The organism is Pseudomonas marginalis, assembly GCF_001645105.1.
In the GTDB taxonomy this organism is placed as follows: domain Bacteria; phylum Pseudomonadota; class Gammaproteobacteria; order Pseudomonadales; family Pseudomonadaceae; genus Aquipseudomonas; species Aquipseudomonas petroselini.
This window is the reverse complement of sequence record NZ_LKEG01000034.1, coordinates 171,591-355,954: the sequence shown is the minus strand read 5'-3', so window position 1 is coordinate 355,954 and position 184,364 is coordinate 171,591. Positions and strand designations below refer to the sequence as shown.

The following is a 184,364-nucleotide window of genomic DNA, read 5'->3' as shown; positions in this document are numbered from 1 at the left end:
GCTGGTTTCGCAGCAGCGGTTTTAGCAACTGGCTTGGCGGCTGGTTTTGCAGCAGCCGTTTTGGCAACTGGCTTGGCGGCTGGTTTTGCAGCAGCCGTTTTAGCAGCTGGCTTGGCGGCTGGTTTTGCAGCAGCCGTTTTAGCAGATGGCTTGGCAGCTGGTTTCGCAGCAGCGGGTTTTGCTGCGGCTTTAGCAGGTGCCTTAGCAGCAACAGCTTTGCTCGCTGGCTTTTTCGCCGTGCTTGCTGCAACAGCTTTTGCAGGGGTACGAGCGCCCAGCACCTTAGCCACAGCTTCCTTCACACGACCAACGCCCTGGGCCAGTTTCAGGCTTTCCTGAGCATCTTTTTTGAGTTGGGAAATGTAGGCGCGGGTTTCAGCTTGGCGATCCTTGAGGGCGTCCAGCAGGTCCTCAAGTTCTTTGACTGCGTCCTTGGCTTTGGCTTGGGCCTTGGCCTTGCCGGCAGTAGCGGCATCTTGCAATTTGGTGCGGGATTTGTGCAGCTTTTCTTGCGCTTTACCGCGCTGTTTTTCCAGCTTGGCGAGCAGTTTTTCTGCATCGGCCAACGCTTGGGAACAGGCGCTTTCCAGATGTTCGAGCAAGCTGCCCGAAAGTTGTTGGAGTAAATGCAACGGGGTATTAACAGGCTTCTGTTTGGCCGACATGGTTTACCTCCTGGCTGACGTGGGTGCGGCTCATACTAGCCCTCTGCTCTTACCGCCGCTAGGGCATGTTGACAGTATCGTTTGCCTTGCGTTGCACCGTACGAAAATTCTTATCGTTATAACGAAAGTACGCGGCACTTTTTACCGGCTCACACTGGCATAATCCGTCGCACTTTCGGCGGGAGACCACCCATGTCGCGTTACCTTTTTCTTGTGCTTGGCCTGGCGATTTCGGTGGCCAATGCGAGCGAGCAATCACCGTCCAAAACCACTGAACAAAATCAGCATGACCTCGCCTACAGCCTGGGCGCAAGCCTCGGTGAACGCTTGCGCCAGGAGGTCCCTGACCTGCAGATCCAGGCGTTGATCGACGGCCTAGAGCAAGCCTATCAAGGCAAGCCGCTGGCGCTGGATAACGCGCGCATCGAACAGATTCTGGCCCAGCACGAAGCACAGAATGAAGCAGATACGCAGGCACCTCAAAGCGAAAAAGCCCTGGCTGCCGAACAACAATTCCTGAGCAAAGAGAAAGCCGCAAAAGGCGTGCGCGAATTGGCGAATGGAATCCTGCTCACCGAACTCACTCCCGGCACTGGCGACAAGCCAACGGCCAGCGATCAAGTTCAAGTGAAATACGTGGGGCGGTTACCCGATGGAACGGTGTTCGACCAGAGCACCCAACCTCAGTGGTTTCGTCTTGATAGTGTGATCAGCGGCTGGAGCAGTGCGTTGCAGCAGATGCCAGTGGGGGCAAAATGGCGCCTGGTGATCCCATCAGCCCAGGCGTATGGCGCCGACGGTGCAGGTGAATTGATCCCGCCTTATACACCCCTGGTGTTCGAGATCGAATTGCTCGGTACCCGACACTGAGCCAATAAAAAACGGTGCGCCATGCGCACCGTTTTTTTGTATGGCTATCGAGGGTCAGGCCTGAGTGGCAGGCTCTTCCTTATGGGCGTTGTGCAGCACTTCGATCAGGCAGTCTTCCAGTTCGAATCGCTCATGCAGCAGTGCACCCAACTCTTTGAATTTTGCTGCAACACAGTTTCCGGCATCACACAGGTCGGTGAAGGCCAGCAGCTTCTCGGTGATGACATCGATACGCGGGTAAAGGGTCTCAGCCAATTCCAGGCCACGCTGATCGTCGAAGGCTTCCGCCTCCTTGGTCAGCTGTTCGTAGACGCCGAAATGGCCGGCTGACACGTAGTCCACCAACACACCGCAGAAATCCTGCAACGGTTCACGATTCTCCGCCAGTGCCTCGGGCTTGGCACCGAGAGCATCAAAGGCCCGAACCAGTTCGTGACGTGCCTTCAGCCAGCTGTCGATCAGCTTGTGCACTCCACCCCAGCGTTCCTGAGCATTCTGACAACTTTCCAGCATGATGATCTCTCTTCCCTATAGGGGCGCTGCCGCCTGGTGCCCGCGCAACACTTCAAGGATAAAGCGGCAGCCGGACAAGGCCACATCTGACAAACGGTTTCAATAAGACATGCGGGCCAGATTATGCCCGCATGACTATGGCTTCAAGGTACGCAGGAGAGAAAGTTCATACAAGTGTTTAATCCCGCCCTACAAACTGCGACTGCCTTTCAGCGCCCCACCGGGCGCAAATGCTGGCTCAAAAACAGCCGTGAAAACTGCATGAAGCCCAAGATCAACATCCCCAGGAAGAACAACAGACTCCACTCCGGCAGGCTCAAGTCAAACAGCGTCCAATTGATGTCCATGCAGTCGACGCTGCCTTTGACGGTCAATTGCAGCGCCTGCCAAAACGACAGGTTTTCGATCATGGAGTGCAGGCTGGGCCAGCAGTCCGCCGTCTGGTCCGGCGCGGCATTTTGTAGCAGTACCTGGCGCACGGCGGTAATGGCACCGAGCAGCGCGAAGCTCATGCTCGCCAGCCCGTACCGGCAAATAACGCTACGTTTGGGGTTATGGAGGGTGGCGACCAGATTGTTCAATGTGAAAGCCGCCAGGAACCCCCGCTGCATCTGGCATAGGAAGCAAGGACGCAACGAAGCACCGAACTCGAGGTAAAAGGACGCGCCCAATGTCAGCGTACCCGCCAGGAACGCAAAGAAAAACAAGGAGCGTGAAGGGGCCAAAGACATGCTTTATCCGCATCGCGAAAGATAGGTCGCTACGGTAGAGGAAAGGCCTTACCCCTTTCAATACGTACTAGAGCAGACGATTCCGCGAGCGGTTAAGGACTTGCCGCCAGAAGATGAAAGACGTTGCGCAATCGAGCGTCGGACCTTGCCCACAAACGCTCTAAAGCCGTCTTTTGCAGTGTTTTCGAAGCAACGAAGGGTGGCCCGCTGGATATAGCTGAGCCAACCCTCGTCGCTTTCCTACGTCAGACCCGCGCCGGAACCGGCAGCGGTGACGCCAGCAATCGGTTATCCAGCAGCCCCAGCCCCTCTTGGAACAGCTGGTTACTGCGCTCGGTGTCACCCAGTTGAGCCAACAAGCGCGCCAACTCGGCACAGGCCTCAGGATTGCGCTGCACTTGGAGGCTGCTTTCCAGATAATCCCGCGCCTTGCCCCATAGACTGTTTTGCAGGCACAGGCGACCCAGCGTCAGCAGCAGGCTGGCATCACCGGGGTGGTCCTTGAGCCAACCTTCGGCAAACTTCAACTGCCGGGCCGGATCACTGCCGCGCAACAGGCCGTACAGTCGGATCAGGTGGCTGTCGTAGCCGCGCTTGATCGCGCCACGCAACGCTTCTTCGGCCTGGGTGTCAGCACCCAACTGGCGCAGTTGCTCGGCGTAGGCCAAGACCAGTTGCGGTTCTTGGCGCTGAGCGGACGTCAGTTGTTGCCAGGCCCGCTCAAGCGACTGCAAGCCTGCTTCGCCTTGTTCTTCGCGCTGGGCTGCGAGACTCAGGTTCTCCCCCCAAGCGCGACGCTCAAGCTCGGCCAGCTCGCTGGCGGGCAGCACCTTGTCCTTGCGCAGTTCGGGCAGCAAGCGGATCACCGACGACCAATCACCGCGCTGCTGATGCAGGCGCTGCAATTGACGCAGGACCTGGGCGTTATGAGGATGGCGCTCGTGCATCGCCTGCAAGGTGATCAGTGCGCCGTCCGTATCACCGCGGTCCAGTTGCAATTGCGCATGGCTCAAGGCAACCGCCAACTCGGCCTGAGGCTGACGTTCCAACGCTCTCTCCAGCAAGCCGTCGGACTCTTCGTAGCGCCCCTGTTCATTTGCGGCACGCGCCGCGCCGAGGTAGTACAGCAGCGGCTGGCGCTCGGCCTCGGCGGCACGGTGCAGGTGGCGCTCGGCACTGGCCCAACGGCCTTCGGCAAGGTCCATCTGGCCTTGCTCGATGGCGACCTGTACACGACGGCTGCGGTTACGCCGCGACCACGGGTTGACCACGCCGCCGGAGGTGGTAATCAGGCTCAACAGCACCCGGATCAGGTAGATCGCCAAACCGACGGCAAATACCGCCACCAGCGTCGCCCACAGGCTCGACTCGTAATGCAGCACATGCGGGTAGGTAATCAGCACGTAGCCGGTGTGTTTCGAAATGCCTACAGCCAGTGCCAGCGCGATTGCAATCGCCAGCACGAGGATCACATAGAAACGCTTCATCGGCTCTACTCCTGCTTCGCCGACGTCGCCGCTGCCTTGGCTTCGTCGGCAGACAGATGACGACGCTCAAGGTAAGCCTGCACGGCAGCCAGGCTCGCGGCCAGGTCCGGCGTCACCACCGATACCGCCTTCGGCTCAAGTTCGGCGATACGCGCCAGCATCGCCTTGCTCTGCGGGTTGTCCTGGTTGAAGTTGTCCTGCAACACACTGCGCGCCTCGCCCAGCGAGCGGCTGTAGACGGCCGACTCGCCATTGAGCGCCGCCCATTGGGCTTGCTCCAGGGCCAGGCTCAGGGCCAGGCGCACTTGGTTCAGGCCTTGGCCGGCCAGCAGTGGGCGAATGTTATCGTCGGGGTTGAAGTCGATACGGAAGTAACGGGAAATCTGCTCCCACCATTGGCTCCAACGGCTTTGCGTATCGGTAGTCGGTCGCCCCTCGGAAGCAGGATCGGTCAGTTGATACTCGGGGGCAATGGCCGCCAGTTGCACGACTTGGTCACGCAAGGCCGCCAATTGCAGGTACAGCCCGGTGCGGTCCGGCTGCTCGGTGCTGCGCAGCGCGGCAAGGCTCTTGGCCAATTGCTCACGGGCGGCATAGGAACCCGGATCGCTTTGCTCGCGAAGAATCTCGTCGGCCCCCTGGACCAGCGCCTGGGCACTGTTGATGTCCTGCAGGGCAGACAGGCGCAGACTCGCCAGACGAATCAAGTGCTCGGCCTCGGCCAAGCGCCAGTCTTTGCGGCTGGACCCGAGCACCGTCTCCAGGCGCTGGCTCAGACGCTGCTGATCACCCTGCAACTGGGCGACCAGGCGACGGCGCTCTTCCAGCTCATCCGCACCCGGCAACTGCGCCAGCCGCGCAGCCAGTTGTTGCTGGCTTTGCTTGAGGGACTGGGATTGGTCATCGAGGGTCTGCACCTGGCCCAACTGCTGCTGGCTGCTGGCCTGCAGGGCGCGGACCTGCCAGATCCCCCAACCACCGGCGGCAACACCCGCGGCGCCGAGCAACAGGGCGACGATTGCCAGGCCATTACCACGGCGCGGCGCGGTGACCGGTGACGCAACCGGCGCATCAAGTGCGGGTTGGGTTTCATCTTTAGGCAAGGCTGTTTCGCTCACGTATCCGTCCTTTGCGTTTCAGAGAGTGGGAACGGTATAGCTCCGTATCGCCACTAACAAAGCCGCGGCACTCGCACCGCGACAATCCACAACTTTTTCTGCGCCGGCGGCCCGCGCCATCTCCTGGACCCGCGGGCTAGGCACGAACAACGGCAGCTGCGCCACCTGTGGCCAATCGGGGCCAGCCAGGGCTTGCAGGTGTAAAAAACCCTGTCCACTGCTGACCACCAGCCCGTTCAAGCGTTCCAACTGGATGCGTTGCATCAGTACACCGGCGTCGTAGGCCGGAAGCAAACGGCGATACAACTCCAGATAGTCGACACTAGCACCTTGCTCGCGCAAACGCTCCGCCAGCAGCTCCCGACCACCCTCACCCCGCAAAATCAAGACTCGGGCGTGTGGGGGTGCGATAGCCTCGCGCAAAGCAGGCAATTGAAGCAGGGCCTCGCTGTCATCGCCTGTAGGGGGATACTGAACGTTAAGGCCATGTTCGGCCAGTACCTGCGCGGTGGCGGCACCGACACTGAACCATCGCAGATGCGGCCAGGCTTGACCCAACTGCTGCACGGCAAGGCGCGCGGCCGGCTTGCTGACAACGATTACGGCACAGTAGCGACCCAGGTCACGGAAGACGGCTTGTTGTTCAGGTGTGACGGGGAGCGGCGCGATGTCCAGCAACGGCAAGCTGCTGCTGAAAATACCGGCTTCGGACAACGAGGCCGCCAGGGCCATCGATTCCTCGGCAGGCCGCGTCAGCAGCACACGCCATTCGGTCACTGCGGGCCGGCCTCGCCGTAGACTTTCTGCAGAATCGCACCAGCGCCCTTCTCCAGCAGCGCTTGCGCCACCTGGATACCCAACGCCGTAGCGTCACACTGCGGACCACGGACCTCGGCGGTCAGCAGGTTGCCGCCTTCCGGGTCTCCGACCAAGCCACGCAACCACAGGTTTTCACCTTCGAGCACGGCGTAGCAGGCGATCGGCACTTGGCAGCCACCGTTGAGGTGCTTGTTCAGGGCACGCTCAGCCGTGACGCGCACTTCAGTCTCGTGGTGATCCAGGGGCTTGAGCAGGGCGTGGATCTCAGTGTCGGCGGTACGGCATTCAATGCCGACGGCGCCCTGCCCACCGGCAGGCAGGCTGTCCTCGACGCTGATGGCCGAAGTGATACGGTCTTCGAAACCCAGACGGATCAGCCCAGCCGCTGCGAGGATGATCGCGTCATATTCACCCGCATCCAGCTTCGCCAGGCGGGTGTTGACGTTGCCGCGCAGGAAGCGGATCTGCAGGTCCGGGCGGCGGGTCAGCAACTGTGCCTGGCGGCGCAGGCTCGACGTACCGACGATGCTGCCCAAAGGCAGCGCATCCAGGGACGCGTAAGTATTGGAAACGAACGCATCACGCGGGTCTTCACGCTCGCAGATGCAAAACAGGCCCAAGCCTTCGGGGAAGTCCATGGGCACGTCTTTCATCGAGTGCACGGCAATGTCCGCTTCGTTTTCCAGCAGCGCGGTTTCCAGCTCTTTGACAAACAGGCCCTTGCCGCCGATTTTCGACAGTGGCGAGTCGAGCAGTTTGTCACCGCGACTGACCATGGGCACCAGGGACACCTTGAGGCCGGGGTGAGCCTGCTCCAGGCGTGCTTTGACGTATTCGGCCTGCCACAAGGCCAGGGCGCTTTTACGGGTGGCGATGCGGATTTCGCGAGAGGACATGGATCAATCCGTACTGAATAGATACGGCAGATAATAACAGCTCAGGCAGATATGCCTTGATTTGTATCAGCAAGTGCGCGGCCTCCCTGGCCACGTCGCACCGGGAAAACGAATGCAGACCTCGCCACGCCTCGGGCTAAAGCTGCTGCATCATTTTGCGCACGCCGGCGACATGGCGTCGGCTGACGATCAACGCATCGCCGTTAAGCCCTTTGAGGAACAACTGAAAATGCCCCAGAGGCGTACGTTGCAGGCGCTCGATTCGCTCGCGGGCCACCAGCGCATTGCGGTGGATACGCACGAAGCGGTCGCCGAATTCATCCTCAAGGGCCTTGAGCGGTTCATCGAGCAAGACTTCACCGCCTTGGTGGCGCAAGGTCACGTACTTGTGATCCGCAATAAAATAAACCACCTCGCCCAAAGGGATCAGCTCGATACCTTTGCGTGTGCGTGCGCTGATATGGCTGCGCGGCCCGTTACCACTTTGGGCGGCAGGCTGAGTCAGGGCAGCAAGCTGGACGCGGGTTGGGCGCTCGGCCTTTTTAAGGGCTTTGAGCAAGGTTTCGCCCGCCACCGGTTTGGTGAGGAAGCTGACACCACTGGCTTCAAGCGTCTCCGCAGAGAACTCTTCACCGGCTGCGCAGAACACCACGGCGGGTGGTGACTCTCGCTCGCTCAATCGGGCGGCAACTTGCAGGCCATCAAGGCCTGGCATACGGATATCGAGCAACACCACATCCGGCTTGAGGCTGTCGATCAGCGTCAACGCCTCTTCGCCCGTGGTGGCGCTCGGCTCTAGTACTGCATAACCCTCGAGTTCACTGACCAAACGGCTCAGTCGCTCGCGGGCTTGGGGTTCGTCATCAACGATCAGGACATTCATATTGCGCTGGATTCCTGCGTGAGTCTCGCACAAGGATAGCGTAGACAGGTGCGGTGACTTGCGTCACAGCGATCCACGCTAAGACTAGCGCGAGCGGCAAAAAGTGCCCTGAGAGTGGCACCCATATTTACCCGGACCTGTTCAATAGCGCCCAAGACCTGCTGCCTTCGGGCATTGTCGTAGGGTTTGCTGATACACAATCCGAATCCCCCCTTTCAAATGGATAGTCCGGGTTCTGACCGCATCACCGGACTTTGGTGCATTCACACACTATCAGTCCAACTGTAGACGCTCGCTGCGACGACATTGCTCAATCGTCAAATATCGTTTCAATAAGCCTCTGCACCAGTCTCGTCCTCGACGCGTTCGGCGGCAAGGCACTTAGCCATCCATTGCGCAAATAAAAATGCCGACCACCCGCAGCACCGCCTCTGCGGACAACCCTGTTATTATCGCCGGCACACTTCCCAGTCTCCTTATAAGCAGATCACGAGCGAACTCATGAGCACCGACAAGACCAACCAGTCCTGGGGCGGCCGCTTCAGTGAACCCGTCGACGCCTTCGTCGCCCGCTTCACCGCCTCCGTCACCTTCGACCAGCGCCTGTACCGCCATGACATCATGGGCTCCATCGCCCACGCGACGATGCTGGCCAAGGTCGGCGTGCTGACCGACGCCGAGCGCGACAGCATCATCGACGGCCTCAACACCATCCGTGGCGAGATCGAAGCCGGCACGTTTGACTGGCGCGTCGACCTGGAAGACGTGCACATGAACATCGAAGCCCGCCTCACCGACCGCATCGGTGTGACCGGCAAAAAACTGCACACCGGCCGTAGCCGTAACGACCAGGTCGCCACCGATATCCGTCTGTGGCTGCGTGATGAAATCGACCTGATCCTGGGCGAAATCACCCGCCTGCAGAAAGGCCTGCTGGAACAGGCCGAGCGTGAGTCGGACACCATCATGCCCGGTTTCACTCACCTGCAGACCGCGCAACCCGTGACCTTCGGCCACCACTTGCTGGCCTGGTTCGAAATGCTCAGTCGCGACTATGAACGCCTGGTGGACTGCCGCAAGCGCGCCAACCGCATGCCATTGGGCAGCGCCGCGCTGGCCGGCACCACGTACCCGATCGACCGCGAGTACACCGCGCAATTGCTGGGCTTCGACGCCGTCGGCGGTAACTCGCTGGATGGTGTGTCGGACCGTGACTTCGCTATCGAATTCTGCGCCGCCGCCAGCATCGCGATGATGCACCTGTCGCGCTTCTCCGAAGAGCTGGTGCTGTGGACCAGCGCGCAATTCCAGTTCATCGACCTGCCGGACCGCTTCTGCACCGGCAGCTCGATCATGCCGCAAAAGAAAAACCCCGACGTGCCCGAGCTGGTGCGTGGCAAGAGTGGCCGCGTATTCGGCGCCTTGATGGGCCTGCTGACCCTGATGAAAGGCCAACCACTGGCCTACAACAAAGACAACCAGGAAGACAAGGAGCCGTTGTTCGACGCCGCCGACACCCTGCGCGACTCGCTGCGCGCGTTTGCCGACATGATCCCGGCGATCAAGCCCAAGCACGCGATCATGCGTGAAGCGGCGCTGCGCGGGTTCTCCACCGCGACCGACCTGGCGGACTACCTGGTACGCCGCGGCCTGCCGTTCCGCGACTGCCACGAAATCGTTGGTCACGCGGTGAAGTACGGCGTGGACACCGGCAAGGACTTGGCGGAAATGAGCCTGGAAGAACTGCGTCAGTTCAGCGACCAGATCGAGCAGGACGTGTTTGCCGTGCTGACCCTGGAAGGCTCGGTAAATGCCCGTAATCATGTGGGCGGGACTGCGCCGGCACAGGTGAAGGCAGCCGTCGTGCGCGGCCAGGCCTTACTGGCTAGCCGCTGAAAAATGTGGGAGGGGGCTTGCCCCCTCCCACACTTGATCACTTTTTGGCCGCGATCATCGCCATAAACGCCGGCATCGCCGCCTCCCTGTCTGCCGCCACTTTCTGGGCGTTTGGCATGGCATGCAACCTTTCCAGCAACGCCTTGGCCGCCGGCATTCCATCCAGCACATCCAGTCCAAACAGCTTCTCGCCCACCGCACAGGCGAGGTTCACGCTGTACATGAAATACAAATCCGCAATCGTGAAGCTCTCCCCCGCCACATACGGCGCGAACTTGCCGTGCCGACCCAACGAACCAAAACCCAACAACAACTCGGCCTTGGACTTCTCCTTGATCGCCTCCGCCACCGGCATTCCAAAAAACGCCTCGGCGAAACATGCACGCGCAGGCAGTTCGATATACAGCTCAATCTCGCGACATAACGCCAGCACCTGAGCACGCTGAAACGGCTCGGCCGGAAGCAGCGCACGGCCCTCCTGGGTGTGCTCGATGTATTCGAGGATCACGCTGGTCTCGTTGATAAACCCCTGCTTCACGCCCAGCACCGGCACCTTGCCGCGCGGGCTGACAGCCAAGGCCTCTGGGGTTTGCCCGGCATAAAAGGGCACCTCTTCGAACGGCAACCCTTTCTCCAGCAGCGCCAGCTTGACCATGTTGTAGTAGTTGCTGACCGAAAATCCGTAAAGCTTGAGCATCGCAAAGCCTCCAGGCCGTGTGCGGGTTGGCTGCAAGCGTTATAGCGCCCCCCGCCTGGCCGTGCCAGCAGCATCACCCGCCTGAATGGGGGTAGACTGGCGCCCTTTCCTTGAGGAGCCTGCCATGAGCGAGCCGACCGATATCGACAACGACGAAGAAGAATTCGCCGAAACCACCCTGATCGAAGCGATCGAGAACCAGATCGAAAGCGAAAACCCACCAGCGGCCAAGGCCACGTTCAACAAGCTGACCCTGGTGGGCTACGAGCGTGAAGAGATCCTGCAACTGATGGCTCACGTGCTGGCTGTCGAGATCGACGCATTGCTGGAAGAAGACCGTGCCTTCAATACCGAATGGTATGAAACTGCACTGCGCGCCTTGCCGGAATTGCCGCCTGAAAAGCAATAATTGCTCCTACTGGACAGTTCGGCAAAGTGCGTTCACCTTATGGCCTGCTAGCCTCTAATAAATTCTTAGAAAGTCTGGAGTCCTTATGTCGTATACCCCTGAGTTGGTTGCCGAACTGGAAATCCTTGTACTCTTCCCATTGGACAGCACCAAAGAAGGTCTGAAAGTCCACCAGACCGCCGCGCCTACTGCCATCGCCGCTGCCAAACGCCTCCACGCGAAAGGACTTATCGACCAACCGGACGGGGGCTACCTGACCAGCCTTGGCCGGGACGCCGCAGAGCAGGCCCAGACCCTGCTGACTATCTTGACCACTGCCACTACCAAAGAAGCCGCCTGATACCTATACCGCCCATGGAGTCCGCCTCTTGCGGATTCCGGGGGCGTTGCTGTGGAAGTGCGAAAATTCTGACGTCAAAATCTATTTCCCTCTAAACCTCCTACGCTACTGGCTGTAAACTCCTACACGGCCGCCCACGTCGGGCCCTGCGAGCCACCGAGTTCGACATGACCCGCACCCATGAAATCCGCCCCGACCTGGACGAAGGCATCGACCGCAAGGTGCTGGCTCAATTGCGCGCGCGTTTCATGGCCCTCAACGAAGGGCGTATGGCCCGGGCCGTCGAGGGGCTGACACCCCGCCAGCAAAGCGTGCTGACCCTGTTGCCGTTGTTCTTCCACGTCAACCACCCGCTGCTGCCCGGTTATGTGTCGGGCAGCACGCCGGCAGGCCTGTCGAATTTCGAACCCGACACCCAAGCCCTGGCAGAAGCCCAGCGCCTGACCCGCTCGTTCTCCTACAAGCCACGCCACGGCAACCCGCCGCGACCGATCCACGGCCTGTTCCTGATGGGCAGCCTTGGCACCCTGGCCCAAGCCGACCAGAGCGACATGGATGTGTGGGTCTGCCACGCCGCCGACCTGAGTGAGAGTGAACTGGCCGAACTGCGCAAAAAATGCCAGTTGCTGGAAGCCTGGGCCCTGACCATGGGCGCCGAGGCGCACTTCTTCCTGATCGAGCCGACACGCTTTGTACTCGGCGAGCGCGACACGCAACTGAGCTCCGATGACTGCGGCACCACCCAGCATTACCTGCTGCTGGACGAGTTCTACCGCACCGCCATCTGGCTCGCCGGGCGTACGCCGATCTGGTGGCTGGTGCCGGTGTACGAAGAGACCCACTATGCCGAGTTCACTCACACGTTGATTTCCAAGCGTTTTATCCGTGCCGATGAAACCCTGGACCTCGGCCATCTGGCACGCATTCCCCCGGGCGAATTCATCGGTGCCGGGCTGTGGCAATTGTTCAAGGGCATCGAGTCGCCCTACAAATCCGTGCTCAAGCTGCTGCTGACCGAGGTCTACGCCAGCGAACACCCGAACGTGCACTGCCTGAGCCTGCGCTTCAAGCGTGCGGTATTCGCCAACCAGATGGACCTGGACGAGTTGGACCCGTACATCGTGGTGTACCGCCGTATCGAGGAATACCTCAAGGCCCGCCATGAACCTGAGCGCCTGGAACTGGTGCGACGCGCGCTGTACCTGAAGGTCAACCGCAAGCTCAGCGCCGGCCAGCGCACCACCAGTTGGCAACGGCTGCTGCTGGAGCGTCTGGCCCACGAATGGGGCTGGGACCAGCGCCAATTGACGCTGCTCGACAGCCGCAGCCAATGGAAAGTGCGCCAGGTGGCCTCGGAGCGCCGGGCGCTGGTCAGCGAGCTCAATTACAGCTATCGCTTCCTGACCCAGTTCGCCCGCACCGAACAGACCGTCAGCCTGATCAACAAACGCGACCTCAATGTGCTGGGGCGGCGCCTGTACGCCGCGTTCGAGCGCAAGGCCGGCAAAGTCGAGTTCATCAACCCCGGCATCGCCCCGGACCTGGCCGAAGACACGCTGACCCTGGTGCAATCGCCCAACCGCAAGGAGCCGGGCCAGCACCACTGGGGCCTGTACAACGGTAACCTGACAGCCCTGGAATGGGAGCATTTCGCGCCGATCAAACGCAGCCGCGATTTGCTGGAAATGCTCACCTGGTGCCATCGCAACGGCGTGATCGACAGCAGCACGCGCCTGGCCTTGCACCCCGGCACCAGCGACATGACTGAATTCGAGCTGTTCAACCTGCTGGGCAGCCTGCAACAGACCATCGCCCTGCCCCTGGCCAGCGTGGATGAAGACCGCTTGCTGCGCTCGGCAGTCCCCGAAGAAGTGTTGCTGCTGATCAACGTCGGCGTCGACCCGCTCAAGCATCACCGTGACCTGAATATCCTGATGACCACCGAGCGCACCGATTCCCTGAGCTATGCCGGTGTGCGCGATAACTTGGTGCTGACCCTGGACCAGGTCACGCTCAATAGCTGGAACGAGGTGATGGTCAGCCGCTATGACGGCCCCCACGCCTTGCTCGACTGCCTGCGCGATTACCTCAACCAGTTACCGCCGGACCACCTGCCACGCCTGCGAGTGCGCTGCTTCTGCCACAACCGTGCGCAATTCATTGCGCAGCGGGTGGAAGAGATCTTCGACACCGCGCAGAACCTGCTGCTGGGCCAGGGCAACCACCGCTATCTGCTCCAGGTGCAGCAGCACTATCACGTGATGGAACTGATGCCGGGCCAAGCCACCCATGTGTCGTTACCGACCCAGGATGCGCTGATCGCCTACCTCAGCGAAGAACTGGCCAGCTACAGCCCGCTGCACCTGGACGCCATGGCCCTGGAAGACCACGACCTGGCGCTGCTGTTGCCCATGGGCCAGGCCGATAGCGTGCAGGTGTTCTACCGGGTCAACGAAGGCTTCGCCGAGCTGTATGTGTTGGATGAATTCAACGCGCTCTGGCAGCAGCGCTTGCCGTTCCATGATGAACAGAGCCTGTTGGCGCCTTTGCAGCGTTTTTTGCAGTCGATCATTTATCGCCGCGACGCGTTGTCGCCGCTGGACCCGCAAGAGCCGCTGGGCGCGGTGCACATCTTGTATTACCAACTATTGCCTGCGGGCAGCGGTCGCGCGCGCGGCATCGAGCCTCGACCGGCGCCGCTGAACCCGGCAAACAAACCGTTTTATGACGTGCAGGCGATTATCGGCAAAGCGGCGCCGGGTCAGGTGGGGATTACCCTGTACTGCAATCAGCGGGAGTTTTCCGAGCTGGAATTTGGCGACCAGCTGTTTGCAGTGGTCGCCCAGGAAATCGTCGGGCAACGCCGGGAGACCGAGCGTTACCGCTGCTACATCACTGACCTGGACCTGTCCGGCCTGCTCGGCGATGTGCAAAGCCCGAGCAACCTGTACCTGCGTTACAAGGCCGAGCTGGAGCTGTCACTCAACGAGGCGCTGAGCCAGATTTAGCACGCTGCCTTTTAAAGCGAGAGGCACCTAAAGCGAGAAGGCACCGCCGTCTTTTGGCTGGCCTTCGACACTCAGCAGTTCGAGCTTGAGGGTCTTGCCGCCCGGTGCAGGCCAATCGATATGCTGGCCGACCTTTAGGCCGAGCAACGCACTGCCCACCGGCGCCAGGATCGAGATCTTGCCTTCATCGGCGTTGGCGTCCTTGGGGTAAACCAACGTCAGGTGGTAGTCCTTGCCACTGCCTTGCTCGCGGCAATGCACACTGGAATTCATGGTCACGACCGTTGCAGGCACTTCATCGTGGCCAACCACTTCTTCGGCGCGGTCGAGTTCGTGCTGAAGGGCTTCGACACCCGGCGAGTCCTCGCCTACACGGTCGATCAGTTGCTCAAGACGCTGCACGTCGAGACGGGTAAGAATGATGGAAGGTGCGGTCATGATTGAGGCAGACTCCTTTTTTCTGCACAAAAAAGCAAAACCCCGCCAGGAAAAGGCGGGGTTCTCACGGGCCTCGATGAGTTGAGGCGTACCCGGACACTACCACAGCGTCACAAATAAACAAGACGGCCTCAGACGTGGGCCCGGCGCTGCTCGGCCTCGGCACAGATCACCCGGCGCCGGGCATCATCGGCAGAGCGCCATTCACGGATATCTTCCACGTGGCGGAAGCAGCCGAGGCAGACTTTCTGCTCGTCCAGGCGACACAAACTGATACAAGGTGACGGCACCGCCGGGCTGACATTGCTGAACAGCGGCTTGGGCGGGCGGACAGGTGCAGGCTGGGTCACGGTCAGATCTCGTCGAAATCCAGGTCGGCGCCGGTGTACTCGCTGACCAGGCGCGCGAGCATTTCACTCAGCAGTTCTTCACTCTTGTCGCACTGCCATTTGCCGCTTTCTTCGTCGTAGTCGAAGTGAACGCCGCCGGAACGCGCAGCCAGCCAAAGCTGACGCAACGGCTCCTGGCGGCTGAAGATCAACTGCTGGCCGCTCTCGAACTTGACGGTCAGCACGCCGGCCGAGTTTTCCAGGTCCACGTCCAGGCCGCTGTCGTCGAAAATATCTTCCAGCGCCTGCTGGGTCGAATCCACCAGGTCGTGAAAACGGGCTTCGGTCAAACTCATTGTGGCAACCTCAAAAGTGTCTGGTTTTGCTCAAGCGCCGCACGATACGGGCGAGCCCCGCCGATTGCAAAGGATACCGATTTCAACGCGATTGACGGCGTGAAATATCCTCAACCAGCGTAGTCCGCTTCCCGACTGTCTCGGCAAAGCCCCGCCGGACGGGTATTCCGGCGCATAGGCAAGCTGGCGGGTGGTCGGTATACTCGGGCGCAATTAATGCATATTCAAGGATTTCGCCATGAAGCGCCTGATCTCTTCCCTTGCTGCGCTCGTCGCGGTCGCTTGCCTCGTTAGTGCCTGTGGTCAAAAAGGCCCGCTGTACCTGCCCGATGACAGCAAAGACCCGAATGAACAGGCGCAATCGTCGCAAAAACCTTCCAAAGCGCATAAGCACGACACCTACGAATAAGGGTACTCCATGGACGCTTTTAACTACCGGGACGGCGAGCTGTTCGCGGAAGGCGTGGCGTTGTCCGCGATTGCCGAGCGCTTTGGTACCCCGACCTATGTGTACTCGCGTGCGCATATCGAAGCCCAGTACCGCTCCTTCACCGACGCGCTCGATGGCGTGCCGCACCTGGTGTGCTATGCGGTCAAGGCCAACTCCAACCTGGGCGTACTGAATGTCCTGGCGCGCCTGGGCGCTGGTTTCGACATCGTCTCCCGTGGCGAGCTGGAACGTGTACTGGCTGCCGGCGGCAAGGCTGACAAGATCGTCTTCTCCGGTGTCGGCAAGACCCGCGAAGACATGCGTCGCGCCCTGGAAGTCGGCGTGCACTGCTTCAACATCGAATCCACCGACGAGCTGGAGCGCCTGCAAGTGGTGGCCGCCGAGATGGGCGTTCGTGCGCCGATCTCCCTGCGCGTCAACCCGGATGTCGACGCCGGCACCCACCCGTACATTTCCACCGGTCTCAAAGAGAACAAGTTCGGCATCGCCATTGCCGACGCCGAAGACGTGTACATCCGCGCCGCGCAACTGCCGAACCTGGAAGTGTTGGGCGTCGACTGCCATATCGGCTCGCAACTGACCAGCCTGCCTCCGTTCCTGGATGCGCTCGACCGCCTGTTGGCGCTGATCGACCGCCTGGGCGAATGCGGCATCTACCTGCACCACATCGACCTGGGTGGCGGTGTGGGCGTGCGTTACCGTGATGAAGAGCCGCCGCTGATTGCCGACTATATCCAAGCCGTGCGCGAGCGCATCGAAGGCCGCGACCTGACGCTGATGTTCGAGCCGGGCCGTTATATCGTCGCCAACGCGGGCGTGCTGCTGACCCAGGTCGAGTACCTCAAGCACACCGAACACAAGGATTTCGCCATCGTCGATGCGGCGATGAACGACCTGATCCGCCCGGCGCTGTACCAGGCCTGGATGAATGTCACCGCCGTGACGCCTCGCAACAGCGAAGCCCGCGCCTATGACATCGTCGGTCCGATCTGCGAGACCGGCGACTTCCTGGCCAAGGATCGTCAGCTGGCCCTGGAAGAAGGCGATCTGCTGGCCGTGCATTCGGCCGGTGCCTACGGGTTTGTCATGAGTTCCAACTACAACACCCGCGGGCGTACCGCCGAGGTGCTGGTGGACGGTGATCAAGCGTTCGAAGTGCGTCGCCGCGAGACGGTAGCCGAGTTGTATGCTGGCGAAAGCCTGCTGCCGGAGTAAGCCATGCTGCTGCGTTTTACCAAGATGCACGGGCTGGGCAATGATTTCATGGTCCTCGACCTGGTCAGCCAGCACGCGCATATCCTGCCCAAACACGCTAAACAGTGGGGCGACCGTCACACCGGCATCGGTTTCGATCAATTGCTGATCGTCGAAGCGCCAAGCAACCCGGAGGTGGATTTCCGTTACCGGATCTTCAACTCCGACGGTTCCGAAGTGGAGCAGTGCGGCAACGGCGCGCGCTGCTTCGCGCGCTTTGTGCTGGACAAGCGCCTGACCGCCAAACGGCAGATCCGCGTCGAGACCAAGAGCGGCGTGATCGAGCTGGATATCCGCAGCGACGGCCAGATCAGCGTCAACATGGGCGCGCCACGCCTGGTGCCGGCGGACATTCCGTTCGAGGCCACCGAGCAGGCTGTCAGCTATGCGCTGGATGTCGACGGCAAGACCGTCGACATCGCCGCCGTGTCCATGGGCAATCCCCACGCGGTGCTGCGTGTCAACGACATCAACAACGCGCCCGTGCATGAATGGGGGCCGAAGATCGAACACCACCCGCGCTTTCCGGCACGGGTCAACGTGGGCTTCCTGCAGGTGATCGACCGTACCCGCGCGCAATTGCGTGTGTGGGAACGCGGCGCCGGCGAAACCCAGGCCTGCGGTACCGGTGCTTGCGCCGCTGCCGTGGCCGCGATCAGCCAGGGGTGGATGGATTCGCCGTTGCTGATCGACCTGCCCGGTGGACGCTTGTCCATCGAGTGGGCAGGCCCTGGCCACCCGGTGATGATGACCGGGCCGGCCTCGCGCGTATACGAAGGACAGGTCCGTCTATGAGTGAGTCAAGCCAATGACCGATAAGCCTCAAGTACCCGCACAAGCAATCACGAGCGACAGCCTGGAGGCCGCTACCGTCGCGGCGTATCTTGAGGCTAATCCGGACTTCTTCGTCGAGCACGAAGAGTTGCTGCCGGCACTGCGCATCCCCCATCAACGCGGTGATACGGTGTCGCTGGTGGAGCGGCAGATGAAGATCCTGCGTGAGCGCAATATCGAAATGCGCCACAAGCTCTCGCACTTGATGGACGTCGCCCGCGACAACGACCGCCTGTTCGAGAAAACCCGTCGCCTGATTCTGACCCTGATGGACGCCACCAGCCTGGAAGAAACGGTGATCGCCGTGGAAGACAGCCTGCGCCAAGACTTCCAGGTGCCATTCGTGAGCCTGATCCTGTTCAGCGACAACCCGATGCCGGTGGGTCGCTGGGTCAGCGGCAGCGATGCACAAACCGCCATCGGCGGGCTGCTGTCCGAAGGCAAGACCATCAGCGGCACCTTGCGTGAGCATGAGCTGGACTTCCTGTTTGGCGCTGAACAGCGCAAGCAGATCGGCTCCACCGCCGTGGTCGCCCTCAGCCATCAGGGCCTGCACGGCGTGTTGGCCATCGCCAGCCGTGATCCTCAGCACTATAAAAGCTCAGTCGGCACGCTGTTCCTGACCTACATCGCCGAAGTGCTGGGCCGCGTCCTGCCGCGCTTCACCACCGCCCTGCGCGCGGTGCGCTAGCGATGGAACGGCAACTGGACGCTTACTGCGCTCACCTGCGCAACGAGCGCCAGGTGTCGCCCCATACCCTGGAAGCCTACCGACGGGACTTGAACAAGGTCCTGGCGTACTGCGAGAAACAACAGATCAGCAGCTGGAAGGCCTTGGATATCCAGGGCCTGCGCAGCCTGATCGCGCGCCTGCACCAGGCCGGCCAGTCCTCGCGCAGCCTGTCGCGCCTGCTCTCGGCGGTGCGCGGGCTCTATCACTACCTTAACCGTGAAGGCCTCTGCGACCACGACCCGGCCAACGGCCTGTCGCCGCCCAAGGGTGAGCGACGCCTGCCCAAGACCCTGGACACTGACCGCGCCCTGCAATTGCTGGATGGCGCCGTCGAGGACGACTTCCTCGCTCATCGTGACCAGGCGATCCTGGAGCTGTTCTATTCCTCGGGTTTGCGCTTGTCAGAGCTGACCGGCCTGAACCTGGATCAATTGGACCTCGCCGACGGCCTGGTGCAGGTGCTCGGCAAGGGCAGCAAGACCCGCGTCCTGCCGGTGGGCCGCAAAGCGCGGGAAGCCTTGCAGCTGTGGCTGCCGCTGCGCCTGCTGACCAACCCGGCGGATGACGCGGTGTTTGTCAGCCAACAAGGCCGCCGCCTGGGGCCACGGGCGATTCAGGTGCGGGTCAAGGCCGCCGGCGAGCGCGAGTTGGGGCAGAACCTGCACCCACACATGCTGCGACACTCTTTTGCCAGCCATATGCTGGAATCGTCCCAGGACCTGCGCGCGGTTCAAGAGCTGCTCGGCCACTCCGACATCAAGACCACACAGATCTACACCCACCTGGACTTCCAACACCTGGCAACGGTGTATGACAGCGCCCATCCACGGGCCAAACGCATCAAGGGCGGCGACTCATGAGTATCAAGCTGATCACCTTCGACCTGGACGACACGCTCTGGGACAACGTACCTGTCATCATCAGCGCCGAGGCGTCGATGCGCGAATGGCTGGCGGCAAACGCGTCCAAGGTCGGCGACCTGCCCCTGGAGCATTTCGCCAGCCTGCGCCAGCAGGTGCTGCAACGTCATCCAGAACTCAAACACCGCATCAGCATCCTGCGCCACCGGGTGTTGATGCATGCGTTTGAAGAAGCCGGTTATCCACAGCCTGAAGCCACGCAAATGGCGGATGTGTGCTTTGAGGCGTTCATTCACGCGCGACACCAGCTCACGGTGTTCCCGGAAGCCGAGCCGATGCTGCAAGCCCTGCGCCAGCACTTTTTGCTCGGGGTGATCACCAACGGCAATGCTGATGTGCAGCGCGTGGGCCTGGCGGATTACTTTCACTTTGCCCTGCGCGCCGAAGATATCGGCATCGCCAAGCCGGATGCCCGCTTGTTTCAGGAGGCGTTGCAGCGCGGTGGCGTGGAGGCCGGGGCGGCGGTGCATGTGGGCGATCATCCAGGCGATGACATTGCCGGGGCGCAGCAGGCCGGGCTGCGGGCGGTGTGGTTTAACCCGACGGGTAAGGCATGGGAGGCGCAAAAGCGCCCGGATGCAGAAATTCGTAGCCTGACGGAACTGCCGGAACTGCTGCGCAGCTGGAAGTAATACCGCAGGTCAAAATGTGGGAGGGGGCTTGCCCCCGATTACAGTGGGTCAGCCAATATATTCGTTGGCTGATACACCGCTATCGGGGGCAAGCCCCCTCCCACATTTTTTATCGCCAGTGACCTCCAGGCATGAAAAAACCCGCAGCGACGGCGGGCTTTTTCTTACAAGCAGGTGACTGACCTCAGATAGGTCGGCTGCCGTACTTGTTATCCGGCTTCTTCGGTGGGTCTGCCACCACGTTAGCCTCGACTTCCTGCACTTTGCCGCCTTTAGCGAGGAATTCTTCCATCGCACGGGCCAGGGCATCACGCTCTTTGTTCTTGGCTTCAACGCTCGGCAATTCATCTACCGACACCGCAGCCTTGGCTTTGCCTTTGGCAGCCGGAACAGGTGCATCATCGCCACCGTCGTCGTCAGCAACGTCTTCCGCCGCCGCTTCAAGACCTTCTTCGGTGTCGTCTTCGTCACCTACTTCGAGTTCGTCGTTTTCCAGATCATCGTCGCTCATGTTCTACCTCATGACTTGCGAAAAGCAGATTAGTTATAGCCCAGCTTCACCCTCTGTCGACGGCGGCTGGAAAAAAATCAACATCCACCGGATAACCAGTGGCTTATGCCCCATCACCGTGCAAGGTGGCGAGGACTTTACGAGCACCGCCATGATCACGGTGCTCGCCCAGATAAACACCTTGCCAGGTCCCCATCGCCAAGCGCCCGGCCTTCACCGGCAAACTCAGCTGGCAGCCCAGGAGACTGGCCTTGAAGTGCGCCGGCAGGTCATCCGGACCTTCGTCGTTGTGTTCAAACCCTGCAAGGCCTTGCGGCACCAGCGAGTTGAAAAAACGTTCGAAGTCACGGCGAACCGCCGGATCGGCATTCTCGTTGACGGTCAACGAGGCCGAGGTGTGCTGCAGCCACAGATGCAACAAGCCCACGCGACAGGCCTTTAATTCAGGCAAGCCGGCCAGCAACTCATCGGTCACCAGGTGAAAGCCCCGGGGCTTGGCCCGCAGAGTAATCAGGGTCTGTTGCCACATACAGTTCTCCGCCCATCGGCGCGCATTCTAGCGCGCTCTGGGAAAAAACAAAGTGCCGAATACGCCTACATGGCTGTAAGACATTCGCACGCAGAAAAGTGCCGTGTGCGCCCCATCACAAACTTGAGGCGAAAACCGGTACAGCTTGTTATGACTGACAAACGCCAGGCAAAAAAATGCCCGGCGAGCCGGGCATCTTTTTTTCGCGTACTTACAAGTTGTAGCCGCGCTCGTTGTGTTGTGCCAGGTCGAGGCCGACAGCCTCTTCTTCTTCGGTGACCCGCAGGCCCATGACCATGTCCAGCACCTTGAGGATGATGTAGGTCACGATGGCCGTGTAGATCACGGTGAAGCCGACGCCTTTGCACTGAGTCCAGACCTGGGCCGCGATATCAGTGGTCGCCGCGTTGAAGCCACCCATCGATGGTGCAGCAAAAACACCGGTCAGGATCGCACCGAGGATACCGCCGATACCGTGTACACCAAAGGCGTCCAGGGAATCGTCGTAGCCCAGTTTACGTTTCAGCGTCGTTGCGCAGAAGAAGCACACGACACCCGCCGCCAGGCCGATGATCAGCGCGCCCATCGGGCCCACGGTGCCAGCAGCCGGAGTGATGGCAACCAGACCCGCCACCACACCCGAGGCGATGCCCAGTGCGCTTGGCTTACCGTGGGTGATCCATTCGGCGAACATCCAACCCAACGCCGCCGCAGCGGTAGCGATCTGGGTGACCAGCATCGCCATGCCGGCGGTGCCGTTAGCGGCAGCGGCAGAACCGGCGTTGAAGCCGAACCAGCCGATCCACAGCATGGCGGCACCGATCAGGGTGTAACCAAGGTTGTGCGGGGCCATTGGCGTGGTCGGGAAGCCTTTGCGCTTGCCGAGCACGAGGCACGCCACCAGGCCAGCCACACCGGCGTTGATGTGAACCACGGTGCCGCCGGCGAAGTCCAGCACGCCCCAATCCCACATCAGGCCACCGTTACCGCTCCAGACCATGTGCGCGATCGGCGCATAGACCAGGGTGAACCAGATAGCCATGAAGATCAGCATCGCCGAGAACTTCATGCGTTCGGCGAAAGCACCGACGATCAGCGCCGGGGTGATGATGGCGAAGGTCATCTGGAAGGTGATGAACACGGCTTCCGGGAACAGCGCCGCAGGCCCGGTGATGCTGGCCGGGGTAACGCCCGCCAGGAACGCCTTGCCCATGCCGCCGAAGAAGGAATTGAAGTTGACGACGCCCTGCTCCATCCCGGTCGTATCGAACGCGATGCTGTAACCGTAGACGACCCACAGGATGCTGATCAGGCCAGTGATGGCGAAGCACTGCATCATCACCGACAGAATATTTTTGGAACGAACCATGCCGCCGTAGAACAGCGCCAGGCCCGGGATAGTCATGAACAGCACCAAGGCGGTGGCGGTCAGCATCCAGGCGGTGTCGCCGGAATTGAGGACTGGAGCAGCCACTTCGTCTGCCGCCATGGCCAGGCTTGGCATTACGATGGACAACAGGGCTCCGAGCCCTGCGAATTTACGCAGAGTCATATTGTTTTCTCCTGGGGCGTTGGGGTTTGGCGGCTTAGATTGCGTCGGTATCGGTTTCGCCGGTACGGATGCGAATAGCCTGTTCCAGATTGACCACGAAGATCTTGCCGTCACCAATCTTGCCGGTGTTGGCGGCCTTGGTTATCGCCTCGATAACCCGGTCAAGATCCTTGTCGTCAATGGCGACATCAATCTTCACCTTCGGCAGGAAATCGACCACGTATTCCGCGCCGCGATACAGCTCGGTGTGACCCTTCTGCCGACCGAAGCCTTTGACCTCAGTAACGGTAATGCCCTGCACGCCGATCTCGGACAACGACTCGCGTACATCGTCCAACTTGAACGGCTTGATGATGGCAGTGACTAGCTTCATGAAAACTCTCTCCCGAATTGGTGGACTTGCCCCAGGAAAACAAACCCGTCTCAAGTCTAAGCGCAGTGCCTGGCTTTGTAACGCATCGTCGCCTCGGCATTTGCCTTTGCGACGCCAGCGAACCACTGGTGACGAAACCTGTACCCCTGATCCGTCGGCGCACTGCATTCGTCACAGCGACTGCATCAGTGCATGGGTCATGATCGTCTAAGCAGAAACCTTGCCAGCTCCGTAAAAATCACTGAAATCAGTCCTTTGCCCACTTATGCCGACCCAGCGCCGGTGCTGACGACCACAATGCGCACAAAAACAGTGCGCCACCGCCCAGCCCCCTGCGCGAAAAGCGTGCGCCCGGGTCACGAAAAGACTATAGACGCTGCGTGATACACTGCCGGCCAACAGTTTTCCGGAATATTTCCCATGCTCGCGCCCAAAGACCTCCTCGACGCCCTGAGCGGCCACGCCTCTCGCCTGTTCAGCGGTGACACCCCCCTGCCCCGCAATGAAATCGAAAGCCAGTTCAAGGCGCTGCTGCAGAGCGGCTTCAGCAAGCTCGACCTGGTCAGCCGGGAAGAATTCGACAGCCAGATGGTGGTGCTCGCCCGTACGCGTGCACGCCTGGAGAGCCTGGAGGCGAAGGTAGCGGAGCTTGAAGCACGGTTGACGCCAGCAGGCGAATAACCGGCCTCCATGGCCGGCCTGCTGACCGCGCTGTTGATGGTTGCTCTATCCGCTAGCGTCGGGGCCGTGATGCTGCTCAGCAGCGCCGTCGCCGGCGTACGCGACCCGTTGCAACCGTCGATCATTCCGCTGTTTGCAGACGACGATCAGGTCTCCCTGGCACTGCGCACCAAAAGCATGCTGTCGTCCATTCCCATTCTGCTCGGGCCGATCCTGGGCTGGCTCGCCAACCGAGTGCCTCGCAACCTCTGCGTCGCGGCGGGCTTTGCACTGTTGGGGAGCAGTTTCGCCATGAACGGCCTGATCGCTCAGTTAGGCATCGCGCTGAGCATCACGTTGTTGCGGGTGCTCCTGATCCCTGATTTGCGCACGTTCATGCGCGCCCCCGACACACAACTCAACAATGCCTACCTGGCCAACTACCCCAGCGCCTTTGCACGTTGATACGTCCTGTAAAAGTCTGCTCCCTTGCACCTGCACTCCCTCGACTACCTTTGAAAAACCGCAGCAAGCGGCCCTCCCTTTCAAGGAACGAGCATGTCCCTCGCCATTGTCCACAGCCGCGCCCAGATCGGCGTCGAAGCCCCTGCCGTCACCGTCGAAGTGCACATGGCCAATGGTCTGCCGTCGCTGACGCTGGTGGGCTTGCCGGAAACGGCGGTCAAGGAAAGCAAGGACCGCGTGCGCAGCGCGATCCTCAACTCCGCGCTTCAATACCCGTCCCGCCGCATCACCCTCAACCTCGCGCCCGCCGACTTGCCCAAGGACGGCGGGCGTTTTGACTTGGCGATTGCCCTGGGGATCCTGGCCGCCAGTGTGCAGGTGCCGGCGCTGATGCTCGATGACGTGGAGTGCCTTGGGGAGTTGGCGCTGTCCGGTGAAGTCCGGGCGGTGAAAGGTGTGTTGCCGGCCGCATTGGCGGCACGCAAGGCCGGGCGTACCCTGATAGTGCCGCGGGCGAATGCCGAGGAGGCGTGCCTGGCTTCAGGGTTGAAGGTGATCGCGGTGGATCACTTGCTGCAGGTGGTGGCGCACTTGAATGGGCATGTGCCGATTGAACCGTATAAGTCCGACGGCTTGCTGTACTTGAATAAGCCGTATCCAGACCTGAGTGAAGTCCAGGGCCAACTGGCGGCCAAGCGCGCGCTGCTGATCGCAGCGGCGGGCGCGCATAACCTGCTGTTCAGCGGGCCGCCGGGCACGGGAAAGACGTTGCTCGCCAGCCGACTGCCGGGGTTGTTGCCACCCCTGAGTGAACAGGAGGCGCTGGAAGTGGCTGCGATTCAGTCGGTCGTCAGCCTGGCACCGCTGAGCCATTGGCCGCACCGGCCGTTTCGCCAGCCACACCATTCCGCCTCAGGGCCAGCGCTGGTGGGAGGCGGCTCGAAACCGCAGCCGGGGGAGATCACCCTGGCCCATCACGGGGTGCTGTTCCTGGATGAGCTGCCGGAATTTGATCGCAAAGTGCTGGAGGTACTGCGTGAACCCTTGGAGTCGGGGCATATCGTGATCTCCCGCGCCCGTGACCGAGTGAGTTTCCCGGCGCGCTTTCAACTGGTGGCGGCCATGAACCCCTGCCCCTGCGGCTACCTGGGTGAACCCAGTGGGCGCTGTCGCTGTACGCCGGAGCAAATTCAGCGCTATCGCAACAAGCTGTCCGGGCCGTTGATGGATCGCATCGACCTGCACCTGACCGTTGCTCGGGAAACCACTGCGCTGAATCCAATCCAGCAGGCCGGCGATACCACAGCGAAGGCCTCGGCAGAGGTAGCCGAGGCACGGGAACGCCAGTTGCGGCGTCAGGGCTGCGCGAATGCCTTCCTTGACCTGCCTGGGCTACGCCGTCACTGCACGCTGGCAAAGGTCGATGAAGGCTGGCTGGAGACCGCCTGCGAGCGATTGACCCTGTCGCTGCGTGCGGCGCATCGGCTGCTCAAGGTGGCGCGGACCCTGGCGGATCTGGAGCAGGTTGATGCCATCACGCGCGACCATCTGAAGGAGGCCTTGCAATACCGCCCGGCGGCGATCACTTGAGCCTGGCGCAGAACCTGATGCGGGAGAGGGCTTGCTCCCACACTTGATCAACTGCGCCTGAAGGGCCGGTTTCAGCGGAACCGATCCACCTCATGCCGCAAGCCCGCCGCCAGGGTTTCGAGTTCCTTGGCGGTGATCGCCAGGTTCGACACCACTTCGCGCTGCTCGCTGTTGGCCAGCGCAATGCTCTGCAAATTGCTGCTGAGCAAGGTCGCGGTGCTGCTCTGCTCCTGGGTGGCGGTGGTGATCGCCGCGAACTGTTGACCGGCCGAGCGGCTTTGCTCGTCGATACGTGCCAACGCTGACGCCACGTCGGCGTTGCGTGACAGGCCTTCCTGCATCAGCGCATTGCCGTGTTCCATGGTGCTGATGGCGTTGCCGGTTTCGTGCTGGATGCTCTGGATCATCCCAGAGATCTCGTCGGTGGCCTGACGGGTGCGCGAAGCCAGGTTGCGTACTTCGTCCGCGACCACGGCGAAACCCCGGCCTTGCTCACCGGCCCGGGCGGCTTCGATGGCAGCGTTGAGCGCCAGCAGGTTGGTCTGTTCGGCGATCGAGGTGATCACACCGACGATCCCACCGATTTCCTGGGAGCGTTGGCCCAGGGTGTTGATCACCGTGGCCGTGCTGTTCAACGAGGTCGCGATATGTTCGAGGGACGACGAGGCTTCTTGCATCGAGTTACGGCCGATACGGGTTTGCTGGGCGTTTTCCTGGGCCAGGCGTTCCGTGGCGCCCATGTTGTCGGCGATGTTCAACGACGTGGCGCTGAACTCTTCTACCGCGCCGGCCATGCTGGTGATCTCGCCGGACTGCTGCTCCATGCCTTCGTAGGCACCGCCGGACAGACCGGACAATGCCTGGGCGCGGCTGTTGACCTCTTCAGCCGCCTTGCGGATATGCGAGACCATGGTCGACAGCGCTTCCCCCATCTGATTGAAGCTGCGTGCCAACTGGCCGATTTCGTCATGGCTGGACACGTTCAGACGCGCGCTCAAATCACCCGCGCCCAAGGCCTCGGCCTGGCGTACAAGGTCACTCAACGGCGCGAGTTTGCTGCGCAGCAGCCAGACCGTTGCGCCGACGGCCAGCAGCATGGCCAGCACGCTGCCGATCACGAGGCGAATGCCGACATCCCACGTCACCGAGCGAATCTCCGCTTTGGGCATGCTTGCGACCACAGCCCACGGCCCGCCTTCGAAGGGCACCGACACGCTGTAGAAGTCCTCGGTTTTGTCCGCCCAGAAGCGCCCCGTACCGGGGGTCTTGGCCAAGTCCGACATCACCGGCACCGCTTGGTCTGGCGCCTGTACGCCGGCCGGTGGTACCAGCCAGCGCTTTTGCTCGTCCAACAACGCCAGGGAACCCGTTTGGCCGATACGGAAGCGCTTGAGGTTTTCGAACTGGGCATTCTGCGCGTCGGTGTAGTCAAAACCGATGAACAGCACCGCAATGACTTTGCCGCTGGCGTCGCGCACCGGGCTGTATTGAGTCATGTAGGAGCGATCGAACAACACTGCGCGGCCGATGTAAGTCTGCCCACTGAACACACGCGAATAGGCCGGCCCATTGCGGTCAAGCACAGTGCCGATGGCGCGATTGCCGTCCTGTTTGGTCAGGGAGGTGCTGACGCGGATGAAGTCGTCGCCGCTGCGCACGAACACCGTCGCCACACCGCCGGACATCTGCTTGAACTCGTCGACTTTATCGAAGTTGTTGTTCAGCAGATCGCTGCCCAGGTACAAGCGCGGGGTCTGTACACCCGCGACGGCAACAGGTTGGTCCGCCTGCACGCGCAAGCCGGCACTGAAGCGCTTCTCGAAAAGCCCCGTCAGGCGCTGGGTACTCTCACGCAAGGTGCTGTGAAACGTATTGAGCTGGTCGGCGAGCAAGCGCGCCTCGCTGGCCAAGTGTTCCTCACGGGTCGCGAGGTTGGCGGTGTCGAGCGAACGCAGGGCAAAAACAGTGCTGCCACCAATGGCAACAGCAAGGATCACAGCTAACGCGATACCAAGCTGGGAGGCAATCCGGGCGCGAGGTTGAGACATGATGGCTCCTGGCCGAGGCCAGGATCATCCTGATCTCATAGCGCTGCTCGGCAAATTATCTAGTGGGTAACGTTGGTGCACGATGGTTCCAACACACCTACTTCGGCGGGCAGAGCCAATACTTGAGCGAATCACCGGGACATCGCGCAAACGATTGCAAGAGCGGCCTGCCGGCACTCAATCGAGACGTTCGACCTCGGGCAACGCCATGGCCTTGACTTCTGCCTGGAGAAACTCCGCCAAGCGCCGCAAACGCTCGCCGCCGGGGCGGGTTTTCGGCCAGACCAGGTAGTAATTTTCGCCACTGGCCACGGCGGTTGGCCACGGCAGGCTCAACCGCCCTTGGGCCACGTCTTCGGCCACCATCAACAGGTCGCCCATGGACACGCCATAGCCCCGCGCGGCGGCGATCATGCCCAGTTCGAGCGTATCGAATACCTGCCCACCCTTAAGCGACACTTGGGATGACAACCCCATGCGTTCCAACCAATTGCGCCAGTCGCGACGGTCAGGGGTGGGGTGCAGCAATTCGGCGGTGGCCAGGCGTGCTGCATCCCAGGGCCCATCTTCCAGCAGGTTCGGCGCACCTACCGGAATCAGCAATTCCGGGAATAGATAACTGGCCTCCCAGTCGGCCGGGAAATGCCCGTAACTCAGAAGCACCGCGCAGTCGAACGGCTCTTGGTTGAAGTCCACCTCGTCCACACTCATCCAGGCGCTGGTCAGTTGCACCTCATTGCCCGGCTGCAGCGCCCGGAAGCGACTGAGCCGCGCCAGCAGCCAACGCATGGTCAGGGTCGACGGCGCCTTCATACGCAGGATGTCATCTTCAGCGTTCAAGGTATGACAGGCCCGTTCCAGCGCGGCAAAGCCTTCCCGCACGCCGGGCAGCAGCAGGCGCGCGGCCTCGGTGAGCTGCAAGGTGCGGCCGCTGCGCTGGAACAGGCGGCAGGCGAAATGCTCTTCCAGCGTGCGGATATGCCGGCTCACCGCACTTTGAGTAATGGACAGTTCCTCCGCCGCGCGGGTGAAGGAGTTGTGTCGAGAGGCGGCTTCAAATGCACGCAAGGCATAAAGCGGAGGAAGACGACGGGACATAGGAAAAGCTCCGACAGCGCAATGCGCAAACCCTACCAGAATCAAGCCAGCATGAGTTTTAATCATGCGAGCGATCGCATTTATCCCTTTGTGCAATGCACTGAGAGCGCCGAGAATCCACCCTTCCCCACCCCTGCGAATTTTCGAGTGTGATGATCATGCAGCATCCGGCACGTACCGAACTCTGGGCCATTCTGCGGCTGTCAGGGCCGTTGATTGCCTCACAGTTGGCGCACATGCTGATGGTGCTGACCGACACCCTGATGATGGCCCGTCTGAGCCCCGAAGCCCTGGCCGGCGGTGGGCTGGGCGCGGCGAGCTATTCGTTCGTGTCGATTTTCTGCATCGGCGTGATTGCTGCCGTCGGTACCCTGGTGGCCATCCGTCAAGGCGCGGGCGATATCGAGGGCGCCACCCGCCTGACCCAGGCCGGGCTGTGGCTGGCCTGGCTGATGGCCTTGGCGGCCGGTTTGCTGTTGTGGAACCTCAAGCCGTTGCTGCTGATGTTTGGCCAGACCGAAACCAATGTTCACTCGGCCGGGCAATTCCTGACGATCCTGCCATTCGCCCTGCCCGGTTTCCTGAGCTTCATGGCCTTGCGCGGCTTCACCAGCGCAATTGGCAAAGCCAAGCCGGTGATGGTCATCAGCCTCGGCGGCGCGGTGGCCAACTACCTGCTCAACCACGCGTTGATCGAAGGCATGTTCGGCCTGCCGAAATTGGGCCTGATGGGCATCGGCCTGGTCACCGCCGTCGTCGCCAACGGCATGGCGTTGGCGCTGATGGGGTACATCCACAGGAACCGTGCCTATGCAGCCTACCCGCTCAGCACCGGCCTGCTGCGCCTCAATACCCAGTACCTGCGTGAGCTGTGGCGCCTGGGCCTGCCGATTGGCGGCACCTATGCCGTTGAAGTCGGGTTGTTTGCCTTTGCGGCGTTGTGCATGGGCACCATGGGCAGCACACAGTTGGCCGCGCATCAGGTTGCGCTGCAGATCGTCTCGGTGGCGTTCATGGTGCCGGCGGGGATGTCCTACGCGGTGACCATGCGCATCGGCCAGCATTACGGCGCCGGGCAGTTACTGCAGGCACGCCTGGCCGGGCGTGTCGGCATAGGATTTGGTGCGGCGGTGATGTTGGGATTTGCCGTGGTGTTATGGCTGTTTTCCGATCCGCTGATCGGACTGCTCATCGACCACCACAACCCGGCGTTCCATGACGTCATCGTCCTGGCCGTCAGCCTGCTCGCGGTGGCGGCATGGTTCGAGCTGTTCGACGGCGTGCAAACCATCGCCATGGGCTGCATTCGTGGGCTGAAAGACGCCAAGACCACCTTTCTGATCGGCGCGGGCTGCTATTGGTTGATTGGTGCGCCATCGGCCTGGCTGATGGCCTTCACCCTCGGCTGGGGGCCGACCGGCGTGTGGTGGGGTCTGGCACTGGGCCTGGCGTGTGCGGCAGTGAGTCTGACCTGGGCATTTGAGGCGAAGATGAAGCGCATGATTCGGCAAGAGCCTGACCCTCTAGGCTCATTTCAAGCCGCACAGGCAGACTAAAAGCCCAGCTCGGCTGATGTGGAAGGGGGCCTGCCTCCTCCCACATATTGATTGGGTTCGCACCTCAGCCCAGCAGCGCTTGCTGGCTTTTGCCGAAGGTCAGGTAGTCCACAAGCTCCGGCAACGGTAACGGCTTGCTGATCAGGTAACCCTGGGCCTGATCACAGCCGAACAACCGCAACAGCGCCAACTGCTCCGGCGTTTCCACACCTTCGGCGACCACTTCCAGGTTGAGGTTGTGAGCCAGGTTGATCATGGCATGCACCAGCTTGCGGTTTTCCTCGCGCTCTTCCATACCGCCGACGAAGCTCTTGTCGATCTTCAACAAGGCAATCGGCAGGCTGTTGAGGTGCACGAACGAAGAGAAACCCGTGCCGAAATCATCCAGGGAAAACCGCACACCGAGGCGGCCGAGGGCGTCCATGGTCTGCTTGACCAGATCACTGCGGCGCATCACGGCGGTTTCGGTGAGTTCGAACTCCAGCCACTGCGCCTCCACGCCACGCTCGGCAATCAGCCGGCTGAGGGTCGAGAGCAACTGGCTGTCCTGGAACTGGCGGAACGACAGGTTGACCGCCATGTGCAGCGGCGGCAGGCCGCGTTCGCGCAGGTCTTGCATGTCGCGCAGGGCCCGGGAGATGACCCAGTAGCCCAACGGCACGATCAAGCCGCTTTGCTCGGCCAGGGGCACGAACTCGCTGGGCGGCAACAGGCCACGCTCGCCATGGCGCCAGCGCACCAGGGCCTCGAGACCGACGATATGCCCATCGTCGAGGTCCAGGCGCGGCTGGTAATGCAGCTCCAATTCATCACGGCGCAAGGCACGGCGCAGTTCACTTTCCAGGTCGGCCAGGCTGCGCGCGTTGCGGTTGATGCGCTCGTTGAAGATATGAAAGGTACAGCCCTGGGTGCTCTTGGCCTGTTGCATGGCGATATGGGCGTGCCACATCAATGGGTCGGCACCGGCGCGGGCGCGGGCATGCGCCACCCCCAGGCTGCAACCGATCAGCAGGCTNGTCGATCAACAGGGCGAATTCATCGCTGCCCAGGCGTGCCAGTTGGTCCCCGGCCTCCAGCTGGCTCTTGAGCCGCGAGACCACTTGCAGGATCAGCCGGTCGCCGGCCTGGTGGCCGAGGGCGTCGTTGGCATGGCGGAAGTTATCGAGGTCCAAGTGGCCCAGCGCCAGGCCGCGCCCGTCATTCTCGGCGAGCCGCGCAGCCAGCAGGGTCTGAAAGCCCTGGCGGTTGGCGATACCGGTGAGCGGGTCCTGTTCGGCCAGGCGTTGCAGCGTGTTTTCCAGCAAACCACGCTCACGGACGTGGCGCAGGCAGCGGCGCAACGTATCGGCGTCCAATACATCGCGGACCAGCCAATCGCTGACACCCAGGGGCGACACCAGCGGTTCCTGCTCCAGCAGCAACACACACGGCAGGCTGCAACGGCCGGGGCCGGGTTGCAGGCTGGGCGTGGTTAACAACACGGCGCTGTGGTCGTCATCGAATAGACGGCTCACGGACTCCCAGTTTGGCGCGCTGATCAGCACAGCCCCATCGCCCATCGGCGCCAGGCACTCGCGCAATAACGCTGCCCACGCGGGCTCATCGGCCAGCAGCAGCAAACGCAAGGGTTCGACAGGCGTAGACAAGCTAGCTCCCTAGACTCTGCAAGATTTCGTTGGCGACGGGCATTATGACGTGCGGCCCGACAATCACCAATGATAGGGGTCATCAAACACGCGAACTGTAAACATTAGTCTCTAACAACCCGCACATCCTGCGGCAAAGTAACAAAACCGGCAAATTTAGATCGAGTGGTACGTCACACTGTCGTTCTGACAGGGCAGAATCCTGCCAGCCTGTTAAAATGCCCGCCCTTTTGAATAACGACTCCCTGAATTCCGTATGTCCCGACTCAATCCCCGGCAGCAAGAAGCCGTGAACTACGTCGGCGGCCCTCTATTGGTGCTCGCCGGTGCAGGCTCCGGCAAAACCAGTGTGATCACCCGCAAGATCGCGCACCTGATCCAGCAGTGCGGCATCCGCGCCCAGTACATCGTCGCCATGACCTTTACCAACAAGGCAGCGCGGGAAATGAAAGAGCGCGTCGGCACCCTGCTCAAGGGTGGCGAAGGCCGGGGCCTCACCGTGTGCACGTTCCACAACCTGGGCCTGAACATCATCCGCAAGGAGCATGCGCGGCTGGGCTACAAGCCGGGCTTCTCGATCTTCGACGAGACCGACGTGAAGTCGCTGATGACCGACATCATGCAAAAGGAATACGCAGGCGACGACGGCGTGGATGAGATCAAGAACATGATCGGCGCCTGGAAAAACGACCTGATCCTGCCCGCCCAGGCCCTGGAAAACGCACGCAACCCCAAGGAGCAGACCGCCGCCATCGTCTACACCCACTACCAGCGCACGCTCAAGGCGTTCAACGCGGTGGACTTCGACGACCTGATCCTGCTGCCGGTGAAGCTGTTCGAGGAACACGCCGACATCCTCGAAAAGTGGCAGAACAAGGTGCGCTACCTGCTGGTGGACGAATACCAGGACACCAACGCCAGCCAATACCTGCTGGTGAAAATGCTGATCGGCAAGCGCAACCAGTTCACCGTGGTAGGCGACGATGACCAGTCGATCTACGCCTGGCGCGGCGCCCGCCCGGAAAACCTGATGCTGCTCAAGGACGACTACCCGTCCTTGAAAGTGGTGATGCTGGAGCAGAACTACCGCTCCACCAGCCGCATCCTGCGCTGCGCCAACGTGCTGATCTCCAACAATCCACACGAATTTGAGAAACAGCTGTGGAGCGAGATGGGCCATGGCGACGAGATTCGCGTGATCCGCTGCCGCAACGAAGACGCCGAAGCTGAGCGCGTGGCCGTGGAAATCCTCAGCCTGCACTTGCGCACCGACCGGCCCTACAGCGATTTCGCGATCCTGTACCGCGGCAACTACCAGGCCAAGCTGATCGAGCTGAAATTGCAGCACCACCAGGTGCCGTATCGCCTGTCAGGCGGCAATAGCTTTTTCGGACGCCAGGAAGTCAAGGACCTGATGGCCTACTTCCGCTTGATCGTGAACCCGGACGACGACAACGCCTTCCTGCGCGTGATCAACGTGCCGCGCCGCGAAATCGGCTCCACCACCCTGGAAAAGCTCGGTAACTACGCCACTGAACGCAAGATCTCGATGTATGCCGCCACCGACGAAATCGGCCTGGGCGAACACCTGGACACGCGCTTCACCGATCGCCTGTCGCGCTTCAAGCGCTTCATGGACAAGGTGCGTGAGCAGTGCGCTGGCGAAGACCCGATCAGCGCCCTGCGCAGCATGGTCATGGACATCGACTACGAAAACTGGCTGCGCACCAACAGCTCCAGCGACAAGGCCGCGGACTACCGCATGGGCAACGTCTGGTTCCTGATCGAAGCCTTGAAGAACACCCTGGAAAAAGACGAAGACGGCGAGATGACCGTCGAAGACGCCATCGGCAAACTGGTGCTGCGCGACATGCTCGAGCGCCAGCAGGAAGAAGAAGACGGCGCCGAAGGTGTGCAGATGATGACCTTGCATGCATCCAAGGGCCTCGAATTTCCCTACGTGTTCATCATGGGCATGGAAGAGGAAATCCTCCCGCACCGCTCCAGCATCGAAGCCGACACCATCGAAGAAGAACGTCGCCTGGCCTACGTGGGCATCACCCGCGCGCGCCAGACACTGGCCTTCACCTTCGCCGCCAAGCGCAAGCAATACGGCGAAATCATCGATTGTGCCCCCAGCCGGTTCCTGGACGAGCTACCACCGGACGATCTGGCCTGGGAAGGCAATGACGACACCCCCACCGAGGTGAAGGCCGTTCGCGGCAACACCGCCTTGGCGGACATACGCGCGATGTTAAAGCGCTAGAATCGACTACTTTTTAATCTACTTTCGGCGCACACCGCGCCATTAGAGGAAGCTTTCCGTGGAAGCACTGCATAAGAAAATTCGCGAAGAAGGCATCGTGCTTTCCGATCAGGTACTCAAGGTCGACGCCTTTTTGAATCACCAGATCGACCCGGCACTGATGAAGCTGATCGGCGACGAATTCGCCGCGCTGTTCAAGGACTCGGGCATCACCAAGATCGTCACCATCGAAGCCTCGGGCATCGCCCCGGCGATCATGACCGGCTTGAACCTGGGCGTACCGGTGATCTTCGCGCGCAAGCAGCAATCCCTGACCCTGACCGAAAACCTGCTGTCGGCCACGGTGTATTCCTTCACCAAAAAAACCGAGAGCACCGTGGCGATCTCCCCACGCCACCTGACCAGCAGCGACCGCGTGCTGGTGATCGATGACTTCCTGGCGAACGGCAAGGCGTCCCAGGCGCTGATTTCGATCATCAAGCAGGCCGGCGCGACCGTGGCCGGCTTGGGGATTGTGATCGAGAAGTCGTTCCAGGGCGGCCGTGCGGAGCTGGATGCGCAGGGATACCGAGTGGAATCCCTGGCACGGGTCAAATCCCTCGCCGGTGGTGTGGTCACCTTCATCGAGTAATCGCAGCCCCACGCCTATCTTGTGTGGGCACGGTTAAAAGTGTGGGAGGGGGCTTGCCCCCGATCGCGGTGTATCAGTCACCCAATGGGTTGGCTGACCCACTGCTATCGGGAGCAAGCCCCCTCCCACATTTGGTTTTGTGTTGGTTTTTAGTATGCGGTGGCCTGGAGGCCGGCGAGCAGCAGCCGCTGATATAAATCTTCTTTCAAACCTTCCGGGTTATCCAACCGCATCCGCTTCAAATGCTCAGGAAACGCCTCCGGCTCCGGCGCATCCAACGCCGCCTTGCCCAATTCCAGAATCTCCGTGAGCTTGAACTTGCTCTTGAGCCAGTTCAGCGCCCGCAGCAAATCGCGCTCCTCATCCGTAAAGTCGCTGCCCAGCGGATACTCCGGAAACAGCCGACGATGGCGCGCTTGAATGGCCTGAAGCCGCTCCGGCGTGTTATCGGCGAAGCGCGGATCCAGCTGGAAACCCTTGGGCAGCTTGCCGGCCTTTTGCGCCTGCTCGATCAAATCGTCCTGGAACCGTGAGTCGGTGATATTGAGCAACGCCTCGATCACCTTGGCATCCGTCTGACCCCGCAGATCGGCAATGCCGTACTCGGTGATGACAATGTCCCGCAGGTGTCGAGGAATCGTGCAGTGCCCGTAGTCCCACACGATGTTGGAACTGACCTCCCCCGCCGACTCGCGCCAACTGCGCAAAATCAGGATCGACCGCGCGCCTTCCAGCGCATGGCCTTGGGCAACAAAGTTGTACTGCCCGCCCACGCCGCTGAGTACGCGACCGTCCTCCAGTTGATCGGCAACGCCGGCACCGAGCAAGGTGACGATGATCGCGCTGTTGATAAACCGTGCGTCCAGGCGTTGCAGGCGCTTGAGTGCTTCCTGGCCGTACAGCTCGTTGATGTAGCTGATGCGGGTCATGTTGAATTCAAGACGCTTGGCGTGGGTCATTTCCTGCAGGCGCTGGTAAAAACTTCTCGGGCCCAGGAAGAATCCGCCGTGGATGGAGATGCCGTCGGGCTGTGCGGCGTCGTCGAGCGTGCCGGCGTTAGCCTGTTCCTGCGTTGCCACATCCGGGTAGACCTTGCGGCGGATAATCCCCGCGTCCGCCAGCACCAACAGGCCGTTGACGAACATTTCGCTGCAACCGTAGAGGCCACGGGCGAAGGGGTCGACGCCGCCTTCTCGGCTGATCAACGGTGCCCACTGGTACACATCGAGGTCGGTCAGCAGCAATCGATAGGCTTCGTTGTCGGCCTGGCGCGCCAACAGCGCGGCCGTCAGCGCATCCCCCATGGAGCCGATGCCGATCTGCAAGGTGCCGCCATCGCGCACCAGGGTGCTGGCATGCAGGCCGATAAAGTGGTCCTGGAAACCCACCGGCATATTCGGCGTCGAGAACAGCGTGGTGCTGTCTTTTTCATCGAGCAGGTAGTCGAAGGCGTCCATGCCCAACTCGGCATCCCCTGGCATGTAGGGCAAATCGCTGTGGACCTGGCCGACGATCAGCACGGTTTCACCGGCCTCACGGCGCTTGGCGATCATGGGCAGCAGGTCGAGGGTGATATCCGGGTTGCAGCTCAGGCTCAGGCGATCAGGATGCTCGGCGCTGCTGGCAACCAATTGCGCCACCAGGTTCAAGCCGGCTGCGTTGATGTCGCGGGCGGCGTGGCTGTAGTTGCTGCTGACGTAGTCCTGCTGCGCCGACTCGCTGTGGAGCAGGCTGCCAGGCTGCATGAAGAACTGCTGTACGTGGATATTTTTTGGAAGCGTGTCTTTGTGCAGGTCGGCGAGGAAATCCAGCTCGGGGTAATCGCCAAACACCCGCTCGATAAAAGGTTCGAGAAAGCGTTTCTGCAAGCCATCGCCCAGCGTTGGCCGGCCCAGGCTCAAGGCGGTGTAGATCGTCAGCGACCGCTCCGGCAATTTGGCGATGCGCCGGTACAGCGCGTTGGCGAACAGGTTCGGCTTGCCCAGCCCAAGCGGCATGCCCATGTGGATATGCGCCGGCAACCGTTCCAGTACGTCGTCAACTGCTTGCTCGATTGAACACAACTGCACCATCCGACCCTCCTGAACATTCCATGATTAGGGGTTGGACCGAGCTTGCAGGGTCTTTGCTGCAAAGAACAGTGTTGAAACACAAATCGCGGCCACAAAAAAGCCGCCCGTAAGCGGCTTTTTGGCGAAGATTGGTTTATTTCAAACCCGACATCTTCTCGATCGCACCTTTCAGGTCATCATCCGAGCAATCAGAGCACGTGCCTTTTGGCGGCATGGCATTGATGCCCGTGATCGCCTTGGCCAGGATCCCATCCAGGCCGCCTTGATGGTCGGCGCGCTCTTTCCAGGCGGCGGTATCGCCGATTTTCGGCGCGCCCAACAGGCCCGTACCGTGGCAAGCGTTGCAGTGCTTGGCGATGATCTCATCCGGCGTCTTCGCCGCGCCGCCGCCGGCGGCTACCGCCACTTCCATGCCCTTGCATTCCTGGCCCTGGACGCAAACCTGACCCACAGGCTCCAGGCGCTTGGCAATGTCGTCGTTGGTCGCAGCTTGAGCGCTGACAGCCCATAGGGCCAGTACGGTTGCTGGTGCAGCCAGCATTTTCATAATTAGGTTCACGCGTTCACCCTCAATGGTGGCTATTCACGCCTGCGGCCACGGTTTCGCAGGCGGCGAAAGTATAACGGTTAGCCCGCCTGGCCGAAACAACCCTATTAAATAAAGGGAGATTCAGCCTCGCGGATTACAGCTGCGGGAACCTCTGCAACGCTGGCAGGGCGCCTCTATTCTTAAAAGTTCGCGGGCGTGGCTGCGCTGATTAGTCGCGCCGGCACATCGAACGGGTTACGAAAACGATGCGGCTTGGTGCTTTCAAAGTAGTAGCTATCGCCGGCTTCGAGCACAAAAGTTTCAAGACCGACCACCAACTCCAAGCGACCTTCCACCAAAATCCCGGTTTCTTCGCCTTCGTGGGTGAGCATTTCTTCGCCCGTGTCGGCGCCCGGTGGGTAGATCTCGTTGAGAAATGCAATCGCCCGGCTGGGGTGCGCGCGGCCTACCAGTTTCATGGTGACGGCGCCGTCAGAGATATCGATGAGCTCATTGGCTTTATAGACGATCTGCGTCGGTATTTCCTGGAGGATCTCCTCGGAAAAGAACTCGACCATCGACATTGGGATGCCGCCCAGCACCTTGCGCAAGGAGCTGATCGAGGGGCTGACGCTGTTTTTTTCGATCATCGAAATGGTGCTGTTGGTGACACCCGCGCGCTTGGCGAGCTCGCGCTGGGAAAGACCCTTCAGTTTACGGATGGATTGCAGTCGTTCGCCGACGTCCAATGCAGGAGCCTCCTAGGATTCAGGCTTTGTTGTAATTGAGCGTTATCATGGCGACAGCGTTCAGTATTTACAACACTTGGGCCTAAATCCCAGGCGGTTGGGTTCGTACCTGGCGATCAAGCGCCGGAATAGAGCCTTGGCACGCGGCGCAGGTTGCAGAAAATCTGGTAGGGAATGGTCTCGGCGGCGGTGGCGATATCACTGGCGAGGATGTTTTTGCCCCACAACTCCACCGTGGCACCGAGGCCGGCCTGAGGCACGTCCGTCAGGTCGACGCACAGCATGTCCATGGAGACACGGCCCAATAGTTGGCTGCGCTGCCCGGCGACCAGTACCGGCGTGCCGGTGGGGGCGTGACGCGGGTAGCCGTCGGCATAGCCCATGGCGACCACACCGATGCGCATCGGTTTTGGCGTGATGAACTTGGCGCCATAACCCACCGGCTCACCGGCCGGCAGTTCGCGCACGCAGATAACCTTGGATTCCAGGGTCATCACCGGCTGCAAACGCGCGGCGAGGGCGTGGTCTTCGCCAAACGGCGTGGCGCCGTAAAGCATGATGCCCGGGCGCACCCAGTCGCTGGACACACTCGGCCAGCCCAGCACCGACGGCGAATTGCGCAAGCTGACCTCGGCCGAAAGGCCCTGGCGCGCCGCCTCAAACACCGCGACTTGTTCATCGCTGCTGACGCAATCGAGCTCATCGGCGCGGGCGAAGTGGCTCATCAACACGATCTTGGCCACTTTTCCGCTGGCCAACAGGCGCTGGTACGCCTCGTGGAAATCCTTGGGGTGCAGGCCGACACGGTGCATGCCCGAATCCAGCTTGAGCCAGACGGTCAGCGGCGCACGCAACTTCGCCTGCTCAATCGCTTCCAGTTGCCACAGCGAATGCACCACGCACCACAAATCGTGCTCGAGGATCAGCGGCAGCTCGTCGGCCTCGAAAAAACCTTCCAGCAGCAGCACCGGCGCACGAATCCCGGCGGCGCGCAGCTCCAAAGCCTCTTCGATGCACGCCACGGCAAACCCATCGGCGTCGGCTTCCAACGCCTGGGCCACGCGCACGGCACCGTGGCCATAGGCGTCGGCCTTGACCACGGCAAGGGCCTTGGCCCCCGTGACTTCACGGGCCAGTTGGTAGTTGTGACGCAGGGCTTGGAGGTCGATCAGGGCACGGGCAGGACGCATGGCGGCACGCTTCTAGGCAGCAAAGTGAAGAAAAAACCGGCACCCACCGACGGCTTCGGCACCGGAAGAAGGATCGTTGTTTAAGGCAAAGCCGCCACGACAGACAGCTCTACCAGGATTTCCGGTTCGCACAGCTTGGCTTCCACCGTGGCGCGGGCCGGGGCGACGCCTTTGGGCAGCCACTTGTCCCATACCGCGTTCATGCCGGCGAAATCGGCGTCGATGTCTTTCAGGTAGATCGTCACCGACAGCAATTTGGATTTGTCGGTACCGGCCAGGTCCAGCAAACGCTCGATATTGACCAGGGTTTCACGGGTCTGCTGCTCAATCCCGGCACTCATGTCGTCGCCGACTTGGCCTGCCAGATACACGGTACCGCTGTGGACAACGATCTGGCTCATGCGCTCATTGGTGAGCTGGCGCTGGATTGACATGTTTTGCGGACTCCTGGTGGTTGCCATAACGGGAAATATCGAGGCCTTCGGCGCTGATCTGCGGGGTTCTCTTCGCCATCAGGTCGGCCAGCAAACGACCGGAACCACACGCCATGGTCCAACCGAGGGTGCCATGGCCGGTATTCAGGAACAGGTTCTTGAATGGGGTGGCACCGACAATCGGCGTGCCGTCGGGTGTGGTCGGGCGCAGGCCGGTCCAGAAGGTGGCTGCGGACAGATCGCCGCCCTGAGGATAAAGGTCGTTGACGATCATCTCCAGGGTTTCGCGCCGACGCGGGTTAAGCGACAGGTCAAAACCGGCTATTTCAGCCATGCCACCGACGCGAATGCGGTTGTCGAAGCGGGTGATCGCGACCTTGTAGGTCTCGTCGAGGATGGTCGACGTCGGCGCCATTGCCGAATGGATAATCGGCACGGTCAGCGAGTAACCCTTGAGCGGGTATACCGGTGCCTTGATTCCCAGCGGCTTGAGCAGCTTCGGCGAGTAGCTGCCGAGGGCCAGCACGTAGCGGTCGGCGGTTTCCAGCTTGCCGTCGATCCACACGCCGTTGATGCGGTCGCCCGCGTAGTCGAGGCGCTGGATGTCTTGTTCAAAGCGGAATTCAACGCCCAATTGCTTGCACATGTCGGCCAGGCGGGTGGTGAACATCTGGCAGTCACCCGTCTGATCGTTGGGCAATCGCAGGGCACCGGCGAGGATATCGGTCACGCTGGCCAGGGCCGGCTCAACGCGGGCAATGCCGGCGCGGTCGAGCAGCTCGAACGGCACACCGGATTCCTTCAACACGGCGATGTCTTTAGCGGCACCGTCGAGCTGAGCCTGGGTGCGGAAGAGTTGGGTAGTCCCGAGGCTGCGGCCTTCGTAGGCAATGCCGGTCTCGGTGCGCAATTCGTCGAGGCAGTCACGGCTGTATTCGGACAGGCGCACCATCCGCTCCTTGTTCACCGCGTAACGGCTGGCGGTGCAGTTGCGCAGCATCTGCGCCATCCACAGGTATTGGTCGATATCGGCGGTGGCCTTGATCGCCAGCGGCGCGTGACGCTGCAGCAGCCACTTGATGGCCTTGAGCGGCACGCCCGGTGCGGCCCATGGCGAGGCGTAGCCTGGGGACACCTGGCCGGCGTTGGCGAAACTGGTTTCCATGGCAGCGGCGGGTTGACGGTCGACGACGACCACTTCAAAGCCGGCCCGCGCCAAATAGTAGGCACTGGTCACCCCAATGACGCCGCTACCCAAGACCAGAACGCGCATTTTTATATCCTCATCGCGGGCATGGCCGCTGACGTGTGTTATTCGAGCAATGATGAGCGCAGTGTAAAAAACAATTGCCAGTGCATTTCACTATATAACTGCCTATATTTGGCGACAATTCTCGGCAAAAACCCTTTTCACAGAGGCGTATCCCCTATGCGTACCAACACCCAGACCAAGCGCGAGCTGGACAAGATTGATCGCAACATCCTGCGCATCCTGCAAACCGATGGACGTATTTCGTTCACGGAGTTGGGGGAAAAGGTCGGGCTGTCGACCACGCCGTGTACCGAGCGCGTGCGTCGGCTGGAGCGTGAAGGGATCATCATGGGCTACAACGCGCGGCTCAACCCCCAGCATTTAAAGGGCAGTTTGCTGGTATTTGTCGAGATCAGCCTCGATTACAAATCCGGCGACACCTTTGAAGAGTTCCGTCGCGCGGTACTGAAACTGCCGCACGTGCTGGAGTGCCACCTGGTGTCCGGGGACTTCGACTACCTGGTGAAGGCGCGGATTTCCGAGATGGCCTCGTACCGCAAATTGCTTGGCGATATCCTGCTCAAACTGCCCCATGTGCGGGAATCGAAGAGCTATATCGTGATGGAAGAGGTGAAGGAGAGCCTAAACCTGCCGATCCCTGATTGAATCGAGCACAACCGTTAGACGAGTACCTGCCGGGTGCTGGCCATGTATTCATGGATCTGTTTTTCCACCCGCGGGTGAATCAGCTCAACAGGCCCGCGCCCATTGGGGCACGGCAGGGTCTTTGTCGTGCCGAACAGCCTGCAGATCAGCGGGCGCTCGTCATACACGGTGCAGCCCTTAGGCCCCAGGTGCACGCAATTCAACTCGTCCATGGCCGCGTCCTGCTCGGCCGCCGTCTTACGCGGAAGGCGCGACATTTCCTCGGGCGAAGTCGTCACTGGCCCACAGCAATCGTGGCAACCGGGAACGCACTCGAACGAAGGAATCTGCCTGCGCAGCGCGCTGATTTTCTGGCTGTTGCAACTCATCGAAACACGTACCGAACGGCGAATAGACGTGGATTCTGCCGCAAAACGCCCTGCGCAGACAGCTTCGTCCGACCGCTGTATCCTGCGTCAAATTTTCCAAACAGGGATGCTCCCCATGACCGCCAGCGCCCGGCACACCACTTCCTACTACGCGGCCAGCAGCGTGCCGCACCCCGATTACCCGGTACTGACCGGCGAGAACACGGCGGATGTGTGCGTGGTAGGCGGTGGTTTTTCCGGGCTCAACACGGCTTTGGAGCTGGCCGAACGCGGTTTCAGCGTGGTGTTGCTGGAAGCGCGCAAAATCGGCTGGGGCGCCAGCGGGCGTAACGGCGGCCAGTTGATTCGCGGCGTGGGCCACGGCCTGGACCAGTTCGCCAAGGTGATCGGGACCGAGGGCGTGCGCGAGATGAAGCTGATGGGCCTGGAAGCCGTGGAGATCGTGCGCGAGCGCGTCGAGCGCTTTCAGATCCCTTGCGACCTGACCTGGGGTTACTGCGACCTCGCCAACAGACCTCGCGACCTGCAAGGCCTGGCCGAAGACGCCGCAGAACTGCGCAGCCTCGGCTATCGCCATGAAGTGCGCCTGCTGCAGGCCAGCGAGATGAGCAGCGTAATCGGCTCCGACCGCTACGTGGGCGGTATGATCGACATGGGCTCCGGCCACTTGCACCCGCTCAACCTGGCCCTCGGCGAAGCCGCCGCGGCGCAGCAATTGGGCGTAAAGTTGTTCGAACAGTCCGAAGTCACGCGCATCGACTACGGCCCCGAGGTCAACGTGCATACCGCTCAGGGCAATGTACGCGCCAAGACCCTGGTACTCGCCTGCAATGCCTACCTCAATGACCTCAACCCACACCTGAGCGGCAAAGTGCTGCCCGCCGGCAGCTACATCATCGCCACTGAGCCGTTGAGCGAAGCCCAGGCCGCCAACCTGCTGCCACAGAACATGGCGGTGTGCGACCAGCGCGTGACCGTGGACTACTTCCGACTGTCTGCCGACCGCCGATTGCTGTTCGGCGGCGCGTGCCACTACTCCGGTCGCGACCCCAAGGACATCGGCGCGTACATGCGTCCGAAGATGCTGCAGGTGTTCCCGCAACTGGCCGATGTAAAAATCGATTACCAATGGGGCGGCATGATCGGCATCGGCGCCAACCGCCTACCGCAGATTGGCCGACTGGCCGACCAACCCAACGTGTATTACGCCCAGGCCTACGCCGGCCATGGCCTCAACGCCACGCACCTGGCGGGCAAGCTGCTGGCCGAAGCCATCAGTGGCCAACAACAGGCGCGCTTTGATCTGTTCGCCCAGGTGCCGCACCTCACCTTCCCCGGCGGCAAGCACCTGCGCTCGCCACTGCTGGCATTGGGGATGCTCTGGCATAGGCTCAAAGAGCGGGTGTGAATCAACTGCGCCAGAACGGTTTCACTCCTTCCTGGCGCGCCTGCTCCTCGGTCAGCCCGACGTCACGCAACTGCTCGCGGGTCAGGTGCAGCAACGCCCTGCGCGTGTGACGGCGGTGCCAGAACAGGCTCCAGCGGCTGATCTCCCGCGGCGCCGTCGCGCGCGCTTGCCCTGCCTCCAACTCCTGACTGTGTAACGCCAGCCGCACATCGCTCATACCGCTCATGGTGTTGCCCCTCGATTGCTTGTTGCTACGAGTGACAAGCATGAGCGCCGGGGCAAAAGCATTACAGATTCAACTCAATCTTATTAAATCCATACAGACACTGCCTGCGGACGCCTGAATCCTGTATTTTCCCCCTATCTGTACTGGTCTCTCGGGAGTGACCGCCATGACCCTCTACGTCAACCTTGCCGAACTGCTGGGTACACGCATCGAACAGGGCTTCTACCGCCCCGGCGATCGATTGCCTTCCGTACGGGCCCTGAGCGTGGAGCACGGGGTCAGCCTGAGCACCGTGCAACAGGCTTATCGATTGCTGGAAGACAATGGCCTGGCGATGCCCAAACCCAAATCTGGCTATTTTGTGCCGGTCGGCCGAGCGCTGCCGGCCCTGCCCGAAATCGGTCGACCCGCCCAGCGCCCGGTGGAAATATCGCAATGGGACCAGGTGCTGGAACTGATTCGCGCCGTCCCCCGCAAAGACGTCATACAGATGGGCCGTGGTATGCCGGACGTATTGTCACCTACGATCAAGCCCCTGCTGCGCAGCCTGGCCCGTGTGAGCCGGCGCCAGGACTTGCCGGGGCTGTACTACGACAACATCATGGGCTGTATGGAATTACGCGAACAAATTGCGCGACTGTCATTGGATTCCGGCTGCCAACTGACTGCCGACGATATCGTCATCACCACCGGCTGCCATGAAGCGCTGTCCGCCAGCATCCATGCCATTTGCGAGCCGGGTGATATTGTCGCGGTGGATTCACCGAGCTTCCACGGCGCCATGCAGACCCTCAAAGGGCTGGGAATGAAAGCCCTGGAAATCCCCACCGACCCCATCACCGGCATCAGCCTCGAAGCCCTGGAGCTGGCACTGGAACAGTGGCCGATCAAGGTTATCCAGCTCACGCCCAACTGCAACAACCCCTTGGGCTACATCATGCCGGAAGCGCGCAAACGTGCGCTGCTGACCTTGGCCCAGCGCTTTGACGTGGCGATCATCGAAGATGACGTATACGGCGAACTGGCCTACAGCTATCCACGCCCGCGCACCATCAAGTCCTTCGACGAAGACGGCCGAGTATTGTTGTGCAGTTCGTTCTCGAAAACCCTGGCGCCCGGATTGCGCATCGGCTGGGTTGCTCCCGGCCGCTACTTGGAGCGGGTGCTGCACATGAAGTACATCAGCACCGGATCAACCGCCACGCAGCCGCAGATCGCAATAGCCGAATTCCTCAAAGGCGGCCACTTCGAGCCCCATTTGCGGCGGATGCGCACGCAATACCAGCGTAATCGCGACTTGATGCTTGACTGGGTCAGCCGTTATTTCCCGGCAGGTACGCGGGCGAGTCGCCCCCAGGGCAGTTTCATGCTGTGGATCGAACTGCCGGAAGGCTTTGATACGTTGAAGCTCAACCGTGTGCTGATGGAACAAGGCGTGCAGGTGGCCGTAGGCAGCATCTTTTCCGCATCGGGCAAGTACCGCAACTGCCTGCGCATGAACTACGCTGCCAAGCCAACCGCACAGATTGAAGAAGCCGTGCGCAAGGTCGGTGCCGCCGCCAGCAAAATGCTCGCTGAGGTGGCCGACTGACCTTTCGCGGGAAATTGCCGTCATATGCCGACAACCGCCCTGATCTGGAAGCAACTCCCTTGATGATTCAACGGCTATTACCGTTTTTCCTGTTGGGAGCCCTGGCCCTGGGTGGCTGCGCCACTGTGAGCGTACCGCGCATCCCCAGCGACGCCCTGCCCGCCGCGCAATCGTCGTTCGGCCGGTCGATCCAGGCCCAGGCCGCGCCCTATCAAGGGCGCTCCGGTTTCCGCCTGCTGCCCAACAGCAGCGAGGCGTTCATGGCACGTGCCGAGCTGATCCGTAACGCCCAGACCAGCCTCGACCTGCAGTACTACATCGTGCACGACGGCATCAGCACCCGCATGCTGGTGGACGAACTGCTCAAGGCCGCTGACCGCGGCGTGCGCGTGCGTATCCTGCTGGACGACACCACCAGTGATGGCCTGGACCAGATCATCGCCACCCTCGCCGCCCACCCCAAGATCGAGATTCGCCTGTTCAACCCGCTGCACCTAGGGCGCAGCACCGGCGCGACACGGGCCATGGGCCGCTTGTTCAACCTGTCGCTGCAGCATCGGCGCATGCACAACAAGCTGTGGTTGGCGGACAACAGCGTGGCCATCGTCGGCGGGCGCAACCTGGGGGATGAATATTTCGACGCCGAGCCCAACCTGAACTTCACCGACATCGACATGCTCAGCGTGGGGCCGGTGGCTGAGCAGCTCGGCCACAGTTTCGACCAGTACTGGAACAGTGCCCTGAGCAAACCCATTGATGACTTCGTGTCCATTGCGCCGACCCGAGGCGACCTGGCCGCCGCACGCGTGCGACTGGAAGCCTCGCTGGCCGAGTCGCGCCAGCAGAATCACGCGCTGTACAACCGCTTGCGCACCTACCAGACCCAACCGCGCATGGACATCTGGCGCCGCGAGCTGATCTGGGCCTGGAACCAGGCGCTCTGGGATGCGCCGAGCAAGGTGCTGTCCAAGGCCGACCCAGACCCTCGGCTGCTGCTCACGACGCAACTGGCGCCGGAACTCGAAGGGGTCAACCACGAGCTGATCATGATCTCGGCCTACTTCGTGCCGGGGCAACCGGGGCTGGTGTACCTGACCGGGCGCGCCGACGCCGGCGTGTCGGTCAGCCTGCTGACCAACGCGCTCGAAGCCACCGACGTGCCGGCCGTGCACGGCGGTTACGCGCCCTACCGCAAGGCCCTGCTGGAACATGGCGTGAAGCTCTATGAGCTGCGCCGCCAACCTGGGGACGGCGGCGGCAGCGGCCCACACCTGTTTCGGCGCGGTACGTTCCGTGGTTCGGACTCCAGCTTGCACAGCAAGGCGATGATTTTTGATCGGACGAAATCGTTTATCGGCTCCTTCAACTTCGACCCGCGCTCGGTGCTGTGGAACACCGAAGTGGGTGTGCTGGTCGACAGCCCGGAGCTGGCGGAACACGTGCGTAACCTGGCGCTGCAAGGCATGGCCCCGGCCTTGAGCTATGAGGCGAAATTGCAGGATGGCCAGATCGTGTGGGTCACCGAGGACAACGGCCAATTGCACACCCTCACCCGCGAGCCGGGCAACTGGTGGCGGCGCTTCAATGCGTGGTTCGCCACCAGCGTTGGCCTCGAGCGGATGCTCTAAGAAAGACGAAGCCCCACACGCGATTGCATGTCAGGTCAGGCTGGCTGTGCTGCGCCGAAGGCGCCTTGGCGCAGCAACAGCACCACCAGCCCCAGCGCGCCCGCCGCCATCAGCCACGGCAGCGCATGCCCGCTGACCCACTGGCTGCCGGCACCGGCAACCAACGGGCCGATCAGGCAGCCGATACCCCACAACTGCGCCACATGGGCATTGGCGCGCACCAGCGCATCGTCACGGTAACGCTCGCCGATCAGGATCAGCGACAGGGTGAACAAACCGCCGGCACTGGCGCCGAACAGCACCCACACCGGCCAGATCAGCGGCGTGTGCATCAACGGCGCAATGGCCAGGCTCGATGCCAGCAACAACAGCGCACAGCCCAGGAACAACGTGCGTCGCGGCAGGTAGTCGGCCAGCGCACCGATGGGCAGTTGCAGCAGCGCATCGCCGACCACCACCGTGCTGACCATGGCCAGGGCAACTTCGGCGGTGAAGCCTTGCTGCAGGCAATACACCGGCAGCAACGTGAGGATCATCGCCTCGAATGCGGCGAACAGCGCCACCGCCCAGGCAATCGCGGGCAGACTCAGGCAGAAGCGCCACAGTTGCGCGAAGGTCACGCTGAAGGACTCGGCGCTCGGTGCGCCGGCGCGTCCCAGCAGCAACAGCGGCGCCACCATCAGCAGGGCTACGCCCACCCAGAAACCATAATCATGGTCGGTGCCGATCAGGCCCAGCAGCAACGGGCCCGACAGTTGGCTCAAGGCATAACTGCAGCCATACAGGGCCACCAGCCGGCCGCGCCACTGCTCCACTACCAATTGGTTGATCCAGCTTTCGCCGAGGATAAATACGATGGTGAGGATCACGCCGATCATCAGCCGCAACACCAGCCAGACCGGATAGCTGGGCAGGATCGCCAACAAGCCGATGGACACCGCGCCCGCCCACAGGCACAGACGCATGAGGTTGGCCGTGCCGAGCCAGGAGGCCATGCGACTGGAGACCTTGGCGCCCAGCAGCACACCAAACGCGGGCATAGCCGCCATCACGCCAATGGCAAAGCTGCCGTAGCCCCAGCTTTCAAGGCGCAGGGACACCAGCGGCATGCCGACACCCAGCGCCAGGCCGACGCTGAGTACCGAGGCCAGGACGGCGAAATAAGTCGCCCAACGCATTGCCACGCTCCTGTGGATAATTCTTGAGAACACACAAAACAGTGTGGGAGGTGGCTTGCTGTGGTGGGGGGGCTTGTCCCCCGCCGGGTTCACTGAGAATCCGGCGGGCCCGCTTCGCAGCCCAGCGCAGGGCAAGCCTGCTCACCACAGCAAGCCCCACCTTTGGCGAGCGGTGTGGCTTAGAGCTTGATCCAGGTCGACTTCAGCTCGGTGTACTTGTCGAACGCATGCAGCGACTTGTCGCGACCGTTACCCGATTGCTTGAAGCCACCAAACGGCGCAGTCATGTCGCCGCCGTCATATTGGTTGACCCACACGCTACCGGCGCGCAGGGCCTTGGCGGTCAGGTGCGCCTTGGAGATATCGGCTGTCCACACGGCGGCGGCCAGGCCATAGACCGTGTCGTTGGCGATCTTGACCGCTTCCTCGGCGCTGTCGAAGGTGATCACCGACAGGACGGGACCAAAGATCTCTTCCTGGGCGATCTTCATCGCATTGGTCACGCCGTCAAAAATCGTCGGCTCGACATAAGTACCGCCGGTTTCTTCCAAGGTGCGCTTGCCACCGGCGACCAACTTGGCGCCATCGGCATGCCCGGCTTCGATGTACGAGAGCACGGTGTTCATCTGCTGGGTGTCCACCAACGCGCCGACGTTAGTGGCCGGGTCCAGCGGGTTGCCTGGCTTCCAGCCCTTGAGGGCCTCGATCACCAGTGGCAGGAATTTATCCTTGATGGAACGCTCCACCAGCAGGCGCGAACCGGCGGTGCAGACTTCGCCCTGGTTGAAGGCGATAGCGCCGGCGGCGGACTCGGCGGCGGCTTGCAGGTCCGGTGCATCGGCAAACACGATGTTGGGGCTCTTGCCGCCCGCTTCCAGCCATACACGCTTCATGTTCGACTCGCCGGAGCGGATCAACAGTTGCTTGGCGATCTTGGTCGAACCGGTGAACACCAGGGTATCGACGTCCATGTGCAGCGCCAGCGCGTTGCCCACGGTGTGGCCGTAGCCCGGCAGCACGTTGAACACACCTTTTGGAATACCGGCCTCAACGGCCAGGGCCGCGATACGGATGGCGGTCAGTGGGGATTTTTCGGACGGTTTGAGGATCACCGAGTTACCGGTGGACAGCGCCGGGCCGAGTTTCCAGCAGGCCATCATCAGTGGGAAGTTCCACGGCACGATGGCGCCGACGACGCCGACCGGCTCACGGGTCACCAGGCCCAGTTGGTCGTGCGGAGTGGCGGCAACTTCGTCGTAGATTTTGTCGATGGCTTCGCCGCTCCAGCTCAGGGCATTCGCCGCGCCGGGTACGTCGATGTTCAGGGAGTCGCTGATCGGCTTGCCCATGTCCAGGGTTTCAAGCAGCGCCAGCTCTTCGGCATTGGCCTTGAGCAACGCAGCGAAACGGATCATGGTGGCTTTGCGTTTGGCCGGCGCCAGGCGCGACCACACACCGGAGTTGAACGTGGCACGCGCGTTTTCTACGGCGCGCTGGGCGTCGGCGGCGTCACAGCTGGCAACAGTGGCCAGCAGGCGACCATCGACCGGGCTGATGCACTCGAAGGTGTCACCGGAAACAGCGGCGGTGTACTCGCCATTAATGTAAGCGCGGCCTTCGATCTTCAGATCCTTGGCGCGTTGTTCCCAGTCGGCACGGGTCAGGGTGGTCATGCGAGTGTCCTCCTCTTATGGAATACAAGGGCCAGGCGATGTCCCCCGGCAGCCTCAAAGAATGCGTGCCCCGCCAGCCAGCTGTTCGGCTCAAGGCAGCTGCCACCCTAAACCAGCGGCTGGGGATGTTTCAATATATTTGACATAACGTAGGAAAACGCCCTTGCGATGTTCATTTTAATAAACATAGACTTTGGGCTCTCCAACCGCAGGCCAGACGGGACACGCACATGAGCATCCAGGACATCGTCGACTTCAGCCAAGCCAACACCGCCCCAGACCGCTACCGCCCCGCCGCCGAAAAAATCCTCAAGGGTGATCCCGAGCAAACGATCTACAACCACTACAACAGCCCGTGCGGCCAGATGAGCGCCGGGGTGTGGGAAGGTGAGGTCGGGCAATGGAAGGTCAACTACACCGAGCATGAGTACTGCGAGATTGTGCAAGGTGTGTCCGTGCTACGTGATGTCGACGGCAATGCCAAGACCTTGCGCGCGGGTGATCGCTTCGTGATCCCCGCCGGCTTCAGCGGCACCTGGGAAGTGCTGGAGCCTTGCCGCAAGATCTACGTGGTGTTCGAACAGAAAGCCTGACCGGCAAATCACAGGCAAAAAAAAGCCCGGATCGTGAGATACGGGCTTTTTTTCACAAGGAGGAAAATCAATTACTTGATTTTGCCTTCTTTGTAGATCACGTGCTTGCGAACGCGCGGGTCGAACATTTTCTTTTCGAGCTTGTCCGGGGTAGTACGCTTGTTCTTGTCGGTAGTGTAGAAGTGACCAGTACCGGCGCTAGAGATCATTCGAATCAATTCACGCATGATAGAGCTCCTTAGATCTTGCCAGCGGCACGGATTTCGGCCAGCACGACAGTGATGCCACGCTTGTCGATAATGCGCATGCCTTTAGCGGATACGCGCAGACGGACGAAACGTTTCTCTTCTTCAACCCAGAAGCGGTGATGCTGCAGGTTCGGCAGGAAACGACGACGGGTTTTGTTATTTGCGTGGGAAATGTTATTCCCAGTCACCGGACCCTTACCGGTAACTTGACAGACTCTCGACATGCCTCAGCCCTCTAAAACCACATGCCCAACCCGGCATGGGTTGGCCGCTTAATCTCTCAGTCATTTGGCGCCAGGCGCCGCGTTTCTTTAGGGTCTTACCGGCTACACCTACAAGCGAAGGAACCGGGCCCCTAGAAAAGAGCGCTGCTTTATACCAGAAAGACCCCAGTGCAACAACAGCCCGCGTGTTTTTACTGGCGTAAATCTTGGCGACAGACGCCTGAACCGCTGCCAGGAGGGGCCGCTGTCATAGCCGACCGCTCGTCGCACAGAATGATTTACAGCGCGCGCGAACACCGTGAAGTGCTCGACGAAACGCGATGAGGCGCCATCAAAACAGCATTTGGGGCAAAAGCACAGCCAAAAATGGGCTAGTCATTTACCTATCAGACCACTACGGTAGGACTTTTCCAGACTGCACTCGCAGATGGGCCTTCGATCTGCAAAGGAAACCGAACATGCGCCTCGCTGCCCTACCGCTATTGCTAGCCCCTCTATTCATCGCCCCGCTGGCCTCTGCCGCCAGCAATTTGAGCGTCTGCACCGAGGCCAGCCCCGAAGGGTTCGATGTGGTGCAATACAACTCGCTGACCACCACCAACGCCTCGGCCGATGTGCTGATGAACCGCTTGGTGGACTATGACGCGACCAGCGGCAAACTGGTGCCCAGCCTGGCAGACAGTTGGGACGTCTCGCCGGATGGCCTGACCTATACCTTCAAGCTGCACCCGGATGTGAAATTCCATCGCACCGACTACTTCACCCCAAGCCGCACCCTGACCGCCGAAGACGTGCGCTTCAGCTTCGAGCGCATGCTCGACCCGGCCAACCCATGGCACAAGATCGCCCAGAGCGGCTTCCCCCACGCGCAGTCGCTGCAACTGCCGACGCTGGTGAAGAAAATCGACGCCCTCGACCCGCTCACCGTGCGCTTTACCCTGGACCATGCCGACTCCACCTTCCTCGCCGCCCTGAGCATGGGTTTTGCCTCGATCTACCCGGCGGAATACGCCGATAAACTGCTCAAGGCCGGCACGCCGGAAAAGCTCAACAGCCAACCGATCGGCACCGGCCCGTTCATCTTCAGCCGTTTCCAGAAAGACGCCGTGGTGCGCTACAAAGCCAATCCGGACTACTTCGCCGGCAAACCGGCTGTGGATAACTTGATCTTCGCCATCACCCCGGACGCCAACGTGCGCCTGCAGAAGCTGCACCGTGATGAATGCCAGATTGCCCTGTCGCCCAAGCCGCTGGACGTGGGCGAGGCCGAAAAAGACCCGGCGCTCAAGGTCGAGAAAACCGCTGCCTTCATGACCGCCTTCGTGGCCATCAACAGCCAGCACCCGCCCCTGGACAAACCTGAAGTGCGCCAGGCGATCAACCTGGCCTTCGACAAGGGCAGCTACCTCAAAGCCGTGTTTGAAGGGACCGCCGACGCCGCCAACGGCCCTTACCCGCCCAACACCTGGAGCTACGCCAAGGACTTGCCCGGTTACCCGCAAGACCTTGCCAAGGCCAAGGCACTGCTGGACCGCGCCGGTCTGAAGGACGGTTTCAAGACCACCCTCTGGACCCGCCCCACCGGCAGCCTGCTGAACCCGAACCCGAACCTCGGTGCCCAACTGCTGCAGGCTGACCTGGCCAAGGTCGGCATCCAGGCCGAGATCCGTGTGATCGAATGGGGCGAGCTGATCCGCCGCGCCAAAGCCGGCGAACACGACCTGCTGTTCATGGGCTGGGCCGGCGACAACGGCGACCCGGATAACTTCCTGACCCCGCAGTTCTCGTGCGCGGCAGTGAAATCCGGCACCAACTTCGCCCGCTACTGCGACCCAACGCTGGACAAGCTGATCAGCGCCGGCAAGACCACCAGCGAGCAAGGGGTGCGCAGCAAGCTCTACCAGCAGGCCCAGGCGCAGATCCAGCAGCAGGCACTGTGGCTGCCGCTCGCGCACCCTACGGCGTTTGCCCTGGCCCGCAAGAATGTCGAGGGCTACCAGGTGAGCCCATTCGGGCGCCAGGATTTCTCGAAGGTCAGCGTCAAGCCCTAAGCTGCACGCTGCAAGCCCACTTGAGGCTTGCAGCTTCACCCGTTCATTTGCTGCTTCTACAGCCACCCATATTCCGCCATCGACAACGGGTCGCCGTCTCCTACGATGATGTGATCGAGGACCCGCACATCCACCACTTCCAAGGCCTTTTGCAGCAACTTGGTCAATTTTCGATCAGCTGCGCTCGGCTCAAGGCTGCCGGAAGGATGGTTATGGCAAAGGATCAGCGCCGCCGCGTTATAGGCCAGGGCGCGCTTGACCACCTGCCGGGGGTAAACCATCGCCGCGTCGATGGTGCCTTGGGACAAGGCCTCGAAACCCAGCACCCTGTGCCTTGAATCAAGGAACAGACAGCCGAAGATCTCGTGGGGCTCATGCCGCAGCATCGCCTTGAGGTAATCGCGCACGGCCTTCGGGCTCTCCAGCACCGAGTCATGTCGCAGGCGTTCGGCCATGTGCCGCTTGGCCATTTCCAGTACCGCCTGCAACTGGGCAAACTTCGCCGGCCCCAAGCCCAATTGTTGGTTGAACAGTGCCTGACTGGCCTCCAACAACGGGCGCAAGCCGCCGAATTGCGCCAACAGATGGCGCGCCAGGTCCACTGCGCTCCTGCCGGAAACCCCTGTACGCAAGAAGATCGCCAGCAGCTCGGCATCCGACAGACTCGCCGCGCCCCATTCCAAAAGCTTTTCTCGCGGCCGCTCCGCCGCCGGCCAATCGCGAATACTCATCCCTGCTCCCTCTCCCTATACGCCATGTGCACCGCTGTTGACTCGCGGACGCTGTGTTATCGTAGGCCCTCTTTTTTGCATGTGATTTCCCCTGGGGAGGGGGCATCGCAGGCGTCACTGAACTGGCATCACTGAACTGGAAAGGCAAACCAATGCAGCGTCTGTATCGGAAACGCATCGTTCTCGGCGTTGGCGGCGGCATTGCCGCCTACAAGAGCGCAGAGCTGGTCCGCAGGCTCCTGGACCAGGGCGCCGAAGTGCGCGTGGTCATGACGCGCGGCGGCAGTGAGTTCATTACTCCACTGACCATGCAGGCGTTGTCCGGGCACCCGGTTCACCTGGACCTGCTGGACCCCGCGGCCGAAGCCGCCATGGGCCATATCGAGCTGGCCAAATGGGCCGACCTGGTGCTGATCGCGCCCGCTACCGCCGACCTGATCGCGCGACTGGCCCAAGGCATTGCCGATGACCTGCTGACCACCCTGGTACTGGCCACCGACGCCACCGTCGCCATCGCCCCGGCCATGAACCAGGCCATGTGGCGCGACCCGGCCACCCAGGCCAACACTCAACTCCTGCAAAGCCGTGGCCTCAAGGTGTTCGGCCCGGCGTCCGGCAGCCAAGCCTGCGGCGACGTCGGCATGGGCCGGATGCTCGAAGCCACCGACCTGGCGCTGTGCGCCGCCGAGTGCTTCCAACACCTGGCCATGACCGGCAAGCACGTGCTGATTACGGCTGGCCCGACCCAGGAAAACATCGACCCGGTGCGCTACATCACCAACCATAGCTCAGGAAAAATGGGCTTCGCCTTGGCCGAAGCGGCGGTCGAGGCAGGCGCACGTGTCACCTTGATCACCGGTCCGGTGCATTTGCCGACCCCTGATCGGGTCACGCGAATCGACGTAGTCAGCGCCCGCGACATGCTGGCGGCCTGTGAGGCCGCTATTCCGTGCGACCTGTTTATCGCCTCGGCAGCGGTTGCGGACTACCGCCCGGAAGTCGTCGCCCCGCAAAAACTCAAGAAAGACCCTACAAGCGGTGATGGCCTGCTCCTGCAAATGGTGCGCAACCCAGACATCCTGGCCACCATCGCCACGCGTCCGGACCGTCCGTTCAGTGTCGGCTTCGCCGCCGAGACTGAGCATTTGCTGGATTACGCCGCACGCAAATTGAAAGACAAAAACCTCGACCTGATCGTGGCCAATGATGTCGCCAACCCGAGCATCGGCTTCAACAGCGAGGAAAACGCCTGCAGCGTGATCGACCGCGAGCTGCACGCCACCCTTTTCGCCCAGACCAGCAAGGGCAAGATTGCCCGCCAACTGATCTCTTTTATCGCCCAACGGCTGAACCAGGTTTAATTTCCATGCACGCTTTGCAAGCCAAGATCCTCGATCCACGCATCGGCAACGAATTCCCACTGCCGGCCTACGCCACACCGGGCTCCGCCGGCCTCGACCTGCGCGCCATGCTCAAGGAAGACACCGTGCTTGAGCCGGGCCAGACCCTGCTGATTCCGACCGGCCTGTCGATCTACGTTGGCGACCCTGGCCTGGCGGCGCTGATCCTGCCGCGCTCCGGCCTGGGCCACAAACACGGCATCGTGCTGGGCAACCTGGTGGGCCTGATCGACTCGGACTACCAAGGCGAGCTGATGGTGTCGTGCTGGAACCGTGGCCAGACCGCGTTCAACATCGCCGTAGGCGAGCGAATCGCCCAGCTGGTACTGGTACCGGTGGTGCAGGCACACTTTGAACTGGTAGAAGAGTTTGATGAGACCCAGCGTGGCGCAGGCGGCTTTGGGCATTCCGGCAGTCACTGACTAAGCTGAATCTGGCCGGGCGCCGTTGCCCGGCCCGACGCCACCGCAAGGCTTTTCAGGACGAAGAATGCGCGGACTTTATCAGCGAGATTTCCCCATAAAAATCAATGTGTTACGTAGACAGCGGGAAGAAGCCAGCACGCTGCTGGCACTTTTGCACCACGAACTCTCTGCCGAAAACACCGTCATACCCTTCAGTTTGAGCCTGCCGGTCAGCCACATTAAGGCCAGCCTTGCCCCCTTCAGATGGAGTTTCCCCCCGCGATGAGTACCGCAGCCCGAGTAGCCCCGACATTCCCCGACAGCATCTTTCGCGCCTACGACATCCGTGGCGTGGTGCCTAAGACGCTGACTGCCGAAACCGCCTACTGGATTGGCCGCGCCATCGGCTCACAGAGCCTGGCCCAGGATGAGCCCAATGTGTCGGTCGGCCGTGACGGTCGCCTGTCCGGCCCGGAGTTGGTGGAACAACTGATCCAGGGCCTGGCCGACAGCGGTTGCCATGTGAGTGATGTCGGCCTGGTGCCGACCCCAGCGCTGTACTACGCAGCCAACGTACTGGCCGGCAAGTCCGGGGTGATGCTCACGGGCAGCCATAACCCGTCGGACTACAACGGTTTCAAGATCGTCATCGCTGGCGACACCCTGGCCAACGAACAGATCCAGGCCCTGCACAACCGCCTGAAAACCAACGACCTGACCAGCGGTAAGGGCACCATCACCAAAGTCGACATCTTGCAGCGCTACTCTGACGAAATCACCCGTGACGTCAAACTTGAGCGCCGCCTGAAAGTGGTGGTGGACTGCGGCAACGGCGCGGCCGGCGTGATCGCCCCACAGCTGCTCGAAGCCCTGAACTGCGAAGTGATCCCCTTGTTCTGCGAGGTCGACGGCAACTTCCCCAACCACCATCCGGACCCGGGTAAGCCTGAAAACCTGGTTGACCTGATCGCCAAGGTCAAGGAAACCGGGGCTGACGTCGGCCTGGCCTTTGACGGCGACGGCGACCGCGTGGGGGTGGTGACTGAAACCGGCGAAATCGTATTCCCGGACCGCCTGCTGATGCTGTTCGCCCGCGACGTGGTTGCACGTAACCCAGGCGCCGAGATCATTTTCGACGTGAAGTGCACCCGCCGCCTCACGCCGCTGATCAAGGAATACGGCGGTCGCCCGCTAATGTGGAAGACCGGTCACTCGTTGATCAAAAAGAAAATGAAAGAAACCGGCGCGCTGTTGGCCGGCGAAATGAGTGGTCACGTGTTCTTCAAGGAGCGCTGGTTCGGCTTTGACGACGGCATTTACAGTGCCGCACGCCTGCTGGAGATCCTCAGCAAGGAAAAATCCACCGCCGAAGAGCTGTTCCAGACCTTCCCGAACGATATTTCTACGCCAGAGATCAATATCCATGTGACCGAGGAGAGCAAATTCAGCATCATTGACGCACTGCACGATGCGCAATGGGGCGAAGGCGCCAACCTGACCACCATTGATGGTGTGCGAGTCGATTACGCCAAAGGCTGGGGCCTGGTTCGCGCGTCCAACACCACACCGGTGCTGGTCCTGCGTTTCGAGGCGGATACCGAGGCTGAGTTGCAGCGCATCAAGGACGTGTTCCACGCCCAGTTGAAACGTGTTGCCCCTGATCTCCAATTACCGTTCTGATTTTTTACCGGAGCCCTGAATGACCCTCGAACGCGAAGCCGCTGCCAATACCGCCAAGGTCCTTTCCGAAGCGTTGCCTTACATTCGACGCTACGTCGGCAAGACGCTGGTGATCAAGTACGGCGGCAATGCCATGGAAAGCGACGAGCTGAAAACCGGCTTTGCCCGCGACATCGTGTTGATGAAAGCCGTGGGGATCAACCCGGTAGTGGTCCACGGTGGCGGCCCGCAAATCGGCGACCTGCTCAAGCGTTTGTCGATCGAGAGTCACTTCATCGATGGCATGCGCGTCACTGACGCGCAGACCATGGACGTGGTGGAGATGGTCCTTGGCGGCCAGGTCAACAAGGACATCGTCAACCTGATCAACCGCCACGGCGGCAGCGCCATCGGCCTGACCGGCAAGGATGCGGAGCTGATCCGTGCGAAAAAACTGACCGTGACTCGTCAGACGCCGGAAATGACCCAGCCGGAAATCATCGACATCGGCCAGGTAGGCGAAGTGATCGGTATCAATACCGACCTGCTGAACCTGCTGGTCAAGGGCGACTTCATTCCCGTGATCGCACCGATCGGCGTGGGCGCCAATGGCGAGTCCTACAACATTAACGCCGACTTGGTGGCCGGCAAGGTGGCTGAAGCGCTGAAGGCTGAAAAGCTGATGCTGCTGACCAACATCGCCGGCTTGATGGACAAGGAAGGCAAGGTATTGACCGGCCTGACGACCCAACAGGTCGACGAGCTGATCGCCGACGGCACCATCTACGGTGGCATGCTGCCGAAGATCCGTTGCGCGCTGGAAGCGGTGCAAGGCGGCGTGGGCAGCTCGCTGATCCTCGACGGCCGGGTGCCGAATGCGATCCTGCTGGAAATCTTCACCGATACCGGTGTGGGCACCCTGATCAGTAACCGCAAGCGTCCTTAAACGCCAAAAAACAAAAAGGCCCTGCTCAATCTGATTGAGCAGGGCTTTTTTATACAGGCGATTAACTTGAGCCTTGCGGTGATCCAAATGTGGGAGGGGGCTTGCTCCCGATAGCGGTGGGTCAGTGCTGAAAATACCAACTGATACACCGCCATCGGGAGCAAGCCCCCTCCCACACTAGCCCTCACACACAAGGGGGCTCTGTGTCAGACGCCGAATTGCTCACGGTACGCACGAACAGCAGGCAAATGCTGCTTGAGCTGCGGATCATCTTCCAGGAACTGCAGCACCTGGTTCAGCGACACGATGCTCACCACCGGAATACCGAAATCACGCTCCACTTCCTGGATCGCCGACAACTCACCGTTGCCACGCTCCTGGCGGTTCAGCGCGATCAACACGCCGGCAGCCTTGGCGCCATCCTGGGAGGCGATGATCTGCATCACCTCACGGATGGCGGTGCCAGCGGTGATCACGTCGTCGATGATCAGCACGTCGCCGGTCAGCGGTGCGCCCACCAGGCTCCCGCCTTCGCCATGGGCCTTGGCCTCCTTGCGGTTGAAGCACCACGGCAGGTCCTGCCCGTGATGTTCAGCCAGGGCCACGGCTGTCGCGGCGGCCAGGGGAATGCCCTTGTAGGCTGGGCCAAACAACACATCAAAGGAAATACCGCTTTCAACGATGGCTGCCGCATAGAAACGACCCAGCTGAGCCAGGGCCGAACCGGAGTTGAACAAGCCCGCATTGAAGAAGTACGGGCTGGTGCGCCCGGACTTGAGGGTGAACTCACCGAAGCGCAAAACGCCGCGATCGATGGCAAAACGAATGAAATCGCGTTGATACGCCTGCATGAAAAAAGCCTCAGATACCACGGATTTAGCTAATTAGGTAGACGGCGTGTATCATACACGCACGCGATTTTTGGGGCCATTTATGCGGATCATCAGTGTGAACGTTAATGGTATTCAGGCTGCAGTCGAGCGTGGTTTGCTCAGTTGGCTGCAAGCCCAGAATGCCGACGTCATCTGCCTGCAGGATACCCGCGCCTCCGCCTTTGAACTGGACGACCCAGCCTTCCAACTGGATGGCTACTTCCTTTATGCCTGCGATGCCGAAGTGCCCACCCAAGGTGGCGTGGCTTTGTATTCGCGGTTGCAACCCAAGGCGGTCATCAGCGGCCTCGGCTTCGAGACAGCCGACCGCTACGGGCGCTACCTGCAAGCCGATTTCGATAAGGTCAGCATCGCGACCTTGCTGCTCCCTTCGGGGCAGAACGGCGATGAAGACTTGAACCAGAAGTTCAAGCTAATGGACGATTTCGCCCGTTACCTGGACAAACAGCGGCGCAAACGTCGCGAGTACATTTATTGTGGCTCGCTGTACGTGGCGCAACAGAAGCTGGATATCAAGAACTGGCGCGACAGCCAGCAATCTCCAGGCTTCCTGGCGCCGGAACGCGCCTGGATGGACGAGATTGTCGGCAACATGGGCTATGTCGACGCACTGCGCGAAGTCAGCCGCGAAGGCGACCAGTACAGCTGGTGGCCGGATAACGAACAGGCTGAGATGCTCAACCTGGGCTGGCGTTTCGACTACCAGTTGCTGACCCCCGGCCTGCGCCGGTTCGTTCGCAGCGCACGCCTGCCGCGCCAGCCACGCTTCTCGCAGCACGCGCCGCTGATCGTGGACTACGACTGGACATTGACCATCTGAGGTCTTTTTCCAGGCACAAAAAAACCGACATCGCTGTCGGTTTTTTTGTGCCTGTTCATTATTTGATCACGCGCCAGGTCAGCGGATAGCGATAGGCGATCCCCTTGTTGGCCTTGATGCTACCAATGATGGTCAGCACCACCGTGGCGATCGCCAGGGCGAACATCAGGAAAAAGCCAATCACCGCGAAGGCCAGCACGATGCAAGTTATCCAGGCGATGGCCACGGTGATCTGGAAGTTCAGGGCTTCCTTGCCCTGATCATCAATGAACGGGTCCACTTCTTTCTTCATCTGCCACAGGATCAGCGGCCCCACGACACTGCCGAAGGGGAACACAAACCCCAGAAACGCCGCGAGATGGCACAACATTGCCCCCTGGCGCACTTCGTAGGAAGGCGTGGGCACTGGCATCTGGTTGTCATTCATGGCGTTTCTCCTTGAGGCCGACTCAGTCAGCCAGGGCGGCGTTCTGCAGTTCGAAAATCTCGGTCATGCCTTTCTGGGCCAGGGCCAGCATGGCGTTCAGGTCGGCCGGCTGAAATGGCGCACCTTCGGCAGTGCCCTGCACTTCGATGAAACCACCGGTGCTGGTCATGACCACGTTCAGGTCGGTCTCGGCGGCCGAGTCTTCCAGGTAGTCCAGGTCCAGCACTGGCTCGCCCTGGTACATGCCTACCGATACGGCAGCGATCATCTGCTTGAGCGGGTCGCCCGCTTTCAGGCCGCCGCGCTTCTTGATCACTTTCAGTGCGTCGACCAAGGCCACCATGGCGCCGGTGATGGACGCGGTACGGGTGCCGCCGTCGGCCTGGATCACATCACAGTCGACGTAGAGGGTCACGTCGCCCAGCTTGGACATGTCCAGGGCTGCGCGCAGGGAACGGCCGATCAAACGCTGGATTTCCAGGGTGCGACCGCCTTGCTTGCCACGGCTGGCTTCACGCTGGTTACGCTCGCCGGTGGCGCGCGGCAGCATGCCATACTCGGCGGTCAACCAACCCTGGCCCTGGCCTTTAAGGAACCGCGGCACGCCGTTTTCAACGCTGACGGTGCAGATAACCTTGGTATCGCCAAACTCGACCAGTACAGACCCCTCGGCGTGTTTGGTGTAGTTGCGGGTGATGCGGATCGAGCGGAGCTGATCGGCAGCGCGACCACTTGGACGTTTCATAGGGAGACACCTGTACTGAGGACGAAAAACTGCCGAGCATTATAGAGCCGTGAACCGGTTCGGGGCACTGCTAAAAAATCCGGTTACGAATGCTCGGTTTGGGCGCGCTCCTCCCACTGCGCTACAATCCTGCGCCTTCTTAACCATCAGCCCGTGTTTGCGGGACTGCAACGCGAGGTACCTCCATGGTGCACAGCATGACCGCCTTCGCCCGCGTCGAAAAAGCCGGCGTACAAGGCACCCTGAGCTGGGAACTGCGCTCGGTCAACAGCCGCTACCTGGAGCCGCACCTGCGCCTACCGGAGTCATTCCGCGACCTCGAAGGCGCCGTGCGTGAAGCGCTGCGCCAGGGCATTTCCCGCGGCAAGCTGGAATGCACCCTGCGCTTTACCGAAGAAACCACCGGCAAGCCGCTGCAGGTCGACCGCGACCGCGCCGCGCAACTGGTGGCCGCCGCCGAAACCATCGCCGGCCTGATCAAGCAGCCGGCCGCGCTCAACCCCCTGGAAGTGCTGGCCTGGCCCGGTGTACTGGTGGCCGACGCCACCGACCCGCAGGCCCTCAATGCCGAAGCCCTGGCCCTGTTCAACCAGGGCCTCAAGGAGCTTAAGGCCGGCCGCGAGCGCGAAGGCGCCGAGCTGGCACGCCTGATCAACGAGCGCCTGACCTCCATCGAAGAAGACGTGGTCACCCTGCGTGAGCTGGTCCCGCAGATGCTTGCCACCCAGCGCCAGAAGGTGCTCGACCGCTTCGCCGACATGAAGGCCGACCTTGACCCGACACGCCTGGAGCAGGAAATGGTCCTGCTGGCGCAGAAGAGCGACGTCGCCGAAGAACTCGACCGCCTGAGCACCCACATCCTTGAAGTGCGCCGCGTGCTCAAGTCCGGCGGTGCCGCCGGTCGGCGCCTGGACTTCCTGATGCAGGAACTCAACCGCGAAGCCAATACACTGGGCTCCAAGGCTTTCGATCCGCGCAGCACCACGGCGGCGGTCAACCTCAAAGTGTTGATCGAGCAGATGCGCGAACAAGTACAGAATATTGAGTAAGGCAACCTCCATGACCCACAGCACCGGCACCCTTTACATCATTTCCGCCCCTTCGGGCGCGGGCAAGAGCAGCCTGGTCAAGGCCCTGACCGACGCTGACGAGCAGATCCGCATCTCGGTCTCCCACACCACCCGCGCCATGCGCCCGGGTGAGGTGAACGGCGTGCACTATCACTTCGTCGAGCGCACCGAGTTCGTCAAGATGATCGAACATGGCGACTTCCTCGAGCGCGCCGAAGTGTTCGGCAACCTCTACGGCACGTCGCAGAGCCACTTGCAGCAGACCCTGGACGAAGGCCACGACCTGATCCTGGAAATCGACTGGCAGGGCGCCGAGCAAGTGCGCCAGTTGATGCCCAAGGCGCGTTCGATCTTCATCCTGCCGCCGTCCCTGGAGGCGTTGCACCAGCGCTTGACCAACCGTGGCCAGGACAGTGACGAGATCATCGAAGGCCGCATGCGTGAAGCCGTCAGCGAAATGAGCCACTACGTCGACTACGACTACCTGATCATCAACGACGATTTTGCCCATGCACTGGATGATTTGAAGGCGATTTTCCGCACCAATCAGCTCCAGCAAAAACGCCAACAGCAGCGTTTCGGCAAATTACTCGCCGAACTGCTCGGCTGATTGGCTCTTCCCAAAACCGCTGCAAGGGCTTTACATTGGCGCCTGTAGCGGTTTTGCGAGGGCCTGCGAAAAATCAGCGCTTCCCTAAACGCTGGTGATTTTTTAAACTGTTTAGTCCGCTCGCCCAACCGGGCAGCGCGCATCTTGCATTCGCTCCGAGGAATACCATGGCCCGCGTAACCGTTGAAGACTGCCTAGAACACGTGGATAACCGCTTTGAGCTGGTCATGCTCTCTACCAAGCGTGCCCGTCAACTGGCCACTGGCGGCAAAGAGCCGTTGGTCCAGTGGGAAAACGACAAGCCTACCGTTGTAGCCCTGCGTGAAATCGCTGAAGGCCTGATGAGCTACGAGTTCATCGCCAACGCTGAAATCGTTGAAGACGAACCGCTGTTTGCAGCGTTCGAGGACGAGTCCAACGAGGCCGTCTAAGCCTATGCCTGGTCGACGTAGCACGGCGCGGGGTCACAGCCAACGGCAGGAGTTCATCCTTTGCCGAGCATAGACGCCCTCGCCGATCGCTTATCGACCTACCTCGGCCCAGACCAGGTCAACCTGGTCCGCCGAGCGTATTTCTACGCCGAACAAGCCCACGACGGCCAACGCCGCCGCAGTGGCGAGGCGTATGTCACCCATCCTCTTGCGGTGGCAAATATTCTGGCCGACATGCACATGGACCATCAGAGCCTGATGGCCGCGATGCTGCATGACGTGATCGAAGACACCGGCATCGCCAAGGAAGCGCTCAGCGCGCAATTTGGCGAAACCGTGGCCGAACTGGTCGATGGGGTCAGCAAACTGACCCAGATGAACTTCGAGACCAAGGCCGAAGCCCAGGCGGAAAACTTCCAGAAGATGGCCATGGCCATGGCACGCGACATCCGCGTGATCCTGGTCAAGCTGGCCGACCGGCTGCACAACATGCGCACGCTGGAAGTGCTGTCCGGCGAAAAACGTCGGCGCATCGCCAAGGAAACCCTGGAAATCTACGCGCCCATCGCCAACCGGCTGGGCATGCACGCCATTCGTATCGAATTCGAAGACCTCGGTTTCAAGGCCATGCACCCGATGCGTTCGGCGCGCATCTACCAGGCGGTCAAGCGCGCACGGGGCAACCGCAAGGAAATCGTCAACAAGATCGAAGAGTCGCTGAGCCATTGCCTGGCGATCGACGAGATCGAGGGCGAAGTCAGCGGCCGACAAAAACACATCTACGGCATCTACAAAAAGATGCGCGGCAAGCGCCGGGCCTTCAACGAGATCATGGACGTGTACGCGTTCCGGATCATCGTCGACAAGGTCGACACCTGCTACCGCGTGCTGGGCGCTGTGCATAATTTGTACAAACCCCTGCCGGGCCGCTTCAAGGATTACATCGCGATTCCCAAGGCCAACGGCTACCAGTCGCTGCATACCACGCTGTTCGGTATGCACGGGGTGCCGATCGAGATCCAGATCCGCACCCGCGAAATGGAAGAGATGGCCAACAACGGCATCGCCGCCCATTGGCTGTACAAATCCAGCGGCGACGAGCAGCCCAAAGGTACACATGCCCGCGCCCGCCAGTGGGTCAAGGGCGTGCTGGAAATGCAGCAACGTGCCGGCAACTCCCTGGAATTCATCGAAAGCGTGAAGATCGACCTGTTCCCGGACGAGGTCTACGTGTTCACGCCCAAAGGTCGGATCATGGAGCTGCCCAAAGGCTCCACCGCTGTCGACTTTGCCTACGCCGTGCACACCGACGTGGGCAACAGCTGCATCGCCTGTCGGATCAATCGCCGTCTCGCACCGCTGTCCGAACCGCTGCAAAGCGGCTCCACGGTCGAGATCGTCAGCGCTCCAGGCGCTCGCCCGAACCCGGCGTGGCTCAACTTTGTGGTTACCGGCAAGGCGCGCACGCACATCCGTCACGCTTTGAAACTGCAGCGCCGTTCCGAGTCCATCAGCCTGGGCGAACGCCTGCTGAACAAGGTGCTCAACGGTTTCGACAGTGCCTTGGACAAGATCCCGCAGGAGCGCGTGCAAGCGATGCTCCACGAGTACCGCCAGGAAACCATCGAAGACCTGCTGGAAGATATCGGCCTGGGCAACCGCATGGCTTATGTCGTCGCACGCCGCCTGCTCGGCGAAGGCGAACAGCTGCCAAGCCCGGAAGGCCCGCTGGCGATTCGCGGCACCGAGGGCTTGGTGCTCAGCTACGCCAAGTGCTGCACACCGATCCCAGGCGACCCGATTGTCGGCCACTTGTCGGCGGGCAAAGGCATGGTGGTGCACCTGGACAACTGCCGCAACATCACCGAAATCCGTCACAACCCGGAAAAATGCATCCAGCTGTCCTGGGCCAAGGACGTCACCGGCGAATTTAACGTCGAACTGCGGGTGGAACTCGAACACCAGCGCGGCCTGATCGCCCTGCTGGCCAGCAGCGTCAACGCGGCCGACGGCAATATCGAGAAAATCAGCATGGACGAGCGCGATGGCCGCATCAGCGTGGTCCAGTTGGTGGTCAGCGTCCACGACCGCGTGCACCTGGCCCGCGTGATCAAGAAACTGCGTGCCTTGACCGGGGTCATCCGCATCACCCGCATGCGCGCATAGCGCTTCAGCGTGCCCACTTATTACAAGGAGTCATTCATGACCAAGACTGTTATCACCAGCGACAAAGCCCCTGCTGCCATCGGCACTTATTCCCAGGCGATCAAGGCGGGCAACACCGTCTACATGTCCGGCCAGATCCCATTGGACCCAAAGACCATGGAACTGGTGGAAGGCTTCGAAGCACAGACCGTACAGGTCTTCGAAAACCTCAAGTCGGTTGCTGAAGCCGCTGGCGGTTCGTTCAAAGACATCGTCAAGCTGAACATCTTCCTCACCGACCTGAGCCACTTCGCCAAGGTCAACGAGATCATGGGCAAGTACTTCGAACAGCCCTACCCAGCCCGCGCCGCCATCGGTGTGGCCGCCCTGCCCAAGGGTGCACAGGTTGAGATGGACGCCATTCTGGTCATCGAGTAAAACACCCGGCGCAGCCCGCACAGGCTGCGCCGACTTCGTTTCGAAAGGATTTCATGATGCGCAAAGCGCTTGTAGCCTCATCAATGCTCGCCCTGTTGCTTAGCGGCTGCGCCAGCAACCCTGCGGACCTGGATGTGAGCGGCACCTGGATCAACCAGGTCGCCATCGATGCGGCAGCCAAGGGCGGCCCTTTGCGTGAAGCCTTGCAGAGCTTTGGCCCGAACCTCGAGTGGGAGGTCAATTCCAAGGCCTCGCAAGCGCGCTATTACAACGGTTTTGAAGTGGCCGAAGGCAAGTTGCTGGGTGAAAAATCCGGCGCCTGGAGCGTGGACTTCTACGGCAGTTCCGCCACCGAACTCAAGCGCAAAGGCAAGCAACTGCTGCAAGTGGCCAACGACAACGAGCCTGAACAGCTGTTTGCCCGCGCCAAAGAGCCAGCTCCCGAAGGCGCGCCGCTGGGTGCCAACTTCGAGCGGGCACTGTACGCGGCCTACCTGGGCGGCGACTGGAAGATCAGCGACGGCTTCGGCAGCGGCGCCATCGTGCAGTTCCAGGCTGACGGCAAGGTCGCCGGCCTGCCTAATGTTGATCGGTACTCGCTGTGCCTGGCCGGTGATTGCGCCTCAATGAGCGGTGGCTACGACAGCATCTGGCTGCAACTCAATGGCCAGGGCAACCCGTGGATCTTTGTGCGCAAGGGCAAGCAACTGGAGATTTTCCAGGCGGTGAATACCGCGCAGGCCGACGAAGTACCTCAGTTCACACCCGGCCCCCGTCAATGGCTGCTGGTAAAACAATAGCCGCCATGCCGCAAATCCAAATGTGGGAGGGGGCTTGCCCCCGATTGCAGTACATCAGCTAATACAACTGTGGCTGACACTCCGCTATCGGGGGCAAGCCCCCTCCCACATTTTTTGACTGCGTTTCAGCCCTTGAGGATCGCAGCATAGCCTTCGCGATAAGTCGGGTAGGTCGGCGTCCAACCCAACGCTTTCGCCCGGGCATTGCTGCACTGCTTGCTGCCCGCCCGCCGCACACTGGCGTCCTCAGCCCACTCGGTCACCCCAAGGAATTCGCGCAACCATCCCACCACTTCGGCCAGTGGCGCGGGCGCATCGTCAACGCCGATGTAGACCTTGTCCAACGCACCGCCGCTTTCCACGTGCCGCAACAAAAACGCCAGCAAACCCGCTGCGTCCTCCGCGTGAATGCGGTTGCCATATAAAGGTGGGTCGACTGCTACACGGTAGCCTTGGCGGACCTGGGTCAGCAGCCATTCGCGGCCCGGACCGTAGATGCCGGTCAGGCGGACAATGCTGGCAGGGATGCCGCTGTCAAGCGCCACTTGCTCAGCCTCCAACATCACTTGCCCGGAATACCCCTTCGCCTGAGTCTCCGACGTTTCGTCGACCCACTCGCCATTCTGCTGCCCGTAGACGCTGCTGCTGGAGACAAACAGCAGGTGCCTGGGCTCCTGGCCGTAGTCGCCCAACCACTCCAGTACATGTTTCAGCCCTTGTACGTAAGCGGCGCGATAACCGGCTTCGTCGTGATCCGTCGCGGCGGCGCAGTACACCAGGTAATCCACCCCGCCGATCGGCCAGGTGTCGGGGCAATCTTTCTTGAACAGGTCGCCGGCGATGCCGATCACGCCGTCGGGAAGCCGCGAAACATCGCGGCGCAGGCCATGCACCTCCCAGCCGGAGGCGAGCAACTGGCTGGCCAGCCGACTCCCCACATCGCCACAACCCGCAATCACAACCGAAGGCGCTGACATCACAAAACTCCCTACTGAAAGGTCTAGGTTAGCCTTCGCAGATGACCGTCGGCCAGAAAAAGGGCAAATAAAGTTACTGTATTACTTCTGTTAACAAGAATTACTTGCAATAATAACCGCCCATTTGTCCTCGACCCCTGGGTCTGGAAGGACGATCACTCATTTTTTTACTCAGGTCCGGCCAGCATGACACGTAATACAACCCCCGCTTCGCCAACCAAGCTTCACAGCCCATCCCGCGCCTGGCGCGCGATTGCTGCGCTGCTGTTCAGCGTACTGCTGGCACCGACCGCCGCCTTCGCTGATGCCACCGCACCCGCTACCCCGCCTGCAGCCGCAGCACCGGCAGCGCCTGCTACAGCGCCCGCTGCCACCGACCCGGCCCAGGCTGCTGATCCAGCCTCCGCCGACGACACCGGTGTGGTGCTGGAAGAAGACAACACCCTGGGCATGGCCCACGACCTGTCGCCATGGGGCATGTACCAGAACGCTGACGTGGTGGTGAAAGCCGTCATGATCGGCCTGGCCATCGCCTCGATCATCACCTGGACCATCTGGATCGCCAAAGGCTTCGAGCTGCTGGGCGCCAAACGCCGTCTGCGTAACGAAATCGTCCACCTGAAAAAGGCCACCACCCTCAAGGAAGCCAGCGAAAGCGCGACCAAGAAAGGCACCCTGGCCAACACGCTGGTGCACGACGCGCTGGAAGAAATGCGCCTGTCGGCCAACGCCCGCGAAAAAGAAGGCATCAAGGAACGTGTGGCCTTCCGCCTGGAGCGCCTGGTGGCGGCCTGCGGTCGTAACATGAGCAGCGGCACCGGCGTGCTGGCGACCATTGGTTCCACTGCGCCCTTCGTCGGCCTGTTCGGTACCGTGTGGGGCATCATGAACAGCTTTATCGGTATCGCCAAAACCCAGACCACCAACCTCGCCGTCGTTGCCCCCGGCATCGCCGAAGCCCTGCTGGCGACCGCCCTGGGCCTGGTTGCCGCGATTCCTGCGGTGGTGATCTACAACGTCTTCGCCCGTTCGATTGCCGGCTACAAGGCTCAGGTATCGGACGCGTCGGCGGAAGTCCTGCTGCTGGTCAGCCGCGACCTCGATCACCTGCCTACCGAGCGCAGCTCGCAACCGCACATGGTGAAAGTGGGGTAATCGGCCATGGGCCTGCATTTGAATCAAGGCGACGACGAACTCGTCGAGAACCACGAAATCAACGTCACGCCGTTTATCGACGTGATGCTGGTGCTGCTGATCATCTTCATGGTGGCGGCACCCCTGGCCACCGTGGACATCAAGGTTGACCTGCCCGCGTCCAGCGCCAAGCCGGCACCGCGACCAGAGAAACCGATATTCCTCAGCGTCAAGGCGGACCAACGCCTGTTCCTGGGCGAAGAGGAAGTCAAGGCTGAAACCCTGGGTCCGGTGCTCGACGCCAAGACCCAAGGCAAAAAAGACACGACGATCTTCTTCCAGGCCGACAAGGGCGTGGACTACGGCGACCTGATGAGCGTGATGGATGCCCTGCGGGCAGCCGGCTACCTCAAGGTAGGCCTGGTCGGACTTGAGACGGCAGCCAAGAAATGATCACGACGCGCCACAAACTGACGCGTTATGGCACCAGCCTCGCCGTCGTACTGGGCGTGCATGCCATCGCGATTGCTATCGCGCTTCATTGGTCGGCGCCGCGCACGGTGCAGTTGCCACCGGCTGCCATGGTCATCGACCTGGCCCCGATGCCAGCGCCACCACCGCCGGCACCGCCCAAAGTGGTAACGCCGCCGCAACCGCCTGCACCGGTAGAAGAGCTGCCCCTGCCGAAACTGGCCGAGGCCCCCAAGCCGACAATCCAGGTGCCCAAGCCGGTCAAGCCCAAGCCTAAACCGCAGCCGCCCAAGCCGGTGGAGAAGAAGATCGAGCCGCCCAAGGAGAAACCCTCCGAGGACCCGCCGAGCGACGCTCCGCCGACCCAAGCGCCGGCTGAAAAATCGGCCCAACCGGTACCTGGCCCGTCGCCACAACAGATCGCCGCCAAAGCGTCCTGGGAAGGCACCCTGCTGGCACACTTGCAGAAGTACAAGAAATACCCGCCAGGTGCCCAGGCCCGTGGCAAGGAAGGCTTGAACCGCCTGAAGTTCGTGGTGGATGCCGACGGTAACGTGCTGTCCTACGAGTTGGTCGGCCGCTCCGGCAACGCCGACCTGGACCGTGCCACCCTGGACATGATCCGTCGTGCCCAGCCGCTGCCCAAGCCGCCGGCGGACATGCTCAAAGGTGGCAGCATCGAGATCGTTGCACCGTTCGTGTACAACATCGAGAAACGCCGCCGCTAAAGGCACACAGGAAGCAATGTGGGAAGGGGCTTGCCCCTCCCACATTTTGGTTTCATCGCACAAGAAAATTCCCGACTACTCTCCGCTCAATCCCTACCAAACTTCTGATAACGTGCGTCTATCGATTGCAGCCGGTATGCTTGGCCCGCAACCTCATGGACGCCCGCTATGACTCTTACAGAATTACGCTACATCGTTACCCTCGCCCAAGAGCAGCATTTCGGCCACGCGGCCGAGCGTTGCCACGTCAGCCAGCCGACGCTGTCGGTGGGCGTGAAAAAGCTTGAAGACGAACTCGGTGTGCTGATTTTCGAGCGCAGCAAGAGCGCCGTGCGCCTCACCCCGGTGGGTGAAGGTATTGTGGCCCAGGCACAGAAGGTGCTGGAGCAAGCACAGAGCATTCGCGAGCTGGCCCAGGCCGGCAAGAACCAGCTGACCGCACCGCTGAAAGTCGGCGCCATCTACACCGTCGGCCCGTACCTGTTCCCGCACCTGATTCCGCAACTGCACCGCGTCGCGCCGCAGATGCCGCTGTATATCGAAGAAAACTTCACCCACGTGCTGCGCGACAAACTGCGCAACGGCGAGCTGGACGCGATCATCATCGCCCTGCCGTTCAATGAAGCCGACGTGCTGACCCTGCCGCTCTACGACGAGCCGTTCTACGTGCTGATGCCGGCCTCCCACCCGTGGACGCAGAAAGACACCATCGACGCCGGCCTGCTCAACGACAAGAGCCTGCTGCTGCTCGGCGAAGGTCACTGCTTCCGCGACCAGGTCCTCGAAGCCTGCCCGACCCTGACCAAAGGCAACGACGGCGCCAAGCACACCACCGTGGAATCCAGCTCCCTGGAAACCATTCGGCACATGGTCGCTTCGGGCCTGGGCATCTCGATCTTGCCGCTGTCGGCGGTGGACAGCCATCACTACGCCCCCGGCGTGATTGAAGTGCGCCCACTCACGCCGCCAGTGCCGTTCCGCACCGTGGCGATCGCCTGGCGCGCCAGCTTCCCACGGCCAAAAGCCATTGAGATCCTCGCCGACTCGATCCGCCTGTGCTCGGTGGCCAAGCCGCCTGCTGCGAGTTAAGCAAGGGTATGACTGAGCTGTCGCAGGTGTCGGTGACGGCACTCAAGGGTGTCGGTGAAGCCATGGCCGAGAAGCTGGCCAAGGTCGGCCTGGAGAACCTCCAGGACGTGCTGTTCCACCTGCCCTTGCGCTATCAGGACCGCACCCGCGTAGTGCCCATCGGCCAGTTACGCCCTGGGCAGGATGCGGTGGTCGAAGGCACCGTCAGCGGTGCCGACGTGGTCATGGGCAAACGCCGCAGCTTGGTCGTGCGGCTTCAGGACGGTACCGGCGGCCTCAGCCTGCGTTTCTACCATTTCAGCAACGCGCAGAAGGAAGGCCTCAAGCGCGGCACCCGCGTGCGCTGCTACGGCGAAGCGCGGCCCGGTGCGTCAGGCCTGGAGATCTATCACCCGGAATACCGCGCCATCACCGGGGATGAACCGCCGCCGGTCGACACCACGCTCACCCCGATCTACCCGCTCACCGAAGGCCTGACCCAGCAACGCCTGCGCCAGCTGTGCATGCAGACGCTGACGATGCTCGGCCCGAAAAGCCTGCCCGACTGGCTGCCTGAGGAACTGGCTCGCGACTATCAATTGGCGCCGCTGGACGATGCGATTCGCTACCTGCATCACCCGCCCGCCGACGCCGATGTCGACGAACTGGCCCTCGGTCATCACTGGGCCCAGCACCGCCTGGCCTTCGAAGAGCTGCTGACCCATCAACTGTCCCAGCAACGCCTGCGCGAAAGCATGCGTTCCCTGCGCGCGCCAGCGATGCCCAAGGCCACGCGGCTGCCCGCGCAGTACCTGGCCAACCTCGGTTTTGCCCCGACCGGCGCCCAGCAGCGCGTGGGTAACGAGATCGCCTATGACCTCAGCCAGAAAGAACCGATGCTGCGCCTGATCCAGGGCGACGTCGGCGCGGGCAAAACCGTGGTCGCCGCCCTCGCCGCGCTGCAAGCGCTGGAAGCCGGTTACCAGGTGGCGCTGATGGCGCCGACCGAGATCCTGGCCGAGCAACACTTCATCACCTTCAAGCGCTGGCTCGAACCGCTGGGCCTGGAAGTCGCCTGGTTGGCCGGCAAGCTCAAAGGCAAGAACCGCGCAGCCGCACTCGAACAGATCGCCGGCGGCGCACCGATGGTGGTGGGCACCCACGCGCTGTTCCAGGACGAGGTGCAGTTCAAGAACCTGGCCCTGGTGATCATCGACGAACAGCACCGTTTCGGCGTGCAGCAGCGCCTGGCCCTGCGCCAGAAAGGCGTGGGCGGACGCATGAACCCGCACCAGTTGATCATGACCGCCACACCGATCCCGCGCACGCTGGCCATGAGCGCCTACGCCGACCTCGACACCTCGATCCTCGACGAACTACCGCCTGGCCGTACGCCCGTCAACACCGTACTGGTCACCGACACCCGGCGTGTCGAAGTGATCGAGCGCGTGCGCGGCGCCTGTGCCGAAGGTCGCCAGGCCTACTGGGTCTGTACGCTGATCGAAGAGTCCGAAGAGCTGACCTGCCAGGCCGCCGAAACCACCTACGAAGACCTGACCAGCGCCCTCGGCGAGCTTAAGGTCGGGCTGATCCACGGGCGCATGAAGCCTGCGGAAAAGGCCGCGGTAATGGCCGAGTTCAAGGCCGGCAATCTGCAACTGCTGGTGGCCACCACGGTGATCGAAGTAGGCGTGGACGTGCCCAACGCCAGCCTGATGATCATCGAAAACCCCGAGCGCCTCGGCCTGGCGCAGTTGCACCAGTTGCGCGGACGTGTCGGCCGGGGCAGCGCGGCCAGCCATTGTGTGCTGCTCTACCACCCGCCACTGTCGCAGATCGGTCGTCAGCGCCTGGGCATCATGCGCGAAACCAACGACGGTTTTGTCATCGCCGAAAAGGACCTCGAACTGCGTGGGCCCGGCGAAATGCTCGGCACCCGCCAGACCGGCCTGCTGCAATTCAAGGTCGCCGACCTGATGCGCGACGCCGATTTACTGCCCGCCGTACGCGATGCCGCGCAAGCCTTGCTCGAACGTTGGCCGGAGCATGTCAGCCCGTTGCTGAATCGCTGGTTGCGCCATGGGCAGCAATACGGCCAAGTGTGACGCCTGACTCACTTAACCGACCAACAGAGGTAGCAAGCTGGTTATACTCCAATGATTGTAAGAAATTGGATCAGGCCATGTCAGAAGTTGCCCTCGCCACAGCCCCACTGACCGCCCCGCCGGTCATTCAGGCTCTGCTCGCAAAACTCGCCATCCCCTATACGGAAGTCGCGGATCTACCGGGCCTGAATCCTGCGCGAAAGGTCCAGGCCGTATTGCTGGAAGATGCGGTGGGCGCACTGATGGTGCTGTTCCCGCAGAACCAGTTGCTCGACCTCAACCGCCTCACCGAACTGACCGGTCGCCGCCTCATTGCGGTGTCGCCGGAGCGTGTCGAGCGCATGCTGGGCAAGCATGACCTGAGCCTGCTGCCGGGCCTGCCGCCCCTCACCAGCTCACCGTGCCTGTACGAAGGCAGCCTGCTCAACGAGCCGAACCTGCTGGTGCATTCGGGCGAAGCCGGGCTGCTGCTGGAAATCGCCAGCGACGACTTCAAGACCATGCTGACCAAGGCCAGCGCCGCTCAATTCGGCGAGCCGCTGAGCAACATTCGCCCGAACCTCGACCGCCCAAACGACGACCGCGAGGAAATCACCCAGGCGATGCAAGCGTTCACCGCGCGCCGCATCCAGCAACGCCTGGAAGCGACCATCGAGATTCCACCGCTGGCCGACACCGCGCAGAAGATCATCAAGCTGCGCGTCGACCCCAATGCCACCATCGATGACATTACCGGCGTGGTCGAGACCGACCCGTCCCTGGCCGCGCAAGTGGTGAGCTGGGCCGCGTCGCCCTACTACGCGTCGCCGGGCAAGATCCGCTCGGTGGAAGATGCCATCGTGCGCGTGCTGGGCTTCGACCTGGTGATCAACCTGGCGCTGGGCCTGGCCCTGGGCAAAACCCTGAGCCTGCCCAAGGACCACCCACACCAGGCCACGCCATACTGGCACCAGTCCATCTACACCGCCGCCGTGATCGAAGGCCTGACCCGCGCCATGCCCCGCGCCCAGCGCCCGGAAGCCGGCCTGACCTACCTGGCTGGTCTGCTGCACAACTTCGGTTACTTGCTGCTGGCCCACGTGTTCCCGCCGCACTTCTCGCTGATCTGCCGCCACCTGGAGGTCAACCCGCACCTGTGCCACAGCTATGTCGAGCAACACTTGCTGGGCATCAGCCGCGAGCAGATCGGTGCCTGGTTGATGCGCTACTGGGACATGCCGGACGAATTGTCCACCGCCCTGCGCTTCCAGCACGACCCGACCTACGACGGGCAATATGCTGAGTATCCGAACCTGGTGTGCTTGGCGGTGCGCTTGTTGCGCAGCCGGGGGATTGGCTCCGGGCCGGACGAGGCGATTCCGGACGCGCTGCTTGAGCGCCTGGGCTTGAGCCGTGACAAGGCTGAGGAAGTGGTGGGCAAAGTGCTGGATGCTGAAGTGCTGTTGCGCGAGTTGGCGTCCCAGTTCAGCCAGGGCTGAATCGGTAGCGTGTTAGACCACTGTCGGGGGCAAGCCCCCTCCCACAGGTTGATCTGCGAGCACAGTCAAGTGTGGGAAGGGGCTTGCCCCCGATGAATCCACCTCGGTCTACTTCTTTTTCTTCGGCTTCAAATACTTGGTCAACCCCTGGAACCAGATCACCAGCGCCGGGTTGCCCTTGATCTGGATCGACTTGTCCTGAATCCCCGTCATGAACGCCAGTTGCTTGTTCTTCGCCTGCATCGTGGCGAAGCCGTAGGCGGCGTCCTTGAACGCGATAGCAAACGCCGGCGCCGGGTGAACACCCGAGCGACTGGTGATGCGTTGGTCTTTGACGATGAAGTGACGGGCAACCTTGCCGTCGAGGGTCTGCAGCTGGAAGGCCAGGTCTTTGTCACCCAGTTGCTGCTGGAAGGCAGGATTGGTGCGGCTGGCTTTGCCCATCATCAGGCCCAGCACCCACAGGAGAAGACGAAATTTCATGCACACGGCCTCGGTGTAATTATTGAGTGGCCGCAGCAGTTTAACGATTTGCAAAAAGAACGCCACCGATCTAGCGCATTAGCGGAAGATCGGCTGGCGTTTGACGCTTATAGCAGCATTTTACTTAAACGTTTGGGCAAGGTACCGGCGCCCAGTCGGCCAGGTTCGGATCGCGGCAGCTGCCTTCGAGCTGAGCTTTACCGGCGCTGGCGACCTTCTTGCTTTCATCTTGCTTGGTCTGGGCGGTCTGGAAGGTCTTCTCGGTGCTCACCGCTTCTGTTGGTACGGTTGGAAGAACCGGCTTTTTAGGCGGTTTGGTGCCTGTGCCTTTCTTCTTGCCCGATGTCACAGCGGGGGTTACATCGGCCTTGGCCACGGTGACCACGTCGGTACGCTGTACGCCAACCTGTTGCAGGTCTTTCTCGTAGGCCTGGGTGTAGTTGTTCAGGTCTTCGGCGGCTTTACCGTTGACCGCAACGATCAGGTCATTGGATTCCTTCAGGCCCGAGACGATTTCCGCCAGGCGCTTGCGGCCTTCGGTGTCGTTGACGGTCTTGGCTTTGCGATCAGCCACCAACTTGGTGAACGCGCTCTGGTAGCACTGCTGGGACGCCTTGGCGTACGCAGTGCTGCGGTCGATGTCGGAGGCGCTTTTGTTCACGTCAGCGGCATACGAGGCAATACGCTGGTTGTCATCGGCGATCTGCTTCTGACGTTCGGTGTAGTAACCCGCCGCGCCGCCGGCCAACGCGCCGCCTGCAGCACCGATGGCGGCGTTACGGCCACGTTTTTCCTTGTCGCCGGTGAGGGCGCCCAGCAGTGCACCGCCGGCAGCGCCGATGGCCGCACCGGTCACGACCGACTTGGTCATGTCCGAATCGGTCGCACGCAGGTGCTGCACCGGCTCGTAGCAGTTAGGGTAATACTCGACCTTGGTGCTCGACGTGACCTTGGAGGCCGGCGACGTGGCGCAACCGGTCAGCACAGTGCTGAAACCGGCTGCGATCAGCAGCAAGTGACGCTTGGAAACCGCCTTACGGGAAAAAAGCATAAGTGTGTTCTCGTTTAAGTTTGACTTGCCCAGCACGGCTCACCGCCGCCTGAGTCCCTTCCAAGCTCGCCATACAGCCAGCGATCATCGCTGACCGCTCGCTGCGAGCAATTCCTTCAAGATCGTCGCCGGGTCGGCCCGCTGTTGCTTGCGGTAGTTGCCGACATGGCGAACGAACAGTGTTGCGCGCGTCACCAGGCTCTTGCCGAGCACAGGCTTGCGATCCAACTCTTCCTTGATCCGTTGAAACTGAGCCTGGATCACCGCATCGGTGTAACGCGTGCCGGTGGCCAGGTTGTCGATATAAATCGCCACCGCGCCATCAAGCGCACTGCGACCATTGGCGATGGCCATGTCGAACAGCTGCGCGCTGGCCTCGTCCTTGTTGTCCAGGGCCTGTTGGCGACTCTTCTGCAGGTTGGCCAGGCGAATGTTGTAGTTGGCGATGGTCTCGGCCACCAACGCGGCCGACTGAATCAGGTTGCCCGCCGCCTCTTCACGTTGCTGGGCGATCAGCGAGACATTGCGCTTGAGCTCTTCGTTGACCAGCCCCAGCTCAGCTTGCAGCTTGGGATCGACACTGGCGGCGATGATGCTGTCCAGGCGCTTGGTCGGGTCCTGGGCGTCGTCGATGGCGTCGGTCAGCGAGGCCAGGCGCCCCTCTTTCTGCCACTGCGCGAACAGCTCCTTGTAGCGCGAACGTGGTGCCGACAGCGCACCAATCGCCACGCGGAAACCCGTGGTCTCGTTGCTTTGCTCGGTGCCGTCGGCGGCAAACAGCGGGTACTCGCGGCGCATGCCGGTGAACAGCGTGCCCTCGCCTTCCAGGTAGTTGCCGCCCTTGACCACAAAGCCGCCGTAGGTGCCCTGACGGCGCCCCGCGTGGACCAATTGGAAGGACTCCTGGACCATTTCGGCCGCGTTGCCGATCACATCGAACAGACCGATCGGGTTGGGCAATTTGGTGCCGATGGGCATCAGGCGCGCAGCCTGGCCAGTGCCGCCGGCCACTTGGTTGAACACGGCGTAATCGCCGAGCGGGCCGTCACTGTCACTGCCTTCGACGCGGCGGGGGAACAGGCGCCCTTCCAGGTCCTGGCGGCTGACCGCATGGCCACCGCGCGCGGCGAATTCCCACTCCACTTCGGTGGGCAGGCGCACAAAGCCCAAGCCGCCGTCATCCGCCGACGAGCCGCGACCGCTGACCGGCAGCAACTCACGGTGGTATTTCATCAACCAGGCGCTGTACACCGCCGAGAAGCGCTCGGCTTCAAAGCGCGACAGCTTGACCTTGGGCAAGCGCCCGGCCATGCCGGTCGGCGCATCGCACGCCGGTGCCGGTTCGCCGCTGGCCAGCGACTGTGCCTGCGACATCACTTGGGCGTACTGGCGGGCGGTCACTTCGTACTTGCCGATGAAGTACAGCATCGGTTTGAGCGGGGTCTTGGCGTCGGTCTTCGGCATCAGCGGCGCGATGACTTTGTTCCAGTCTTTGGGCAAGTCCTTGAGGGTGAACTGGCCGTTGATGAAGTCACGGCGGTAGCCGGAAATAAACGACTGCTGATAGCCCGCCTCGCCTTCGGCAAAGGGGTAGCCGAGGCTGATCTCGCGGTCATCCAGGGTGCCCTGGGCCAACACGTAGGCGTAGCGGAACACCATGTTGCCTTCGCACGGCAGCGGCAGGCTGACGTCGCCTTCCAACGGTTTGGGGTTGTCGAGCTTGTCATGCTTCTCTAATAAAGAGTCCTCATCGGCCCAGGCCATCGAGGCAAGGGTCAGCGCCACGCAGGCGCCCAGTAACTTATACATCTCTGATTCCTTCAGAAGCCTGGATCCGCGCCACTCGCCAACCACCACAGGCCGCCGCCACGGCGCTGACGCCCATGACTGCAACCAGGGCCAGGCCGTAATGACGCGCCAACAGATGGCTGGCGTATTCGCCGGGCACCTGCACAAATAACTGATTCAACGCCGCCTCGGCCGCGCCATACAGGCCAGCACTGAGCACGGCAGCGAAACCTGCGCTGTACAGCGCCTGCACCACCACAAACAGCAACAGCCCACCCGTCGAGAACCCCAACAGGCGCAACACCGACAATTCCCGACGCTTGCGCGCCACAGCCGCGAGGGCCCCGGCAAAGATCGCCGCAAACGCACCCGCCACCGCCAAACCGCCAATCATCCAAAACACGATCGACAGGTTGCGGCTCAACGACTGCACCTGGGCGATGGTCTGGGCCTGGGTCGACACCAACAGGTTCTGACCGGCGAAAAACACCCGCAGTGGTTCCACATCGACGAGGCGACGGGCGTACAGGCGGAACGCCGGGTACACACGCTGCTCGGTCACACCAACCGCCTCCCCGACCCAACCCAGCGCCGGTACTGCTCGACCATCACGGTAATCTTCTGCTGCTTCCAGCAATTTCAAATCGGCAAACAACCCGTCACGGGCGAAGGCCTCCAGCGGCAGTACCGCCAGCACCTGCAAGCGAGTGCGCTGGGCTTCCACGCGCCCCGCCACTTGCCGGGCAAAACTGGTTTCCAGCCAATCCCCGGGCCGCGCCGCCAGCTTCTCGGCGGCGGTATGACTCAGCACGATCTGGTCCAGGCCCCGAGGCAACGGAAAGCCGTTCAACAACGGATCGCCCGACGCCGTCGGCAGCATCTCCAAGCTCAACGAGCCCACCTGCGCTGTCGCCGCAATCTGCCGCGTGCGCGGTACCGCAAACGCTACATCGCTGCGCTGGCCGAGCTGCTCGATAAAGGCGCTGCTGAATCGACCACCGCCCAGCGGAATAATTTCACGGGTGGCGGGGTCAGTCTCCAAACGTTCGGTCAAACTGCTAACCAGTCCAAATTTCAGGCCGAATAACACCAGCAACGGGGCGATCACAGCGACCAATGCCAGCACCGAACAGGCCGACAGCCACGCGTCGTTGCGGTAATCCTGCCAGGCGAGCGACGCGACCAAGCCGATGCGCATCAGCACGCCTCCCCGAGGGTCGCGGTGACGCCCCCGTCGGTGTCGCGACGGCAACTGATGCGCCGCACCTGCAAGCCACTGGCGCGGGCCAATGGTTCGTCATGGGTGGCGATCACACACGCGGCGCGGTGCTCACGAGCCTGGGCCAGCAGCGCCTGCATCACGCGCTCGGCGTTCAGCGGGTCAAGGGACGCGGTGGGTTCATCCGCCAGCACCAGCTGCGGCGCATGGGCCAGGGCGCGGGCGCAGCTGACGCGCTGGCGCTGGCCCACCGACAACGCGGCCGGTTTCTTGGCCAACTGGTCACTGATTTCCAGTTGCTCGGCCAGGCGCAACACGCTGCCGTCGTCCGTCAGTCCCAGCAGTTGCCGGGACAAGGCGATGTTGTCGCGCACATCGAGAAACCCCAGCAGGCCACCGGTCTGCAGCACATACCCCAGATGCTGGCTACGCAGCGCGGCCAACGTGGACTGCTGCTCGCCACGCCACAACCCGGCGATGTCGTGCTGATGGAAATCGAACTGCCCGACCTGGTCCGGCGCCAAGACCAGCGCCAGCAGGTCCAGCAACGTGCTTTTGCCGCAACCGCTGGGCCCGACAATCGCCAATTGCTCACCCGCGCGCAGCGTCAACGCCGGGATCACCAAGCGATAGCGCTGGCTACCGACGCCCCGGCTCTTGTGCACCGCGCTCAGGTTCAGCATCACGGCAACGTCGACAGCGGCACGCGGTACAACGCATCGCCCGGCTCGGCATCGCCGAAACGGACCCAGTTGGCCACGTCATTGTGGAAGGTTTCGTAGAGGCGGATCTTCGAATCCAGCTCGTCGATAAAGTCTTCCTGCTCGGCCACGCTCAACGACAACCACAAGTCCTGGGTCATGTTCAGCGACTTGCTGCGGTACGGCAGGCCTTCCAGGTATTCACCAAGAATGCCGCCGTCGGCCAGGTTGCCGCCCTTGCGCAGGGCCTGCGGGTCGCGGCTCATGTAGGCCGAGGCGCTGGCGATTTCCTGGAAGAAGTCCTTGGGCGAAGTCTGGGTCTTGCGCGCCGCGTCGACGATCAGCTTCAACGACTGTTGCAGGTCGTTGAGCTGCAATTTGGTCAGCATCACGCACACCTGGAACGCCGGCAGTGCCGGGTTGGTCAGGTCGCGGTCGGCGGTCCAGGCGCTGACCAGTTGCGGCGCCTGGCTCGCGGCTTTGCGACCGAGGAAATCCATGTGCATGGCGTAGCCGACGGCTGCGGATTTATCCGCCAAGGTTGGCGCGGAACTCAACAACGGCACTGGCTGCGGCGTATTGCTGCGTACCTGATGAACAAGGTTGGCGAACACCGTGCCGATTTCGTCCACACGCTCGCCCAATTTACGCACGTCGCCACCCGGCACCGGCGTGTAGAGGTCGCCGATCTGCGGGTTGGCGTCGGCGGTGAGGATGCGGTACTGGCTCTCGGCACCGGCATGGGTTTTCTTGCCGGCGTCGGTGCGCAGGTGCAGGGCGTAGATCTTGATCTGCTTGCCCAGCGCCGCCTGGCGCACTTCGGCTTCGTTCATCTGGGTGGCGGCAAACGGGTCGTTCTTGCGCAGCGCGCCAGCGTCGGTGACCAGCAGGATAATGCGCCCGCCGTAGCCGGACCAATCCATGCCATCCACCGCCTGCATCACCCCGGCGAACGCGTCTTCGTTGAACGAATGGCTGGACACCGTGGACGCCTTGACCTGGCGCGCCATGTCGAGGAAGCGTTGCGGGTCGCGGCCCTGGTCGAGGCTGATCAGGGTCTTGGCCACGTACTCCAGGCCTGGGGTTTTCTTGATACTGCTGCGAAAGCCCACCATGCCGAAACTGACACTGTCCAACTCGCCACGCTCGGCGATGCGCGTTTGCAGTTCGTGCACCACATCGCGAATCTGGTCGATGTAGGGCTGCATCGACACGGTGGTGTCGACCACCAACACTACGGCGGTCCGGAAGGCGTCGGCGTTGGCCTTGATCACCGGCGTCGAGGGCTTGGCGGCCGCGCTGCTGCCGGGGTCGATGGAGGCCACATTGAGCAACTGCACCGGCTGGCCGTTTTCGTCAAAGCTCTCTTTGGAATCGAAGATCGGCAACAGGTAGAACTGGTTCTGCGGCACCGCGCTGGCCGTCGGTTCCAGGGCCAGTATCTGGCTGTTGTCTTCGCTGTTTTTCTGCGCCTTGGCCAGCACGCCTTTGGCGGCGGCCGGGTCGGCCAACAACTGCTCTACTTCGCCGGATTGGCGCAGGAACATCACGGGCGCCCGGCCCGAACGTTCGGTGAACTTGAGCACCAGGCTCTGTTTCCAGTCGCTGACGTGTGACGCCGGCAACCAACCGTCGCTGCGCCCATCGGTGGCGGCACCGACGCGTACCCACGGGCTGCCGTCGACGTCCTTGCGTTGGTAGACATAGAGCACGGAAAACGCCGGCAGGGCTTTGCCCGGCGCGCTGCCTGCGTCAGAGGAAAGCTTGGCGCCCGGCTTACTCAGGACGCGCTGGAACAGTGTCTTCTTACCTGCCATCAGTAACGGACGCTGGCCGCCGTCGACGTCGGGAACAGGCGGCACCACCGTGGGCGCCACCGCGGGCACCACCGCAGCCGGCGGCTTGGCGACGGGCTTATCGCTACCGCTCAACCACCAGTAACTGGCACCACCGATGGCCAAGGCCACCGCCACCGCAACCGCCGCCAAAGCCATCACCGGCCCACGGCGCTGCTCGGACACGGCGTTGTGTTGCGTCGGTGTCACCACCGGCTGGCGCGCGACAGGTTGCGGCTGTGGTTTATCGGTCGGAATATCGATAGTGACCGGGGTCATGCCCGCCAGGTCGAAGCTCAGCGGGATGGGCAGCGGCCGCACCAAGGTGGCCTCCGGCGACTCCGCCGGCAGGTTATCCAGGGCCTGCAACAACGCCGCTGCATCCGGGAACCGTTCCGCCGGGTCCTTGGCCAACAGCTTGCGCAGCACCTCCTGGTAGCGACCGTGGTGCACCGGCAGTTCCGGCAATGGCTCAGTCAGGTGCGCCAATGCCGTGGACAGCGCGTCGGTGCCGCTATACGGCAGCTTGCCGACGAGAATTTCATACAGCACCACACCCAACGCGTACAGGTCGGCACGGCCGTCGATCTCCTGGCCCCGCGCCTGTTCCGGGCTCATGTAGCTCGGCGTGCCCACGGCAAACCCGGCCTGGGTGAACTGGGTGCGGTCGTCCAGGGACTTGGCGATACCAAAGTCGGACAGCACCGCCGTGCCATCAGCGCGAAACAGAATGTTCGCCGGTTTCACATCGCGGTGCACCAGTCCTTGGGCATGGGCATAGCCCAGCGCCGAGGCGATCTGGCGAATCAGCGTCACGCCCTGCTCCGGCGTCAACCCAGCGGCGATGCGCTCCTTGAGCGTACCGTTGGGCAGGTATTCCATGGCCATGTAATACAGCTCACCGACGTTGCCGATGTCATGGATGGTCACCGTGTGCGGGTGCGACAAGCGCGCCAGGGTCTTACCCTCGCGCAGGAAGCGTTCGCAGAAGCTCGGGTCGGCCGCCAGCGCCGCCGCCATCACCTTCAACGCCACCTTGCGCTCCAGCGAGCGCTGGGTCGCCAGGTACACGCTGGCCATGGCGCCTTCGCCGATCTCGCCTTCGATGTCGTAGCCGGGGATGACGATGTTCATGGCGATACCTTCACGACGACAGCGGTGATGTTGTCCGGCGCGCCCCGGTTGAGCCCCAGGTGCACCAGGCTGCGCACGATTTCATCCGGCGCGTCATGGCTGAGCACTTCGCGGATCTCATGGTCTTCGACGGTCTTGTTCAAGCCGTCGCTGCACAGCAGGTAGCTGTCACCGGGGGCGATCAGCAGGTCGACCACCGCCAGGTCCAAGTGAGCCTCCACGCCAATGGCGCGGGTGACGATATTGGCGCGTGGGTGTACGCGGGCGTCGGCTTCGCTGAGCAGGCCGCTGTCTTGCAGGTCCTGGACGTAGCTGTGGTCGCGTGAGATGCCTTCGAGCACACCGTCGCGCAAGCGGTACAAGCGACTGTCGCCGGCCCACAGGCACACGCCGCGCAGGCCTCGGGCGGCCAACAGCACCACGGTACTGCCCATCATGGTCACCCCACGGTGGGCGGTTTCTTCGCGCACGGCTGCGTTGATGCGGATCAGGTCGTTGCGCAGCGCCGCCGTGTATTCATCCAGCGAGCGCCCCACCGGCACGCTGCGCAGGCTGTCGACGATCAGGCTGCTCACATAGTCCCCCGCCGCATGCCCGCCCATGCCGTCGGCCACCACCCACAGACGATTTTCCGGCAGGTCCAGGCAGGCGTCTTCGTTGACCTGGCGGACCATGCCCACATGGCTTTTGCTCGCGGATTTGTACGTCGACCCCATCTACACCACACCTTCTTGTCCGAGCAAAAACTGCGCAAAATCGCTGGCGGCAGGCAGGCCCTGACACCGCAACAAACCTGGGGAAATCGCCTGCGAGCCCCGGCCCCACCACAGGCTCGCGCCGTCGCAGGCCAGTTCGGCGAGCGCGGTCATGCGCTGGTGCGGTTCAGTGGCGGCCACCCGTTGCAGACCGGCGAAACGGCTGTCCTGCGCGCGTAGCTCGCTCGCCGGGAAACCCAGGCTATCGAGACCGTCATTGAAGCGTTCGAAGGTGGCACCGGTATCCAGGGTGCTGAGCAACAGCGTTTCGGCCTGCTCGAACCAGCTGTCCGGCCCGCCCACCAGCGAGGCTGGGTTGGTGGCGTGATCGAGCAACGCCACCACCGCCAGCGGAAAGTAGCGGCCGACCCGATCGATGCTCGGCATCACCACGCCCGCCGCCGCGTCCGGCCCACACACGCCGGGCGCCAGCACAAAGCGCCACAGCGGGCTGACCAGGTACGTGTTGAGCCAATCAGCGCCGAGGCTGTTTTGGCTGGCAAGCAAACCCGCCGCCAGCCAGCTGTCCCACGGGCCGATAAAACTCTGGGGCAAGGCGCGGCTGACAAAATCGCCGCGGCTGGCCAACTTGCCGTAGAAACCCAGCGCCGTCATAGCCGCTCCGGCAGGCTGAAGCCGCTGAGCACGCGGCTCTTGAACGGGTTGAAGGCACTGTTGGCGCGCAGCTCGTAGGCGATGCTCGCACCGTCGACGCGCAGGCGCAGGTTGAAACGGTCCGGCGAATTACCGGCGGTGAGGTCCGATTGCTCGAGCAAGCGGAACCAGGCCCACGGCCCGTCCAGGGTCACGCCCGAACGGCCACTGGCCGATGGCGGCATGATCGAAATGCGCACCACGCCAATGCTGCCAGGGTTCGGCCATTGCATCGCCACCGGGCGGCTGGGGCCGTGGTCGTAGCTCAATTGCTGGCCGTCGAGGTCAAGCAAAAACTGCGTGATAGTCGGGTCCATCGACACCGGCTTGAGTTCGAACCGCACAATCGGCTGGGTCCCCCCGGCGCGGAAGAACGCATCGCGGATCGTCGCCGCACGCTGGAAGGTTTGCAGCACACCCGGTGCAATCCCGAGTTTCTGTGCGGCGCCCGGCTGCCAGCGCCAGGTCTGCGCGGAGGTGTCCACGTAGGGCTGCAGGTATTTGCGGAAGTAGTTGTCCATCACCCCGCCCACCCCGAAGAACTGGCCGAAGTCATCCAGGGTGGCATCCCGCGCACTGCCCGGCGACATCGGGTAACGCCCGGCCAGCGACTGGCGATACACGTTGACCACTTCACTGACCCAGGCCGCGTTCAACTGGTTACGCACGCCGCCCATCATGCTGTTGGTGGTGGAGTTGACCACCGACTTGACCATGCCCTGCACCAACGGCGGCTGGCGCTCGGCGTTCAGGCTGACCCGCGTGGCCGCCGCCGCCGCCTGGTTCTTTGCCTCGCCGAGCAACGCATCGCCGCTGGCACCTACCATGGCGCTGACCTGCACATACAGCGCATTCATGTCGGTGAGCAGGCCATCGATGGCCGCCGGCTCGCCTTCGTTCTTGCTGACGATGCTGTTGAGTTCGGCGAAGTGTGCGGTCACCGGATCATCCGCCGCGACGGGCGTATTGGCGGTCGGTTGCTCCTGGCCGAGCAGGCTGCCCAGGCGCTCCTTGAGCTTGTCGACGCCCCCTTCCACCGGCACACCTTTGGCGGCCAGCTGGCGTTCTTCGGCTTGCAGATCGGTTTCCTTGGCCACGGCCACCAGCAGTTTTTTCAGCGGCGAGGTCGGGCCGGAAATCACCCGCAGCACGTCGGCCGCCTGGGCCACGCTGGTGATCGGCACGAAGTCGATGTCCGCGAGCAAGGCATCCCACTGGCGCTGGTAATCCTGGAAATACAGGCGGCGCACGTCGGCGGCCAGGCTCACCACGTTCTGTTGGTCGGCCTGTTCGTGGCCCAACACCCACTGCTCTTCGGCGAGGGTGCCGGTCTGGTTCAGGCTGCTCAGCAGGAACGCCTGGCGATAGCCTTTGGCGGTGAAGAAACCACTCAACGGCTCGCCCAGCGGCTTGCCGCTTTTGCGGCTGAACACCAGCGCTGCGTCACGACCGGCGGCTTCGTTGATGCGAAAGTCCGGGATGCCTTCGGGCAGTTTCTGGCGCTTGACCCGGTCGTAGACGCGCTGGGCCACCGGCAGTTGTTGCAACTGGCGACGCAGGTCATCGATCAAACGTGGGTCGAGGCGTGCGCTCGGCGGATGGCGTTCGAACAGCGCCTGCAAATGCCCGGCCAGGGCCTGCCGTTGGTCCGCCGGCAGATCGCGGGGCAGGTTGCGGTCCCAGTCGAGGGCGATCCAGGCCTTGATGAAGTCCGGGTCGTAATGCTCGGTGTCAGCGAGCATCAGGTAGGCCTTGAGGCCTTCGTAGAGGAAGTCGGAATTGCCGCCACCGTGCAGTTGTTCTTCGATGCGCGTCACCAGGCGTGGCGCGAACACCGCGATCAACAGCTTGCGGTAAACACTGGCGGACTCGGCTTCAAGCATGTCGCCCTGGTACAGCCCGAGGCCTTCGGACCAGCTGGGCGAGTCGCCCGCCAGGTTCTTAACGGCGTTGAGCAACGGCAGCACGGCGAGGACGTCGCGCTGCGCCGGGCTCAGGTTCTGCACGGTCTGGCCCAGTGGCGCGACCTTTTGGTCGACCTGGGCGATATACGCCTGGTTGGCGCGGTAACTCACCCACCACAGGCCGCTGACCACCACGACCAGCGCCACGGTGGCGGCCAGCACACCGCGTGCAATCCATTTGCGCCGACGCTCGACCTTCGGGTTCACCCCGACCAGGCCACGCTCGGCAAACGCCACCGCAGTGAAGAGTTTTTCGATGAAATAACTGCGCCCGGTGCCACTCTGGCGCGCCAGGTGCTGGCGGTCCAGGTTCATGCTCTGGGCCATCGCACCGATCAGACGGTCAATCGGGCTGCCTTCCTGGGTACCGCTGGTGAAGTACACGCCGCGCAGCAACACGCGCTCTTCAAAGGCATTGGGTTTGAACACGCCTTCGAGGAAGCTTTGCAGGCAATCCTTCAACGCACCGAACTGCTGCGGGAAGCCATAGATCAGGTCGCGCCGCGCGGGGTCGCGTTCCTGTTGCAGGCGCTCCACCAGGCGTTCGTTGAGGCGCTGCTCCAGGCCGGCGAACTCGCTTTGCAGATGCGCCAGCGGGCTGTCGGTGTTTTTGCCGTCGTCCAGGGCAAAGGTCATGCCCCACACCTGGGCGCGCTCTTCCTTGCTGAGGTTGTCGAAGAACTCCATGAAGCCCGGCACCAGGTCGAGCTTGGTCAGCATCAGGTAGATAGGGAAGCGCACGCCCAGTTGGGTGTACAGCTCCTGAATACGCAAGCGGATGGCGGCGGCATGGGCGGCGCGTTCGGCGTCGGTGCCCAGCAACAGGTCCGACAGGCTGATGGCGATAAAGGCGCCATCGATCGGGCGGCGCGAGCGCTGCTTTTTCAGCAGGTCGAGGAAGCCCAGCCAAGCGGCTTTATCCACCGTGGAGTTGCTGTCCTGAGTGGTGTAGCGGCCGGCGGTGTCGAGCAATACGGCTTGATCGGTGAACCACCAGTCGCAGTTGCGCGTACCGCCGACGCCGCGCACGGCACCGGCACCCAGCTGCGCAGCCAGCGGAAAATGCAGCCCGGAGTTGACCAGCGCCGTGGTCTTGCCCGAGCCCGGCGGGCCGATGATCACGTACCACGGCAGCTCGTAGAGGTTGCGGCGTTCATCGCCACCCAGCTTGGCCTTTTTCAGCAGCGCCAGGGCCTCGTCCATGCGCTGGCGCAGGGTGGTGAGTTCTTCGGCGGTGGCGGTGCTGTTGGGGTCGGCCGGGGTTTGCGCGGCCAGGCTGCGCATCACTTCGGCGGCCTGGCGGCGGGCCTGGATGATGCGGAACACGCGATAGGCAATCCATACCGCAAACACCAGGATGATCAGCGCCCAACGGCGCCCTTCCGGCACCAGCACATCGAGCAACGGCCCGACAAACCAGATGATCAGGCTCAGGGCGATCAGGCCCAGCACGGGGATCACCCAGCGAATCATGAAACTGAAAAACGCCTTCACTCGACGCCCTCCGCCAATACGGTGATTTCAACCCGACGATTGCGGGCACGGCCTTCGGCGGTGGCGTTGGTAGCCACCGGCTCGGTGTCGCTGCGGCCCTCGGCGCTGAAGCGGTCTGCCTGGCCGGTCTTGGCCGCGAGGATGTCCAGCACCGACTTGGCCCGCGCTTCGGACAGCGCCCAGTTGGACGGGAAACGCAGCGTGGCAATCGGGCGGTTGTCACTGTGCCCGGTCACCCGCACCTGGCCCTTGACCTTGCGGATGGCGTCGGCGATGCGCAGCATCAGCGGCTGGTAGTCATCGACGATGCTGGAGCTGGCGGACGCAAACAGCTCATCGCCACGGATGGTGACCACCGAACGGTCGACCGCATCTTCCACGGCAACGCGCCCCGCCTTGATGTCTTCCACCAAGAAGCCGGCCAGACGTGGGCGCTCGATGACTTTAGGCTGCGCCACCGGACGGTCGATGGCCTGCACCGGGATCTCGCCCAGGGCATGGATATTCTTGAACACCGGCTCGGCATCCGACGCCAGCTTCAAACGCAAACCAAACAGCAACGCCAGCAGGAGCGCGACGCCGATGGCCACGGCGATCCACGGCGGCATGAATTGCGCCAGGCGATCACGGGCCACGGTCACGCCGCGCCAGTGCGGCGACAGCTCACGCTCGTGTTCACCCCGCGCACTGCGAATGGCCGCGGCGGTGCGCTCGCGCAGGGCTTCCAAGTGGCTGCGACCGTCGTTCATCACGCGGTAGCGGCCTTCGAAACCCAGGCACATGCACAGGTACAACAACTCCAGCAGGTACAGGCGTTCCCGTGGGCTTTGCAGGCAGTGGTCGAGCAACTGGAAGACTTTTTCGCCACCCCAGGCTTCGTTGTGCACGGTGATCAGCAGGCTCTGCTTGCCCCAATCACTGGTGCTGCCCCAAGGCGTGCTCAATACCGCTTCATCCAACGCGGTGCACAGCGCGTAACGGGCCAGCAGCACTTCATTGCGGGCGATGCCGGCCGCTTCGGCGCGCTCTTCGAACTGGCGCAGGTAAGCCAACAACTGCGCGCGCAGGCTGGCCGGTGCCGGGTGGGCGATGGTGTTGCGCAGGCGCGTCAGCAGCGCCAGCAAGGGGCCGGCGGCGCTTTCCAGCGGGTTGAGGCCCTGGCTCTTGCCGGTGAGCATCGGCGCGGCCGGCATGGCCAGCGGCGAAGGTTCGGCACGCACCGGTTCCGGCGCCCGGCCACCCGGACGCGGCATGAACTGGGTGCGGTCATCATCATTGGGATGCATCGCGGATTATCCTCGGATCGCCCAGAAGGCCAGGTTCAAGCCCGGGAACTGCCCGGCGATATGGAAGGCAAAACCGCCGGAGTTGCCCAACTGTTGCCAGGCCTCGCTGCCGCGATCCAGCTCGTAATAGGTCGAGCCGGCGTGGTACGGCAGTTGGCGTGGCGCCACCGGCAGAGGCAACAGGCTGATGCCCGGCAGTTGCAGGTTGACCAGGTCGCGGATGTGCTCCACCGAGCCGACTTTGCTCTGCTGGCCGAAGCGCGCACGCAGGGTTTCACCGGGCACGTCGGCCCGCACCACGAGGATGAAGCTGGCGTTGTCGAGCAGGGTCTTGTCGGCCAGCATCGCCACGTGCACGCCGTAGGCTTTCTCGACAATCGGGATCGGCGTGGCCTTACTGTCGATCAGCATCGACAGCGCTTCACGCAACGCCGCCATCACCGGGGCAAAGCTCAGGGCCAAGTCGTCGTGCTGGTACTGCGGGTATTCCTGCGGGCGACGGCCCGAGGTGGAGAAGGTCGAGAACTCGCCGGCCAGGCTGACCAACTCACTGAAGAAGCGCTCCGGGTGCAGCGGGCTCAACTGGCTCAAATGCTGGATCAGCGGTTGGGCACGGTTGACCAGTTGCAGCAGCATGAAGTCGGCAATCTCCGACGCGCCACCGGCGCCCGAGGCAACTACGCGGCCAGCCAAGGCCTCGCCGCGCTGGTGCAGCAGGCCGAGCAGCTCACTGCGAAACGCCGTCAGCGGCTTGCTCGCGGCGACGTCCAGCACCGGCGGAATGTAAGTGTCGTCGAGCACCAGCGCACGGTCGGCGCGCTTTTCCTTGATGCGCACCAAGCCCACAGCGGCGTAATCGCTGATGCCATCCTGGGCAGTCAGCAGACGTAGGGCCCGTGAGCCCACGGCCACCGGGGCGCGATTTTCGAACGGGGCGTTGTCGTCACGCACTTCGCGGACCTGGCTCACGTAACGCGCCGCTTCCAGGGCTTCGCCTTCATCCACGGTATCGCGGGCGCCGGCACGCTTGAGCGGCAGCGCCAGGTACACCAGGCCGTCGCGCAGGTTGTCGTCAATATTCAACGGGCTCGGTGCCAGGTCGTCCTGGGGGATGTTGAACGGCGTACCGTCCGGCAGCAGGCCGCGCGCCGACACGATCGCCAGCTTGCCCTGGGCCAGCAGGCCCTGGTCGATCAGCAGCTCGGAAAACCCCCAGGCGCCGGCGGACAACGGGCGGCTGCGGGCGTCGATCAGGTTTTCCAGGTAACGGTCATGCTGCTGGAAGTGCTGCGTTCCGATGAACATGCCTTCCGACCAGACCACGCGATTGTTCCAGGACATGGGGGCTCCGATTGCTTCTTATTGGGCAGGGCTGGATGGGGTGACCACGACGTCGGCGCGCACGGCGCGTACATCGAGGCTGATCTGGTATTCGGTGTATTGGCGCGCAGGCACGTTGATCACCGTGCGCCATTGCGCACGGTCCAACTCGCGATAGCCCACCAAGAGCCCGATCTGGCGCGTGGACGGGTCGAGGTCGCGCTGGATGCTCAGTTGCTCGCCGGGTTGCACCATCACTTCGTCCTGGTCCAGCAGGTCCAGGCCCAGGGTCGATTGCGCCCGGTCAGCCAGGGCGAAGTAATCGGAGCGGGCGAAGGTGGCGGCGTTTTTCAGTTCAAAGATGCGCACCCGCACCGGTGCGGCCTGGCCGTTGGCGCCTGGGTTAAGCCCGCTGATCGCGTGGAAGTGCAGCTCGACAGCGGCCGTATCCGCTTCGGCCTCGGCGGCGGTTTCGGGTTTGGCGGCGTCTTTGGCACACGCCGTCAGCAAAAGCAGTGTGGCAATTGCGAGTAAAAACCTGGGAATCATCCTGCGTCCTCAATGACGTACTTAGCTATCCGTTGATCCATGTGTCGCGGCGCGGTGTTACCGACGCTGTCGTGCGCTGTGCTCTTCGTAGGCTCGGCTGAATTCGCGGCCGAACAGGTCCTGGAAGTCTTCCTGGGCCTCGCGGGAAATATTGCTGTAGAGCTCGGTGAACTGCTGCCAGTACTGGGCCTGGCGCGAGCCATTGAAAATGCTCGACAGCCCGCCGGGCTTGCCCATGCGTTCCTCCAGCTGAGCCGGCTCAAAGCGACTGAGCAAGTGCTTGATCGCCGCTTCCACACCGGCCATCACCGCCAACTGGTGGGCACGCAGGTCGTTGAAACTGTCGCGCACGGCGAGATCCGGCGCCATAAACGCCTGGTTGCCGTGACGAAGCAAGAGCAGTAACGCTTCGTCGGCGTTCGGGGCGAATTTCAACGGGTTGTTTTCCGCCGGCTGGATCATCGTCTGCTGCATGCGGAACTCGCCCTTGAGGCTGGCGCGGGCACGCAACACGTCGATCAGGCCTTCGACCATCAGGCGGTAGCTGCGGCCGATGCTTTCCATCTGTGCCTCGGCCTGGGCTTTGTCCAGGCGCAGTTGGTCCAGGCCCGCTCCACGCAGGAAGGCTTGCAGCAGGTCGGGTTGTTGGTTGTCTGCCACGGGGAGCACGGGCTCGACCACGGGAGGCGGCTGGATGATCGGCGGTGGAGGTGGCGGCGGCGCAGCGCTGGCAACAGGCGCAGGCGTATCGCCAAACAGGTCCCAGTCTTCGGGAATCACCGAGCCCGACACCGCGGGCGGCTCGGCCACGGGCGCCACGACCGGCGCCGGTGGGCGAAAGTCGTGCTGCTCGGAAGGCACATGGTCCGGCACGGTCGGTGGCGGTACGGCGGTGGGGCTGAGGAAATCAAACAGGTCCGGCAGCGTGTCCATCGACGAAGCGCCCTGGAACTGCGGTGCAATCGCTGGCGTGGGGACTGGCGTGGGCTTGTTCACCACGGCGCCCATCAGCGCTTCAAAGCTGTTCGGTGATTCGCCGGCAAAGGCCTGGCTATCAACGGCCTGCACGTTGAAGTCGATACGCGCCTGGATCTCGTAATCGCCGATACGGATCAGCTCGCCGTCTTGCAGTGGCTCGCTATTACCCCGGCGCATACGAATACCGGCGTTCACCAACTCCACACCGTTAGTGCTGTTATCGGTTAAATAATAACGGCCATCTTTGTATTGAATAACGCAGTGTTGCGAAGACACCAACCGCTCAGGATCAGGCAATACCCAGTCATTATCCGAGCTGCGGCCGATAGCCATCGCGCCCTGATTCATGGACTTTTCCGAGCACTGCCCAGGGGTAATCTTGTGATAACTAGTAATAGTCAAACACAGCGACATCTTGCCTCCTTGCTGATACTTCGCGCGCGGTCGACTCCCAGGACAACGGTTCCCGGGAAATCTCCATCAGGCCGTGCAATCGACCCTCTACAACCTGCTTTTCCAGCATGATCGCTGATCTTAACTGGGCTCTATGACAAAAATCCTGTCCCGGTGCGTCGTTCGACCCGCCAGTCGCGCAGGTTGTTAAGCACCGCACATCTGTCACAGAGGGCGAATAGCTTACCTTGACAAGGCCTAACTACTACACCAAAAATGCACAACTTCTTGAATACCAGTGATGGCACATTAGTGGCATCTTGCATATATGACCAAGAAAACATGCAAAGTTCCTCGCGCAACTAATGCATGAATTGCCCGCCATCTAACGGGCCGATAGGGAGATCGATTCAGTGGATGTGCCGTTGCTGCTCACCGCCGTTTCCGCGACTTCGCCATGTGGCGAAGACATGGAATATGACGCGCAATTTTTGCAATTGGAGCGTGATGCCAAGGGCCAACCCGAGCGCAGCATGGGCGACGCCATCCTGCCCGCCGAGCCGCCGGAATGGCGCAGCATCCAGCAGCAAAGCCTCGATCTGCTGGCGCGCAGCAAAGACCTGCGCATCACCCATTTCCTGCTGCAAAGCGCCCTCGCCCTCCAAGGCGTGACCGGCCTGGCCGAAGCGCTGACGCTGATCGACGCCCTGCTGCGCGATTACTGGGCCGACCTGCATCCGCGCCTGGACGCCGACGACGATAACGACCCCACCGTACGCATCAACGCCCTCACCGGCTTGACCTGCGACACCAACATTCGCTTGTTGCGCGAAAGCATCCTCACGCGCTCACGCACCTTCGGCCCCGTGACCCTGCGCGCGGCGCTCAACGCCAGCGGCCTGTTGAGCTTCCCCGATGAACAACTCGGCGCCCAGCAACTCACCGCCGCATTCCTCGACAGCGACCCCGAGCAACTGCAAGCCACCCGTGACGCCCTGATTGCGGCGCGTGCGGCGTGCGAAGCCATCGAACAACACGTCAACGATCAGGTCGGTTCCGCCCAGGGCGTGGACCTGAGTGCCTTGAAGCAACCGCTCAAGCAGGCGTTGCAGATACTCAATCAAGCGGTGCCAGGCACCGCCGGCAGCAGCGAACCCGAGGCCGTCAGTGACGACAATGCCCCCTCGGTCGACTTCGCCACCGCCCCCGCAGCGCCGCGCCCCGTTGGCGATATCGCCAACCGCGACGATGTGCTGCGCAGCCTCGACAAGATCCTTGCGTACTACACCCGACACGAGCCTTCGAGCCCGCTGCCGGTGCTGTTGAACCGGGCGAAGAATCTGGTGCACGCCGACTTTGCGGCCATCGTGCGCAATCTGATTCCCGACGGCATGTCCCAATTTGAAAACCTGCGTGGCCCGGACGGCGAGTAAGCCGCCCGACTGTGCAGTAACAACACCGTCGCTCAAGCGACCAGGAGCAGCAACGTGGCGAAGCAAAGTTCTCAGAAATTCATCGCGCGCAACCGCGCGCCTCGAGTGCAGATCGAGTACGACGTCGAGCTCTACGGCGCCGAGAAAAAGGTCCAGCTGCCCTTCGTGATGGGTGTGATGGCCGACCTCGCCGGCAAGCCTGCCGAGCCGTTGGCGCCGGTGGCCGACCGCAAGTTCCTTGAAGTGGACGTCGATAACTTCGACTCGCGCCTCAAGGCCATGCAGCCGCGCGTGGCGTTCCACGTACCGAACGAACTGACCGGCGAAGGCAATCTGAGCCTGGACATCACCTTCGAAAGCATGGACGACTTCAGCCCGGCCGCCGTGGCCCGCAAGGTCGATTCGCTGAACCAACTGCTCGAAGCCCGCACCCAGCTGGCCAACCTGCTGACCTACATGGACGGCAAGACGGGCGCTGAAGAAATCATCATGAAGGCGATCAAGGACCCGGCACTGCTCCAGGCACTTGCCAGCGCGCCCAAGCCTGCAGGGGACCAGTAATCATGACTGACAATACCGCCCGCGAAGGCACCCAGATCCTGGGTACCCAGACCGAAGAAGCCAGCGAGTTCGCGAACCTGCTGCTGCAAGAATTCAAGCCCAAGACCGAGCGTGCCCGCGAAGCCGTGGAAACCGCCGTGCGCACCTTGGCCGAACAGGCCCTGGCGCAAACCGACCTGGTGTCCAATGACGCGATCAAGTCGATCGAATCGATCATTGCCGCCATCGACGCCAAGCTGACCGCCCAGGTCAACCAGATCATCCACCACCCGGATTTCCAGCAGCTGGAAAGCGCCTGGCGTGGCCTGCACTACTTGGTCAACAACACCGAAAGCGATGAGCAGCTGAAGATCCGCGTGCTCAACATCTCCAAGCCGGACCTGCACAAGACCCTGAAGAAATTCAAGGGCACCGCGTGGGACCAGAGCCCGATCTTCAAGAAGATGTACGAAGAAGAATACGGCCAGTTCGGCGGCGAGCCGTACGGCTGCCTGGTGGGCGACTACTACTTCGACCAGTCGCCACCCGACGTGGAGCTGCTGGGCGAGCTGTCGAAAGTCTGCGCCGCCATGCACTCCCCGTTCATCGCTGCGGCCTCGCCGACCGTGATGGGCATGGGCTCGTGGCAGGAGCTGTCGAACCCGCGCGACCTGACCAAGATCTTCACCACCCCGGAATACGCAGGCTGGCGCTCGCTGCGTGAATCGGAAGACTCGCGCTACATCGGCCTGACCATGCCGCGCTTCCTGGCGCGCCTCCCGTACGGCGCCAAGACTGACCCGGTGGAAGCCTTCGCCTTCGAAGAAAACACCGACGGTGCCGACAGCTCCAAGTACACCTGGGCCAACGCCGCGTACGCGATGGCCGTGAACATCAACCGTTCGTTCAAGCACTACGGCTGGTGCTCGCGCATCCGTGGTATCGAGTCCGGCGGCGAAGTGGAAAACCTGCCGGCGCACACGTTCCCTACCGATGACGGTGGCGTGGACATGAAGTGCCCGACCGAAATCGCCATCAGCGACCGCCGTGAAGCGGAACTGGCGAAGAATGGTTTCATGCCTCTGCTGCACAAGAAAAACACCGACTTCGCCGCGTTCATTGGCGCGCAGTCGCTGCAGAAACCGGCCGAATACGATGACCCGGACGCCACCGCCAACGCCAACCTGGCCGCGCGCCTGCCGTACCTGTTCGCCACCTGCCGTTTCGCCCACTACTTGAAGTGCATCGTGCGCGACAAGATCGGTTCCTTCAAAGAGAAGGACGAGATGCAGCGCTGGTTGCAGGACTGGATCCTCAACTACGTGGACGGTGACCCGGCGCACTCCACCGAAACCACCAAGGCCCAGCACCCATTGGCGGCTGCCGAAGTGATCGTGGAAGAAGTCGAAGGCAACCCGGGGTACTACAACTCCAAGTTCTACCTGCGCCCGCACTACCAGCTCGAAGGGCTGACCGTGTCGCTGCGCCTGGTATCGAAGCTGCCTTCGGCCAAGAGTGCATAACCAACTGGCTCTTCTGTGGGAGGGGGCTTGCCCCCGATGGCATCTACTCGGTCTGACTGAAAGTCCGCGTCGCCTGCATCGGGGGCAAGCCCCCTCCCACACAAAAGCAATGCTCCATTGGGCATAACCAAATATCGTGGCCCACGCCACACAGGGAGAAAACATGGCTGTTGATATTTTCATCAAGATCGGCGACATCAAGGGCGAGTCCATGGACAAGGCCCACAAGGACGAGATCGACGTGCTGAACTGGAGCTGGGGCATGGCCCAGTCCGGCAACATGCACGTGGGCGGTGGCGGCGGCGCCGGCAAGGTGAATATCCAGGACCTGTCGCTGACCAAGTACGTCGACAAGGCTTCGCCGAACCTGATGATGCACTGCGCCAGCGGCAAGCACATCGACAAGGTCAAGCTGACCGTGCGCAAGGCCGGCGGTGAAAGCCAGGTCGAGTACATGGTGATCAACCTGGAAGAAGTGCTGGTCACCTCGCTGAGCACCGGCGGTTCGGGTGGCGATGACCGCCTGACCGAAAACGTCACCCTGAACTTTGCCCAAGTGATGGTCGACTACCAGCCGCAGAAAGCCGATGGCACCAAAGACGGCGGCGCGATCAAGTTTGGCTGGAACATCCGTTCCAACACCAAGCGCTGATAGCTCTGGTGGCCGTGGTTCCCCACCACGGCCCCAGAAACCTGCCCCGCTCAACAACTGTCCCTCTCACAACCCGTCCGTGGAGCTGCTTTGGTGGTAACTGAAATCGCTTCCCGCGACCGTCTGCAACCGTCCCTGCTGGACCGGCTGACCGACGACGACCCAACCAATCCCAAGGAAAGCGCCGACAAACGCGTGCTGTCCCTGACCCAATTGAAAGCCTCGGTGCTGCGTGACCTGGCGTGGCTGCTCAACACCACGTCGTTGCTCGATGCCGATGCCACGCTGCACACCCCGGCCGGGACGTCGGTGGTCAATTACGGCCTGCCGGCGCTGGCGGGCAACAGTGTTTCCAGTGTCGACATCAAGGCCCTGGAAGCCCTGATCTACCAGGCCATCGCCACCTTTGAACCGCGCATCCTGCGCCATACCCTGCGGGTCAAAGCCCGTGTCGGCCATGGCGAGATGAATCACAACGCCCTGAGCTTCGAGATCGAAGGCGACCTGTGGGCGCAGCCGGTGCCGTTGCGCCTATTGCTGCAAACCGACCTCGATCTGGAATCCGGCCATGTGCGTGTGGTGAATGCCGACCAGCGGAGGCGCCCATGAACCCGCGCCTGCTGGAGCTGTACAACCAGGAACTGCACCACGTGCGCGAAAGCGCCGCCGAGTTCGCCAAGGAATACCCGAAGATCGCCAGTCGGCTGACCCTGTCCGGTATGGACTGCGCCGACCCGTACGTCGAACGCCTGCTTGAAGGGTTTGCCTACCTCACGGCCCGCGTGCAGCTCAAGCTCGATGCCGAGTACCCGACCTTCACCCATAACCTGCTGGAAATCGCCTACCCGCACTACCTGGCGCCGACGCCGTCGATGACCGTGGTGCAATTGCAGACCGACCCGGATGAAGGCTCCCTGGCCAGCGGTTTCCCGCTGCCCCGCGACACGGTATTGCGTGCCGCCCTCGGCCGTGAAACCCAGACCTGCTGCGAGTACCGCACCGCGCACCCGGTGACGTTGTGGCCGTTGCAGGTCAGCAGCGCCGAGTATTTCGGCAACCCCGCCGCCGTGCTGGGCCGCCTGGCCGCCAGTGAGCCGAAAGCCAAGGCCGGCCTGCGCCTGACCCTGCGCACCGGCGCCGAATTGCCTTTCAACAGCCTCGACCTGGATAACCTGCCGCTGTACCTCAGCGGTGCCGACGAGCAACCGTTCCGCCTTTACGAGCAGTTGTTGGGCAACGCCTGCGCGGTGTTTGCACGCAAGCCCGGCGGTGACTGGGTAGAACGCCTGCCGCAGGACGCATTGCGCTCCCGTGGTTTTGACGATGCCGACGCCGCCATGCCGGTTGTCGCGCGGGCCTTCCAGGGCTATCGCCTGTTGCAGGAATACTTCGCCCTGCCCCACCGCTACTTGTTCGTCGAGTTCGCCGAGCTGAGCCGTGCGGTCAAGCGTTGCGACGGTCAGGAGTTGGAACTGATCGTGTTGTTCGACCGCCACGAACCGAGCTTGGAAGGCAGCGTCGGCGCCGCGCAGTTCCTGCCGTTCTGCACGCCGGCGATCAACCTGTTTCCCAAGCGCGTAGACCGTATTCACCTATCCGACCGGGTCAGCGAGCACCATGTGATCGCCGACCGCACGCGGCCGATGGATTTCGAGATTCATTCATTGAGCGGCATCACGGGCCATGGCACCGGGCCGGAACAACCCTTTTTACCGTTTTATGCGGTGCGCGACCCGTCGCGCTATGGCCGCGACCAGGCCTATTACACCGTGCGCCGCGAGCCGCGCGTGCTGTCCAGCGACCAGCGCCGCAACGGCCCACGCTCCACGTACGTGGGCAGTGAAACCTTTGTCAGCCTGGTGGACAGCGGGCAAGCGCCCTACCGCCACGACCTGCGCCAGCTCGGCGTGACCGCGCTGTGCACCAACCGCGACCTGCCCTTGTTCATGAGCGTGGGCAACGGCAAGACCGACTTCACCCTGGCCGACAGCGCGCCGGTATTGGCCGTGCGCTGCGTCGCCGGCCCGAGTCGCCCGCGCCCCAGCCATGCCCATGACGCCAAGGCGTGGCGCTTGATCAGCCAACTGTCGCTCAACTACCTGTCGTTGAGCGAACAGGGCCAGGGCGCCGGCGCCTTGCGTGAATTGCTGCGCCTGTACGGCGACAGCAACGACGCGGCGCTGCAATTGCAGATCGAAGGCTTGCGCGAGGTCAGCAGCAAAGCGGTGACCCGCCGCCTGCCGATGCCCGGCCCGATCGTGTTTGGGCGCGGCCTGGAGATCACACTGGAATTCGATGAAAACGCGTTTCGCGGCACCGGCGTATTCCTGCTCGGTGCGGTGCTGGAACGCTTCCTGGCACGCTACGTGTCGATCAACAGTTTTACCGAGACGGTGATCCGTACCACCGAACGCGGCGAGATCATGCGATGGAAAGCCAAGCCCGGACATCGTCCGACCCTGTGAGTACCCTGGATGCGATGCATCAGGCGCCCTGGGAATACGATTTCTTCCAGGCGTTGCGGCGTCTCGAGTGCGAATCGCCGGAACTGCCGCGCCTGGGCCATTCCCTGCGCCTGGCGGATGACCCGCTGCGCCTGGGTCAGCAGGCGGATTGCACCTTTGCCCCAGCCACGTTGGCGTCGGTCGACCCCGGTGGCGACGGCAAGCCGGCGCGGCTGGAGCAGTTCTTCTTCGGCCTTGGCGGCCCCAACGGCCCGCTGCCGCTGCATATCACCGAATATGTACGCGAGCGCCAGCGCAACAATGCCGACAGCACCAGCAAACACTTCCTGGATGTGTTCCACCATCGCCTGCTGAGCCTGTTTTACCGAGCCTGGGCCGAGGCGCGGCCGACGGTCAGCCATGACCGCCCGGACGATGACTATTGGTCTGCGCGCCTCGCCGCACTGAGTGGTCGCGGCATGCCGAGCCTGCTGAATCAGGGGCTCATCCCGGATACCGCGAAGCTGCATTACAGCGGCCACCTCTCGGCGCAAACCCGCTACCCGGACGGCTTGAAAGCCATTCTCGGCGAGTACTTCGGCCTGCCGGTGGCGATCGAAGAGTACGTCGGCCAATGGCTCGAGCTGCCCGAACGCAGCCGCGTGGGCGTGAGCGCCAACCGTCTCGGCGTGGACTTTTGCCTGGGCAGCTTCGTGTGGGATCGTCAGCACAAATTCCGTATCCGCCTGGGCCCCCTCACGCTGGATGACTACATGGGCATGCTGCCCGGCCACCAACCGTTCAACGAGCTGGTGGCGTGGGTGGCCGAGTACCTGGGCCATGAACTGGACTGGGACTTGAACCTGGTTCTGCAACAAGCCGAAGTGCCAGTGCTGCAACTCAACGGCCAGTTCCGCCTGGGCTTCAACACCTGGCTCGGTAAACCCGAGCATGACGCCAACGACCTAATCCTGGCCCGGCACTACGCCGACCACGCCACCACCTCAAGGAATCCAGAGCATGGGTGAAATCAGTCGCGCCGCACTGTTCGGCAAACTCAACAGCGTGGCCTACAAGGCCATCGAAGCCGCCACGGTGTTCTGCAAACTGCGGGGCAACCCGTATGTGGAGCTTGCCCACTGGTTTCACCAGTTGCTGCAACTGCAGGACTCGGACCTGCACCGCATCATCCGCCAGTTCAACGTCGAGCCGGCGCGCCTGGCCCGCGACCTGACCGAAGCCCTGGACCGCCTGCCACGCGGCTCGACCTCGATCACCGACCTGTCCTCCCATGTGGAAGAAGCGGTGGAGCGCGGCTGGGTCTACGGCAGCCTGATGTTCGGCGAAAGCCAGGTACGCACCGGTTATCTGGTGCTCGGCATTCTCAAGACCCCGAGCCTGCGCCATGCGCTGCTGGGCTTGTCTTCCGAGTTCGACAAGATCAAGGCCGAGGCCCTGAGCGAGCGCTTTGATGAATACGTGGGCGACTCGCCGGAAAACGCGCTGAGCGCCAGCGACGGTTTCAACGCCGGCGCCGTGCCGGGCGAAGCCAGCGGTGCCATGGCGCCCAGTGCGATGGGCAAACAGGAAGCGCTCAAGCGCTTTACCGTTGACCTGACCGAACAGGCCCGCAGCGGCAAGCTCGACCCGATCGTGGGTCGTGATGAGGAGATCCGCCAACTGGTCGACATCCTCATGCGCCGCCGCCAGAACAACCCGATCCTCACCGGTGAAGCCGGGGTGGGCAAGACCGCCGTGGTCGAAGGTTTCGCCCTGCGTATCGTCGCCGGTGACGTGCCACCCGCGCTCAAAGATGTGGAACTGCGCAGCCTCGACGTGGGCCTGCTGCAAGCCGGCGCCAGCATGAAAGGCGAATTCGAACAGCGCCTGCGCCAGGTCATCGAAGACGTCCAGGCCTCACCCAAGCCGATCATCCTGTTTATCGACGAAGCCCACACCCTGGTGGGTGCCGGTGGCGCCGCCGGCACCGGTGACGCAGCCAACCTGCTCAAGCCTGCATTGGCGCGTGGCACCCTGCGTACTGTGGCCGCCACCACCTGGGCCGAGTACAAGAAGCACATCGAGAAGGACCCGGCCCTGACGCGCCGTTTCCAGGTGGTGCAAGTCGCCGAACCGTCGGAAGACAAAGCGCTGCTGATGATGCGCGGCGTGGCGTCGACCATGGAAAAACACCACCAGGTGCAGATCCTCGACGAAGCCCTGGAAGCCTCGGTGAAGCTGTCCCACCGCTACATCCCGGCGCGCCAGTTGCCGGACAAATCCGTGAGCCTGCTGGACACCGCCTGCGCCCGCGTCGCCATCAGCCTGCACGCGGTGCCGGCCGAAGTGGACGACAGCCGCCGCCGCATCGAAGCCCTGGAAACCGAGCTGCAGATCATCGCTCGCGAGCATGCCATTGGTATCGCGATTGGCGCGCGTCAAACCCATAGCGAAGCACTGTTGAGCGCTGAACGTGAGCGCCTGGCGACGCTGGAAAGCCGCTGGGCCGAAGAGAAAGCGCTGGTGGACGAACTGCTCGCTACCCGCGCGACCTTGCGCGAAAAGGCCGGCGCCGTAGACAGTGGCGACGACGCTTTGCGCGAGCAACTGGTCGACCTGCAACAACGCCTCAGCGCGCTGCAAGGTGAAACCCCGCTGATCCTGCCGACCGTGGATTACCAGGCCGTGGCCTCGGTGGTCGCCGACTGGACCGGCATCCCGGTGGGCCGCATGGCGCGCAATGAGCTGGAGACGGTGCTCAACCTCGACCAGCACCTGAAGAAACGCATCATCGGCCAGGACCACGCCCTGCAGATGATCGCCAAGCGCATCCAGACGTCCCGCGCCGGCCTCGACAACCCGAGCAAGCCGATTGGCGTGTTCATGCTGGCCGGTACCTCGGGCGTGGGCAAGACCGAAACCGCCCTGGCCCTGGCCGAAGCCATGTACGGCGGCGAGCAGAACGTCATCACCATCAACATGAGCGAATTCCAGGAAGCCCACACGGTGTCGACCCTCAAGGGCGCGCCTCCGGGCTATATCGGCTACGGCGAAGGCGGCGTGCTGACCGAAGCCGTGCGGCGCAAACCCTACAGCGTGGTACTGCTGGACGAGGTGGAGAAAGCCCACCCGGACGTGCATGAAATCTTCTTCCAGGTGTTCGACAAGGGCGTGATGGAAGACGGCGAAGGCCGGGTGATCGACTTCAAGAACACCCTGATCCTGCTGACCACCAACGCCGGTACCGAGCTGATTTCCCAGGTGTGCAAAGACCCGGCGAACATCCCTGAGCCGGAAGAAATCGCCAAGGCCCTGCGCCAGCCGCTGCTGGAGATCTTTCCGCCGGCACTGCTCGGCCGCCTGGTGACCATTCCGTACTACCCGCTGAGCGATGAGATGCTCAAGGCGATCACCCGCCTGCAACTGGGCCGCATCAAGAAGCGCGTGGAGACAACCCACAAGGTTGCCTTCGACTACGACGACGCGGTGGTCGACCTGATCGTCTCGCGTTGCACCGAAACCGAAAGCGGCGGGCGCATGATCGACACCATTCTTACCAACAGCCTGCTGCCGGACATGAGCCGTGAGTTCCTCACGCGCATGCTCGAAGGCAAGGCGATGGCGGGTGTGCGCATCAGCAGCCGGGATAATGAATTGCACTACGACTTCAGCGACGCAGATTGACCTGACGGAACACAATCAAAATGTGGGAGGGGGCTTGCCCCCGATAGCAGTGTGTCAGTTGATGCATTCGGTGACTGATTCACCGCCATCGGGGGCAAGCCCCCTCCCACACTTGAACCGGTTCCTTCAGTTACTTAGTCATTTACGGGACAACCGATGCTTTTTAACCAAGCCTCACGCCTGGCCAAGATCACCAGCCCCCTGGGGGCGGATGTGCTGCTGCTCAATGAAATGGGCGGCGGCGAAGAGCTGGGGCGGCTGTTCAACTATGAGCTGCAACTGACGTCCCTGGACGCCAACATCGACCTCAACCAGTTGCTCGGCAAACCCATGAGCGTGGGCCTGCAACTGGCGGACGGCGGTGAGCGGCACTTCCACGGTATCGTCGCGCGCTGCAGCCAGAACATCGACCAGGGCCAGTTCGCCAGTTACCAGGTGACGTTGCGCCCGTGGCTGTGGCTGCTCAGCCGGACCTCGGACTGCCGGATTTTCCAGAACCTGAGCATCCCGCAGATCATCAAGCAGGTGTTCCGCGACCTGGGGTTTTCCGACTTCGAAGACGCCCTGAGCCGGCCGTACCGCGAGTGGGAATACTGCGTGCAGTACCGCGAGACCAGTTTCGACTTCGTCAGCCGCTTGATGGAACAGGAAGGCATCTACTACTTCTTCCGCCATGAACAGGACCGCCATGTGCTGGTGCTGGCTGACGCCTACGGTGCCCACACCACCGTGCCGGGCTACGCATCCATCCCGTATTACCCCAAGGACGAGCAGCAGCGCGAACGCGACCACATGCACAACTGGCACCTGGCGCAAGAGGTGCAGCCCGGCTCGCTGGAGCTCAACGACTACGACTTCCAGCGCCCCAGCGCCAGCATCGACGTGCGCTCGGCCATGCCGCGCCCGCACACCGCCGGCGACTACCCGCTGTACGACTACCCCGGCACCTACGTGCAAAGCGCCGACGGCGAACACTATGCGCGCACCCGCATCGAAGCCCTGCAAACCCTGCACGAGCAGATCGAGTTCAGCGGCAATGCGCGTGGCCTGGGTTCGGGGCATTTGTTCAGCCTCACCGGCTTCAGCCGCCAGGACCAGAACCGCGAATACCTGATCGTCGGCATTCGCTATTACATCGTCCAGGAAAGCCTGGAAAGCGGCGGCGGTTCGGGCGGCGCGCAGTTCGAAAGCAGCCTGACCTGCATCGACGCCCAGCAGAGCTTCCGCCCGTTGGCCAGCACCCACCGCCCTATCGTCAAAGGCCCGCAGACCGCGCTGGTAGTCGGGCCCAAGGGCGAGGAAATCTGGACCGACCAGTACGGCCGCGTGAAGGTGCACTTCTACTGGGACCGCCACGACCAATCCAACGAGAACAGCTCCTGCTGGATTCGTGTGTCGCAATCCTGGGCCGGCAAGAACTGGGGCTCGATGCAGATTCCCCGGATCGGCCAGGAAGTGATTGTAAGCTTTCTGGAAGGTGATCCCGACCGGCCGATCATCACCGGGCGGGTGTACAACGCCGAGCAGACCGTGCCGTACGATTTGCCGGAGAACGCTACCCAGAGCGGCATGAAGAGTCGATCCAGCAAAGGCGGCACGCCGGCCAACTTCAATGAAATCCGCATGGAGGACAAGAAGGGGTTGGAGCAGTTGTATATCCATGCTGAGCGGAATCAAGACATTGTGGTGGAAGTGGATGAGAGCCACTCCGTCGGGCATGACCGCAATAAGAGCATTGGGCACAACGAGACGGTGACGATTGGGAATAATCGCGTGCGGGTCGTGCGCAACAACGACACCGTTCTGGTGGGTGGGGCCAAGTCTGACAGCGCCGCCACAAACTACACCATAGAGGCAGGAGACAGCATTCGCCTAGTGTGCGGTGACAGCGTGTTCGAGCTCAAGGCTGGCGGAGACATTAACCTGACCTGCACCTCGTTCAATCTGTTCTCCTCCGGCAGCAGCAAGATACAGACGAAAGGCAAACTGGATATCAACCTGGGCAGTGACAAGGGCACGTCGCCCGGCGCTCAGGGCGTGCAAGACACAATCAAGTCCGCCGTCGAGTCAAAATTCCCTGGCAAGCCCGGCGCTGGTCAATAACGAGATTTTTCTGCCATGAATTACTTGATTAACGAAGCTCAATTCACCCTTCCCGATGCTGAGGTGCAGGACACCTCGATCAATATTCTCAAGTTCGCCAAGCTGGGCACCACGCTGGTGGTCAGCCGTAGCCCGCTGGCGGATGGCGAGACCCTGCACAGCAACTTCGAGGGCCAGTTGAAGAAACTCGAACAGCAAGTTAAAGACCTTCGTTATTCGCCGGCGCAAGCCATCAAGGTGGGGCCGGCGCAGGATATCGACGCCTTTGAGGTGCAGAATAAATTCAACAAAGGCAGCGACAACATTTACCAATATCAGCTAGCGATGCAGATACCCGGCACACGCCATTTGATTGCCCTGAGTTACGTCAAGACGCAGCCCCTGGGAGCTGCCGAGGCAGCTCACTGGGCAACGCTCAAAAGCACACTCAACTTCTTCGCCAAGCCCTGAGTCGAGTCTGAGCAATGAGTGAGGATCTTTGGGCCGCCCGTGAAGGCGACGCGCTGCTGCACACCTCGGTGATGGCCGATATTCTCGGCGGTGTACTTGAAGTGGCAGCCTATGCGGCGATCACCTACGTGGGCTGCCTGGCTGCCGCTGCTGCGGTTGCGCTGGTGACCGGCGCAACCATTGCCACCGGCGGTGTTGCCCTAGTCTTGGTAGTCGGCGCGGTCGTAGGGATCACCGCAGGACTCACAGGTGCTGATCTGAAAATATCCAGTTGGTGCGAGTCGGCCGCCAACTGGGTGTTCCCACCGGTAATCGACGCCTTTATCACCAGCGGCTCGGACAACGTCTTCATCAACGGGAAAAAGGCTGCCCGCGCCGCCGGAAAGATGTTGGCCGTGCCAGTGATGCCCAGCGAACCGCCGGCGCCCAGCTTCCTGGATATGGCAGGAGAGTTTTTCTCTCAACTGTGGCGACCCACCGTCGCCTCGCCCGCTGCCGGCACAGTGCCCTGCTTACTGGATACCGTAGCGTGTAACAAGCATCCCCCCATGCCCCTGCAATTCATTGCGGAGGGTTCCAGCTCGGTATTCATCAACGGCCAACCGGCGGCGCGTAGCGGCGATCGAAGTACCTGCGATGCAAAAATCGGAACTGCAGAGGGGTTGATATCGCCGGATGTACGCATCGGGGGCGAGACCGTCGTGGTGCAGGAGATTCGTAGCGGGAAAACGCCGGGCGTGGGCTTGGCGATTACTGCTCTGTTGATGCTACGTGGCAATGTGAGATGCTTTTGGAGCAAACTACCCTGCCTGTTCGGCAGTGTGCTGGTAGGGGCAGCAGTCTCCTATGGCACCAGTAAGATAACCTCCGCCCTCAAGAGCGCAATCAATGGCTCACCGAATCCGGTACACAGCCCTACCGGCGCCAAAATCCTCGGCGATAGCGAAGAACTGGATTTCGTCCTGCCGGGCCTGCTCCCCATTGATTGGCAGCGCTTCTACAGCAGCCTCGACACCCGCCAGGACGGCCTTTTCGGTGCAGGCTGGAGCGTCGCCTACGAAGTGTCGGTCGAGATAGATTTGGACGAAAACCTGTTCTACATCGATGAACAGGGGCGCCGATTGCAGCTTGGGTTTATTCCCTTGTCCAGTGCAGCTTTCAGTCCTGGAGAAGGCCTTGCGGTCAGGCGCAGCCATGATGGAGCAATACTGATCGAAAGTATCGACGGTCTGTATCGCCTGTTCGAACCCGACCCGCTGGTCAACTCGCGGATGCGCTTATGCCTGTTGGGTGATCGCAATGAGGGGCGGATCTTCCTCGATTACGATAGCCAGGGGCGGCTCCACCGCCTGCGCGACACCCATGATTTGATGCACGTCGATCTCAACTACGCTGCGGCGCATCCGCGACGAGTGAGCCATATCGAACGGCGTTACCTACGCCAGGAGCATTTCGATGCGCGCAGTGACGTACTCTGTAGTTATCGCTATGACAGCAATGGCGATCTGGCCGAGGTACTAGACGCACAAGGTATTACCCTTCGGCGCTTCGCCTACGACAGCGGCAGGCGCATGATAGAACACCAATTGCCGAGTGGTTTGCGCTGTTTTTACCAATGGGCTGAAGCAACCGGACCCGACGGTCCGCAATGGCGCGTCAGGCGACACTGGACTGATGCAGGCGATGAATACACCTTTGACTACGACTTGGAAGCTGGCATTACGCGCGTGACCGACGGGCTGATGCGGGTCAGCACACGCCATTGGAACCCGCAGTATCAGATCACTTGCTACGTCGATAACGTGGGCCAGTCGTGGCAGTTCGAATGGAACGAAGATCGCCAACTGCTCGGTACGGTCGATCCGCAAGATGGCCAATGGCGATTCAGTTACGACGAATCTGGAAACTTGAGTGCCGTGACCGACCCATTGACCAGGACGCGCGGTACACAGTGGCTGGCGCATTGGGCGTTACCGCAGGTGGAAACTGACCCGGCCGGCAACAGTTGGCATTGCCGCTACGATCAGCGCGGCAATTGCATTGAAGAAATCGACCCCTCGGGAAACCGTACACGCTACGTCTATGACGGTTTCGGGCAACCGGTGCGTATCATCGATGCCTCGGAAAAAACCAGGACACTGCATTGGAACGAGTGGGGCCAACTGGTCGAAGAGGTGGATTGTTCCGGTTATCCGACTCGCTTTCAGTACGACGCATTTGGCAATCTGGTGGTGCAAACCAATGCTGAAGGTAATTCGGTACGCTACCGCTACGACCACCAGGGGCTGCTCCTGGAATGCCACCTCCCGGATGGCCGCGTGGAACAGTTCCAGCGCAGCGCAAGTGGTTATCTGACAGCTCATGTTGATCCCGCCGGAAGCACTACGCGCTATGCCTATGATGTACGGGGCCTGGTCAAACAACGCTGGGATGCGCATGGTCGCACGGTCATGTTCGATCATGATGCCTACGGGCGACTGCGCAAGCTGAACAACGAAAACGGTGAAAGCTATCGCTTTGAGTGGGACGCAGCCGACCGCATGGTGCAGCAACAAGACCTGGATCAAAACCGGCGCTGCTACACCTATGATTCGCTGGACGACGTTGTCGCCGTGGACTATCTACCAGGCACCGAAGGCGAACCGGTAGCGCCGCTGTCACACCGGTTCAAGCGGGATGCTGTTGGACGCCTGGTCAGCAAAGTCACAGCGGACGGTACCACCGTTTATGAGCATGACCTGAACGATCAACTGATAGGCGTTACCTTTACTAACCTTGATGGTCACCTACAGGCGCTCGGCTTCAGCTATGACCCGCTGGGGCAGTTGATTGAGGAACAAAGCTCGGCAGGCTCTGTACAGCATCGTTACGACGAGTTGGGAAACCTGATCCAAACCGGTCTGCCAGATGGTCGGTGGTTGAACAGGCTGTACTATGGCAGCGGCCATCTGCATCAGCTGAATCTCGACGGTCAAGTCATCAGCGACTTCGAGCGGGATCGCTTGCATCGCGAAGTGCAGCGCACTCAGGGTCACCTCAAGACGAGCACCGTGTACGACCGAAGCGGCAGGCTGCGCTCACGTCAACGCCGGACTAGTGACCAGCCCTGGCAGTTACCTCCAATGGTCGAGACCGTCTATAGCTACGACCCCAGCGATAACTTGATCGGGCGCCAGCGTATTGATCGACAACACAATCGGCATGAGTATCTGGGATACGATAGCACCGATCGTATCCTTGTAAGCCAGCAGGTTGGGAGGAACGAAACCTATGCCTATGACGCCGCAGCCAATCTGCTGGACAGTCCAGATCAAGGTGGTCTCGTACGGCATAATCGGCTCATCACCTATCAGGACAAACGTTATACATACGATGCTTTAGGTCGGGTGATCGAAAAACGCAGCGCCGTTCGTGGCTTGCAGCGTTTTGCCTACGATGCTGAAAATCGGCTGGTTGAAGTACGCAATGAGAGCGGCAGCGTGGTCAGGATGACCTATGACCCCCTTGGGCGACGCATCAAAAAAACCGAGCATGATTCCAATGGCTACCCATTGAGCCAGTCAGATTTCACTTGGGATGGTTTACGCCTGTTACAAGAGCACAAACACAGCCAGACCAGCCTTTATGTGTATGAAGGGGAAGGCTACGAACCTCTGGCTCGGATCGACGGCACAGGGCCACTGCAAAAAACCCGCTACTACCACAACGATCTTAATGGGCTTCCGGAGCAACTGACCGAGGCCGATGGGCAAAGTACTTGGCGCGCGACCTATCAGGTGTGGGGCAGTACATTGGAGGAGGTCCGGGAGCCACATTACATTGAAGAGCAGAACCTACGATTCCAAGGCCAGTACCTGGACCGGGAGACGGGACTGCATTTCAATACATTCCGGTTTTATGATCCCGATGTGGGGCGTTTTACAACACCGGACCCCGTCGGGTTGGCAGGAGGTTTCAACCTTTATCACTATGCCCCTAATCCTTCGGGATGGATTGATCCCTTGGGATGGGCACCCTGCGGCTCAACCACTGCCAAGCTTCAGGCACACGCCAACGCCGCCAGGAAGGCTGTTTACAGTAACCCTCAAAGGTCGTTGACCCTGAAACAAAGAGCAGCAGTGAAACGAGCCTATGACAGAGGTGATCTCGGACAAGCACGTTCTCGCTATCGTCGGTATGTCGGGCAAAGAATCGATGCAGATTTCAAGACCAGAGTGAAAAATGACCCGTCACTGGGGCACTTGGAAGTATCGAAATCAGGGCAACGTCTGCCCGATGTGTATGAAACTAAAACTAATACCTGGTGGGACCTTACGACGAAAGCTGATTGGAAAAGGGGCACGCATCAGCGGCGCTATGGGGACTGGGGCAATGGTTATGAGGGGATATTGTGGTGACTGAAAAAATGCAATCAACCGTGCTGTCCGATATGCAGCGGAACGGACTCGTGCTACCTAAAAAAATGCGTTTTGAAAAAGAGCGTATCAGCGACTGCAAACTAAAAGAGGCGAAACTCTCCGATCCGATTTTTGATCAATGCGTATTGGAAAATTGCACCTTTGAGAAAAGTGACTTTTCTGGTTCAAGATTCTTCAATAAAACACTCTTAACCAATTGTTCCTTCAAGACTGTCGACTTTCAAGCATCAGGTTTCAGTAACACGAAATTCCAGGACTGTACGTTTATAAAGTGCGACTTTCGAGAAGCCTCCTTGAAAGATTGCGAACTCAGCAACTGCACATTTACCCAGTGTAAAATCATTGACAACTCGTTTAATGCCAAAAACATAGCCAACCTAAAATTTGCTGGAAAACTCCAAGAAGTAAATTTCGTATCCGATCAACCCAACACACCTCTTCTTGCAGATTTTGAACTGTGTAAATTGGATTATGTAACATTTCAAAACTGTGATCTTGAAAAGATTGTTCCCCCCAAGGATACCCAGCACATTTTTTTCAAAGATGTGTCCGCTCGCGCACGAAAAGCGCTCGTATTGATAAGCTCTGAGCCAGACAATCAGATCAATAAACTATTGAAGCGACGCCTACAAAAACTTACAACGCAACGAGGTGCCATCTTAAATATCAAAAATCTTGAAGATTACGAAGGGCCAGATTTTACCAAGCAATTCATTACCCTTCTTCAGGATGCTTAGGAAAGGTGGGGGAAAAGGGGACGGATTGGGAAAAGGGGACGGATTTATTTAATCAAGGCGACATCCTTACAGTTAAATAAATCCGTCCCCTTTATCGTCGCCGCGTCCACAAGAAATTTGACATCGAAGGTAGCTTCGAAAAAAACGGCCAGGAAAACGCTAAATGGCCACAAACCCTGCCTCGCTCCGCTGAAATGGACTCCTTCTACGACCTTTGCGAGCCGCTCGATGTGGAAGTCGAAACAGGCTTGACCCCATCCGCTTCTTCAACTTGGACGCACTGGAGAATGGTCAGGTCGGCTATAAGTGGGCAGGCGAATCCAACAAGACTGAGTTGAATGAGAACTGGCCTGCGCAACACCTGGTTTTCATGGATGACATCGGCGGCGGCAAACCGGTTATCGCTGTGACCGATATGCCCGGCACACCGGTATTGGCGAGCTACGATGCCGCAGCGCCGTTCAAGATTGCCGACTCTCTCGCGGATTTCCTGCTGGCCTTCGCCAAGACTGTGGAGATCGTCCATGGAAAATTCGACATTTTTGATATCTACAACGACGACGATGAGCTTTCCAGCAAGTTCGTGAAGCTACTCAACAAGGAAGTCAGCCCGTTGTTGGGCGCGGAAAATTACGAACGCTTTTTTGACTATTTCTACGGCTGAGACCCAAGCCCGTGGTCAGCTCCAACAAAAATGGGCACCCGATCTAATCGGCGTGCCCATTTTTCCTATCACCCCGCCCCCTTCGAGACGGTAACGCCATTACGCGTTAACAGTGTCTTTCAGCGATTTGCCTGGCTTGAACGCAACAGTGTTGCTGGCCTTGATTTTCACCGGCTCGCCGGTTTGCGGGTTTTTGCCAGTGCGGGCGCCGCGGTGGCGTTGCAGGAAGGTGCCGAAGCCGACCAGGGTGACGCTGTCCTTGCGGTGCAGGGCGCCGGTGATTTCTTCGAGAACGGCGTTGAGGACGCGGTTGGCCTGTTCTTTGGTGAGATCCGCTTTTTCAGCGATGGCGGCTGCGAGTTCTGGTTTACGCATAAGTGAAGCCTCTTTGACGGTTTTTTGTTGTTATGTCCGTGCTGCTCTCTTCTGGAGCAGCGCCCAAAGCGCCGCAGGCTCTACTCTGCGGCAGACGGGAGTGAGGATGGCATGCCCTCGCACGCTCCGCCAGTCTCGCGGCGACCTTTCTAAGGGGAAAAACGTGCTTATTCCGACAGAACGACCGGTATTTACGCCAGCAATGGCGGAAGTTCTTTATTGAGGGCCAGTTTTTCCATCACCGCAGTGCCGGTCAGTGCATACCCCAGCAGGCGGCCACTGGCGTCGCGGCACAGGGCCTTGATGTCGGCGCCCTCGCCTTCCACGCTCCACACGCCTTCGGTGCCGCGTGGCGGTGGCGAGACCACCAACGGGCAGACCGGCGTCTTGACGGTCACCGGCATCGGCCCGTAGCTGACCGCCGTAGCGTTGCCGGCCAGGGTCTGGGCCAGGGCGCGGGCGCAGCTCATCAGTGGCATCACGTACAGCAGGTTCAAGCCGTCGACCTCGGCGCAGTCGCCCAGGGCGTAGATGTTGGCGTGGGAGGTCTTGAGGTGGCGGTCCACCATGATCCCCCGGTTGGTCTGCAGGCCTGCAGCAGCGGCCAGGTCGACACGTGGGCGCAGGCCGATGGCGGAGACCACCAGGTCGCAGGCGATCACTTCACCGTCCGACAGATGCGCTTCCAGGCCATCATCGGTGCGCTGNGGTGGAAGCGCGCGCCGAGGCCTTCCAGACCGGCCTGTACTGCAGCGGCGGCCGCCGGGTGCAGCAGGGTCGGCATGACCTGCTCGCACGGCGCCACCAGGTCGATTTCATAACCGCCAAGGATCAGGTCGTTGGCGAACTCGCAGCCGATCAGGCCGGCACCGAGCAGCAGCACGCGGCGCTTACCGGCAGCGGCGGCACGAAAGCGGGCGTAGTCTTCGAGGTCGTTGATCGGGAAAATCAGTTCAGCCGCATCGCCTTCAACCGGTACCCGCACGGTTTCTGCGCCCCAGGCCAGGATCAGGTCACGGTAAACCACCGCCTCCTCGCCGATCCACAGGCGCTTATGGCCGGGGTCGATGCCGCTGACGCGGGTGTGGGTACGCACTTCGGCCTTGAGTTGCTCGGCCATGGCGCCGGGTTCAGCCATGCTCAGGCCATCGGCTTCCTTGTTCTTGCCAAAGCCGGTGGAGAGCATGGGCTTGGAGTAGGAGCGCCCGTCATCCGCGGTGATCAGCAGCAATGGGGTCTCGCTGTCGAGCTTGCGAAACTCCCGGGCCACGTTGTAACCGGCCAATCCTGTGCCGATGATCACGACAGGTGCGTTCATTCCTTTCTCCTTGTAGTACTTATCTGAAAACCGAAAATTAGCCGATTTCGATCATTTCGAAATCCATTTTGCCCACGCCGCAGTCCGGGCACAGCCAGTCTTCCGGGACGTCCTCCCAACGAGTACCAGGCAGAATTCCGTCATCCGGCCAGCCGTCTTTTTCGTCATAGATCAGGCCACAGACTACACATTGCCACTTCTTCATTACTTGCTTCCTCAGGGTCCAGGCATCTTGGCCGACGGTCGATAGACCCGCGTTGCCGTACGGCTCAGGGCGTTTTGTACTGATCGGGGCCGGCAGATGCAAGCACGATCGACGCAAGCAGCCGGTTCAGTCCGGCAAACACCCAGGACGCCATGGTAAGCTCGCCGCCTCTTTTGCTGCCAATACTGACTCACCGTGCCGCACTCAATCGTCCCTACCGATGCTTGCCAATGGCTGATCCAGAGCCTTCTGACCCCTGCGCCCGCGCCTTTGACCCTCAATTGGCTGTTCAACGAAGACTCGCTGACGCGGCGGCTGACGTGGCTGTCCAATGACGGTTTCAGCGTGACGCCACTGTTCGAAGGCTGGCAGCCGCTGCGCGATGACGAATGTGCTGCCCTGGCGCTGGCGCCGTCCAGCATCGGTTGGGTGCGCGAGGTGTATTTGCGCGGCAATGGCCAACCGTGGGTGTTCGCGCGCAGTGTCGCGGCGCGCAGCGCCTTGCAGGGCGACGGCTTGCATATGGATGAACTGGGCAGCCGCTCGCTGGGCGAGTTGCTGTTCTGCGACCAAGCCTTCACGCGCCAGGCCATCGAGGTGTGTCATTACCCACGGCACTGGTTGCCCACGGCCGATCAGGTCGACGGGCTGTGGGGGCGCCGCTCACGCTTCGATCGCGGGCCGCTGAGCGTGCTGGTCGCGGAGATCTTTTTGCCCAGCTTCTGGCACGCACTGCACGCTCATCCGGAGAACTGCTGATGTACCAACGTCTGCTCAAATCCCTTAACCACCTGAACCCCAGGGCCTGGGATTTCGTTCAGTTGACCCGCATGGACAAGCCCATCGGCATCTATCTGCTGCTGTGGCCGACGCTGTGGGCGCTGTGGATCGCGGGCAAGGGGTCGCCCTCTTTAATCAATATCGTGATTTTTGTGTTGGGCGTGGTGCTGACCCGGGCCGGCGGCTGCGTGATCAATGACTGGGCCGACCGTAAGGTCGACGGCCACGTAAAACGCACCGAACAGCGCCCGCTGGTGAGCGGCAAGATCAGTTCGAAAGAGGCGCTGGTGTTTTTCGCAGTGCTGATGGGCATCAGCTTCCTGCTGGTGCTGTTGACCAACGCCACCACCATCCTGTTGTCCCTGGGTGGTTTGGCGTTGGCGGCGAGTTACCCGTTCATGAAGCGCTACACCTATTACCCGCAGGTGGTGTTGGGGGCGGCATTCTCGTGGGGCATGCCGATGGCGTTCACCGCCGAGACCGGTGATTTGCCCGCGACCGCATGGCTGCTATACATCGCCAACCTGCTGTGGACGGTGGGCTACGACACCTATTACGCCATGACCGACCGCGATGACGACTTGAAGATCGGCGTGAAGTCCACGGCCATTCTGTTTGGCGATGCCGATCGCGTGATCATTCTTACTCTGCAAGGCCTGTCGCTGGTGTGCCTGCTATTGGCGGGGGCGCGATTTGAGCTGGGCGGGTGGTTCCACCTGGGGTTGCTGGCGGCGGCGGGCTGTTTTGCCTGGGAATTCTGGTACACCCGGGACAAGGATCGGATGAAGTGCTTCAAGGCGTTTTTGCACAACCACTGGGCCGGGTTGGCGATATTTGTCGGGATTGTGGCGGATTACGCATTTCGCTAGGTGCTGTTATTTGGGGTGACTGGGCTGACGCCATCGGGGTGTAGCCCCCTCCCACATTTGGAATGCATTCAAATGTGGGAGCGGGCTTGCTGGCGAAGGTCTCAGCGGCGCCGCAGGCTCAAGGCTTGATCACATGCCAAGCGCCACCCTTGCCATCACCGGTCTTGTCACCGGCCTTTTTATCATCCTTGTAGGTGTAGACCGGCTTGCCGCCATAGGCCCACTGGCTGGTCTGGTCGTCGCGGGTGATAACCGTCCATTTGCCCATCGACTTGTCAGTGGACTCCGCCTTCAACGGCGGCCAGTTGGTCGCGCACTGGTCCTTGCACACTGACTTGCCGTCGGCATCCTTATCGAAGGTATAAAGGGTCATGCCCTTGTGGTCGACCAGCATCCCGCCTTGAGTCATCGCCGGCTCTGCCGCGAACGCCAGGGTCGGCAGCGTCAACGCCGCCGTTACCAGCAGGGCTTTCCAGGAAATTGTGCTGTACGTCATCGGAACCTTCCTTTTGTGGTTGTCAGGATTCGGACCCAAAGCGTAGCCCAGAGAGGCGCAAATTGCCCGAGCGACTAAATTACTGTCACACGACTGCAATAATTCCGTTATCTAATGCGGCGCAAGACAGTTAAATGACAAGAGGATTTTTGAGCATGGTTGGCAGGAGCATTCTGATTGTTGACGACGAAGCGCCCATCCGCGAGATGATCGCCGTTGCGTTGGAAATGGCCGGCTATGACTGCCTGGAGGCGGAGAACTCCCAGCAGGCCCATGCCATTATCGTCGACCGCAAGCCGGACCTGATCCTGCTGGACTGGATGCTGCCCGGCACCTCCGGCATCGAGCTGGCCCGCCGTCTCAAGCGGGACGAGCTGACCGGGGACATCCCGATCATCATGCTCACCGCCAAGGGCGAAGAGGACAACAAGATCCAGGGCCTGGAAGTCGGCGCGGATGACTACATCACCAAGCCGTTTTCCCCACGGGAGCTGGTTGCGCGTCTGAAGGCCGTACTGCGCCGTGCCGGGCCGACCGATGGCGAAGCCCCCATCGAAGTCGGCGGCCTGCTGCTGGACCCGATCAGCCACCGCGTGACCATCGACGGCAAGCCGGCCGAGATGGGCCCGACCGAATACCGCCTGCTGCAGTTCTTCATGACCCACCAGGAGCGCGCCTATACCCGCGGCCAATTGCTGGACCAGGTGTGGGGCGGCAACGTGTATGTGGAAGAGCGCACCGTCGACGTGCATATCCGCCGTCTGCGCAAAGCCTTGGGCGATGCCTACGAGAATCTGGTACAAACCGTGCGCGGCACTGGCTACCGCTTCTCCACCAAAGGCTGAGAGCCTGACTTAACCGCTGACAAGGACGCATGTTCAAGTGAATCAAAACTGGCATGGCACCCTGATCCGCCACATGCTTTTGCTGATCACCGGCTGCTTGTTGGTCGGCTTGGTCAGTGGTTACTACGGCTGGAGCCTGGCCGTCGGTATCGCCGTGTACCTGGGCTGGACCCTCAAGCAATTGCTGCGCCTGCATGAATGGCTGCGCCAGCACAAACCCGACGAAGCACCTCCCGACGGCTACGGCCTGTGGGGCGAGGTGTTCGACAGCATCTACCACCTGCAACGCCGCGACCAACGGGTGCGCGGGCGCCTGCAAGCGGTGATCGACCGGGTGCAGGAGTCGACCGCCGCGCTCAAGGACGCGGTGATCATGCTCGACAGCGACGGCAACCTGGAATGGTGGAACCGCGCCGCCGAGACCCTGCTGGGCCTCAAGACGCCCCAGGACAGCGGCCAGCCGGTGACCAACCTGGTGCGCCACCCACGCTTCAAGGAGTACTTCGAACAGGAGAACTACGAAGAGGCCCTGGAAATCCCCTCGCCCACCAATGACCGCGTACGCATCCAGCTGTACCTGACGCGCTACGGCAACAATGAGCACCTGATGCTGGTACGCGACGTCACCCGCATTCACCAGCTGGAACAGATGCGCAAGGACTTCGTCGCCAACGTTTCCCACGAACTGCGTACGCCCTTGACGGTGATCTGCGGTTACCTGGAGACGCTGCTGGACAACGTCGACGAGATCAACCCGCGCTGGAGCCGCGCCCTGCAGCAAATGCAGCAGCAAGGCTCACGCATGCAGACACTGCTCAACGACCTGCTGTTGCTGGCCAAGCTGGAGGCCACCGACTACCCGTCGGATAACCACCCGGTGGCGGTGCAGAGCCTGTTGCAGACCATCAAGAACGACGCCCAGGCCCTCTCCGGCCAACGTGGGCAGCAGATCACCCTGGAAGCCGACCCGACCGTCCTGCTCAAAGGCAGCGAAGGTGAGTTGCGCAGCGCGTTTTCCAACCTGGTGTTCAACGCGGTCAAGTACACCCAGGACAAAGGCAATATCCGCATCCGCTGGTGGGCCGATGAACAGGGCGCACACTTGAGCGTGCAAGACTCCGGCATCGGCATCGACGCCAAGCACCTGCCGCGCCTGACCGAGCGGTTCTACCGCGTCGACTCCAGCCGCAACTCCAACACCGGCGGCACCGGGCTTGGCCTGGCGATCGTCAAGCATGTGCTGCTGCGCCACCGTGCACGCCTGGAAATCAGCAGTGTGCTGGGGCATGGCAGTACGTTCACCTGCCATTTTCCTCCGACTCAGGTGAGCCGTTCGCGGGCAATCGGCATAGACGAATAACCCATAAACAACTCAGCATTAAATGTGGGAGGGGGCTTGCTCCCGATAGCGGTGTATCTGTTGATTGATCTATTACTGACCCACCGCTATCGGGAGCAAGCCCCCTCCCACAGTTGGATCTGCATGGTTTTGGAAAGCGCATTCCAGGCCCCACCCGGCAGCGGGCACTAGGCAAGCGCCCCGTCAGCCGCTACATTGGCCGACTTGCGCCTGTCTTTCAGGCCCTTTCGTCACCTCTTATTGAACACACGGAACCTGCAAAACCCCATCATGGACCCTTCCCCTGGCATCACCCTCGCTACACTCTTCGCCGACTTCGGCATGATTCTTTTTGCACTGGTCCTGGTACTGCTCAACGGTTTCTTCGTTGCGGCGGAATTTGCCATGGTCAAACTGCGCTCCACGCGGGTAGAGGCCATCGCCCATACCAACGGCTGGCGCGGGCAGATCCTGCGCACCGTGCACAGCCAGCTCGACGCTTACCTGTCGGCCTGCCAGCTGGGTATCACCCTCGCCTCCCTGGGCCTGGGCTGGGTCGGTGAGCCGGCGTTTGCGCACATCCTCGAGCCGCTGCTGGGCGCCGCGGGTGTCGAGTCGCCGGAAGTGATCAAGGGCGTGTCGTTCTTCGCCGCGTTCTTCGTGATTTCCTACCTGCACATCGTGGTCGGTGAACTGGCGCCCAAGTCCTGGGCCATTCGCAAACCCGAACTGCTGTCGCTGTGGACGGCGGTGCCGCTGTACTTGTTCTACTGGGCCATGTACCCGGCGATCTACCTGCTCAACGCCAGCGCCAACGCCATCCTGCGCATCGCCGGCCAAGGCGAGCCTGGCCCGCACCACGAACACCATTACAGCCGCGAAGAACTCAAGCTGATCCTGCACTCCAGCCGGGGCCAGGACCCGAGCGACCAAGGCATGCGGGTACTCGCCTCCGCCGTGGAAATGGGCGAGCTGGAAGTGGTGGACTGGGCCAACTCCCGGGAAGACCTGGTCACCCTGGATTTCAACGCCCCGCTCAAGGAAATCCTCGCGCTGTTCCGTCGCCACAAATTCAGCCGTTACCCGGTGTATGACGCAGTACGCAACGAGTTCGTGGGCCTTTTGCACATCAAGGACCTGCTGCTGGAACTGGCGGCCCTGGACCATATTCCTGAGTCGTTCAACTTGGCCGAGCTGACTCGCCCGCTTGAGCGTGTGTCGCGGCACATGCCGTTGTCGCAATTGCTGGAGCAGTTCCGCAAAGGCGGCGCGCATTTCGCCCTGGTGGAAGAAGCCGACGGCAAGATCATCGGCTACCTCACCATGGAAGACGTGTTGGAAGTCCTGGTGGGCGATATCCAGGACGAACACCGCAAGGCCGAGCGCGGCATCCTGGCCTACCAGCCGGGCAAGCTGCTGGTGCGTGGCGACACCCCGCTGTTCAAGGTCGAACGCCTGCTGGGAGTGGACCTGGACCACATCGAGGCCGAAACCCTGGCCGGCCTGATCTACGACACCCTCAAGCGCGTGCCGGAAGAGGAAGAGGTGCTGGAGGTTGAAGGTTTGCGGATCATCATCAAAAAGATGAAAGGGCCGAAGATCGTATTGGCCAAGGTCCTGCTGCTGGATTGACCGTCAATTGCCCAATGCAAAATTGGGCAATGCACCGACGGGTTGGTTGAACTCGTACGGGATCGACACCAATCCCGCCTCAGTGGCGCGCTGCACCACAAAATGCAGATGCGGCCCGCTGCTGTTGCCGGTATTGCCCGACAACGCCAGCGGGCTTCCTACCGCGACACGCTGTCCAACCCTGACACTGACCGAGCCTTGCTTGAGGTGCAGGTACACGCCCTCGGTACCGTCATCGTGACGCACCCGCACAAAATTCCCTGACGCATCGTTGCCCCGCCCGGCTTGCTCGTTTTCGGTTTTCACCACCATGCCGCTGCGTGCGGCGATGATCGGCGTGCCTTCGGGCATGGCGATGTCCATGGCGTAGCGGCTTTTGGCGTCGGTATGGCTGAAGGTGCCGTTGGGGCCCTGTGTCATGCGGAACGGGCCGCCGCGCCACGGCAAGGGGTAGCGGTAGGCCTGGGGTACGTAACGGGATTTCGGCCTATCGAGTATGGGCCGTTCGACCTTGCGCTCCTGGATCACGAACGCCTGGGCGCCAGGGGTTTGCCGGTCGCTGAAAAACACCACGCCATTGGCATCGGTGGATTTGTAGAGGGTCATGGCCTGGGTCGAAGTGGCGACCGTTGCCAGCCCGCAACACAGCAATAAGCGCATGAGCATGGCGTAAACCTGCCGATATGACCGGACGGGAGATTAGCAAGCAATCGTTACAGTCTGTCGTGAGCGGGCTTGCCCCGCGCGGGGCAAGCCCGCTCACGACAAATCAGGCACCCGGCACAAAATGCTTCTGCGCCGTACCCCGCGCGATCAGGCGGGAGATGTAATCGAGCTTCTGCGCATCCTGGTCGATAAACCGGAAGGTCAGTTGCAGCCAATCGCTGTCAGGCTTGGGTTCGAAGGCAACGATGGCGTGCAGGTAGCCGTTGAGACGGGCCACTTCGGCGTTGTCGCCTTGTTCCAGGTCGAGCACGGCGCTTTCCAGTACCTGAGGCAGGACTTCGCCGCGACGCACCACCAGCAGCGCTTCCTTGATGCTCAGCGCCTTGATCACGCATTGCTGGGTACCGCTGGACAGGCGCAATTGGCCCTGGCCACGCCCTCCTGCCGGCGCAGCCGTCGTCGCCGCTTGCACCGGCGGGCTGTTGAGCAAGCCTTTGTTGAGCGCAGGCGCGGCTGCCGCAACCGGCGCTGCTCGTGCCACTTCGGGCTTGCCGCCGGTCAGGGCGCTGAGGGAATCGTTGCCAAAGGCCGAATTCATTTTGGTCGGTGCACTGGCGACCAGGGCGTCGAGGCGGCCGATCTTGTGCAGGGCCTGCTTGACCTTGTTCAGCAACTGCTCGTTGGTGAACGGTTTGCTGACGTAGCCGGAAACCCCGGCCTGGATGGCCTGGACCACGTTTTCCTTGTCGCCACGGCTGGTCACCATCACGAACGGCATGGCTTTGAGGTGAGGTTGCTCGCGGCACCAGGTCAACAGCTCAAGCCCGGACATCTCCGGCATTTCCCAGTCGCACAGCACCAGGTCGAAGGTCTCGCGCATCAGGATGGCCTGGGCCTTTTTGCCGTTCACCGCGTCTTCAAGCTTGATCCCAGGGAAGTAGTTGCGCAGGCACTTCTTCACCAGGTCGCGGATAAACGAGGCGTCATCCACCACCAATACACTGACTTTACTCATCGACCCTTCATCCTATAAAAACTTCGGCACGCAAAACGCCTGACTGATGGCATTTTGCCAAAAACTCTGCAGTCACGTTCGGACTTTCTTTTACCCGACCTGAAAAAGTCAGGCGCCACAAACGAAAACGCCCGGCCAGAGGCCGGGCGTTAATTTCTCGGGCAACTTACTTATCGTCAGATTCGCCCGGAACATTAGGGATTTGATCAACCGAACCTTCAACTTCAGCCTTCATGCGCTTGAGGCCCATGTGCCGTACGTCGGTGCCGCGCACCAGGTAGATCACCAGTTCCGAGATATTACGCGCGTGGTCGCCGATCCGCTCCAGGGAGCGCAGCACCCAGATGATGCTCAAGACCCGCGAGATAGAGCGCGGGTCTTCCATCATGTAGGTCGCCAGCTCACGCAGGGCGGTCTTGTATTCGCGGTCGATGACCTTGTCGTACTGGGCCACCGACAACGCCAGTTCGGCGTCAAAACGCGCGAATGCATCGAGGGCATCGCGCACCATGTTGCGCACCTGATCGCCGATATGGCGCACTTCCACGTAACCGCGCGGCGCTTCGCCTTCTTCGCACAGCTGAATGGCACGGCGGGCGATCTTGGTGGCTTCGTCGCCGATGCGCTCCAGGTCAATCACCGACTTGGAGATGCTGATGATCAACCGCAGGTCAGACGCCGCCGGCTGGCGACGCGCAAGAATGCGCAGGCATTCTTCGTCGATGTTGCGTTCCATCTGGTTGATCTGGTCGTCGATCTCGCGCACTTGCTGGGCCAGGCCCGAGTCGGCCTCGATCAGCGCAGTCACAGCGTCGTTGACTTGCTTCTCCACCAACCCGCCCATCGCCAGGAGGTGGCTGCGCACTTCCTCGAGCTCGGCGTTGAACTGCGCGGAGATGTGGTGGGTAAGGCCTTCTTTGCTAATCATGTTGGCGTCCTTGGAGCGTCCGGTAAGGTGCGGAGAACCGCAGCGTCAGTGCAATCAGAACCACAGCTTCCTAGCCGTAGCGACCGGTGATGTAGTCTTCGGTCTGCTTCTTCGCCGGATTGGTGAACAGGGTATCGGTGTCGCCGAATTCCACCAGCTTGCCCATGTACATGAACGCGGTGTAGTCGGAAACCCGCGCCGCCTGTTGCATGTTGTGGGTCACGATGACGATGGTGAACTTGGACTTGAGCTCGTAGATCAGCTCTTCGACTTTCAGCGTCGAGATCGGGTCGAGGGCCGAGCAGGGCTCGTCGAGCAACAGCACTTCCGGTTCCACCGCGATGGTACGGGCGATCACCAGACGCTGCTGCTGGCCGCCGGACAGGCCGAGCGCCGATTCGTGCAGGCGGTCCTTGACCTCGTCCCACAGGGCCGCGCCCTTGAGGGCCCACTCCACCGCTTCGTCGAGGATGCGTTTTTTGTTGATGCCCTGGATACGCAGGCCATAGACCACGTTTTCGTAGATGGTCTTGGGGAACGGGTTGGGCTTCTGGAACACCATGCCCACCCGGCGACGCAGCTCAGCCACGTCTTCGCCCTTGCGGTAGATGTTGGTGCCGTAGAGGTTGATGGCACCGTCGACGCGGCAACCGTCCACCAGGTCGTTCATGCGGTTAAAGGTGCGCAGCAGCGTGGACTTACCGCAGCCCGACGGGCCGATAAAGGCGGTCACGCGCTGCTTGGGGATGTTCATGCTGACGTCGAACAGCGCCTGCTTTTCACCGTAGTACAGGCTCAGGCACGGCACTTCGATGGCCACGGTTTCCTGGGCCAGGCTCAGGCTCTGCTTGTCGCGACCCAGGGCAGACATGTTGATGCCGTGGGAATGGGTGTCATGTTGCATGGGAGGCTCCCTGTGCTACCAATTTTGTGTGTGGGAGGGGGCAAGCCCCCTCCCACATTGAAAAGCTTTAGCTGTCTAGCGCTTTGTATTTTTCGCGCAGGTGGTTACGGATCCACACCGCCGACAAGTTGAGCGTGGCGATCACCAGCACCAGCAGCAAGGCAGTGGCGTACACCAGCGGCCGTGCGGCTTCGACGTTGGGGCTCTGGAAGCCGACGTCGTAAATATGGAAGCCCAGGTGCATGATCTTCTGGTCCAGGTGCAGGTACGGGTAGTTACCGTCCAGCGGCAGCGACGGCGCCAGTTTCACCACGCCCACCAACATCAGCGGCGCCACTTCACCGGCGGCGCGGGCCACGGCGAGGATCATGCCGGTCATCATCGCCGGGCTGGCCATCGGCAGCACGATTTTCCACAGCGTTTCCGCCTTGGTCGCGCCGAGTGCCAGGGAACCTTCGCGCACGGTGCGGGGAATCCGCGCCAGGCCTTCTTCGGTGGCCACGATCACCACCGGCACCGCCAGCAGCGCCAGGGTCAGCGAGGCCCACAGCAGGCCCGGGGTACCGAAGGTCGGGGCCGGCAGGGCCTCGGCGAAGAACAGGCGGTCAACCGAGCCACCCAATACATACACGAAGAAACCCAGGCCGAACACGCCGTAGACGATGGCCGGTACGCCGGCCAGGTTGTTCACGGCGATACGGATGATGCGTGTCAGGGTGTTCTGCTTGGCGTATTCACGCAGGTAAACCGCTGCCAGCACGCCGAACGGGGTCACGATCATCGCCATGATCAGGGTCATCATCACGGTGCCAAAGATGGCCGGGAAGATCCCGCCTTCGGTGTTGGCTTCGCGTGGGTCGTCGCTGAGGAATTCCCAGACCTTGCTGACGTAGAAACCGATCTTGGTCATCGTGCCCATGGCGTTAGGCTGGTAGGCGTGCACCACTTTGCCGATGCCGATTTCAATTTCCTTGCCGTTGCCATCGCGAGCGGTCAAAGCATCACGGTTGAACTGGGCGTGCAGGTCGGCCAGGCGCGCTTCGATGTCCTGGTAACGGGCATTCAATTCGGCGCGGTCAGCGTCCATGTCGGCCTGGGCGGCGGCGTCGAGCTTGCCTTCCAGTTCCAGTTTGCGGCCATGCAGGCGGATACGCTCCAGGCCGGCGTTGATCGCGCCGATGTCGGATTTTTCCAGGCTCTTGAGCTGGGCGGCCAGCTTGTTCACACGGTCGACGCGGGCCTGCAGTTCCGGCCACGCGGCCTCGCCTTCGGCGATCACCTTGCCGTCCTGCTTCACGTTGACCAGGGTGCCGTAGAAATTGCCCCACTCACGCCGCTCGATGGTCATCAGGTTCGCAGGCGTGGTCTGGTCCTTGAGCCACTCGCCGACGATCCAGGTGAAGTCGTTGCCGTTCAGGTCGCGGTTACCGACCTTGATCAGCTCGCGGGTCATGAACTCCGGGCCTTGGTCCGGCACCGGCAGGCCAGCGCTTTTCAGGCGCTCGCGCGGCACTTCTTCTTTCTGCACTACTTCGCCGATGACGATATGGTTTTCCTGGCCCGGTACGTTGTAGTTGGCCTGGATCAGGTCGGCCGGCCAGAAGTGGCCCAGGCCACGTACCGCAATCACGGCCAGCAAACCAATGGTCATGATGACCGCGATGGACACCGCGCCACCGCTGATCCAGACGCCGGGGGCGCCGCTCTTGAACCATCCATTCAGGGAGTTCTGTTTCACAGACTTCTACCTTTCTTAAAGCGACGAGTATTTCTTGCGCAGACGCTGACGGATCAGCTCGGCGAGGGTGTTCATGATGAAGGTGAATAGCAGCAGCACCAGCGCCGAAAGGAACAGCACGCGGTAGTGGCTGCCACCGACTTCCGATTCCGGCATTTCCACCGCGACGTTCGCCGCCAGCGTGCGCAGGCCCTCGAACAGGTTCATCTCCATCACCGGGGTGTTACCGGTGGCCATCAACACGATCATGGTCTCGCCGACGGCGCGGCCCATGCCGATCATCAGCGCCGAGAAAATCCCCGGGCTGGCGGTGAGGATGACCACGCGGGTCATGGTCTGCCACGGCGTGGCGCCGAGGGCCAGGGAGCCCAGGGTCAGGCCACGCGGCACACTGAACACGGCGTCTTCGGCGATCGAGTAGATGTTCGGGATCACCGCAAAACCCATGGCCAAACCGACCACCAGAGCATTGCGCTGGTCGTAGGTGATGCCGAGGTCGTGGGAGATCCACATGCGCATGTCGCCGCCGAAGAACCAGGTTTCAAGGTACGGGCTCATGTACAGCGAGAGCCAACCCACGAACAGGATCACCGGGATCAGGATCGCGCTTTCCCAGCCATCCGGCACCCGCAAGCGGATCGACTCAGGCAAACGGCTGAACACAAAGCCGGCCACCAGGATGCCAATCGGCAACAGCATCAGCAGGCTGAAAATGCCCGGTAGATGCCCCTCGACATACGGCGCCAGGAACAGCCCGGCGAAGAAGCCGAGGATGACCGTCGGCATCGCTTCCATCAATTCGATCACCGGCTTGACCTTGCGGCGCAGGCTCGGGGCCATGAAGTAGGCGGTGTAAATCGCGGCGGCAACGGCCAGTGGCGCAGCCAGCAGCATGGCGTAGAACGCGGCCTTCAGGGTACCGAAGGTCAGCGGGGCCAGGCTCATCTTGGGTTCGAAGTCGGTGTTGGCGGCGGTCGATTGCCAGACGTACTTGGGCTCGTCGTAGTTTTCGTACCAGACCTTGCTCCACAGCGCGCTCCAGGACACTTCCGGGTGCGGGTTGTCGAGCAGCAACGGTTGCAGCTTGCCGCCGGCTTCCACAATCACACGGTTGGCCCGCGGCGACATGCCGTACACGCCCTGGCCGTCGACCACCGGGTCCACCAGCAGGGTGCGGTGGGCGGTGCTGTGGAACACGCCGAACTTGCCGGAAGCGTCGAGGGCGGTGAAGCCTTTGCGGCGCTCTTCGGCGGAGATTTCAATGATGGGCGTAGTGCCCATCTGGAAAGTACGGATCTGTTTGAAGCGCTGCTCGCCATCCGGATCACGGGCCATGAACCACTGGGCCAGGCCGCCTTTGGAGTTACCAATGATCAACGAGATACCGCCCACCAATTGCGTACTGGCGGTGACTTCGGCGTTACCGTCTTCCAGCAGTTTGTAGCGACCGTTGAGGCTCTTGTCGCGCAGGCTGAACACATCGGCGAGGGCGCGGCCGTTGATCACATACAGCCATTGCTGGCGCGGGTCGATAAAGATCGCCTTCACCGGCTCGGTCATTTGCGGCAGCTCGACACGCTTCTGCTCGCTGGTGACTTCGCCGGTCATCATGTTTTCTTCGCGGCTCAAGGTCAGCACGTTCAGGTACGAACCGGCCGAGCCTGCAATCACCAGCGAGGTGTCAGTGGCGTTGAGGGCGACGTGCTCCAGCGGGCGGCCAGCGTCATCCAGCACGATCGGTGTTTCACCGTAGGGGTATTCGATCGCCGGAGAGATGGTTTTCTTGCCGTCCGGGTAGGACACCTTATAGGTATGGCGGAACACCAGGGACTGGCCGTTGGACAAGCCGAGGATCACCAGCGGGCTGCCCGGCTGGTCTTCACCTATAGAGACGACAGTCGCGCCAGCCGGGAGCGGCAGGTCGACACGCTTGAGTTCGGCACCGGTCGTCACATCAAAGAACAACGCCTGGCCCTTGTCGGAAACCCGCATGGCGACTTGGTTCTGTTCTTCGAGCGAGATCAATAGCGGCTTGCCGGCGTCCTGCATCCATGCGGGCGTCAGCGCATCTTCCTTGGTCAGCGAGGCGCCCTGGAACAACGGCGCGACGACATAGGCCAGGAAGAAGAAAATCAGAGTGATGGCGCCGAGGACGGCGAGGCCGCCGACCAGCACATACCAACGGGTGAGGCGATCCTTGAGCGCGCGAATGCGGCGCTTGCGTTGCAGCTCAGGCGTATTGAAGTCAATGCGCTTGGGGGGAGAAGTCGTCGTCATGGTGGAATTGGCCAGATCATTCATGCGCACACCCTAGCGATCCTGTATGACAGAAAGATGACAGTGCAGTGACGCAACAAATCCGCCGCGAAGCAGGGCTGGCAGCGGACTAGAAAATTCGGGTGCGGAGCCGGCAGGCCGGCTCCGCAAAGGCAATCAGTTGCCTTCTTTCAGACCCAGGTCAGCCAGGGCCTTGGCGGCGACTTTGGCTGGCAGTGGGATGTAGCCGTCTTTCACCACAACTTCCTGGCCCTGCTTCGACAGCACAAGCTTCACGAACTCAGCTTCCAGCGGAGCCAGCGGCTTGTTCGGGGCTTTGTTGACGTACACGTAGAGGAAACGCGACAGCGGGTATTTGCCGTTCAGGGCGTTTTCTTCGGTGTCTTCGATGAAGTCAGTGCTGCCTTTCTTGGCCAGGGCCACGGTCTTCACGCTGGCGGTCTTGTAGCCGATGCCCGAGTAACCGATGCCGTTCAGCGAGGAGCTGATCGACTGCACGACCGAAGCCGAGCCTGGTTGTTCGTTCACGTTTGGCTTGTAGTCGCCTTTGCACAGGGCTTCTTCTTTGAAGTAGCCGTAGGTGCCGGATACCGAGTTACGACCGAACAACTGCACCGGCTTGTTGGCCAGGTCGCCGGTCACACCCAGGTCGCCCCAGGTTTTCACGTCGGCTTTAGCGCCGCACAGACGAGTCGAAGAGAAGATCGCGTCGACTTGTTCCATGGTCAGGTGCTGGATCGGGTTGTCCTTGTGCACGAATACCGCCAGGGCATCCACGGCGACTGGGATAGCGGTTGGCTTGTAGCCGTACTTCTGCTCGAAGGCCGCCAGTTCGGTGTCCTTCATCTTGCGGCTCATCGGGCCCAGGTTGGAGGTGCCTTCAGTCAGCGCAGGTGGCGCGGTAGCGGAGCCGGCAGCTTGAATCTGAATGTTGACGTTCGGGTATTCCTTTTTGTAACCCTCGGCCCACAGGGTCATCAGGTTAGCCAGGGTATCGGAACCGACGCTGGACAAGTTGCCCGACACACCAGTGGTCTTAACGTAAGCCGGGATTGCCGGATCAACACCAGCGGCCACCGCGTTGGCGGTCGCAACGCCAGCAGCGACAAAAGTCATTGCCGCCATCAAACGTTTCAGTTTCATGCCTTGCTCCTAGCAGATAGGGATAGTTGGATCGGGGCCAAGTATCGGGAGGCCGTGTGAACACTCTATGTCTGGAATGTGACAGTTAGATGAAAGGCCACTATTGGACGGGAATCTGCCATTAAGTGGGGAGCATTCAGAATTGTGGTTCAAGAGCCAGCTCGGACTTTTCCGACATCCCTTTAAGGTTGCCGCTCGGAAGTGCGGCCCCTAACCTGCCAGCGCATCCAGGCTTGAGCCGCAACACCTCACCTAAGGTTGACAAAAATGTAGTTAGGCATAGCCTTGTCAACCCAAGGAGGCTTTTATGATCAATGACCGAATTCGCCGCGCAAGGCTGCTAAGAGGCCTGTCACTCGAGGCTCTGGCGCTCCAGCTAGGTGATATCACCAAACAAGGCTTGAGCAAATATGAGAAAGGATTGAGCACTCCCAACTCCAGGCGCCTCCTGCAATTGGCCAAGGCACTGGAAGTGAGCCCGGAGTATTTTTTTCGTCCTGAAGCCTTGCCACTGGCTCCACTGGAGTTTCGCAAACTGGCCAAAATGCCTCAGTACCGCCAAGTGCAAGTCGAAGAGCAGGTCCGCGAGCACCTGGAACGCTACATCGCCCTTGAAGGATGCTTCGAGCCGTTGGATATCCAGACCGCTAGAACCCCAGCGTATTTATTGCCCGTGTCCTCCATAGAAGAAGCTGAGATAGCGGCTGACGAACTACGAAAATATTGGGGGATAGGCGGCGATCCGATCGCCCACCTGACCGAACAACTGGAAAAACATGGCATCAAGGTAGTGATGCTGGAGGGTCCGGATGATTTTGATGGCGCCTGCGTCTCCACCCGTGACGGCGAACATGTCCTGATTGCCTTGAACGCCCAGCGTCCGGGTGAACGCATTCGTTTTACTGCAGCCCATGAGTTGGGACATTGGGTCATGCAATTGCCCGAAGAAATGCCAGAACGCGAAAAAGAGAACTGCTGTCATCGTTTCGCCGGCGCCTTTCTTTATCCAGCTGATGCCGTTACCCGTGATTTTGGTAGCCGCCCTCGCTCGAGAATTCATACCCAGGAACTACTGATCGCCAAGCGTCAGTACGGAATTTCAATGCATGCCGCATTGCGCCGCCTCAAAGATCTCGACCTGGTAGGTGATACCGGCTACAAACTGCTCACCATCCAATTCAGCACTCATGGTTGGCGCAAGGCTGAACCCGAGCCACTCCCCTGCAAACCACCGCAGCGCTTCGAATCCTTGGTGTTCTGGGCGTTGGCGGAAGAGTTGATAACCAGGTCCCGTGCCGCGGAGTTACTGCGAAGACCTCTGACGGCACTGGAGAGTGCATGAGCCTGATCTATATCAGCGATACGAATATCTGGATCGACTTCAGAAATGCCGGACTGCTGGAACAGATGTTCAAACTGCCCTTTAGCCTCTGCTGTACCGACTTCGTTCTATATGAGTTGGAAGACATCTTCCACGACGAGTTGCTCGCCCAGGGCCTTTTGGTTGAGTCGTTTGATGAAAGAGATGTACAAAAATTACTCAATTTGAAAATTGAGCATTGCAACAGCTCAATGGCCGATGTGTCCTGCTATTTGTTGGCTCTTACCACTGGCAGGCCATTGCTGACAGGTGATGGGAAACTACGTCGCCAGGCGCAGAAAGACGGCATCCAAGTACGTGGTGCCCTCTGGCTACTGGACCTCATGATCGAGCACCACACAATCACCTCGTCAGTCGCTGCGCAAGCCCTGGAAAATATGCTTTGGCACGGCGCGAGATTGCCAGGAGCGGAATGCGAAAGCAGGCTCTCACGTTGGCGAGAGCCTGATCAGGATTAGCGGGAACGCTTCCACAGATACCCGCCCACTGCCATCCCCATCACACACAGGGCAGCTACGTAGTAGGCCGGGCCCATCGGGCTTTCCTTCATCAGCAGCGACACCGCCAACGGCGTCAGGCCGCCGAACACGGCGTAGGCCACGTTGTAGGAGAACGACAAGCCACTGAAGCGCACTACCGGCGGGAAGGCCTTGACCATTACATACGGCACCACGCCGATGGTGCCCACGAACAAGCCGGTCAAGGTGTACAGCGGGAACAACCAGTCAGGATGTGCAAAGAGGCTGTGGTAAAGCGTCCAGGAAGTCGCGAGCAACAGCGCGCAACCGGCCACCAGCACGCGGCCAGCACCAAAGCGGTCGGCCAATGCGCCGGAGGCGATGCAGCCCAGGCTCAAGGTGACGATGGCCAGGCTGTTGGCTTGCAGCGCAACGGTCGGGCTGAAGTGATAAACCGTCTGCAGCACGGTCGGGGTCATCAGGATGACCACGACGACGCCGGCCGAAAGCAACCAGGTCAGCAGCATCGACAACACGATGGCGCCGCGGTGATCACGCAGCACGGCGCGCAATGGCAGCTCGGCGGCCAGGGTCTTGCGCTGCTGCATCTCGGCGAAGATCGGGGTTTCATGCAGCCAGCGGCGCAGGTACACCGACAGCAGGCCAAACACACCGCCGAGCAGGAACGGGATACGCCAGGCGTAATCCGAGACCTGCTCCGGGCTATAAAGCGTGTTGATCGCAGTGGCCACCAGCGATCCCAGCAGGATCCCGGCGGTCAGGCCGCTGGTCAGCGTGCCGCAGGCGTAGCCGATGTGGCGTGGCGGTACGTGCTCTGAAACAAACACCCAGGCGCCCGGGACTTCACCCCCGATGGCCGCGCCCTGGATGATGCGCATCAGCAGCAACAGGACTGGCGCCCACAGGCCGATCTGCGCGTAGGTTGGTAGCAGGCCCATGATCAGGGTCGGCACGGCCATCATGAAGATGCTCAGGGTGAACATCTTCTTGCGGCCCAGCAGGTCACCGAAGTGCGCCATGATGATGCCGCCCAGCGGGCGTGCCAGGTAACCGGCGGCGAAGATGCCAAAGGTCTGCATCATGCGCAGCCATTCGGGCATGTCGACGGGGAAGAAGAGTTTTCCGACCACGGTGGCGAAAAACACGAAGATGATGAAATCATAAAACTCCAGCGCCCCGCCCAAGGCAGACAGCGACAGGGTTTTGTAGTCGTTGCGGGTCAGCGGGCGCGACGGTTGCGCACTGCTTGCGGGCACGGAGGACATGGCAAGGCTTCTCTTATAGTAGTCAGCTTGATAAGGACGGCACGCCCGGGACTTGCGGCGGTCTGGCAAGATAGCAAATCGCTTGTAAAAGCACAGCGCCAGGAGAACAGTTGCGCGCAAAAGCCGCGATACAGCGCCTATTTACCGACCAAATGAGCGCCGGGAGGTCGTCGTGGCGCCAGGGTCTCGATATACTCGGCCCTTGCAAGCGCAAGACCCGCAGTCTTGAGGGGCTGCTGTGCCAAAACGTCGTTGGGTGCCGTCCAGCCGATTTGGCAGAGTTTCCCTTTAGTACGCCTTACGAGAAACGCATCACGCGGTGTATGTTGGTGCTGAAACGTTTTTTTCGAAGACGGCTATCCACTTGAAATACCCATGAAGCGTCACGGGTCAGAGGCCCCTCGGCATGATCGAACTCGAACAAGAAGATCCTATCCCGCAAGGCGACCTCGCCCTGCAAATCACCGCACTGCCGCGTGAAACCAACGGTTTCGGCGATATCTTCGGCGGCTGGCTGGTCGCCCAGATGGACTTGGCCGGCACCGCCATGGCCAGCAAGGTGGCAGGTGGTCGCGTGGCCACCGTGGCTATTGATCGCATGGCGTTCCTGGTGCCGGTGGCAGTGGGCGCGCAATTGTCCTTCTATACCCAGGCCCTGGAAATCGGCCGCAGCTCGATCCAGATGATGGTCGAAGTGTGGAGCGACGACCCGCTGTCCAGCGAATGGCGCAAGGTGACAGAGGCGGTGTTTGTATTCGTCGCTATCGATGGCAGCGGCCGCACGCGTTCCGTGCCTTCACGCGCGCGTTAAACCTCGCGGGTTTTTGACGGTCAATTGCCCCATTGCCTGCCATTAAGAGTGTCTGTTATGCCTACGCCCCACGTTGAGACCGTAAAGATCGACGAACTGGACTGCTGGCGCATCCGCCACAACGGCGCCGAGCTGATGATTGCCCAGCAGGGCGCACATATATTCAGTTACGGGCGCGAGGGCGAGCAGCCGCTGATTTGGCCGAACCCTGAGGCGATGTTCAAGAAAGGCAAAGGCATTCGTACCGGCGTACCGGTGTGCTGGCCGTGGTTTGGCGTGTTTGACCGTAACCCGCAGAGCGTTAAGGCAATGCGCCAGAGCGAGCAGCCGGCCGGTGCTCACGGCTTTGTGCGTACAGCATTGTGGGAATTAGCTGACACCACACTCGAAGGCGAAGCGCTGCGGGTGGACCTGCAACTACCGGTTCCCGCAGGCGGCTTCCCCGACTGGCCCCATCAGGTCGACCTGAACCTGAGCCTGCTGCTGGACGACCAACTGCATATCCGCCTGACCAGCCATAACCGTGGTACCGAGACAGTGACACTCAGCCAGGCGCTGCACACTTACTTCGCCGTCAGCGATGTACGTAACGTGCAGGTCGAAGGGCTGGACGGTGGGACCTATATCGACACCGCCGACGGTTGGACCGAGAAAACGCAATCCGGTCTGCTGCACTTCACCGCCGAAACCGACCGCATCTACCTCGACACGCCGTCCCAGCTGGCTATTGTCGATAAAGACTGGCAGCGCCGCATTCAGCTCACTGCCGAGGGCTCGAAATCGACCGTGATCTGGAACCCCTGGACCGAACGCGCCAAGGCGTTCGACGACATGGCCGACGATGGCTGGCAGGGCATGCTGTGCATCGAGACGGCGAATGTGCTGGATGATGTGGTGAGCCTGGCCCCAGGTGAAAGCCACACCTTGGGCGTGAGCATCACCGCTGTCGCCCTGTAGGAACGCCGATCAAAATGTGGGAGGGGGCTTGCCCCCGATCGCTGTCTATCAGTAGCAAATGTGCTGACTGATCCACTGCTATCGGGGGCAAGCCCCCTCCCACATTGGTTATATGTTGCCCTTTAAAGATCGGATTCCTTTACCACCCGCACTTTCCCCGCATCCAGCGCATACGCCGCATCGGCCAGATCGTTATTGACCTTCTCCACCTTCAACGTGCCCGTGACCCACAGCGGCGTGTAGATGTCGTCCAGCTTCAACCCCTTGGGATAGCGCACCAGCACCAACTGGTTAGGTGGCGGAGGCGGCACGTGGATGCAGGCGCCTGGGTACGGCACCAGGAAAAACAGGGTGCTGCGACCCTTGGCGTCGGTCTCCAACGGTACTGGATAGCCGCCAATTCGGATGTTCTTGCCATTCATGGCGGCTACGGTCTTGGTGGAGTACATCACCGCCGGCAAGCCTTTGCTCTGCTTCAGGCCACCTTTGTCGGTGAACGTGCCTTGGGCTTCGGGGGAGTTGTGGTCGATCTCGGGCATGGCTTCGAGGGCTTTTTGATCCGACAGCGGCATCAGGTCAAGCCAATCGGTTTCCGGCAGTTCGCCGGCGTGGGCCAGGCCAGAGCCTAGTAATAGGAGCGTAAACAGAAGACGGCGCATGGAGAGGCTCGACAAGGTTAACAGTGTCGGCATTCTAGCCCCCTGCGCCTGCGCGGCGCAGAGGGCCGTGACGCTAAATCATTTTTTTCGCAGCAGGCCGTAGATCACCAGCAGCACGATGGCGCCGATCAGCGCACCGAGGAAGCCTGCGCCTTGACCTGCCTGGTAGATGCCCAGGGCCTGCCCACCGTAGGTGGCGACCAAGGAACCTGCGATACCCAGCAGGATGGTCATGATCCAGCCCATGCTGTCGTCGCCTGGCTTCAGGAAACGCGCCAGCAGGCCGACGATCAAGCCGATAAAGATGGTTCCGATGATACCCATGGCATTTCCCTCTGATTGAATTGAGCTATGCCAAAGCCTAGTCAGGCTTTGGCATCCTGCAATCAGAGGATGGCGGTCACCGAATGGTTCCCGCCGAGTCCAGGCTTATTGCTCGGCGATCAGCGCCTCGACCTTGAGGACCTGCGCTTGCAGGGTCGCGCGGTCCTTGCAACGCAGGTTGGCGTGGCCGACCTTGCGCCCGGCCTTGAAGGCCTTGCCGTAGTGATGCAGATGGCAGTCGTCGATGGCGATGACTTTTTCCACTGGCGGTACCACACCGATGAAATTGAGCATGGCGCTCTCGCCGACCTTGGCCGTGGAGCCCAATGGCAAGCCCGCCACCGCCCGCAGGTGGTTTTCGAACTGGCTGCACTCGGCGCCTTCGGTGGTCCAATGCCCGGAGTTGTGCACGCGCGGGGCGATTTCGTTGGCCTTGAGGCCACCGTCGACTTCAAAGAACTCGAACGCCATCACGCCGACGTAATCCAGTTGCTTGAGCACACGGCTGGAATAGTCTTCGGCCAAGGCCTGCAGCGGGTGGTCGGTGCTGGCCACGGACAGCTTGAGGATGCCGCTGTCGTGGGTGTTGTGCACCAACGGGTAGAAGCGGGTTTCGCCATCACGGGCACGCACGGCGATCAGCGAGACTTCGCCGGTGAACGGCACGAAGCCTTCCAACAGGCAGGCGACGCTGCCCAGCTCGGCGAAGGTGCCGACCACATCGGCAGCCGTGCGCAGGACTTTCTGGCCCTTGCCGTCATAACCCAAGGTGCGGGTTTTCAGCACGGCCGGCAGGCCGATGCTGGCGACTGCAGCGTCCAGGTCTGCCTGGGACTGGATATCGGCGAAGGCCGGGGTCGGGATGCCCAGGTCCTTGAACATGCTCTTTTCGAACCAGCGGTCGCGGGCGATGCGCAAGGCTTCGGCGCTTGGGTACACCGGTACGAACTGCGACAGGAACGCAACGGTTTCGGCCGGGACGCTTTCGAACTCGAAGGTGACCAGGTCGACTTCGTCGGCCAGTTGGCGCAGGTGGTCCGGGTCACTGTAGTCAGCGCGCAGATGCTCACCCAGCGCGGCCGCGCAGGCGTCCGGCGCCGGGTCCAGGAAAGCGAAGTTCATTCCCAGCGGGGTTCCGGCCAGGGCCAGCATGCGACCCAGTTGGCCGCCACCGATTACACCGATTTTCATCGTCAACAACCTCAGGCGATACGTGGGTCTGGATTGTCCAGCACGCTGTCTGTCTGTTCAGCACGGAATTTTTTCAGCACCGCGTGAAACTGCGGGTGCTTGGCGCCCAGGATGCTGGCGGACAGCAAAGCTGCGTTAATAGCACCGGCCTTGCCGATCGCCAGGGTCGCCACCGGAATGCCCGCCGGCATCTGCACGATGGACAACAGCGAGTCCACGCCCGAGAGCATCGCCGACTGCACCGGCACGCCGAGCACCGGCAGGTGGGTCTTGGCCGCACACATACCTGGCAGGTGCGCTGCACCACCGGCACCGGCGATGATCACCTCGATGCCACGGGATTCTGCTTCATCGGCATACTGGAACAGCAAATCCGGAGTGCGGTGGGCGGAGACCACTTTCACTTCGTAGGGAATGCCGAGTTTTTCCAGCATATCGGCGGTGTGGCTAAGGGTGGACCAATCGGACTTGGAGCCCATGATCACGCCAACCAATGCACTCATCGTCGTGCCTCTTCTCTCTGGGCGCCCACAGGCGCGTCAAAAAACAACAAGCCACGCGGGAAATCCGGCGTGGCTTGGTGTACGAATTAAGGCCGGTTGGACCGGCCGAAGGCCGCGCAGTATACCGTAATAATGCAGATAAACAGCCCCTGGAATGACCATCTGTCCAGTGGCGCAAAGCGGCGGTTTTATTGACTTAAGAGTCAGCCAAATCACCACAAAACCCTGTGGGAGGGGGCTTGCTTCCGATGACGGTGTGTCAGGCACTTATCTGTCACTGATACACCGCTATCGGGGGCGAGCCCCCTCCCACATTTGCCCGGTGTTCGGCTCAGGTGGTTTGCGCCGCGCCACCTTCCAGTTTTCGCCACAACAACCGCACATTCGCCTTGCGCACCAACGCGCAGCGATACAAGCGGATCTCCAATGGCACATGCCATTGCGGACCGCCGCAGACAACCAGTTCTCCGCGAGCGAGTTCGGCGCGCACGCTCAACTGCGGTACCCAGGCGATGCCCAGGCCTTCAAGGGCCATGCTCTTGAGGCTATCGGCCATGGCGGTTTCATAAACCGTCGTAAAACGCAGGGCGCGTTGGCGCAGCAGTAAATGCACCGAGCGGCCGAGGAACGCGCCAGCGCTGTACGCCAGCAGCGGCACACTGCCCTCGCCTTCCAGGTCAAACAACGGTTTACCGTCGGCATCAGCGGCGCACACCGGGAGCATCTCGGTGTTGCCCAGGTGCAGGGACGGGAAGATCTCGGCGTCCATCTGCATGGCGGCGTCCGGGTCGTAGAACGCCAGCATCAGGTCACACCCCCCTTCGCGCAGGGCATGCACGGCGTCACCGACGTTGGTGGCGACCAAGCGGGTGGCAATGTTCAGGCCTTCGTTGCGCAGTTGTGCGATCCAGCGGGGGAAGAAGCCCAGCGCCAACGAGTGAGCCGCCGCCACTTGCATGACTTCGCCCTGCCCGCCTTCCAAGTGGTGCAAATGGCGCAGCACTTCACCGAGCTGTTCCACCACGGTGCGCGCCGTGACTAAAAACAACTGCCCCGCCGCCGTCAGCTCTACCGGCGTACGCGAGCGGTTGACCAGGGTCAGGCCCAACGCGGCTTCCAGGCTGCGGATACGTCGACTGAACGCCGGCTGGGTGACGAAGCGTCGCTCGGCGGCCTGGGAAAAGCTGCGGGTCGCTGCCAGGGCACTGAAGTCTTCCAGCCATTTGCTCTCAAGGTTCATCACGTCCTCCCACGGGTACGCACCATTTTGGCACACACGCCCGCCATCATAGCTGGGTCACACTCACATTATGCCGTTTGTGCATAGGCCAGTGTTTAACAGCATTGGCCCAAAAACTTCCACAAGCCTAGCATTCGCAGCGTTCCGGCCAGTTCCGGGTCCATATCGAGATGATTTCCGTCATGTCCTCCGCTGCATCATTCCGCACAGAAAAAGACCTGCTTGGCGTACTCGAAGTACCTGCCCAAGCGTATTACGGCATCCAGACCCTGCGAGCGGTGAATAACTTCCGCCTCTCGGGCGTTCCGATTTCGCATTACCCGAAATTGGTGGTCGGCCTGGCAATGGTCAAGCAAGCGGCGGCAGATGCCAACCGCGAGCTCGGTCAGCTCAGCGAAGCCAAGCACGCTGCCATCAGCGAAGCCTGTGCCCGCTTGATCCGCGGCGACTTCCACGAAGAGTTCGTGGTGGACATGATTCAAGGCGGCGCCGGCACTTCAACCAACATGAATGCCAACGAAGTCATCGCCAACATCGCGTTGGAGGCCATGGGCCACAACAAGGGCGAGTACCAGTACCTGCACCCCAACAACGACGTGAACATGGCGCAGTCGACCAACGACGCCTACCCGACCGCGATCCGCTTGGGTCTGCTGCTGGGCCATGACGCGCTGCTGGCCAGCCTCGACAGCCTGATCCAGGCATTCGCCGCCAAGGGCGTCGAGTTCAGCCACGTGCTGAAAATGGGCCGCACCCAATTGCAAGACGCCGTGCCGATGACCCTCGGCCAGGAATTCCGCGCCTTCGCCACCACCCTCGGTGAAGACCTGGCGCGCTTGAAAACCCTGGCGCCAGAGCTGCTGACCGAAGTGAACCTGGGCGGCACCGCCATCGGTACCGGCATCAACGCCGACCCGCGTTACCAAGCCCTGGCGGTACAACGCCTGGCGGTGATCAGCGGCCAGCCGGTTGTGCCTGCCGCCGACCTGATCGAAGCCACCTCCGACATGGGCGCCTTCGTGCTGTTCTCCGGCATGCTCAAGCGCACTGCGGTGAAGCTGTCGAAGATCTGTAACGACCTGCGCCTGCTGTCCAGCGGCCCCCGCACCGGCATCAACGAGATCAACCTGCCGGCGCGCCAGCCAGGCAGCTCGATCATGCCCGGCAAGGTCAACCCGGTAATCCCGGAAGCGGTTAACCAAGTCGCGTTCCAAGTGATCGGTAACGACCTGGCCCTGACCATGGCAGCCGAAGGCGGCCAACTGCAGCTGAACGTAATGGAGCCGCTGATCGCCTTCAAGATCTTCGACTCGATCCGCCTGCTGCAACGCGCCATGGACATGCTGCGCGAACACTGCATCGTCGGCATCACCGCCAACGAAGCGCGCTGCCGCGAACTGGTGGAGCATTCCATCGGCCTGGTCACCGCGCTAAACCCGTACATCGGCTATGAAAACGCCACCCGCATCGCCCGCATCGCCCTCGAAAGCGGCCGCGGCGTGCTGGAACTGGTGCGCGAAGAAGGCTTGCTCGACGACGCCATGCTCGACGACATCCTGCGCCCCGAAAACATGATCGCTCCACGCTTGGTCCCGTTGAAGGCCTAAGCGTCTGTTGCACTGCTCACCAGGCTGAGGGACTAGACACCTCTCACCTTTTGAGGGCCTGAAGGCTCGTTCTTCAGGCCCTTTTTTTTGCCCCAAGGTTGTGAAATGACGCCCATAAAAACTCCAATATCGCCCTGCCAATCCACCGCCCCCTCAGTCGCATGGCTGAAACCTTTAATCAGCCCGAGCAGACGGATCTCGTTCGCCTAGGTATAGTGCCGCCCCTCTTCGCGTGTGCGGCCGTCGGTAACGAGGCCCAGGTACAACGCGAAACCGCATGAATAACAACCCGCAAAAGGATTGGGGTCGAACTGTCGCGCACTGCCTGGTGCGATGCGATGGCGTCGAACCGTCCTGCGTTTGCCATTAGAAAAATCAGCGAGGAACACTCCATGCTCGAAGTCATCAACGACTTCCTCTCAGGGAAAGTACTGATCGTGCTCATTGTCGGGCTCGGCGGTTATTTCACGATTCGCTCGCGTTTCGTACAGTTGCGCCACTTTTTCCACATGTTCTCAGTGTTCAAAGACAGCCTGAAGAGCAGCTCCGGCCAGCTCAGTTCGTTCCAGGCGCTGATGCTCAGCCTGGCCGGCCGCGTCGGTGCAGGTAACATCGCCGGTGTCGGCATTGCCGTGACATTGGGTGGCCCAGGTGCCGTGTTCTGGATGTGGGTCACCGCGCTGGTGGGCATGTCTTCGAGCTTTATCGAGTGCTCCCTCGGCCAGCTGTACAAACGCACTGACGCCGAAGGCACCTACCGTGGCGGCCCCGCGTATTACATCCAGCACGGCCTGCACAAGCGCTGGCTGGGTATGGTCATGGCGTTCCTGCTGCTGGTGACCTTCGGCTTTGCCTTCAACGGCCTGCAAGCCCATGCCGTGACGCACTCGCTGAACAACGCTTTCGGCCTGGACACCACCTACACCGGCCTGGCCCTCGCAGTATTGCTGGGCTTGGTGTTCATCGGCGGGATCAAGCGCATCGCTTCGATCGCCGACCTGCTGGTGCCGGTCAAGACCCTGGTCTACATCGCCGTGACCCTGTACGTGATCGTGCTGCAGTTCGACCACGTACCCGCGATGCTCGCAACCATCGTCAAGAGCGCGTTCGGCCTCGACCAGGCCTTCGGCGGCCTGGTGGGCAGCGCGATCATCATGGGGGTTAAGCGCGGCGTGTTCGCCAACGAAGCCGGTTTGGGCAGTGCGCCTAACGTGGCGGCGGTGGCGTCGGTAGAACACCCGATCGCCCAAGGCGTGGTGCAAGCGTTCAGCGTGTTCCTCGACACGTTCGTGATCTGTACCTGCACCGCCTTGCTGATCCTGCTCTCCGGTTTCTACACCCCAGGCTTCGAAGGCGACGGCATTGCCCTGACCCAGAACTCCCTGGCGGCCGTGGTCGGTGATTGGGGCCGCATGTTCATCTCGGTGGCCCTGGCGTTGTTCGTGTTCACCTCGATCATGTACAACTACTACCTCGGTGAGAGCAACCTGCGCTTCCTGGTGGGTAACAACCGCAAAGTGCTGATGGGCTATCGCGCACTGGTGCTGGTGCTGATTTTCTGGGGTTCCATCGAGAACCTGGGCACCGTGTTCGCCTTCGCCGACATCACCATGACGATGCTGGCGTTCGTTAACCTGTTCGCCCTGGCGTTCCTGTTCAAGATCGCCATGCGCATCCTGAACGACTACGACAACCAGCGCGCCGCAGGCATCAAGACCCCGGTGTTCGACTCCAGCCAGTTCCCAGACCTGGACCTGGACCGCAAGGCCTGGCCGGCCAATCCGGCAAAACCGGACGTTGCCGTCTCGGCTGAACTGAACGCTCAAGCGCAACGCTGAGCGTAGATAGATGACACGCCGCCTGGCCTTGGGCATGCTCTGGGCCCGGCGGCGTTTTTCGTTCAGGAGAGTGTTCAGATGACCCAACCAGCCCAAAACGTCATGGTGCTCTACACCGGCGGCACCATCGGCATGCAGGCCAGCGCCAACGGCCTGGCACCCGCATCCGGGTTCGAAGCGCGCATGCGCGAGCAACTGGCCCATCAGCCAGTGCCTGCGTGGCGCTTCCGCGAAATGGCCCCGCTGATCGACAGCGCCAACATGACCCCGGCCTACTGGCAACAATTGCGCATCGCGGTCGTCGAGGCCGTGGAAGGCGGCTGCGACGCAGTACTGATCCTGCACGGCACCGACACCTTGGCCTACAGTGCGGCAGCCATGAGTTTTCAATTGCTGGGCTTGCCGGCGCCGGTGGTGTTCACCGGTTCCATGCTGCCCGCCGGCGTGCCCGACAGCGACGCCTGGGAAAACGTCAGCGGTGCCCTGGCAGCATTGGGCCAAGGCCTGGCGCCCGGTGTGCAGTTGTACTTCCATGGCGCACTGATGGCGCCGACCCGTTGCGCGAAGATCCGCAGCTTTGGTCGCCATCCGTTTGCAGCCTTGCAGCGCAACGGCGGCGTGGCCAAGGCCGAGGCCATTCCTGCAGCGCTGGATTATCGCCAAGCCAAAGCCCTGGCCAACGTCGGCGTGCTGCCGTTGGTGCCGGGCATCGGCGCCGGGCAACTGGATGCGCTGATCGACAGCGGCCTCCAGGCGCTGGTCCTCGAATGCTTCGGCAGCGGCACCGGGCCAAGCGATAACCCGGCGTTCCTGGCCAGCCTCCAGCGTGCCCACGATCAAGGTGTGGTGGTGGTCGCGATCACCCAATGCCATGAAGGTGGCGTGGAGTTGGACGTGTACGAAGCCGGCAGCCGGTTACGCGGCGTCGGCGTACTGTCCGGTGGCGGCATGACCCGCGAAGCGGTGTTCGGCAAGCTGCAGGCCCTGCTCGGTGCGAGTCTTGCGACGCCTGAGGTCCGCCGCCTGGTGGAACTGGACCTGTGCGGCGAACTGAGCTGACCGGCATATAACTTGCTCCCCTTCCAGCCATCTCCTGGCTGGAAGCCCCCATGCTGCACTCCCACCTCACGACCCTCAACGCGGTCTCGCTGGTGCTCAGCACCTTCAAGGCCGAAGGCTGGCCCGCCGAAACGCTGCTGGCCGGCAGCGGTATCTGCGCGGCGGACTTGAGCCGCGCCGACACTCGCATCGCCACGCATCAGGAGATGCAGGTGTGCGCCAATGCCGTGGCCCTGCAGCGCGATATCGGCCTGATCGTGGGGCGCCGCATGCATGTATCGTCCTACGGCATGCTCGGCTATGCCCTGCTCACGAGTGCCACTTTCGGTGACGCTTTGCGCCTGGCCCTGCGTTATCCGGCGCTGTTGGGAACACTGTTCGAGCTGAGCCTGAAGGAGGACGGCGGACGTATCTGGTTCACCGCGGGCGATTATCGCGATAACCCGGCCCTGACCGCCTTCAATGTCGAGCTGTGTCTCGGGTCGCTGAAGGTCATTTGCGACGACCTGCTCGGCCATCCACTGCCCTTGCTGGGCGCGCGCTTCGAGCACGATGCACCGGATTATCAAGCGCGCTACGCCGAGAGTTTCGACTGCCCGTTGCAGTTCCAGGCCACCGCCAATGCGTTCGCCTTTGACAAACGCTGGCTCGCCCAGCCTTTGCCGCTGGCCGACAGCGTGACCCACCAGGCCATGGCCGAGCGCTGCCGTAAACAGAACACCGAATTCACCGGGCGCGAAGCCTGGCTGGGGCGAATCCGCCAATTGCTCGCGGCGCAACTGCACGCCGCACCCGGGCTGGATGGCCTGGCCCAACAGATGAACTGTTCGCCACGCACCCTACGCCGACACCTGCATGACCTGGGCTGCAGCTATCAGGAACTGCTGGATGAGCTGCGTTTCGAACGCGCCAAGCAATTGCTGGCGCAAGACCAATGCCCCATCTACCGGATTGCCGAGCAGCTGGGCTTCAGCGAGACCGCCAGCTTCCGGCATGCCTTCGTGCGCTGGAGCGGCGTGGCGCCGAGCCAATTTCGCGCATGACGCGCTATTGAGGGGCGAATTACGGACAGAAAATCTGGCCATATATATCCCCTTTTGGCCGCTCTTGCCGTTCTCATAACCTGCGCCGCCAGCAAGACTGCAGGCACCGATACCGCCTGCGGAGAACAACAATATGCTGACGATCTACTCAGACGATCACCACCTGCACCACGGCCGTTGTGAACTGATGGACGGGCAACTGATGCCCTGCTTTGAAATGCCCTCGCGCGCCGACCATGTGCTGCAGCGGGTCAAGGACCGTGAACTGGGCGCCGTCCAAGCCCCGCAGGACTTTGGCCTGGCGCCGCTGCAACGCATCCACAGCCGTGACTACCTCGACTTCTTCAAAGGTGCATGGCAACGCTGGACCGAGTTCGGCCAGGACGGCGACCTGCTGCCCTACACCTGGCCGGCCCGCACCTTGCGCCGTGTATTGCCCACCAGCCTGCACGGCCAACTCGGTTATTACAGCTTCGACGGCGGGGCCCCAATTACCGCCGGCACCTGGCAAGCCGCCTATAGCGCGGCCCAAGTGGCGCTGACGGCGCAACAAGCAATCCAGCAAGGCGCCCGCAGTGCCTTCGCCCTTTGCCGGCCACCGGGGCACCACGCCGCCAGTGACTTGATGGGCGGCTATTGCTACCTCAACAACGCCGCCATTGCAGCCCAGGCGTTTCTCGACCAGGGCCACCGAAAGGTCGCGATCCTGGACGTGGACTACCACCACGGCAACGGCACCCAATCGATCTTTTATGCGCGCAACGACGTGCTGTTCACCTCGATCCACGGTGACCCGGCGGCGGAGTTTCCGTTTTTTCTCGGCTATGCCGACGAACTGGGCGAGGGCGCGGGGGCAGGCTTCAATGTCAACTACCCGTTGCCCGCGGGTTCCGGCTGGGAGCGCTGGAGCGCAGCGCTGGAACAGGCCTGCAACGAGATTGAACGTTATGGGCCAGACATCATTGTGGTGTCCCTGGGGGTGGACACCTTCAAGGACGACCCTATCTCGCAATTCAAACTCGACAGCCCGGATTACCTGGCAATGGGCGCACGCATCGCCCACTTGGGCAGACCCACGCTGTTTGTGATGGAAGGCGGCTACGCGGTGGAAGAAATCGGCATCAATGCCGTCAATGTTCTCGAAGGTTTTGAAGGGGCTGCCCAATGAACATGCTCAAGTCACTTATCCTCTGCGCCACCGTTATCAGCGGCGTGGCCCACGCCGAAGAAAAAACCCTGCGCGTCTATAACTGGTTCGACTACATCACGCCCAAGGCGCTGGAGGACTTCAAGGCGCAGAACCCCGCCATCAAATTGGTGTACGACATTTTCGACACCAACGAGGCGCTGGAAGCCAAGCTGCTCACCGGCAACTCCGGGTATGACGTGGTGGTGCCGTCCAACGTGTTCCTGGCCAAGCAGATCGAGGCCGGCGTATTCCAGCCGTTGGACCGCAGCCAGTTACCGAACTGGAACCACCTCGACCCCAAGCTGATGAAGCTGATCGAAGCCAACGACCCCGGTAACAAATTCGCCGTGCCCTACATGTACGGCACCATCCTGATCGGCTTTAACCCGGACAAGGTCAAGGCCGCGCTGGGCGCCGATGCGCCGGTGGACAGCTGGGACCTGATCTTCAAGGAAGAAAACATCAGCAAGCTCAAGCAATGTGGCGTCGCGCTGCTGGACTCCCCCTCGGAAATCCTGCCCCTCGCCCTGCAGCACCTGGGGCTGGACCCCAACAGCAGCAACCCCAAGGATTATGAAAAAGCCGAAGCGTTGCTGCTGAAGATCCGCCCCTCTGTCACCTACTTCCATTCCTCCAAGTACATGGCCGACATCGCCAACGGCGACATCTGCGTAGCCGTCGGTTACTCAGGCAGCTTCTCCCAGGCCGCCAACCGCGCCAAAGAGGCCAAGAACGGTGTCACCGTGGACATGCGCCTGCCCAAGGAAGGGGCACCGATCTGGTTCGACATGCTCGCCATTCCCAAAGGCGCAAAAAACCCGCAGGACGCCTACACCTTCATCAACTACTTACTGCAACCGGCCGTGATCGCGCCCATCAGCGACTTCGTCGGTTACCCCAACCCGAACAAGGACGCCACCGAGCAGGTCGACCCGTCGATTCGCAACAACCCGAACCTGTACCCGACCGAGGCGGCCATGGCCACGCTGTACACCTTGAAACCGCTGACCCGGGATGCCGAGCGCGCCAGGACCAGGGCCTGGACCAAAATCAAGTCGGGTACCTGATCGCCGAGTCCACCGCAGGGCCTGAGGGGTTGGCCTTGACTTAACTACCGCTCGCCGAGTGGGCAACATCCTTACTGTGAGAAAAACGCCGCTACGCACCCTAGCGGCCCCTTTCTTGCGGCCAGGATGCCCTTATGAATGACACTGCACTGTCCCCCAGCGCCAACGATCTGCTGACTCAACTGGCCACCGGCCCCTCCCTGCGGGAGGTCGCGGCGGCGACTTTACGATCGGCGCTGGCCGAGCTGTACCCGGACCTCGATATCGACCCCAACCTGGCCATCCTGGTCACCCCTCGCTGGCAAAGCGTCAGCGGTGAGGTGGTGCCCGACCTTCCGCACCTTCAATCGCTGGCCGGCGCACTGGCGCGCAGTGCGTTGACCAACGTCGCGCTGACCTGGATCGACGGTGAGCACTATCTGATCAATCAAACCCAGGAGCAGGCAAACACCCACGTTTCCGTCCAGGTTGACCGTATCGCGCAGTTGATCAACGAGTTGGCCCCCCTGCTGTTTGTCTCCTACCAGGAACAACAGCTCGATTTCTGGAACCAAAGCGGCGGCCAGAACGGGCCACGCTGGAAGACGTTGGCCCGCACACTGCGCAACCTCTGGAATGTACACACCGTCGATGACTGGGACGACGATGAGTGCGCCATGGCCAGGAATGTTTTTCACTACCCCGAATACGCACAGCGCCAGCCCCATGACAACTATGACGCCCACGCCTACCTGATTGATATCGATGAGCAAGCGGGTAGCGTCAGCAAACACCTCAATGTGACCTCTATGGCGCTGGTGATCGGGAAGTTGGGCACACGGGAGCTCATCCTCTGTTACTCGATTGCCACCGGCTATAAAAAATTCAGCTCGATGAAGGCGTTTGGTGAATACCTGGCGCCCCATCCCCATTTATTTGCGGGGCGCGAAATCCATTGGCGACTGTTCGAGCCATCGGGCAATTTCTTTGAGTATCAGGCCAGCAGCCTGATCAGCCTGCAAATCGAAGCGCTGCGGCACATCGCCTTTGACGATGAGGACATCAAGCCACTTTCCCCGGCGGACAGTGCGAAGGAGGAGCTCCACGCGTTCACGCAACAGGATCAATCCCGGCTTGGCTGGGTTCGCGACTCACTGCCCGGATGGTTGCAGCAGGCCTCGTCACCCGACCAGTCGGCCTATGGTCGTTACATGATGGACTTGGCGGCCTTGAACCTGCAGGAGAACGGCAAAACCTATATGGATGACATTCCCGCCGTGGGTGATTTTGCCCGCGACGCCTTGCGCACACAGATGATCAAGGACCACCCGGAGGCTGCCAACGTCAACCTGGAAAACGTGCAAATCGCCGTGACCAGCGCAGTGGTCTGGGGCACGCTGGCCGTACCCGGCCAAACCCAGACGCAAACCTTCACGCTGACCGAGTTGGCCCTGGAAAACCTGATCGCCCTGCCGTTGGGTAACAAGGTCGTGATTTACCGCAACGGGACGATGACGCCGACCTGGATGACGGCGCAATACTTGGAAAAACTGATTACCCAGGTCGATATCGGCAAACACTATCCCGCCCTGATCAAAAGCAAATTGCTGGAGGACGCCGCGCAGTCCTTGCGCCGGCAAAAACTCTACACCGAACAATTGCGCCTGCAACTGCCCTTGCTGGCCTTGCAGTACAAGATTCGCGGTCTTCACGGCCTGACCGAACAGGGTTATCGCTACGTGTGTGCCGTGATGAACACGGAGACTGAAAAGCAGCGGGTAGACGGTTACCCGGTGGTGATCCGCCCCCTGGCCCTGTACCCCAAGCGGCGCCTGACGACAGCCGTGGATACGGTCGACAACATGTTCATCATTGGCCCCCAAGCCCCAAAAAACGGCCCTTGCCTGCTCTATCGACCACTGAGCAATGAGCCGTTGATGGAGTTCGCCTCTGAAGCCAACCTGCTCTATGAAATCAAGCAATCAACGACCTTGCGCCAGTCGATCCTCGCCTGGTTGCCCGACAAGGAGCGCACCGCTTACGGCCAGTTCGTATTCACCGGCACCCTGCCGTCCCCCTGGGTGTTTACCAGCCTGCTTAATGACCCACTTGATGTGCTGGTGATGACAGGGCCGATCCGTTTCGGCAATGAGGTGTTGCGCAATGACTATTTCGCGACGCTGTTCAAAACTCACGCCACGGCATTGGCAAACCTGGCCGACCGCCAGTCTGTCTCCAATGCCGAGGGCCGCTGGGAAAGCTTGAAGCACATGGGCTGGCAGATCTTTACCGCGGCACTGCCATTCATGGGGAAAACCGTCGGCGCAGCGTCCTGGATCTGGCAATTGATGGATGATCTGCAACATGTCGTGGATGCCAGAGAAATAAACGAGCGACCTGCCGAGCTCTCCGCCTGGGTGGATATATTGCTGACGCTGGGCATGGTGTTGACGATGCACATCAGTACACAACGACCCCCCAGCGCGGCGATCGAAAAAGAAACCCGCGCCTCTTCCGAGCCGGGCGAGTCGTCCACGCCCTCCAAGCATCCCAAGCCGTCAGAACCCGCCGAACCGTCCAAGCCCTCACCCGCCATGGTCCTGATACAAAAACCGACGATCACGGCAGGTGAGCTGCCGGCGGACCATCAAGGTACGCTGCATGCCAGCGGCGCGCTGACTCAGTCCCGGCGCAATCTCGGAGCGATCCTGGATGCCCTCATGGTCGAGAAGCCATCATCCCTGAGCGAACAGTACAAGGAGGACACCGCCTACAAGCACCTCTACAGCGCAGGGGAACACTGGTATGCGCCGGTTGGGACTCGATGGTTTGAGGTTGATGTGGACGAAAACGATTCAGTCCTGATTGTTGATCCAAAACAGTCACAGCGAACAGGCTTTCCGCTGACCAGCAACCGTGCTGGCCAGTGGTTTATCGACATCCGGTTCCGATTGAAAGCCAGCGGGCTGCGCCGCCTGCGGCAAAAGGGTCAGCGCCTCAAGCCGCCGAAAATAAAAGACCTGCGCGAGCAGTTAAATAGCTTTGACAAGCAATTGATGCAACGGCACAGCGAGCTTGAGGCACTGCGCGAGGCCATCGCCGCAACGCCGGAGGACGCCCAGGAAGCGGCTCGAACCACTTACCTTGCCCAGGCGGACAATCACATCAAGGAACTCGACGTGACGATCGCCCAACTCAAATCGCTGAAGATCATCGACACCGTTCCCAATTACCTGGACGGGATGTACGAATACCTGACCAACCAGATTTTCGTGGCCCGCTCAGCCATCAACGAACAGTTGGACGGGTTCCAACAACAACTACGTTCAGTCGAAGGGCACATGGACCCTGATGACGATACGCTGGCGACACTCCCCCTCAGTACCTATCAAAAAGTCTATGAGGTCACCCAGGATATGATTGAACGCCTTACGTTCATCGAGACCCCTTTAAGGGAGATGCGGGAGCTCGGTGAAAGGGGTGTCAGGTTCGCCACTATTCATGGGCTCGGCCTGGCGAATGTGAGCCTCACTGACCTCAAAGCGTTCAAGATCAGCCTGAGTACCTTCCTATGCCTCAATGAGACCAAAACCGAGAGCTTGCCGGCGGCCAGGGAAGCGGTTGCGCGCATTATCGAAACCGCCGAGCTGGCAGTGCAAAGCCTGCGAGTCGCCCTGGACCCGGAGAATGAAGCCACTCAAGACCAGTTGATCGAAACCCTCGACAGCCTGGTAGATCAATTCGCGAGCGTGGATCAGAACCTGGTGGAGTTGCCGGCCGACTTCCCCGACGACCTGCAAAAAACCCCATTGGCCAATCTGCGCAAACAAATCGATGAGTTCGCCCAAAACGCCACGCGAGAACTGACCGGCCTGCTGCGCGAACGCAAAGCCCAAACCCTGGAACCCATGCCTGGACCTTCCCGCCCCTCGTCCAGGGTCACGAAGAGAGTCATCAAGACGCATCTCAAGGGGATTGTCATCGGCGAAGAACGCCTGCCGGACGCCGAAGGCAGCACAGCACTGGTGGAGGTAAAGGAGCCGCTGACCGGCAAGGTAATCGCCACGTTCCACGAAAAAGAGCCGGGCGTATGGGTTGAACAACCACCCGCGGCGCGATCAACCAGCCGCGCCCAGGCCCGCAACCTTAAACAGAGCACGACCCACGGCCAGGCCCTGCTGGACACGCTTGAGGCCTTTATCACGCGCACGGAAGTGCTGTCCAACGAGGCGGGATGGCTGCCCGTAACCATTGAAGAGCGTATCAGTAACCGGATCGAACAGCTGATGCACGCCAGCCAGGAGATCGAAGAAGCACTGACCCTGAGCAATCTGACAGAAAGCACCACACACCCCTCAGCAATGCTCAACAAACGACTGTCCGCCGCGATCAGCAAGCTCCAGGGCGAACGCAAGCGCCTCCACATCCATATGCTCAAGACACGGCCTCCCACGGCGGCTCATGTCGAGCTGTTGCTCAAGGAAGGGGTGGTTACCATCAACCCGCCCACCGGTGCGCGCATCAAGCTCACCGGACGTCACTCAAGTTTTCTGCAGGAGTATCCCGTGGTGGATATCCAAACCAAGAAAACGTTGTGGTATGCCCACTTTCACTACAACGCGCTGACAGGATCAGAGGAGAACTTCACCGCTGCCCACCTGAAAACCCCAGACCAACGCGGCCTGGGCGGAAAATACGAGCGCAGGAACGACGCCAGCCGCAACAATATCAGTATCTACCGCAGTGAGATCAGCCCCCAACTGGCGCGCACGCTGTTCTTTAAAAGCAAGCCACCTCAGCCGGCGGTGGAAGAGCCCCAGGCCTGACGCAAGCGCGCCAGGGCCTGGCCGATGGCAACTTCTGGCACCGCGGCAAACCCCAGCACGAGACCCGCACGCTGGTCCGGCGGTGTGCTGGAGCCTGCCAGCCAGTAACTGCTCAGGCCGTTGATTTCGACACCAGCAGCCTTGGCCTGCTCGAGCAATTGTTGCTCACGGGCCAGGCTGGCCACGCGTACCGTAAGGTGCAGCCCTGCGGCAACGCTGGGCAGGCTGGCGACCCCGTCGAGGTCACCCGGCCACCCGGCCAGGAGTGCGTTGCGTCGGCTCAACGCCGCGCGGCGCATGCGCCGGATATGTCGCTGGAAGTGCCCGGCGGCCATGAATTCGGCCATCACGGCCTGGGTGCTGACTTCGGAATGGCGCATATCCACCGCTCGCCGCCGGGAAAAGGCGTCGACCAGGCCCGGCGGTAATACCAGGTAACCCAGGCGCAAGGCCGGAAAGGCCACCTTGCCGAACGTGCCGACGTACAGCACGCGCCCGCTGCGGTCCAGTGCCGCCAATGGTGACAGCGGCGCGCCGCTGTAGCGGTATTCGCCGTCGTAATCGTCCTCGATGATCCAACCGCCCGTGCGCTCGGCCCAGGCCAGCAGTTCGAGGCGCCGCGCCAGGCTCATCACCACACCCAACGGGTACTGATGAGAGGGCGTGACATACGCCACTCGGCAATCGCCCAGGCTGTTGAGCACCTGGCAATCGATGCCTTCACTGTCCACCGGTACACCGTGCAACCGTCCGCCTGCCAAAGCGAACGCATGCCCCGCCGCACGGTAGCCAGGGTTTTCCACCGCCACCCCATCTCCCGGCTCTACCAGCAACTGTGCACAAAGGCTGATTGCCTGCTGCGCCCCACTGGTGATCACTATTTGTTCAGCGGTGCACTGCATGCCCCGTGAGCTGCGCAAGTAAGCGGCGATCAGACCGCGCAGGCGACCGTCACCCGCCGGGTCGCCATAGCACAGCAGTTCCAGATCCGGCTTGCGCCAGAATGCCCCATTCAGCTTGGCCCATACCTCAAAGGGGAACAGATCAAAGGCCGGCACGCCCACGCGGAATGCCCGAGGCGGACCCGAGGGAGGTAAGGCCAGGTGGTTGTTTTTTACCCGGGCCAAGCCCGCGCTGTGGATAACTTCATCGTCCAGATCTTCCGGAAAATCAGCCAATTTTGTGGATAAGGCTGGGGATAAGCCTGTTGAAAACCCTGTGGATACTTTTGTGGATAGTTTTTTTGCCGTAGGCAATTGAGCGACATAAGTGCCATCGCCGACTCGGCTTTCAATAAACCCCTCTGCATACAGCTGATCGTAGGCGCGTACCACACTGTTGCGGGAAATCGACAACGCCGCCGCCAGGTCACGGGTGGCGGGCAGGCGCGTGCCACTGACCAGTCGTCCATCCAGCACCCGCTGGCGCAAGGCGTCATACAGTTGGCGAGTCAGACCCTGACGGCGATCCAGCTCAATACCGGCGGGGTTGAATGACAGCGGCGCAGAGATGGGCGACATATTGGACCTATGAAATTGGTGCCAGATGGCTCTTACAACGAGCCATTAGCCTGCCTAGGATGCAGGCATTCGCCAAGGAATATTTCCATGTACACACCTCGCGCCTTCGCCCTCGACGATTTGCCCGAACTGCACCAATTGATCCAGCACACCCGCCTGGCGCAGTTAGTGACCGTGGGTGAACAAGGCCTGCAAGCCAGCCATTTGCCACTGCTGCTCAACCCCGATGAAGGTGCCAATGGCACGCTCTACGGACACCTGGCCAAGGCCAATCCTCAGTGGCGGGACCTGCAGAACGGCAGCGAAGCGCTGGTGATCTTTGCAGGCGCCGAGGCCTACATCAGCCCGGCCTTTTACCCAGCCAAGGCCGAGCACGGCAAAGTGGTGCCCACCTGGAATTACCTGGCGGTGCACGCCTATGGCAAGGCCGAGGTGTTTACCGACGCCGAGCGTTTGCTCAACGTGGTCAGCGCTCTCACTGATCGCCATGAGGGCAACCGCTCCCAGCCCTGGAAGGTCAGCGACGCCCCGGCCGATTACATTGAAAGCATGCTCAACGCCATCGTCGGCTTTGCCCTGCCGGTCGAACGACTGATCGGCAAACGCAAACTCAGCCAGAACCGCAGCCCGGCCGATATCGCCGGCGTGCGCGAAGGCTTGGCCGCCAGTAGCGACGTGCGTGACCAGACCCTCGCCCGCTTTATGCCCCAAGGAGCCTCAGAATGAGCCAGATCGACATCCGCCCAGTCACCGCCGCCGACCACGCCGCCTGGCTGCCGCTGTGGCAAGCGTATCTGACGTTCTACAACACCGAGTTGCCCGACGCCGTCACCCAAAGCACCTGGCAGCGCCTGATCGACGCCACCGAGCCCACCCATTCGGCCCTGGCCTGGCAGGACGACAAGGCGGTGGGCATGGTCAACTTCATCTACCACCGCTCCAACTGGAGCATCGAGAACTCGTGCTACTTGCAGGACTTGCTGGTCGTCCCGACCCAACGTGGCACCGGCGTGGGCCGCAAGTTGATCGAATTCGTCTACACCACCGCCAAGGCTGACGGTTGCTGCAAGGTCCATTGGCTGACCCACGAGACCAACGCCACGGCGATCCAACTCTACGAACGCATTGCCGAACGTCCAGGCTTTATCCAATTTCGCAAAGGTCTTTAAGGAGCGCAGCATGACGACTTCTCTCGCTGACTGGAAAGGCGTCCCGGCGCCCACCGTTCAACGGCTGGAAGGACGGTTTATCCGTCTGGAAAAACTCGACCCCGCCCGCCATGGCGATGAGCTGTTCAACGCCCTGCAAGGCCCCGGTGCCGACCCCAAGCTGTGGGACTACCTGCCTTACGGCCCATTCCCCGAACGCAGCGTCTTCAATGACTGGCTGAACAATCACGCCGCGCACAGCGACCCGTATTTTTTCAGCGTCATCGACCGCGCAACCGGCCAGGTACAGGGCCTCCTCAGCCTGATGTCGATCGTCCCGGACCACGGTCGCATCGAAATCGGCCATGTCACCTTCGGCGCCGCCATGCAGCGCTCGCCAAAAAGCACCGAAGCGGTCTACCTGCTGGCCAAGCACGCGTTCGACCAGGGTTACCGTCGCCTGGAATGGAAGTGCAACAACGCCAACGGCCGCTCCAAATACGCGGCCGAGCGGTTGGGTTTCAGTTTTGAAGGCGTGTTCCGCCAGCACACCGTGGTCAAGGGCAAGAACCGGGATACCGCGTGGTACTCGATCATCGACGCCGAATGGCCACACGTTGCAGCGGGCTTTGAGGCGTGGTTGTCGGAAGCGAACCAGCAGGGTGATGGGCAGGTGAAGTCACTGGCGCAGTGCCGGTCCCAACACCTCTGATCAATGAGGGAGCCACGCGTTGATCGCCCGCTGGCCGATGCGTTTTTAATCGCGCCGCACTAGAGAAAACTCCCGCAAACCGGGGGTCGATGACCTGACAGTTATCGCCCCGTCATCTCGCTAAATTCCCGGCCTCATTCATCAGAGGTTGGGATTTCATGCCTTTTACACCCCACAGATTCGCACTCGTCATTGCCCTTGCTCTCAGCACTGCCAGCCTTCAACCCGCGCATGCGCGTGGCGATATTGAATACAAGCCGTACCCGCATCCGTACTACGATGCGCAGCCCGATCCGTGGCCTCCTGTAGAACCCGAGATCGAATCAACGCCCCTCGACGGTTATCTCACCCAGAAAGCGACCTCGCGCAATGGCTTGCAAGTGGCCAAGGTGCTGGAGCCGGGATTGATTCGGTTACTGGAGTCTGGGGAACTGACGTCCGAGCAAATCAAAGCCCTTGAAAAGCTCGGTGATGGCCTCGAGAAACAACCCGGCGGCATCGGTGCCAGCCTTGAGCAACTGGCCGGCAGCCAGAACGCCAACCTCGCCGGCGCAACGCAAAACACCACACAGCACCTCAGCAACCAATTGCTCTCGACCCTGCGCACACTGCCCGCTGACGACGAAGGCCACTTCTGGATTCAAGGTGTGGGCAACGACGGCAGCCTCGACAAGCAAGGCGGCAGCGCTGGTTTGAAATATGGCGTCGACGGCCTGTTGCTGGGCGCCGACTGGGCACTGGATCACGCCTGGCGCGTTGGCATCATGGGTGCAAAATCCACCAGCCATTTGAATACCCAACGCTTCTCTGGCGACCTCGACAGCTGGCACCTGGGGGGTTACGCCGTACGCCAGGACGGCCCGATAGGCCTGCGCCTGGGGGCGATCTACAGCGACCACGCGGGGCAGAACAAACGCGACGTCAACCTGCTGGACTACAAGGAGCAACTCAAGGGCAAATACAACGCCCAAAGCCAAACCCTGTTTTCCGAACTGGGCTATCAACTGGGCAGCGCGGACCTCAGCGTCGAACCCTTCGCCGGCCTCGGTTTCCAGCGCTACCACCGCGACAGTTTCAAGGAAACGGGTGGCTTGACCGCGCTGAACGTCGGCGCACAAACCCAACAAAACCTCAGCACCACCTTGGGCCTGCGCCTGGCAACGGTGTATCGGTTCGATAACCAGATCAGCCTCACACCCCACCTCAGCACCGGCTGGAAACACCTCTACGGCGGAGTCGACAGCCAGGTCCGCCAATCCTACCGTGCCCTGCCGGGGCTGGTTGACGGTTTCACCGTCACCGGCACCTCGCTGGACCGCAATAGCCTCGACCTGCAAGCCGGGCTCGACCTCGCCTTGTCGGCACAACACACCGTCGGCCTGACCTACAGCGCGCAGGCCGGCACAAACAGTCGCAACCAGGGCTTGATGGGGCAGTGGAAGATCAGCTTCTAACCCCACCAAATTGCGCACAAAAAAAAGGGGGGCACCTGCCCCCCCGAGGATTAAACGGTCGTGTCGAAGGCTGGATCAGCCTTCGATTTCAATCAGGATTTCGCCAGGGTTGACCCGGTCGCCCTTGGCCACATGAACGGCAGTCACCTTACCGGCAATCGCTGCCTGCACTTCGGTTTCCATTTTCATGGCTTCGGTAATCAGCACGGCCTGGCCGGCCTTGACCACGTCACCTTCCTTGACCAGCACGTCGACGATATTGCCCGGCATCGCGGTGCTGACATGGCCAGGCTCGGTGGCGTGCTTGCGCTTGCTGCCGCCACTGCTGACGAATTCGTTGAGCGGCTCGAACACCACTTCTTCCGGCATGCCGTCGATGGACAAGTAGAAGTGGCGCTTGCCTTCTGCCTTCACGCCGACACCGGTGATGTCCACGCGGTAGCTTTCGCCGTGTACGTCGATGACGAACTCGGTCGGTACGCCTTCGCCACCGGCACGCGCCACGCCGCCGGCTTCTGGGATCGGCAACAGCACTTCAGGGGCCAGGGTGCCGGCGTCGCGCTCTTCAAGGAACTTGCGCCCGATGTCCGGGAACATGGCGTAGGTCAGCACGTCTTCTTCGGACTTGGCCAACGCGCCGATTTCACCGCGCAGTTTGGTCATTTCCGGCTTGAGCAGGTCGGCCGGGCGTACGTCGATCACTTCTTCGCTGCCGATGGCCTGGCGACGCAATTTCTCGTTCACGGTGCCCGGCGCCTTGCCGTAGCCGCCTTGCAGGTACAGTTTCACTTCGTTGGTGATGGTCTTGTAGCGCTCGCCGGCCAACACGTTGAAAAACGCCTGGGTGCCGACGATCTGCGAGGTCGGGGTGACCAGCGGCGGGAAGCCGAGGTCTTCGCGTACTCGCGGGATTTCGGCCAGCACTTCGCCCATGCGGTTGAGCGCGCCTTGCTCTTTCAATTGGTTGGCCAAGTTGGAAATCATCCCGCCCGGTACCTGGTTGACTTGCACGCGGGTGTCGACGGCGGTGAATTCGCTTTCGAACTGGTGGTACTTCTTACGCACGGCGTAGAAGTACAGACCGATCTCTTGCAGCAGTTCCAGGCTCAGGCCGGTATCGAACTCGCTGCCTTTAAGGGCGGCGACCATCGACTCGGTACCGGGGTGGCTGGTGCCCCAGGCGAAGCTGGAGATAGCCGTGTCGATGTGGTCGGCACCGTTCTCGATGGCCTTGAGTTGGCACATCGCGGCCAAGCCCGCCGTGTCATGCGAGTGGATAAAGATCGGCAGGTTTTGCTCGGCTTTGAGTGCCTTGACCAGCTTGCCGGTGGCGTACGGGGTCAGCAGGCCGGCCATGTCCTTGATCGCAATCGAGTCGCAACCCATGGATTCCAACTGCTTGGCCTGGGCCACGAACGCCTCGACGGTGTGCACCGGGCTGGTGGTGTAGGCGATGGTGCCTTGGGCATGTTTGCCGGCAGCCTTCACCGCTTCGATGGCCACGCGCAGGTTACGCACGTCGTTCATGGCGTCGAAAATGCGGAATACGTCGATACCGTTGACGGCAGCCTTGGCCACGAACGCCTTGACCACGTCATCGCTGTAATGGCGATAGCCCAGCAGGTTCTGGCCACGCAGCAGCATCTGCAAGCGGGTGTTGGGCAACGCGACGCGCAGTTTGCGCAGACGCTCCCACGGGTCCTCCTTGAGGAAGCGCACGCAGGCGTCGAAGGTCGCGCCGCCCCAGACTTCCAAGGACCAGTAGCCGACTTTGTCGAGCTTGTCGCAGATCGGCAGCATGTCGTCGGTGCGCATGCGAGTGGCCAGCAACGATTGGTGAGCGTCGCGCAGGATGGTGTCGGTTACGAAGATTTTTTTAGACATTGGAATGTTCCTCACAGGCCTGCGTGGGCGGCGATGGCGGCGGCGATGGCCAGGGCCAGCTCTTCGGGTTTGCGCTTGATCGAGTAGTTGGTCAGCTCAGGGTGGCTTTCCACGAAACTGGTGTTGAACTGGCCGCTGCGGAATTCCGGATTGCGCAGGATTTCCTGGTAGTAAGCGGCGGTGGTCTTCACGCCTTGCAGGCGCATGTCGTCCAGGGCACGCAGGCCGCGGTCCATGGCTTCCTCCCAAGTCAACGCCCACACCACCAGTTTCAGGCACATGGAGTCGTAGAACGGCGGGATGGTGTAGCCGGTATAGATCGCCGTGTCGGTACGCACGCCAGGCCCGCCGGGTGCGTAGTAACGGGTGATCTTGCCGAAGCTGGGCAGGAAGTTGTTCTTCGGGTCTTCGGCGTTGATACGGAACTGCAACGCGAAGCCACGGTGCTGGATATCTTCCTGTTTCACCGACAGCGGCAGGCCGGAGGCGATGCGGATCTGTTCGCGGACGATGTCGATCCCGGTGATTTCTTCGGTGATGGTGTGTTCCACCTGCACCCGGGTGTTCATCTCCATGAAGTACACCTCGCCCTCGGCGAGCAGGAACTCCACGGTACCGGCGTTCTCGTAGCCCACGGCCTTGGCGGCTCGCACCGACAGGTCGCCGATGTAGGCGCGCTGTTCCGGGGTCAGTTGCGGGCTTGGGGCGATTTCGATGAGCTTCTGGTTACGGCGCTGAATCGAGCAATCGCGCTCGAACAGGTGCACCACATTGCCGAAGCTGTCACCGAGGATCTGCGCCTCGATGTGCTTGGGATTGACGATGCATTTTTCCAGGAACACTTCCGCCGAACCGAACGCCTTGGTGGCCTCGGAAATCACGCGGGGGAAGGCTTGTTCAAGTTCTTCACGGCTGTTGCAACGACGAATGCCGCGACCGCCACCACCGGAGGTGGCCTTGAGCATCACCGGGTAACCAATGCGGTCGCCTTCGGTGAGGGCCTCAGCGATGTCGGCGACGTTGCCCTCGGTGCCCGGCGTGACCGGCACACCGGCCTTGATCATACTGCGGCGCGCTTCGGTCTTGTCGCCCATGCGGCGGATGACTTCGGCCGAGGGACCGATGAATTTGATCCCGCGTTCCGCGCAGATGTCCGCCAGTTCGGCGTTTTCCGACAGGAACCCGTAACCGGGGTGCAGTGCATCACAGCCGGTTTCCACGGCGAGGTTCACCAGCTTGCGCGGGTTCAGGTAGCCGGCCAGGGGCTCGGCACCGATGCTGTGGGCTTCGTCGGCACGCTTGACGTGCAACGCGTGGCGGTCGGCGTCGGAGTAGACCGCGACCGAGCGAATGCCCATCTCGGCGCAGGCACGCACGATTCGTACGGCAATTTCACCACGGTTGGCGATCAGGATCTTTTTTATCACTTGGAAATTCCCTTGAGCCGATTGCTGCGTTCTTCGACCCTATGAATCCGGGTCGGCGCGTGACCAAATGTTTCATGACAGTCGCGAGACACACACTAAGCCCGCCAAGGGATTAACAAAAATCAATAATTATTGGGTCGTGCATAAGTAAAGACTTATAGTTGGCCGCACAGCCTGGGGCGAGAGAATTAAAAAATGCGTAAGTCATTGATGCGACTGACATTGCGTCAGTTGCAGATCTTCCATGAGGTGTGTGACTTGCGCTCCTACAGCCGCGCGGCCGAGGAAATGTCTCTCACACAACCGGCCGTTAGCCTACAAATTCGCCAGCTGGAAGAGCTGATCGGCCAGCCGTTGTTCGATTACGTCGGCAAAAAGCTTTACATGACCGAGGCCGCCGAAGCCCTGCAAAGGGCCAGCCGGGATATTTTCGGGCGCCTGGAAAACCTCGATATGCAGCTCTCGGACATGCAGGGCTCGTTGCAAGGCCAACTGAAACTGGCGATTGAGTCCAGCGCCAAGTATTTCGTGCCGCACCTGTTTGCCGCCTTCAAGCGCCAGCATCCGGAAGTGCAATTGCACCTCACGGTGGTTAACCGTGCCCAGGTGATCCGCCGGCTTTCGGACAATCGCGACGACCTGGTGATCATGTCGATGGTGCCCCAGGACATGGGCTTGGAGTTCCTGCCGTTCCTTAACAACCCAATCGTTGCCGTGGCACCGCCCGACCACCCGCTCAGCCTTCAGGGACCGCTGCGCCTGCAGGACCTGGAACCTTACACACTGCTGCTGCGCGAACCGGGTTCCGGCACGCGGCTGGCTTGTGAGGAATATTTCAAGGAAAAACGCGTGCACTTCACCCAGACGGTGGAAGTCGCCTCAGCCGAGGCGCAGCGTGAATGCGTATGCGCCGGGCTGGGCGTGGCCTTGTTGACGCGTCACGCGGTCAACATGGAATTGGCCACCGGCGGGCTCAAGGAGCTGCCGGTGGAAGAGCTGCCGCTGTACCGCAGTTGGTGCCTGGTGCAGGCCAAGGCCAAGCGCCTGTCACCAGTGGCCCATGCGTTCCTGGGCTTTATCCGCAGCGAGCGGGTGCAGATCAGCGCGCTGGCTGAGCGCTTCGCTGGGCAGCCGCGGGTGCCTGCCAGTGGAGTTCCGGGTAGTCCGTGATGCTCTGGAGCAGTTGGCGCTGATCACAGCGGTCTTCGATTGCGCGACGGAACGCCATGCGGCGCTGGTCTTCCTGTTGACGACGGGTCTTGACGGAGCTGTTGCTGTCTTCGTAGGGCCGGGCCATTTGGAGTCTCCCAATGCGAGTACGGGGAGTACAGGATGGCCTTGGGCGATGACGGTTTAGCGGCGCGCGCATTACAAGACGATGAACATTGCTGATCTGTAGGAAATCCAAATGTGGGAGGGGGCTTGCCCCCGATTGCGGTGTATCAGTCACCAGATTTACTGACTGACTCACTGCATCGGGGGCAAGCCCCCTCCCACATTTTGCTCTGCATACAGCGCTAGTCGTCGAGGGCTTTGACGGATTTGGGCGACAGACGCAGGCTGCGCAAGCTGCGCTTGACGCTCTTGAGGTGGTTGACCAGGCTCGGCCCGCGCGCCATGGCCACGCCCATCGCCAGCACGTCGATCACCACCAAGTGGGCGATGCGCGAGGTCAGTGGCGTGTAGATTTCGGTGTCTTCATGCACATCGATGGCCAGGTTGACCGTGGACAGTTCCGCCAACGGCGTCTGGCTGGGGCACAGGGTGATCAACGAAGCGCCGCTCTCACGCACCAGGTTGGCGGTGATCAGCAGGTCTTTGGAGCGGCCGGACTGGGAGATGCAGATGGCGACATCGGTGGGCTTCAAGGTCACCGCCGACATGGCCTGCATGTGCGGGTCACTGTAGGCCGCTGCGGTGAGCAGCAGGCGGAAAAATTTGTGCTGAGCGTCGGCCGCCACTGCGCCGGATGCACCGAAGCCATAGAACTCAACGCGCTGGGCCTGGGACATGGCCGTCACGGCCTTCTGCAGCTCCACCGGGTCGAGCTTCTCGCGCACTTCCATCAGGGTGTGCAGGGTGGTGTCGAAGATTTTCAGGCTGTAATCGGCAACGGAATCGTCTTCATGGATCGCAAATTGCCCGAAGCTCGCACCGGCGGCCAGGCTTTGGGCCAGCTTGAGTTTCAAGTCCTGGAACCCGGAGCAACCGATGGCGCGGCAGAAACGCACGATGGTCGGCTCGCTGATGCCCACGCTGTGGGCCAAATCGGCCATGGAACTGTGCATCACAGCCGCAGGGTCAAGCAGCACGTGATCGGCAACCTTGAGTTCCGATTTGCGTAACAGGTGGCGCGACTGGGCGATATGTTGCAACAGGTTCAAAGGACAGGACTCTTGTTATGGGCAGGGCCAAGGATGTAGCAAGCTTGTAGTTATACTACAAGAATTGCCGTTTTGCCCGTCCGACGCGTCACTAAATCGCCCTGCCCGCCTTTGAATTTAAGGGCGGCCAAGTTGTAGCCACAGGGGCGACCTTGGCATCACTCAGGAAAATCTGCATTTTTCCGTAACAAATCTGCCAACCCTTCGGCCTGCATCGGCCGGCTGATCAAATAGCCCTGCACTTCGTCACACCGCTCAGCGCGCAGGAAATCCAGCTGCTGCTGGTCTTCCACACCTTCTGCCACCACCTTGAGGGCCAGCCCATGGGCCATGGCGATAATTGCGCGGGTGATGGCCGCGTCCTCACGCCCCTGCCCGAGCCCACGAATAAAGGTCTGGTCGATCTTCACGTAGTCCACGGGGATACGCTTGAGGTAGCTGAGGGACGAATAACCGGTGCCGAAATCGTCGATGGCCAGCTTCACGCCCAGGTCGCGCAGTTGCTGGAAGGTGGCGATGATGTGTTCGACGCTGTCGAGTAACTGGCTTTCGGTCAGCTCCAGCTCGAGGTATTGCGGGTCCAGGCCGGTTTCTTCAAGCACTTGGCGCACCAGGCTGACCAACTTGCCTTGGCGCAGTTGGTGCACCGAGAGGTTCACCGACACGCGAATCGGCGCCAGCCCCTGACGCTGCCATTCACACGCCTGCCAGCACGCCTCGCGCAGCACGAATTCGCCCAGCGGCACGATGAGGCCAGTCTCTTCGGCCAGGCCGATAAAATCCCCCGGCGGCACCATGCCCCATTGCGGATGCTCCCAGCGGATCAACGCCTCGGCCGCATTCAGCTTGCCGGTGGCCAGGCATAACTTCGGTTGGTAGAACACTGAGAGCTGACGTTCTTCGATGGCCTTGCGCAGGTGGTTTTCCAGCTGCAAGCGCTCCAGGGTGCTGGCTTGCAAGCTGTCGGTGTAGAACTGAAAGTTATTGCCGCCCAAGTGCTTGGCGTGCTGCATGGCCATGTTCGATTGACTGACCAGCGCGGAAATCTCCCGCGCATTGTCCGGTAACAGGCTGACACCCATTGAGGCACTGACCACCAACTCATGCCCTTCCACCGTCACCGGCACCCGCAGTTTGGCCAGCAGCCGAGTGGCCACGCGCGCCAGGCTCGACAGGTTGCCATAGGCGTCGAACAACACAGCGAATTCATCCCCGGACAAACGCGCAATGGTGTCGGCCTCGGGCAAAGCGTTAATCAGGCGACGCGCCATTTTTTGCAGCAATTGGTCGGCAACTTCATGGCCGAGGCTGTCATTGAGTAACTTGAAGCGGTCTAGATTGATGTGCAGCAGCGCCAGGCTGCGCCCGCCTTGGCGTACACGCTGATGAGCCTCGCGCAGCCGTTCGCGGAACAGCGAGCGGTTGGCCAGCCCGGTCAACTCGTCGTAATGAGTGAGGTAACGCATACGTTCTTCGGACTCACGCCGCGCCGAGAGATCGGCGAAGAACCCCACGATATGACTGACTTTTCCTCGAACATCGCGCACCACATTCAATTGCAGCCACTGCGGGTACAGCTCGCCGTTCTTGCGCGTCTCCACCAACTCGCCCTGCCACGTACCGTGGCTTAGCAACGCCTGGCGGATCACCGGGAAGTGGCGGCGGGCATCGCGACTGCTGGGCAGCTCCACCACATTGCGGCCAATCATGTCGTCGGTTTCAAAGCCCGTGACACGGCTGAAGGCCTGGTTGACGGCAATCAGCACGTAGTCCGGGTCGAGGATCACAATGCCCTCGCTGGCGGCTTCAAAGACGGTCGACGCCAAACGCTGCTGTTCCTCCAGGGCCTTGCTGGCGCTGATATCACGGCGTGTACCGAGCATGCGCGTGACGCGGCCGCTGGGCGCACGCTCCACGGCACGGCCACGGTCTTCGATCCACACCCAGTGCCCATCGCCATGACGCACGCGGTATTCCACTTGGTAGTCCTCGCTGCGGCCCTTGAGGTGCTCCACCAGGGCACGCTTGAGCAGCGGCAGGTCTTCGGGGTGCAGGCGTGGCTTGAGGTGACCGAGCATCGCCGTGACGTACTCAGGCTCCAGGCCGAACAGCTCCTTGAGCTGGGTGTGGTGGACTTCGTCGGTTTGCAGGTTCCAGTCCCACAGGCCCAGCTCGCTGGCTTGCAGGGCCATGGCCAGGCGCGCCTCGCTTTTATTCAGCGCCAGGCTGGCAGCGTCCAGCTCCTGGCTGCGCTGTGCCACGCGGTCCTGCAGGCCGACCTGGGCTTCGCGCAGTTCCTGCTCGACCTGGCGGCGTTGTTCCACTTCGCGCACCAACTCCTGATTGAGTTGCTCGCTGCGCTGCTGTGCCTGTTGCAGATGCTCGATCAACGCCTGGTTCTGGAAGCGTCGCAGCAGCCCGCGCTGGATCAGGCGGTTGACCTGCCATGCCACCAGGCTCAAGGACGCCAGCAGGATCAGGCCGAGTACGCCCCAGCCACGCTGCTGCGGGTCACCGCTCCAGAACAGGTAAATGATGGACGGCACCAGGCACGGCAAGGCGAACGACAAAAAGGCCGGCACGCTCACGGCGTAGGCCACGCTGGCCGACAGTGTCGCGGCGCCGATCAGGCCGAACACCCAGGCCTGCTGCATAAAGCTGTCCGCCGGCACCAGGGCGATGGCGGCGGTGGCCAGGGTCAGGCCGCTGACCGCCGAACCGAGCATGAACATGCGCCGCCACACCGGCTGGGCCTGGCGACTGGGCATGGCCGAATCAAACGCGGCCACTTGGATCACGCGCATCGCCACCAGGGCCAGCAGCCAGACCAACCAGATGCTGTCCAACAGGTATTGCTTGGGGTTCCAGAGCAGCCAGGCGCAGACCAGGCCATTGACCAACATCAACAGGGTCGGCAGCAGCGAGCCCTGATACAGCAGGCGTGTGCGCTCGACCGCCATCTCGGTGGCGTAGTGTTTGCGAAGAACCTGCGCGGGCGCCGCCGAGGGGCCAAACAGGTCGGTGCTGAGGGTCATAGGCAGTGTTCTTATAATGGTGAGCCCGAAACGTCGACGGAGCATACACAAGCAAACGCTTGGGCCAAACTGCTCTACGTCATAAAAACGGCACGCTCATGCGCCGCAAACTTCGGGGCCAGACGGCTTGAGCGAGACGCTGCGCGGGCTGTGGCCATTGACCAACCGGTCATCACCCTGATTGTTTTCCGTCGACCACCCGGCATTGGTATTTGCCCCACTCCCCCGTGGGCCATAGAATGCGCCGATGCGCGATGATCTCTCTCTTTTGCTGAACTCCCTCAACGATGCCCAACGCCAGGCCGTAGCCGCCCCCGTTGGCCGTCAGTTGGTCCTGGCCGGTGCTGGCTCCGGTAAAACCCGAGTGCTGGTGCACCGTATCGCCTGGTTGATCCAGGTCGAGAACGCGTCCCCGCATTCCATCCTGTCGGTGACCTTCACCAACAAGGCCGCTGCCGAGATGCGCCACCGCATCGAGCAGTTGATGGGCATCAGCCCGGCCGGCATGTGGGTGGGCACCTTCCACGGCCTGGCGCACCGCCTGTTGCGGGCGCACTGGCAGGAAGCGGGCCTGAGCCAGACCTTCCAGATTCTCGACAGCGATGACCAGCAACGCTTGGTCAAGCGGGTGATCCGCGAGCTGGGGCTCGACGAACAGCGTTGGCCGGCGCGCCAGGCCCAATGGTTTATCAACGGCCAGAAAGACGAAGGCCTGCGCCCGCAGCACATCCAGGCCAGCGGCGATTTGTTCCTGGCCACCATGCGCAGCATTTATGAAGCCTACGAGGCCGCGTGCGTACGCGCCGGGGTGATCGACTTCTCCGAGCTGCTGCTGCGCGCCCTCGACCTGTGGCGCGACAACCCGGGCTTGCTGGCCCATTACCAGAAACGCTTCCGCCACATCCTGGTGGACGAGTTCCAGGACACCAACGCCGTGCAGTACGCTTGGTTGCGCCTGCTGGCCAAAGGTGGCGACAGCCTGATGGTGGTGGGCGACGACGATCAGTCGATCTACGGCTGGCGTGGCGCGAAAATCGAGAACATCTACCAGTATTCCGAAGACTTCCCGGACGCCGTCACCATCCGCCTGGAGCAGAACTACCGCTCCACCGCCGGGATCCTCAAGGCGGCCAACGCCTTGATCGCCAACAACACCGGGCGCCTGGGCAAAGAGCTGTGGACCGACGGCGGCGAAGGCGAAGCCATCAACTTGTACGCCGCGTTCAACGAGCACGATGAAGCGCGCTACGTGGTGGAAACCATCGAAAGTGCACTGAAAACCGGCCTGGCGCGCAGCGATATCGCCATCCTGTACCGCTCCAACGCCCAATCGCGGGTCTTGGAAGAAGCCTTGCTGCGCGAACGCATCCCGTACCGCATCTACGGTGGCCAGCGCTTCTTCGAGCGTGCCGAGATCAAGAACGCCATGGCCTACCTGCGCTTGCTGGAAGGCCGCGGCAACGATGCGGCGCTGGAGCGGGTGATCAACATCCCGGCCCGTGGCATTGGCGAAAAGACTGTCGAAGCCATTCGCGACCACGCGCGCCATGCCGATGTGTCGATGTGGGAAGCCATGCGCTTGCTGATCGCCAATAAAGGCCTGACCGGCCGCGCCGCCGGGGCGCTGGGTGTGTTTGTCGAGCTGATCGAGAACCTGGCCGCCAAGTGTTCGGAAATGCCGCTGCACCTGATGACTCAGACCGTGATCGAGCAGTCCGGGCTGATTGCCTACCACGAAGCGGAAAAAGGCGAGAAAGGCCAGGCCCGGGTAGAAAACCTTGAGGAACTGGTCAGCGCCGCTCGTGCGTTCGAAAACACCGAGGAAGACGAAGAGCTGACCCCGCTCGCCGCTTTCCTCGGCCATGCGTCGCTGGAAGCCGGTGATACCCAGGCCGATGAGCATGAAGACAGCATCCAGCTGATGACCTTGCACAGCGCCAAGGGCCTGGAGTTCCCGTACGTGTTCCTGGTGGGCATGGAAGAAGGCCTGTTCCCGCACAAGATGAGCCTGGAAGAGCCGGGCCGTCTTGAGGAGGAGCGCCGCCTGGCCTACGTGGGCATCACCCGCGCGATGCAGAACCTGGTGATGACCTACGCCGAGACTCGACGCCTGTACGGCAGCGAGACCTACAACAAGGTGTCGCGTTTCGTACGTGAAGTGCCGAAGGGGCTGATCCAGGAAGTGCGCTTGTCCAACAGCGTCAGCCGCCCGTTCGGCGGAGGTCAGCAGCAGAACTCCAGCAGTATGTTTGCCGGTTCCGAGATTCCGGAAACCCAGTTCAGCCTTGGCCAGCAGGTCAGGCATTCGGTGTTCGGCGAAGGCGTGATCCTCAACTTCGAAGGCGCCGGTGCCCAGGCGCGGGTGCAGGTGAATTTCGCCGAAGGCAGCAAGTGGCTGATGATGGGTTACGCGAAGCTCGAAGCCATCTGACTGTGGCGAGGGCGCTTGCTCCCTCACCCCAACCAGCCTCTCTCATGAAACACTGCGTTACATGAAGATGATGGGCCCGCCCTTGTTTTAGACGAGCGCGGGCCAATATCTGTAATAAGTCCTACAGACCATTCTGAATCGGTCCTACGCAAAAGCCCGAAACATTATGTCGCTAGCCACTGTCACTACACCTGTGCAACATGGCGCGCGTGCAATCCACAAATGGGAATTCCCTTTATGAAACGTTTTCTTAGCATCGCCATGGCGTTGTGCATCGGCCTGACGATGAGCATCGACGCCAACGCCAAGCGCTTTGGTGGCGGCAAAAGCATGGGCTCGGCACCGACTCACCAGACCAGCCAAATGGCCCCATCCGCCGGTGCCGGCGGTGCTGCGGCTACCGCAGGCGCAGCCGGTGCTGCAGGCGCCGCTGCCAAGGCTGGCGGTGCTTCGCGCTGGTTGGGCCCTCTGGCCGGTATCGCCGCCGGTGGCCTGCTCGCTTCCATGTTCATGGGCGGCGGCTTCCAGGGCATGCAGATCTTCGACATCCTGATCATGGCGGTCATCGCCTTCCTGATCTTCCGCTTCATCGCTGCCCGTCGCCGCAAGCAGCAGGAGCATCTGGCTCCCGCTGGCGCGCCAATGCAGCGTGAAGTGTTCGAGCAAAAACCAGCCATGGGTTCGATCTTCGGTGGTTCGGCAGCGCCTGCTGCGGCCCGTCCGGTGATCAACGCACCGGCTTGGTTCAACGAAGAGCGTTTCGTCGAAGCGGCCCGCAGCCACTTCCAGTCCCTGCAGCAGCATTGGGACGCCAACGAAATGGACAAGATCTCCGAGTTCGTGACCCCGCAACTGCTGGAGTTCCTCAAGCGCGAACGTGCCGACCTGGGCGACGCGTTCCAGTCGACCTACATCGACGACCTGCGCGTACAGCTGGAAGGTGTGGATGATCGCGCCGACAAGACCATCGCCACCCTGACTTTCAGCGGTGTATCGAAGACTTCGCGCTTCGACCAGGGCGAAGTGTTCAGCGAAAGCTGGAACATGGAACGTGCCCAGGGCGACAACCAGCCTTGGCTGGTCGCCGGTATCCGCCAGAACGGCTGATCCCTGCGCGCTTAGCAAGCAGATACAAAAAACCCCGGACCTGTCCGGGGTTTTCTATTTCACGGTTGCACTTATAGCGAGCTACTGTATAAAACGCCCCTATAAACCGCGCCATCTAGCAAGAGGATCCCGGCCGTGGAAGAAATCATCGAACAATTGCGTGAAGCCAACGAACCGGTTCCGGTTCCGCTGGAACTGCCTGACGAAGACCAACTGGTGGAAATCGAGGAACAACTGTTCATCGACATCCCGTTTGTCTTCCGTGAATTTTTGCTGACCGTCAGCGATGTGGTGTACGGCAGCCTGGAGCCGGTGACCGTCACCGACCCGCAATCCCACACCTACCTGCCGGACGTGGCCGCCAACGCCTGGGATGCCGGTGTTGATCGCAGCCTGATCCCTATCTGCCAGGACGGCGACGACTACTATTGCGTCGAAGAAGACGGCACCGTGGTGCTGTGGTCCGGCGAAGAAGAAATCGTCACCGAAGAAACCTGGGAATCCGTGTGGCACTGGGCGCGGGACGTCTGGCTGGAAAGCTGACAGAGCTGTTGGCTGACCGGGCTTACTGTGGTGAGCGGGCTTTGTGGTGAGCGGGCTTGCCCCGCGCTGGGCTGCGAAGCAGCCCCATAGCCTCACATCGCCAAACCTGAAACAACGCGTCGCCTGGACTAGGCCTGCTACGCAGCCCAGCGCGGGGCAAGCCCGCTCACCACAAAAAAGCTCGCTCACCACAGTAAAGTGGCCCGCCCACTTAGTGCTCCGGCGTATCCTTGTGGTTATCCAGGGTCTCCAGCAAGGCGACCTGCATCCGCGTATGCACGCGGATGAACCACCGCCAGAGCACGGCCGCCACCGCTGCCGTGACGACGGCGATCAGCACCAGCAACTTGTTGGTCGGCAGGATACTGGCCGACAAGGCGGCCAATAGCAGGAAGATCACCAGCAGCGAGAGGATCGGGATCAGTTCCGCGATCACCCTTCGTACACGCTGGGTGTGTCGCCCAGCCATTTCCGGCTTCACGCTCATCTCCGCCAGCAGCATCGACAGCGCCTTGAGCTTGCGGTACGCCGCGATCAGGAACGGCAGCGACAACAGCAACGCCCCGCCCCAGATCAGCGCCTTCTGCCAGCTTGGATCGCTGATCCAGCCCTCCAGGTACCCACCGATGCGCGCCGCAAAAAAGCTGCCGGCAAAGAAGATCGCGATCACCAGCGCCAGGTTCACCCCCACTTGCAGGATGATCTTGCGGATCATCGACGCCAACATGGCGCCTTCGCCCTGAGGCTGGATGCTGCGCAACCATTCGCCGTACATGCCGAACACCCGGCTCATGCGCTTGGGCATAATTGCCGCAATCTTCAGCGACAGTGGGTCAGCGCCGCGAATCAAGTACGGCGTGAGCAGCGTGGTAATCGCTGAAACCGCCACGGCGACGGGATAAAGGAAATCACTGGTCACCTGCAGCGTCATCCCCAGCGCCGCGATGATGAAGGAAAACTCACCAATTTGTGACAGCCCCATCCCCACGCGCAGTGAGGTACGGCCATCATTGCCGGCGATAAATGCCCCCAAGCCGCAGGACAGCATCTTGCCGAGCACCACCGCCACGGTGATCACCGCAATCGGCCAGGCGTATTGCAGCAGGATCTGGGGGTCAATCATCAAGCCAATGGCCACAAAGAAGATGGCACTGAACATGTCGCGGACCGGCTCGATCAGGCGCTCGATCTTAATCAACTGTCGGGATTCGGCCATGATTGCGCCGATCAGGAACGCGCCCAGCACCATGCTGTATTCCAGCTTGACCACCAGCAGGCAGAAACCGAAACACAAGCCCAGTACGGTGATCAGCAACATCTCGTTGCTTTCGAACTTGGCCACATAAGCCAATAGCCTCGGCACCAGCAAAATACCGATGACCAGCGCAACGATCATGAACAGCGAGAGCTTGCCGACCGTGGAAAACACCTCGCCGGAGCTGACCGTACCGCTGACGGCGATGCTCGACAGCAAGGCGATGATGCCGATGCCGAGGATGTCTTCCACAATCAGTACGCCAAAAATCAGCTGGGCGAAGCGCTGGTTTTTCATCTTCAGGTCGTTAAGCGCCTTGACGATGATGGTGGTGGAGGAAATCGCCAGGATTGCGCCGAGGAACAGCGAGTCCATGGTGTTCCAGTCAAACCAGCGGCCAATCTCGTAGCCGATCCAGATCATCAGGATGATTTCCAGGAAGGCTGCGATAAACGCCGTGGCGCCGACCTTGAACAGCTTGCGCAGGCTGAACTCCAGGCCCAGGCAGAACATCAGGAAGATCACCCCCAGCTCGGCGAGGGTCTTGATGGTGTCTTCGTCGTGAATCAGGCCGAAAGGTGGGGTGTGGGGGCCAATGATGAACCCGGCGACGATGTAGCCCAGCACCACTGGCTGCTTGAGGCGGTGAAACAGGATGGTGACAACCCCTGCCACCAGCATGATCACGGCCAAGTCCTGGATAAAGCTGATGGCGTGCATGGCGAGGGGCTCCTTGAGGGTACTGGCGCTTTTCCCACTTCCACCCGCGCCTTTGAAATATCGCAAAGTGCGGAAGGAAAAGTCTGCCTTGATCGTAAGAAATGCCCTGAGACGGGCTTTTGAAGGTTAACACCGCGACTTCCGCCGGAAAGCCGGTGCAATATATGGAAACAGATCGGTGAGCGCGTGACGGCAAGCCGCCTACCGGCGTCCCGTTATGGATGGCGCTGTAAAGATTCCAGCACCCGCAGAGGTGCGCCCCCAACCAATGCCTACAACCCGTGAGTGTGCTATGGAACCCGGAAACGCCCAGCTGTCGATGACGGTATTGATGACCCCTGATATGGCCAACTTCTCAGGCAATGTCCACGGCGGCACACTGCTCAAGTACCTCGACGAAGTGGCCTACGCCTGCGCGAGCCGTTATGCCGGCCGCTATGTCGTCACCTTGTCGGTAGACCAGGTGATCTTTCGCGAGCCGATCCATGTCGGTGAGCTGGTGACGTTCCTCGCATCGGTCAACTACACCGGCAACACGTCGATGGAAGTGGGCATCAAGGTGGTGACCGAGAACATCCGCGAACGCTCGGTGCGCCATACCAACAGTTGCTTCTTCACCATGGTGGCCGTGGACGACCAGCGCAAACCGGCCGCCGTGCCACCGCTGCAACCTCACAACAGCGAAGACAAGCGCCGGTTCGTGCAGGCCCAGCAGCGCCGACAGATCCGTCAGGAGCTGGAAAAGCGCTATCAGGAAATCAAGGCAGACGCGCTGTAGGCCATGCCCCCCGTGTAGGAGCGAGCAAGCCCGCTCCTACAACCGCCAACACCCATCGTAGTGGGCACACACATCAAAGCGCTGATCCAACTGGCTCATGCGCTCCATGTGATGGTTCACGATGTCCACCATCACGGCTTTGCTGGTGTTCGTGTAGTACTGCGCCATCAACTTGTCGTTAGCCTTGACACGCTCGACAACGGCGGCGTCCGTCGGGTTCTGCCATTGCTCCAGAATCGCATCTTCGGTGCCGCTCAAGCGCATGCGGTAAACCCGCTCATAAAGCTCCAGCGTACGCGCCTTGCGGCCAGCCATTTCCTGATTCACCCGTGCATAGTTCTGACGGAACTGAACCCAATAGGCCTCAGGTGGCGTGAATGTGCCTAATTTCGCCTTGCGCTCGGCGATCGCCTCTTCGGTGGCTTGCGGGCGCTGCGCGGTGTCAGGCTCCATCAACGTGATGAGCTGCATATGGGTTTCAACGATTGCGTTGATCAACGCGGTACGGTGTGGCGTAGCCGGGATCACCTTACCGAATATCGGGCTCTTGCCCGCGCACGACGGCATACCGTTCTCGAATATCGGCTGGGGGATGCGCACATCCTTGCCATCCGAGCGCGTCAGGCGCTGAAACGAGGTCGTGCACATGCCCCGTTCCATGTCGAAGGTCACTTCATACTCTTCCCCGGCCTTTGGCGTGATGCTCATTGATTTGCCGCAGACATAGCTGCCGCCATTGGTGTTGATCATCAGCATGGTTTCTTTGCCGGGTGCCAGCTTGAACTCCAGCAAGCCTCTGGCCTTGACCGGTGGGGGCACAGACATGCCGACACGCCGCCGGGTATCGACCAAGAAAATATTGTTGAGCATGCCAGTGGTCTGGCCCATGCAGTGCTCAGCGTCGTAGACGTCGATGGTGGTATTGGACGTATTAGAGATGAAGCGCAGTTTGGCGGCATCAGCCTCAGTGGCATCAGGGTAAGTGCCGTTCACACTGCAACCGGCCAGCAACGACGTCAGCACCAGGGCGGTCAGCGCCCGCGGCGAAGGGAATACGAGGGACATGGATCTTCCTTGAAAGCACAGTGGACTAGAAGGCGCCCGATAGTACCGGACGCCCTTTACCTGGCTCAATCAGGAATATTCCTACAACTCGATGGGTGTCGCTTCGAAACGTACACGAGGGTGGGCGATGCGATCCTGAGCCCGCACCAACTCCAGCTCGTAACTGGCGCAAGCCTGGGTTTCCAGCAGCACTTCGTGTACGGCGGCGGCGGTGAATTCGAAGGCGGCCAACAGGCTGTCGCCCAACAGAACGCGCGCCAGGAACAGGCCCGAGGTCAAATCGCCGACACCCACCGGCTGACGCGGAAACGCCAACAGCGGCCGGCGCAGGTGCCAGCTGCCTTCGGCGGTCACCAGCAGCATTTCGAAACCATCCGGCAACTTGCCGGGGTAATCCAAATGCTTGACCAATACAGCCTTCGGCCCGCGCGCCAGCAACGCCTTGGCCATGGCCAGGCAATCGAACAGCGATTGCGGCTTGCGCCCGGCAAAACTGTCCAGTTCCAACTGGTTGGGGCACAGGAAGTCGGCCATTGCCGCGGCCTCGTCCAGCAGGAAATCGCTGACTTCCTGGGGCACGATGCAGCCCTTTTCCGGATGGCCCATCACCGGGTCGCACAGATACAAAGCCTTGGGGTTGATGGCCTTGATGCGCGCCACGCCGGTCAGGATCGCCCGGCCCTGATCCGCACTGCCCAGGTAGCCGGACAAAATCGCGTCGCAGTTGCCCAACTCGCCGATCGCGGCGATGCCTTCCACCAACGCCGGAATCTGCTGCGGCGCCAACACTTCACCCGCCCACTGGCCATACTGGGTGTGGTTGGAGAACTGCACGGTGTTCAGCGGCCACACGTTCACCCCGACGCGCTGCATGGGGAACACGGCGGCGCTGTTTCCGGCATGGCCGAAGACCACATGAGACTGGATCGCAAGCAAATGAGGTGTGCGTTTCATGCGGGGGATTTCCGTAAAGCCGTTGAAATTCTGGCCGCGCAGTATGCGACTAAAAGCAGCCTATACGACAGACCGGCGACACAGTTAAGCTGCTCTCACTTTGTTGGAGTCTTTCGCATGCTGACCCTGGGAAACATCTTCGTGTTGATGCTGCTGGCGACCGGTGCCGCCTGGGTGTGGCACAACCACGGCCTGCGCGAGCGTGCGCTGGAGCGGGTCAAGCAGCATTGCGCCAAGCTCGACATCGAACTGCTCGACGGTGCGGTGGCGCTCAAGCGCATCGGGTTTGTGAAGGATGCCAATGGCCGGCGGCGCCTGGCACGTATCTACAACTTTGAATTCACCGTGACCGGCGAAACCCGCCACCCAGGGACCATCACCCAATTCGGCGCCCACAGTGCGCAGATCGAACTGGCGCCCTACCCGTTCAAGATCAAGACACCACTGCCCAGCGCCGAAGTGATCGAGCTGAGCCAGTGGCGACAGGACCACGGCACCAAGAACCGTCAGTAACGACAGGCCGCCAGTGCGGTCTGCAATGCCGCCACGTCCTGTGGGTCGCTGAAAATCAATTCGATACGCGAATCGCGCCGCCATTCGCTGGTGTGCCAGGCGAGCGGGCTGTTATCCACAGCGTTGGCCGACAACCAGCCTTCGGCGCTGTGGATAACCAGCTTGGCGCGGCGCCACTCAAGGCTTGCCAGCCAATGATGCAGGCGCTGGGCATCGAATTGCTGGCTCGGGTGCCAGCGCCAACCGATGCTCCAGCCGCCCTCTTGGGCCTGGCTCAGGCAGATCGGTTGCGCGGGATCGCTCCAAATGGCCGGCATCTGCGCCAGCCCCTTGGGCACTTCGAAGTTATCCACAGCCGCAGCCGCCTGTGCGTTCAGTCCTGGTAACTGGGTCAGCGGCAAATGCGCCTGCCGGGTCCAGTAAAACGGGCAATCTGGTAACTGCTGTTCAATGGCGTGGCGCTGCGCAGCGTCCAGCGCTTCCTCCTTGTTCAATACCAGCAGCCCGGCACTCGCCAAGGCTTCCTGCTGCGCCGACGGCAAGGGTTTACCCGCCGCCAGCGCCTGGGCATCCAACACCAGCACACAGGGCTGCACTGCCAACACGTTCTGCCACGGCGCCTCTCGCAACTGCTTGAGCAATTGCGCCGGATGGCCCAGGCCTGACGGCTCGATAAACAGCCGATCGGGTTTGGCCTTACGCAACAAACGCCCAAGTCCTACCTGGAACGGCGCGCCATTCACACAGCACAGGCAGCCGCCAGCGACTTCGCCCAAGGCAATGCCGTCGTCATCCTGAGTGAGCAAGGCGGCGTCCAGGCCTATTTGCCCGAACTCGTTGATCAGCACGGCCCAGCGCTCGTTGGCTGGGCGCTGGGCAAGCAGGTGCTTGATGAGGCTGGTCTTGCCGGCGCCCAACGGCCCGGCAATCACATGAGTGGGAATGTTCTGCAGCATGAGGAGCATCGTTCAGACCGTGTAGAGCGTTTGATCCTACGCGGTTATGCGAGCCAATCCAGTGTCAGGATCAAGCGGCGTTCGTCAGCCTTGAGTGCGGGCGAACGGTGAATCAGGCCATGGCCTTCATTGCCATGCCACTTGGTGCCCTTGAGCAGGGCGACTTCCCCGCACTGCAGCTGCTCGATTCGGTCGCTGGGTTCGGCGTCCGGCTGGCTCAACTGGCGACGGTCCATCACGCCTTCACGCAACCACTGGCTGCCGATCCCGGCATAGGTGGTGATCAGCCGCACCGGCACATGGTCGACGTGAAAACGCGGGCACATGGCTTTATCCAACAGGCGCAAGCGCACGCCGATACGCTTGGCACCCAGCAAACAGGCAAAAGCGCTGACCAGCCAAGACACATCGGCGACAAAGCCTTCGTAGCCTTCCAGGTCACGGCAACTGGACGCCAGCCCCTGCAAGTCGGGCGCGGCGTCTTCGTTATTGAGCTCAATCACCCTGGAATCGGCCAACGGCTCATTGAGCGCCACCAGCAAGGCGCCGAACTCGGCGATGTGCAGGGGCAACTGGCGCTGCCACACCGCCAGGTTGACGCCTTCTTCAAGGATGTCGGACAGCGCCAGCGGAGTTTCACCACGGGTCTGGCGAATCAGGGGACGCAGGGGAATAACCGGGGCCAGCATCAGGCGGCTGCCTCCTCATACCAAGGGCCAAAGGGATCGGCCAGCAAGCGCCAACCTTCGACGCCCAAGGCCATTTCTTCATCGTCGAGCAAGCAGGCGTCCAGCTCGGCGCGCAGCTGGGTGAAGTCGATGTTCTGCCCGATAAACACCAGTTCCTGGCGACAGTCACCGGTGCTCAGTTGCCAGTTGCCCATGATCGCCGCGACGCTTTCCTCATCCTGGGGCCACTGGCTTTTTGGCACAAAGCGCCACCAGCGACCGGCAAATCCATGGCGCATCAAGCCGCCCGCCTGAGACCAACTGCCTGCATCCTGATGCTTGCTGGCCAGCCAGAAAAAGCCCTTGGAGCGCAGCAGTTTGCCGTTGACCCACGGACGGTCGATAAAGTCGAAAAAGCGCTGCGGATGAAAAGGGCGGCGCGCACGGTAAGCGGTGGAGGCGATGCCGTACTCTTCGGTTTCCGGCACATGTTCACCCCGCAACGCCTGCAACCAGCCCGGGGCCTGCGCGGCGCGTTCAAAGTCGAATCGGCCAGTGTTGAGGATCTTGTTCAGCGGTACTTCGCCCATCACCATCGGGATGATTTCCGCCTGGGCGTTGAGGCGCTCAAGGATTGCCATCAACTCTTCACGCTCGCGGCTGCTGATAAGGTCGATCTTGCTGATAAGGATCACGTCGGCGAATTCGATCTGCTCGATCAGCAGGTCGGTGATGGAGCGTTCGTCTTCTTCACCCAGGGTTTCACCCCGGGAGGCGAGGCTTTCGGCGGCCTGGTAGTCGAGCAGGAAGTTCATGCCGTCGACCACCGTGACCATGGTATCCAGGCGCGCAATATCGGCCAGGCTTTGCTCGTTTTCGTCGCGGAAGGTGAAGGTTTCAGCCACCGGCAAGGGCTCGGAGATGCCGGTGGACTCGATCAGCAGGTAATCGAACCGACCTTCCTTGGCGAGTTTTCCGACTTCCTCCAGCAAGTCTTCCCGCAAGGTGCAGCAGATGCAGCCGTTGCTCATCTCTACCAGTTTTTCTTCAGCGCGGTTGAGGGTGACATCGCGCTGGACTTCGCTGCCATCAATGTTGATTTCGCTCATGTCGTTGACGATCACCGCCACCCGCAGGTTTTCGCGGTTGCGCAGGACGTAATTGAGCAGCGTGCTTTTACCGGCGCCGAGAAAGCCGGACAACACAGTAACGGGGAGACGGTTGGGCATCAGGTATTCCTCATCAAGGGTGGCCGGTCAAACTGCCCGTTTATGGCGTTCGCGCAGCTCTTCACGTTCTTTGGCTTCGATACAGAGTGTCGCGGTGGGACGGAGCAGCAGGCGTTGCAGGCCGATGGGCTCACCCGTTTCGCGACACCAGCCGTATTCGCCGCGAGCCAGTAATTCGAGGGCATCGTCGATCTTGTCCAACAGCTTCTTTTCCCGTTCCAGCAGACGCAGCTGCCACTGGCGCTGCTCTTCTGCGCTGCCGACATCGGCCGGGTCGCTGTTGGTTTCCTGCTCGCGCAGTGCCAGGAACTCGGCGTCGATACGCACTTGCAGCTCATGGCGCTGGGTCAGCAGCAACTCACGGAAGAACCCTTGTTGGGCTTCGTTCATGTAGTCGGCGGGCGGCTGGGCCAGCAGGTCTTGTTTGGTCATGGGGAGCGGGTCACGGGTCAGGCTGTGTTTTGATGTTATAGTATAACAGTGCAAATAAGCCAATCCCCTCTTGCTCACCACGACGAAGGGCGCAATGCTTGAATACTTCCCTGCCTCGAGAAGCCCGATGAAATATTTGCTGTGCGCCCTGTTATTGGCTGCGGCAGGACCTGCCTGTGCTCAAGCGCCGAGCCTGCTGGCCAACTGCACGCGCAGCGCCAACCTGCTCGCGTGCGTCGACCCACTGGGCAATGCCTACAGCGTGGCGACGGTCGGCAGCACCACGTATTTGCGTGGGTATGAGGTAATCGGCAAACGCTACTGGGCACAGACCAACAGCCGCTACGGGCAACTGACGTTCTTTACCGGGTTGGCGTCGGACGGTGAGGCGTGGGTCGGCTATACACGGCGCGTGGGCTGGACCACCCTTAACCGGTTTTCCAGTTCGGGTGGCGCCAGCGCCAAATTCACCTGCAGCCGCATCACCGGCTGTTAGACCTGGGCGCTCTTCTGTTCCTGCACCCACGCCATGTAGCTGTTCATCGGCGGGTTCTTCTGGAAGTATTTTTTCAGGCCTTCGAACAGGCCATCGGCAACCGCCTGTTGATGCCGCGCGGTGACCAGGCGCGCACTGTCACGCGCATTGGAGATAAACCCGGTTTCCACTAGGATCGACGGCACGTCCGGTGACTTCAGCACCGCGAAACCCGCTTGCTCCACGCGCTTCTGATGCAAGCTGGTGATGCCCTCCAGGCTGCCCAGGATCGAGCTGCCGAGTTGCAGGCTGGAGGCGATGGTGGCGTTCATCGACATATCCAGAATCACCCCGGCCAACATCGGGTCCTTGTCCTTCAGATTGAGCAGACGGGTGGCGCCGAGCAGATCGGCACCGTTTTCTCGTTGCGCCATGAAGCGTGCGGTGGCTGACGTCGCACCGCCTTCGGACAACGCATACACCGAAGCACCCGACGCGGTGATGCGCGGCGCCGCATCCGCATGCACCGAGATAAACATGTCGGCATTGTGCTTGTGGGCGATCTCCACCCGTTTGCGCAGCGGCACGAAGAAGTCGTCGTTGCGCACCAACTTCACGTCAAAACCCTTCTCGCGCTTCAGGCGTTTGGCCAACAGCTGAGCGATGGACAACACCACGTCTTTTTCGCGCTGGCCCTTGGAGCCGACTGCGCCGGGGTCCTTGCCGCCGTGGCCGGGATCGACCACCACGATGATGTCGCGCTTGGGGTGCGCCTTATCCACCAGGGGCGTGGGCTCTGACGCTATTTGACGAGGCGTCTGGGTGGCGCTGGTCAGATCCAGCACCAGACGATGACCCTGCCCATCCTGGGGCGGCAACACAAAGCTGTTGAGCTGCATCGGCGCAGCCAGGTCGAGCACGATGCGCGTGTCGCCCTTGCCGAAATGCCCCGAGCGGATCGAGGTGATCCCGCTGTTCGTCAACGCCAGCTGAGAGAAATCACCACTGAGCCCGGCGCCGCTCAGGTCGATGATCAAACGCTCCGGCGCGCTCAGGGTGAAGGTCTTGTACTGCACCGGGCCGCTGAGGTCGAACACCAGCCGCAGCTTGTCGTCAGAGCGCCACAGGCGGGCGTTGCGTATCTGTGTGGCGTGGGCCGCAAACGGCAAGGTGAAAAGAGGGCTGGCCAGAAGCAGGTTAAGGAGCTGACGTCTGTGCATACAAATACCGCAAATAAAGGAGCGTCCCTACTCGACATGACTGAAAAAAGGCAGGAGCAGAATATTCATCGTCGACTCTATTGTTATACTATAACATGTCAAATCATTTCCAACGATGGACCTGCTCATGAATGCGCTGACTCTGCCGGATATCGCCGCGCAGGCTTCACGCCAAGCCTTGCCACTCGACTGGGTGGGGATGTGCGGCATCGCCCTGCCGATCCTTATCGACGGCCAACGCCTGACCGCCACCGCCGATGCCGGCGTGAGCCTGGACGACGGCGCCGCCCGTGGCATTCATATGTCACGCCTGTACCTGGCGCTGGAGACGTTTGACCAGCAGCCGCTTACGCCTGCACTTCTGCGTAATGTACTGCAGCGTTTTCTCGACAGTCATGAAGGTTTATCTAATAACGCCTACCTGCGTATCCACACCGATCTGCTCCTCAAACGCCCGGCGCTGGTCAGCCCACTGGCCGGTTGGAAACGCTATCCGGTGAGCATCGAAGCGCGTCTGGAAAACCAGATGTTCCACGTGGAACTAAAAATTGACGTTACTTATTCCTCAACTTGCCCTTGCTCTGCTGCACTCGCCAGGCAGTTGATTCAGCAGCAATTTCTCGAGGATTTCGGCGACACACCGTTGCGGCATGAGGACGTGTTGACCTGGCTCGGCAGCGCCAACGGCATCGTCGCCACGCCCCACAGTCAGCGCAGCAGCGCGCAACTGCTGATCACATTGGACGGCGACCAAGCCGGCCTGCCCATCAATGACCTGATCGATAACGTCGAAGCCGCCCTCGGCACCGCCGTACAAACCGCCGTAAAACGTGCGGACGAACAAGCCTTCGCCCTGGCCAACGGGCAGAACTTGATGTTCTGCGAAGACGCCGCCCGCCGCCTGAACCTCGCCTTAAAACGCTCGGATGCCGTCAAAGCCTTCCACCTGAAAGTGATCCATGCCGAAAGCCTGCACGCGCACGATGCCGTGGCTGAAAGCCGCTGGACGAGAACCCCTGCATGATCACCTGCACCGCTTTGCGCTGGGGCGCCCCCGGCCAACCGCTGACCCCCGCGACAGACTTCACCCTGGAACAAGGCAGCCTCACTGGCATCATCGGCGCCAACGGCACCGGTAAAAGCAGCCTGCTCAAAGTCATCGCCGGCCTGCAAAAGCCCTTGGCAGGTAAAGTCTCGGTGGATGTTCCACGCCGTGGCGGCCTGTCGTTTCTGCCTCAGCAACAGCACTTGGACCGTCAGTTCCCCATCAGCCTGCAAGAACTGGTCGCCGCCGGATTCTGGGGCACCCAACTCACCCCGCAACAACGCAGCCAGCGCCTTGAAGCGGTGCTTGAAGACTGGTGCCTCAGCGGCCTGGAGCACCGCCCGTTGATGGCCTTGTCCGGTGGCGAATTGCAGCGCGCCCTGCTCGCCCGCATGAGCCTGGCCGAAGCGCCGGTGTTGTTGCTCGACGAACCCCACGCCGCGCTGGATGAAGAAGGCCAAGCGCTGTGCTGGAAACACATCCATGCCTGGCACGACCAAGGCCGCACGCTGATTGTCGTCTGCCATGACCTCGCGGCCGTTCGCCATCACACCCAGCAAGTGGTGCAGATCAAAAACACCGGCTGCGTCTTCGGGCCCAGTAAAGAACTGATCCGCCCGCAACCCCACATGCAGGTGGCCTGATGCACTTTGCCGCCCACCTGTGGATGCCCTTCGTCGACTTCGTCTTTATGCGCCGCGCGCTGATCGGCGGCCTGGTGCTCGCCTGCAGCACTGCGCCGCTGGGGGTGTTTCTGATCCTGCGGCGCATGAGCCTGATCGGTGACGCCGTGGCCCACGGCATCCTGCCCGGCGCTGCCCTTGGCTTCTGGTTCGCCGGCCTGAGCCTGCCGGCCCTGACCATCGGCGGCCTCGGCGCCGGTCTGAGCATGGCCGGCCTGTCCGCCTGGATCACCCGCCGCACCGGTCTGCGCGAAGACGCCAGCCTAGCCGCCATCTACCCCATCTCCCTCGCCGCCGGTGTACTGATCCTCGGCATCGCCGGCAAGCGCCTGGACCTGCTGCACCTGCTGTTCGGCTCCGCCCTGGCCGTCGACGAAACCACCCTCACCGGCATGCTCTGGGTCTCCGGTTTCAGCCTGATCGCGATGGCCGCGATCTATAAACCGTTGCTGCTGGACACCCTCGATCCGTTGTTCCTGCAAACCGTCAGCCGCCTTGGCCCGCTCGCCCATGGGGTGTTCCTGACCTTGGTGGTGCTGAACCTGGTGATCGGTTTCCAGGCGATCGGCGCCTTGATGGTGGTGGGCTTGATGATGTTGCCCGCCATCGCTTCACGCTTCTGGAGCCGGCGCCTGCCGGTATTGATCGCAGTATCGGCAGTGCTGGGATGCCTGTCGGTATGGCTGGGTTTGTTGCTGTCGTTCTACTACTCGTTGCCCAGCGGCCCGGCCATCGTGCTGGTGGCGGGCGCCGGGTATCTGCTGTCCGTGGTCTTCGGTCCGGTGCACGGCTTGCTGCGCTGCCCGCCCTTGCTGTCATCCCAATGAGGTGTTTCCCGATGCGCGCTCTACTCGTGCTGTTCAGTCTAATCCTGTCGTTATCGACGGCTCAGGCCGCAGACAAGCTCCAGGTGGTTACCAGCTTCAGCATCCTGGATGACATCACCCACCAGATCGGTGGCGATCACATCCAGATCAGCAACATGGTCGGCCCCGACGCCGATGCCCATACCTACGAACCGACACCCGACGACGCCAAGGCGCTGCTCAAGGCCAAGGTCATCATCAAGAACGGCCTGGGCTTCGAACCCTGGCTGGACCGCCTGGTGACCAGCACCGAAACCAAGGCCACGGTGGTCACCGCCAGCAAAGGCGTGATCTCCCACACCATGGAAGAGGACGGCGAAACCATCCCCGACCCACACGCCTGGCACAACCTGGCCAACGCCGAAATCTACGTGAACAACATCACCAAGGCGCTGGTGGCCGCCGACCCGGCCAACAAGGCTGACTACCTGCGCAACAGCCAGGCCTACCTCAAGGAAATCTACCGCCTGCTCGCCGAGGCCAAGACCAAGTTCGGCGCGTTGCCACCAGGCAACCGCCGCATCGTCACCTCCCATGACGCCTTCGGCTACCTGGGCCAGGCATATGGCATCGAGTTCCTCGCGCCTCAAGGCCTGTCCACCGAACGTGAGCCGTCCGCTGCCGAAGTCGCCGCGCTGATCACTCAGATTCGCAAAGATAAAGTCAAAGCCGTGTTCATGGAAAACATCAAGGATTCGCGCCTGCTCAAGCAGATCGCCGACGAAAGCGGCGCACAGATCGGCGGCACGCTGTATTCCGACGCCCTCGCCGCAGAAGGCCCGGCCAGCACCTTTACCGGGCTGTTCGAATACAACCTCAACACGCTGTGCGCGGCGTTGAGCAAGCCATGAACTTGAGCATGCTCGACCTGGAAGGGGCTGCCGTCGGCAGTCGCTTTCCACTCGAACAGGTGCTGGATGCCCTGCCGTGGAACAGCGATGGCTTGGTGGCCGCCATCGCTCAGCAACATGGCAGCGGCGAAGTCTTGATGCTGGCCTGGATGAACCGCCGGGCCCTCAACGAAACCCTGCTCACCGGGCAAGTCTGCTACTGGTCGCGCTCGCGCCAGCAGTTATGGCGCAAGGGCGAGAGCTCGGGCAACTGGCAGCAGTTGGTGGAAGCGCGCCTGGATTGCGACGGCGATGCGGTACTGCTGATCGTCAACCAACTGGGTCCGGCGTGTCACACCGGCCGCCCCACCTGTTTCTATAACGCCATCGACGGCGACCACGTCTACATCATTACGGAGCCCGCTGCATGATCCGCAAAAACCCTTCCGGCGATCTGCCGGTCATTGCCGAATCGGCCTACGTCGACAAAACCGCGATCATCTGCGGCAAGGTCATCATCGGCGAGAACGTCTTCGTCGGCCCCTACGCCGTCATCCGTGCCGATGAAGTCGATGCCAGCGGCGCCATGGACCCGATCACCATCGGCGCCAACTCCAATATCCAGGACGGCGTGGTCATCCACTCCAAGTCCGGCGCGGCGGTCACCATCGGCGAATTCACCTCCATTGCCCATCGTTCCATCGTGCACGGCCCCTGCACCGTCGGCGACCGTGTGTTCATCGGTTTCAACAGCGTGCTGTTCAACTGCGCCGTGGGCGACGGCTGTGTGGTGCGCCACAACTCGGTGGTCGACGGTCGCGATTTGCCCGCCGCCTTCTACGTGCCCTCCACCACCCGCATCGGCCCCAACACCGACTTGTCGCAATACCCGCCGGTGAGTGTGAGCGCCTCGGAGTTTTCCGAAGACGTGGCACGCACTAATGTCGATCTGGTGCGCGGCTACAAAGCCCTGCAAAACGAGTTCTGAATCATGAGCCGCCTGCTGATTCGCAATGCCCGCCTGGTGAACGAAGGCCAGGCATTCGACGCCGATGTGCTGGTTGCCAACGGCCGTATCGAGAAGATCGCCAGCAGCATCGAGGGCTGCGACGCGCCCTTGGCCATCGACGCCCAGGGCCAATGGCTGCTGCCGGGCATGATCGATGACCAGGTGCACTTTCGCGACCCCGGCGCGCCAGACAAAGGCAGCTTTTACAGCGAATCCCGGGCGGCCGTGGCCGGCGGTATCACCAGCGTCATGGATATGCCCAACACCCAACCCGCTACGCTGACCTTGCAAGCCCTGGCCGATAAAAAGCGTCGCGCGGGCCTGCATTCGGTGGCCAACTATGGCTTTCACTTTGGCGTGAGCAATGACAACCTCGACCTCGTCGCAGCGCTGGACCCGCGGGAAGTGGCCGGCGTCAAAGTGTTCATGGGGGCCTCGACCGGCAATATGCTGGTGGATGATCCACGGGTTCTGGAGCGGTTATTCGCTGAAGTGCCGACCCTCCTGCTGGCCCACTGCGAACATACGCCGAGTATCCAGGCCAATGAACAACGCCTGCGTGAGCGCTTTGGCGACAATATTCCTGCCGTGGCCCATCCGCTGATTCGCGATGCCGAAGCGTGCTATCGCTCATCCTCTCTGGCCGTGGAATTGGCCCAGCGCCACGGCACACGCCTGCATGTGCTGCACCTGACCAGCGCCCGCGAGCTGGTGTTGTTCGAAGACAAGCCCCTGGCGCAAAAGCGCATCACGGCCGAGGTCTGCGTGCACCATTTGCTGTTCGATGACCGCGATTATCATCGGCTCGGTCATCAGATCAAATGCAACCCGGCAATCAAGACACGCGCCGACCGCGACGCGCTGCGCCAAGCCTTGTTGAGTGATCGTCTGGATGTGATTGGCACTGACCACGCGCCGCATACCTGGGCGCAAAAACAGTTGGGCTATCGCGAAGCGCCGTCGGGTTTACCCCTGGTGCAGCACGCGCTGCCGGCGTTGTTGGAGCTGGTCGCCGATGGGCTGCTACCGCTGACGACCCTGGTGGCGAAAACCAGTCACCGCGTGGCCGACCTGTTCGCCATCCCGGATCGGGGTTATCTACGCGAAGGTTATTGGGCCGACCTGGTGTTGATCAAACCGGAGCCCGAAGGCAAACCCGTCAGCAGCGAGCCGATCCTGGCGCGCTGCGGCTGGACGCCTTTTGCCGAGCGCAGCTTTCGCCACAGCGTCAGCACCACGCTGGTCTCCGGCCACCTGGCTTGGCACAACGGCCAGGTGGTCGACAGTTGCCAGGGCTTGCCCCTGCATTTCCTGCGTTAGGCGGCCTGCGTTAAGCGCGAGGCTTGACCGTCCCGCAATCGTTACCCAGCCACTGGGCATGGCTGTCCAGGCTGCCCTTCTGCTGAATACCGGTGGCATTGAAGGTGCCGTTGACGGTGGTGGTGAATTCTTTCTGGCTCTGGAAAGTAGCGACGCCGGTGCCCTGGGCTTTCGGGCAACTGAAGCGGAATTTCCACTGGTTACCGGTCTTGTCGGTGACTTCCTGTTTGCAGCCCGATTGCGGGTCGGTCAGGGGGATCGAATCGGACGCGACCTGCGCCGGTGTCAGGCACACCTGCACGCCTTTGCCGGCCATGGTGATGCCTTGTTTTTCCAGCATGGCGCGCTGTTCAGGGGTCATCTGTTGCTTGAGTTGACCGAGGATCAGCGACAAGTCCGGCAGGTCTTGGTTATCGACCTTCATATTGCTGGTGGTCAATTCCCACAAGCCCGGCGCCAGCATCTGCGCCTGTGCTGCCACGGGCAGCGACAAACCAATAACCATGGCTAAACCAAGCAGACGAGCATTCATCGGGTAACTCCTGGGCAATTGTTGGCGTTAGACGCCGCGAAGGCGCCAGTGTTGCACGGCAAATAAAATAGCGACATTCGTCAGCGAACATGGTCTGTTAGGCACTCGATTGCCTGGAGTACCGTCGTCCATGGATTTTTTTGGCCCGCACCTGCTCGCCTACTTCATCGCCACGCTGCACTTTCTCGGGACACTCGCCGCGATCCACGCGGTGCTGACCGTCAGGACCGCCCAAGGCTCGATCGCCTGGGCCTTGTCGCTGATGTTCATGCCGTACCTCACGTTGATCCCCTACCTGATTTTCGGCCGCAGCACGTTCGACGCCTACATCCAGGCCCGTCGCCAGGCCAATCAGGAAATGCACACCGCCATCACCGCGCTGAACTGGCGGCCTTGGGTCGAGGAAGCGCTGGCCGCACGTAACTCCAGCGCCTACGCCTCCCTGCGCGCCATGCCCAAGCTGGGCCGCATGCCGTGCCTGGCCAACAATGAAGTGCATTTATTGATCAATGGCGATGCCACGTTCAGCGCGATCTTCGAGGCGATTCGTAACGCCAGGACAGCCGTGCTTTTCCAGTTCTTCATCATTCATGACGACGAGCTTGGCAGACAGTTACATGCCTTGTTGAAGGAAAAGTCCGCCGAAGGCGTAGCCATTTACGTGTTGTATGACCGCATCGGCAGCCATGCCCTGCCCCATCGCTACGTGCAATCCCTGCGCGACGCCGGTGTACAGGTCAAGGCGTTCGCTACACGCAGCGGCTGGCTCAATCGCTTCCAGGTCAACTTCCGTAACCACCGCAAAATCGTGGTGGTGGACGGCATTACCGGGTTTGTCGGCGGGCATAACGTCGGCGATGAATACCTGGGCAAGAAGCCCCCGCTGGCGCCGTGGCGCGATACCCATGTGCAGGTCACCGGCCCGGTAGTGGCGTGCTTGCAGGAGTCGTTTGCCGAAGACTGGTTCTGGGCCGCGCGCGAGTTGCCACCGTTGATCCTGCCGGACGCCTACCCCGAGGATGGCGTGCTCTGCCAATTACTCGCCAGCGGCCCGGCCGACCCGTATGAAACCTGCTCATTGTTTTTCGTCGAAGCCATCCACGCGGCGACCGAGCGCGTGTGGATCACCAGCCCGTATTTCATCCCCGACGAAGCCGTGTTTGCCGCGCTGCGCCTGGCGGTGTTACGTGGAGTGGACGTGCGCC

Annotated in this window: 166 protein-coding genes and 3 pseudogenes (1 of these 169 only partly in view); 88 read left to right on the top strand and 81 right to left on the bottom strand. The window is 61.4% G+C overall.

The window, feature by feature from the left end:
• Positions 1 to 665: AlgP family protein (locus tag AO064_RS10960; protein ID WP_208602900.1), on the bottom strand; the 665-nt coding region annotated here is incomplete at its 3' end.
• 192 nt (positions 666 to 857) lie between these two features.
• Here AO064_RS10960 and AO064_RS10955 point away from each other — a divergent pair.
• A complete protein-coding gene (locus tag AO064_RS10955) occupies positions 858 to 1,535 on the top strand; it encodes an FKBP-type peptidyl-prolyl cis-trans isomerase (RefSeq protein ID WP_064053276.1) in 678 nt (225 codons plus the stop codon).
• Positions 1,536 to 1,589: 54 nt separating this feature from the next.
• Here the strand turns inward: AO064_RS10955 and AO064_RS10950 are convergent, their stop codons facing one another.
• From AO064_RS10950 to AO064_RS10920, 7 genes are all read right to left on the bottom strand, one after another.
• Positions 1,590 to 2,048 carry an Rsd/AlgQ family anti-sigma factor gene (locus AO064_RS10950; RefSeq protein ID WP_064053275.1) on the bottom strand — a complete coding sequence of 153 codons (459 nt, stop codon included), beginning with the start codon at positions 2,046 to 2,048 and terminating at the stop codon, positions 1,590 to 1,592.
• Between the two features lie 209 nt (positions 2,049 to 2,257).
• Positions 2,258 to 2,779 carry a disulfide bond formation protein B gene (locus AO064_RS10945; RefSeq protein WP_064053274.1) on the bottom strand — a complete coding sequence of 174 codons (522 nt, stop codon included), beginning with the start codon at positions 2,777 to 2,779 and terminating at the stop codon, positions 2,258 to 2,260.
• A 245-nt stretch (positions 2,780 to 3,024) separates the two neighbouring features.
• On the bottom strand, positions 3,025 to 4,266 hold the full coding sequence (locus tag AO064_RS10940) for a heme biosynthesis protein HemY (protein WP_064053273.1): 1,242 nt from the start codon (positions 4,264 to 4,266) through the stop codon (positions 3,025 to 3,027).
• 5 nt (positions 4,267 to 4,271) lie between these two features.
• Positions 4,272 to 5,384, bottom strand: a complete 1,113-nt coding sequence (locus AO064_RS10935; RefSeq protein WP_015886490.1) for a uroporphyrinogen-III C-methyltransferase — start codon at positions 5,382 to 5,384, stop codon at positions 4,272 to 4,274.
• An 18-nt stretch (positions 5,385 to 5,402) separates the two neighbouring features.
• A complete protein-coding gene (locus tag AO064_RS10930) occupies positions 5,403 to 6,161 on the bottom strand; it encodes a uroporphyrinogen-III synthase (protein WP_064053272.1) in 759 nt (252 codons plus the stop codon).
• A complete protein-coding gene (gene hemC / locus AO064_RS10925; RefSeq protein WP_064053271.1) occupies positions 6,158 to 7,099 on the bottom strand; it encodes a hydroxymethylbilane synthase in 942 nt (313 codons plus the stop codon). The genes AO064_RS10930 and hemC overlap by 4 nt, the downstream gene beginning before the upstream one ends.
• A gap of 136 nt (positions 7,100 to 7,235) precedes the next feature.
• A complete protein-coding gene (locus AO064_RS10920) occupies positions 7,236 to 7,982 on the bottom strand; it encodes a LytR/AlgR family response regulator transcription factor (protein WP_015886493.1) in 747 nt (248 codons plus the stop codon).
• A 501-nt stretch (positions 7,983 to 8,483) separates the two neighbouring features.
• Here AO064_RS10920 and argH point away from each other — a divergent pair.
• A complete protein-coding gene (gene argH / locus AO064_RS10915; RefSeq protein WP_064053270.1) occupies positions 8,484 to 9,878 on the top strand; it encodes an argininosuccinate lyase in 1,395 nt (464 codons plus the stop codon).
• A 37-nt stretch (positions 9,879 to 9,915) separates the two neighbouring features.
• Here argH and AO064_RS10910 read toward each other — a convergent pair whose 3' ends face one another.
• Positions 9,916 to 10,575 (bottom strand): glutathione S-transferase family protein, encoded by a 660-nt coding sequence (locus AO064_RS10910; protein ID WP_046034879.1) that lies wholly within the window; start codon positions 10,573 to 10,575, stop codon positions 9,916 to 9,918.
• A 124-nt stretch (positions 10,576 to 10,699) separates the two neighbouring features.
• Here AO064_RS10910 and AO064_RS10905 point away from each other — a divergent pair, with 124 nt between their 5' ends.
• From AO064_RS10905 to AO064_RS10895, 3 genes are all read left to right on the top strand, one after another.
• Positions 10,700 to 10,984 carry a hypothetical protein gene (locus AO064_RS10905; RefSeq protein ID WP_010207441.1) on the top strand — a complete coding sequence of 95 codons (285 nt, stop codon included), beginning with the start codon at positions 10,700 to 10,702 and terminating at the stop codon, positions 10,982 to 10,984.
• Between the two features lie 85 nt (positions 10,985 to 11,069).
• A complete protein-coding gene (locus tag AO064_RS10900; RefSeq protein WP_010207442.1) occupies positions 11,070 to 11,324 on the top strand; it encodes a TIGR02647 family protein in 255 nt (84 codons plus the stop codon).
• 167 nt (positions 11,325 to 11,491) lie between these two features.
• Positions 11,492 to 14,332: a class I adenylate cyclase gene (locus AO064_RS10895; RefSeq protein WP_046034878.1), complete on the top strand. Its 2,841-nt coding sequence runs from the start codon at positions 11,492 to 11,494 to the stop codon at positions 14,330 to 14,332.
• A 27-nt stretch (positions 14,333 to 14,359) separates the two neighbouring features.
• Here the strand turns inward: AO064_RS10895 and rnk are convergent, their stop codons facing one another.
• From rnk to cyaY, 3 genes are all read right to left on the bottom strand, one after another.
• Positions 14,360 to 14,770 carry a nucleoside diphosphate kinase regulator gene (rnk, locus tag AO064_RS10890; RefSeq protein ID WP_015886497.1) on the bottom strand — a complete coding sequence of 137 codons (411 nt, stop codon included), beginning with the start codon at positions 14,768 to 14,770 and terminating at the stop codon, positions 14,360 to 14,362.
• Between the two features lie 131 nt (positions 14,771 to 14,901).
• The gene (locus AO064_RS10885; RefSeq protein WP_064053269.1) at positions 14,902 to 15,120 is read right to left on the bottom strand and encodes a DUF1289 domain-containing protein; all 219 of its coding nucleotides are present in this window, start codon (positions 15,118 to 15,120) and stop codon (positions 14,902 to 14,904) included.
• 2 nt (positions 15,121 to 15,122) lie between these two features.
• A complete protein-coding gene (gene cyaY / locus AO064_RS10880; protein WP_015886499.1) occupies positions 15,123 to 15,455 on the bottom strand; it encodes an iron donor protein CyaY in 333 nt (110 codons plus the stop codon).
• Between the two features lie 238 nt (positions 15,456 to 15,693).
• On the opposite strand from cyaY, the gene lptM reads away from it, so the two are divergent.
• Genes lptM through AO064_RS10855 form a run of 6 tightly spaced genes read left to right on the top strand, consistent with a single transcriptional unit; the run spans position 15,694 to position 20,279 of the window.
• Positions 15,694 to 15,864 (top strand): LPS translocon maturation chaperone LptM, encoded by a 171-nt coding sequence (gene lptM / locus AO064_RS30175; protein ID WP_010207449.1) that lies wholly within the window; start codon positions 15,694 to 15,696, stop codon positions 15,862 to 15,864.
• A gap of 9 nt (positions 15,865 to 15,873) precedes the next feature.
• A complete protein-coding gene (gene lysA, locus AO064_RS10875) occupies positions 15,874 to 17,121 on the top strand; it encodes a diaminopimelate decarboxylase (protein WP_064053268.1) in 1,248 nt (415 codons plus the stop codon).
• A 3-nt stretch (positions 17,122 to 17,124) separates the two neighbouring features.
• Complete coding sequence (gene dapF, locus AO064_RS10870) at positions 17,125 to 17,955, top strand: diaminopimelate epimerase (protein WP_015886501.1); 831 nt, start codon at positions 17,125 to 17,127, stop codon at positions 17,953 to 17,955.
• Positions 17,956 to 17,968: 13 nt separating this feature from the next.
• A complete protein-coding gene (locus AO064_RS10865; RefSeq protein ID WP_064053267.1) occupies positions 17,969 to 18,685 on the top strand; it encodes a DUF484 family protein in 717 nt (238 codons plus the stop codon).
• Between the two features lie 2 nt (positions 18,686 to 18,687).
• Positions 18,688 to 19,587, top strand: a complete 900-nt coding sequence (xerC, locus tag AO064_RS10860; protein ID WP_064053266.1) for a tyrosine recombinase XerC — start codon at positions 18,688 to 18,690, stop codon at positions 19,585 to 19,587.
• Positions 19,584 to 20,279, top strand: coding sequence for an HAD family hydrolase (locus tag AO064_RS10855; protein ID WP_046034876.1), 696 nt, complete (start codon positions 19,584 to 19,586; stop codon positions 20,277 to 20,279). Before xerC ends, AO064_RS10855 begins: the two co-directional genes overlap by 4 nt.
• 184 nt (positions 20,280 to 20,463) lie before the next feature.
• Here AO064_RS10855 and sutA read toward each other — a convergent pair whose 3' ends face one another.
• The 4 genes from sutA to glnK form a co-directional block, all read right to left on the bottom strand.
• Positions 20,464 to 20,790 (bottom strand): transcriptional regulator SutA, encoded by a 327-nt coding sequence (gene sutA, locus AO064_RS10850; protein WP_015886504.1) that lies wholly within the window; start codon positions 20,788 to 20,790, stop codon positions 20,464 to 20,466.
• Positions 20,791 to 20,893: 103 nt separating this feature from the next.
• Entirely contained in the window at positions 20,894 to 21,319 is a 426-nt protein-coding gene (locus AO064_RS10845; protein WP_046034875.1) for a secondary thiamine-phosphate synthase enzyme YjbQ, read from the bottom strand.
• A 211-nt stretch (positions 21,320 to 21,530) separates the two neighbouring features.
• Positions 21,531 to 22,871 carry an ammonium transporter gene (locus AO064_RS10840; RefSeq protein ID WP_064053265.1) on the bottom strand — a complete coding sequence of 447 codons (1,341 nt, stop codon included), beginning with the start codon at positions 22,869 to 22,871 and terminating at the stop codon, positions 21,531 to 21,533.
• A gap of 34 nt (positions 22,872 to 22,905) precedes the next feature.
• Positions 22,906 to 23,244, bottom strand: coding sequence for a P-II family nitrogen regulator (gene glnK, locus AO064_RS10835; RefSeq protein ID WP_002555808.1), 339 nt, complete (start codon positions 23,242 to 23,244; stop codon positions 22,906 to 22,908).
• 420 nt (positions 23,245 to 23,664) lie between these two features.
• On the opposite strand from glnK, the gene AO064_RS10830 reads away from it, so the two are divergent.
• The 3 genes from AO064_RS10830 (at position 23,665) to AO064_RS10820 (ending at position 25,959) form a co-directional block, all read left to right on the top strand.
• A complete protein-coding gene (locus AO064_RS10830; RefSeq protein WP_010207460.1) occupies positions 23,665 to 23,925 on the top strand; it encodes an accessory factor UbiK family protein in 261 nt (86 codons plus the stop codon).
• 9 nt (positions 23,926 to 23,934) lie between these two features.
• Positions 23,935 to 24,369 (top strand): hypothetical protein, encoded by a 435-nt coding sequence (locus AO064_RS10825; RefSeq protein ID WP_064053264.1) that lies wholly within the window; start codon positions 23,935 to 23,937, stop codon positions 24,367 to 24,369.
• Between the two features lie 93 nt (positions 24,370 to 24,462).
• Positions 24,463 to 25,959, top strand: coding sequence for a YifB family Mg chelatase-like AAA ATPase (locus AO064_RS10820; protein ID WP_064053263.1), 1,497 nt, complete (start codon positions 24,463 to 24,465; stop codon positions 25,957 to 25,959).
• A gap of 71 nt (positions 25,960 to 26,030) precedes the next feature.
• Here the strand turns inward: AO064_RS10820 and AO064_RS10815 are convergent, their stop codons facing one another.
• Positions 26,031 to 28,007, bottom strand: coding sequence for a methyl-accepting chemotaxis protein (locus AO064_RS10815; protein ID WP_064053262.1), 1,977 nt, complete (start codon positions 28,005 to 28,007; stop codon positions 26,031 to 26,033).
• A gap of 177 nt (positions 28,008 to 28,184) precedes the next feature.
• Positions 28,185 to 29,105 (bottom strand): LysR substrate-binding domain-containing protein, encoded by a 921-nt coding sequence (locus tag AO064_RS10810; protein ID WP_015886511.1) that lies wholly within the window; start codon positions 29,103 to 29,105, stop codon positions 28,185 to 28,187.
• Between the two features lie 152 nt (positions 29,106 to 29,257).
• On the opposite strand from AO064_RS10810, the gene AO064_RS10805 reads away from it, so the two are divergent.
• Positions 29,258 to 30,661 (top strand): NorM family multidrug efflux MATE transporter, encoded by a 1,404-nt coding sequence (locus AO064_RS10805; RefSeq protein ID WP_064053261.1) that lies wholly within the window; start codon positions 29,258 to 29,260, stop codon positions 30,659 to 30,661.
• Positions 30,662 to 30,725: 64 nt separating this feature from the next.
• On the opposite strand, the pseudogene AO064_RS10800 reads toward AO064_RS10805, so the two are convergent.
• A pseudogene (locus AO064_RS10800) lies at positions 30,726 to 32,307 on the bottom strand (putative bifunctional diguanylate cyclase/phosphodiesterase).
• 256 nt (positions 32,308 to 32,563) lie between these two features.
• Between AO064_RS10800 and rep the strand changes: the two are divergent.
• Entirely contained in the window at positions 32,564 to 34,573 is a 2,010-nt protein-coding gene (gene rep, locus AO064_RS10795; RefSeq protein WP_015886514.1) for a DNA helicase Rep, read from the top strand.
• Positions 34,574 to 34,631: 58 nt separating this feature from the next.
• On the top strand, positions 34,632 to 35,204 hold the full coding sequence (locus AO064_RS10790; protein ID WP_003195447.1) for a xanthine phosphoribosyltransferase: 573 nt from the start codon (positions 34,632 to 34,634) through the stop codon (positions 35,202 to 35,204).
• 149 nt (positions 35,205 to 35,353) lie between these two features.
• On the opposite strand, the gene AO064_RS10785 is transcribed toward AO064_RS10790, so the two are convergent.
• The 6 genes from AO064_RS10785 to dadA form a co-directional block, all read right to left on the bottom strand.
• Positions 35,354 to 37,276, bottom strand: coding sequence for an acetyl-CoA hydrolase/transferase C-terminal domain-containing protein (locus tag AO064_RS10785; RefSeq protein WP_064053260.1), 1,923 nt, complete (start codon positions 37,274 to 37,276; stop codon positions 35,354 to 35,356).
• 133 nt (positions 37,277 to 37,409) lie between these two features.
• Positions 37,410 to 37,823 (bottom strand): c-type cytochrome, encoded by a 414-nt coding sequence (locus tag AO064_RS10780; protein ID WP_016975909.1) that lies wholly within the window; start codon positions 37,821 to 37,823, stop codon positions 37,410 to 37,412.
• A 182-nt stretch (positions 37,824 to 38,005) separates the two neighbouring features.
• Positions 38,006 to 38,554 carry a cupin domain-containing protein gene (locus AO064_RS10775; RefSeq protein WP_003176893.1) on the bottom strand — a complete coding sequence of 183 codons (549 nt, stop codon included), beginning with the start codon at positions 38,552 to 38,554 and terminating at the stop codon, positions 38,006 to 38,008.
• 116 nt (positions 38,555 to 38,670) lie between these two features.
• Positions 38,671 to 39,744: an alanine racemase gene (gene alr, locus AO064_RS10770; RefSeq protein ID WP_064053259.1), complete on the bottom strand. Its 1,074-nt coding sequence runs from the start codon at positions 39,742 to 39,744 to the stop codon at positions 38,671 to 38,673.
• 80 nt (positions 39,745 to 39,824) lie between these two features.
• The gene (locus AO064_RS10765; protein WP_046034864.1) at positions 39,825 to 40,178 is read right to left on the bottom strand and encodes a RidA family protein; all 354 of its coding nucleotides are present in this window, start codon (positions 40,176 to 40,178) and stop codon (positions 39,825 to 39,827) included.
• Entirely contained in the window at positions 40,150 to 41,451 is a 1,302-nt protein-coding gene (dadA, locus tag AO064_RS10760) for a D-amino acid dehydrogenase (protein WP_064053258.1), read from the bottom strand. The genes AO064_RS10765 and dadA overlap by 29 nt, the downstream gene beginning before the upstream one ends.
• 156 nt (positions 41,452 to 41,607) lie before the next feature.
• On the opposite strand from dadA, the gene AO064_RS10755 reads away from it, so the two are divergent.
• Positions 41,608 to 42,096: an Lrp/AsnC ligand binding domain-containing protein gene (locus AO064_RS10755; RefSeq protein WP_003176896.1), complete on the top strand. Its 489-nt coding sequence runs from the start codon at positions 41,608 to 41,610 to the stop codon at positions 42,094 to 42,096.
• A gap of 14 nt (positions 42,097 to 42,110) precedes the next feature.
• Here AO064_RS10755 and AO064_RS10750 read toward each other — a convergent pair whose 3' ends face one another.
• A complete protein-coding gene (locus tag AO064_RS10750) occupies positions 42,111 to 42,464 on the bottom strand; it encodes a YkgJ family cysteine cluster protein (RefSeq protein WP_015886520.1) in 354 nt (117 codons plus the stop codon).
• A gap of 115 nt (positions 42,465 to 42,579) precedes the next feature.
• On the opposite strand from AO064_RS10750, the gene AO064_RS10745 reads away from it, so the two are divergent.
• Complete coding sequence (locus AO064_RS10745; protein ID WP_064053257.1) at positions 42,580 to 43,872, top strand: NAD(P)/FAD-dependent oxidoreductase; 1,293 nt, start codon at positions 42,580 to 42,582, stop codon at positions 43,870 to 43,872.
• A gap of 1 nt (position 43,873) precedes the next feature.
• Here the strand turns inward: AO064_RS10745 and AO064_RS10740 are convergent, their stop codons facing one another.
• Positions 43,874 to 44,098 carry a DUF1127 domain-containing protein gene (locus tag AO064_RS10740; RefSeq protein ID WP_064053256.1) on the bottom strand — a complete coding sequence of 75 codons (225 nt, stop codon included), beginning with the start codon at positions 44,096 to 44,098 and terminating at the stop codon, positions 43,874 to 43,876.
• A 166-nt stretch (positions 44,099 to 44,264) separates the two neighbouring features.
• Here AO064_RS10740 and AO064_RS10735 point away from each other — a divergent pair, with 166 nt between their 5' ends.
• Positions 44,265 to 45,689 (top strand): aminotransferase-like domain-containing protein, encoded by a 1,425-nt coding sequence (locus AO064_RS10735; RefSeq protein WP_064053255.1) that lies wholly within the window; start codon positions 44,265 to 44,267, stop codon positions 45,687 to 45,689.
• 62 nt (positions 45,690 to 45,751) lie between these two features.
• The gene (locus AO064_RS10730) at positions 45,752 to 47,317 is read left to right on the top strand and encodes a phospholipase D family protein (protein WP_064053254.1); all 1,566 of its coding nucleotides are present in this window, start codon (positions 45,752 to 45,754) and stop codon (positions 47,315 to 47,317) included.
• Between the two features lie 35 nt (positions 47,318 to 47,352).
• Here the strand turns inward: AO064_RS10730 and AO064_RS10725 are convergent, their stop codons facing one another.
• Positions 47,353 to 48,495, bottom strand: coding sequence for an MFS transporter (locus AO064_RS10725; protein WP_064053253.1), 1,143 nt, complete (start codon positions 48,493 to 48,495; stop codon positions 47,353 to 47,355).
• A gap of 179 nt (positions 48,496 to 48,674) precedes the next feature.
• Positions 48,675 to 50,168 carry an aldehyde dehydrogenase gene (locus AO064_RS10720; protein WP_064053252.1) on the bottom strand — a complete coding sequence of 498 codons (1,494 nt, stop codon included), beginning with the start codon at positions 50,166 to 50,168 and terminating at the stop codon, positions 48,675 to 48,677.
• A gap of 230 nt (positions 50,169 to 50,398) precedes the next feature.
• On the opposite strand from AO064_RS10720, the gene AO064_RS10715 reads away from it, so the two are divergent.
• On the top strand, positions 50,399 to 50,761 hold the full coding sequence (locus AO064_RS10715) for a cupin domain-containing protein (protein ID WP_064053251.1): 363 nt from the start codon (positions 50,399 to 50,401) through the stop codon (positions 50,759 to 50,761).
• Between the two features lie 71 nt (positions 50,762 to 50,832).
• Here AO064_RS10715 and rpmG read toward each other — a convergent pair whose 3' ends face one another.
• The gene (gene rpmG / locus AO064_RS10710; protein ID WP_003176906.1) at positions 50,833 to 50,988 is read right to left on the bottom strand and encodes a 50S ribosomal protein L33; all 156 of its coding nucleotides are present in this window, start codon (positions 50,986 to 50,988) and stop codon (positions 50,833 to 50,835) included.
• Positions 50,989 to 50,999: 11 nt separating this feature from the next.
• The gene (gene rpmB, locus AO064_RS10705; RefSeq protein WP_003176907.1) at positions 51,000 to 51,233 is read right to left on the bottom strand and encodes a 50S ribosomal protein L28; all 234 of its coding nucleotides are present in this window, start codon (positions 51,231 to 51,233) and stop codon (positions 51,000 to 51,002) included.
• 458 nt (positions 51,234 to 51,691) lie between these two features.
• Between rpmB and AO064_RS10700 the strand changes: the two genes are divergently transcribed.
• On the top strand, positions 51,692 to 53,284 hold the full coding sequence (locus tag AO064_RS10700) for an ABC transporter substrate-binding protein (protein ID WP_064053250.1): 1,593 nt from the start codon (positions 51,692 to 51,694) through the stop codon (positions 53,282 to 53,284).
• 56 nt (positions 53,285 to 53,340) lie between these two features.
• Here AO064_RS10700 and radC read toward each other — a convergent pair whose 3' ends face one another.
• Positions 53,341 to 54,015, bottom strand: coding sequence for a RadC family protein (radC, locus tag AO064_RS10695; protein ID WP_015886529.1), 675 nt, complete (start codon positions 54,013 to 54,015; stop codon positions 53,341 to 53,343).
• Positions 54,016 to 54,167: 152 nt separating this feature from the next.
• Between radC and coaBC the strand changes: the two genes are divergently transcribed.
• From coaBC to argB, 4 genes and pseudogenes are all read left to right on the top strand, one after another.
• Positions 54,168 to 55,376, top strand: coding sequence for a bifunctional phosphopantothenoylcysteine decarboxylase/phosphopantothenate--cysteine ligase CoaBC (gene coaBC, locus AO064_RS10690; RefSeq protein WP_064053249.1), 1,209 nt, complete (start codon positions 54,168 to 54,170; stop codon positions 55,374 to 55,376).
• Positions 55,377 to 55,381: 5 nt separating this feature from the next.
• A complete protein-coding gene (gene dut / locus AO064_RS10685; RefSeq protein ID WP_010207501.1) occupies positions 55,382 to 55,837 on the top strand; it encodes a dUTP diphosphatase in 456 nt (151 codons plus the stop codon).
• A 240-nt stretch (positions 55,838 to 56,077) separates the two neighbouring features.
• Positions 56,078 to 57,499 (top strand): annotated as a pseudogene (locus AO064_RS10675) (phosphomannomutase/phosphoglucomutase); the annotation flags it as partial.
• A 19-nt stretch (positions 57,500 to 57,518) separates the two neighbouring features.
• Positions 57,519 to 58,424 carry an acetylglutamate kinase gene (gene argB / locus AO064_RS10670; protein WP_015886532.1) on the top strand — a complete coding sequence of 302 codons (906 nt, stop codon included), beginning with the start codon at positions 57,519 to 57,521 and terminating at the stop codon, positions 58,422 to 58,424.
• A 206-nt stretch (positions 58,425 to 58,630) separates the two neighbouring features.
• Here argB and pyrE read toward each other — a convergent pair whose 3' ends face one another.
• On the bottom strand, positions 58,631 to 59,275 hold the full coding sequence (pyrE, locus tag AO064_RS10665) for an orotate phosphoribosyltransferase (RefSeq protein ID WP_003195489.1): 645 nt from the start codon (positions 59,273 to 59,275) through the stop codon (positions 58,631 to 58,633).
• Between the two features lie 82 nt (positions 59,276 to 59,357).
• Between pyrE and AO064_RS10660 the strand changes: the two genes are divergently transcribed.
• A complete protein-coding gene (locus AO064_RS10660) occupies positions 59,358 to 60,137 on the top strand; it encodes an exodeoxyribonuclease III (protein ID WP_003195493.1) in 780 nt (259 codons plus the stop codon).
• 58 nt (positions 60,138 to 60,195) lie between these two features.
• Here AO064_RS10660 and AO064_RS10655 read toward each other — a convergent pair whose 3' ends face one another.
• Positions 60,196 to 60,564 (bottom strand): DUF4870 domain-containing protein, encoded by a 369-nt coding sequence (locus AO064_RS10655; RefSeq protein WP_064053247.1) that lies wholly within the window; start codon positions 60,562 to 60,564, stop codon positions 60,196 to 60,198.
• A 22-nt stretch (positions 60,565 to 60,586) separates the two neighbouring features.
• The gene (gene rph / locus AO064_RS10650) at positions 60,587 to 61,309 is read right to left on the bottom strand and encodes a ribonuclease PH (protein ID WP_010207511.1); all 723 of its coding nucleotides are present in this window, start codon (positions 61,307 to 61,309) and stop codon (positions 60,587 to 60,589) included.
• Between the two features lie 185 nt (positions 61,310 to 61,494).
• Here rph and AO064_RS10645 point away from each other — a divergent pair, with 185 nt between their 5' ends.
• From AO064_RS10645 to AO064_RS10620, 6 genes are all read left to right on the top strand, one after another.
• Positions 61,495 to 62,358 (top strand): YicC/YloC family endoribonuclease, encoded by an 864-nt coding sequence (locus AO064_RS10645; RefSeq protein ID WP_064053246.1) that lies wholly within the window; start codon positions 61,495 to 61,497, stop codon positions 62,356 to 62,358.
• A gap of 10 nt (positions 62,359 to 62,368) precedes the next feature.
• Positions 62,369 to 62,989: a guanylate kinase gene (gene gmk, locus AO064_RS10640; protein WP_010168203.1), complete on the top strand. Its 621-nt coding sequence runs from the start codon at positions 62,369 to 62,371 to the stop codon at positions 62,987 to 62,989.
• 167 nt (positions 62,990 to 63,156) lie between these two features.
• Positions 63,157 to 63,420: a DNA-directed RNA polymerase subunit omega gene (rpoZ, locus tag AO064_RS10635; RefSeq protein ID WP_003176920.1), complete on the top strand. Its 264-nt coding sequence runs from the start codon at positions 63,157 to 63,159 to the stop codon at positions 63,418 to 63,420.
• A gap of 60 nt (positions 63,421 to 63,480) precedes the next feature.
• Complete coding sequence (gene spoT, locus AO064_RS10630) at positions 63,481 to 65,586, top strand: bifunctional GTP diphosphokinase/guanosine-3',5'-bis pyrophosphate 3'-pyrophosphohydrolase (protein WP_015886535.1); 2,106 nt, start codon at positions 63,481 to 63,483, stop codon at positions 65,584 to 65,586.
• 36 nt (positions 65,587 to 65,622) lie between these two features.
• A complete protein-coding gene (locus AO064_RS10625; RefSeq protein WP_003176922.1) occupies positions 65,623 to 66,003 on the top strand; it encodes a RidA family protein in 381 nt (126 codons plus the stop codon).
• A gap of 56 nt (positions 66,004 to 66,059) precedes the next feature.
• Entirely contained in the window at positions 66,060 to 66,803 is a 744-nt protein-coding gene (locus AO064_RS10620) for a hypothetical protein (protein ID WP_064053245.1), read from the top strand.
• Positions 66,804 to 66,928: 125 nt separating this feature from the next.
• On the opposite strand, the gene AO064_RS10615 is transcribed toward AO064_RS10620, so the two are convergent.
• Complete coding sequence (locus tag AO064_RS10615) at positions 66,929 to 67,780, bottom strand: SDR family oxidoreductase (RefSeq protein WP_064053244.1); 852 nt, start codon at positions 67,778 to 67,780, stop codon at positions 66,929 to 66,931.
• Between the two features lie 186 nt (positions 67,781 to 67,966).
• Between AO064_RS10615 and exbB the strand changes: the two genes are divergently transcribed.
• The 6 genes from exbB (at position 67,967) to AO064_RS10585 (ending at position 74,764) form a co-directional block, all read left to right on the top strand.
• Positions 67,967 to 68,935, top strand: a complete 969-nt coding sequence (gene exbB, locus AO064_RS10610; RefSeq protein ID WP_064053243.1) for a tonB-system energizer ExbB — start codon at positions 67,967 to 67,969, stop codon at positions 68,933 to 68,935.
• A 6-nt stretch (positions 68,936 to 68,941) separates the two neighbouring features.
• Positions 68,942 to 69,367 carry a TonB system transport protein ExbD gene (exbD, locus tag AO064_RS10605; RefSeq protein ID WP_003195519.1) on the top strand — a complete coding sequence of 142 codons (426 nt, stop codon included), beginning with the start codon at positions 68,942 to 68,944 and terminating at the stop codon, positions 69,365 to 69,367.
• On the top strand, positions 69,364 to 70,113 hold the full coding sequence (locus AO064_RS10600; protein WP_015886539.1) for a TonB family protein: 750 nt from the start codon (positions 69,364 to 69,366) through the stop codon (positions 70,111 to 70,113). The genes exbD and AO064_RS10600 overlap by 4 nt, the downstream gene beginning before the upstream one ends.
• A gap of 168 nt (positions 70,114 to 70,281) precedes the next feature.
• Positions 70,282 to 71,202, top strand: a complete 921-nt coding sequence (locus AO064_RS10595; protein WP_015886540.1) for a hydrogen peroxide-inducible genes activator — start codon at positions 70,282 to 70,284, stop codon at positions 71,200 to 71,202.
• 8 nt (positions 71,203 to 71,210) lie between these two features.
• The gene (recG, locus tag AO064_RS10590) at positions 71,211 to 73,286 is read left to right on the top strand and encodes an ATP-dependent DNA helicase RecG (RefSeq protein WP_064053279.1); all 2,076 of its coding nucleotides are present in this window, start codon (positions 71,211 to 71,213) and stop codon (positions 73,284 to 73,286) included.
• Between the two features lie 77 nt (positions 73,287 to 73,363).
• Positions 73,364 to 74,764, top strand: a complete 1,401-nt coding sequence (locus tag AO064_RS10585; protein WP_064053242.1) for an aminoacyl-tRNA deacylase and HDOD domain-containing protein — start codon at positions 73,364 to 73,366, stop codon at positions 74,762 to 74,764.
• Between the two features lie 108 nt (positions 74,765 to 74,872).
• Here the strand turns inward: AO064_RS10585 and AO064_RS10580 are convergent, their stop codons facing one another.
• From AO064_RS10580 to tagH, 13 genes are all read right to left on the bottom strand, one after another.
• Positions 74,873 to 75,247: a hypothetical protein gene (locus AO064_RS10580; RefSeq protein ID WP_003195530.1), complete on the bottom strand. Its 375-nt coding sequence runs from the start codon at positions 75,245 to 75,247 to the stop codon at positions 74,873 to 74,875.
• Between the two features lie 124 nt (positions 75,248 to 75,371).
• Positions 75,372 to 76,298: a type VI secretion system-associated lipoprotein TagQ gene (gene tagQ / locus AO064_RS10575; protein WP_043206064.1), complete on the bottom strand. Its 927-nt coding sequence runs from the start codon at positions 76,296 to 76,298 to the stop codon at positions 75,372 to 75,374.
• An 84-nt stretch (positions 76,299 to 76,382) separates the two neighbouring features.
• Positions 76,383 to 78,107: a formylglycine-generating enzyme family protein gene (locus tag AO064_RS10570; RefSeq protein WP_015886545.1), complete on the bottom strand. Its 1,725-nt coding sequence runs from the start codon at positions 78,105 to 78,107 to the stop codon at positions 76,383 to 76,385.
• Positions 78,100 to 79,284: an ABC transporter permease family protein gene (locus tag AO064_RS10565; protein WP_064053241.1), complete on the bottom strand. Its 1,185-nt coding sequence runs from the start codon at positions 79,282 to 79,284 to the stop codon at positions 78,100 to 78,102. The genes AO064_RS10570 and AO064_RS10565 overlap by 8 nt, the downstream gene beginning before the upstream one ends.
• Positions 79,284 to 79,988 (bottom strand): ABC transporter ATP-binding protein, encoded by a 705-nt coding sequence (locus tag AO064_RS10560; RefSeq protein WP_064053240.1) that lies wholly within the window; start codon positions 79,986 to 79,988, stop codon positions 79,284 to 79,286. The genes AO064_RS10565 and AO064_RS10560 overlap by 1 nt, the downstream gene beginning before the upstream one ends.
• Positions 79,988 to 82,975 carry a serine/threonine-protein kinase gene (locus AO064_RS10555; RefSeq protein ID WP_064053239.1) on the bottom strand — a complete coding sequence of 996 codons (2,988 nt, stop codon included), beginning with the start codon at positions 82,973 to 82,975 and terminating at the stop codon, positions 79,988 to 79,990. The genes AO064_RS10560 and AO064_RS10555 overlap by 1 nt, the downstream gene beginning before the upstream one ends.
• On the bottom strand, positions 82,972 to 83,691 hold the full coding sequence (locus AO064_RS10550; RefSeq protein WP_064053238.1) for a PP2C family protein-serine/threonine phosphatase: 720 nt from the start codon (positions 83,689 to 83,691) through the stop codon (positions 82,972 to 82,974). Before AO064_RS10550 ends, AO064_RS10555 begins: the two co-directional genes overlap by 4 nt.
• Positions 83,692 to 84,345, bottom strand: coding sequence for a type VI secretion system-associated protein TagF (tagF, locus tag AO064_RS10545; protein WP_064053237.1), 654 nt, complete (start codon positions 84,343 to 84,345; stop codon positions 83,692 to 83,694).
• Positions 84,342 to 87,842: a type VI secretion system membrane subunit TssM gene (tssM, locus tag AO064_RS10540; RefSeq protein ID WP_064053236.1), complete on the bottom strand. Its 3,501-nt coding sequence runs from the start codon at positions 87,840 to 87,842 to the stop codon at positions 84,342 to 84,344. Before tssM ends, tagF begins: the two co-directional genes overlap by 4 nt.
• Positions 87,839 to 89,128: a DotU family type VI secretion system protein gene (locus AO064_RS10535; protein WP_015886552.1), complete on the bottom strand. Its 1,290-nt coding sequence runs from the start codon at positions 89,126 to 89,128 to the stop codon at positions 87,839 to 87,841. Before AO064_RS10535 ends, tssM begins: the two co-directional genes overlap by 4 nt.
• A gap of 6 nt (positions 89,129 to 89,134) precedes the next feature.
• Positions 89,135 to 90,469: a type VI secretion system baseplate subunit TssK gene (tssK, locus tag AO064_RS10530; RefSeq protein ID WP_015886553.1), complete on the bottom strand. Its 1,335-nt coding sequence runs from the start codon at positions 90,467 to 90,469 to the stop codon at positions 89,135 to 89,137.
• Between the two features lie 18 nt (positions 90,470 to 90,487).
• Positions 90,488 to 90,997 (bottom strand): type VI secretion system lipoprotein TssJ, encoded by a 510-nt coding sequence (gene tssJ / locus AO064_RS10525; RefSeq protein ID WP_015886554.1) that lies wholly within the window; start codon positions 90,995 to 90,997, stop codon positions 90,488 to 90,490.
• A 57-nt stretch (positions 90,998 to 91,054) separates the two neighbouring features.
• A complete protein-coding gene (tagH, locus tag AO064_RS10520) occupies positions 91,055 to 92,389 on the bottom strand; it encodes a type VI secretion system-associated FHA domain protein TagH (protein ID WP_064053235.1) in 1,335 nt (444 codons plus the stop codon).
• A gap of 392 nt (positions 92,390 to 92,781) precedes the next feature.
• Here tagH and tssA point away from each other — a divergent pair, with 392 nt between their 5' ends.
• The 13 genes from tssA (at position 92,782) to AO064_RS10455 (ending at position 111,016) form a co-directional block, all read left to right on the top strand.
• Positions 92,782 to 93,801, top strand: a complete 1,020-nt coding sequence (gene tssA, locus AO064_RS10515; RefSeq protein ID WP_064053234.1) for a type VI secretion system protein TssA — start codon at positions 92,782 to 92,784, stop codon at positions 93,799 to 93,801.
• Positions 93,802 to 93,855: 54 nt separating this feature from the next.
• Positions 93,856 to 94,362: a type VI secretion system contractile sheath small subunit gene (tssB, locus tag AO064_RS10510; protein ID WP_010207547.1), complete on the top strand. Its 507-nt coding sequence runs from the start codon at positions 93,856 to 93,858 to the stop codon at positions 94,360 to 94,362.
• 2 nt (positions 94,363 to 94,364) lie between these two features.
• A complete protein-coding gene (gene tssC, locus AO064_RS10505) occupies positions 94,365 to 95,864 on the top strand; it encodes a type VI secretion system contractile sheath large subunit (protein ID WP_015886557.1) in 1,500 nt (499 codons plus the stop codon).
• Between the two features lie 163 nt (positions 95,865 to 96,027).
• Positions 96,028 to 96,516 carry an Hcp family type VI secretion system effector gene (locus AO064_RS10500; RefSeq protein WP_015886558.1) on the top strand — a complete coding sequence of 163 codons (489 nt, stop codon included), beginning with the start codon at positions 96,028 to 96,030 and terminating at the stop codon, positions 96,514 to 96,516.
• A 93-nt stretch (positions 96,517 to 96,609) separates the two neighbouring features.
• A complete protein-coding gene (tssE, locus tag AO064_RS10495; protein WP_005792513.1) occupies positions 96,610 to 97,125 on the top strand; it encodes a type VI secretion system baseplate subunit TssE in 516 nt (171 codons plus the stop codon).
• Positions 97,122 to 98,981 carry a type VI secretion system baseplate subunit TssF gene (gene tssF, locus AO064_RS10490; RefSeq protein ID WP_064053233.1) on the top strand — a complete coding sequence of 620 codons (1,860 nt, stop codon included), beginning with the start codon at positions 97,122 to 97,124 and terminating at the stop codon, positions 98,979 to 98,981. Before tssE ends, tssF begins: the two co-directional genes overlap by 4 nt.
• On the top strand, positions 98,945 to 99,988 hold the full coding sequence (tssG, locus tag AO064_RS10485) for a type VI secretion system baseplate subunit TssG (protein WP_064053232.1): 1,044 nt from the start codon (positions 98,945 to 98,947) through the stop codon (positions 99,986 to 99,988). Before tssF ends, tssG begins: the two co-directional genes overlap by 37 nt.
• Complete coding sequence (gene tssH / locus AO064_RS10480) at positions 99,981 to 102,644, top strand: type VI secretion system ATPase TssH (protein ID WP_064053231.1); 2,664 nt, start codon at positions 99,981 to 99,983, stop codon at positions 102,642 to 102,644. The genes tssG and tssH overlap by 8 nt, the downstream gene beginning before the upstream one ends.
• Before the next feature lie 156 nt (positions 102,645 to 102,800).
• Positions 102,801 to 104,747, top strand: coding sequence for a type VI secretion system Vgr family protein (locus AO064_RS10475; RefSeq protein ID WP_064053230.1), 1,947 nt, complete (start codon positions 102,801 to 102,803; stop codon positions 104,745 to 104,747).
• Between the two features lie 15 nt (positions 104,748 to 104,762).
• Positions 104,763 to 105,197 (top strand): DcrB-related protein, encoded by a 435-nt coding sequence (locus AO064_RS10470; protein ID WP_064053229.1) that lies wholly within the window; start codon positions 104,763 to 104,765, stop codon positions 105,195 to 105,197.
• A 14-nt stretch (positions 105,198 to 105,211) separates the two neighbouring features.
• Positions 105,212 to 109,594: an RHS repeat-associated core domain-containing protein gene (locus AO064_RS10465; protein ID WP_064053228.1), complete on the top strand. Its 4,383-nt coding sequence runs from the start codon at positions 105,212 to 105,214 to the stop codon at positions 109,592 to 109,594.
• Complete coding sequence (locus AO064_RS10460; protein WP_170171896.1) at positions 109,591 to 110,352, top strand: pentapeptide repeat-containing protein; 762 nt, start codon at positions 109,591 to 109,593, stop codon at positions 110,350 to 110,352. Before AO064_RS10465 ends, AO064_RS10460 begins: the two co-directional genes overlap by 4 nt.
• A gap of 271 nt (positions 110,353 to 110,623) precedes the next feature.
• Positions 110,624 to 111,016 (top strand): hypothetical protein, encoded by a 393-nt coding sequence (locus AO064_RS10455; protein ID WP_244159509.1) that lies wholly within the window; start codon positions 110,624 to 110,626, stop codon positions 111,014 to 111,016.
• Positions 111,017 to 111,115: 99 nt separating this feature from the next.
• Here the strand turns inward: AO064_RS10455 and AO064_RS10450 are convergent, their stop codons facing one another.
• The 3 genes and pseudogenes from AO064_RS10450 to AO064_RS10440 all read right to left on the bottom strand — a co-directional run bounded on the left by AO064_RS10450 (position 111,116) and on the right by AO064_RS10440 (position 112,914).
• Entirely contained in the window at positions 111,116 to 111,391 is a 276-nt protein-coding gene (locus tag AO064_RS10450) for an HU family DNA-binding protein (RefSeq protein WP_003176958.1), read from the bottom strand.
• Positions 111,392 to 111,582: 191 nt separating this feature from the next.
• Positions 111,583 to 112,709: pseudogene (locus AO064_RS10445) on the bottom strand (NAD(P)/FAD-dependent oxidoreductase).
• Positions 112,710 to 112,746: 37 nt separating this feature from the next.
• On the bottom strand, positions 112,747 to 112,914 hold the full coding sequence (locus tag AO064_RS10440) for a rubredoxin (RefSeq protein ID WP_015886569.1): 168 nt from the start codon (positions 112,912 to 112,914) through the stop codon (positions 112,747 to 112,749).
• A 195-nt stretch (positions 112,915 to 113,109) separates the two neighbouring features.
• Between AO064_RS10440 and AO064_RS10435 the strand changes: the two genes are divergently transcribed.
• Both AO064_RS10435 and ubiA read left to right on the top strand, forming a co-directional pair.
• On the top strand, positions 113,110 to 113,673 hold the full coding sequence (locus tag AO064_RS10435; protein WP_064053226.1) for a chorismate--pyruvate lyase family protein: 564 nt from the start codon (positions 113,110 to 113,112) through the stop codon (positions 113,671 to 113,673).
• Entirely contained in the window at positions 113,673 to 114,563 is an 891-nt protein-coding gene (ubiA, locus tag AO064_RS10430; RefSeq protein WP_015886571.1) for a 4-hydroxybenzoate octaprenyltransferase, read from the top strand. Before AO064_RS10435 ends, ubiA begins: the two co-directional genes overlap by 1 nt.
• Before the next feature lie 118 nt (positions 114,564 to 114,681).
• On the opposite strand, the gene AO064_RS10425 is transcribed toward ubiA, so the two are convergent.
• The gene (locus tag AO064_RS10425; protein ID WP_064053225.1) at positions 114,682 to 115,059 is read right to left on the bottom strand and encodes a COG4315 family predicted lipoprotein; all 378 of its coding nucleotides are present in this window, start codon (positions 115,057 to 115,059) and stop codon (positions 114,682 to 114,684) included.
• Positions 115,060 to 115,214: 155 nt separating this feature from the next.
• Here AO064_RS10425 and phoB point away from each other — a divergent pair, with 155 nt between their 5' ends.
• From phoB to AO064_RS10410, 3 genes are all read left to right on the top strand, one after another.
• Positions 115,215 to 115,904 (top strand): phosphate regulon transcriptional regulator PhoB, encoded by a 690-nt coding sequence (gene phoB, locus AO064_RS10420; protein ID WP_003176964.1) that lies wholly within the window; start codon positions 115,215 to 115,217, stop codon positions 115,902 to 115,904.
• A gap of 73 nt (positions 115,905 to 115,977) precedes the next feature.
• Positions 115,978 to 117,264 carry a phosphate regulon sensor histidine kinase PhoR gene (gene phoR / locus AO064_RS10415; protein ID WP_231809912.1) on the top strand — a complete coding sequence of 429 codons (1,287 nt, stop codon included), beginning with the start codon at positions 115,978 to 115,980 and terminating at the stop codon, positions 117,262 to 117,264.
• 270 nt (positions 117,265 to 117,534) lie between these two features.
• Positions 117,535 to 118,875, top strand: a complete 1,341-nt coding sequence (locus tag AO064_RS10410; RefSeq protein ID WP_015886574.1) for a hemolysin family protein — start codon at positions 117,535 to 117,537, stop codon at positions 118,873 to 118,875.
• 3 nt (positions 118,876 to 118,878) lie between these two features.
• Here AO064_RS10410 and AO064_RS10405 read toward each other — a convergent pair whose 3' ends face one another.
• The 7 genes from AO064_RS10405 to AO064_RS10375 form a co-directional block, all read right to left on the bottom strand.
• Positions 118,879 to 119,541, bottom strand: a complete 663-nt coding sequence (locus AO064_RS10405) for a peptidoglycan DD-metalloendopeptidase family protein (protein WP_015886575.1) — start codon at positions 119,539 to 119,541, stop codon at positions 118,879 to 118,881.
• 103 nt (positions 119,542 to 119,644) lie between these two features.
• On the bottom strand, positions 119,645 to 120,556 hold the full coding sequence (locus AO064_RS10400) for a response regulator (RefSeq protein WP_064053223.1): 912 nt from the start codon (positions 120,554 to 120,556) through the stop codon (positions 119,645 to 119,647).
• A 166-nt stretch (positions 120,557 to 120,722) separates the two neighbouring features.
• Positions 120,723 to 121,484 (bottom strand): phosphate signaling complex protein PhoU, encoded by a 762-nt coding sequence (gene phoU / locus AO064_RS10395; RefSeq protein ID WP_015886577.1) that lies wholly within the window; start codon positions 121,482 to 121,484, stop codon positions 120,723 to 120,725.
• A 70-nt stretch (positions 121,485 to 121,554) separates the two neighbouring features.
• Positions 121,555 to 122,388 carry a phosphate ABC transporter ATP-binding protein PstB gene (gene pstB, locus AO064_RS10390; protein WP_064053222.1) on the bottom strand — a complete coding sequence of 278 codons (834 nt, stop codon included), beginning with the start codon at positions 122,386 to 122,388 and terminating at the stop codon, positions 121,555 to 121,557.
• 67 nt (positions 122,389 to 122,455) lie between these two features.
• Positions 122,456 to 124,126 (bottom strand): phosphate ABC transporter permease PstA, encoded by a 1,671-nt coding sequence (pstA, locus tag AO064_RS10385; RefSeq protein ID WP_064053221.1) that lies wholly within the window; start codon positions 124,124 to 124,126, stop codon positions 122,456 to 122,458.
• Between the two features lie 15 nt (positions 124,127 to 124,141).
• The gene (locus tag AO064_RS10380) at positions 124,142 to 126,175 is read right to left on the bottom strand and encodes an ABC transporter permease subunit (RefSeq protein WP_183143936.1); all 2,034 of its coding nucleotides are present in this window, start codon (positions 126,173 to 126,175) and stop codon (positions 124,142 to 124,144) included.
• Between the two features lie 384 nt (positions 126,176 to 126,559).
• A complete protein-coding gene (locus tag AO064_RS10375; RefSeq protein ID WP_015886581.1) occupies positions 126,560 to 127,546 on the bottom strand; it encodes a phosphate ABC transporter substrate-binding protein PstS in 987 nt (328 codons plus the stop codon).
• Between the two features lie 307 nt (positions 127,547 to 127,853).
• Here AO064_RS10375 and AO064_RS10370 point away from each other — a divergent pair, with 307 nt between their 5' ends.
• A complete protein-coding gene (locus tag AO064_RS10370) occupies positions 127,854 to 128,888 on the top strand; it encodes a helix-turn-helix domain-containing protein (RefSeq protein WP_064053219.1) in 1,035 nt (344 codons plus the stop codon).
• The gene (locus tag AO064_RS10365; RefSeq protein ID WP_064053218.1) at positions 128,885 to 129,385 is read left to right on the top strand and encodes a PIN domain-containing protein; all 501 of its coding nucleotides are present in this window, start codon (positions 128,885 to 128,887) and stop codon (positions 129,383 to 129,385) included. The genes AO064_RS10370 and AO064_RS10365 overlap by 4 nt, the downstream gene beginning before the upstream one ends.
• Here the strand turns inward: AO064_RS10365 and AO064_RS10360 are convergent.
• Positions 129,382 to 130,671: an MFS transporter gene (locus AO064_RS10360; RefSeq protein ID WP_064053217.1), complete on the bottom strand. Its 1,290-nt coding sequence runs from the start codon at positions 130,669 to 130,671 to the stop codon at positions 129,382 to 129,384. The two genes, AO064_RS10365 and AO064_RS10360, sit on opposite strands and share 4 nt — an antisense overlap.
• 406 nt (positions 130,672 to 131,077) lie before the next feature.
• Between AO064_RS10360 and AO064_RS10355 the strand changes: the two genes are divergently transcribed.
• Both AO064_RS10355 and AO064_RS10350 read left to right on the top strand, forming a co-directional pair.
• Positions 131,078 to 131,482, top strand: a complete 405-nt coding sequence (locus AO064_RS10355; protein ID WP_003176975.1) for an acyl-CoA thioesterase — start codon at positions 131,078 to 131,080, stop codon at positions 131,480 to 131,482.
• 57 nt (positions 131,483 to 131,539) lie between these two features.
• Positions 131,540 to 132,439 (top strand): D-hexose-6-phosphate mutarotase, encoded by a 900-nt coding sequence (locus AO064_RS10350; RefSeq protein WP_064053216.1) that lies wholly within the window; start codon positions 131,540 to 131,542, stop codon positions 132,437 to 132,439.
• A 122-nt stretch (positions 132,440 to 132,561) separates the two neighbouring features.
• Here the strand turns inward: AO064_RS10350 and AO064_RS10345 are convergent, their stop codons facing one another.
• The 5 genes from AO064_RS10345 to AO064_RS10325 all read right to left on the bottom strand — a co-directional run bounded on the left by AO064_RS10345 (position 132,562) and on the right by AO064_RS10325 (position 136,356).
• Positions 132,562 to 133,098, bottom strand: coding sequence for a DUF3299 domain-containing protein (locus AO064_RS10345; RefSeq protein WP_017135795.1), 537 nt, complete (start codon positions 133,096 to 133,098; stop codon positions 132,562 to 132,564).
• Between the two features lie 78 nt (positions 133,099 to 133,176).
• Entirely contained in the window at positions 133,177 to 133,422 is a 246-nt protein-coding gene (locus tag AO064_RS10340; RefSeq protein ID WP_015886585.1) for a GlsB/YeaQ/YmgE family stress response membrane protein, read from the bottom strand.
• A gap of 105 nt (positions 133,423 to 133,527) precedes the next feature.
• Complete coding sequence (locus AO064_RS10335; protein ID WP_064053215.1) at positions 133,528 to 134,613, bottom strand: 5-(carboxyamino)imidazole ribonucleotide synthase; 1,086 nt, start codon at positions 134,611 to 134,613, stop codon at positions 133,528 to 133,530.
• A gap of 11 nt (positions 134,614 to 134,624) precedes the next feature.
• Complete coding sequence (purE, locus tag AO064_RS10330; RefSeq protein ID WP_003176980.1) at positions 134,625 to 135,116, bottom strand: 5-(carboxyamino)imidazole ribonucleotide mutase; 492 nt, start codon at positions 135,114 to 135,116, stop codon at positions 134,625 to 134,627.
• 331 nt (positions 135,117 to 135,447) lie between these two features.
• Positions 135,448 to 136,356: a LysR substrate-binding domain-containing protein gene (locus AO064_RS10325; RefSeq protein WP_015886587.1), complete on the bottom strand. Its 909-nt coding sequence runs from the start codon at positions 136,354 to 136,356 to the stop codon at positions 135,448 to 135,450.
• A 182-nt stretch (positions 136,357 to 136,538) separates the two neighbouring features.
• Between AO064_RS10325 and aspA the strand changes: the two genes are divergently transcribed.
• The 7 genes from aspA to AO064_RS10290 all read left to right on the top strand — a co-directional run bounded on the left by aspA (position 136,539) and on the right by AO064_RS10290 (position 148,964).
• Positions 136,539 to 137,963: an aspartate ammonia-lyase gene (aspA, locus tag AO064_RS10320; protein WP_025854459.1), complete on the top strand. Its 1,425-nt coding sequence runs from the start codon at positions 136,539 to 136,541 to the stop codon at positions 137,961 to 137,963.
• A gap of 392 nt (positions 137,964 to 138,355) precedes the next feature.
• A complete protein-coding gene (locus AO064_RS10315) occupies positions 138,356 to 139,801 on the top strand; it encodes an alanine/glycine:cation symporter family protein (protein ID WP_015886589.1) in 1,446 nt (481 codons plus the stop codon).
• Between the two features lie 78 nt (positions 139,802 to 139,879).
• Positions 139,880 to 140,860: an asparaginase gene (locus AO064_RS10310; RefSeq protein ID WP_064053214.1), complete on the top strand. Its 981-nt coding sequence runs from the start codon at positions 139,880 to 139,882 to the stop codon at positions 140,858 to 140,860.
• Between the two features lie 50 nt (positions 140,861 to 140,910).
• Positions 140,911 to 141,903: an AraC family transcriptional regulator gene (locus tag AO064_RS10305; protein ID WP_064053213.1), complete on the top strand. Its 993-nt coding sequence runs from the start codon at positions 140,911 to 140,913 to the stop codon at positions 141,901 to 141,903.
• A 133-nt stretch (positions 141,904 to 142,036) separates the two neighbouring features.
• Positions 142,037 to 143,071 carry a histone deacetylase family protein gene (locus tag AO064_RS10300; RefSeq protein ID WP_064053212.1) on the top strand — a complete coding sequence of 345 codons (1,035 nt, stop codon included), beginning with the start codon at positions 142,037 to 142,039 and terminating at the stop codon, positions 143,069 to 143,071.
• A complete protein-coding gene (locus AO064_RS10295) occupies positions 143,068 to 144,159 on the top strand; it encodes a polyamine ABC transporter substrate-binding protein (protein ID WP_064053211.1) in 1,092 nt (363 codons plus the stop codon). Before AO064_RS10300 ends, AO064_RS10295 begins: the two co-directional genes overlap by 4 nt.
• 134 nt (positions 144,160 to 144,293) lie before the next feature.
• Positions 144,294 to 148,964 carry a dermonecrotic toxin domain-containing protein gene (locus AO064_RS10290; protein WP_064053210.1) on the top strand — a complete coding sequence of 1,557 codons (4,671 nt, stop codon included), beginning with the start codon at positions 144,294 to 144,296 and terminating at the stop codon, positions 148,962 to 148,964.
• Here the strand turns inward: AO064_RS10290 and pdxR are convergent.
• On the bottom strand, positions 148,934 to 150,484 hold the full coding sequence (pdxR, locus tag AO064_RS10285) for a MocR-like pyridoxine biosynthesis transcription factor PdxR (protein WP_064053209.1): 1,551 nt from the start codon (positions 150,482 to 150,484) through the stop codon (positions 148,934 to 148,936). The two genes, AO064_RS10290 and pdxR, sit on opposite strands and share 31 nt — an antisense overlap.
• A gap of 87 nt (positions 150,485 to 150,571) precedes the next feature.
• Between pdxR and AO064_RS10280 the strand changes: the two genes are divergently transcribed.
• The 4 genes from AO064_RS10280 to AO064_RS10265 all read left to right on the top strand — a co-directional run bounded on the left by AO064_RS10280 (position 150,572) and on the right by AO064_RS10265 (position 153,798).
• Complete coding sequence (locus tag AO064_RS10280) at positions 150,572 to 151,210, top strand: FMN-binding negative transcriptional regulator (RefSeq protein ID WP_064053208.1); 639 nt, start codon at positions 150,572 to 150,574, stop codon at positions 151,208 to 151,210.
• Positions 151,207 to 151,653, top strand: coding sequence for a GNAT family N-acetyltransferase (locus AO064_RS10275; RefSeq protein WP_064053207.1), 447 nt, complete (start codon positions 151,207 to 151,209; stop codon positions 151,651 to 151,653). The genes AO064_RS10280 and AO064_RS10275 overlap by 4 nt, the downstream gene beginning before the upstream one ends.
• Positions 151,654 to 151,663: 10 nt before the next feature.
• Entirely contained in the window at positions 151,664 to 152,344 is a 681-nt protein-coding gene (locus tag AO064_RS10270; RefSeq protein WP_064053206.1) for a GNAT family N-acetyltransferase, read from the top strand.
• Positions 152,345 to 152,502: 158 nt separating this feature from the next.
• Positions 152,503 to 153,798: an autotransporter outer membrane beta-barrel domain-containing protein gene (locus AO064_RS10265; protein ID WP_064053205.1), complete on the top strand. Its 1,296-nt coding sequence runs from the start codon at positions 152,503 to 152,505 to the stop codon at positions 153,796 to 153,798.
• 75 nt (positions 153,799 to 153,873) lie between these two features.
• Here the strand turns inward: AO064_RS10265 and oadA are convergent, their stop codons facing one another.
• Complete coding sequence (oadA, locus tag AO064_RS10260; RefSeq protein ID WP_064053204.1) at positions 153,874 to 155,682, bottom strand: sodium-extruding oxaloacetate decarboxylase subunit alpha; 1,809 nt, start codon at positions 155,680 to 155,682, stop codon at positions 153,874 to 153,876.
• 11 nt (positions 155,683 to 155,693) lie between these two features.
• Entirely contained in the window at positions 155,694 to 157,109 is a 1,416-nt protein-coding gene (locus tag AO064_RS10255; RefSeq protein WP_003213442.1) for an acetyl-CoA carboxylase biotin carboxylase subunit, read from the bottom strand.
• Positions 157,110 to 157,304: 195 nt separating this feature from the next.
• Here AO064_RS10255 and AO064_RS10250 point away from each other — a divergent pair, with 195 nt between their 5' ends.
• Entirely contained in the window at positions 157,305 to 158,279 is a 975-nt protein-coding gene (locus AO064_RS10250; RefSeq protein WP_015886600.1) for a LysR family transcriptional regulator, read from the top strand.
• Here the strand turns inward: AO064_RS10250 and AO064_RS31205 are convergent.
• The 3 genes from AO064_RS31205 to AO064_RS10240 form a co-directional block, all read right to left on the bottom strand.
• Positions 158,209 to 158,406, bottom strand: coding sequence for a PA3496 family putative envelope integrity protein (locus AO064_RS31205; RefSeq protein ID WP_079444958.1), 198 nt, complete (start codon positions 158,404 to 158,406; stop codon positions 158,209 to 158,211). The two genes, AO064_RS10250 and AO064_RS31205, sit on opposite strands and share 71 nt — an antisense overlap.
• Positions 158,407 to 158,626: 220 nt before the next feature.
• Entirely contained in the window at positions 158,627 to 159,493 is an 867-nt protein-coding gene (hexR, locus tag AO064_RS10245; RefSeq protein WP_003177007.1) for a transcriptional regulator HexR, read from the bottom strand.
• 158 nt (positions 159,494 to 159,651) lie between these two features.
• Entirely contained in the window at positions 159,652 to 162,528 is a 2,877-nt protein-coding gene (locus tag AO064_RS10240; protein WP_064053203.1) for an EAL domain-containing protein, read from the bottom strand.
• Positions 162,529 to 162,775: 247 nt separating this feature from the next.
• Between AO064_RS10240 and uvrD the strand changes: the two genes are divergently transcribed.
• The 3 genes from uvrD (at position 162,776) to AO064_RS10225 (ending at position 166,609) form a co-directional block, all read left to right on the top strand.
• Positions 162,776 to 164,959 (top strand): DNA helicase II, encoded by a 2,184-nt coding sequence (gene uvrD, locus AO064_RS10235; RefSeq protein ID WP_064053202.1) that lies wholly within the window; start codon positions 162,776 to 162,778, stop codon positions 164,957 to 164,959.
• A 237-nt stretch (positions 164,960 to 165,196) separates the two neighbouring features.
• Positions 165,197 to 166,066 (top strand): Tim44 domain-containing protein, encoded by an 870-nt coding sequence (locus AO064_RS10230; RefSeq protein WP_046035798.1) that lies wholly within the window; start codon positions 165,197 to 165,199, stop codon positions 166,064 to 166,066.
• A gap of 135 nt (positions 166,067 to 166,201) precedes the next feature.
• Positions 166,202 to 166,609, top strand: a complete 408-nt coding sequence (locus tag AO064_RS10225; protein ID WP_028618538.1) for an SMI1/KNR4 family protein — start codon at positions 166,202 to 166,204, stop codon at positions 166,607 to 166,609.
• 211 nt (positions 166,610 to 166,820) lie between these two features.
• On the opposite strand, the gene AO064_RS10220 is transcribed toward AO064_RS10225, so the two are convergent.
• On the bottom strand, positions 166,821 to 168,584 hold the full coding sequence (locus tag AO064_RS10220) for a cation:proton antiporter (protein ID WP_046035799.1): 1,764 nt from the start codon (positions 168,582 to 168,584) through the stop codon (positions 166,821 to 166,823).
• A 292-nt stretch (positions 168,585 to 168,876) separates the two neighbouring features.
• Here AO064_RS10220 and AO064_RS10215 point away from each other — a divergent pair, with 292 nt between their 5' ends.
• The gene (locus AO064_RS10215; RefSeq protein ID WP_003177014.1) at positions 168,877 to 169,362 is read left to right on the top strand and encodes an acyl-CoA thioesterase; all 486 of its coding nucleotides are present in this window, start codon (positions 168,877 to 168,879) and stop codon (positions 169,360 to 169,362) included.
• Between the two features lie 36 nt (positions 169,363 to 169,398).
• On the opposite strand, the gene AO064_RS10210 is transcribed toward AO064_RS10215, so the two are convergent.
• Complete coding sequence (locus AO064_RS10210; protein WP_015886606.1) at positions 169,399 to 170,427, bottom strand: hypothetical protein; 1,029 nt, start codon at positions 170,425 to 170,427, stop codon at positions 169,399 to 169,401.
• An 81-nt stretch (positions 170,428 to 170,508) separates the two neighbouring features.
• Positions 170,509 to 171,381 (bottom strand): pyridoxal kinase PdxY, encoded by an 873-nt coding sequence (pdxY, locus tag AO064_RS10205; RefSeq protein WP_034110415.1) that lies wholly within the window; start codon positions 171,379 to 171,381, stop codon positions 170,509 to 170,511.
• A 117-nt stretch (positions 171,382 to 171,498) separates the two neighbouring features.
• Between pdxY and AO064_RS10200 the strand changes: the two genes are divergently transcribed.
• Positions 171,499 to 171,894, top strand: a complete 396-nt coding sequence (locus AO064_RS10200) for a DUF3301 domain-containing protein (protein WP_064053201.1) — start codon at positions 171,499 to 171,501, stop codon at positions 171,892 to 171,894.
• Here the strand turns inward: AO064_RS10200 and AO064_RS10195 are convergent.
• From AO064_RS10195 to dksA, 4 genes are read right to left on the bottom strand one after another with little or no spacing between them, the layout of a single operon-like run.
• Positions 171,888 to 172,850 carry a CobW family GTP-binding protein gene (locus AO064_RS10195; RefSeq protein ID WP_064053200.1) on the bottom strand — a complete coding sequence of 321 codons (963 nt, stop codon included), beginning with the start codon at positions 172,848 to 172,850 and terminating at the stop codon, positions 171,888 to 171,890. The two genes, AO064_RS10200 and AO064_RS10195, sit on opposite strands and share 7 nt — an antisense overlap.
• 44 nt (positions 172,851 to 172,894) lie before the next feature.
• Positions 172,895 to 173,539, bottom strand: coding sequence for a DUF1826 domain-containing protein (locus AO064_RS10190; RefSeq protein ID WP_064053199.1), 645 nt, complete (start codon positions 173,537 to 173,539; stop codon positions 172,895 to 172,897).
• Complete coding sequence (gene zigA / locus AO064_RS10185; protein ID WP_015886611.1) at positions 173,539 to 174,747, bottom strand: zinc metallochaperone GTPase ZigA; 1,209 nt, start codon at positions 174,745 to 174,747, stop codon at positions 173,539 to 173,541. Before zigA ends, AO064_RS10190 begins: the two co-directional genes overlap by 1 nt.
• A gap of 27 nt (positions 174,748 to 174,774) precedes the next feature.
• The gene (gene dksA / locus AO064_RS10180) at positions 174,775 to 175,179 is read right to left on the bottom strand and encodes an RNA polymerase-binding protein DksA (protein ID WP_064053198.1); all 405 of its coding nucleotides are present in this window, start codon (positions 175,177 to 175,179) and stop codon (positions 174,775 to 174,777) included.
• A 127-nt stretch (positions 175,180 to 175,306) separates the two neighbouring features.
• On the opposite strand from dksA, the gene AO064_RS10175 reads away from it, so the two are divergent.
• Complete coding sequence (locus tag AO064_RS10175; RefSeq protein WP_015886613.1) at positions 175,307 to 175,675, top strand: hypothetical protein; 369 nt, start codon at positions 175,307 to 175,309, stop codon at positions 175,673 to 175,675.
• On the opposite strand, the gene AO064_RS10170 is transcribed toward AO064_RS10175, so the two are convergent.
• Positions 175,672 to 176,874 (bottom strand): N-acetylmuramoyl-L-alanine amidase, encoded by a 1,203-nt coding sequence (locus AO064_RS10170; RefSeq protein ID WP_064053197.1) that lies wholly within the window; start codon positions 176,872 to 176,874, stop codon positions 175,672 to 175,674. The genes AO064_RS10175 and AO064_RS10170 overlap by 4 nt on opposite strands.
• 127 nt (positions 176,875 to 177,001) lie before the next feature.
• Here AO064_RS10170 and folE2 point away from each other — a divergent pair, with 127 nt between their 5' ends.
• Genes folE2 through AO064_RS10135 form a run of 7 tightly spaced genes read left to right on the top strand, consistent with a single transcriptional unit; the run spans position 177,002 to position 182,627 of the window.
• Positions 177,002 to 177,898 (top strand): GTP cyclohydrolase FolE2, encoded by an 897-nt coding sequence (gene folE2, locus AO064_RS10165; protein ID WP_064053196.1) that lies wholly within the window; start codon positions 177,002 to 177,004, stop codon positions 177,896 to 177,898.
• Entirely contained in the window at positions 177,895 to 178,563 is a 669-nt protein-coding gene (locus tag AO064_RS10160; protein WP_064053195.1) for a metal ABC transporter ATP-binding protein, read from the top strand. Before folE2 ends, AO064_RS10160 begins: the two co-directional genes overlap by 4 nt.
• On the top strand, positions 178,563 to 179,429 hold the full coding sequence (locus tag AO064_RS10155) for a metal ABC transporter permease (protein WP_064053194.1): 867 nt from the start codon (positions 178,563 to 178,565) through the stop codon (positions 179,427 to 179,429). The genes AO064_RS10160 and AO064_RS10155 overlap by 1 nt, the downstream gene beginning before the upstream one ends.
• An 11-nt stretch (positions 179,430 to 179,440) precedes the next feature.
• The gene (locus tag AO064_RS10150; protein WP_015886618.1) at positions 179,441 to 180,319 is read left to right on the top strand and encodes a metal ABC transporter substrate-binding protein; all 879 of its coding nucleotides are present in this window, start codon (positions 179,441 to 179,443) and stop codon (positions 180,317 to 180,319) included.
• Positions 180,316 to 180,729, top strand: a complete 414-nt coding sequence (hisI, locus tag AO064_RS10145; RefSeq protein ID WP_015886619.1) for a phosphoribosyl-AMP cyclohydrolase — start codon at positions 180,316 to 180,318, stop codon at positions 180,727 to 180,729. Before AO064_RS10150 ends, hisI begins: the two co-directional genes overlap by 4 nt.
• Positions 180,726 to 181,286 (top strand): gamma carbonic anhydrase family protein, encoded by a 561-nt coding sequence (locus AO064_RS10140; protein ID WP_034110438.1) that lies wholly within the window; start codon positions 180,726 to 180,728, stop codon positions 181,284 to 181,286. The genes hisI and AO064_RS10140 overlap by 4 nt, the downstream gene beginning before the upstream one ends.
• Positions 181,287 to 181,289: 3 nt before the next feature.
• Positions 181,290 to 182,627, top strand: a complete 1,338-nt coding sequence (locus tag AO064_RS10135; RefSeq protein ID WP_064053193.1) for a dihydroorotase — start codon at positions 181,290 to 181,292, stop codon at positions 182,625 to 182,627.
• Between the two features lie 10 nt (positions 182,628 to 182,637).
• Here the strand turns inward: AO064_RS10135 and AO064_RS10130 are convergent, their stop codons facing one another.
• Positions 182,638 to 183,159, bottom strand: a complete 522-nt coding sequence (locus AO064_RS10130) for a DUF3617 domain-containing protein (protein WP_015886622.1) — start codon at positions 183,157 to 183,159, stop codon at positions 182,638 to 182,640.
• 130 nt (positions 183,160 to 183,289) lie between these two features.
• Here AO064_RS10130 and cls point away from each other — a divergent pair, with 130 nt between their 5' ends.
• Positions 183,290 to 184,364: the 5' portion of a cardiolipin synthase gene (gene cls / locus AO064_RS10125; protein ID WP_064053192.1), read on the top strand. Its footprint extends 365 nt past the window's final position; only the first 1,075 of its 1,440 coding nucleotides appear in the window; it begins with the start codon at positions 183,290 to 183,292; its stop codon lies beyond the right edge, outside the window.

Excerpts from the sequence above, each read along its gene's own strand:
- AO064_RS10270 (WP_064053206.1), top strand. The coding sequence starts at position 151,664 with ATGACGACTTCTCTCGCTGACTGGAAAGGCGTCCCGGCGCCCACCGTT.
- argH (WP_064053270.1), top strand. The coding sequence starts at position 8,484 with ATGAGCACCGACAAGACCAACCAGTCCTGGGGCGGCCGCTTCAGTGAA.
- AO064_RS10765 (WP_046034864.1), bottom strand. The coding sequence starts at position 40,178 with ATGTCAATCCAGCGCCAGCTCACCAATGAGCGCATGAGCCAGATCGTT.
- AO064_RS10550 (WP_064053238.1), bottom strand. The coding sequence starts at position 83,691 with ATGGGGTCGACGTACAAATCCGCGAGCAAAAGCCATGTGGGCATGGTC.
- AO064_RS10295 (WP_064053211.1), top strand. The coding sequence starts at position 143,068 with ATGAACATGCTCAAGTCACTTATCCTCTGCGCCACCGTTATCAGCGGC.
- AO064_RS10175 (WP_015886613.1), top strand. The coding sequence starts at position 175,307 with ATGAAATATTTGCTGTGCGCCCTGTTATTGGCTGCGGCAGGACCTGCC.
- AO064_RS10900 (WP_010207442.1), top strand. The coding sequence starts at position 11,070 with ATGTCGTATACCCCTGAGTTGGTTGCCGAACTGGAAATCCTTGTACTC.
- AO064_RS10365 (WP_064053218.1), top strand. The coding sequence starts at position 128,885 with ATGAGCCTGATCTATATCAGCGATACGAATATCTGGATCGACTTCAGA.
- AO064_RS10300 (WP_064053212.1), top strand. The coding sequence starts at position 142,037 with ATGCTGACGATCTACTCAGACGATCACCACCTGCACCACGGCCGTTGT.
- AO064_RS10315 (WP_015886589.1), top strand. The coding sequence starts at position 138,356 with ATGCTCGAAGTCATCAACGACTTCCTCTCAGGGAAAGTACTGATCGTG.
- AO064_RS10410 (WP_015886574.1), top strand. The coding sequence starts at position 117,535 with ATGGACCCTTCCCCTGGCATCACCCTCGCTACACTCTTCGCCGACTTC.
- AO064_RS10290 (WP_064053210.1), top strand. The coding sequence starts at position 144,294 with ATGAATGACACTGCACTGTCCCCCAGCGCCAACGATCTGCTGACTCAA.
- AO064_RS10615 (WP_064053244.1), bottom strand. The coding sequence starts at position 67,780 with ATGTCAGCGCCTTCGGTTGTGATTGCGGGTTGTGGCGATGTGGGGAGT.
- phoR (WP_231809912.1), top strand. The coding sequence starts at position 115,978 with ATGCTTTTGCTGATCACCGGCTGCTTGTTGGTCGGCTTGGTCAGTGGT.
- AO064_RS10730 (WP_064053254.1), top strand. The coding sequence starts at position 45,752 with ATGATTCAACGGCTATTACCGTTTTTCCTGTTGGGAGCCCTGGCCCTG.
- tssK (WP_015886553.1), bottom strand. The coding sequence starts at position 90,469 with ATGTCCTGGAACAATCGCGTGGTCTGGTCGGAAGGCATGTTCATCGGA.
- AO064_RS10275 (WP_064053207.1), top strand. The coding sequence starts at position 151,207 with ATGAGCCAGATCGACATCCGCCCAGTCACCGCCGCCGACCACGCCGCC.
- AO064_RS10325 (WP_015886587.1), bottom strand. The coding sequence starts at position 136,356 with ATGAACCTTGAGAGCAAATGGCTGGAAGACTTCAGTGCCCTGGCAGCG.
- AO064_RS10555 (WP_064053239.1), bottom strand. The coding sequence starts at position 82,975 with ATGAACATCGTCATCCCCGGCTACGACATCGAAGGCGAGATCGGCGAA.
- rpmB (WP_003176907.1), bottom strand. The coding sequence starts at position 51,233 with ATGTCGAGAGTCTGTCAAGTTACCGGTAAGGGTCCGGTGACTGGGAAT.
- rph (WP_010207511.1), bottom strand. The coding sequence starts at position 61,309 with ATGAAACGTCCAAGTGGTCGCGCTGCCGATCAGCTCCGCTCGATCCGC.
- AO064_RS10310 (WP_064053214.1), top strand. The coding sequence starts at position 139,880 with ATGACCCAACCAGCCCAAAACGTCATGGTGCTCTACACCGGCGGCACC.
- tagH (WP_064053235.1), bottom strand. The coding sequence starts at position 92,389 with ATGTCGCTGTGTTTGACTATTACTAGTTATCACAAGATTACCCCTGGG.
- AO064_RS10150 (WP_015886618.1), top strand. The coding sequence starts at position 179,441 with ATGCGCGCTCTACTCGTGCTGTTCAGTCTAATCCTGTCGTTATCGACG.
- exbD (WP_003195519.1), top strand. The coding sequence starts at position 68,942 with ATGGGCCTGCATTTGAATCAAGGCGACGACGAACTCGTCGAGAACCAC.
- rnk (WP_015886497.1), bottom strand. The coding sequence starts at position 14,770 with ATGACCGCACCTTCCATCATTCTTACCCGTCTCGACGTGCAGCGTCTT.
- lptM (WP_010207449.1), top strand. The coding sequence starts at position 15,694 with ATGAAGCGCCTGATCTCTTCCCTTGCTGCGCTCGTCGCGGTCGCTTGC.
- AO064_RS10950 (WP_064053275.1), bottom strand. The coding sequence starts at position 2,048 with ATGCTGGAAAGTTGTCAGAATGCTCAGGAACGCTGGGGTGGAGTGCAC.
- AO064_RS10920 (WP_015886493.1), bottom strand. The coding sequence starts at position 7,982 with ATGAATGTCCTGATCGTTGATGACGAACCCCAAGCCCGCGAGCGACTG.
- AO064_RS10780 (WP_016975909.1), bottom strand. The coding sequence starts at position 37,823 with ATGAAAATGCTGGCTGCACCAGCAACCGTACTGGCCCTATGGGCTGTC.
- aspA (WP_025854459.1), top strand. The coding sequence starts at position 136,539 with ATGTCCTCCGCTGCATCATTCCGCACAGAAAAAGACCTGCTTGGCGTA.
- glnK (WP_002555808.1), bottom strand. The coding sequence starts at position 23,244 with ATGAAGCTAGTCACTGCCATCATCAAGCCGTTCAAGTTGGACGATGTA.
- AO064_RS10220 (WP_046035799.1), bottom strand. The coding sequence starts at position 168,584 with ATGCACGCCATCAGCTTTATCCAGGACTTGGCCGTGATCATGCTGGTG.
- AO064_RS10230 (WP_046035798.1), top strand. The coding sequence starts at position 165,197 with ATGAAACGTTTTCTTAGCATCGCCATGGCGTTGTGCATCGGCCTGACG.
- AO064_RS10720 (WP_064053252.1), bottom strand. The coding sequence starts at position 50,168 with ATGACCACCCTGACCCGTGCCGACTGGGAACAACGCGCCAAGGATCTG.
- AO064_RS10140 (WP_034110438.1), top strand. The coding sequence starts at position 180,726 with ATGATCCGCAAAAACCCTTCCGGCGATCTGCCGGTCATTGCCGAATCG.
- dapF (WP_015886501.1), top strand. The coding sequence starts at position 17,125 with ATGCTGCTGCGTTTTACCAAGATGCACGGGCTGGGCAATGATTTCATG.
- AO064_RS10700 (WP_064053250.1), top strand. The coding sequence starts at position 51,692 with ATGCGCCTCGCTGCCCTACCGCTATTGCTAGCCCCTCTATTCATCGCC.
- AO064_RS10170 (WP_064053197.1), bottom strand. The coding sequence starts at position 176,874 with ATGCACAGACGTCAGCTCCTTAACCTGCTTCTGGCCAGCCCTCTTTTC.
- tagQ (WP_043206064.1), bottom strand. The coding sequence starts at position 76,298 with ATGCTTTTTTCCCGTAAGGCGGTTTCCAAGCGTCACTTGCTGCTGATC.
- AO064_RS10905 (WP_010207441.1), top strand. The coding sequence starts at position 10,700 with ATGAGCGAGCCGACCGATATCGACAACGACGAAGAAGAATTCGCCGAA.
- AO064_RS10655 (WP_064053247.1), bottom strand. The coding sequence starts at position 60,564 with ATGAATGACAACCAGATGCCAGTGCCCACGCCTTCCTACGAAGTGCGC.
- AO064_RS10400 (WP_064053223.1), bottom strand. The coding sequence starts at position 120,556 with ATGAGTAAAGTCAGTGTATTGGTGGTGGATGACGCCTCGTTTATCCGC.
- AO064_RS10645 (WP_064053246.1), top strand. The coding sequence starts at position 61,495 with ATGGTGCACAGCATGACCGCCTTCGCCCGCGTCGAAAAAGCCGGCGTA.
- hemC (WP_064053271.1), bottom strand. The coding sequence starts at position 7,099 with ATGTCCTCTCGCGAAATCCGCATCGCCACCCGTAAAAGCGCCCTGGCC.
- AO064_RS10825 (WP_064053264.1), top strand. The coding sequence starts at position 23,935 with ATGGCCGGCCTGCTGACCGCGCTGTTGATGGTTGCTCTATCCGCTAGC.
- pyrE (WP_003195489.1), bottom strand. The coding sequence starts at position 59,275 with ATGCAGGCGTATCAACGCGATTTCATTCGTTTTGCCATCGATCGCGGC.
- pdxR (WP_064053209.1), bottom strand. The coding sequence starts at position 150,484 with ATGTCGCCCATCTCTGCGCCGCTGTCATTCAACCCCGCCGGTATTGAG.
- AO064_RS10805 (WP_064053261.1), top strand. The coding sequence starts at position 29,258 with ATGATCATGCAGCATCCGGCACGTACCGAACTCTGGGCCATTCTGCGG.
- alr (WP_064053259.1), bottom strand. The coding sequence starts at position 39,744 with ATGCGTCCTGCCCGTGCCCTGATCGACCTCCAAGCCCTGCGTCACAAC.
- AO064_RS10135 (WP_064053193.1), top strand. The coding sequence starts at position 181,290 with ATGAGCCGCCTGCTGATTCGCAATGCCCGCCTGGTGAACGAAGGCCAG.
- AO064_RS10810 (WP_015886511.1), bottom strand. The coding sequence starts at position 29,105 with ATGTCCCGTCGTCTTCCTCCGCTTTATGCCTTGCGTGCATTTGAAGCC.
- AO064_RS10815 (WP_064053262.1), bottom strand. The coding sequence starts at position 28,007 with ATGTCTCAACCTCGCGCCCGGATTGCCTCCCAGCTTGGTATCGCGTTA.
- AO064_RS10840 (WP_064053265.1), bottom strand. The coding sequence starts at position 22,871 with ATGACTCTGCGTAAATTCGCAGGGCTCGGAGCCCTGTTGTCCATCGTA.
- AO064_RS10600 (WP_015886539.1), top strand. The coding sequence starts at position 69,364 with ATGATCACGACGCGCCACAAACTGACGCGTTATGGCACCAGCCTCGCC.
- AO064_RS10500 (WP_015886558.1), top strand. The coding sequence starts at position 96,028 with ATGGCTGTTGATATTTTCATCAAGATCGGCGACATCAAGGGCGAGTCC.
- AO064_RS10660 (WP_003195493.1), top strand. The coding sequence starts at position 59,358 with ATGCGGATCATCAGTGTGAACGTTAATGGTATTCAGGCTGCAGTCGAG.
- AO064_RS10380 (WP_183143936.1), bottom strand. The coding sequence starts at position 126,175 with ATGCAGGACGCCGGCAAGCCGCTATTGATCTCGCTCGAAGAACAGAAC.
- tssH (WP_064053231.1), top strand. The coding sequence starts at position 99,981 with ATGGGTGAAATCAGTCGCGCCGCACTGTTCGGCAAACTCAACAGCGTG.
- AO064_RS10305 (WP_064053213.1), top strand. The coding sequence starts at position 140,911 with ATGCTGCACTCCCACCTCACGACCCTCAACGCGGTCTCGCTGGTGCTC.
- AO064_RS10580 (WP_003195530.1), bottom strand. The coding sequence starts at position 75,247 with ATGAAATTTCGTCTTCTCCTGTGGGTGCTGGGCCTGATGATGGGCAAA.
- AO064_RS10190 (WP_064053199.1), bottom strand. The coding sequence starts at position 173,539 with ATGCTGGCCCCGGTTATTCCCCTGCGTCCCCTGATTCGCCAGACCCGT.
- AO064_RS10210 (WP_015886606.1), bottom strand. The coding sequence starts at position 170,427 with ATGTCCCTCGTATTCCCTTCGCCGCGGGCGCTGACCGCCCTGGTGCTG.
- recG (WP_064053279.1), top strand. The coding sequence starts at position 71,211 with ATGACTGAGCTGTCGCAGGTGTCGGTGACGGCACTCAAGGGTGTCGGT.
- AO064_RS10340 (WP_015886585.1), bottom strand. The coding sequence starts at position 133,422 with ATGGGTATCATCGGAACCATCTTTATCGGCTTGATCGTCGGCCTGCTG.
- uvrD (WP_064053202.1), top strand. The coding sequence starts at position 162,776 with ATGCGCGATGATCTCTCTCTTTTGCTGAACTCCCTCAACGATGCCCAA.
- AO064_RS10130 (WP_015886622.1), bottom strand. The coding sequence starts at position 183,159 with ATGAATGCTCGTCTGCTTGGTTTAGCCATGGTTATTGGTTTGTCGCTG.
- AO064_RS10200 (WP_064053201.1), top strand. The coding sequence starts at position 171,499 with ATGCTGACCCTGGGAAACATCTTCGTGTTGATGCTGCTGGCGACCGGT.
- rpmG (WP_003176906.1), bottom strand. The coding sequence starts at position 50,988 with ATGCGTGAATTGATTCGAATGATCTCTAGCGCCGGTACTGGTCACTTC.
- AO064_RS10750 (WP_015886520.1), bottom strand. The coding sequence starts at position 42,464 with ATGAGTTGCAACAGCCAGAAAATCAGCGCGCTGCGCAGGCAGATTCCT.
- AO064_RS10355 (WP_003176975.1), top strand. The coding sequence starts at position 131,078 with ATGATCGAACTCGAACAAGAAGATCCTATCCCGCAAGGCGACCTCGCC.
- AO064_RS10955 (WP_064053276.1), top strand. The coding sequence starts at position 858 with ATGTCGCGTTACCTTTTTCTTGTGCTTGGCCTGGCGATTTCGGTGGCC.
- rpoZ (WP_003176920.1), top strand. The coding sequence starts at position 63,157 with ATGGCCCGCGTAACCGTTGAAGACTGCCTAGAACACGTGGATAACCGC.
- AO064_RS10535 (WP_015886552.1), bottom strand. The coding sequence starts at position 89,128 with ATGCATCCCAATGATGATGACCGCACCCAGTTCATGCCGCGTCCGGGT.
- tssJ (WP_015886554.1), bottom strand. The coding sequence starts at position 90,997 with ATGATTCCCAGGTTTTTACTCGCAATTGCCACACTGCTTTTGCTGACG.
- AO064_RS10370 (WP_064053219.1), top strand. The coding sequence starts at position 127,854 with ATGATCAATGACCGAATTCGCCGCGCAAGGCTGCTAAGAGGCCTGTCA.
- AO064_RS10910 (WP_046034879.1), bottom strand. The coding sequence starts at position 10,575 with ATGCTCAAGCTTTACGGATTTTCGGTCAGCAACTACTACAACATGGTC.
- coaBC (WP_064053249.1), top strand. The coding sequence starts at position 54,168 with ATGCAGCGTCTGTATCGGAAACGCATCGTTCTCGGCGTTGGCGGCGGC.
- oadA (WP_064053204.1), bottom strand. The coding sequence starts at position 155,682 with ATGTCTAAAAAAATCTTCGTAACCGACACCATCCTGCGCGACGCTCAC.
- lysA (WP_064053268.1), top strand. The coding sequence starts at position 15,874 with ATGGACGCTTTTAACTACCGGGACGGCGAGCTGTTCGCGGAAGGCGTG.
- AO064_RS10350 (WP_064053216.1), top strand. The coding sequence starts at position 131,540 with ATGCCTACGCCCCACGTTGAGACCGTAAAGATCGACGAACTGGACTGC.
- AO064_RS10160 (WP_064053195.1), top strand. The coding sequence starts at position 177,895 with ATGATCACCTGCACCGCTTTGCGCTGGGGCGCCCCCGGCCAACCGCTG.
- AO064_RS10755 (WP_003176896.1), top strand. The coding sequence starts at position 41,608 with ATGCGTACCAACACCCAGACCAAGCGCGAGCTGGACAAGATTGATCGC.
- AO064_RS10265 (WP_064053205.1), top strand. The coding sequence starts at position 152,503 with ATGCCTTTTACACCCCACAGATTCGCACTCGTCATTGCCCTTGCTCTC.
- rep (WP_015886514.1), top strand. The coding sequence starts at position 32,564 with ATGTCCCGACTCAATCCCCGGCAGCAAGAAGCCGTGAACTACGTCGGC.
- folE2 (WP_064053196.1), top strand. The coding sequence starts at position 177,002 with ATGAATGCGCTGACTCTGCCGGATATCGCCGCGCAGGCTTCACGCCAA.
- AO064_RS10335 (WP_064053215.1), bottom strand. The coding sequence starts at position 134,613 with ATGAAAATCGGTGTAATCGGTGGCGGCCAACTGGGTCGCATGCTGGCC.
- AO064_RS10425 (WP_064053225.1), bottom strand. The coding sequence starts at position 115,059 with ATGACGTACAGCACAATTTCCTGGAAAGCCCTGCTGGTAACGGCGGCG.
- AO064_RS10450 (WP_003176958.1), bottom strand. The coding sequence starts at position 111,391 with ATGCGTAAACCAGAACTCGCAGCCGCCATCGCTGAAAAAGCGGATCTC.
- AO064_RS10475 (WP_064053230.1), top strand. The coding sequence starts at position 102,801 with ATGCTTTTTAACCAAGCCTCACGCCTGGCCAAGATCACCAGCCCCCTG.
- AO064_RS10785 (WP_064053260.1), bottom strand. The coding sequence starts at position 37,276 with ATGGTGCAGTTGTGTTCAATCGAGCAAGCAGTTGACGACGTACTGGAA.
- hisI (WP_015886619.1), top strand. The coding sequence starts at position 180,316 with ATGAACTTGAGCATGCTCGACCTGGAAGGGGCTGCCGTCGGCAGTCGC.
- dksA (WP_064053198.1), bottom strand. The coding sequence starts at position 175,179 with ATGACCAAACAAGACCTGCTGGCCCAGCCGCCCGCCGACTACATGAAC.
- AO064_RS10940 (WP_064053273.1), bottom strand. The coding sequence starts at position 4,266 with ATGAAGCGTTTCTATGTGATCCTCGTGCTGGCGATTGCAATCGCGCTG.
- AO064_RS10595 (WP_015886540.1), top strand. The coding sequence starts at position 70,282 with ATGACTCTTACAGAATTACGCTACATCGTTACCCTCGCCCAAGAGCAG.
- AO064_RS10155 (WP_064053194.1), top strand. The coding sequence starts at position 178,563 with ATGCACTTTGCCGCCCACCTGTGGATGCCCTTCGTCGACTTCGTCTTT.
- AO064_RS10895 (WP_046034878.1), top strand. The coding sequence starts at position 11,492 with ATGACCCGCACCCATGAAATCCGCCCCGACCTGGACGAAGGCATCGAC.
- AO064_RS10560 (WP_064053240.1), bottom strand. The coding sequence starts at position 79,988 with ATGCTGAACCTGAGCGCGGTGCACAAGAGCCGGGGCGTCGGTAGCCAG.
- AO064_RS10585 (WP_064053242.1), top strand. The coding sequence starts at position 73,364 with ATGTCAGAAGTTGCCCTCGCCACAGCCCCACTGACCGCCCCGCCGGTC.
- AO064_RS10620 (WP_064053245.1), top strand. The coding sequence starts at position 66,060 with ATGCGCAAAGCGCTTGTAGCCTCATCAATGCTCGCCCTGTTGCTTAGC.
- AO064_RS10195 (WP_064053200.1), bottom strand. The coding sequence starts at position 172,850 with ATGCTGCAGAACATTCCCACTCATGTGATTGCCGGGCCGTTGGGCGCC.
- AO064_RS10625 (WP_003176922.1), top strand. The coding sequence starts at position 65,623 with ATGACCAAGACTGTTATCACCAGCGACAAAGCCCCTGCTGCCATCGGC.
- ubiA (WP_015886571.1), top strand. The coding sequence starts at position 113,673 with ATGTACCAACGTCTGCTCAAATCCCTTAACCACCTGAACCCCAGGGCC.
- AO064_RS10745 (WP_064053257.1), top strand. The coding sequence starts at position 42,580 with ATGACCGCCAGCGCCCGGCACACCACTTCCTACTACGCGGCCAGCAGC.
- dadA (WP_064053258.1), bottom strand. The coding sequence starts at position 41,451 with ATGCGCGTTCTGGTCTTGGGTAGCGGCGTCATTGGGGTGACCAGTGCC.
- AO064_RS10280 (WP_064053208.1), top strand. The coding sequence starts at position 150,572 with ATGTACACACCTCGCGCCTTCGCCCTCGACGATTTGCCCGAACTGCAC.
- AO064_RS10830 (WP_010207460.1), top strand. The coding sequence starts at position 23,665 with ATGCTCGCGCCCAAAGACCTCCTCGACGCCCTGAGCGGCCACGCCTCT.
- radC (WP_015886529.1), bottom strand. The coding sequence starts at position 54,015 with ATGAGTATTCGCGATTGGCCGGCGGCGGAGCGGCCGCGAGAAAAGCTT.
- purE (WP_003176980.1), bottom strand. The coding sequence starts at position 135,116 with ATGAGTGCATTGGTTGGCGTGATCATGGGCTCCAAGTCCGATTGGTCC.
- cyaY (WP_015886499.1), bottom strand. The coding sequence starts at position 15,455 with ATGAGTTTGACCGAAGCCCGTTTTCACGACCTGGTGGATTCGACCCAG.
- AO064_RS10715 (WP_064053251.1), top strand. The coding sequence starts at position 50,399 with ATGAGCATCCAGGACATCGTCGACTTCAGCCAAGCCAACACCGCCCCA.
- AO064_RS10240 (WP_064053203.1), bottom strand. The coding sequence starts at position 162,528 with ATGACCCTCAGCACCGACCTGTTTGGCCCCTCGGCGGCGCCCGCGCAG.
- phoB (WP_003176964.1), top strand. The coding sequence starts at position 115,215 with ATGGTTGGCAGGAGCATTCTGATTGTTGACGACGAAGCGCCCATCCGC.
- AO064_RS10215 (WP_003177014.1), top strand. The coding sequence starts at position 168,877 with ATGGAACCCGGAAACGCCCAGCTGTCGATGACGGTATTGATGACCCCT.
- AO064_RS10740 (WP_064053256.1), bottom strand. The coding sequence starts at position 44,098 with ATGAGCGGTATGAGCGATGTGCGGCTGGCGTTACACAGTCAGGAGTTG.
- AO064_RS10820 (WP_064053263.1), top strand. The coding sequence starts at position 24,463 with ATGTCCCTCGCCATTGTCCACAGCCGCGCCCAGATCGGCGTCGAAGCC.
- AO064_RS10465 (WP_064053228.1), top strand. The coding sequence starts at position 105,212 with ATGAGTGAGGATCTTTGGGCCGCCCGTGAAGGCGACGCGCTGCTGCAC.
- zigA (WP_015886611.1), bottom strand. The coding sequence starts at position 174,747 with ATGCCCAACCGTCTCCCCGTTACTGTGTTGTCCGGCTTTCTCGGCGCC.
- tagF (WP_064053237.1), bottom strand. The coding sequence starts at position 84,345 with ATGACGGCGCTGGGTTTCTACGGCAAGTTGGCCAGCCGCGGCGATTTT.
- pdxY (WP_034110415.1), bottom strand. The coding sequence starts at position 171,381 with ATGAAACGCACACCTCATTTGCTTGCGATCCAGTCTCATGTGGTCTTC.
- xerC (WP_064053266.1), top strand. The coding sequence starts at position 18,688 with ATGGAACGGCAACTGGACGCTTACTGCGCTCACCTGCGCAACGAGCGC.
- AO064_RS10440 (WP_015886569.1), bottom strand. The coding sequence starts at position 112,914 with ATGAAGAAGTGGCAATGTGTAGTCTGTGGCCTGATCTATGACGAAAAA.
- AO064_RS10865 (WP_064053267.1), top strand. The coding sequence starts at position 17,969 with ATGACCGATAAGCCTCAAGTACCCGCACAAGCAATCACGAGCGACAGC.
- AO064_RS10345 (WP_017135795.1), bottom strand. The coding sequence starts at position 133,098 with ATGCGCCGTCTTCTGTTTACGCTCCTATTACTAGGCTCTGGCCTGGCC.
- sutA (WP_015886504.1), bottom strand. The coding sequence starts at position 20,790 with ATGAGCGACGATGATCTGGAAAACGACGAACTCGAAGTAGGTGACGAA.
- argB (WP_015886532.1), top strand. The coding sequence starts at position 57,519 with ATGACCCTCGAACGCGAAGCCGCTGCCAATACCGCCAAGGTCCTTTCC.
- tssG (WP_064053232.1), top strand. The coding sequence starts at position 98,945 with ATGGAAAGCCAAGCCCGGACATCGTCCGACCCTGTGAGTACCCTGGAT.
- phoU (WP_015886577.1), bottom strand. The coding sequence starts at position 121,484 with ATGATTAGCAAAGAAGGCCTTACCCACCACATCTCCGCGCAGTTCAAC.
- AO064_RS31205 (WP_079444958.1), bottom strand. The coding sequence starts at position 158,406 with ATGGCCCGGCCCTACGAAGACAGCAACAGCTCCGTCAAGACCCGTCGT.
- exbB (WP_064053243.1), top strand. The coding sequence starts at position 67,967 with ATGACACGTAATACAACCCCCGCTTCGCCAACCAAGCTTCACAGCCCA.
- AO064_RS10470 (WP_064053229.1), top strand. The coding sequence starts at position 104,763 with ATGAATTACTTGATTAACGAAGCTCAATTCACCCTTCCCGATGCTGAG.
- AO064_RS10375 (WP_015886581.1), bottom strand. The coding sequence starts at position 127,546 with ATGAAACTGAAACGTTTGATGGCGGCAATGACTTTTGTCGCTGCTGGC.
- AO064_RS10735 (WP_064053255.1), top strand. The coding sequence starts at position 44,265 with ATGACCCTCTACGTCAACCTTGCCGAACTGCTGGGTACACGCATCGAA.
- AO064_RS10945 (WP_064053274.1), bottom strand. The coding sequence starts at position 2,779 with ATGTCTTTGGCCCCTTCACGCTCCTTGTTTTTCTTTGCGTTCCTGGCG.
- tssF (WP_064053233.1), top strand. The coding sequence starts at position 97,122 with ATGAACCCGCGCCTGCTGGAGCTGTACAACCAGGAACTGCACCACGTG.
- gmk (WP_010168203.1), top strand. The coding sequence starts at position 62,369 with ATGACCCACAGCACCGGCACCCTTTACATCATTTCCGCCCCTTCGGGC.
- AO064_RS10845 (WP_046034875.1), bottom strand. The coding sequence starts at position 21,319 with ATGTGGCAACAGACCCTGATTACTCTGCGGGCCAAGCCCCGGGGCTTT.
- tssC (WP_015886557.1), top strand. The coding sequence starts at position 94,365 with ATGACTGACAATACCGCCCGCGAAGGCACCCAGATCCTGGGTACCCAG.
- AO064_RS10855 (WP_046034876.1), top strand. The coding sequence starts at position 19,584 with ATGAGTATCAAGCTGATCACCTTCGACCTGGACGACACGCTCTGGGAC.
- AO064_RS10405 (WP_015886575.1), bottom strand. The coding sequence starts at position 119,541 with ATGCTCATGCGCTTATTGCTGTGTTGCGGGCTGGCAACGGTCGCCACT.
- AO064_RS10360 (WP_064053217.1), bottom strand. The coding sequence starts at position 130,671 with ATGTCCTCCGTGCCCGCAAGCAGTGCGCAACCGTCGCGCCCGCTGACC.
- AO064_RS10570 (WP_015886545.1), bottom strand. The coding sequence starts at position 78,107 with ATGTATAAGTTACTGGGCGCCTGCGTGGCGCTGACCCTTGCCTCGATG.
- AO064_RS10725 (WP_064053253.1), bottom strand. The coding sequence starts at position 48,495 with ATGCGTTGGGCGACTTATTTCGCCGTCCTGGCCTCGGTACTCAGCGTC.
- AO064_RS10565 (WP_064053241.1), bottom strand. The coding sequence starts at position 79,284 with ATGCGCATCGGCTTGGTCGCGTCGCTCGCCTGGCAGGATTACCGCAAC.
- pstB (WP_064053222.1), bottom strand. The coding sequence starts at position 122,388 with ATGCAACATGACACCCATTCCCACGGCATCAACATGTCTGCCCTGGGT.
- AO064_RS10250 (WP_015886600.1), top strand. The coding sequence starts at position 157,305 with ATGCGTAAGTCATTGATGCGACTGACATTGCGTCAGTTGCAGATCTTC.
- dut (WP_010207501.1), top strand. The coding sequence starts at position 55,382 with ATGCACGCTTTGCAAGCCAAGATCCTCGATCCACGCATCGGCAACGAA.